Below are 230,686 nucleotides of genomic sequence, written 5' to 3'. Positions count from 1 at the left end.
ATGTGGAACGTTAACGGCGATGTAGAAGCTGATGCGCCGGTCATTCCAAGTCAAGCCATTCACTCCGATCAGCTGGATTCGATGAAGGGTTACCAATTCCTTCGCATGTTCGATAAGCAATCGGCAGCCTATTCTTTGCTGGATCAGCTAGGCGTTGGCGAACAAACCGTTGAATTGTCCGTGGCATCGCGTCTGTATCCGGCAATCGTAACGCCGAAATATGTAACGATTATTCCGCTTAGACATGTAGCTGAACAGCTTGGAGCATCGGTTAAATATGATAAAAAGACGAAAAGCGTAACCGTTTATGATGAGGCGACAAACACGACGATTGTTCTGAAAGAAGGCTCCGACCGCGTAACGGTGAACGGAACAGCCAAGACATGGTCGTTTGTAACGAAAACCGTAGACGGCACTTTGTACGTGGCAGGCCGTGATTTCGCCAATGCGCTTGGCGCGAAAGTGCACTGGGACGACAGTTACGGTTATGACACCTTTGTCATTGACCGCGTTGTGCATTAATCCTGTTTATGAAAAAGCAAAATGGAGGGGACAGCTATGATCAAATTAACAACAGACGCAGCCTTCCGTGAAGCCGTCCAAGCGGATGGAATTGCCGTTGTCGTATTCAAAACCACATGGTGCGCGGATTGCCATTACATCGATCCGTTTATGCCGGAGGTAGAACAGCAATACGGCAGCCAAATCAAGTTTTACGAGATCGACCGGGACGATCTGCCCGATCTTTGCTCCGAGCTTAACATTCTTGGCATTCCAAGCTTCATCGCATTCCGGAATGGCCAAGAGCTGATTCGGTTTGTGAGCAAGCTGCGCAAAACCCGGGACGAAATCGAACAGTTTCTGGACCGTGCCGTTCAGGTTGCGGATGCCCTCCAGAAGGGATAAAAGACAATCATAACGCGGCTCGGGAGCCTTCTCCCGAGCCGTTCTTTTTTGACATCCGTATCATTGCCACGGAACTGTCACACCCTAGGAAGTGTCACATTTTCAACATGGCTTTTGACCCCTATAATCGCTATAATGAGGTGACAACAAAACCCCGAAAAAAGGTGATTTTATTATGGTTACCGGCCGTTTTCGCACGCTTGCTCTCGCATCGTGCATCGGAATGCTATTTGTATTGCTCGCCGGAGCACTAGTTACTAATACCGATTCGGGACGCGGGTGCGGCGATGATTGGCCGCTTTGCAACGGTAAGTTTATTCCCTCTTATACAATGGAAACTGCGATTGAATTTTCTCATCGCCTGATTACCGGCTTTGAAGGCATGCTTGTTGTAGCTGCCTTTGCTGCAACCTACCTGCTGTTTCGGAAAAATAAGCCAGACTTCAAGGAGCCGCTTGTGTATGCCGGCGGAGCTCTCCTGTTTACCATCGTACAGGCGCTGATGGGCGCCGCAGCTGTTGTATGGTATCAGTCTTCGGCTGTTATGGCTATTCATTTCGGTATATCTCTTATTGCATTTGCATTCACATTGCTTCTAGTCGTTTGGTCTTATCGCGTGAAGGACGGCAAGCCTAAGGAATTTGTCGTTCCTAGAGCGATTTTCCCTCGTATGCTGGCTGTTTCTATTTTTTGCTATATCGTGGTTTATCTCGGCGCTTATATCCGCCATACCGACTCCGCCGGCGGATGCCTCGGTTGGCCGCTTTGCAACGGTGAAGTGGTGCCGGAGCTTCAAGGCGCCACGGCGGCAGTCTTTGTTCACCGTGTCGGAGCGCTAATCTTTGGACTTGCTCTAATCGGGCTATATCTTCATGTCCGCCGAATCAGCGGCAAAGGGGAAGGTCTTACGAAATCCGCCGGCTGGGCGCTTATCCTTGTTATTGCTCAGATCTTGAGCGGCGCGCTGTTAACGGCAACCATCGGCAACGAGGACTGGTTCCTGTTTACGAACCTGCTTCATAATTTAATTATAACGGGCTTGTTTGGAATATTATGCGATATGTTGATACGTTCCTGGCGGCTGCGGGAAGGACGGGAAAAGGTTTGAATTTCCAAAACCTGCGTGAATTTGTAGAGGTGTTAAAAAAGGAGAACGACTTGCTTGTCATTGACGCGCAAGTAGATCCTGATCTGGAGCTGGCGGAAATTCACCGCCGCGTCATCGAACAAGAAGGACCGGCACTGCTTTTCACAAACGTGAAGGGCAGTCCTTTTCCCGTTCTGACGAATATGTTCGGTACTAGCCGCCGGGTGGATCTCGCATTCGGGACTCGTCCCGAAGAGATCATGAAGCAGATCGTTGGGGCTGCGGACCGGATCATGCCGCCAACGCCAAAAGCGTTATGGGGCGAGAGAAAACTGATGTGGGACATGCTGAAGGTAGGGATGAAAGAAGTGCCAAGCGGCACGGCGCCTATTCTTCAAACGCTGAAACGCCAGAACCCGCTGGCCGGACTTCCCCGCGTAACGAGCTGGCAGGAAGACGGCGGTCCGTTTATTACGCTGCCGCTTGTTTATACCGAAAGCATGAAATCCCGCAAAGCCCATAATTTGGGGATGTACCGCATGCAAATCTTTGATGATTCAACGACCGGCATGCATTGGCAAATACATAAAGGCGGCGGCTTCCATTACCATGAAGCGGAGCAGCGCAACGAAGCGTTGCCGGTATCCGTGTTCTTGGGCGGCCCGCCTGCCCTGATCGCCTCGGCGATCGCGCCGCTTCCGGAGCATTTGCCGGAGCTGCTTATGGCTTCCTTGATCTTAGGCGGCAAGCTACCTGTCGTATCCGATCCGCACAGCAAGCACCGGATTCCGGCAGAAGCCGAGTTTGTGATCAGCGGACAAGTACCGCCGCATATCCGCCGGCCGGAAGGCCCGTTTGGCGATCATTTCGGCTATTACTCGCTTGTACATGATTTCCCGGTGTTTAACGTCAATCATGTATGGCACCGCAAGGATGCGATCTATCCGGCAACCATCGTGGGCAAGCCCCGTCAGGAAGATTACTACTTGGGCGAATATTTACAACGTTTGCTTGCGCCGGCTTTCCCGATGGTTATGCCTGGCGTCAGCGAGTTATGGGCTTACGCGGAAGCGGGCGTACATGCGCTTGCAGCGGCTGTAGTAAGGGAATCCTATTCGCGTGAAGCGCTGTCGACAGCCTTCAGCATTCTTGGCCAAGGCCAGTTGACGCTGACCAAATTCCTGATGCTGACGGATCAGCCGATTGATCTGTCCCGGTTCGATGTTCTTCTGGAAACGGTACTTGAGCGGTTCCAGCCGCAGACGGATTTATTTGTCTTTGACGAGACTTCCCATGACACGCTGGACTACACAAGCGGTAAATTCAATCATGGCAGCAAGGCGGTTATGCTTGGCGTTGGCAAGCCGATCAGGGAGCTGCCTTCGAGCTATACGGAAGGCGTTATTGATGAGATTACGAATGCGCAAGTGTATTGCCGCGGATGTCTCGTCGTATCCGGTGCATCCTATGAAGCAGAGCCGCAACTTGCTGAACGTTTGCTAAGCCGGCTGGCAGAGCGCGGTACGGAATGGCCGCTTGTCATTCTTGTGGATGACGCCAATATCGCGCATGGACAAACCTCATTCCTATGGACGGTATTTACCCGGTTTAATCCTGCGGATGATATTTACGCCAATGCGGAAATCCGCCGCCATCATTTTGGCTATAAACTTCCAATTGTTATTGATGCGCGCATGAAGCCAGGGTATCCGGCGGAATTGTTCCCGCGCGAGGATATTACCGAGCTGGTTGACCGCAGATGGAACGAATACTTCAAATCCTAAGTTGTTAAGAGAGGCGGAGATGGCCTGATGCTGCGTTTTCTATTTGATGAACCGGAAAGGAAGCCGGAAGGCCGTCTTGCGGAAGCGATACAGCTTATGAATCAATTCATCGCCATTGTGCACGGGAAGATCGAGGCGGGCAAGGATGTTGATCATAAGCTTCGCACGTACGAGGTGTGGACGCAGGGACTGCTCGCTTCGGTTAACGAAATCGAACAGAGCTGTTATGCGGCCCGCCGCTTCAAGGAAAGGATTAAATCAACTTCCGTCAGCCAGATGTCGGAGGAGGAGAAGCTTGATTACCAGCGGTACGTGTATTTTGACAAAAATGCGTTTATCCGCATCTTTGCGCTGCTGGACAAACTGAGTATTTTCCTTAACGATCTGCTTGATATGAAGACGGAGCGGATAAAGCCGCATTTCTCTTATTTCACCGTCTTGCGCAACATGCGCGATAAGAAGGCGCATCCCGATTTGACCTGGAAGCTGAACGACATTAAGGAAAGTCTCAAAGAGCCGATGGGGCGGCTTAGGAAGCGCCGCAATACGGAAATTCACTATATGAATACGGAAATGCAGGATGATCTCGCTCAGGCTCATCAAATTTACGGGCAAGCGTTCAGGCTCGAAAATATCGAAGCACAAGCCGATGATCTCCAGCATGGTTTGCAATTAGTAACAGGTACATTACGCCTCGCCTTTGATTATGCCTGTAGACTGATTCAAACCCGTTAGGAAGAGCCGGAGCGCCGATTGGCATCCATTTGAACCGAACAAGGAAACAACGACGTACGGCCTGTTCTAGAGCGCTAAACGCTGTTGCACAAAAAAAGAGTCTTGCCTGCAGAACGCGGGCAAGACTCTTTAGCATTTAGAATACCTGCATAACTTCCTGTACGCCTTCAACCTCTTCAAGCAGCGCGCGCTCGATACCGGCTTTCAGCGTAATTGTGGAACTTGGGCAGCTACCGCATGCACCCATCAGACGAAGTTTAACGATACCGTCTTCTACGTCTACCAGTTCTACGTCACCGCCGTCGCGTTGCAGGAACGGACGCAATTTATCCAGTACGTCCAATACTTCATCGTACATTGTATCTTGTGTTTGACTCATTGCAATCATCTCCTTTCTCCCCTATTATAGTACAAAGTGCAAGGAATGAAAATGGATATCAACCGTTAAGGCCAGGTGATTACAAAATTGTCCAAACCGCTTGTCGAGTTCTGCAATGGCAATATGCATCACGGAACAGAAGACATTATGAAACAGCTTGAACGGGATGATCGGCTGAAGGTCATTGAATACGGATGCCTCGGCAACTGCGGCGAATGTTATTTGAAGCCATTTGCTTTAGTTGACGGTACGATTATCGCAGCCGATACAACAGAGGACTTGAATGACCGTATTTATGAAGCCGTCAGCAGAGATTAGTTTAAGCAATCATCCTATTATTAACCGAAATGGCGTTTCGATTTCCAGAGGATACCGCTCTTGATCAAACGCGGAATTTTCCCCATCATAGGCGTGCTGCCCATGAGGCCAAAGCCGTTCTTCTTGCCGAGGGAGCCCATTACGCCCTTCAGCTTGATTTTGCCAAGCTTAGGCGTCTTGTTGTTCCAAATCGCATGCATGACCTCTGCAATTTGCTTACCTTGCGCGCCGGCCGCTTGACCGCTTGGCGAGAATGGCAAGGATGCGCAGTCTCCGCAAATAAACACATCGTTATAGTCCGGCAATTGATGGTTTTCATTTATGATAAGGCGACCTTGTTTGTCTTTAGGAAGATTCATCCGCTGCACGATTTCAACAGGCTGAATGCCTGCTGTCCAGACCGTTACATCCGTCAGGATCGTTTGATTCGCATTGGAATCGTACAACGAACCTTGCTCAATGCGGCTTAACGAGATGTGGCTAAGCATCTCTACGTTATGCTCTCTGAACCAGGAAGCTACAAACTTCTGCAGCGATCCGGGGAAGGCCGACATAACGCTTGGTCCGCGGTCAATGATGCGGATGTTCAGATCGGAACGGGCTTCGCGCAGCTCGGCAGCTACTTCTACGCCGCTAAGACCGCCGCCGATGATCGACACTTGGCCGTAAGGCTTCACGTCGTTCAGCTGCTGATAGGTTTTGCGCGCGTTAGAAAAGGTTTGGATGCTGGAGGAGAACTCCTCAGCCCCTTCGATGCCATGGTAATTATCGGTACATCCGAGACCTACGACGAGCCACTCGTAATCGATTGGATCTTGGCCTTCCAGATGAACAAGCTTATTGTCGAGGTCGATATCGACCACTTCTCCGAAACGGGTTGTTATGCGCGGATCTTGCGGAAACTTCACGCGAATGTCCAAATCCGAAACCGTTCCGGCTGCGAGCGCGTAATACTCAGTCTTAAGACCTTGATAAGGCATGCGGTCAACAAGAACGACTTCTACGTCGATTGGCAACTGCTTCTCGATAACATCTGCCGCAATAGCCTGGCCGCCGTAGCCGCCGCCCAAAATAACAAATTTTCTCATATGATTCCCTACCCAACTCCAAAATGATGAATGACTTGTTGTGTGCCTAATATGTGCTTCAGACGACGTGATTACTCATATACTTTGATCTCGTTATAGAACGTATCTCTCTCCACAGGAATACGTCCGGCTCCTCTAATAAGCCATAATAGATCCTCACGCGTGATGCCTTCAGGCGTTAATGCGCCAGCCGCATGGCTGATTTTTTCTTTTACAATGGTACCGTGAGCGTCAGATGCGCCCATCGTTAATGCAACTTGCGTCAACTGCGTGCCAATGTTAATGAAGTAAGCTTTAATGTGCTGGATGTTATCAAGCATCAGACGGCTGATCGCGATCGTCTTCAGATCCTCATAGGCCGAATTGCGGCGGCGAATGCCGGCTTTCGGATTGATCGGCTGCATCGAGAGCGGAATGAATACCTGGAAGCCGTTTGTTTCGTCCTGCAAATCGCGGATTTGCATCATGTGGCGGACACGGTCTTCATGGGATTCAATCGAGCCGTACAGCATTGTTGTATGCGTGCGCAGGCCAAGATTATGGGCTGTGCGGTGCACTTCCAGATACTGGCTGACATCGGCTTTGTCGACGCGCATTTTTTTGCGGTAATGATCGGATAATATTTCTGCGCCGCCGCCCGTCAGAGACTTAAGGCCAACCTTCATTAGTTCTTCCAATACTTCCTTGTAGCTTAGGCCGCTAATACGCGAGAAAAAGTCGATTTCCGCAGCTGTATAGGCTTTGAGCGTAACTTCAGGGAAGCGCTCGTTCAGGGCCTTCAGGGAATCGACATAATATTGGAACGGAACATGCGGGTTATGTCCGCCTACAATATGGAACTCTCGTACGCCAGGGTGGAAGTGTTGTTCTACGTATTCGATCATTTCTTGGCCGGACAAAGTGTAGGCACCAGGTGCTCCCTCGTCTCTGCGGAAGTTACAGAATGCGCAATGCGCTTCACAAACGTTTGTGAAGTACAAACTCATATTCTCGATAAAATAGACTTTCTTTCCGTTCTTGCGAAGATTGACTTCATTAGCTAGTTGCCCAATCGTAAGCAGATCGTCCGATTGATACAGGAATACGCCGTCTTCTAGCGTCAGGCGTTCTCCGTTACGGACTTTGTCGATAATCGACTGCATTTGCTTATTGTGAGATGGAATGGCGATGTTCATCTTGGCAACCTCCTTTTTTTTGAGAATTAGGTCTGCAGCTATTGCTGCATAGGCATGTAGCCATTTATCGTTCTTGTGAACAAGAGTGGATTCGTTCTGGGCGATGCCTTTGTGAAAATTTGCACATCCGATTAAGAAAGCTTCCATTATTATAAACCCGTAAGGTAAAGGCGGCAACACCTAAAGTCTTGAATAAACGTTAAGACGGCAGGCGCTCATCTCTTGAGGAAGCGGAAAAAGAAGAGTATACTAGGGCTACAACGATACATTTTATTTCGTATTTATAATAGAGGAGGGACGAGGCATGATCACAATTAGTGAGACAGCGTCTGATAAAATAAAAGAAATGCTCGAGGAGGAAGGGACTCCCGGATTGTTCCTGCGCATTGGCGTGAAGGAAGGCGGCTGTACGGGCTTCTCCTACGGCATGGGCTTTGACGATGAAGAGAACGAGAACGACAAAGCGATGGAAGTTGCCGACCTGAAAGTCGTTGTCGACGACGACAGCATCAAGTACCTATTCGGTCTTATCATCGATTGGAAAGAGTCGGCTATGGGCGGCGGCTTCACAATCGAGAACCCGAACGCAACAGCAACATGCGGCTGCGGAAGCAGTTTCCGTACGGCTGCGGCTGCCGGTAAGCCAGATAGCGATTGCTAATGATTTGATTGCCGGGGCAGGCTGCGCAAAAGAATGTTCTTCCAATCGCCATTGCTGCCGTAATCTTTGAATTTATCGTACGAGGTACGATTCCGGCAGCAAAAGCGAGCACTTAAAAGCTTTCTGCAAGAAAGCTACTTCGTAAGCATAAGCTCCGTTTTTCCAGAACATTTTTTTGCTCCGCCTATACGGCGAATCAAACAAAAGCGCAATCAAAGAAGGCTTTCGCAGCCTTCTTTTTTTTGACCATATAGACAGGTTGCAAATACAACCTGTCATAAACAAACCTAACCGGCGTCCCATTTCATGGACGCCGGTTTCGGTTTAAAAAAAGAAGTCGGCCAGGAACGGAGGAAGTGAATGCTCTTGAGGAACGAAGTGCCCGCCTTTGCTCGGGGATAGCAACCTCTGCCAATTGATTCAGGCAATCCCCGAGCAACAGCGGCCGAAAGAGCATTCACTTGCGCAGTGACAGTTCTCGACTTCTACGACCTCTGCATCTTACGGGAATTCAACCACAGAGGAATGCGGAACACCAAGTTAATGAGCAGAACGAAGAACACGAGTACCGCAGCCGCCTTCTGGGCGATCTCTTGGGCGTCCGGTACAATCGCTTCGGACTGTACGTACCACAAGTGTACGGCCAGCGTCTCGCCCGGCGAGAACAGGCTGAAATCCCACATCTCGCCGGAAGTCGTAACGCCGGCTGTTAGAATAATAACGGCGCTTTCGCCAAAGGCGCGGCCGGCCACAAGACAGATCCCCGTAATTATTCCGTTCATCGCTGCAGGGATCAGGACGCGCATGATCGTCTGTAAATGTGTAGCTCCAAGCGCAAAGGAACCGCTCTTGAGCTCTTTCGGCACGGCACGGATGGATTCCTCCGTCACGCGGGTCAGAACCGGGAGGTTCAAGAATGCGAGACTAACGGCGCCGCCTAGAATGGTGAGGCCAAGCTGAAACATTTCTACGAACAGCGCGATACCAAACAAACCGAAGATGATCGAAGGTACGGAAGCAAGTCCTTCGACGCAAATCCGCACGAATCCGATCAGCTTGTTGTCGGGCGCAAATTCAGCAAGATAAATGCCTGCCGCCATCCCAAGCGGGATCGAGATGACTAGCGACAGGAACAGAATGTAGAAGGAGTTCACGAGGGCCGGACCGATACCGCCGCCTTCTTCAATCTCGCTAGGCAGACCAAACAGGAAGTTCCATGACAGCTTTGGCATTCCGTCCTTCAAGATAAGGAAAAGAAGACCAAGAATAAAGAGGACGACCGCAATGCCGACGGTCCAGACGAGAATCGTAAAGAAACGGTTGTTGAAGCTGTTGATTCCTCTTTTGCCGCGGAAAGGATTGCTGTTTGCCGTAGTGTTTAAATTGCTCATTAGTGTTGTACCCCTCTCCGTTGCAGCCAGCGAACGCCAACGATCATCAGAAGCGAAATAGCAAGCAGCAGGAAGCCCATTAAGTAAAGCGCGTAGTTCCAGGTCGAATCAAACGGAACGTTTGCGATCTGCATAACGATGTTGCTCGTCAATACGGAAGTAGGCTTAAGCAAGCTGTCCGCGATTTGCGGGGTATTGCCGATAACCATAACTACCGCCATGGTTTCGCCGATTGCGCGGGCCATGCCAAGAATAACGGCATACATAATCCCGCTGCGAGCCGAAGGAATAAGCACCTTCACAACCGTTTGGAACCGGGTAGCCCCAAGGGCATAGGAAGCGTCGCTATATTTCTTGGGAACCGCTGTGATGGAGTCGTCGCTAATGCGGCTGATGGTAGGCAAGACCATGATCGTTAGTACAAGGGCAGCTGCAAGAAGGCCATCACCCATGCCTGTGCCGGTAACATCGCGAATCAATGGAATAAGAACAGTTAAGCCCAGGTAACCGTAAACAACGGACGGAATGCCGACAAGCAGGTCCATGACCGGACGAAGCATGTTTTTCAGCCACGCGGGTACAAAGGTCGACAGAAAGACCGCGATCAGGAGCGAGAGCGGAACTGAAATAATCAAAGTTAATAAAGTAAGGGCAAATGTACCAAAAATAAATAGCAATCCGCCGTATTGCTCCGTTTCCGGACTCCATTCCGTAGATAGGAAAAATTCGGAGAAGGACACTTCGCCAAAGGTCAGTATGCCTGTGCGGAACATGAGGAGCAGGATGAGGAATAAGATCAGACAGACAAAAGCAGCGCAAGCAATACAAACGTAACGGAACATGCGGTTCATGAAAAACAGGCGTTTCCTGCGGTCAAACGGCTTGCCGCTTCCCGTCAAAAGACTGCCGCCCAGATCGATCTGGCCCGCAGTGGATGAAGTATCTAACATATTTATTGATCGGCTCCTTCGGTAGCAAGCAGCCGCCTTGTCGCTTCGCGAAAGACGGCCGCCGTTACCAATATTCGATTGACCTGAATTATTTCATTGCGGAAAGCGGGATGAACTTCAGCTTTTTCAGCGATCCGTTCTGGAACTTAGCGCTTTGGATATAGCTGATGAATTCTTTAACAACGCCAGTAGGTTGGCCTTTAGTCATATAGTAGCCGTAACCCCAGACTTTGTATTTACCGTTGATTACGTTGTCTACGGTTGGGGCAACGCCGTTGATGCTTACGCCAGTCATTTTTGTAGTGATGTAAGCGAAATCGAGGTAACCGATAGCGCCTGGCGTAGATTCAACAGCCGTTTTCATGTCGCCGCTTGTTTTGACTTCTTTGTAGTTGGAGCCTTTAGTCATGAAGTCAGTACCCATCAGAGCTTTTTGTTGGAAGTTAACGCGCGTGCCGGAGCCGAAAGCACGGTTAACGACGATGATCGCAGCATCTTTACCGCCAACTTCTTTCCAGTTGGTTACTTTGCCGGAGAAGATATCTTGCAATTGTTTTGTTGTCAGGTTTGTTGCGGTAACGCTTTTGTTAACGACGGCAGCGAATGGAGTAACCGCTACTTTGCTAGCTACTTGACCAGTGAAAGCTTCGAAGCCAGGAACGGCTTTCGTAGCATCCCAGTCAACAGCGCCGATATCAGCGATACCTTTGCGCACGGATTGTGGACCAGTGATCGAACCGGCTGCCGAAGCGGAGATTTTAACTTTCGGATTCAGCTTTTTGAACTCGTTAGCCGCTTGAAGAGTCAGCGGGAGAAGAGCGGAAGAACCATTGATTACGATTTTGCCGGACAGCTTGCTAGCTGCTTCTGTTTTTGTTGGGGCTTGTACGGAACCAAAGCCAACTGTTGCGATAAGAGCGGCTACCGTAGCCACTTTGAGCCATTTCAGTTTCATTTGTTATAATCCTCCTAAAATGATGGTTCATGCTGTCGTAAGCATGAGCTTGAATTTTATTTGTATTAGCGAGTAATGGTCGTGAATTTGCCGTTCACAGGCACAGCTACTTGGCCGTTGCTGATAGCCGCGATATCGCCTTTGCCCGATACAATCAGCTCGGATACTGCGTCAGAAACGCCGTACAGTTTGCTTGCAGTACCTGTAGCAGGATCAATCGCGCTAATGCTGTTTGCATCGCCTTTTGCAGTCAATACGATCAGTTTGCCGTCAGCTTGGTTCATTTGGAATACGTCTTCAGCGCTGAATACGCTAGCTGCTTCCAGAGAAGCCGTATCTACCGAAGCTACGCTGCCTGCTGCATCGTCGTTAATGCTAACGAAGTAAGCTTTCGAACCGTCAGCGGACAGTTCCAAGAACGCTTTGTCGCTTGTGTCCTTCGTTAATTGAACAGGTTTGTTATCGTTTTTAGCCGAGTCGTAGAAGTAAGCTTGCGTTTCTGTGCCAGTTGGATCGATGGTTACATCGTCTTTGCTTACGTCGGTAGCGTCATTCTTAACAACCGGTTGTTTGATTTGGAGGTAAGCTACTTTTGTGCCGTCAGCCGATACGGCAAGGTTTGCTTTGTAGTCAACTTTATCTTCAAGAATTTTCGTTACGCTGCCGTCAGCAAGGCTGAGTTTGCAGATCACGGAGTTCTTGTCGCCTTGGAAGAAGAAGATCGAGCTGCCGTCAGCGGAGAATACCATCTCATTCTTAATCGATGTATCTGCGCTAACTTGCGTCGATTGTTTCGTGCTCAGATCAATAACGTTTACTGTGCCGTCTTCATTCGAATAAGCGGCTTTCGAACCGTCAGGGGAAACGATCAGTTCAGAAGTATCGGAAGAAGTAAGCAGAAGTTCATTTTTGCCTGTCGCAGCATCAACCAGATAATCTTCGCGGCCAGTATCGCCGGATTTCGATACGATCAGCTTCGAAGCATTTACCCAAGTTACTTGGTCTACGTTCTCAAGAAACTTGATCGAAGTGATGTTGCCGTTCGAGTAGCCAACACCCAGCTTTGTAAGGAAGCTTACAGGCTCAACAAAAGCTGTACCGTTAACCGTAACCGCATCTTGTACTTGCGCGATATTGTGGTTAAGCTGAACGGTAATTGTGCTGCGGGATACGTTTAGCGAAGCTTCGAGCGCTTTCGCCAGGTCGCGTACGGAAGCAAGCGTTACGCCTTGCGCGTTAATCGTGCGGATTGCGACAGCTTTGCCGTTGATGGAGACTGTTGTCGAACCAACTTGTACCGCTTGTGCCGATTGTACGGCCGATTGCGCCATTACAGGAGTAACTGCTGATGCGCCGATTGCTGTTGCGAGCACGGAAATGACTACTGCTTTTTTCATTTGTAGTTCGTCACCTTTCTTATTTTCGAATGAGTTGACTAGGTCCGACGGCCCTTCGCCGGTATGTATGACAAGTCTTAATTTCTTCCCCCCGCAAGCCTCGTCGGAACTATTTCGGAAGCAAAATTAGAATAACAGCGGATTATTATCCCATTATTTAGAAATTGTAATGATTTTGTTAATTTGATTGAAAATGACCGTATTGTTATTCTGTTTACATGATTTTTTAACAAAAGGATCCATATATTAAGGTGTATGATGGTACCGGGAGGAATGTCGAGATGTATCGGATATTTATCGTCGAGGACGATGACAAGATAGGCGCGGTATTGAAATCCACGATGGAGAAATACGAATTTGAGGCGAAACGAGCGGATAATTTCAAGGAGCTTATGCTTGAATTTACGGCGTTTGAACCGCATCTTGTATTGCTCGATATCAATTTGCCGTATTATGACGGATTTTATTGGTGCAGACAAATTCGTACGCGGTCAAACGTCCCGATTCTGTTTATCTCCGCCCGCGAAGGGGAGATGGACCAGGTCATGGCTATCGAGAACGGTGGAGATGACTATCTTCCTAAGCCGATTCATTTGGATCTGCTGCTCGCGAAGGTGAAGGGCGCGTTAAGGCGCGCATACGGGGAATACGCGGCAGCTTCGGCGTCTTCTGCAGAACTGGAGCTGTATGGCTTGCGTTTGAATTTGAGCCGCAATGAGCTGGATTGGAGAGGGCAACGGACGGAATTAACGAAGAACGAACGTCTGCTGGCAGAAGCTTTTCTAAAAAGGCCGGACGAGATTGTCGCGAGGGAACAGCTGCTGGAATCGTTATGGGATGATGTGCAGTTCGTGGATGACAATACGTTGACGGTTAACGTAACCCGGCTTCGGAAGAAGCTTGAGGAGGTCGGGGTCAACAAAGCGATCGAGACGGTTCGCGGGCAAGGCTACAGGCTTAATGCGGAGGCATTGCGGGAGGTTAGAGCATGATCCGTTCGTATTTATGGGATCGCAAAGTTCTAATCGTAACTTATCTATTAGGCATGGCGTTAGCCTCGGCGATGTTTGCGCTGGACAAGCTAAGGTATGAGAAGGAAGCGGATGCCGGCCTTGTCTACTATTTTGTCGAAGTAGCCGCTTTCCTGCTTGTAGTTGGCTTAACGGTCGATTATTTACGGCAGAGAAGGTACTATAAACAGCTTCACGAGGCGATTGCCGGCGGGTCGGAGCTCAAAGCCTCCATGGTGGTAACCGCAGGGGTAACGACGGAGCAGATTGCTGTGCAGCGGCTGCTGGCTGCGCAATATGGCGCTTATTTGACGGATTTAAGCCAATATCGCAGGCAGCAGGAGCAACATAATCATTTTGTTCTGCAATGGGTGCACCATATGAAGACGCCCGTTTCGGTCATTGATTTGCTAGTTCAGGAGGCGCTGCAGGAAGGCGGCTCCGCCCAAGCCGATTCGGACAGGCTGCAGAGCATTCGCGAAGAGGCGGGCAGGATGACAAGAGGGCTCGATATGATGCTCCATACGGCAAGACTCGACAAGATGGAATTTGACCTGCATCTCCGATCGATTCCGCTTCAGGAAACGGCCCGTCGCGTCATTAATGCCCATAAGCAGCTCTGCATCCGCCATTCGATCTTTCCGAAGATCGAAGGGGAAGCGGTTGTCGAAACGGATGAGAAATGGCTGACTTTTATATTGAACCAGCTGATCGGCAACGCTATCAAATATTCCAAGCGCAAGCCCGGGTCCAAAAAGCTTATCGTCCGCATTGAGCAGGAGAAGGATTTGAGCAGCGTCAGGCTGTTGGTTATAGATGAAGGAATTGGTATTGAGGCGCATGATTTGCCACGAATTTTTGATCCTTTTTTTACGGGGGAAAATGGACGTGCCGTTGAAGAGTCGACGGGCATGGGGCTTTATCTGGCCAAGCAAGTATGCGGTCGCCTGGGCCATGAACTGGATGTCGAATCGGAAGCGGGTATTGGAACGACAGTAACGGTCAAGTTTCAACCCGAAGGAATCCATTTGCTCCGTTAAACGCTAAACATGACAAAATCGTAAGGTTCCCAACCTCCAATTGAAAGGTAAATCGATGGGTTCAACACGGCTCGAGAGGCTATACTGAGTCCATAATCATGAAAACGAGCTTTTGCGAGTGAAGGAGACTAATACGATGAGCGTTTTGCGAACGAAAGGGATTGGCAAGGTTTATCATTCGAAAGGGAATATATCCTACCGTGCGTTGGAGGATATTGATCTCAATATTGAGGCCGGCGAGTTTGTTGGCGTTATGGGACCGTCGGGAAGCGGGAAAACAACTCTTCTTAATCTGCTTGCCACTATTGACCGTCCGACATCGGGAGAACTTGAAATAAACGGCGTGCAGCCGGGGAAGCTGAGCGACAAGAAGCTGGCGTTGTTCCGGCGCAGAGAACTAGGCTTTGTGTTCCAGGATTTCAACCTGCTGGATACGATGACCATTAAGGAAAACATCATTTTACCGCTTGTATTGGAAGGGGCCGCCCCGCGTGTCATTGAGGAGAAGCTGAAGCCGCTTGCTATCCTGCTTAATATCGAAGGGATCTTGGACAAGCGTACTTATGAAGTGTCCGGCGGTCAGAAGCAACGGGCCGCTATTGCCCGGGCAATCATTCATCAGCCGGCGCTTGTGCTCGCTGACGAACTTACCGGCAACCTGGATTCCAAAGCGGCCAAGGATGTTATGGATGCGCTGAAGGATATGAATGAACGTTTGCGGGCTACGGTGTTAATGGTGACGCATGATCCGTTCTCCGCAAGTTATTGCGAGCGCATTGTGTTTATTAAAGACGGCAAGTTGTTCTCCGAAATCCGGAGAGGAACAAACCGGCAAGCCTTTTTCCAGCAGATTCTGGATGCGCTTAGTGTACTGGGAGGTAATTTCGATGACGTTCCGTTCGCTCGCGCTTAGCAACATGAAAGGCAATTGGCGTTCTTACAGTGCCTTTTTCCTCAGCTGCGTATTTTCCGTATTGATCTTTTATATGTACTCTTCGTTTATCTTTCATCCGGATGTCGTAAACGGACATATTGAGCAGGCCGCCAAGGTGAGAAGAGGAATGATGTTCTGCCTTTATATTATCGGTATCTTCTCGTTCTTGTTCGTGCTGTATTCCAACTCTGCTTTTCTCAAAACGCGCAAGCAGGAATTTGGTCTGTTGTCCTTATTCGGGATGACCAAAGCTCAGCTTAGAAAGCTTGTTATCTATGAAAGCATTGCGCTCGCCTTGTTATCCATAGGCGTGGGGATCGGGCTTGGCATGTTATTCAGCAAGCTGTTTTTTATGGCTTTGTCGGTCTTTCTTAAGGTGTCGGATCCGATTCCTTTTGCGGTACCGCTTAAGTCTCTCGGGATAACCGGGATCGGTTTCTTTGTGTTGTTTGTTGCAATCGCGGTTCTAACTTCCCTGCGCATCGGCAAAGTCGAGTTGGTCGAACTGTTTAAGGCAGGCCGCAAACCAAAGGGAGAGCTGTTGTTCTCTCCATGGCTAGTCGGACTGGCGCTGGTATCGCTAGGCTCCGGTTATACGATGGCGCTGCTGCTTGATTCGTACAATTTCTTCTATATGGCTATTCTTATATTAGTGACGGTTACGATCGGGACGTATTTTCTGTTTACGCAATTCAGCGTACTGCTTATTCGGTTTCTGCAGAAGCGCCATTCCGTCTTCTACAACAGGACGAATATGGTTGTCCTTTCGCAGCTTGGGTATAAGCTGAAGGATAACGCGCGTATTTTGTTTATGGTATCGATCATGAGCGCTGTCATCCTGACGGCGTCAGGCACCTTTTATCTGATGCAGGTTAGTGCCAAGAAGCAGATTTTTCAGTATTATCCTTATTCGATTGCGGTATTGGAGAAGGGACTGCAAAGTCATGCCGTTATTGATCCGGACAAGATGAAGGCCACGCTTCGATCGGAAGGGTTCCCGGTTACGGACGAGAAGATTGTAAGTGTGGCGAGCGTTGAGGCTGTTAAGCTGACGAGGAGCAATGGGCACAATATCGATTATAGTCCGGGCACGATGATGATTTCGGTATCCGACTATAACCGTCTGGCGGCAGCGCAGGGGAAAAAGAAGCTTCATTTGAAGCCGGACACGGTAGCGATGCCGGGATCTTTCAACCCGCCTATTGAACGCTTCCAAGGGACGGTGAATGGCAAAGCTTTTGATTATAAGGTAGCCTCCGTCTTGTCCGACAGCGTCATGAACCAGACGGATATGAACTGGATGACGGTCATTATGGATGACGGCAATTATAAACAAATGCTTGCGGGCGTACCCGAGAACGACCAGCTTGTATGGTACGGGTATGAAGTGAAGGATTGGGAGAATGCCGGCCCCGCACTTAAGAAGCTGGATGTATCGAAGGATCTCGTAGGACAAATGGACCGACATCGGGCAGATAGCTTTGCCAATATGAAGGAAACAAGCTCTCTCACTTTGTTTATTGGTTTGTTCATTAGTTTGTTGTTCTTTATCGCATCCGGTAGTTTGATTTATTTCAAAATGTTTACCGAACTTCAGGAAGACCAGGCGCAATTTAACGCCTTGAAACGAATCGGGATGACCAAGCAGGAAATTCGAAAAATAACAGTGACGCAGATCGGCATTATTTTCTATCTGCCATGTTTGATCGGCACCATTCATGCGTTATTTGCGATGAAGGCGCTTGACGGCTTGATGGCGTCCAGCGTGTGGCTGTATTCGCTTGTCATTATCGGGATCTTCGTCGTTATGCAGACGATCTATTTCTTGCTCGCAAGCATGAGCTATACGAAAGGTTTGAATAGAGGAACGGCCAGCGCTTAAGGCGCCGGCCGTTTTTTCTTGAGCTGTTTTTAGTTTCAGTTTGTTTGCTGCTGTTCCAGCCAAGCGATGCGTCTTGCCGTCATTCCGTTTAAGGCGGCTTCCGCGGTTGTATATTCCGCTTGCAGCTTTTTCACGACCGTTCTGACCTCGTGCGCCGCTTCGCAAGTACGGTCCTGCGTATCTTTGATCCGTTTCTGCACGATCCAGTCGGTAATTAGTCCGTCAAACCAATAATCCCCGAATTTGAGCAGACCGCTTATATCGATGCGGATATCCAGGCTGCGTTCCAAATCCGCAAGCTCATCCTGGAAGCTTCTTAGTTCATGATTCGCCGCCGAAATAGACGATTTGGCGGCGTCGATATGCTCATGTTTGATATGGGTAGATATAAGACCGCCGTTGCCCCAGGTATCCCAGTTGCCCCAGTTAATCGCTTTCTCGAGACTATCTATGGCAGGCTCAAGCGAAGCAAGTACCCGTTTGCCGGCAGTGAACGCTTCGTTTAATTCGCGCACGATGACTTGCTGGGCCGCAACTGAATTTTCCATGGCGAGCAGCTCGGAGGCTTTCCCCGGCATGCTCCGGAGCGCTTGCTCCTGTTCCAGCATAATTCTCTTGTAGTCCTGATCGGCGCTTTGGTAGGCCGTAATGGTCACGCCTGCTTGCGTAATCTCGTCTTTAAGCATGTCGCGTTCCTGCGTAGCTTCCGTAAGCTTGAGTGCCGCTGCAAGCGCCTGCTGGCGCTCCATTTCAAGCTGTTCATCCTTGCTGCGGAGAAGGGTGTGGAACAGATTCGTCAAGGACATCCGCGTAAGCTTATCGACATCGGCTTGCTCGGATTCGAGATCAACCTCCAGCCGTATGATTTGCCGTTCGAGTTCATTTAATCTGGATCGGAATTGACTTTGCTTGCGTATGGCCTTTTCCAGCTCATATTTACGTTCCTTTGCTTCTGTTAATCGATCGAATAAGGATTCTGTCATATGTAGGAAGTCCCTCCTGGAATAGGGCTGAATGCAAACTCTATACGAGGGTAAGGCTCATGAAGTTTCATGCCATGAGGCAGGTTTTTGGTTAAGGGTTGAAAGTAAGATCGACTTGAATAATTTCCGAACGGCTTCCAATACGGATTGGCGGCCCCCAGGATCCAAACCCCGAGGAGACAATCGCGTGAAGACTTCCTTTCAGCTTGTAGCCCCAGTCTAATTCGAAAATACGCCTTGTGATCAGATGGTTCGGAGCCATCTGCCCGCGGTGGGTATGGCCGGATAAGGAAAGGTCGATGCCGTTTGCCGCGGCTTGCTCCAGATCGGAAGGCTGATGGTCCATCATAATTAACGGTCTTGTTCTGTCCAGATCCGAGATTAGTTCACCGATAGGGAGACGTCCTTCCGGATCGCTATGGCGCGCGGCAAGGTCCTTGCGTCCAACGATGTAGAAGCTGTCTTGTACAAGCACGTTTTCGTCTAGCAGAACACGGATGCCGACGGCGTTCATAGCCGCGATATACTCCTTAATATGGCCGCCTATATATTCATGATTGCCAAGGACGGCATATACGCCAAGCGGCGCTTTCAGGTTCTTCATCGTTGCAGCCATATTGCGTCTGATAAACGGGTCGATGCTATCGTCGATGACGTCGCCAGGGAGCAGAATAAGGTCCGGCTTCATTTCTTCCATATGGCGGACAAGCCTGCCGAGATGTTTATTGCCAACTACGGTACCCAGATGGATATCCGAAGCAACTCCGATTCGCAGTTTCTTAAGCGGGCCGGCTTGCTTCGCAACCGTCAGCTCGTATTTGCGGACGATAGGCGTCCAAGCGTTCCAGGCGCCCCGGATCAGGATCGAAGCCAATAGTACAAAGGTGACGGTCCCAACGGAAACGACGGCCGTCTTGTAAGCAACGGACATAAGCGTGAGCAGCCAGACAATAAGATCGGCTACCGGAAGAATAATAAGGCCGTATTCCATGACGGCAAACCAGTAGGAACCGATCGATTTCAGCGCATAAGCAATTTGGCGAATCGGGGCAACCGAATGTTGTCCGAACCGTCCGATGAGCCAGGCAAAGGAGAGGACGCCAACGATAATACCGTACGGCAAGGCATGTTCGAGCCCGAACAACGCGGATAGATAAACCCATCCGTTCCAGCCGATATACCCGTTCACCAGCGTAAATAAGAGAAGGAAAAACAAAATAACAGGAATAAATCTAGCTCTCACTTGGCCAACACCTTGCTTCCATATATAGGTTGAGTTCACTTGTGAAACTAACTATATCACAAGCGCAATTGCCGGGTAAAATGATGCGGGTTTAACGGGCTGGCATTGGTTTCGTTACCGGTTTTCTAGTATACTTGTACAAGAATTTACGGCAATTTGCTTGTATGGAGAGAGGGATATAAGAATGAAGTCATTAGTGCTAGCGGAAAAGCCAAGCGTAGCCAAAGAAATTGCGCGCGTTCTTGGCTGCAGCAGCAAACATAAAAGCTATATCGAAGGTCAGGACTATGTGGTCACCTGGGCGCTGGGGCATCTGGTCACGCTTGCCGAGCCCGAGGATTATGATGCGAAATATAAAACCTGGAACCTAGAGGACCTGCCTCTGCTTCCGAATAAGATGAACCTGAAGGTCATGCGCGAAACTTCGCATCAATATAAAGCGGTTGCCCAGCTGTGCAAGCGTTCGGATATTGGCGAGCTTATCATTGCAACCGATGCCGGGCGCGAAGGGGAACTTGTAGCCAGATGGATTATGGAGCTTGTCCATTGGCGCAAGCCGTTCAAGCGCCTGTGGATCTCGTCCCAGACGGACAAAGCGATCAAGGACGGCTTCAAGGCGCTTAAGCCAGGCCAGCAATACAATAATTTGTACGCTTCGGCGGTATGCCGCGCGGAAGCGGACTGGCTGGTAGGCCTGAACGTGACTCGCGCGCTTACGGTGAAATACAATGCCCAGCTTGCTGCCGGACGCGTGCAGACGCCAACCCTTGGCGCGCTTATCGATCGCGAGAAGGAAATTAATCAGTTCCAGACCCAGCCTTATTGGAACGTTACGGCAGACTTCGGGGCTTTCCAGGGGTTATGGAGACAGAATGATTCGCATGACGGCAGATTGTGGGATAGAAGCGAGGCTGAAGCCGTAGCGGTTCGGCTGCAAGGGAAAAACGCCAAAGTCGACAAACTTCGAACGACTCAGAAATCCGAACCGCATCCGCAGGCCTTTGATTTGACCGAGCTGCAGCGGGAAGCGAACAAGCGACTTGGCTTCTCGGCCAAAATGACGTCTAACGTGCTGCAAAAGCTGTATGAGCAACATAAGCTTGTCACGTATCCGCGTACCGATTCGCGTTATTTGTCGAGCGATATCGTGCCTACGCTGAAGGGGCGTCTGGAGAGCGTTGCGGTTGGACCTTATGCCCCTCTAGCCCGCAAGCTGCTTCGCGGCCAGTTGACCGTTACGAAACGGTTCGTGGACGACAGCAAGGTCAGCGACCATCATGCCATTATTCCGACGGACGAGTATGTGAATTTATCGGCTTTGAGCAACGACGAGCGCAAGCTGTACGATTTGATCGTGCGCCGTTTTATAGCGTTGTTTTATCCGCCGTATACGTATGATGAGACAAGCGTCGTTCTGACTGTAGGCGAAGATAAGCTGTATGCCAAAGGCAAAGTCCAGAAGGAGATCGGCTGGAAAGAGCTTTACGGCGGCGGCGACTCGAGAACGTCGGCGGAGGATGACGAGGAAGAGGAAGGCGGCCAAAGCTCGGAGAATAACGCGCCGGATCAGCTGCTCCCGGCCCTCGTGCAGGGACAGGCCGTACCGGTGAAGCAAAGCCGTTTGAAGGAGCTCCGTACGTTGCCTCCCGCCCGTTATACGGAAGCTTCCTTGCTCTCGAAGATGGAAAAGCACGGGCTGGGAACGCCGGCTACCCGGGCTGATATAATCGAAAAGCTGCTCTCCACCGAAACGATCGACCGCACGCAAAATCGTCTTACCCCTACAGCCAAAGGCAAGCAGTTGATCGAGCTTGTCGTGGATGAACTGCGGAGTCCGGAGCTGACGGCCAAGTGGGAGCGGGAGCTCGAACTTATTGCCCTTGGCAAAGGAGACGCCAAGCAATTCATGGCGGGGATCCGCGAACAAGCGAGTAAATGGGTTACCGCCGTTAAGAATGAGACCAAGGAGTATAAACCTCATAACTTAACTCACTCGCGGTGTCCGGAATGCGGAAAGCTGCTGATGGAAGTGAAGGGCAAACGAGGGAAGTCGCTGGTCTGCTCGGACCGGGAATGCAGCTACCGCCGCCAGGCTGAACCGGCGCTCTCCAATAAGCGTTGCCCGCAATGCCATAAGAAGATGGAGATTCATGATGGCAAAGCAGGCAAATATGCGCAATGCCGGCCATGCAACGTCATCGAGATGCTTGGCGATAAACAAGGCGGCAGGGTGAACAAACATCAGCAGAAGAAGATGATTGAGCAGTACAGCGATAACGTGTCGTTGTCCAATAGTCTTGCGGATGCGTTAAAAGCCGCCATGAACAAACAAAATGACGAGTAATTGATCATTGGGCTCGGTTCCTTGGGAACCGGGCTCTTTGCCTGTTCGGACAATCATCCAAGAGACAACCGAGATTGCGACATAAGCTATTAATAAAAAGGAGATTGATAGCATGGAGGATCAACTCGGACGGCCTGTCCCAGACAAATGGGTGAAACAAGCGGCATTGCTTGCAAGCCCTGCACTTGCTCCACATATCCCTCCAACAAAGCGCTACAATGCCGTTAACTTAAAAAGCATGTTGGCCAAGCATCAAATGGTTGTCATCAAACCGGTCGTAGGGACGGGAGGGCATGGCGTCATCAAGGTATGGAAGACAAACACCGGCTTCAGCTACACCTCGCAAACGGCAACACTCGCTTTTTCAAGCTTTGAAGCTTTGAAATCTTCGCTCGACAAGAAACGAAAAAATCGTCCTTACCTCATTCAGAAAGGCATTCGTCTGGCTAAAGTTGGCGGACGTCCAATCGATTACCGGGTGAAGTACGTAAAGACGGAAGCGGGTTGGGAATATCGTTCCATGGTTGGGAGGATTGCCAAACCGGGTCTATTCGTCACAAATTTATCCCAAGGCGGTACAATGGTAACGGCAGCGGAAGGCATACGCAGATCATTGTCTCCATCCCTGGTTGAAGCGAAAAAGCAGCAAATGCGCGATTTGACCGTTGAATCCACCAGAATGCTGGAGAGCAGGTTTCCGGGGGTAACTCAACTGGGGTTTGATTATGGCATAGATACGAGCGGAAAGATATGGATCTTCGAGGTCAACACGAGACCTCAGTAAGCTACAATAAGCCGCAATAACTCGAATAAAAAAGGCTAAAAACCCGCGAGGGTTTTATTTTTTTTCAGTTTGAACCTACATGTTTATGAACCGATTTTCAATATATTCCATTAATGGGTCAAGAAAAATCGATTAAAGTTTTTTATCAACTTTTGGAAAAAATAGGCTGTGTATAATTGTATCCACATGATCCACTGTGTTAAATCCTCATTTTTCGACTTATATTCACATCTCATACACAGACTGTCCACAAGGGCGTGTGCATAAGCGAGGCCATTGTTGCTGGGTTTTGTGCATGTTACGATGGGATCAGCTTAGGAAACTAAAGGAAGAAAGGAAGTGTCCACTAATGGAGCTACTGTCAGACGAGCTGCTGGAAGACACCTACCTTGCTGCTATTCTGTACAAGCTAGAAGATGATTTCATCCGGATGTTGCTTGTTGAGATGAAGCGCAGGCAATTAAACAAGGCTGCAGGATCCAACATCGCTTAGAATCCCGTTGTCGATACGGCAGCCTCAATCGTCCGTTCGCAGGACGAGCAGTATACAATATGCGTGCAGTTATTATCATCGGCCGATTGATTCCATGTTGTCATTTCTGTCTCTAGTGGCACGTAAGGTGCATAAGGACCAATCCAATCCGTCATTCGGCCCCAATCTTCCATCGTTTGACCACAATTGGCGCAAGCTGCATTCAGCGGCTGCATGCCATTGCATACAGGACAAAACATAAGGGTATCCTCCTTGGCTTTGTGCAGATGTCTTGCACTTGAATGAATCGCCAATGTTAGGATACCCTTGTCATTTTTGTTTATTATAAGTTTTCGATATAACCTACAGCTTCAAGTTGCTGCTGTGCCCCGGAGAGAGTTTCGCTTCCGGATCGATGTAGACTTTAGCATTGTTGACGGCGGTTGGCGCTTCACCGAATCCAACGGCAATCAGCTTAAGCTTGCCGGGATAAGTCGTAATGTCACCGGCTGCAAAGATGCCGCTGACATTGGTCTCCATCCGCGTATCCACCACAATGGAGCCGCCTTGGATCTCGATACCCCATTCGGCGATTGGCCCAAGCGAAGAGACAAAGCCGTAGTTGACGATAACCGCGTCTACGTCCATCTCGGTTTGTTCCTTGGTTTTGGTATCGGTTAGGGTTACGCGGCTGATCCGGCCGTCGCCGTGAAGCGAGGTGATCTCCTTGGGAGTCAGCACATTTACTCTGGAGCTCATCAGATTGTCTACGCTATGCTCATGGGCGCGGAACTTATCACGGCGATGGACCAGGGCGACGCTTTCGGCAATGGGCTCAAGCATAAGCGCCCAGTCGACGGCAGAGTCGCCTCCGCCGGTAAGGAGTACCTTCTGGCCAGTAAAGCGGTTCAAATCGCCTACAAAATAATGCAGGTTGCTTTTCTCGTATTGCACGGCTTCGGGAAGCTCCAGCTTGCGGGGCTCGAAAGCGCCGACGCCAGCCGTAATAATAACGGCTTGTGCATAATGGACGGATTTATTGGTAATGACTTCAAATAAACGTTCGCCTTGCTTGTTCACTTCAACTACTTTTTCTTCGAGCAGAACTTCCGGCTGGAACAAGCCGATTTGTTCGATTAGACGATCAACAAGCTCTTGAGCTGTAACTTTTGGAAATCCGGCCACGTCATATATGTACTTCTCCGGATAAAGTGCGGCTAATTGTCCGCCTAGCTGCGGCATGCTCTCAATGATTTTGACGGATGCTTGGCGCATTCCGCCGTAAAAGGCTGCAAACAGGCCGGCAGGCCCACCGCCGATAATAATAAGATCTACAAGGTTATCTGGCTTTTGAACGGATGACATGGATGGCACCTCCAATAAATTGATGATCTGCTTCCTATTATATGCCTGCCGTTTCCAAGAAGGAAATATGAATTTGTATGCTGTTCTAAAGTTTTTCGTATATTTTTACTCTTGAAGTTTAAGTAAAAACTATGTAATATTTCTGATGTATTGTATGTATGGCGCCTGATTTGATTCAGTCTACAGAGTAGATAAACGGCTGAACAAGCACGAAGCAAGGCGCATAATCGGAGCGATAAAAGGAACCAAAAAAATGACACAATTCGCTGGTTAGAAATATAGATCCAGCACGGATTGTGTAATTTTTCACAAACAAAAAGACACATAAACAAGCTAAGGAATGGATGGGATCATACGATGAGCAACATACCCAAAATTGTCATCTTAGGAGCTGGCTACGGCGGCGTGCTTACTGCGCTGCGGTTGCAAAAGGAACTTAATTATAACGAAGCTGACGTCACACTTGTAAATAAGCACGACTACCACTATATTACAACGCATTTGCATATGCCTGCCGCTGGCACGGATAATCCCGAGAACGCGCGCGTCAGCATCTCGAAGCTGATCGACGAATTCAAGATCGACTTTGTTAAATCAACGGTCGTACAAATTCGCCCGCAGGACAAAAAGGTTATTCTTGAGGATGGAACGCTGTCGTACGATTATCTGGTTATTGGCCTAGGCGGCGAGCCTGAAACCTTCGGTATTCCGGGACTTGGCGAATACGCGATGAACATCCGCAGCATCAACTCGGTCCGTCTGATCCGCGAGCATATTGAATATCAATTCGCTCGGTTCAAGCGGGAACCGCATCGCACGGACTACCTTACTTTTATCGTCGGCGGCGCAGGCTTTACCGGTATCGAATTTGTAGGCGAGTTGTCCGATCGTATTCCTGAACTGTGCAAACAGTTCGACGTAGATCCGGCACTTGTGAAAATTTATAATATCGAAGCGGCACCAACCGCGCTTCCTGGCTTTGACCCTGAGCTTGTGGAATACGGCATGAACGTATTAACGAAAAAAGGCGTTACGTTCCGCATCGGCACGGCAATCAAAGAATGCACGCCTGATGGCGTCGTTGTTGGCGAAGGCGAAGAAATCAAATCGCAGACGGTTATTTGGACCGGCGGTATCCGCGGCAACCGCCTGATTGAAGATGCCGGCTTCGAAACCATGCGCGGACGCGTGAAAGTTGATGACAACCTGCGCGCTCCCGGCCATGAGAACATCTATATCGTTGGCGACAATTCCCTGATGTTTAACGAAGAAGGACGTCCTTACCCACCAACCGCGCAAATCGCGATGCAGCAAGGTGTTGTCTGCGCGCATAATCTGATTGCTTCGATCCGCAATCAGCCGTTGAAAGGTTTCGTATTCAGCAACAAAGGTACGGTTGCATCGCTTGGCAAAGGCGAAGCGATCGGTATCGCATTCGGCAAGAAATACACGGGCCGTACAGCGGCTTGGCTGAAAAAGCTGATCGATCTGCGCTATTTGTTCATTATTGGCGGAATTCCGCTTGTGCTTCGCAAAGGGAAGTTCTTCTAATGCGGCACGCCAGCGTGCAGGTTGTCGGACTCTTGAAGCGAGACGAATTAGACCGTTACAAAGCATTAATGGAAGTTGGAGCGTTTCTGGAATCCCAGCAACGGCATGACTTATCCTATATTGTTCAAAAGGAAGTCGACATTCTGATCCAGCCGGGCATCGAGCGTTTGAAGGAAAAGGGCCGCGAGCGCGACCGCGCAACCGAGCTTTATCTCGAACAAAAACGTCTCGGCCTCCTGGACGAGGAAGACGAAGACTAAACCAAAAAGGCTTTCGCTACGGCGAAGGCCTTTTTGGTTTGCTTATGAAGTTTGCCCGCCCGTCCTATGTCCTTGCTTCTTCATGGTCTAACGAAACGTCGTATCGCTATTAGCTGTAAAAGAGCTATTTCTGAAATATAACGAAACGTCGTAACGTTATTTGACCATTTTTGCCATCACGAGGCTATCAATCCAATAAATAGCGATACCAAGTTTCGTTAGATCTCGATAAGCTCCAATCTCGAGCGAATAGCGTGATGTAGTTTCGTTAGGCCCTCTATCCCTAAAACAAAACGCCACCGGAATCATCCGGTGGCGCAAACGGTCCAAAAAAATAGGTTAAGCGAGGATGGAGCAGGCTGAATGATTCTGGAGAAAGTATATGCTTCCGAAGTAGCTTTCTTTCAGAAAGCTTTCAAGCGTTCGCCTTTGTTCTCCGGATTCCAACCTCTGGCTATTCAATCAGGGAATCCGGGAACAACAGCGATCGGAAGAACATTTGACTGCGGAACTCCTCCAGCTAACCTATCAGCACGCCTACAGCGCCAGCATCGAGCCAAACTTCTCCGAGCTTAACAAATTCCCCACAAAGAAGTCGCCAAAATCACCGTAACGGGCGCTGACTTCGTCAAAGCGCATCTCATATACAAGCTTCTTGAACTGAAGCGCATCATCCGCAAACAACGTTACGCCCCATTCCCAATCGTCGAAACCAACGGAGCCCGTGATGATTTGTTTCACTTTGCCTGCGTATTTGCGGCCAATCATGCCGTGGCTGCGCATCATGTTGCGGCGGTCTTCCATGCTGAGCATGTACCAGTTGTCATTGCCGGAGCGGCGTTTGTTCATCGGATAGAAGCAGATATGTCTTGCTTTTGGCAGACTTGGCTTCAAGCGAGCAACAATCTCCGGATTTTGCATTGGGTCGCTGCCCGGCGAATTCACGTAGTTGCTTAGCTCGACAATGCTCACGTACGAATGAGCCGGTTGGGTAAACTCGGCAAACAGCGTTTTGTTAAATGCCGTTTCAATATCGTTTAGCTCTTCCAGCGTTTCGCGAAGGTGCATGAACACAAAGTCGGCTTTTTGGCCAACGATCGAATAGACGGCCGTGCTGCCTTGCTTGTTCTCGTCGACGTTGTTCCATTCCTTCAGGAAAGATTGGAGCTCGTCCAGCGCCGTGCTACGTTCTTTATCGCTGGCTAGCCGCCATGCCGCCCAATCCATCGAACGGAAATCATGCAGCGCATACCAGCCTTCTAATGTAATAGCTACTTCACTCATGGGTAAATTCTCCTCTCGTCACATTGCTTTTAACATTGTATCGTAAACAAAACAGCCAGAGCAAATGGCGGACTTGTGACAAATGGGCGGCTTCGATTGACTTCCTTATTTCCATTATTTAAACTGTAAAGCGAGACTTCCATAAGGAGAAGAGGACATGCTTCAATTAATTGTAGCTACGGTGCTGTTTCTGGTCATGATGTTTGGCATCGGCTTTATACTTAACATGCTTCTCAAAACAACCTGGTTTCCTATCTATGCCTTTATCATTGTGCTGTTGCCGATCTACATCTGGCAGACTTGGGACCACTCGGTATCGTTTGTCGATAATTTCACGGAATTCACCATTATTGACGTCATTCCTATCCTTGGAGCATTGGCGGGAGCTTACGTCAGCGGTTGGGCGATTCGCGCATTGCGCCGCGGCGGTTACAAGATGTTCTAAGAAAATTAAGCTATAGCGGCTACGTTATCCTATTGGGATAAACGGGGCCGTTTTCATTTTGAACCTCATATTTCTAGTTTTGTATTCGTCCCTGGCCCTTCTTTTTATGTTAGAATGATAGAAAGTACGAATGAGATGGAGAGATGCAATTGCGCATCGGTAATCTACTGCAATATACAGAACACCACCGTTACTACACTTTTCGGGATTTTTCGCTAAGCAGCTTGGATTATAAAATGTTGTCGCTTATCTATCAACCGATGATAGGCGCATTTGCTATTGCCTTCTACCAACAGTTGTACCATGGGATTGCAGAAGGTACGTCGGGTTATTCAACCATTGAGACGCAAAGAAAGCTGTTCCTCGGTCTTGGACTAGACATGAACGAACGTGGCAGAAAATATTTGATTGAACAGGCATCGCGCCTTGAGGCCGTAGGGTTGTTGCAGACATCGCGCGTCGGTTTGCCGGATCAGGCCGATGTGATGTATGAGTATGAATTATCGCAGCCGCTCACGCCAAGCGAGTTTTTCCGTAACCAGCATTTAACGCTGCTGCTCAGGGATAAGATTGGCAAATACGCGGTTATATCGCTGCGCGAATCGTTTGGGGCGCAAGAGCCTGATGAGATTGCCGGCATGCAGTTGACGAAAGAAAACATATCCGTGCCGTTTTATGAACTGTTCCAGCTTAATACCCAATCGGTAGACCAGGAGCTGGAGCAAGCATTGACGGAAGTTGCCCCTACTCGCCAGGCTGCGCCTCGCACGCAGCTGGAGACGGCAGGCATCCCGTACGGAGAGATCATTTTACGATTCCCGCGCAATTCAGCGAACCGGAGTTATGTAGAGCGGATGCGCGGCAATGCCGAACAGCTCGCACAAATCAATTATGTCGCTTATAAATACAATCTATCCGTAGCGGATATTTGCCGCTTATTGGATGAAGACGGCGTGTTTGCTTCAAGCGGCGAGTTGATTGTAGACGAAATACAGCTTCGGGCTAATCAACTGTACCGTCAAGACAAGAAACGCGAGGGAGATCGCCAGCGGACACTGGCTCGCGTACAGGCGGCAGCCGTCCAGAATAATGAAGCCGATGACGAGCTTGAGGAATTTGGCGTACAGGAAGAATACTATTTGGTTGTGCCAAGCCAGCTGGCTGGCAGATGCGATGTGCAGCAATATAACATGCTTATGCGGAATGAGCCTCATACTAGATTTATGCAGCGGTTTTTCCCGGGGGCGGTACCGGATTGGATTGAAAGATCTTTTGAACGGATTGATCTTAATTACAGGCTTCCCGCACCGGTTATTAACGTGCTGATCCATTATGTGATCGGAATGAACGACGCGCAGCGCGTAACGAAGACCTTTGTGGAAGCCGTTGTTTCCAATATGCTGGTGAAGCAGGTTGATACGTTCGAGAAAGCTGTTCTTTATGTAAGAGAGCAAGCGGAAGTGGAAGCCGACAAGGAACGTCGAAATGCCAGAACCGCAGCACAGCCCGGAGCGAGAGGGGCATCCCGCAACAACAGCTCCCGCGGGGGGATCTCGCGTAAGCCTTCCATTCCGATTGTACAGGATGAGGGTGCTAACGATACGGCCATTTCTCCGGAGAAGCTGGAGCAGATGCGCATGTTGGCTAGAAAGCTGGATGGTAAAAACTAAGCAAAAAGGCGGTGCGAACACGAATGGAATCGCTTGGTGAAATGTTGAAATCATGGCCTGGCGGAAGGTCTATGTCCAATCAGGCGGATCAGAAGCTTGAAGAGCTAATGGCGGACCCTCTAGTTGAGCGTCTGTTCGTCAAGCACCCTGAACTGAACGAACGTGCAGTGCGGATGAATATGAACCGGGTCTATCAATATGTAAATGAATATCGCAATTGTACCAATTGTCCCGGATTAAATAACTGTCCCAATGATTTTGAAGGCCATTATACGCTGCTTTCTTGCGAGACGGTTAATGATCAGGTCCAACTGATTGACCGGAAGGTTTCCTGCAAGAAGTTTATCGCTAGGCGCAGCGAAGAGCAGATCAAGAATCGGATACGCAGCTTCTATGTGGACGAAACGGCATTGAATAACGGTTATTCTGCCGATGAAATATTGTTTAATGATCCGAAACGGACGGAAGCGGCTTATCAAATTCTTGCTTACATTGATAAAACGAAGGAAGAAGGTTTGCAGAAGGAAGGTTTGTATCTCGCCGGCAAATTTGGCACGGGCAAGACGTTCCTAATGTGTTACCTGCTTCACGAACTTGCAAAAGCCGGCTACTCGGGTGCTATCGTCTATATGCCCGAATTTGTTGAGGACTTGAAGTCGATGATGCATGATCAAGCTAAGCTGAGAGAAACGGTCGAGATGATGAAGGAAACCGATCTTCTTATCTTTGACGACATCGGTGCAGAGAACTTGAATCCTTGGGTTCGGGACCATGTGTTAGGTTCTATTCTGAACTATCGCATGAACCGCAAACCAACGTTGTATACTTCCAATTATGAGCTCGACGCTCTGGAGCGGCACTTCAGCTTTACGAGCAAAGACGGCGACGAGCAATATAAAGGGGAACGACTGATGAACCGGGTGAGGCCTTATGTTGAGGTCATTATGGTAACCGGTGAAAATAAGCGTGGACGCAAATGAGAAAAAGGCTGCACATTTGTTCAAATGTGCAGCCTCTTTTTGTGAAAATACTTTAACTATTTACCGCGTTAATTTAATGTAGTATACTCTCCTCAGGGGAGGTGAGAAAATGTTACATACTTGGAAAAATAAAGTTCAAGATGTACATCTATGGAAGGTTGAGTCGTTGACCGTGAGTTTAGAATGAATATGGACTAACAATTGATGCCAGATATTTAAATTATGTAGCCGATGTAAACAGAAATCAATACTTTTATCATTAATAGTCAGAAAAATTAAAAGATTTGAACAAATAGATTGGCAGCGGCTTATGTCAGGCATAAAGGACTAATTACGAGTCATTTAGAGGAGGAGATAGGATGATTACTCGAAAGAAACCGATGAAGTTCTTATTCCTGTTAAGTATTTTGGCAATCGTAATGGCAGGCTGTTCCAGCAACAATAACGGCAATAGTTCGAATTCCCCATCGCCTTCGGCAACAACCGCTGAAGAATCGGCATCTCCTTCCGCAGATCCAACCGCGGATCCCAATGCGCCTAAAGTAGGCGGAACCTTAACCGTAAGTACGTTCTCCGATATCGTGTCGGTCAATCCGATATTCGTCAATGATACAGCTTCAGGGGATATGACGTATTTGTTATTTGCCCAGCTGTATGATCTGGACCGTGACGGCAACCTTACCGTACAGCCATGGTCTCTTGCTGCTGAACTCCCGCAAATTTCGGAAGACAGCAAAACCTACACCATCAAATTGAAAAATACGGCCAAATGGAGTGACGGTCAACCGATCACCGCAGATGATTTGGTCTTTACCATTAATACGATCATCAATCCAAAATCAGGTGCGCCAGGCATCAGCACGTTTGACAAGGTTGGTAGCGTCGAGAAAACCGACGATTACACCGTCAAAATTACGCTGAAGCAAGTTTACGCGCCATTCCAATACTCCCTGATGCTTAACCCGGTGCCAAGCCATATCCTGAAAGACGTGAAGCCGGAAGAACTGCAGGCTAACCCGTACGGCAAGGATCCAGCGAAGACCGTAACAAGCGGTCCTTGGAAATGGTCGGAATGGAAAGCAGGCCAATATGTAAGCCTGGAAGCCGATCCGAATTATTGGGGCGAAGTGAAGCCTAATATTCAAAAAGTTGTTTACAAAATTTACGCCGATCAAAATACCGAGGTTCAAGCCCTGATCAAAGGCGATGTGGATACGACGCTGGCGATTCCGATTACGCAGCTTGAAGCGGTTGAGAAAAACGACAAAATTAACGTAATCAAAGGCTCGACTTCCACTTATGAATACGTCAGCTTCAACTTTGACGCGAATAACTTCCCAGACAAATTCATTCCGTTCTCTTCGCAAAAGAGCCGTCAAGCGATCGCTTACGCTCTGAACCGCCAAGGCATGGTTGATAACGTTCTGAAAGGTACGGGAGCTTTGATGAACGCTCCGTTCCTCCCGGGTTCTTGGTCGGATCCTGGCGACAAAGCAGTTAACTATAATTATGATGCAGAGAAAGCAAAAGCTTTGCTGGCCGAAGACGGTTGGGTGCCTGGCAAAGACGGCATTCTCGAGAAAGACGGTCACCGCTTCTCCTTCGAATTGCAGTACAATGCCGGCAACAGCCGCCGCGAAGCGGTATCCCAAATCATTCAGCAAAACCTGAAAGACGTTGGTATTGAAGTGAAACCAACAGCCATTGATTTCGCTACATGGATTGACCAGAATATTACGCCTGGTAAATATCCTGCCATTTTGCTTGGCTGGTCGCTTAGCAATCCGGATCCGGACGGCGAAAGCATCTTCTCTTCGAAATACTTCCCGCCAGCCGGTCAAAACAGCGGTTGGTACAAAAACGAAAAACTCGACAAGCTGTGGGTAGACGGTTACTCCGTTGTCGACCAAGCAGCGCGTAAAGAAATTTACAACCAAATCGCAACCGAAATTTCCACTGACCTGCCTTATGTATTCTTGTATCAATATGGTAACCCACAAGGTATTGGACCTAAAGTGAAGTATGCTGACGAGGATGCTCCTGTGCCTACGCAACAAACCGGTTACTTCTATCATATGATCAAATGGTGGATGGCCGAGTAAACAGCGTACAATACATCGTTTGCAGAAGAAGAGGGCGCGGCCCTCTTCTTCCCTGTAAACGACCTTTATTTTAGGATGCTTAATGTCTTTAAGCAATGCTTACGAAGTAGAATTGCCGCAAAAGCAGCGTCAATTCTTAGTGAATGCTTACGAAGTAGAATTGTCGCAAAAGCAGCGTCAATTCTTTTAGGAGGATGGGCAAATGACCGAGTTTATAATTCGCCGAACGCTGCAGTCCGTCTTGGTGCTATTCCTGATTACGCTCGTTACATTCGGGCTTATCCATGCCGCTCCGGGAGGACCTTTTCAAATGATGCTTGCGCCTGGCTTATCACCGGAAGCCATGGAAATACAAGCCCACAATATGGGGCTTGATAAGCCTCTTCCCATGCAATATTTACATTGGCTAGGCAATTTGCTGCAAGGAGATTTGGGTTACACGTTCAAAAATCACGTGCCAATTGGCGACATCATCTGGCCAACGGTTAAAAACACGTTTGTTCTTATGAGCGTTGCTTGGCTTCTGACCTTGCTAATTGCCATTCCGTGGGGGATTTACAACAGCACGAAAGTATACAGCCTCTCCGATCAATCGGCTTCTTTTATTTCGTATATCGGATTTGCGATGCCGACCTTTTGGTTTGGGATCATTCTTCAGCAGATCTTCTCGATAAAGCTGGATTGGTTTCCTTTGTCCGATATGTATTCGATGGATAAAGAAGGTCAAATCGGCGATCTAATGATGCATCTTATCCTTCCGGTGACCGTTCTGACTTTAAGCTTCCTCGCAGGTTACGTGAAATATTCGCGCGCCAGCATGCTGGAGGTGCTTGATCAGGACTATATCCGTACCGCCCGGGCCAAAGGGGTTCGCGAAGGTAAGGTGGTGTACAAGCATGCTCTCCGCAATGCGTTGATTCCTGTCATTACGATTATTGCACTGGACCTTCCGCTGTTAGTGGCGGGCGCAGCGTTAACTGAAAATGTTTTTAACTGGCCTGGAATGGGCCGTTTATTTGTACAGATGGCGGTTGCGCGCGAGTATTCCGTTCTTATGGCCATTACCTTGTTAATTGCAGTCATCGTAATTATAGGCAATCTGTTGGCTGATTTGTTGTACGCCGTCGTTGATCCGCGGGTGCAGCTGGGCAGGAAAGGGGGAAGGTCGGCATGAGTGAAGCCAATTTGCAGACCTCTGCGGTTATCCCTCAGGTCGAGGTCCAAAGCGTTAAGCCTCTGAAGCGTCCTCCCGGACCTTGGCGTACCGCTTGGTCGAAGTTCCGGCGTAATCCGTATGCAATGAGCGGTCTCGTCATTTTATCGATTTTTGTTTTTGGCGCGTTATTTGCTCCATGGCTTACCAAATACGATCCGGCCAAGATCGATTTGATGTTTGCCAACTTGAAAGCAGGGACCGACGGCCATTTGCTTGGAACCGATGAGATGGGGCGCGACATATTCGCAAGATTGCTATATAGCGCCAGAATTTCGTTAACGGTCGGATTCTCCGTAGCGATCGGATCGGTCTTGATTGGAACTATGGTTGGAGCTATTTCCGGTTTTTTTGGCGGCTTTATCGATACGTGCTTTATGCGTCTTGTCGACGTCATGAACTCCATTCCTTTATTGTTCCTTAATATTCTTGTATTGGCCATCTTTGGTACCGAGTTCCGCTACATGATTATCGTATTAATCTTGACGAGCTGGATGAGCGTAGCCCGTCTTGTTCGGGGGACGTTCTTGCAGCTTCGCGAAATGCAATATGTAGAAGCGGCAAGAGCAATCGGCGTATCGAACTTTGGCATTATATTCAGACATTTGCTCCGCAACTCCAGCTTCCCGATTATCGTGAATGCAACGTTGATGGTAGGGGCGGCGATTCTAAGCGAGTCGGCGTTATCCTATCTGGGTTTAGGTATTCAAGCACCGCAAACAAGCTGGGGATTGATGCTCAGCAATGCGCAGGAATTTATGCTGGTTGATCCGCTGCAGGCGGTTTACCCTGGCATATGCATTCTCGTTGTTGTGCTTGCCGTTAATTTCATCGGCGATGGCATTCAGGATTCGTTGAATCCTCGGCAGAAAATGTCCGAGAGGAGGCTAGACAGATGGCGGAAAAGCTTCTTGAAATCGAAAATCTGACAGCGGGCTTCCTAACGCAAAGCGGTACCGTCAAAGCAACGGAGAAGGTCTCTTTATCCATTAATAAAGGGCAGACCGTATGTCTGGTAGGCGAATCGGGCAGCGGGAAAAGCGTGACCTCCTTAGCAATTATGCGGCTTATTGACTATAACAGCGGCGCGATCCTGGAAGGCAGCATCAAGTTTCAAGGGGATGAGCTCGCCAAACGGAGTCAGGATGACATGATTCGAGTCCGCGGCAATAAGATCGCTATGATCTTCCAGGACCCGATGTCCTCCTTGAATCCGGTCTACACCATTGGCGACCAGATCGCGGAAAGCATTATGCTTCATCGGAAAAAAAGCAAAAAAGAAGCCCGAAAAATAGCGGTTGATATGCTGAGAATGGTAGGGATTCCGGCGCCGGAAATCCGTGCCAAGCAGTACCCGCATGAGTTGTCGGGGGGGATGTGCCAGCGTGTCGTCATCGCCATCGCCCTTGCTTGCGACCCGGATTTGCTCATCGCCGATGAACCAACAACCGCCTTGGACGTGACGGTACAAGCCCAAATTCTCGACCTGCTCCGCGGTTTGCAGCAAGAGCTTGGAATGTCGATTCTGCTAATCACCCATGATATGGGGGTTGCCGCCGAGATGGCGGACCGGATCGCGGTCATGTATGCGGGCATTATCGTCGAAGAAGGCAGTGCAAGGGATGTATTTGCCCGCCCGAGCCATCCCTATACGGAAGGACTTCTGAAGTCTGTTCCCGGTTTGGAAGGATCCCGCGGCGAAGAATTGTATACGATCAAAGGCAATATTCCGGGGTTAAGCCAGCTTCCGGAAGGCTGTCGGTTTCATCCGCGCTGCCCGCATGCCAAAGATATTTGCCGGCAACAAGCTCCGCCGGCATTCAGCGTATCGGAAGGTCATCAAGCCTCCTGTTGGATGTACATGGATGAGGGCGGGGCGGCAGCTTGGAAACTAGAATCGAATCCCGAGGTGAGCCGATGAAAGCGGAATACGTACTTGAACTGCGTGGCGTCAAAAAATATTTTCCGATTCGATCTGGTGTTCTGAACCGGGTTGTTGGTCAAGTAAAAGCAGTTGATGATGTGACGTTATCCATCCGCAAAGGCGAAACGTTTGGTCTTGTAGGCGAATCGGGCTGCGGTAAATCAACGTTAGGCCGGGTTGTGCTAAATCTGCAACCAGCTACGGAAGGCGAAGTGAACTTTAATGGCACCGATGTGCAGAAGTTGACCGGACAAGAGTTGCGCCGGTTGCGGAAGCAGATGCAGATTATTTTTCAGGATCCGTTTGGTTCGCTGAACCCGAGGTTTCTCGTTAAAGACATCATCGGTGAACCGCTGCGCCTGCATGAACGGATGACCGAGAAAGAAATCGACAAGCGCGTCGTTGAATTGATGGAGCTGGTTGGTCTTGATGCATCGCGTAGAAACCGGTATCCGAACGAGTTCTCCGGCGGTCAACGGCAGCGTATCGGCATTGCGAGGGCCATTGCGCTTAATCCCGAGTTTATCGTGGCGGATGAAGCGGTATCCGCTCTGGATGTATCGGTGCAATCGCAGGTTATTAATCTGCTGATGAAGCTGCAGCGGGAGCTTGGTCTCACCTTTTTGTTTATCGCGCATGGCCTGAATGTCGTCCGGCATATATCCGACCGGGTTGGCGTCATGTATTTGGGGAAAATCGTCGAGGTCGCGCCAACGGAAGAGTTGTTTGCAAGGCCTCTTCATCCTTATACGGCAGCGCTTTTGTCGGCTATTCCAAGGCCGGATCCTGAGCGCAAGCGGGAAAGAATCGTATTGCAGGGAGATGTGCCTTCTCCGGCCAATCCGCCATCGGGCTGCCGGTTTCATCCGCGTTGTCCGGCTGCGCAAGCCCGTTGCAGCGCAGAGGAGCCGCTACTGAGGGATCTTGCAGGAGGAAGGCAGGTTGCCTGCCATTTCCCGCTGGACGCGGAATTAATGGGATAAAAGCGAAGAGGAAGGCCCGGCTAACGCCGGGCCTTCCTTTTTTCTAGAAATATCCTATAAGGTAAGCTTATATGTTTCATAAAAAATTTCCAATTTTCTATTGACAGAAGATTGGGCGTACTGGTAATATTCATCCATAACCAACTAAACAGGTAGGAATAATATTATCTACCCGGACCACCGGATGCTAAACATTATTCAACTGTCAATAATTATAGGGGTGTGTTGACAATGAAGAGATTAGCCATTATCCGTTCGTTTGTACTTATACTTACTTTTACTTTGGTTCTCGCCGCTTGCGGCAATAATTCCAACTCCAATACGAATTCCAACGGCAGTGGAAATAAAGAAACACCCGCTGCATCGAATAATGCCGGAACATCATCCGAGGCGCCAAGCGAAAAGCCCAAAGATCCGGTTGAACTCCTTAACGTATCTTACGATCCGACTCGCGAACTTTATGTGAATTATAACGAAGCATTCTCGAAATATTGGCTCGACAAAACCGGCCAGAAAGTTACGATCAAACAATCCCATGGCGGTTCCGGCGCGCAAGCCCGCGCGGTTATTGACGGCCTGGAAGCAGACGTAGTTACGCTGGCGCTTGGCTATGATATAGACGCGCTAGTGGAGCCAGGTTTGGTTAAAGCGGACTGGCAAAGCAAATTCGAACATAACAGCGCTCCGTATACGTCGACAATCGTGTTCCTTGTTCGCAAAGGCAATCCAAAAGGCATCAACGATTGGAGCGACCTGATCAAAGACGGCGTGGAAGTTATTACGCCAAATCCAAAAACGTCCGGCGGAGCCCGTTGGAACTATCTTGCAGCTTGGGGATACGCTTTGAAACAAAACGGCAACGACGAAGCAAAGGCGCAAGAGTTTGTAAAAGAGCTGTATAAGCATGTTCCGGTTCTGGATTCCGGCGCACGCGGCGCAACTACGACTTTCGTGGAAAAAGGCATCGGCGATGTATTGCTTGCTTGGGAGAACGAAGCTTACCTGTCCGTCAAAGAGCTTGGTCCGGATAAATTCGATATCGTCTATCCTTCGTTAAGCATCAAGGCAGAACCGCCGGTAGCCGTCGTTGACAAAGTAGCCGACAAACGCGGAACTAGAGAGGTAGCGGAAGCTTACCTGCAATACTTGTATTCGGATGAAGGTCAGGAGATTGCGGCGCAAAATTACTACCGTCCTATTAACGAAACCATCGCGGCTAAATATAAAGAGCAATTCAAAGATCTTGAACTGATCACGATCGACGACTTCGGCGGCTGGAAAACGGCGCAGGAGAAACACTTCAACGACGGCGGTATTTTCGACAAGATCTATACGCCAGGTTCGTAATGACCAAGATCAAAGAGATGAACGGAGCTGACTTCACATGAAAGGTTCCAAGGCAAGGAAGTCTACAAACGTATTGCCGGGCTTCGGCCTGTCAATGGGCTTCACCATTGCTTACCTAAGCTTAATCGTTCTGATCCCTCTCGCCGGTGTGTTTGTGAAAACAACCGGCCTGAGCTGGAACGAATTTTGGGCGGTTATTACGAATCCTCGGGTAATCGCTTCTTATCGAATCAGCTTTACAACTTCTTTTTTCGCGGCGCTAACCAATCTTGTATTTGGACTTCTTGTTGCATGGGTACTAGTCCGTTATCGCTTCCCGGGCAAAAAAATTCTCGACAGCCTTGTCGACTTGCCGTTTGCTCTTCCGACGGCGGTGGCCGGTATCGCTCTGACGGCGATATACGCGCCAAACGGCTGGATGGGTTCGATCCTTGCTCCGCTAGGAATAAAGGTAGCCTACACGCAGCTCGGTATTACGATTGCCCTAATATTTATCGGCATTCCGTTTGTCGTCCGGACCGTGCAGCCCGTTCTGCAGGACTTTGAGAAAGAAACGGAAGAAGCCGCGGTTATGCTTGGCGCTTACCGGTTGCGAACTTTCTGGAAAGTGATATTGCCTGAGCTGATGCCAGCGTTATTAACCGGGTTCGCGCTGGCCTTTGCGAGGGGAATCGGGGAATACGGATCCGTGGTGTTCATCTCGGGAAATATGCCGATGCGAACGGAAATTGCCCCCCTCCTGATCATGACGAAGCTGGAACAATTCGACTACAAAGGCGCAACGGCCATTGCGCTTGTTATGCTCATCATATCCTTCCTGCTTCTTCTGCTTATCAATTTCATGCAATGGCGGATTAACCGCCGAACGATTGCGGATTAGGGGAGGGAACGCAAATGGCAGGAGCAGTAACCGCACACTTGTCGCAGGAAGCATCCAAACGGCCCAAACATATTACCGAATCGGCGACAGTTAAATGGATTTTGATTACGATAGCCGTCTTATTCCTTGGTATTGCCGTAGCTTTGCCTCTTGTATCCGTCTTTATTGAATCTTTCAAAAAGGGCTTTGACGTTTACCGGGCTGCAATTACCGATAAAGATGCTTTATCCGCATTGCGATTAACGTTGCTTGTCGCTCTTATCGCCGTTCCGCTGAACGCGGTGTTTGGCATTGCCGCGGCATGGGCGATCAGCAAGTTTAAGTTCAAAGGCAAAAACTTTCTTATTACTTTAATCGACTTGCCTTTTGCGGTATCGCCGGTCATTTCCGGACTTATCTACATCTTAATGTTTGGGGCACAAGGCTTCCTTGGTCCATGGCTCGACGAACATGATATCAAGATCGTATTTGCTCTTCCGGGCATCGTTCTTGCGACCATCTTTGTAACGGTTCCGTTTGTGGCGCGCGAGTTGATTCCGCTCATGCAGGCACAAGGGGTGCAGGAGGAAGAGGCGGCTGCAAGTCTTGGGGCGAAAGGCTGGCAAATCTTCTGGCGCGTAACCGTGCCGAATATCAAATGGGGTTTGTTGTACGGCATCATTCTTAGCAATGCCCGAGCGATGGGGGAATTTGGCGCTGTATCCGTGGTGTCCGGCCATATCCGGGGGGAGACAAATACGCTGCCGCTTCATATTGAAATTCTATATAACGAATATCAGTTCTCGGCTGCTTTTGCCGTAGCATCCTTGCTTGTTATGCTGGCGGTGTTGACTTTGATGGTGAAGGCTTTGTTTGAATGGAAAACGAACCAACGAGCGTCGCACGAAAAGCTGGATTAATTTTTTTTTGAAATTAATACCGAGTAAATCGGTTGATTATGGAGGGGTTAATGATGGCAAAACCGTTGGAAGTAGATCAAGTGTGGCTGGACCGTATCCTTGAGCAAGTGAATGGATTGCAATATGGTTCTGTCAATATTACCGTACATGATGGACGTATTGTTCAAATCGACCGGACCGAGCGTACTCGCTACGATCAGCCTTCCCATAAGCAGGTTCAGCCGGAACCGCAGAAAACCGCTAACGCTAATAGCCATTCAAGCGGCGACAACCTGCGGGCGGTTGCTCAATAACAACCCCCAGAAGAAATGAAAAAAGCTCCGAATCGGATATCCGATTCGGAGCTTTTTGTTTGGTTACGAGATGATGAATTTGATGATGACAGCTGCAGCGAACAATACGGTCATAAAACCGAGCATTCCACCAAAGCCTGCCATTACGTCCATCAAGTCGTGGCGCGGTTCTTCGTTCACATGTTCGCGCGGATCACGTACATTTTCCATAATGAATTACGCCTCCCTTGAAGACCATTCAAAGCTTATAATAGTATACCCAACTTTACGAATTATTGTAAAGCAATTAATTGACAAATATAAGGCGAAACATGCGTTCGATATGCTAAAATAAATGAATACAGACGAGGCAGAGCATACGCCTAGAATTGCCACGCAATTCTAGGCGTATGCTTTCGAAGTAAGAATTGCTGCGCAATTCTAAGCGTACGCTTTCGAAGCAAGAATTGCTGCGCAATTCTTTTTAGGAGGGAACAATGGACCAGCAACAACAAAACACATCAGTCAGCCGAGCTGAAGCCGAAGAACTAATCCGCAACAAATTAGCGTTGCTTCCGGATCAGCCCGGCTGTTATTTAATGAAAAACGGGGAAGGCACCATTATCTATGTAGGCAAAGCGAAGGTGCTCAAAAACCGTGTCCGCTCCTATTTCAACGGAAGCCACAATGGAAAGACGCAGCGGCTCGTATCGGAAATCCGCGATTTTGACTATATTATAACCTCGAGCAATATGGAAGCCCTTATTCTCGAGCTTAACCTGATCAAGCAACATCATCCAAGGTACAATGTTCTACTGAAGGACGACAAGACCTTTCCCTATATTAAGATCACGAATGAAAAACATCCTCGTCTAGAGGTTACCAGGCGTGTTGTGAAGGATAAAGGCAAATATTTCGGTCCGTACCCAAACGCTTACGCCGCCCAACAAACGAAGAAGCTGCTCGACCGGCTGTATCCGCTTCGCAAATGCGGCACTTTACCCGATAAAGTATGCTTGTATTATCACATCGGCCAATGTATCGCCCCATGCGAATACGACGTGGAGCCAGGCCAATACGAGACGATGATCCAGGAAATTACAAAGTTTCTAAACGGCGGCCATGACGTAGTGAAGGCGGATCTGCAGCGGAAGATGGAAGCGGCGGCGGAGGAGCTGGACTTTGAACGGGCCAAGGAATACCGGGACCAAATCGTAAGTATCGATGCCGTCATCGAGAAGCAGAAGATTACGATGAATGACGCGCTTGACCGCGACATATTCGGTTATGCGGTAGAGAAGGGCTGGATGTGCGTTCAGATTTTGTACATGCGTCAAGGAAAAATGATCGAACGCCGCGGTACATCGTTCCCTTATTACGGAGAAGAATATGATGACTTTATGACGTTCGTCACCCAATATTACAGCGATAATCCGGCATTGCCGAAGCAGATTTTGCTTCCGCTTCCCGCTACGGAAGACGAGCAGAGCGAGGACTCCTCTAACGCAGCCGATGAATTTGCTTCCATGCTTCATAACTGGCTGAAGGTCAAAGTGTTAATGCCGCAGCGCGGCCGGAAGAGCGAAGCGGTAACGATGGCCATTGATAACGCGAAGATTGCCCTGGCCGATAAATTCCGTTTAATTGAACGGGATGAGGAGAGAAGTGTCCGAGCTTCCGAAAGTTTGGCCGAATGGCTTGGTTTGCCGGAGGTAAGGCGCATCGAAGCGTTTGATAACTCCAATATTCAAGGAACGAATCCGGTTTCGGCGATGGTTGTATTTACGGATGGCAAGCCGGATAAGAAGGAATACCGCAAATACAAAGTGAAGACTGTTGTTGGCGCGGATGATTATGAGACGATGCGGGAGGTAGTCCGCCGCCGTTACGAAAGAATGCTGAAGGAGCAGCTGACTCCGCCTGACCTGATTGTCGTCGACGGGGGTAAAGGTCAAATATCCGCCGCTCTGGATGTCTTGCATAATGAGCTCGGGCTTTATATCCCAGTTTGCGGACTTGTGAAAGACGCGAAGCATAAGACGGCACAGCTGATGACCGGAGATCCTCCGGAAGTCGTGCCGCTGCCGCGCGACAGCCAAGAGTTTTATCTATTGCAGCGCATTCAAGACGAGGTTCACCGGTTTGCGATTTCGTTCCATCGCGAGCAGCGCGGCAAATCGATGATTGCGTCCCAGCTGGATGCGATACCGGGCATCGGCGAGAAGCGGCGCAAGCTGCTGCTGAAGCATTTCGGATCAATCAAGAAGATCAGGGAAGCCTCCATTGAGGACTTTAAGCCTCTATCGATCGGAGAGAAGCTGGCTTCGGACATTCTTGCTGCCTTAAATAACAATGAAAATGACAAAGAAAAGGAATGAGGGGGAACCTCATTCCTTTTCTTTGTTAATGTTTGCCTTTGTCTTTGTTTTTATCTTTATTGTTATTTTTGTCTTTGCCTTCATTTTTGCCTTTTTTATCAGCGTTTTCAGTTGCAGCACCCGCACTGCGGCCGCCGCTTTGGTTGCCGCCGCTTTTGCCGCCGCCTTTACCGCCGCTTTTGCCACCGCTTTTACCGCCAGGTCCGCCTCCGGAGCTTTTGTTACCGCCGCTTTGGTTGCCGCCGCCAGGGCTTTGGTTACCGCTGGTACGGTTGCCGCCGCCAGGGCTTTGGTTACCGCTCGTACGGTTGCCGCCGCCAGGACTTTGGTTGCCGCTTGTTTTGTTCGCGTTCGCGGACTCTTTACCTTGTTTGTTGTCTTTTTTGTTGTCCTTGTTGTCTTTGTTGTTATCCTTGTTATTGTTCTTTGGCAATTCTATCACTCCTCTTAAACGTAGTACTAGATTATATGAAGAATGATAGATTTGCTCTTGTACAGGAGTGGATAGACGCGTGAAATGGTCCCTTGTCCGATTATTTTAGAGCGCGATGCTTGTTATTTTGCTAAGGGGAACGTAGACAATATAAGATGTCTTATAACTCACTGCCGAGAAGGTTGCATTTCCGTTCTGGAAGCCGGCCCATTTCACTTTATCCAAGTCTTTGCCGTTATCAAGCGTGACGCGATGAATAACTTGTCCGAGCGACAGCTTGCAAAGAATGCCGTACGCATAGTCAGCATTGCTTTTGCCGTTTGTTTTTTCCCCCCCGTTGCACGGAATTGCTGAATTGTCATGACAGCCGGAAGATTTGTGATCATAGCAGCTGCTTCCTTGAGATTTGTGCTCGCAGCATTTATTTGAAGACTTATGCTGATGCGAGGATTTACCTGACGATTTATGGCCGCTTGATTTTTTCTTTCCTGATGATTTGTGCTTGCTGCCTCCTGATTTTTTGCATGGGTCGTAGCATTTTTTGCTGGAGCTTTGCTTGCTGGAATAACCGCTTACTTTCGATTTTGTAGACAATCCTATCACCTCCATTATTGGTCTAATAGATTATATTAAGATGAAATCCAATGCTCTTGGACAAAGTGGCCGTTTCTATTAAATGGGCTTGCCCCAGATCAAATATCCGAATAATGGCATAAAAAAAGGGGGTGTCCCATAAGTCATGAAAATGACGATGGGACACCCTGTTTTTTGTTTTAGGTAAACCAGCTGCCTGCGCATTAAATGTTCTTCCAATCGCCATTGCTCAGGGATTCCCTTTAATCAACGAGGTAAGGTAGGAATCCCTGAGCAAAAGCGACCGCTTCAAAGCTTTCTGAAAGAAAGCTACTTCGTAAGCATAAACTTCGCTTCTCCAGAATCATTTAATGCTCCGTCTGCCTGTAATCTGTTCAACATGGATCAACTGTCCTTGCCAATGGACTTGCAAGAAGATATTCCCGAAAATTATCTCGTACGCGTCATCAACGATGCGGTCAATCGCTTAGATATGAACTGAAGAAAGCAGCAAGAACAAAAATAGTGCTGCAAGGGTAACCCTCTGCAGCACTACTTTCATAAAAATCACTTTTTTTTTACTAATGCGAGCCGTCTTTAAAGTGAGCGATCACCTTTGAGACAGCCCCCTTAGCTTACAAATGCAAATCGGTCAGGCAGGCATATGCCGCCTGTTGTGCCAAACCTTGATAACCCATGCCACAATAATAGGCAATACGGCATAGATGAGCGCGGCAGTTAGATTAACGGCTCCTCCAACGCTAACGAGATCGAGGCCCATTAACAGGCTGTCTAATATCGCATGCGTAAACACGGCCGTAATAAATCCGTAGCGGAGGAAAATAAGACAAAACACGGTGCCCAGAATAACAAGCTCAACGATCCGCGTATAGAACGGAAAGATTGGGTAGCTGACATGGCCAAGCGCCCACATGATCGTTGGAATAAGCGTGGCAATAAACGTGTTTTTGAACCATTTCTTAAACAAAGCAATGCCGAACAGCCGGAAAATCGCTTCTTCCGAAATCGCAGCGCACCAGGCCATCATCGGCATGATCCATAAGATGGTTGTGTTGTAGGAAGATTGAGTCGCATCGCTCGTTGCCCATGACCCGGCCGTAAACTCCATAACCATCATAATGATGGACTGGCATCCCAAGATGATTGCGGCAAAGAGATAGGATAACCAGACGCTGCGCCACACATGATCGCCATATCCGCGTTCGCGGAAGCCTGGCCACAATGGACGTTTCTGCGAGCGCCACATCCCGTCGCCGGCAACTAGCGCGAAATAAACAGCTAGACCGACCGGAATCAGCAGCACGATAGTAACCATAATCGTAGCGTTCATCTCGGCGTCCGACCGGCTTTGCTCGCCAAAGCTGGCGAAGATGCCGTCAAGGACGTTCAAGTTGTTGTAAATGTAGAAAATGATAAACACCAGACTGATAAATACCCCGCGTTTAAAAGTGGTATGCCTGCGGTACAAAATCGCATAGATGAGCGATAATACAAGGGAGATGAAACACATGTATGCTAGGCTAACCACGGATAGGACGCTGCCGATATCTTTTTGTCCATCTACATAGGTTATGTATTCCGAAGGTGCTTTGAAAGCGGGCTTGTATCTGGTGATGACCGCTTTATTGTCAATGAAGCCAACTCCGATAACCAGCTCTAGAGAAGAATCTCCAAGCGAATAGCCGGTTGGATGCATGACGGCATCTCCGTCATCATTCAGGTACGTCTGATCCAACTGTTCAGAAGTGAATCCTTTGGACAAAGCGAATTTCTTCGCGGATGATTGAACCAGCCGATCGTTATCGGCAGCCTCCGCGCCAAACCAATGCCAGCCGGTAACGCTTCCGTTTGTCATATGAATATAGACGTAAGCCTGGCTGCCATCCTCCAAATCAAGATTGACCTGGAACGTATCCGTTGGAAACTTCGCATCATATTTCTGTTCAAATTGGTCTAATAAATCTTCTTTGGAGAAATAGCCGTTTGCCAAGCTATCGGTCTGATAGATCGTATGTGAAGATATCGCATCGACGCCAAATTGCTGCTTAGCGAACTTTTCCGCTGTTTGCGCGGCTTCGCTTTTACTAATGACTTTATGCGTTGTTTCGGAGAACAATTGGTCTCCCGCCGTCGGGCCTAGCTGCGTGAAAATAAAAATAATGGCTCCTGCAATGGCAGCCCACAAGAATCGTTTCCATTCATGAGGGGTGATGGAAGGGATCATACAAAACCTCCATTTCGTTTTTGAGTCGATACGTAACTATTGTAACCATACCATTATTGAACGGGTTTATCCAATGCGTCTGCTGCAAGCAATACGGGTGAAATATGAGAATGCGAACGGAAAGCCGCGAAATAGGGACGTGCAGCCAGCAAGGGACCGCTTGTAGCGGACGATTGACTGAATTTGAACGAATTCCGCTTAATTATCGCTCGTGTTCATTTGATCATATTCATTATTAAAGCGTATAATCTTTAACGTTATAGGAATCGAATAGGAGCCGAATTTCGTAATGAAAACGGGGGAACCAAATCGCTGGCATAAAGCCGGCATGGGGTGAATTTTAAGCAATTGCTTTGCTTGAATAGGGCTGCCTTTCCAGGCCCGAATCCGTCAGCTAACCTCGTAGGCTGCGTGGAACAGGACTCATCTGGCATTGGGGGTTCCCGTGCTTTTTTTTATGCCCAAAAACAGATGTGCCTTATATAAAGGAGAGAATGCATGCCTAATTACATTAATATATTAAAATGGCCGCCCCCGCGAATTCTTGTTTTCGGATTTGCTCTTATTATCGTGCTTGGAGGTTTTCTGCTAACTTTACCGATTGCCTCCAATGACGGCTCGCGTCTTTCGTTTATCGACGCGCTATTCACGGCGACATCGGCAACTTGCGTTACGGGGTTGATCGTAGTGGATACGGGTACATATTTCTCCGTGTTCGGCAAAGTTATTATCATGGCTTTAATCCAGATAGGCGGATTAGGCTTTATGACGATGGCCACGTTGATTGCGCTTATGCTTCGCAAGCGAATCTCGCTGAAGGAACGGCTGATCTTACAAGAAGCGATGAATCAGTCGAGCATGGAAGGGATCGTTCGGTTAATCCGCAAGGTAATTCTCTACTCCCTTTCGATTGAGTTGGCAGGGGCGATCTTGTATACTCTCCGGTTTTCGTTTGATATGCCATTCCGGAGGGCGGTTTGGTTCGGGATATTCCATGCCATTTCCTTTTTTAATAATGCCGGATTTGATTTATTCGGCCATTTCCGCAGTTTTACGATGTATGTGGGCGACCCGCTCGTCAATATCGTATCCATGCTGCTCATTATTTTAGGCGGTCTTGGTTTTATTGTAATGGCAGATTTGCTGGAATTCAGGAAAAATAAACGGCTATCGCTCCATAGCAAGGTTGTATTATCGATGACAGGCATTCTAATTGCCGTTGGGGCAATTGTTATTTTTATTTTTGAATTCACGAATAGCAAAACGCTTGGATCTTTGGATTGGGGCAGTAAAATTTGGGCTTCGTTCTTCCAGTCCGTTACGCCGAGGACGGCGGGAGCCAATACGCTGGATTACTCGCAGATGAGGCAGGCAACCGTGTTTTTCACGATTATCCTGATGTTTATCGGCGCATCTCCGGGCTCAACGGGCGGAGGTATTAAGACGACAACGTTTACTACGATGATTGGCGCGGTAATAGCGATGATTCGCGGCCGCGAAGATATCGTATTGTTTAAATACCGTTTGGGCAAAGACCGGATTTTCAAGGCGCTTACGATTACGATGTTGTCGCTTGCTCTGGTCATATTCGTCACTATGATCTTGTCCACAACGGAGGATCAGCAATTCCTGAGAATATTATTTGAGACAACATCGGCATTTGGCACCGTGGGCTTATCGACTGGCATTACGCCGGAGCTGTCTCATGTCGGGAAAATCGTTATTATTTTAACCATGTTCGCAGGCAGGTTAGGTCCGCTTACGCTTGCATATGCGCTTGGACCAAAAACAGAGAAAGAGCTGTACCGGTATCCGGAAGGCAAAATTACGATTGGATAGGGGAATAGAAAGCAAGAATGAAAAACAATCAATTTGTGATCGTAGGCTTAGGTCGATTTGGCTCCAGTCTGGGGAGAGAGCTTATTAAGCTGGGTTATGAGGTGCTTGGCATCGACCGGGACGAGGAAGCTGTCCAAGAGATGAGCAATGTGCTGACTTATACGGTATCAGCGGATTGTACGGATGAAGAAGCGCTGCGGTCACTGGGCGTTCGGAATTTCGACTGCGGAGTCGTGGCGATAGGCGATGATATTCAAGCCAGCATTCTGACGACCATTCTATTGAAGGATCTAGGCGTGAAGCGGGTTGTTGCCAAAGCCATGAGCGAACTGCACGGACGGGTGCTGGAGAAAATCGGAGTGGACCGCGTTGTGTATCCGGAGCGGGACATGGGCATAAGGGTAGCCCATCAGCTTGTCTCTCCGAACTTGCTCGATTATATCGAGCTGTCGAAGGAATACACAATCGCCGAACTATCGGTTCCGAATTGTTTGAACGGCAAGTCGCTTCATGATTTGAACTTGCGAGCTCGGTTCGGCTGCAGCATCGTCGCCATTAACAAGCCTAATGGTATTATAATTGCTCCTACGGCGGCAGATGTGGTAACGGAACGGGACGTTATGGTGGTAATCGGGACAAACGACCAAATTGAACAGTTTGAAGAAACTATAATCAGGTGATGATAAGGACAGTGGGCGCCGTTAGCGTTCAATGTCCTTTTTTTGTGTGGCTGGCGCTGGGCGAGGTGGGGAATGGATGGGGCGGGAGGGCTCGGTGGGACGGGGTATCTCTTCCGGTCGCTGTTGTCATTCCTTTGCTCTGAATGGAGTTTACATAGTTGTAGCAAAGGAAGTGACAAAGGCGAGCGCTCCGCTCCTCCAGAGATACCCCTTACCCATCTCGCACCGCACCCATCCATTCCCATTCCCCCTAGCGAGGGAATGAAAAAGGACAGTGAAGCGCTAAAAGGCGCACTCACTGTCCTCCCGCAAGCGGGGGGACAAGGGCGAAAAGCGAAAAAGCGAAGAGCGCATTACTGGCCAAGCTCCGCTATCCAACGCCGAACAGCCGGATGAAGATCGGAAGGGTCGTTATGGATGAGGCAAGTCGTGCGCTTCGTTTCTTCCAGCTCGCGGATCGGGACGACGACCAGCTCGTTGTCGGCAAGAAGCTGCTTGCGCATATAGGAATGCGGAAGAAGGGTTGCCGCGCGGCAAGTATGAAGAAGACGGACGATCGCCTCGAAGGAATCGATCTCCATGCGTACATCCGGCTGCAGATGATGTTTGGCGAATACTTCGTCCGTCAGCTTGCGGTACCAGGTTCCTTTGGAGAATAAGATCATCGGCAGTCCGTTTACATCTTCTATAGAAAGAGCGTGTTGATTCGTAACGGCTACGCTTGTCGGAATGACAAGGAGCAGATGGTCGTCAAAGAGCGGAACGCAATGCAGCTGGGAGTCTTCAATCGTTGAAGCAATAATGGCAATATCCACTTTGTTGTCGCGGACAAGCGAGACGATTTCATGGGTTTTACCGGTGACGGCTTTAATATCAAACTCCGGGTGGCTGGCATTTAACGTTTTGATGAAATCCGGCAAAGTGGTTTGGAGCGTGGTAAGGCTGGCCCCAATCGTCAGCGACGTTCTTCCTGCGGCGGTATATTCAGCAACGGAATCCATGTAGCGCCGGTGCAGCTTGCGCAAGTTGACGGCATACTCGTAGGTCAGCTGGCCAACCCGGGTCAGCTCAAGACGTTTGCCGACTCGCTCGAACAGCTTCGCGCCAATCTCTTCTTCGAGTTTGGCAAGTTTGCGGGATAAAGCCGGTTGGGACAAATTAAGCAAGGCAGCTGCTTTGTTCATGCTCGAATGCTCAACAATGGCAGCAAACATATGAAATTCTTCGATCATTTTGCTCTCTCCGATCGCTTATGTGAAATGGTTATAATAATTTATAATAAATATGCAATTCCATTATAAGCTCAAAAGGAGTAGGATTAAAAGAGTGGTATACACGGAAAGTTCACAATTGAAGAAGTCCCACAAAACGGTCGATAAGTGAAACTTTCGTACCTGGTGTCGACTTTTGTTGACGGACTTAAATGCCGGGGGTACAATGTAGAATGGTTTGTCAACAGTAAAAAATGTCACGGAACGACCACAGTCTGGAAAGGAGAAGTAATTAATGAAAGGAAATTCGTACTACTGGCGCAAGCTTCACTCTCTGCTAGGGGTGATTCCTCTTGGCGGGTTTATCATCGTGCATGCGTTGGCCAATTTTCAGGCGTATGAGCGGGGGCCGGAAGGCTTTACAAGAGCGGTTAGTTTCATTAACGGACTGCCTATCGTAACGCTGCTCGAGATTTTCGGCATCTATCTGCCGATCTTGTTCCACGGGGTTTACGGCTTGTACATGGCTTATCAATCCAACCTCAACTCGGGACGTTTCAAATATGAGCGCAACTGGGCGTTTACATTGCAGCGTATTACAGGGGTTATCACGTTTATCTTCATTATCTGGCATGTGTTCGAGACTCGCGTGCAGGTAGCGCTTGGCAATGTGACGCATGAAGAGCTTGGCTCGACGATGCATGATATTGCAACTAGCCCTGCTTTGTTTATTCTGTATCTCATCGGTATTCTGGCTGCCGTATTCCACTTCAGCAACGGCCTCTGGGCGTTTCTGATCAGCTGGGGCATTACCGTATCCCCGAAATCGCAAAAAGTTTCGGCGAATATTTGCATGGTTATCTTTGTGCTTGTAGCTGCGCTGTTCATTTTGTCCCTCGTAGCTTTCATGGGCGACGAATTCAAAGAAACAGCAAGTGCCGCGTTGGCATGGACCAATATCGGTTAGTAAGTATTTAGACAAGGAGCGAAACGTAATGGCTAAAAATAAAATTATCGTCGTTGGCGGCGGTCTTGCCGGTCTTATGGCAACCGTAAAAGCGGCGGAAGCGGGCGTGCATGTGGATCTGTTCTCCCTCGTGCCGGTGAAACGTTCCCACTCCGTTTGCGCGCAAGGCGGCATTAACGGCGCTGTTAATACGAAAGGTGAAGGCGACTCCCCTTGGGAGCATTTTGACGATACCGTTTATGGCGGCGACTTCCTCGCGAATCAGCCACCGGTAAAAGCAATGTGCGAAGCCGCACCTGGCATCATTCACTTGATGGACCGTATGGGCGTAATGTTCTCCCGTACACCAGAAGGTCTTCTTGACTTCCGCCGTTTCGGGGGCACGCAATATCACCGTACGGCATTTGCAGGCGCTACAACGGGCCAACAGCTGCTATACGCACTGGACGAGCAAGTTCGCCGCTGGGAAGCAGCCGGCCTCGTAACAAAATACGAGCATTGGGAATTCCTTGGTTCCGTTTTGGATGACGAAGGCATTTGCCGCGGTATTGCCGCACAAAGCCTGCGTACGATGGAAGTACATACTTTCGTCGGCGACGCGGTTATTCTTGCATCCGGCGGCCCTGGCATTATTTTCGGTAAAACAACAAACTCCGTTATCAATACGGGTACTGCAGCATCTGCGGTTTACCAGCAAGGCGTTCATTACGCAAACGGCGAGTTCATTCAGATTCACCCGACTGCGATTCCCGGTGACGACAAGCTGCGCCTGATGTCCGAATCCGCACGCGGCGAAGGCGGCCGGATCTGGACTTACAAAGACGGCAAACCTTGGTACTTCCTTGAAGAGAAATACCCTGCGTACGGCAACCTGGTACCGCGCGATATCGCAACCCGCGAAATCTTCAGCGTCTGCGTCGACGACAAGCTTGGCATCAACGGCGAGAACATGGTTTACCTTGACCTGTCGCATAAAGATCCGAAGGAGCTGGACGTTAAGCTCGGCGGCATCATTGAAATTTACGAGAAGTTCATGGGCGACGACCCGCGCAAAATTCCGATGAAAATCTTCCCTGCGGTTCACTATTCGATGGGCGGCATGTGGGTTGACTACAACCAAATGACGAACATTCCTGGTTTGTTTGCGGCAGGCGAATGCGATTATCAATACCACGGCGCAAACCGTCTCGGCGCGAACTCGCTCCTGTCCGCTATCTTTGGCGGCATGGTTGCCGGTCCTAAAGCCGTTGAATATATCAAAGGCCTCAAGAAATCGTCGGATGATATTTCCTCCTCGGTATTCGACCGTGCGAAGAAGCAGCATGAAGACAAATATAATCGAATTCTTGGCATGAACGGCACCGAGAATGCTTACGTAATCCACAAAGAGCTTGGCGAGTGGATGACAAACAACATGACGGTTGTACGCTTCAACGACAAGCTCCAGCAAACGATTGACAAGATCAAAGAGCTGAAGCAACGTTACCAAAACATTAACATCAACGACTCGCTCAAATGGAACAACTCCAGCGTAGCGTTCACGCGTCAGCTGTGGAACATGCTTGAGCTTTCCGAAGCGATGACGCTTGGCGCTTTGCTCCGCGACGAAAGCCGCGGCGCGCATTACAAACCGGACTTCCCGGATCGTAACGACGAGGACTTCCTCAAAACAACAAAAGCAACTTGGACGCCTGAAGGTCCGCAAATCTCTTATGAGGATGTTGATACATCCCTCATCAAACCGCGTAAACGCGACTATACAGCCAACAAGAAGAAAGGAGAATAACCAATGGCTCAAACGACAGCAACAAAAACCGTAAAGTTCGTTATTACCCGTCAAGACGGTCCGGACTCCGCTCCGTATACCGAAGAGTTTGAAATTCCATACCGCGCGAATATGAACGTTATCAGCGGCTTGATGGAAATTCAGCGTAATCCGAAAAAATCGGATGGCGGAAACACAGCTCCGGTATGCTGGGAATCCAACTGTCTCGAGGAAGTTTGCGGCGCTTGTTCGATGGTCATCAACGGCAAGCCTCGTCAGGCGTGCAGCGCTTTGATCGATAAGCTGGAGCAGCCGGTTCGCCTTGAGCCGATGCGCACATTCCCTGTCGTGCGTGACCTTGTTATTAACCGCGAGCGCATGTTCAACGCGCTCAAACGGGTTAAAGCATGGATTCCGATCGACGGTACGTATGATCTGGGCCCTGGCCCTCGTCTTGCCGAAGAGAAGCGCCAGTGGGCGTACGAGCTGTCCAAGTGCATGACTTGCGGCGTTTGTATGGAAGCCTGCCCGAACGTTAATGACCGTAACAGCTTTATCGGTCCGCAAGCGATCTCCCAAGTCCGTCTGTTCAATGTCCACCCTACAGGTGAGATGAACAAAGCGGAACGTCTTGAGACGTTGATGGAAGACGGCGGTATCGAAGGCTGCGGCAACTCGCAAAACTGCGTACGTTCGTGCCCGAAAGGTATTCCTCTTACGACTTCGATTGCTGCAATCAACCGCGATACGACAAAGCAATTGTTCAAAAAATGGCTTGGCTAAGAATGACGCCTCCGCATTGCGGGGGCTCTTTCTTTCTTTGTGTTTGATAATGATAACTATTATCAATATAGTAATGGAGATATCCGCGAAAGTCAACCAACCAAGGTTGCATAACGGCAACGCGCCATTCAATAAAAAAACTGCGCCAATCAGGATAGCGGACTATCCTGATTGGCGCAGCTTCTTTGCTTTCTTACATCCAATGCTCGCCCCAGTTCTGAATCGATTCGATTACAGGCTGGAGCTCATGACCCTTCGGCGTTAATTCATATTCGATTCGAACAGGCATTTCAGGATAGACAGTTCGTTTCACGATGCTCTGACTCTCTAATTCCTTCATCCGATCCGTTAACATTTTGTCACTCATCTCGGGGATTTGCTCTTTAATTTCTTTGAACCGTTTAGGTCCGCCAAGCATGACCCGAATGATAAGCCCTGTCCATTTCTTACCTAGAATGTCGGCCGCAGCTTCATACTTTGGGCACATAGTTGAATAATCCAACGCGATCACCCCTTTTTCTACCTATATTGTAGCATATGTTCTAAGGAAAAGTAAGTTCGTTCCGTAAGCCAAATTTGGGTATTTGCTAATTTTAATATATGTACTTGACTAAAGTAAGTAACGTACATTATGATAAGTGCATCAAAGAGAGCGGCCGCTCAACAAACGAGAGAATAGATAAGGGAGAGGTACATTATGTTAGATACAGGATTGCTGATTATTCGGGTTATTATTGGTTTATTGATGATTGGACATGGCGCACAGAAGTTGTTTGGCTGGTTTGGCGGGTACGGCTTGAAAGGAACGGGCGGTTGGATGGAATCGCTTGGCATGAAACCGGGCGTCCTGATGGCTGCCGGTGCGGGATTGACAGAAGTTGTAGGCGGATTGTTGTTTGGTGCCGGGCTTTGGGTAGAAGTTGGTGCCGCATTGCTGATCATTCCAATGATTATGGCCATTGTGAAGGTTCATGGCGCAAACGGCCTATGGGCTACGCAAAATGGCTTCGAATATAATTTGGTTCTGATTGCCGTTGCGCTTGGCGTTGCTTTCACTGGGGCAGGGGATATCTCAATCGATGCGCTGCTGAAATAAGTTTGAATTTGTTACACAATTGAAATAGTTCTGTTACGGTACAAACATATTAGTGGGCTATTATAATAAACAAGACCCCCTTTTAATATATCAATTTCGGACCTGTGAGCGCACAGGTCCACTTTTTTTGTCCGGATAAGCAGGGATTAAAAAAGGCCGTCTCCCATGAGACAGCCCCGTTAGTTACAATGGAACGATGATTTGCTGGCGTTTACGGTAAAACACCCATTGCGAGAAACCAATTTCCTTCAGACGCTTGCGCACGAGTTCAAAATCATCGCCTACACGGCTTGGCTTATGGGCATCGGAACCAAAGGTGACGTTCACTCCAAAGTGAAGGGCTCTCTCCAGAATATCGTCGGAAGGATACCAGCCGCCAACGTCTTTCGTGCTGCCCGACGTATTAATCTCGATGGCTACGTCGCAATGGGCGATTACGCGGAGCGTATCATCAATGGCTTCGTGAGCCGGAATATCGGAAAAGGCCGGGTAATACCCCTTCATCGCATCGATATGGCCCAGTATGTCAAACATGCCGCTGCGGGCGGATTGCTGAATAAGCTCGTAATAGGAAACTTTGTCGGCAATTTGTTTCTCTTCGTTCAAATCCTTCCAACGGTTGCGGTTAAAGATGCTAACTCCGCCAACCTGATGCACCGATCCGATTAAGTAGTCAAAAGGAACATTCTTATAAGCATCGCGATAGGTCTCCGCATGTCTTGGGAAGAAATCCGACTCCATGCCAAGCAGTACTTCAATGCGGTCTTTATACTTCTCTTTCAAGCGAAGAACCTCGTCTACATAGCTTTGAAAATCGCTGCGGGCCATGGCTATGCCGGGAAAAGGCTGATCCTGCTCGCTTCCGAAATAAGGCGAATGATCGGAAATGCCGATTGCTTGTAGTCCTGCATCTAATGCCGCAACAATATAATCTTCAATCGTGCCGTTCGCGTGGCCGCATCGTTCGTGATGGGTATGCAAGTCAAATTTCATCATGAGTTCCTCCTAAAAAGAATTGCTATTCAAGAAGCCAATACTATTGGGTTCTTGTAGTGATTCTTACTTCGAAAGCATGGGCTTAAAGAATGGCTACCAAGTGATTCTTACGATTACTCGCTGCCGAGAAACGACTGTTCGGGCATACCTTTCAAGTCGCTTAGAAATTGCTGCATCGCTGTATTTAGATATCTGCCGGATTTATAGACGACAGCTACCGGGTGGTAAGGTTCAAGCTCGGCAACTTTGATGATTTTAAGGGAGCCGAGTTTTAATTCATTGGCAATGGACAACTTGGACACTACCGCAATGCCCAGGTTAATCTCCACCATCCGTTTTACTTCCTCACTGCTCGACAGCTCCATAATAATATTCGGCTGGATATTTTTTTTCTTGAAGATCTGATCCAAAAACCGGCGTCCCAAAGTATCGGGAGCAAGCATAATAAAAGGATAATCCTTGAGCATATCTATTGTAGTAGTATGCGCTACCTGGCTTAAAGGATGAGCGGGAGAAGCAACGAGGACAAACGAATCGTAGTACAGAATAGATGAGTCCATATTCGGATTTTTTTCCGAAATGTACGTGATGCCGATGTCGACGGTGCCGTTCTCTACGCTAGCCAGCACTTGTGAGGAAGGCATGGTATGGATCGTTGTTTTGATAAGCGGGTACTGGTCTTGGAAATAAGATAACACCCGGGGCAATATTTGAATGGCCATGGAAGAGGTTGTTCCAAGCACGATATGGCCTTGTGGTACCGCATTCAAATCGGAGAGCTTCTGCTTCAATTCTTCAACAACCGATAGAATTCGCTCAGCGTGCTCCTGAAATACTTTTCCGTGGTCGGTCAAGGTGACGGGCTGATTGCGATCGATGAGAACTGTCTTGAACTCGTCCTCAAGCGTTTTAATTTGAGCAGAGACGGCGGGCTGAGTCAGATTCAGCAGTTCGCCGGCTTTGCGGAAGCTCATCGTCTTCGATATGGTGAGGAGCGTTTCAAGCTGGCTAATATTCAATTCCATTCCCCCTCGAACATGATCACTTTATATTATAAAGCAAATGGATGATTACAGCAAAAAGGAAGGCAAGCTTTAGAAAATCTTAAAGAGGATTAACAGAAGGACTGTCGAACTATTGCTGTGGTTGTCCTATTTTGTAAAAAAATATAAATTTTCTCCTATGCGGACTGGGGGCGTTTGAGCTGGATCAAAAAGCACTGCGCGGCTGGAAATTGTACGATTGGGCAAACTCGGCATTTGCCACAACCATGATGGCGGCCGTTCTGCCAGTATATTATTCGGATGTTGCGGGTATGCATTTGGCCGGTAACCGGGCGGAAACGTATTGGGGCTATACGCAAAGCATAGCGATGCTGCTGGTTGCCGTCCTCTCTCCAATACTTGGGGCTATTGCCGATTATACGGGATCCAAGTTGAAATTTTTATCTGCCTTTATGCTGCTTGGCGTGCTTTCCTGCGTGCTTATGGCGTTTGCGGGCGAAGGGGATTGGCTGCTTGCTTCCGGTCTAATGGTGCTCGGCTCCATCGGCTTCTCGGGAGGCAATACTTTCTACGATGCGATGTTGGCGGATGGCGTTCAGCCCGAGCTTAGGGGACGCATCAGCTCGCAGGGTTATGCTTACGGTTATGCCGGAGGCGGGTTGTTGCTGCTAATTAACGTCATCATGATTCAAGGCTGGGAGATGCTTGGTTTTCCGAGCAAAACCTTTGCTACCCAAATGGTTTTTATTACTGTGGGTATCTGGTGGCTGCTGTTCTCCATTCCTATTCTTCGCTGGGTTAAAGAAACAAAAACGCCAATCGGGCATCAAGGAACCGGAGAAATCGTGCGGGCGGGGTTTGCCCGTATTCGAACAACGTTTTCGGCGATCAAGAAGTATCCCGAATTGCTGAAATATATGGCTTCGTTTTGGTTTTTCAACGACGGGATTAACACGGTTATCGTCATGGCGACTATCTATGGCGCAGGCATTGGGATTGAGACAACGGATCTTATTATCGCCTTGCTTATCACGCAATTTGTAGGATGGCCGTGCACTATTCTGTTCGGCAAGCTCGCTGGCCGCTTCGGGTCAAAGCGCATGCTGTATTATTCTTTGCTGATCTATGTCCTAATTGTGGGTCTTGGTTTCTTTATGACAAGCGCTGCCCATTTCTACGCGCTCGCGATAATGGTCGGCTTTGTGCAGGGAGGCAGTCAGGCCGTCGCTCGTTCCATTTATGCTAATTTGGTGCCTCCTTCGCGGACCGGCGAGTTTTTTGGCTTTCTGGCATTGTCCAGCAAGTTTTCTTCCTTTGCTGGCCCGTTTGTGTTTTCCGTTGTGGGAACGGTCACCGGCTCCAGCCGGGTGGCGATCTTGTCCTTGGTTGCCTTTTTCCTGATCGGAATATTCCTGCTATGGAAAGTCAACTTGGACAAAGGAGCTGATGAAGCACTAGAGGCAAACGTTGATTAAGGATGCATCAGTCGGATCTCGTTAATGCTATAATGTTAGGAGATCCATTATGAAAGGTGCGATTTATCCATGCCAAACATTTATTCCAATTTGACGGAGCTGATCGGCAATACACCATTGCTCGAGCTTACCCATTACAATAAAAGCCAGGAGTCACTTGCCAAAGTTGTTGCCAAGCTGGAGTATTTCAATCCGGCCGGAAGCGTGAAGGACCGGATTGGTTTTGCCATGATCAAGGATGCCGAAGAGAAAGGCAATCTTGTTCCCGGGTCTGTCATCATTGAGCCAACAAGCGGAAATACAGGTATTGCGTTAGCTTTTGCCGCGGCGGCTTTAGGTTATCGTCTCATTATTATTTTGCCGGAATCGTTCAGCGTAGAGCGCCGTAAGCTGCTGGAAGCACTTGGCGCGGAACTGGTTCTCACGCCCTCGTCAGAAGGCATGTCGGGAGCAATCCGGAAGGCGGATGAGATGGCGGCTGAAATTCCCGGTTCCTACATACCGATGCAATTCAGCAATCCCGCTAACCCGGCTGTTCATAAGGCGACCACCGCGGAAGAAATATGGCGCGATACGGACGGCCAGGTCGACATCTTTGTGGCAGGCGTTGGCACGGGCGGAACGATCTCAGGCGTAGGCGAGCGTCTGAAGGAGCTTAATCCGAACATTCAGATTGTGGCTGTAGAGCCGTTCAGCTCCCCGGTATTGTCAGGCGGCGACAGAGGCGCCCATATGATTCAAGGGATTGGCGCAGGTTTTGTACCGGATAACTACCATCCGTCTGTCGTGGACGAAGTCATCACAGTCAAAAACGAAGATGCTTACCGCATATCCCGCCAATTGGCCAGAAGCGAAGGCCTTCTTGTCGGTATCTCCTCCGGCGCCGCTGCATTCGCAGCATCCCAGCTCGCTAAACGCCCGGAAAACAAAGACAAAACAATCATCGTGTTGTTCCCGGACACGGGCGAACGCTACCTGTCATCAGGCTTGTACGACGAATAGTAAAACGAAAAAGACCCTCCGGGGTCTTTTTTGTTCTAGAAGAAGGCCAAGCCGAGGAGGCGAGGGTCTTGTCTTACTGTGGTGCAATTCAGGCTCGTGCGCAGCACCTGAGCCTGCAAGGCGGCCCACCACCAAAGCCGCCTAAGGTGTTTCGGGCGGCGGCATGCTGGCGGGGCGGTCGGGGAGGGGCGCAGGGGTAAGTGAGGGAATCTTCTGGAGGAGCGGAGCGCCCGCCTTTGTCTACACTTTGCAACCTTGGAACATTACGTTCAGGCAAAGTGTAGACAACCGCGGCCGGAAGAAGATCCCTCGCGTCCCCGAAGCATACCGACCCGGGCCGCCCCTCCCCAAAATGACAGCAAAAAGCCGCCCCAACACCAGGGCGGCTCCCACACTTATAACCATTTTTTCTTCCGAAACACAATCAACATCCCTAAACCAAGCACAAGCATAATGCCGAGCAGGAGGATGGAACCTCCGTGCATGTGCATCCCGGGGATAAAATCGAAGTTCATTCCGTAGATCCCGGTAATAAAGGTTAGCGGCATGAAGATCGTCGTCATCGCGGTGAACACGCGCATGATTTCGTTTGCCCGGGCGGAGATGCTTGACTGATAAGCTTCTCGTAAGTTGCCCATGAGCTCTCGGTACGTATCGAAGGACTCGGCGATTTTTACGGCGTTCTCGTAAATGTCGCTGAAGTACTTTTGCAGCTGGTCGTCGATTAATTTCAAATCCCGCTTGTTCAGCGTAGCGATGAGATCTTTTTGAGGTCCGAGCACCTTCTTCAGCCACAAAATTTCACCGCGCAGACCGATGATTTCATTCAGATGCGATTTCTTGGTATTCATTAATATATCTTCTTCCAGCATTTCGATCCGATTGTCGATCCGGTCGCCAACGAAGAAGTAATTGTCGACTACGATGTCGACGAGATGATATAAGAAATAGTCCGGCCGATTAACTTCCTGCTCCCACAAAATGGGCTTCAGCGAGCGCAACTCGTTTAGCTTTTGTTTGGTAATCGTAATAATGTAATGACGGCCTAGAAAAATATTCAGCGCGCGAAGGAAGATTTCCTCATCGTCAAACCGGATACTGTTAATTACAATAAAATATTGGTTTTCATAAATTTCAAGTTTAGGACGCTGTTCCTCTTCGCTTAGGCAGTCTTCGACGGCCAGATCATGCATGCCGAACAAGGGCTGCAAAATCGCAAGGTCTTCCACATCGGCATCAATCCAATAAAAACCTTCCGCTGCGGGAACAAGGGTCTCATTAATGTCTTCAATCGGGGTAAATAACCCGTTGTTTACGTGACGAATTTTCATCCGAGCTTCTCCTCTCTTGTGACAGAGCTGCCGGATGAATGTGCAAAAGAACGGACTTAAAGCGCAAACGCCCGCTTGAGCAACTGTAGATCCGGCAGCCGCCGTATTCGATTGTTGTCAGGCTTAGGTCGATCGCCTTCCATGTCTGTTTGCACTCCTTTATCCTTTATTCTTCTTGAAAAATCGGCTTTTAATCCTTGTCTAGTATACTCCCGCATACACTTTACATTCAAGCGGAAAAATAGGCCGATCTCCCTTTATTTTGGCCCTCTACATCATATGTCGATAACGTCCTTGACGCGAATGGCGGAATCCATTAAAGTTAAGAATAGAATTGGTATTCAACAACCGAATAGAACCACTTTCTTATCAAGAGCAGGCGGAGGGACTAGCCCGATGAAGCCCGGCAACCGGCGTAAGCACGGTGCTAATTCTTGCGGAAACTTTAGTTTCTGAGAGATGAGGGAGGCGAGAGCTCTTTTTTTGACGAGCGTACGACCTTTTCTCACGGCAGAAAGGGTCTTTTTTGCGTTTAGAACGCCGATTATTACAGAAAAGGAGTGAATCGCAATGCCGATTAAAGTACCTGATTCCCTGCCAGCCAAAGAAATTTTGAACAACGAGAACATTTTCGTTATGGATGAAAGCACCGCTTTCCATCAAGACATCCGTCCATTACGGATCGCCATATTGAACCTCATGCCAACCAAAGAAACAACGGAGACGCAGCTTCTTCGCCTGATTGGCAACACGCCTTTGCAAGTCGAGATTGTATTGCTGCATCCGAAGACGCATACTTCCAAAAACACGTCCCACGAGCATCTTGAATCTTTTTATAAAACGTTCGAAGATATTCAGGACCAGTACTATGACGGACTTGTGATTACTGGCGCTCCGGTTGAACATTTGAACTTCGAAGACGTGAATTACTGGGAAGAGCTGAAGGATATTATGGACTGGAGCAGACGTAACGTTACGTCGACCTTCCATATTTGTTGGGCCTCGCAGGCAGGCTTGTACCATCACTTTGGCGTTCCGAAATATGAGCTCGACAATAAGATTTTTGGCGTGTTCCCTCATACGACCGAGAAGCAGAACGTGAATCTGCTGCGCGGCTTTGATGAAATGTTCTTCGTGCCGCAGTCCCGCCATACCGAAGTTCGCCGCGAGGATATCGAGAAAATCGGGGATTTGGATATTCTGTCGGAATCCGAAGAATCCGGTGTATATATTGTAGCTTCGAAAGACGGCAGACAAATTTTTGTGAGCGGCCATTCGGAATACGATCCGCTGTCGCTCAAATACGAATATGACCGAGATAAGGCAAAAGGATTGGATATTGATCTTCCCAAGAACTATTTCCCGGGAGATAATCCGGAAAAACTTCCCTTTTCGACATGGCGCTCCCATGCGAACTTGCTGTTCTCGAACTGGTTGAACTATTATGTATACCAACAAACGCCATATGATTTGGGCGCGGGTATCTAAATAATAAATAAGACATATCTCGAAGACAAAGGAGACGGACGAATCTTATGAAAATTGAAAGCCATCTTGCGCATATCGGTTCCGAAAAGGAGCCAGTAACGGGTGCAATCAGCTTCCCGATCTATCAGGCAACCGCGTTCCGCCATCCTAAGCTTGGCCAAAGCACCGGCTTTGATTATGCCCGTACGAAAAGCCCGACGCGTACCGTTCTGGAAGACGCGGCCGCACAACTCGAATCCGGTGATGCGGGTTTCGCCTGTAGCTCCGGTATGGCCGCTCTGACTACGATCTTCGCCATGTTCAGCCAAGGCGACCATTTGATCGTATCGCTTGATTTGTACGGCGGCACATACCGTTTGCTTGAGCAAATCATGACGCGTTTCGGCGTTACGGCTTCTTACGTGGATACCAACGATATTGACGGCATGTCCGAGTTGCTTCGGCCGACGACAAAAGCCGTTCTGATCGAGACGCCTACCAATCCGCTAATGATGATTACCGACCTGGAGCGGGTATCCGCTTGGGCGAAGTCCAAAGGTCTCCTTACTATCGTAGATAATACTTTGCTTACTCCATTCTTCCAGCGTCCAATTGAGCTGGGCGCGGACATTGTTGTTCACAGCGCGACAAAATATCTTGGCGGCCATAACGATGTGCTTGCCGGTCTTATCGTAACCAAAGGCGAAGAGCTGTCGAAGCAAATGGCATTTCTGCATAATTCGCTTGGCGCGGTCCTTGGACCGCAGGACTCTTGGCTTCTGATGCGCGGCATGAAGACGCTGGCGCTTCGCATGGAACGCCATCAGCTTAATGCAACGGCAATTGCGAATTATTTGATGGAGCATGAGGCGATTGAGGATGTTTATTATCCGGCGCTTCCTCACCATCCGGGCCATGAGGTTCAAAACAGACAATCCTCCGGCAACACGGGCATTTTCTCCTTCCGTCTGAAGGATGCCCGTTATGTCGAACCGATTCTCCGCCACGTTCAGCTAATTGCTTTTGCGGAAAGCTTGGGCGGCGTAGAATCGCTGATGACTTATCCTGCTGTTCAGACGCATGCGGATATTCCTCTGGAAATCCGTCAGAAAATCGGCGTTGACGACAGACTGCTCCGTTTCTCCGTCGGAATCGAGCATGCCGATGATCTCATTGCGGATCTCGAGCAGGCTTTGGCCGCAGCCAAAAGAGAAATCGAGGAGGCTTAAGCGAAATGAGTGACCGCCACAATCCCGAGAAAATTGCAGGACGCCATTTTGCGACAAAGCTGTTGCATTTCGGCGCTGAAATCGATGAACAGACCGGCGCCTCCAGCGCCCCGATCTACCAGGCTTCCACTTTCCATCAAGCGGATATTATGAACCCGCCTCATCACGACTACAGCCGTTCGGGCAATCCGACGCGCGAAGCGCTTGAGAACTATATTGCTTTGCTCGAAGGCGGAACGCGGGGGTTTGCTTTTGCTTCGGGCATGGCCGCGATCTCGACAGCATTTATGCTGTTGTCCGCAGGTGACCACGTAATCGTTACGGAAGACGTATACGGCGGTACATACCGTCTGCTTACAGCCGTTTTGACTCGATTCAATATCGAGACTACTTTTGTGGACATGACGGATTTTGACCAGGTGAAAGATGCGATCAAACCAAACACCAAAGCGGTGTTTATGGAGACGCCTTCGAACCCGACGCTCAAAATTACGGACATCGCGCGCGTTACGGGCTGGGCAAAAGACAACGGCCTCCTTACGATGCTCGACAATACGTTTATGACTCCATACCATCAGCGTCCGTTCGAGCTGGGAGTCGATATTGTGCTGCATAGTGCGACCAAGTTCCTGAGCGGTCATAGCGACGTGTTGGCGGGACTTGCCGTAACGAACGACGAAGCGCTTGGCCGCCGTTTGTACCAGCTTCAGAACGGTCTTGGAGCCGTACTGAGCGCACACGAGAGCTGGCTCCTGATGCGCGGCATGAAGACGTTGCAAGCCCGTATGGAGCACAGCGAACGCAGCGCGCGCAGACTTGCCGAATGGCTCAGCGAGCATCCTGAAGTGACGCAAGTATTCTACCCTGGGCTTGCGGATCATCCGGGCCGCGACATTCACGAGAAGCAATCGAAGGGTTACGGCGCGGTTGTGTCTTTCGACGTAGGAAGCGGAGAGAAAGCAGCGTCTTTGCTCAGCCGCGTTCAACTGCCGCTTGTTGCGGTCAGCTTGGGAGCGGTGGAAAGCATTCTCTCGTATCCTGCCAAAATGTCACATGCCGCTATGCCTAGGGAAGTCCGTTACGAGCGCGGAATTACGGACGGACTTGTCCGCTACTCGGTAGGACTTGAAGCTATTGAGGATCTCATTAATGATCTCGATGCTGCCCTGCGCGGATAATTTGTTCAAATTAAGCGAAAAACACGGCTGACGCATGCGACAAGCCGTGTTTTTTCGTTTTTCCGTAACATACGAAAGATGACGGACAAGAACGAGATATGATAGGATTAATTGATAGCTATTAAGAACGGAAAGATAAGGAGGTCTTGCGAGATGGCTACGTTGGACCAGATTTTGGAGAAGGCATTGCGCGGCGAACGAATTACGTTTGATGAATGCGTAACGCTGCTTGAATCCGATGAGATTGAAAAAATGGGCGAGGTAGCAAATCAGCTTATGCTGAGACGCCATCCTGAACCGATCACGACCTTTGTCGTTGGACGGAACGTCAACTATACAAATATTTGCGATGTTTATTGCCGGTTCTGCGCGTTTTACCGTGCACCGGGTTCGGCTGAGGGTTATGTCCTCTCGAACGAAACGATACTTAACAAGATCCAGGAAACGATGGATGTCGGCGGTACGGAGATTCTGATGCAAGGCGGTACCAACCCGAATCTGCCGTTCTCCTACTACACGGATCTGCTTCGCGAGATCAAGCAGCATTTCCCTGAGATTACGATGCACTCCTTCTCGCCTGCCGAGATTCAGAAGATGAAGGATGTATCGGACGGACTGTCGCTTGACGAAGTGGTTAGACAATTGCATGAGGCCGGTCTGGACTCTCTGCCGGGCGGAGGCGCGGAAATTCTGGATGACCGTACCCGCCGCAAGATCAGCAAGCTGAAAGGTTCTTGGACGGACTGGATGGATGTTATGAAATCCGCCCACCGTCATGGCATGAACACAACGGCGACGATGGTATACGGTTTTGGCGAGACGGCGGAAGAACGCGCGCTTCACCTGCTTCGCATCCGCGACGCGCAAGATGAGTGCGAAGCTAACGGTTATGATTCGAAAGGTTTCTTGGCCTTTATCTGCTGGCCGTTCCAGCCGGACAATACCAATATGAGAAAAGTCGAGAAGTCGAAGCCGGAAGAATATTTGAAGATGGTTGCGGTCAGCCGTATCATGCTGGACAATATCGACAACTTCCAGTCTTCTTGGGTTACGATGGGTCCGGATATCGGCAAGCAGTCGCTTTCTTACGGCTGTAACGACTTCGGAAGCACGATGATCGAAGAGAACGTCGTATCTGCTGCGGGTACAACCCATAAAGTAAACATTGAATCTATTCTTCAGCTTATCCGCGAGTCCGGCAAAATCCCGGCGCAACGCGATACGAAATACAACACGATTAAAATGTACGACGATCACGAGCATGCGGCAAAAGACTTTGTTATGCAGAACTAATACAGCTTGTTATAGCATCCGGCCCAGCATTTATGGGCTTGGATGCTTTTTTATTGTGTAGACCGGCATGAAATGCCTCGGAACTCACATATTCTTTTTCATAATCAAGGCTTGTGGGAAGGAAGGGTTAGCGATGGATCAGCAGAAACTGATTGAAGCCATCAAGCAAATGGAGTTGCGGCTTCACCGCGATGATATCCATATAAGAGAAGATATAACGGCTCCGATCCTTGATGCCGCATTGGACGAGGATACGATTATGCGCAAAGAAATTTCCGGTGGCTTGGTATTCGATTTCTATTACCGGACCAAGATCGCACGTGACTTTCTGCTCGCCACGCCGGACTGTCCCGATCATGTATGGGAACCACAGACGACCAAGCTGCTTAAAATGTTGTCCAGGCAAGCTAGGCATGTATTGATTGGCGGTGCTTATTTCGGTGATCAGGCGCTTATTGTGGCGAAGGAAATACTGCCGGCAGGCGGTATCGTGCATTGCTTTGAGCCTAACAAGGCTCAATTCCGGATGCTGCAGCATAATGCCGAGTTGAACGGGCTTGGTAACGTACGGGCTTCACGGCTTGGGTTGTGGAACAATGACGAAGGGACAATGAGACTGATCGGAAATGATTCCTTCGCGCATGCTGAATTGATTACTGACGCTGACGCAGAACCGGATGATCCGACTCTCTTTCAGACCATTTCCATTGACAGCTACGTGAGAAAACAAGGGATACCGCCGCTAGATCTGATCTTGCTTGATATCGAGGGGCTGGAGTATGCCGCCTTGCAGGGAGCTGCAAGCCAGTTGGATCTGCCGGCGGATGAAGCGCCGAATATCATTTTTGAGGTTCACCGCAATTACGTCGATTGGAGCAACGGGCTTGAGCATAGCGACATTATTCAATATCTGAAGTCTTTTGGTTACCATATATTTGCCCTGCGCGATTACAATACCAACATCGATATGACGGGCAAACCGGTGGAGATCATTCCTCCGGAACGTTGCTACTTGGATGGCCCTCCTCATGGGTTCAATATGATCGCGGTCAAAGATCTCTCTATCCTGAACGACCCTCAGATCAAAATGTGCTACGATGTCAGCCCCAAGCTGCTGACCCACAAAAAAAATTATCTCCACCAACCAACCGAGTAATCTTCGCTCGCTCTCCTTGTGTTCTCTCTCTGCCGAGTAATTGTAACCACTTGAAGTTTTGCGCTGCCGAGGCAACCGGGCAGCACAAGAACGCCTCCCCAAACGAAGGAGCGGGGGAGAGTTTCTTGGCTTTTGCAACTCTCTGGTGTGAGCGGAGCGAAAGTAACGTACTGGAGAAGCGGAGCGTTCGCCTTTGTTCCCGGAATTCAACCGCCGCGCGGTTTAATTCAAAGAATTCCGGGAACAACAGCGATCGGAAGGACGTTACTTTTGCGCAGCGACCATCACGCGGAGAGGAACTTCGCTGTAAAGCCAATCACTCCCACTCACTCCTTTCGTATATACCCAACCCCCCAGCCATATACTTATAAGGGGAATGAAAGGGGTGAGCTCATGGAGCTGTTTACCGTAACGCTACCTTCGAACATGGAGCAATCGGCTGCCCAACTAGCGGCGTTGATGGCGGAATGCACAAACAATGGTCTACATATCGCACACATCGAAGGAGATGCCGTACAATACGCGCTACAATCCGAAAAGGAGATTAGCTGCCAAGCAATCCTGCCGTATTTTCAACTGGCCGACCATAGCCAATCGGTGTACCAAGCGGCTTCCAAAGCCCTTGCCGAATTCATCGTAACCGATATGGAACCGCTCATTCTGGCAGCCATTATTCGGAGAAAATACAGGAATAACCACGCAATCGATGCACCTGTGATCGAGAAATATTGCCACGAGCTGCTGCACGGAACCGAATGGGATGGCCTTGGAACGAGATTTCTGGATGCGGACCGGCAGCGCCGCAAAACGAAAGTTGCCGATGAGATTGAACGGTATTTGCAGGAAAATTCGGTATTGAATCTGGAAGGCTTAACTTCGTTCCGGCTACAGCCTTACCGTACGGAATTAGCGGAGATCGTGGATTACGCGTTAGACGAATATGTGCTTGATAAGCAATACCAGGAGTTTATTTCGCTTCTGAAATATTTTGTCGGCTTGCAGGAATCCAAGGTGCCGATAGTCCATCTTGTGCACAAGGGAAGCCATGAGTTTGTCCTGTACAATGAGAAATTTCAGCTTTTTGAACCGAAGCCCCATTCGGACAAGTTAGTGGCCGAGATGCTGGAGACCGAAATGAATATTGAAGATATGGTCATCAGCTCGCTTATAGCGGTATCGCCAAAGCATATTATGATTCATACAAGGCAGGAGGATATGCAGGTCATTCGGACGATCGAGACGATTTTTGACAACCGCGTATCTCTTTGTACGCAATGCCCTTCCTGTAATCCATGCTTTGATAGCAATAGCTCCGTTCAGCCGGATAGCCGTATCTATTGACCAATAGAGACAAAGGGGCTATAATGTTGCACATACGATTTAAACAGCAATGACAAAGACATGTATTCGCCGTAAATGCCGGCCCAGAGAGAGGAAACCTGGCTGTAATTTCCTTCGTGGCATTAGCAAATATACCCCTTTGTAGCTGTGCGGTTGAACGTGACTCCGGTCATTATTAAGCTGCACCGGATGTCTCCGTTATCAGATCATTACAAGGATTGCTTAAGTTGACTAGATATCCAGTCGGCGGAAGGTGATCGAAGTAGGGTGGAACCACGGGTATTCAAGCACTCGTCCCTTTGCGGGATGCGTGCTTTTTTTGCGTTCATCCCGCCTGCTATGCCAACATTTCAGGAGGGAAAACAATGTCTATCAAGGTTACTTTTCCAGACGGCGCGATTCGGGAGTATGCGGCTGGGACAACAATTGAGGAAGTAGCGGGTTCCATCAGCCCGGGTCTTCGCAAAAATGCGATTGCCGGTAAAATCAACGGTAAAGTGGTTGACGTATACGCGCCAATCGAGGCGGATTCGTCTATCGAGATCGTGACAGTAGAATCGGCTGACGGTCTGGAGGTTTACCGCCACAGTACTGCGCATCTAATGGCTCAAGCGATCAAACGCTTGTATGGCAATGCAAACGTGAAGCTGGGTATCGGTCCGGTTATCGAGGACGGCTTCTATTATGATATCGATATGGATCAGTCTCTGACTCCGGAAGACTTGACTAAGATCGAGAAAGAAATGCAGCGTATCATCAGCGAAAACCTCGACATTCGCCGCCGCGAAGTGAGCCGCGAAGAGGCGCTTGCTACATTTACTGAGCTTGACGATAACCTGAAGCTTGAGCTGATCCGCGATCTGCCTGAGGACTCGGTTATTACGATGTATGACCAAGGCGAGTTTTTCGACCTTTGCCGCGGACCGCATTTGCCGTCCACTGGCCGTATCAAAGCGTTCAAGCTGCTTAGCGTGGCTGGTGCTTATTGGCGTGGCGATTCGAAGAATAAGATGCTGCAGCGTATTTACGGTACGGCCTTCGCGAAGAAAGCGGAGCTGGATGAGCATCTGCACTTCCTGGAAGAAGCGAAAAAACGCGATCACCGCAAATTGGGTAAAGAGCTGAAAATGTTCACGTTCTCCCGCGAGGTTGGCCAAGGCTTGCCGCTGTGGCTGCCAAACGGCGCGAAAGTTCGCCGTACGCTCGAGCGTTATATCGTCGACATGGAAGAACGTCTCGGCTACGAGCATGTGTATACACCGGTGTTGGCTAACGTTGAACTGTACAAAATCTCCGGGCACTGGGAGCACTACAGCGAAGATATGTTCCCGCTGATGGCGCTCGACAACGAAGAACTTGTGCTTCGTCCAATGAACTGCCCGCATCACATGATGGTGTACAAGAGCGATATGAGAAGCTACCGCGATCTCCCGGTCCGTATTGCGGAGATGGGTACTATGCACCGCTATGAAATGTCCGGCGCTTTGACTGGCCTTCACCGCGTGCGTGCCATGACGCTAAATGACGCGCATATCTTCTGCCGTCCGGATCAGATCAAGGAAGAGTTCGCGCGCGTTGTGAACTTGATCCGCAAAGTATATGAAGACTTCGGAATCAAGGAATACCGCTTCCGCTTGTCGTACCGCGATCCGCAAGATACAGAGAAGTACTTCCAGAACGACGAGATGTGGGAAATGTCGCAACGCATGTTGCGCGAGGTTGTTGAAGAGCTTGAGTTGCCATTCTTTGAGGCGGAAGGCGAAGCGGCGTTCTACGGTCCTAAGCTTGACGTTCAAATCAAAACAGCGCTTGGCAAAGAAGAGACTTTGTCGACTGCGCAGCTCGACTTCCTGCTCCCTGATCGTTTCGAATTGGAATACATCGGCGAAGACGGCAAGAAACATCGTCCGGTCGTTATCCACCGCGGTATTATCAGCACAATGGAACGGATGACTGCTTTCCTGCTCGAGAACTTCGCAGGCGCGCTTCCGCTCTGGCTGTCGCCGGTACAAGCGAAAGTAATCCCGGTATCGACTGCTTACGAGGGTTATGCTCGTGAAGTGGAAGAGAAGCTTCAACTCGCCGGTATCCGCGTAGAGAGCGATCTTCGCAACGAGAAGCTTGGCTACAAGATCCGCGAAGCACAGCTTGAGAAGTTGCCATATATGCTGGTTGTAGGCGAGAACGAGGCACAATCGGGTTCCGTATCCGTGCGCAAGCGCGGCGAGGGAGATATTGGCGCTAAGCCGGTAGAAGAGCTGGTTGCCTTGCTTCAACAAGAGATTGCGTCCAAAACAATCTAACCGTTCGAGAATAAAGCTTGGACCGTTTGGGAAATATTCTTCTGAGGAGGAAGCTGCCCAAATGGTCACAAGCTTTTTTACTTGTAAAAAAACAATCTCGTGTTTTGCAATTGCTGCGCTGCTAGCGGGAGGAACGACAGCTCCAAGCTTGGCGGCGGCGCCTAAAGAAAAGCCGGCAGCGGTAGAAGCTATCGCTCAGCAAACGTTGTCGACCGTAGAGGTCGTAGCGACCGGCTACACAGCCGGATATGAATCAACCGGCAAACGCCCGGGGCATCCGCAGTACGGAATTACCTACTCGGGGGTAAAAGTCAGGAGGGGGCAAGTATCGACCGTAGCGGCTGATACGAAGCTGTTCCCGATCGGAACCCTTCTCTACATTCCGGGTTATGGATACGGAGTAGTGGCGGATACGGGTTCGGCCATTAAAGGCCATAAACTCGATTTGTACTTTGAGACGATAAAAGACGTATATAAGCAGTGGGGTAAGCGAACCGTTGAAGTTCAGGTGCTTCGCAAGGGGAGCGGCAAGCTTTCGCAAACGTGGTTGAACCAGATTAATCGCGCCGTGGAAGCGGGTAAACCAATCCCTCAGACCTATCTGGAATCGTAGCTTGAAACTGAATAATAAGCCTTCCCTCAGCCATACTAATGGATGGACGGGGAGGTGACTACTACAATGGCTAAGAACAAAAACAATAAAGCGCAAAACAACAATAAGTACAACGCGGAGTTCTCTGAAGAGTTCAACCAAAACGCTCAAGCAGGCAAAGCAGCAAATCAGGCGACTCAAAAAGCGCAGAAGTAATTACTTAGACCGATCAAAGAGAGGAACCAACCCCGGTTCCTCTTTTTTTGAGCTAGGTAAAATTTCTTATGTTACATATTTTAAGTTTTCAAGAGCGTATCTTTGTTGTATTATAGGAGATGTAAGAAATAATCACGCAATGAAGACAGGTGAGCTATCATGGTGGATCCAATTATTCATACGAATCATTCTACGTCCCTTCATCGCAAAGCGGCGGAAGTGTTGCCTTTTATCGATGCATATGTGGCGAAGAAAGAGCAGGAAATCGCAGAAATCGAGCAAATGGTTGAACGATATGAGAAGCGGCGTCTGAAGGAAGAACGGGCTTATCAATCCATGTCCACGTTGCGCAGGTTATTGTCCGGCCGGAAGCCAGATCATCATTTGGCTGTTGAGTACATTCATTTTGTGAAGAAGCCAATGGAGCAAGTGCGTGCCCTCCGTCTTGAAATTGAACATGCCAAATCCATTCAAGTATCGTCGCCAACGGATATCGTGACGGTGTCAGGAGATCTGGTTAATGAACTATATAAATAATTATCCTTATACATAAAAGGCGTTCCCCTACTAGGAGGAACGCCTTTTATCATTTTCTTGTTATGCTGTCTACATCGATAAAGTCGTTCTCTTGGCTATAAGCCGGAACGCCATGGATGCCAACATCAAGGCCAACTAATTCTTCGTCTTTCGATACTCGAACCGGCATAACCTTGCGGATCAGCCATAGTACAGCCCATGTAATGACGAAGCCCCATACAACAACAACGGCAAGACCAAGCGCTTGCGCGCCAAGCAAATTCCAGCCGCCTCCATAGAGCAAACCGTAGTAACCTTGGCCAACGCCTTTGGTCAATTCGGGCATCGCGCATAAGCCAACGGCAAGCGTGCCGATACTGCCGCTGATGCCGTGTACGGCGAAAGCGCCAACCGGGTCATCGATTTGTTTGCGTTCCATAAGCTCGGTGACGAGAACCATGGCGATACCGCAAATGGCGCCGATCCAGATTGCTGCCCCGTCGGATACAAACGCGCATCCGGCCGTAATGCCAACGAGCCCGGCCAGTGAGCCGTTAATAACCATAGGCGGATCGGCCTTCCGGTAACGGAACATGGTGAATAGGATACAGACTGCGCCGCCGGATGCCGCCGACAGCATGGTTGTAACGGCGATATGCCCGATTGCCGGGTTGGTTGCGCTGAGCGTACTGCCGGCATTAAAGCCAAACCAGCCGAACCATAGAATAAAAGCGCCAACCGAAGCGAGTGGAAGATTTGATGGAGACACGATGTTTACTTTACCGTCCGGCGAAAATTTTCCGATTCGCGGACCGATAAAGATGGTTGCCGCAAGCGCCGCAAATCCGCCCAAGGCGTGAATCGCTGCCGAACCCGCAAAATCAATCATGCCAAGCTTCCCAAGCCAGCCGTTTACGGCCCATATCCAATGTCCGGATAACGGATAGATCAGCCCGGTCATCGCGATGGTCAGCAATATGTAAGCCCGGAAATGGATCCGTTCCGCTACCGCTCCTGATACGATGGATATAACCGCAATAACGAAGGCGCTTTGGAACAGCCAAAAGGTTTCGTGGGAGATGTTGTGTTTGATGTGAGATAAGTCTCCATTTAATAGGAACCCTGTTGTGCCGAATAAGCCGCCAACATCTTTGCCATACATAATCGCAAAACCAAAAAAGTAAAAGACAAGTGCGCCAAAAACAATGTCGACAAAAACCTTCATAATGATGCTTACCGCGTTTTTTTGCCGGACAAACCCCGCCTCCAGCAAGGCAAATCCGCCTTCCATAAGCAAGATCATGGCTGCTGTCAAGACAACCCAGATCGTGTCCAGCCCTCTCGACAGTTCTGCTACGTCCATTGCTTCAACTCCCGTTTGTTCATAGTCTTTTATGATGTAAGGTTTCTCTGTCTCTATGAATCCGCTCACCATTATAATTAGTCCAAGTCAGTTATGTCAACGTGTAAGCGTGATGTTTTGTGACGTAGAATAACTTTTTTTTACAGAATAGCGAAAAATGACGGTTTGGAACGGATTCCCGTGGGTTCGTCTCCGTCTCAAGACCGATGCGAAGTTCAATCGACCGTCCCTTTATAAGAGTTCTTTCATTAGCTATACTAAGTAGCAATAAGACATTCTTGAGTAGTCGCAGGGAGTTGAATAACTTGAATGGAAGCTTTCTAAACCGGCTGTTGTCTGGTCTCATTATTATTGGAATAGGCGTCGTTTTCTTATTAAGACAATTTGGCGTGGTTGATTTCGATATTAGTATTGGGGATATCGTCTCTAATTATTGGCCGGTTGTGCTTTTGTGGATTGGCGTGCACGGATTGCTGGCCGGAAGCCGCGGTAACGGTTCAGGCTGGTGGGCAGGCATGATGATCATACTCGGCTTTATGTTCCTCGGCCATAATCTAGAATGGTTCTCCTGGTCGTTTGGCGATATCGTCTCGTACGCTTGGCCGATCATTATTATTCTCGTAGGCATTAACTTTTTGCGCCGTCCGCGGCATCGCCACCAGGAGCCTCCGCAATTCGAGGATGAATGGAAATCGTACAATGCGTATACCGATCACAAAGGCGAAGTGCCTTCCGCGCCGCCTCTTCACCCTGACCCTACGAAGGAAGACGGCAATGCGGCATTCGAAGAAATGAACGAACAGAGGGAGCAGCAAGGGCAGCAAAGACAAGAACCGCTTCATCGGACTAGACATCATGATATGAAGCATCAATTGCGTCAACAGATCAATGAGCAGAAGCGTCATATCCGGGAGCATAAAGAGCAAGTGAGGGAGCATATTCGCGAACATCACAGACAACACAGGCAACATCACCGCTCCAAGCACGGATCCTTCGAATATTGGAACCATGATCCAAGCGCGCAATCCAGATCCGGGTTTATCGGAGATATTCATATCGGTCAAGATTATTGGGAGCTGAAACCGCTGAATATATCCCATTTTATCGGCGATACGATTGTGGATTTGACGAAAGCGCAAATTCCGTTTGGGGAGACGAAGATTAACATCTCATCTTTTATTGGCGATGTGAAAGTATATGTTCCCAACGATTATGAAGTAGGCATTCAGGTGATATCGAGTGCTTTTGTCGGGGACGTCAAGATTCTCGGACAGAAGGAAGGCGGAATGTTCAAGAGCATTAACATCCATTCGCCTTATTATGAAGAGACGGATAAAAAAATCAAACTCGTCGTAAGCACGTTTATCGGCGATGTCCGCGTAACGAAGGTGGGTTAGACTTTTATGATCGTTCGATTGTTCCGAGGCGGCAAATGGCAGCTGCTCGCTATGTTTGTTGCCTCTTCGGTAACGGCGCTATTGCTTGCAATTGTGGTATGGACCGGATTCTCAGGAGATTATGTACAGACGGAAGTGCGCTATGGGGCAGCCTCCGTCTTTCTGCTTGTTAGCGCGGGTTTCGGGTATTGGACAGGACAGCATATTCAACGGCGGATCGATACGCTGCAGCTAGCTTTGAAGCAGGCGGTAAACGGGAACTTTGAAGTTCGGATTACCGAATCCGGCGATTCATTCTCGGAGCTGTACCACGAATTTAATGAGCTTGCGGAACTGATGGAAGTGCGGATGAAGCGGCTGCAGATGACAGGGGAAGAACAGGTTATGGCGCAAGCTGCTTCTAATGAAGCCGCGGTGCAGGAGGAACGGAAACGCCTGGCCAGAGATTTGCATGATACGGTCAGTCAACAGCTGTTCGCGATGCATATGTGCGCATCTTCCTTGCCGAAGCTGCAAGAGATCGATCAAGCTCGTGCTGCTTCCGTATTGGATCAGCTGATCCAGATGTCGACTCTAGCGCAAAAGCAGATGCGGATTTTTATCGCGCAACTTCGGCCGATGGAGCTCGAAGGGCGTACCCTGCATGAGGCGCTGGATAAATGGTTTCCGGACTATTGCCGGCAGAACGGTCTTCAAGGTAATTTCGACTGGCGGTTATCGGAGCCGCTCTCCGAAGCGAAGGAGCATCAGCTGTTCCTGATCATCCAGGAAGCTATGGCGAATGTAGTGAAGCATTCCGGCGCGCAAGGCTGCTCGCTTAGTTTGACGGAGAATGAACGTCAGGTCGTGCTAAGTCTTCAAGATGACGGGGCGGGCTTCCGGGCAGATCAAGTTAGCCGAGGTTCGTACGGATTATCGACGATGCAGGAGCGTGCGCAGCAGTTAGGCGGATTGGCGGAAATTATTAGCAAGCCGGGCAGCGGAACGAGAGTGAAGGTTACAATACCGAAAATATGGCGGAGGAATGAAAACGATGAGCGGGACTAATACATTAAAAGTCATGATTGTAGATGACCATGATATGGTGAGAACGGGCTTGCGCACGTATTTGATGCTGGAGCCGAAATTTGAGGTTGTTGCTGAAGCAGGCAGCGGGCAAACGGCTATCTCGATGCTGGAAGCGGGGCTTCCCACCGGCGAATTGCCGGACGTCATATTGATGGACCTTATGATGCCGGGAATGGATGGCATTGAAACAACGCGGCAACTTATTGCTAAATATCCAAGCCTGAAGATCGTTATGTTGACCAGTTTCCTCGAAGATGACAAGGTATACGGAGCAATTGAAGCGGGAGCTGTCAGTTACGTCCTTAAGACCGTATCGGCGGAAGAGCTGATTTATGCGCTGAATGGCGCGGTGAAAGGCATGCCGGTCATGACGGCGGATGTATCGCAAGCATTAACGAGAGGCTTGCGCCAGCGTACCGCCCAATCCGGTGACGAAGACTTGACGGAGCGGGAGAAGGAAGTGCTGCTGCTTATCGCGGAAGGCCGTTCCAACAAGGAGATTGGCGAGGAGCTTCATATAAGCGTAAAAACCGTCAAAACCCATGTCAGCAATCTGTTGATGAAATGCGAACTGGACGACCGGACGCAGCTGGCGGTTCTGGCGCATCGCAAAGGCTGGGTTAAAAACACATAAACGTTCAAATGGTGGGACATATTATCCTTTAGTGGTTATATATACATGTGTGCTAATTACCATACATGCTAAAGGAGATGATCGGTCATGATTCCACTTTCATCATCGCTGGAAGCCCGTCAGCAAGCGTTCACGGATTCAAGGGATTGGCTGGAGGAGCAACAGTTCTCGCTCGGAGGCAATTGGGACTATACGAACGGCTCTTTTGACCGGGCATTGGACGAGGAGCATAAAGTGTGGCTTCGCTTGCCTTTTCAAGTGACGAACGGAAGCGTCGTGGATGTAACGGCGGACACGAATGCGATCATTACGTTCGGGTCGCCTTATGTGCTGAGACATGAATATCAGGAAGGCAACGATCCCGAAGCAAGCGCACGCGTCGTAGGGGCATTATTTGATCAGTTTCAATCACCTTCGAACCCGGACGCACGAGTGGATTCGAAATGGGTGGATAAGGCGAAAGGAATATTAAACGAAGTTGAAAAGCTGTTTCCCCAATAAAATAAGGCACGCCAAGCTCTCTATTAGCCAATGGAGAGTTTGGTAGATTAACGTGCGAAGGATATAGAAATAACGTCGAATGACGTTTTTTTTATTTTCGTTTTAATTCATTTTAAGTTTGTTTTAAGGTAGAATGTGCATGATAGGAATACAGGAATTGAGAGCGCCGACAATTACAAGATTCGGCTGCTTTAATTGGAATAAATCAAGGAGGAGAACGGACATGGACGATCAGAACAAAAAATATGACGATTTCTTTCAGAATCGCGCAAACGGTGATAACAACGATCCGCGAGAAGATGAGAACACAGAAGCATCATCGGAAGGATCGGAAGCTCCGGGCAAAACTTCCTACTATTATTCATACGGACCTTTTAAATCTTCGGCACCAGACGATAACGGTGGAGCCGTACCTTCCCGCTCTAATCCGCAGGAACACTACTCGGGAGCACCTGATGACAACGAACCTGAGGCAGAACAAACAAAAGTGGAAGTAACGCCTCCGGTGCCAATGCGGCCATTTACTTATAATCAGCAAGCAGGCAGCAGCAGCTGGCAACAACGCGAGCCTCGCAAAAAAAGCCCGATTAGAGGCATGTTTGTCTCCTTCCTGGCTGGGGTAGTTGTAGTGGGCGGCCTGATGGGCGGCCTGATGTATGCTTCCGATACGAATAACTGGTTCACAAGCAATTCGGTATTCTCCTCGGGACAGGCGAATAATTCCGCAAGCGCCGGTTCGGGTTCTACGGCTGAGGGAACGACAGGCAGCAATGGCGGTGCTTCGGTAGCAGCCGCTAGACCGGATAACATTGCGAAGTTGTTTGAGACGGCAAGCCCGGCGGTCGTGAAGATTGAGACGTACGTGAAGCCAGCGACGCGCGGCAGCAGCGGCGGGGGCGGCATTTTGGACGATCCGTTCTTCCGTCAGTTCTTTGGCGACGAGGCTCCGGATGCCAATCAGCAACAGCCGCAAGATAACGGCAACAAAGACGATGACAGCAATCTGCAGGCTCAAGGAATTGGTACGGGCTTCTTCTTCGAATCCGACGGTTACATCTTGACTAACCAGCATGTTGTAGCGGATTCCGATAAAATCGAAGTAACGGTACAAGGCTACGACAAGCCGTTTACAGCCGAACTTCTTGGTTCCAGCTTTGATCTAGACCTTGCCGTACTGAAGATTACGGGCGACAAAGCGTTCCCAACGCTGCCGCTTGGCAGTTCGGACGATATCAACATCGGTGACTGGGTTGTTGCAATCGGCAATCCATACGGCTTTGACCACACGGTAACAGTAGGCGTGCTTAGCGCGAAAGAGCGTCCAATCGATATCCAAGATACGGACGGCACCCGCAATTACAAGCATTTGCTGCAAACAGACGCTTCGATTAACCCGGGCAACTCGGGCGGTCCGCTTCTGAATACAAAAGGCGAAGTTGTTGGTATTAACACAGCGGTAAGCTCGCAAGCGCAAGGCATTGGTTTTGCGATTCCGACGAGCACGATCCAGGAAGTTCTGGATACTCTCAAAAACAATAAAGAAGTGCCTAAAGAGCCGGTTCCATTCATTGGCGCAGAGCTGGGTGACGTAACGGACGCAATTGCGAAACAGCTGAGCATGGATAAAGCGGAAGGTTCGATTGTAAGCAACGTTTATTATAATTCTCCGGCATACATTGCCGATCTGAAGCAATTTGACGTTATCTTGGGCATCGACGGCAAAACGTACGATAATACCCAAGCGCTTATCGCGGAGATTCAAAAACGCAAAGTGGGCGACAAAGCCGTGCTGAACATTATGCGCAGAGGCGAAAAAATGGATCTGACGGTTGAAATCGGAGACAAAAATAAATTCAACGCCGAGTAAGTTACGCAGACAAAAAAAGCGCAGAGTAATCTGCGCTTTTTTTCTAGCCGATAAGTTATATACAAGGGGAGAATAGAATGAGACAGCACATTATGGTGGTAGATGACGATGAAAAAATCACGGCTTTGCTTAGAAGAAGCCTTGCGTTTGAAGGTTACGAGGTAACGACCGCAAGCAACGGGATGGAAGGCTTGAAGATGCTCTTGTCCGCAGATCCGGACATGCTGATCTTGGATGTCATGATGCCGCAGGTGGATGGCTGGGAAGTGTGCCGCCGCGTGCGCGAAGGCGGAAGCACCGTGCCTATTCTAATGCTGACGGCCAAAGACGATATCTCGGACCGGGTAAAAGGGCTCGATGCCGGGGCGGACGATTATCTAATCAAACCGTTTGCGCTGGAGGAATTACTGGCCAGAGTCCGTGCTTTGTTGCGCCGTAAATCGGATAAGATCGACGAGGGCAACAGCAACAAAATCGTATTTGAAGACTTGGCGCTTGATCTGGATTCCCGCGAAGCGATTCGCTCCGGCAGACGGATCGAATTGACGGCGAAGGAATACGACCTCTTGCTCTTATTTATGCACAATCCTCGGCGCGTGCTGACAAGGGACGCCATTATGGAGAAGATCTGGGGTTATGATTTCAGCGGCGAGTCGAACGTGCTTGAGGTTTATATTGCGATGCTCCGCCAGAAGCTGGAGGAAGGCGGGGCTAAACGAATTATCCAAACGGTACGCGGTACCGGCTATGTATTGCGGGGAGAGGGTTGATTAGCAGATGACAATCAGGCTTCGTCTGACCTTATGGTTCTCCGGCATCCTTGCGGCAGCATTGATTGTGCTCTGCGTGGCTATTTATTTCTTTGTTAATATGAACACATATAATGATATCAAGGTACAGCTTCGTGACCAAGCGAATGATTATAACATTTATAAATACGAATATGGCTTGAACCAAATGGACCTTAATCTACAGAAGAAATCACCCTTCATTGATAAAAACTTTTTTGTCCAATTAGTTAACTATACGGAAGGCGTAATCAAACAATCGGATGAGCTAGGTAAAAACGGGTTGAAATTTCCGATACCTGAAGCGAAGTCCAACCCTAAGAACGGCTATGTGAAGACAACCCTAAAGACGGACAGCGGCGAAGTACTCCCATTCCTTGTCTATCAGCGAGTTATTCCCAACAATACGGAAGAAGGCGAAATCATCGGCCTGCTTCAGGTGGGGACCGTCATTACAAGTGAAACCAATTATTTGACGGGTCTTCGCGTTATTTTGATATTATCATCGGTCATCTGCTTGATTATCGCCTTCTCCGTAGGCTTATTCCTGGCGCGCAAAGCCCTGCAGCCGATTGAACGAGTGATCCGTTCGACGGAACAGATTCAAAGCGGGTCGGATCTTAGCGTAAGGATTCCGATTGAAGGGCCCAAGGATGAAATTGGAAGATTGGTATACACCCTTAATATTATGCTATCCCGCATAGAAATAGCGTATAACGGGCTGGATGAATCGTATAAAGCGCAGCGGCGTTTTGTATCGGATGCGTCTCATGAGCTTCGCACCCCTCTGACAACGATTCGCGGGAATATTGAGCTTCTTCAGCGGATGTGGTCGAAAACGCTTGAACCTGGCGAAGCGGGAGATATTGTACTCGCTCTTGATACCAATCGCTGGGAGTTGTCTAATGAAGCCATGCAAGATATTTCGGCGGAAGCAAGACGGATGTCTACGCTTGTGAATGATCTTCTGGCTTTGGCAAGAGCGGATGCCGGTTACGAGATGGAGAAAACAACGCTGCCGATGCTGCCTATCGCGGAAGAAGTGGGCCGCAGAGCAGGATTCTTGCCTCGCACCGCCGTATGGCGGGTTGGCGATCTGTCTGCCTTGAACGGCTTCCAAGTAAAAGGGAATGCAGACTACTTGCAGCAACTCTTGTTCATTTTTATCGAAAATGCGTTCAAATACACGCCAAGCGGCTGGATTGAGTTATCCGCGACGCGTAGAGAAGACCAACTGGGCATCATTATTAAAGATACGGGCATCGGCATGAATCCGAAAGAGGTTCCGCATATCTTCGACCGGTTCTACCGGGCGGACGAATCACGCGGGAAAACCGTTGGAACGGGGCTTGGTTTGTCCATAGCCAAATGGATTATCGACGAACACCGCGGCTCGATCGAGGTGACTACGATGGAGGAAGAAGGGTCCACGTTTGTCATTTGGCTGCCAATAGACTTTTCCCCCCAGCCTGCATCGATTATAATGGAAGGAACCGATCAACGAATCGAAGACTAACCTTCGTTATCCAGAAAGCAGGTGCAACAAGTGGAAATTGTTAAAATATCACCGCGGGGCTATTGTTACGGCGTTGTTGATGCCATGGTTCTCGCTTTGCAAACCGCCAAAAACCTGGACCTTCCGCGTCCGATTTATATCCTTGGCATGATCGTTCATAATGCGCATGTGACAGAAGCTTTCGAGACAGAAGGCGTAATTACGCTGGACGGGGAGAACCGTCTTGAGATTTTGGAGCAAATTGAGAGCGGCACGGTTATCTTCACGGCCCATGGCGTATCTCCCGAAGTTCGCAACCGCGCCCGCGAGAAAGGTCTTACGATCGTGGACGCTACTTGTCCGGATGTAACGAAGACGCATGATCTGATCCGGGAAAAGGTCGCCGAGGACTATCATATTATCTACATCGGCAAACAAGGCCATCCGGAACCGGAAGGCGCCATTGGCGTGGCTCCGGATCGCGTGCATCTGATTGAACGCGTCGAAGACATCTCCGAGCTGAACGTGCCGGAAGGCCGTATCATTATTACGAACCAAACAACGATGTCGCAATGGGATATCCGTCATATTATGAGCAAGCTTCTGGAGACGTATCCGAAGGCCGAAATTCATAACGAGATCTGCCTGGCTACGCAAGTACGTCAGGAAGCGGTAGCAGACCAAGCCGGGCAGGCGCAGCTATGTATCGTAGTTGGCGATCCGCGCAGCAATAACTCCAATCGTCTCGCCCAAGTCTCCCAGGAGATCGCAGGCGTACCGGCTTACCGCGTTTCCGACGTGTCGGAAATCCAGCAGGAGTGGCTACAAGGAATCGAACGTGTTGCAGTAACTTCCGGCGCGTCAACTCCAACTCCTATTACGAAGGAAGTTATCTCCTATTTGGAGCAATATGACAATAATGACCCTTCAACATGGGAGATTAAACGCACGGTCAACAAAAACAAGCTACTTCCTACGATCCGTACCAAAACGGCTGCAACTCCGGCTGAAGCTTAATAGGATAGAACTGCGGCGCGAGGTTGATTGCGCCGCAGTTTTTATTTTGTTCTTACCGTTTGGTTAAGCCTTAAAGATGGGAGGCATCGATAAGGAGGCCGATCTGCCCTATATAGTAGCGCTTAACGATGCAGCACATCGTTAAGCTAGAGAATACTGCGCCGATTAAGGCGCTACAGCTATTTTAACTTTCCAGAGCTTGAACTTATTGTTCGTGGGCAGCAGATTTGGATGCTCAAGATGGGTTTTGCTGGTCCGGCCGGCAAGGACTCTTGGGATTCGTTTTTTATTGTTTTTATTGATCCAGCTGTCAGCGGCGGAGGAAGTGAATGTTCTGTAGAAGCGTAGCGTTCGCCTTGTGAGATAGATTCCAACCTTAGAATAATACATTCAGGGAATCTAGCGAGCACAGCGATCGTAAGAACATTCACTTCCGCAGCGGCATAACAGCTAACTCAAGAAAATAATAATTGACGAAACCAAAGTCCATCATGTATATTTACTTTAACAAGTAAAAGCATAAAAGCCGCAAAGCATAAAAGCGTATAAGCGTTGAAGTGAAAAAGGAGAGATGAACATGATCGTTATTACTAGCCCACATATTGCTGAAGAGCGTATCCAAGAAATTGTGAACCATATTGAAAGAGCGGGCGTGCAAGCCCATGTATCGAGAGGAACCGACCGTACGGTGATCGGCATTATCGGCCAGGCGGAACCAACGCTGGCCGAACATCTCCGCCAAATGAAAGGCGTAGAGAACGTCATCAAAATTTCGAAGTCGTACAAACTAGCGAGCCGCGACTTCCATCCTGACGATACCATTATTGACATCAAGGGCGTGAAGATCGGCGGCGAGAACCTTGTGATCATGGGTGGTCCATGTGCGGTTGAATCGCCGGAGCAAATCGATGAAATCGCTCGTCTTGTGAAAGCTGCCGGCGGACAGGTGCTGCGAGGCGGAGCTTTCAAACCGCGTACCGGTCCTTACAGCTTCCAAGGCGTTGGCGTAGAAGGCCTGATCATGATGGCGGAAGCGGGCAAGAAACACGGCTTACTGACGATTACCGAAGTTATGACGCCCGAGTATGTTGATGTATGCGCGGAATACGCGGACATCCTTCAAGTCGGCACGCGCAACATGCAGAACTTCGACTTGCTCCGCAAGCTCGGAACCATTCAGACACCGGTACTGCTCAAACGCGGTTTTAGCGCAACGTACGATGAATTCCTGAATGCGGCGGAATATATACTGGCCGGCGGAAATCCGAATGTTATGTTATGCGAGCGCGGAATCCGAACGTTCGAGACTTACACTCGAAATACGCTGGACTTGTCAGCTATTCCGGTCCTGCAAGGGCTTAGCCATCTACCGGTCATTTCCGATCCAAGCCACGGTACGGGCCGCCGCGAATTGGTAGAGCCGATGTCCAAAGCTTCCGTTGCCGCAGGGGCGAACGGTCTGATCGTGGAAATGCATACAGATCCGGATAATTCGATGACAGGTGACGGTGTACAATCTCTATTCCCAGACCAATTTGCTAATTTGTTAAAGGATTTAGAGAAACTGGCGCCAATCGTCGGGAAGAAATTCAATACAGTCAAAGAGCCGGCAGCGGCTTTCGCAGAGTGGAAAATCTAATCCAATTCGTAAATCAGAAAAGCCGGGAAGCCTTGATATACAAGGCCTCCCGGATTTTTTGAGCGAATGTAAAGGCTTAATTGTGAACAAATGTTTAAACTTGTAAGTATACCTCACATATGAATAAAAAATACCTGACATAAGTATTGACGATGCTAAACCGTAGTTTTATAATTACCTCATAGTTTAACGCGAAACTTGAACAATAACTGTTCACCACTATGCAAATGTTCGGAAATGGAGGAAATATCTGATGTCAGTTCAAAAAGTTTTGGAACAAATTCAAGAAAACAACATCCAGTTTGTAGATTTCCGCTTCGTGGATCTCGCTGGTCGCGCGCACCACATTACTCTTCCTTCGACAGAAGTTGACGCTGATACTTTCGTAAACGGTGTAGCTTTTGACGGTTCCTCGATCCCAGGTTTCCGCGGTATCGAAGAATCTGACATGGTAATGATGCCAGATACTGATGCAGCATTCGTTGATCCTTTCACAGATCATCCTACACTGAACATTATGTGTAACATTCATACACCGGACGGCGAGCGTTATGAGCGTGACCCACGCAGCATCGCTCAAAAAGCGGAAGAATACCTGCAAACTACCGGTATCGGTACTACTGCATTCTTCGCGCCTGAGTCCGAATTCTTCGTATTCGACGAAGTTCGCTACGAAAGCACAATGAACTCTTCTTCCTTCTACGTGGATTCCGAAGAAGCGGGTTGGAACACAAACCGTAAAGAAGAAGGCGGCAACCTGGGCTTTAAAGTTCCTGTAAAAGGCGGTTACGTGCCAGTTGCTCCTGTTGACCAACAACAAGACATCCGCAGCGAAATGGTTCGCCTGATGCAAGAAGTTGGCCTTCGCGTTGAGCGTCATCACCATGAAGTTGCAACTGCAGGCCAAGCAGAAATCAACTTCCGTTTCGACACATTGACGAAAACAGCTGACAACCTGATGCTGTACAAATATATCGTTCACAACACAGCTCGCCAATACGGTAAAGTGGCTACTTTCATGCCAAAACCACTGTTCGGCGACAACGGTTCCGGTATGCACGTGCATATGTCCATCTTCGATGGCGACGCTCCTATGTTCTATGAAAAAGGCGCTTACGGCAACCTGAGCCCGCTGGCTATGAACTACATCGGTGGCGTTCTGCACCATGCTCCAGCCCTGATCGCTTTGACGAACCCTTCGACAAACTCGTTCAAACGTCTGGTTCCTGGTTACGAAGCACCGGTTAACCTTGTATTCTCCAAAGGTAACCGTTCCGCAGCAGTACGTATTCCAATCGCATCGGTAACGCCAAAAGGCTGCCGTATCGAGTTCCGTACGCCGGACTCCACGGCTAACCCTTACCTGGCATTCGCGGCTATGCTGCTTGCTGGTCTGGACGGTATCAAACGCAAACTGGATCCTGTAGCTCTGGGCTATGGTCCATTCGACAAAAACATCTACGAACTGCCAGAAGAAGAGAAAAAAGAAATCCGCAGCGTACCTGGTACACTCGACGAAGCGCTTGACGCTCTCGAAGCGGATTCCGAATTCTTGACTGAAAGCGGCGTATTTACGGAAGACTTCATCGCTAACTATGTTGCCGTTAAACGCAGCGAAGCTAAAGCGGTATCGATCCGTATTCATCCACACGAGTACAGCCTGTATTTCGGCTGCTAATTCGAAACGCACTTATTCAAGCGGGCCCCTGGAGGGGTCCGCTTTTCATTTGTCGAAATTTAAGACAACAAGCGGCTCGTACATAGGACTTTCGCCCAGGCGGGTGCGGTACAAGGTTATTCGGTTTACGTCAAATGCTGTCTTTTGCTGCTGATAGGAGTCGGAGAGGTTGTGCAAATATTCGACCGAACAAGGCTTATCGGCGATGTATTTGCGGGCTAAGGTGACGTGAGGGCGATATGGACGCGTCTCTGGCGTGTAACCGATACCTGAATGAAGCGTTTCGCCTAGCCGTTGATGGAGCTGAAGCAACTCTTCGGGCAAGCTATTCAGACCTAACCACAACACGGACGGCCGATCCTCGCGTCCAAAGCTGCCAAGCTTCGACAGCTCGATCGAGAAACGCCGGGACCGGGAGACAGCTTCCTGCATCGCATTCTGAACGGCCTCGAGCGAAGAAGGGGAGGCATCCCCGATGAAATGAAGCGTAATATGCAGATCTCTCGGGTCTACCCATTTCTGGAAGGACAGTCTTTCCTGCCAACTAGGCAAATGGCTAACGATTTGTCCGGTTATAGAGTCTGGAATAGATATTGCGGTGAAAATCCGAATATTATTTACCATATGATTAATCTCCGTTCGACTTTTTGTCACTAACATGTTGTAATTATACTTGAAGATAGTCACTAAAATTGCTATCATAATCAATATCATGTGAGATCACACTCGGATGTAACAAAACCAGAAGGTGGGTAACGGAAATGAATCGAGCGTATAATTTCAATGCAGGACCGGCCGCTTTACCGCTTGAAGTGCTGCAACAGGCGCAGGAGCAATTTGTCGAATATCAGGGCGCAGGGATGTCCATTATGGAGATGTCGCACCGCAGCGCACTGTATGAGCAAGTGAATAATGAATCACAAGCACTCATGCGCGAATTGTTCGGTATTCCGGATAACTATCATGTACTGTTCCTGCAAGGCGGCGCAAGCCAGCAGTTTGCCATGATTCCCATGAATCTTCTTTCCGCAGGTCGTTCGGGCGCTTATGTCAAAACCGGCGCATGGGCTGATAAAGCGCTGAAGGAAGCGAAGCTGATCGGTGAAACCGTAATCGCGGCTTCGTCTGAAGGCGACAACTATATGCGCATGCCAAATGTGAATGATTTTATCGTTCCGGAGAATGCGGCTTACCTTCATATGACTTCCAATGAAACAATCGGGGGCGTACAGTTCCAGGAGTATCCGACAAACCTTGGCAATGTACCGCTTGTTGCCGATATGTCGAGCGATATTCTTAGCCGTCCTATTGATATTAGCAAATTCGGCTTGATCTATGCCGGCGCGCAAAAAAACCTCGGACCTTCTGGCGTTACGGTTGTTATCGTTCGCGATGATCTCGTAGCAGAAAGCCCGAAGAACATCCCGGCTATTTTCCGTTATGATACCCATGCAAAAGCAAGCTCGCTTTATAACACACCGCCATCCTTCTCGGTCTATATGGTTAACCTGGTTCTTAAATGGATCAAAGGCAATGGCGGCGTAGCGGCTATGGAGCAGTTCAACCGCGATAAAACGAAGTTGATCTACGATGCCATCGATCAAAGCAACGGCTTCTACATCGGATGCGCTCATCCGGACAGCCGCTCGCTGATGAACATTACGTTCCGTATTCAAAGCGAAGAGCTTGAGAAGCTGTTCGTGAAGGAATCGGAACAAAACGGTTTTGTTGGCCTGAAGGGCCATCGCGATGTTGGCGGCCTGCGTGCCTCGACGTACAACGCTGTACCGCATGAGAGCTGCAAAGCGCTTGCTGAATTTATGGCAGACTTCCAGCGTCGTAACGGTTAAGTAAAGACAAAGACCGCCATTTCCGTAAACGGAAAGGCGGTCTTCCTTGTTGGGGCGATTATGCAAGGGACGAATCGGCCATATTAGGGGCATGAAGCTTATAGCCGACATTGCGGACCGTCATAATGTACTCCGGCGTTCTTGCGTTTTGCTCGATTTTGTCGCGAAGATGACTGATATGAACGTCAACAATACGCGTATCTCCGAGGAAATGGTAATCCCATACCCCGTGAAGCAGTTGCTGACGACTTAATACTTTGCCTCTATGCTTACATAAGAAGAGAAGAAGTTCGAATTCTTTAGGTGTCAGTTCAATGGGTTTGCCTTCAATCAGAACTTCGCGTTGCTCCGCTCGAACCGTTAAACGGCCGATATCGAACGTCGTGCTCTCCGCTTGCCCCGGAAGGGATTGAATGCGGCGGAAAATGGCTTGAATGCGGGAAATCAGCTCTTGCGGGCTAAACGGCTTCGTCATATAATCATCGGCTCCGTTATCGAGTCCGGCGATTTTGTCGGTGACATCCTGCAAGGCGGTTAACATGACAATTGGTACAGCGTTGCTTTGCTTACGCAGCTCGCGGCATACTTGAATACCATCCATCTTCGGAAGCATCAAGTCAAGTACGATCAGGTCTGGACGGAAGGGCTTTAACATCTCGAATACGGCCTCGCCATCACTTACGCACCGTACATCGTAACCGGCGAGTTTCAAGTTAAATTCGATAAGCATGGAGATGGAAGGCTCGTCATCGACGACCAAAATTTTCTTTTTCATCGTATCTATTCTCCTTTTGCCTCCTAAATGATGACTTCATTATGAAGGACGACGTTTATGTGGAGATTAAGGTAACGTAAACCTAATGTAAAAATTGCCGCTTTGGCACTAATGCGGTAGTATAATGAATCGTGTATAATGACATAGAATGTGAGGTAAGTACAGTTATGGCTTTTCATATCGTATTGGTTGAACCTGAAATTCCTGCAAACACGGGCAATATCGCCCGTACTTGCGCCGCAACAGGCGCACATCTTCATCTTGTCCGTCCCCTCGGCTTCCAGACTGATGACCGTACTCTAAAGCGCGCCGGACTGGATTATTGGCATGCGGTTCATGTGGAGTATCATGATTCCTTCCAGGAACTGCAGGATGCGAATCAGGGCGGCAGGTTTTTTTACGCGAGTACAAGAGCAAGCAAGGTCTACACGGAATTCGAGTTCCAAGACGGTGATTTTTTCGTGTTCGGTAAAGAAACGAAGGGCCTTCCGCAAGAGCTGATTGATGCGAATCTGGATACTTGCATGCGGATGCCAATGACTGGGGATGTCCGTTCTCTGAACTTGTCCAATTCGGCTGCCATCATTGTATTTGAGGCATTGCGCCAGAATAAATTTCCAGGAATGCGCTGAATTTGCATGATATTAAGGATTATCCTTGTTTAGGAAGGAATTCGTTTGAGACCATCGAAAAGTCTACTGTGCAATGTTTTCACAACGTTAGCTTGCAAATCCAGACATAAAGAGGTGAAAAGATGAAACCAGCAGGTGTGGTTAGAAAGGTGGATCAACTCGGACGAATTGTTCTGCCGAAATCACTTCGAAAAAGGTACCAAATGAATGAGGGGGATCCTGTTGAGATTTTAGTGCAAGGCGATCACATTATTCTTGAGCGTTACCGTCCAAGATGCGTGTTCTGCGGATCCATGGAAGAAGTTAAAGAATTCAAAGAACGTTATCTATGTGAGCCATGTATGAGTGAGATGGGGCAACTTCATCACCGTTAATCGGATAGATCATCCATAACAGCACTAATAAAACATACGAGATCATAAAAAAAGAAGCTCCTCCTGGGAACAGGGGAAGCTTCTTTTTTGTTCTTCTTAAAGGCCTTTGGTCTTGTCGTCGTTGTATGAAGACGTCAAGATGGCAGTCAGGAACAAAATAAAGACTGTCATAACAATAACGAAAGTAATGGACATTATGTAGACACCTCCGATATGCTAGCTTCATTATAACCAAGGTTTGGGAAAAAGAAAACGTTTAAGTTTGCATGGGTTCTTTTTATTATGCGACAATAATGGCAGTACAAATCATGGTTTTGGTTGTGGGAGGAGACTGAATATGGAGTTTCGATTTGCACCAAGAATGACGCAGGTTAAATCATCCGTCGTGCGGGATATTCTGAAGCTGACGCAAGGCTCCGACATCGTGTCCTTTGCGGGAGGTTTGCCGGCGGAAGAGCTATTTCCCGTGCAGGCAGTAAGGGAGGCGGCCGACCGCGCGATCTCCGCGGGTACAAGCGCGCTTCAATACGGTTTGACGGAAGGCTACTTGCCGCTTCGCGAACAGCTATGCGTGCGTATGGCTCAGAAGGGGATGAATGTGAATCCCGAGGAAATGATCATCACGACGGGATCCCAGCAGGCCATTAGCTTGCTTGTGCAAGTATTGACGGAACCCGGGGATACGGTACTTGTTGAACGACCAACATATTTGGCTTGTCTGCAAGTATTCGAACTGCACGGACTTAACGTAGTAGCGGCGGAAAGCGATGAGCATGGCATGATTCCGGAAGATGTAGAACGTTTGGTTCGGCAGCATAAACCGAAATTGATGTACACGGTGCCGACTTTCGGAAATCCGACGGGTAATGTATGGAGTTTGGAACGAAGGCAGCAACTTCTTCAAATCTGCGCGCGCCATCATGTACCGATTATTGAAGACGATCCTTACGGAGAATTGAAGTATGATGAACATGCCGCTTACCCGACCTTATTTGCGCTTGATCAAGAACTTGGGAGCGGCGGCGTTATCTATACAAGTACCTTCTCGAAAATCGTTGCTCCGGCACTCCGCACGGGTTGGGCAGTCGGCGATACCCGCGTCATCAAGATGCTTGCGAAGGCCAAGCAGGCGGCGGATTTGCAGTCCAGTACGATGGACCAGCAGATCTTAAGCCAGCTGCTTGCGCATTTTCCGCTCGACGATCATATCAGAGTGATCTCGGAATCCTATGGAGACCGCATGCGCGAAATGCAGCGCTTGCTTAAGGCGCAAAATATAGATGGCTTGCGTTGGATTGAGCCCAAAGGCGGCATGTTCCTGTGGGTGGAACTGCCCGAGGGGCTGGATGCCGAAATTCTTTTGAAAGCGGCTGTATCGAAAGGCGTCGCGTTTGTTCCGGGCAGTGCATTTTACGCCAATCATCCCAAAAGAAATACCGCCCGGCTTAATTTCACCCATAATAAAGGGGAGAAAACGGTGCTTGGCGTTGCGCGGTTGGCGGAAGCGATCCGCGAGTTTACCGCTCGTAGCTAAAGGGGATTGGCGTTTTGGGAGCTTTCGCTTTGGATGCTTTCTTGGGTCTTGGTTCCGGCGCAGGCGGGAGAATAAAGGTCTCTTTCCATTCGGCGATTACTTCGGCATACTCCGCTAGAGCTAAGGCGCCGGCTGCCGTTAGCCGATATTGGCCGCGTCCGATCTTCTCGAACCAACTATAATAATTGCTGCGCAGCATCGAGGTGCTTTGCGGATTGCCCGTCAGCGATGCCAGTTGGCTTGGCGATACGGTGCCTGCCTGCTGCATGGCATAAGCGGCCCGAAGCGCCTTCTCCCGATAGGCGGTAACAAGCTTGCGGCCGGTGCTTCCGCCTACATTGTAATCGCCGCTCCGTTCGCGGAATTCTTTCAGCAGCCTTGCTTGCCTCGTTCTGCGGATGCCGCGCCTTGGCATCTCGCCGGGCTCGCACAGAAATTCAATAAGCGGAGCTTTTGTTTTGAAGAAGGTAACGGTCATTAGGCCAAGGCCAAGCATTCGGCAGAGTTCCGTAATATCGCCGAATCGCTGGTTATGTGCGCCGCTTTTCTTCCGGTTGCGCTCTACGGCGAGCACAACGTGATCATTTATTCGCAAACGTTCAATCCCTTGCAGCAGCAAAGCGAGATTGAACGTTTTTTTCATTTCGACAACAACCGCCTCGCTGCCATCCGGTTTCATCGCAACCAAATCGCAGTGCAGAACCTCGCTTTTTACTGTAAAACCTAGCTTTTCGTAGTAGGTCTTGATGGGGCTGTACAGCTCCTCTTCCTTGTTAACTGCCATGTTAATTCCCCTCTTTCTCCCCTCATTATAGCAAATGCTTGTCGTTAATTGCCGGATTGCAGACTAAAATAGTGGTCAATTTCCTAGTGAACTAAGCATAGGATTGTAATACTTCAGTAAAAAAGTTGGTCCACACGATCAATGATGTAGAGATAATCCCGGGCAGAAAGAAAACTAGCGGATTGCGGAAGCGATGGGAGGAGGCACGGCATGGACATTTTCAAGCGAATATCAGAGTATCAGACAGAGAGTGAGAAGCTTGCATGGGAGGGTACTTTCAGAGAATACATTCAGCTGCTCAGAGAGGATCCGACCCCGGCCATGACTGCGCACGCGCGCGTCTATGAGATGATTGAATCCTTTGGCGTGGAGGAAGGTAACGGAAGTAAACGCTACAAATTTTTCGAACAGGAGATCTTTGGTCTAGACCGCGCGGTGGAGAAGCTGGTGGAGGAATATTTCCACTCGGCAGCCAGAAGGCTGGATGTCCGTAAACGGATTCTACTCTTAATGGGACCGGTAAGCGGCGGTAAATCAACGATTGTAACCATGCTCAAAAAAGGACTGGAGCGTTTCTCTAGAACGGAAAAAGGCGCAGTGTATGCCATTAAAGGCTGCCCGATGCATGAAGAGCCGCTGCATTTGATCCCCAATGAGCTTCGTTCAGAGATTGAAAAAGAGCTTGGGGTTCGGATCGAAGGCAATCTGTGCCCATCCTGCCAGATGAGGCTTCGGGTAGAATATAACGGAGATATTGAGAATGTTGTTGTGGAACGCGTGCTTATATCCGAGGAAAGCCGGGTGGGGATTGGTACATTTAGCCCTTCCGATCCGAAGTCGCAAGATATTGCCGACCTGACGGGCAGCATCGACTTCTCGACGATTACGGAGTTTGGTTCGGAGTCCGATCCTCGCGCTTACCGGTTTGACGGGGAGCTGAACAAGGCGAACCGCGGTCTGATGGAGTTCCAGGAGATGCTGAAATGCGATGAGAAGTTCCTGTGGAACTTGCTCTCGCTGACGCAGGAAGGGAATTTCAAAGCGGGCAGATTTGCCTTGATTTCGGCAGATGAGCTCATTATTGCCCATACGAACGAATCGGAGTATAAGTCGTTTATCAGCAATAAGAAAAACGAGGCGCTTCAATCCCGTATGATTGTAATGCCAATTCCATACAACCTCAAAGTGTCTGAGGAAGAGAAGATTTATACGAAGCTGATCGGTCAAAGCGATATGAAGCATATTCACATTGCACCGCATTCCTTGAAATCGGCAGCAATCTTCTCCATACTTACCCGTCTGAAGGAAACGAAAAAACAAGGCATGGACCTTGTGAAGAAGATGAGAATGTACGATGGAGAAGAAGTTGAAGGCTTCAAGGAAGCCGATCTGAAGGAAATGCAAAACGAGTATATCGAAGAAGGCATGTCCGGTATCGATCCTCGTTATGTCATTAACCGGATCTCGAGTGCGCTGATTAAACAAGATATGTCGTGTATCAACGCTCTTGACGTGCTTCGCGCGCTCAAGGACGGCCTAGATCAACATCCTTCCATTACGAAGGAGGAGCGGGAAAGATATTTGAACTTCATTTCCGTGGCGCGCAAGGAATACGACAACCTGGCCAAGAAAGAGATTCAAAAAGCATTTGTGTACTCGTTTGAAGAGTCCGCCCGGACTTTGTTCGAGAACTATCTCGACAACATCGAATCGTATTGCAACTGGACCAAAATTAAAGATCCGCTGACTGGCGAGGAGATGGATCCGGATGAGCGCCTGATGCGGTCGATTGAAGAGCAGATCGGCGTATCCGAAAATGCGAAAAAAGCATTCCGCGAAGAAATTTTGATTCGTATCTCGTCGTATTCGCGCAAAGGGAAGAAGTTCGACTTCACGAGCCACGAACGTCTGCGTGAAGCGGTCGAGAAGAAATTGTTCACCGATCTGAAGGATATCGTAAAAATTACGACGTCCACCAAAACACCGGATGAAAGCCAGTTGAAGCGGATAAACGAAGTAACCAAGCGGTTGATTGACGAACACGGCTATTGCCCGGTATGCGCCAACGAACTGTTGCGTTATGTCGGCAGCTTATTAAATCGTTAAATATTGTATCTGTAATTGTGTCTGTAAAGCGGCTGTGCGGGGCAATCCCTAGCACAGCCGCTTTTAGTTGTTAAATAGTTAAATACATACGGAGCATTTCGAATGATTCTGTAGAAGCGTTAGCGTTCGCTTTTGCTCTGGGGATTCCAACCGTTGACGGTTGATTCGAGGAATCCCCGAGCAATGGCGATCGGAAGAACATTCAATTGCTCCGTATGCTCATTTAACTATCCTCTTGTCATGAAGAATACACGTTTGCGTTCAAGCTCGTCCAATATTTTCCGATATAATCTATAGTACATAATAACTAAAGGAGATTAGATCTATGATTCAAGTCTCAGAAGAACGCCGCAAGCAGCTGGAATATACCCGCATAACAGAAGAAGATTTGAAGAGACTTTCGGATTGCCGGCCGATATTCGAACAGGTAGTAGAAGAAGTGGTTGACCGGTTCTACGACAGCATTGGCAGCCAGCCGCATCTTATGGACATCATCTCGAACGTGAGCAATATTGAAAGGCTGAAGTCAACGCAGCGAGGTTATTGGCTGTCGCTTGCCTCCGGCGTGATTGACCAGGCTTATATCGAAAACCGGATTACGGTGGGGCTTGTCCATTCTCGGATTGGACTTACGACGGATTGGTATCTCGGAACTTATATGACTTATCTCGATATTGCGGCATCCGTGCTGCAGCGCGCTATCCCAGGCAGCTGGACTTCCGTTTTGCACTCGTTGTCCAAGATGTTCAATCTTGATTCGCAGCTTGTGCTTGAAGCCTATAACCGTGCCGAGCAGTCTTTGATTCAGAACTTGGCGGACCAGCGTTCTCTCATGCTGACAACGATTACGGAATCGGCCCAGCAGCTGGCCGGATTAATGACCGAGCTTGACCAAGGTGCCCAGTCGATCGCCGAGGCTGCTGTATCGACCTCCCAGTCGCAAGGCCGTTCCCATGAATTGTTAGGCGATTTGCAGGAAGAGCTGGCCGGCATTACGGAGATGGGGTTGTTAATCCGGGGCATAGCCGATCAGACGCATCTTCTAGGTCTGAACGCAGCTATTGAAGCAGCGCGCGCAGGTGAGATGGGACGAGGCTTCGAGGTTGTCGCGAATGAAGTCCGGAAGCTTGCCGCATCGTCGCGATCGGCGCTTGAGACCATTCAAACGAATATGGACGAGATTCAGAAGAAGATTCACCTGGTTCAGATCGAGTCGGAAAAAACATCGGTTGAAGCCCGCAATCAGGCAGCAAGATCACAAGAGCTTGCCGTGTTTGTACAAACCGTGGATTCCGTTGCAAAAGATTTACGGCAATTGAATACATAACAAGAGAATAGGCATATGATATAAAGCAGGGTTTCTTCGCCAGCGCAGAAGCCCTGCTTTTATGCTATATAAGTTGACATGAAAATCCAATTCTTGTATGATAAATCTAACAAAAAATTACTTTCATTAACGATATTAAGCTTTTTGTGTCAGAATTACTCACATTAAGTTGCTTTAAGGTGGCAAGCCAACTTAGGTAGTCATCAATGTAGGCATCAAATGAGGTGCTGTACCATCATGGAGGAGGCGGTTGGCATGTCGACGGCCAAACAGTCGCAGTCGCAATATTACGATTCGCAATCATTTTACGATGAAATGTTCGAGAAAGACATTTCGGTTCGTCCTCACTATGACAATATCCATCGGTTGTTCGCGAGAATGAAACCTTCGGAATTGACGATGAGGCAACATGCCCTCAACCAGCGCATGATGGAAGAAGGAATCACCTTCACCTTGTACAGTCCCAATCAGAGCGAACCTCTTGAAAGAACCATTCCATTTGATTATATTCCTCGCGTTATCCCTAAACATGAATGGGAAGCGGTAGACCGCGGCGTTCGTCAGCGGACCAAAGCGCTTAATATGTTCATTCACGATATTTATCATTCCCAGCGCATTGTGGCCGACGGGGTTATCCCAAGGCGAATGATTGTGTCCAACGTATATTTCCGACCAGAAATGATGGGGTTAGACGTTCCGGGAGGCGTTTATATTACATCCTCCGGCATAGATTTAATTAGAGACGAGAAAGGCCGTTATTTTGTCCTCGAGGACAATCTTCGTTCGCCTTCCGGGTTCTCCTATTTATTCAAAGGACGAACGATCATGAGCGAGCTGTTTCATGATTTGTATTTGTCCTCATCGGTTCAGAGCATCGAGCGAAGCTTGAATTATTTCCTGAGCTCGTTAAGGTCGCTTGCGCCCAAAGGGAAAAAGGACCCGTTAATTGCCCTTCTTACTCCGGGATCCTACAATTCGGCTTATTACGAGCATACTTTCCTGGCGCAGCAGCTTGGCATCCATTTGGTAGAAGGCCGCGATCTTGTGTATAAGGATCACAAAATTTATTTGCGAGATATGAGGGGCCTTCGTCAGGTTGACGTTATTTACCGCAGAATCGACGATGATTTCCTGGATCCGCTTGCCTTCCAGCCGGACTCGCTGCTTGGCGTTCCGGGGCTTATGAATGCCTACCGGGCCGGCAATATTGCGATTGCAAATGCACCGGGTACCGGAGTTGCCGACGATAAGGCAGTGTATGCTTACGTTCCGGATATGATTCGTTATTATCTGGGAGAAGAGCCGATCTTGCATAACGTGCCGACCTATCTGTTATCGCGGAAGGATGAGCTGGACTACGTGCTAGAGCATCTGGACCAACTCGTGGTGAAGGAAACTTCTTTATCCGGCGGATACGGCATGTTGATCGGCCCAACGGCTACTCCGAAAGAAATCAAGGAGTTTGCGGAGGAAATCAAAAAAAATCCAAGTCGTTACATTGCCCAGACGACAATGAAGCTGTCGCGCGCCCCGGTAATGATCGATGGACGAATGGCTCCGCGGCATATCGATTTGCGAGCTTTTTCGCTAATGGGAGAAGATTCCACGCATGTTATCCCAGGCGGCCTTACCCGTGTGGCATTAAGGGAAGGTTCGCTGGTCGTTAACTCTTCGCAAGGCGGGGGAGTCAAGGATACGTGGGTGTTAAATCGTTAATAAGATTGTTGAACAAGAAATGGAGGTATCGCTGTGCTTAACCGAAACGCTGAAGCGTTGTTTTGGATCGGCCGCTATATGGAACGGGCGGAGAACCATGCGAGATTAATTGATGTCCATTATCACCTTCAGGCAGAAGATGAATTAGGCGTTGAGGCTTGCGGTCAAGACGGCGAAATGAGTGAAGTGCCTTGCAAGTGGACTCGAATTGTAGACGCGCTTGGCAGCCGAGGTTCCTATGAGCAGCAATACGGCAGCTACACGGAGCAAGACGTACTTCATTACATTACGTTAGACCGGGATAATGCCAATTCGCTCGTTTCTTGCATCAGTCATGCGCGAGGCAATCTGCGCACGCTGCGCGAGAAGGTTCCAAGCGAGCTTTGGGACACCATCAATTCGTTTTATTTATGGCTGCGCGAGAAACAGCCGGAAGATTTAATGAAAGAATCGCCGCATCTGTTTTATGGACGAATCAGGGAATGGACGGCATTGTTCCAGGGGTTCTGCCAATCGGTGATGCCGCGCGAGAATGAATGGCATTTCATCGAATGCGGACGGTTCCTGGAGCGTTCGGAGAATACCCTTCGGATTATAAAAGCAGTTGGTAATGCCGCTGTTGGAGACGGCTGGAACAATGCGGGAGCGTATCCTTATTTGCAGGCTGTATTGAAGTCGTTAAGCGGCCATCAATCCTTCCGCCGTTATTATGCCGACGGCATGTCGGTGGAAGCTATTGTGGAGTTCGTCATACTGAACCAATCTTTCCCGCGTTCGGTCCATTTCTCCTTCCACGCCCTCGACGAGCATATGAAGCAGATTGAACTTTCGGATAAACAGCTCCGGATGGCCCATGATCGCGTGATCCGTCAAGTGGCCAAAGTGAAAGCGGATCTGGCATGTCTTGAGCATGAGGATATGATTGTTGACCGGAACGGGTCCATTATCGGACATTTGCTGGAGTCGTGCCAGATGCTTGGCCATTCTTTCGCCAAGACCTTTTTTCGGATGGGGGAGGCAAGCGCATGAAGCTGAATATATCCCACGTGACGCAATACGATTACGAGGAGGCAGCTACGGACAGTGTCAATGAAATCCGGCTGACCCCAAGTACAAATGAACGGCAATCCTGCTATCAGCAGGCCATCTTTATTGAGCCGAACGCGTCCCTCTTCAGTTATGAGGACTATTTCGGCAACCGGGTCCACTCCTTCTCGGTTAACCCGTCGCATAAGCGGCTTACGATCCGGACTCAAATGACCGTGGTCACCAGACATGCGCCTAGTCCGGAAGAGCAAGCCGCGCTTCTAAACGGCAAGCTTGCCAGGGAAGCGTGGGCGTGGCTCGAGAGTGAGGAAGCGGCTAACCGGTTTGCGGAGTTTTTGCTGCCAACGGCCTATACGAATATTACGCCCGAAGTGGAGCAATATGCGAATACCGTGGAGCAGAAGGAAGACGAGGCGATCAGCGTGCTTGGCTGGCTCATTTCGTTATCAAGCAAGATCCGTACCGAGTTTATTTATGACCCGGAAGCAACAACGGTGACGACAAAAGCCAGCGACATGATCGAACGCAAGCGCGGAGTTTGCCAGGATTTCGCCCACTTGATGATTGCTTGCTCCCGCGTGCGTCATATTCCGGCCCGATACGTGAGCGGTTATCATTTCGTAGGCGATCTGACTGGCGGCAGCGCCGACTTCGAGCAAGCTTCGCATGCTTGGGTAGAAGCCTATGTACCCCAGCTAGGCTGGTGCAGCTTTGACCCGACCAACGAAGCGCCGGTTGGCGAGCGATATGTCAAGTTGGGCCATGGACGGGACTACAAGGATATTGTGCCGGTCAAAGGCGTTTACCGCGGCAACGGCGAGCAACGGCTGAAGGTAACGGTCGATGTACGGAAGATTGAGGATTGAAGCGAAACTAAATAAGGCTGCTGTCAAAGATTCAGCGATCGCTGTTGAATCTTTGACAGCAGCCTTTGTTTATTTTTAACCCAAAAAATAATCAAGTTCGACCTCAACCTCTTCAATGACAACATCCTTAATTCGCTGATCCCTCGTAAGCCGCCACTGTTCGTAATACTCCTCTTTCATGTAAACATGAACCATAAACCTTGATCCTACGTTAAACATAACCCTATAGCCGGTAAATTTATTTTGCGGCAATGGTATCACCCCGGATGTCCTGATTCTCAAGTTGTACGTATTATTAAAATTATAGTAAAGATAGAGGGGAATTGCTATAAACCGGTATCACGCTTTATTGGGCCCTTTTTCCTAAATTTTTTCTCATCTTTACCAACTGAGGAAATGATTTTAGTGGAAATTGTATCCACGTAAATTGAGGTGAAATACCTAAAACCTTGATGCTCGGTAAACGCTCCATCCCAGTCCTGGATTGACTTTGAACGTGTGTTTCATACAAGTTAACGAATAAAAAATATTGGAAATAGATAGAAAATGAGAAGGTTATAAGATTGGGCCTGTTTATCTATGGAGGAATTTTTTGGTCATTGCGGATACTGCTGGAATCATATTTTAATAGGTGTGGGAGGGATGTATAAACATGAAAAAGCAACTACTTAGCCTCGCTATTATAGGCTCTTTACTAGGTACCGCCGGGATCGCAAACGCCAGCACAACTTGGACGACGGCCAGCGCTGTAAAGAAGTACAATCAATACATAAACGCTGATAGCTATGTGAAGGACGAGCTCTACAATGTCGCTGACTTCCGCTCGAAGTACAGCAGTCAATCGGGCACTCTCGCTTATCAAATTGTTGAACGGGCAATCTGGTATATGGAAAACGGGTATATGGTTTACGGCAGCGGAAATGATGCTTACGGCAAATACGGTTACGAGGACTGCTCGGGCTTTGCACGGTTTGTATTTGGTGATTTCGGCTTCGATATAACCGGCACATCCGCGAAATATAATACGGTTGGCACCAAGGTGGCTGGTGTCGGCAAGCAAAAAGTAAACGGCAAATGGAAGCTGACGGGTATCGAGAATCTGAAGTTAGGCGATATTCTGACGTGGCAGGAAACCGATCATATTATGCATGTGGCGATCTATATGGGGACCAACCGAGACGGCCAGCCGGTCGTTATTGGGACACGTTCTGACGGCAATCCGACGGCGCTTGGTACCGTTGACGGCTGGGAATATTGGTGGGGCGAGAACTTCAAGGAAGCCCGCCGCGTCGTTCCTGCAGCCGGATTCACCGGTATGGCCGGGAAAACGATAAAGGCTCCTACGATTCCGCAATCGTATGTGCTACCGCCTCAAAAGGCTGTGCCGGCTTGGAACGGTCCATCCACTGGAGGCAATTCCGGAGGTACGGTAACGCCAACGCCAACGCCGGATCCGAAACCGTCGAATCCGTCAACGGAGAAGACTACTTATGTGGTAACCGTTAAAGGTTGGGTCAGCCTGAAAGCTGCGGCGAGCTCAAGTTCGTCAACGATTGGCAGACTCGAGCTGGGCCAAAAAGCCGAGTTGGTCAAAAAGGCCAACAGCTACTGGTACCAAGTGAAAGTAAACGGTAAAACCGCTTATATTACAACAAGCAGTACGTATACGAAAACCATTACGGAATAGAGCCTAAGGTTGGGTGGGAACCCGCATTCAACTAGTTGGGCATCACGACGTTCCATTTCGCGTTAACCTGGTGCTTTGGGAAGGGCAACTTGGACAAAGGGCGAAGACGAGTGAGCCAACAGTTCGAATGGGGCGCTCGATAAAGAGCGGACGTAAGGGAAAACAGGCTAAATTCCATAAGAAAGGCTGCTCTCCGATGCCAATGCGGGAGCAGTCTTTTTTTTTTGCTTGCTGCAGTTGTATGGTGGCCTATCCACTTCCGCACAAGTGATAGAGATGCAAGTCTCATACACTGGCAGTGGAGGGTGAAGAGAATGTATGACAAGAAGTATAATAGCAAAAGTATCTACGGCAAGCTAAAAGTATGCAAGTATTTGAATGAACATGATACGCTGAAACAGCTTGTTCCTCATACCGTATCTTTCAGCAGAGACAATATGGAAATGATGCTTGACAGCCATTCTTCTCTTTATGTGAAGCCGGATTCCGGCTCGTTAGGCATGGGGATCTTCAAAGTAAAGAAATTGGACGGCTCCGGATATACGGTCAAACATATCGTCAAAAAGAAGCAGCTGAGCAGCCATAAAGACTCGGCTTCGCAGGTCTATGATTATATTAAGAAGAAGTCGGACAAAAAGCTGATCATCCAAAAAGGGATTGCTCTCGACAAGGTTAACGGCCGGGCATACGACATTCGCGTAATGGTGCAGCGCAAGCCGGGAGGAGAATGGACGGTTAACTGTTTTTCGGTGAAAGCCGCAGCTCGGAATAAAATCGTCACCAATTATTATCAAGGCGGAAAGCTTTATACCATGGAGCAACTCGGAAAAAAACAAGGCAAGTCGGCGGCAACTACCGCAAAGCGCAAGGCGGACATGAAATCCAAATCGCTGAAGATTGCCAAACATTTAAGCAGCAAACGCAAAGGGATGCATGAGCTTGGCATTGATTTTGCCTACGATCAGGATCAGAAGCTGTGGGTCATCGAGGTCAACTCCAATCATCCGCAGTTTTATCCGATGAAATGGCTTAATCCCAAAGCTTATAAGAAGATGAAACAATTCGCGAGAAGTTACGGCAGAACGGACGCTTAACTATAAAGAAACCGCAATCCGGTGCCATTTGCAATGGCCGATAGGATTGCGGTTTTTGTTATTAAATATCGAGTTTGCGAGTACCGATCCCTTTAACCATCACAGGATCCCGATGCGAAAAGAACAAACTTTGTTTCGTATCTAACGAAGCCACTAACTGCATATCTTCTTCGGATAATTCGAAGTCGAAAATGTTGAAATTCTCGATAATTCTTTCTTTGCGAACCGACTTCGGTATGACGACAACCTCTCTTTGCGTGAGCCAACGCAACACGACCTGAGCAACAGACTTATTATGCTTCTCGGCTATAGCCACTAGTACCTCGTTGTGGAATAAATTATTTTTCCCTTCGGCAAAAGGCGCCCACGATTCAATCTGCACATCATGTTCTTTCATAAACTTTGCATTCTCGATTTGTTGATGGAAAGGATGCGTCTCAACTTGGTTTACGGCAGGAATCACTTCATTGTGAAGGATGAGATCAATCAGACGGTCCTCATGGAAATTGCTGACGCCGATTGCCCGAATTTTGCCTTCGCGGTACAACTCCTGCATGGCCCGCCATGAACCATAAACGTCTCCATAAGGCTGATGAATTAAATACAAATCCAAATAATCTAGCTGCAGTCGTTTTAATGAATTTTCAAATGCTATTTTTGTGCGCTCATATCCGGTATCCTGAACCCAAAGTTTCGTCGTGATAAATAACTCGTCTCTTGCTACACCGCTGCGTTTAATCCCTTGTCCAACCGCTTCCTCATTTAAATACGAAGCTGCGGTATCAATGAGCCGGTAGCCTGCCATAATAGCGTCATAAACGCTTTGTTCGCATTCAATCGCATCGCGCATTTGGAACACGCCAAAACCGAGCAGAGGCATTTTAACACCATTGTTCAATATTACAGTTTGCATCAGTAGTCCTCCATATTCAATATAGTCGACATGCTTATTATGAACGGAAAAACAGCAGGTCCGTTATCCCAATCGTCCTAAATCATTGCCTAATCCTCTCAGTGCCATTTATTTAGGATGCGAGTTTACATTATAATTGGATTTATAAAATAACGGAGGACATTGCCATATGTCTGAATTAATCGCTGCACAGCAGAGCAAACTCGCCAAGATTATAGAACGATACGCGCAAACCGACGGTGTTCATGAAACCGCCATTCCGTCTATGTACTTCATGCGCCAAGCAAATTCGTCAGGGCCAAGACCCGGTGTATACAAGCCGTCCTTATGTTTGGTGGTTCAAGGAGCGAAGGAAGTATGGCTTGGAGAAGAACGGTATAAATATAGCCCAACAGACTACTTGGTGTCATCTGTTCACTTGCCTGTTACTTCTCAAGTTACTGAAGCAACTCCGGATGTGCCGTATCTTGGTTTCAAGCTTGAATTTACGGCAAAACAAGTGTTGGAAGTTCTGCGCGATTCTGATATTGGTGTAGGGTCAAGAAGCCATGCCAAACGGGGCATGTTCGTCAGTCGCATTGAAACGCCCCTTATGGATGTGATAGTCAGGTTAGTTTGTTTATTGGACGAACCGCAAGATATTCCGATGCTTGCACCGTTATTCATTAGGGAAATTCTATATAGAGTTTTAAGAGGAGAGCATGGAGGACTTCTTGAACAAATCGCGATTGAAGGTAGCTCGACCCAGCAAATCAAGGAAGTGATCGAGCATATCACCAATTATTTCTCCAATTCTCTGCGGATTGAAGAACTTGCTGAATTAGCGAATATGAGCATCTCTTCGTTACATCGGCAATTTAAAGAAGTCACCGCGATGAGTCCGATCCAATTTCAAAAACAACTTAGATTGCAGGAAGCTCGCCGGTTGATGATATCGGAGTCGGCCGATGCTTCGGAGGTCGCATTTCGGGTAGGTTATGAAAGTCCATCGCAATTCAGCCGCGAGTATTCTAGAATGTATGGCGCTTCGCCCAGACAGGATGTCAAACGGCTTAAAGCGTAAACGAATGAACGGCAGCCAGCTTAATGTCTGGCTGTTTTTTTTTGTTCCAAATTGAGAGGATTGGGCAAGGATCTAGGAGAAACGTGATACCGGTTTAGCTTATTTTTCGGAATAATGAAGTAAGGAATGATTGCTGCGACCATAATGATAGGAGGATCATATGTACACGCGATTAAAAAGCCTGTTCTCAATAAAAGGCTACCGTTTGTTTATTATTTGCGTATTTCTGATCGGTATAGGAATTTCGATTACAATGCCTTATCTAGCGCTCTATTGCACGGAGGAATTGGGGATGAGTGCTGGAGCTTTCGGCGCATTCACGGCAGTGAGTTCGCTAAGCGGAGTTCTGGCCAACTCCATAATTGGGAAGTACTCCGATCGTAAATTGAATCGAAAACGAATTATTATAATAGCAACCATTTCGTCCGCATTGGGTTACCTTTCTTATACCGCGTTTAATGATTATGTGGTTTTACTCGTTATGGTTAGTTTTTTCAGTGGATTAGGTGCTTCTGCGATGCCGCAAATTTATGCTTATGCCCAGGAGTCGGCTAACGAAAGCAAGTCTGAAGAAAAGACGTTTGCGATGTCTATTCTACGTTCATTAGTATCGCTTGGATTCTTGATTGGACCTTTGTTTGGTACGCTTATTTTAGGAGGGGGTAACTACAGAGGACTCTTCTTGGGCACGGCGGCTATTTTTATCACGGTGTCGGCGATTGTATTTATCTTTTTGCCAAATAGAAGTGCTCTTCGAAAAACGAAGTCCGTTGATATCGAAAAACAGGCCATCAATCGAAAACGGATTTGGAGTCCAATGATTGCCATTATCTTTCTGCTGGCCGTAAATGCGATAAATGGGATTATCACTCCGTTGTTAATTGTGAATGAACTTCACGGGACTCATACAGACGTTGGACTTGTCGTTAGTATATGTGCCGGTTTGGAGATTCCAATTATGTTTGTGCTCGGGGCATTGGGTAAAAAGCTATCTAACCATTCGCTTATGATCAGTGCTTGCTTTATTTCAATTCTGTACAACATCGTTCTGATCGTCTCTACGGATGCTTGGCAGCTAATCGTGGCCCAGATTCTACAAGCGGTGTTTGTAGCCATTGTTATGGGAAATGGATTGGGTTACTTCACGGAGCTGCTGCCAAACTCGCCGGGAATGTCTTCAACGATGTATTACAACGGATCCATTCTAGGGAGATTGCTGGGGAATTTGGGCGGCGGCCTTGTTGCGCAGTTTGTGGGCATTCGCGATGTATATTGGGTATGCTTAGCGGTTGCGATGGTAGCCTTCTTCATATTGCGGAGTTATAAACCTCAGAAGCAATTAGAAGCGTAATAAAGACCGGGATGCAGCAAAAAGCTGCTGTTCCCGGTCTTTATTTGTTCTCGTTCGCGCGCGCTACACAAACTTCCGGCTCGTCTTTTTCCCGTCGCAGCTGAACACGATTTTTTTATCCTCGACGATCGTTTCAAGATGAACGTTTTTGCCCCATAAATGCACGACATAAGGAAGGGTTCGCTCGACATATTTCAAGTCAAGCTCGGTGCCTTCGTAGTTATGCTTCAGGTAAAGCTCGCCGATCCGGTTGAAGTCGCCGTCTGTGACGGTGATGCTCGGGAAGCCGCCGTTCACCTTGGAATAGACGAGCTGCTCGCGGATATTTTCCCATGATTTATCGGTTATTTTCCACTCTGGACCTTTCTTCTCGAAGACATACAGATCCAGCTCATCCGTCAAATTTTTCGTTAAGTAATTGCGGAGGAAGGAGATATCCGAGTCGAATTCGCGAACCTCGAACATCTTTTCCCGGCCTTTGCCCGGCACGCGTCCGAACCGTTCCTGCTCTTCCTTCGTTGGTTTATCCCAGCGCTTCTCGATATCTTCGAAGATCTTCAGGCCGAGATAATAAGGATTCAGGCTATGGCGAGAAGGCACAACAACGGAAGAGTTCAGCATGGCAAATTCAATCGTCTCTTCGCTCGTCAGCGGCAACTCGCGAATAATGCGCTGATGCCAATACGAAGCCCAGCCTTCGTTCATGATTTTGGTCTCGATTTGCGGCCAGAAGTAGAGCATCTCGTCGCGCAGCATCGACATAATATCCCGCTGCCAAGGCTCAAGCTTAGGCGAATATTCCTCGATGAACCAGACGAGATCTTTCTCCGGCTCCGGCGGGAAATGGTTGGATGCCGTTCCGGGCGCTCCTTGGGCCTCTTCGATTTCTTCCAGTGACCACAAATCTTCGAATTCGGATTTCGCCGTCTGCTTCGTGGAACGGGATTTCTCCTTCGTCAGCAGCTCAATGTAACGGGTTTTATCCAGTTGGTAAGGCTTAATGATCGTAGGATCCACATGCTCCTGAATGGCAAGAACCGCGTCAATAAACTTCTCAACGGCTTCCGTGCCGTGATCCATCTCGTACTGATGTATCCGGTCGGCCGTGGCGGACATGCTCTCGACCATATTGCGGTTCGTTTGGCTGAAGCGGGCATTGTTCTTGAAGAAATCGCAGTGGGCCAAGACGTGGGCGACAATCAGTTTATTCTGAATAAGCGAGTTACCTTGGAGCAGGAAGGCGTAACACGGATTGGAGTTAATGACCAGCTCGTATATTTTGCTTAGACCGAAGTCGTATTGCATTTTCATTTTGTTGAACGTCTTGCCGAAGCTCCAGTGGCTGAAGCGTGTCGGCATGCCGTATGCGCCAAAGGTATAAATGATATCCGCCGGGCAAATCTCATATCGCATCGGGTAAAAGTCGAGCCCAAAGCCTTGTGCGATTTCAGTAATTTCATCAATGGCATATTCCAGTGCACGGATTTCATCCTGATTCATTCCGCTATCCCCCCGTACTTCTTAAATACCGTTCATACCATAACTATGCGGGCGGCTATGGAGGATATGTCCCGAGCGTTCAAGTAATCTCCTATTTATTTATTGGGCGAATTCGTTTATGATACCCCTAATTAAAAAGATAGGACCGGAGGATGCGGCAAACATGGACAAGCGGATGAGAACGTTCATGCCTTTTACGTACAAAATGATGATTTCCTACCTGCTGCTAGTCTTAGTTACGGACGTGGTTATCGGCTATTTTTCGTATACGATGCTAGTGAAGTCCCGTACGGAAATGGCAGAGACGAACATTAAGACCGCGATGGAGCAGACGGAAAATAACCTCAGCTACCAGCTCGACGAGATCCAGCGGATGTCCGATACGCTATTCGGAAGTTTGTCTTTCCAACGCGCGCTGCAGAAGAAAGGCGACCCGTTCCAAACCTATCTGACGATGCTCGACGAGATCGTGCCTCAAATTCAGGCGCCGCTGCATTTATACGGCAACCACATCCGACTCCTTGTGTATACGACGAACGGTTATTTGAACGAGGTTGACGGGGACAACATGTACGAGGAAATCCAGGACAGCGACTATTATATTTTGCCGTACAGCGAAATTACGAATAAGTCCTGGTTCCAGGAGATTAAGGATTCGGACCGCGATAATATTTGGCTGCAGGTCGATACGGATCAAAGCCTCGACAATATTTCTCATTTCCGGAAGCTGGTCTCTTACAATGACTACAAAACGATTATCGGGTATGTCCGGATTACGACGAGAATGGATGATTTATTAGGCGACTTTAAAGCGTTTCCAACCGAGGAAGGGCTTGTTCTGCGTCTTGTTGACTCGAATAACGGCACCATCTACTATCAACGGGGCGACAGCGAGCACACGGAAGTGAATCAGGATACCTATCTCGTCATGCAGAATAAGATTCCGAACACGAGTTTTGTCATTGAGACGCTTGTGCCTCGCAAATACTTGAGCAAGGACGCCGGCAAACTGGGAGGCGTTATTTTCTCCGTCTGCCTGATCAGCTTTTTGTTCATGTCGTTTATTGGGTTCCTGGTTGCGAGGCTTTCCGGACGGAAAATGAGACGGATCGTTACGTTCCTCCGTTCCTTCCAGCAGGGCAGCTTTCAGAAGCGGCTCCGCTTCAGCGGCAACGATGAATTTGTCCATATTGCAGGGGCATTTAACGATATGGCGGAGAACATCCAGGATCTAATCAAGAAGGTATATGTGGAAGGCATTCAGAAGAAACAAGCCGAGCTTGAAGCGCTGCAGGCGCAGATTAATCCGCATTTTCTGTACAACACCTTATCCACGATCGGAAGTCTTGCCAATTTGTCGGAGACGGAAAAGGTCACGGGCATGGTCGAAGGGCTTGCGAAGTTTTACCGGCTTACGCTTAACGATGGACAGGTATTTATTCCGCTCGCGAAGGAGCTGGAGCAGGTTGAAGCTTATCTGGATATCCAGCGTATTAAATACGCAGGTAAATTTGATGTCCATATCGATATGGAGCGGGGACTGGAAGACTGCAAAGTGATCAAGCTGATTCTGCAGCCTTTTGTCGAGAATATCTTCAAGCATGCGTGGTTCGGCAGCCATATCGCCATCCGGATCAGCGGCAAAGCAGCCGGGAATAGAATCGAGCTGAAAGTCATCGATACCGGGATCGGGATGAAGCCGGAAACGCTGAAGACCGTTATGGCACAGCCGGGACAGTCGGGCGGTTACGGCATCCGCAACGTGGATGACCGCATTAAGCTGCGCTATGGAGACGAATACGGCATTGAGATCGGAAGCGTGTTTGGCGGAGGGACAACGGTGCGCATCTTGCTGCCGATTGACCGGCAGGGCAACGCGGATGAGGAAGAGCAAAGGAGACAGCTGGCATGATAACAGTATTGTTAGTGGATGACGAAGCGGTAGATCTGGAGTGGATGCGGCGCAGAGTGAGCGCAAGCCCGCTGCCCTTGCAGGTTGTGGGGACGGCCAGCAGCGGCTTCGAAGCGTTAAAGCTGATAGAGGATGAGCGGATTGACGTGATCCTGTCGGATATCCGGATGCCCATTATGTCCGGGACGGAGTTTGCCCGGAAGGCGAAGGAGCTGAACCCGCATGTGCAGGTTGTCTTTATCAGCGGGCATGAAGACTTCCAGTATGCGAAGGAAGCGATACAGATGAACGCTTCGGGTTATCTGCTGAAGCCGGTGAAGGATCAAGAGCTTCATGAGATGCTGGAGACGGTGTATAAGCAGGTGGAGAGCGAACGGAAACGCCATTCCATCGTTAACGAAGCTTTATCGCTCGTGAACAGGGAGCTGCTGCTCAAATGGCTGGCGGATGCGTCGGAGGAACATGAACGGGAGCATATTACGCCTTTTCTCGCTTCGCTGCTTGAATATGGCGCAGCGGCGGCGGTTATTGAGATCGATGATGTGGAGTGGAAAATCCCCGAGCCGGAGCGGCGCGGTTTAATCCGCAGCATCACCGCGTATGTGGAGCGTTTCGTTACGGACCATAACGGAGGAACCGTACTTGCTAGCCACGACCAGCGAATCGTTATTTTATCGCCCATTTCGGACGAGCGGTTTACCGCCATGCTGGAAGAGCTTGTGAAAGAAGCTCAGCAGAGCTTTCCGGTTACTCTTACGGCTGGCGCGGGCGGCTCGGCGCGAGATGGCGAGGAGCTGCGCGAATCGTACCGGCAAGCGCAAGCGGCGCTAAGCGCGAAGTGGCTGCTTGGCAAGAACCGGCTTATCAAGGACGTATCCGGTACGGCAAGAGAAGATAAGCTTGAACCTAATGTAGAAGAAAACGTCGAGCAGATGCTGGATGCGATTCTGAATTATGACCTGGTGGCGATTGATGACCGGTTGCTTAAGTTGTTCGACAAGAATGAGCATGTGTCCCAGAAGCAATATGCTTATGATCTTATCATTCGGGTAACGTCCAAGCTGCATGCCGATCTGCTGCAGCAAAGCGAGAACTTGTACGAGCTGCTGAAGTGGGATGCGCAGAAAGCGGCCGTCTTGTTCCAATTCGAGACGATAGACGATATTTTGTCCTGGCTCCGGAGAAGGTTCTTCGAGTTATCCGAGCTGCTCTACGTCAAGCGGCAGAAGCAAAAGCGCAAGCTGTTCGACAACATTATGGCGTTTGTGGACGAGCGGCTGGAGCAGAAAATTACGCTGAAGGAAGTAGCGGCGTTTTTTGATTTTACTCCGAATTATTTAAGTACCTTGTTCAAGGAAGAGACCGGCACCTTGTTCAGCGACTGGCTGAATGAGCGGCGCATGGACCGGGTGAGGGAGCTCTTGGCGGATCCTTGCCTGAAAGTCTATGAGATCGCGGAGCGGGTCGGCTACAAAAACATTATTTATTTCAACCGGCAGTTCAAGCAGTTTACCGGCATGACGCCCGGGGAATACCGGAAGAAGCATAAAATCTAGTCCGTTTGACCTTAACGAATAAGCCTGCGGCCTCTTTAAACGGAGTCTGCGGGCTTTTGTTTTTCTCCCGGTCCAAACTAAACTTTTTGCGGCAAATCGTAGATTAAGTATTACTTTTTGTAGTTTGGCTTAATTTTGGAGGGGCTTGTCCGGTTTATATAATAGACCTATAAGACAGAGAGATGACACAGGAGGAGAAAAACGAATGAAGCAACGCGGATTTTGGGGTTATGCCTTTCAGAACAGAACGCTGCTGCTCATGCTGGCGCCGGCGGTAGTCTTTTTTATACTGTTCGCTTATGTCCCGATGGCCGGCATTGTGCTTGCCTTCAAACAATACAACAACACGGGCGGCATCTTCGGAAGTCCGTGGAACGGAATTAGCAACTTCCGCTTTTTCTTCGAATCGGGCAATGCCTGGATGGTAACGAGGAATACGGCGCTTTATAATATCGTCTTTATCGTTGTGAACAACGTGCTGCAAATTGCGGCGGCGATCCTGCTATTCGAAGCGGTAGGCAAATGGTTCCGCAAGTTCTCGCAGACGATGCTGTTCCTGCCTTACTTTATCTCGTGGGTTGTTGTAGGAGCGATCGCATACAACCTGTTCAATTACGACGTGGGTACGCTGAACGTCATGCTGAAAGCCGTGGGAATGGAGCCGGTCGATATTTACAACACGCCCTCGTATTGGCCGGTGATCCTGGTGTTGGTATCCGCTTGGAAGACGCTTGGCTACGGTTCGGTGATGTACCTGGCGGCGATTACGGGTATCGACAACGAGATGTATGAAGCGGCTGAGATCGACGGAGCGAACGTGTTCCAGCGGATCTTGCATATTACGATTCCGAACCTGTATCCGACGGTTATCATTCTGGTGTTGCTTGCGGTCGGCAATATTTTCAGAGGGGACTTCGGCATGTTCTACAATATGGTCGGTACAAACGGCCTCTTGTTCTCTTCGACCGACGTTATTGATACGTTCGTCTTCCGTTCGCTGACGACCTCGAACGAAATCGGCTTATCGGCGGCTGCCGGCTTCTATCAATCCGTGCTTGGCTTTGCAACGATCTTGCTGGCTAACTATGCGGTACGCAAATACGACAAAGATCATGCTTTGTTCTAGGAGGGATTAGACAATGAGTGCAGTTGCCCAAACGGGAAAAAGCGGAATAAAAAGGCAAGCGGATGTCATGCTGCTGCGAGTGATCGGTTACGTCTTTATTTCACTCTTAGCGATCATTTGCATGATCCCCTTCCTTCTGGTTGTTACCTCCTCCTTGTCCGAGGAAAGCTCCATTGTGGAGAAAGGTTATCAGCTTATACCAACGGTATGGTCCACGGAGGCCTACAGCATGTTGTTCAAATATCCGGAGCAGATGCTCCGGGCGTACGGGGTCACGATTATGGTGACCGCGATCGGAACGTTGGTCGGTTTGTTTATAACAGCCATGACGGCTTACGTCCTCCAGCGCAAAGATTTCAGGTGGCGCAACCAGTTTGCTTTCTTCTTCTTCTTTACGACATTGTTCAGCGGGGGTCTGGTACCATGGTATATGCTGATCGTTACGTATTTGGATCTGAAAGACAAATTGCTCGTTCTTATTCTGCCGATGCTGCTGAACGTGTTCTATATTATCGTCATGAAAACGTTCATGAGCAGCATTCCGGAGGCCATTACCGAATCGGCCAAAATCGACGGAGCAGGGGATTTCCGGATTTTCATCCAGCTGATCCTTCCTTTGTCGAAGCCCGTTCTTGCCACCATCGGTTTGTTCATCGCTTTGGCGTATTGGAATGACTGGTATAACGCGCTTCTGTTTGTCAGCGATGATAAGCTGATGCCGCTCCAATATTATTTGTACAAAATGCTTGGCAACATGGATGGCATGCGCAAAGCAATGGTTGCTTCCGGAGCGGTCGTCACGACTAACATTCCGACGGAAAGCCTGAAGATGGCAATGACTATCGTCGCAACCGGGCCAATCCTGCTCGCTTACCCGTTCATTCAACGTTATTTCGTGCAAGGCCTCACGCTTGGCGCCGTGAAAGGTTAGGATGACCTCAGGGAAACCTGGTTATCATATATGACTACCATTTTTAGGGGGATACACATGCGAAACAAAAAATCGGTCATGATGCTGGCAGCTACATTTGCCCTTTCCGCTACAGTACTGGGCGCATGCGGCAGCAACAACAATGGTAATAACAATGGAACAAATGCAGAAGCGACGCCATCGCCGGCTGCAGAATCGCAATCTCCTGCGGCATCGGCGGATGCCGGCGCTGTCGACACATCCGAAGAACTAAAGATCAAAATGCTGATGGTTGGCGGCAAACCGGTTGATTATGACGCGGTATTCGCGGAGATCAACAAAAAGCTGAAAGAAAAAGTTAACGCCACCATTGATGCCGAGTTCCTAGACTGGGCGGACTGGACGCAGAAGTACCCGCTCAAATTCGCGGCGAACGAAGATTTCGATATTGCATACACGGCTAACTGGGCGTTCTATAACGACCAAGCGCTTAAAGGCGGCTTCATGGAGCTGACCGATGACATGCTGAACAAGTTTATGCCGCAAACGATGAAAGCTATGCCAGCGGTAGCTTGGGAGCAATCGAAAGTGAACGGCAAGCAGTTCCTGGTGCCGAACAACAATCCGGAAGTAACGGACAAAGCGGTATTGATCCGCGAAGATCTGCGCAAGAAATACAACCTGGAGCCGGTTAATAGCCCTGAGACTTACGCGGCTTATCTGAAAGCGATCGCGGCTAACGAAAAAGGCATCAACGGCTTTAACGCCAAAGGCGCCGATGGTTGGAAATGGCATGAGCTTGACCAAATCCTGCTCGAGCAAGCGAACGACTTCAACCTGGTAGACTACAGCATGCCGCTTGCTTACAAGCTGGACGATGCAACAGGCAAAGTATTCAACATTTATGACACACCGGAATTCAAATCGCTTCTTACTTACTACAAAGATTTGGCTGACAACGGCGCATGGTCCAAGAACATCGTCTCCAACAAAAACGACGTATGGCAGGATATGAAAGCCGGCAAAACCGCTTCTTACGCGCAAAACCTGGGTACTGTAGCGATGAATCTGGCTGAACTGAAACGCGAGCAGCCGGATGTAGAACTGGCGATTGCGGATCTGACGCCTAACAGCAAGAAAATCGCCGCAATCTCGACGCAAAACGGCTTTGCGATTCATGCCACATCGAAGAAAGCGGATCGTTCCCTGATGGTGCTGGATCTGCTGCAAAACGACAAAGAAATCCATGACCTGTTCATGTACGGCATTGCCGGCACGAACTATGAGGCTGTAGGCGACGACAAGTTTAACGCTTTGCCTGGCACGCCGAACTACACCGGTTTCTCCAACTGGGGATCGAACTCCCCGCTGAACCGCAAGGATGCTTCTTATCCGGCGGAAGCGGACGCGATTGGCACGGCATGGGAACAGAAGGTTTACCACTTCAAGCTTGAGACATTCGTATTTAACGATGCCAATGTGAAGAACGAAGTGGCTAACGTTGGCAACGTTATGCTCCGTTACGCGATTCCGCTCGAGTACGGCTTGATCAAGGACATCGACAAAGGCCAAGCGGATCTGATCGCGCAGCTCAAAGCAGCGGGAATCGATAAGGTGCAGGCGGAGCTTCAGAGTCAAATCGATGCGTTTTTGGCTAATCAATAAGGGGAGACGATTGTCTCTCCTTGCTAATCGAAGAAGCATTCCAGAGAATTAATATTTGCATAGGAACGGGCAATCCTCTTCCGGTCGCTGTTGTCTGCAGGAATTTTGAATATATCCAAATAGGATATTTCCCGCAGACAAAGGCGAACGCTAGCGCTCCTCCAGAGGATTTCCCCTTTTCCAAAGCAAATCATTCTCTGAAACATTTACTTCTTACAATTAAAGGAGGAGACAAAAGTCTCCTCCTTATTTATAGCCAAAAAGGGAGGACAAAGGATGAAACGAATGATACGAAGCGGCATTCTTTTATTTTTTACGATTGCGGTAGCGCTTACAACGATGGTGGGCGTTGGGCCGGTGAAGGAAGCGGAAGCGGCGGAGAGCAATTTGTCCGATCCGGATACGTTTATCAAAGGCGTGGATATTTCGACGCTGCAGGCGCTTGAAGATAAGAACGTGAAGTTTTACGATGAAGGACAAGAAGAAGATCTGCTGAAGATTATGAAGGATCACGGGGTTAATTATGTTCGGCTTCGCCTCTGGAATGATCCGGTTCAAGCAGGTGGCTATAACGATAAAGCGCATGTGCTGGCGATGGCCGAGCGGGTAAAGGCAGCGGGCATGAAGCTCCTTCTCGACTTCCATTACTCGGATTTCTGGGCGGATCCGGGTCAGCAAGTAAAGCCGGCGGCTTGGAAAGATCTTAGCTTCGCGGATCTCAAGACGGCGGTGTATGACTATACCGCGGACGTGATGAGTGAACTTGCCGACGCGGATGCTTACCCGGATATGGTGCAGATCGGCAACGAAATTAACAGCGGCATGCTGCTGCCCGACGGCTCAACAAGCAATATGGATAACCTTGCCGAGTTGATCGGCGAAGGGGTGAAAGCAGTAAGGGACACAACGCCGGAGGGGCAAACGACTCAAATTATGCTTCATTTGGCGGAAGGCGGAAATAACGGCAAGTTCCGCAGCTTTTTTGATGCGATGGAAGCGCGTCATGTCGACTATGACGTGATTGGCATGTCGTATTATCCGTTCTGGCACGGCTCGTTCCAGCAGTTGAAATCGAATATGGACGATATCGCGGCAAGATACGGCAAACCGATTGTTGTGGCGGAAACCTCGTATGCCAATACGCTCGAGAACGGCGACGATCATCCAAACACGGTTGGCGAGAACGAAACGAAGCTGGTTGGATTTGAAGCATCGGTTGCGAATCAGAAGCTTGTTACCGAGACGGTGCTGAATACGGTTGCCCATGTACAAGGCGGGCTTGGACTTGGCGTCTTTTATTGGGAGCCGGCTTGGCTGCCGGGCGTTGGCTGGAAGGAAGGCGAGGGCAATGCCTGGGAGAATCAGGCGATGTTTGATTATGAAGGCAACGCACTAGATTCGCTTAACGCGTTCCGATATGTGCCGGGAAGCATTGCCGGGGTGAACCCGATTCTCGTGTATCCGGCCACTCCGGTTACGATAACAACGGGAGATTCCCTCGCATTGCCTGCGGATACGAAAGTGCTCTATAACGAAGGCACGATTTTGTCCAAGGCGGTTGAATGGGATGAATTTGATTCGGAACTTCTGAATACCCCGGGAACGTTTGCGGTTCAAGGCAAGGTTGCGGGAACGGATTTAAACACCTCTGTCGAGGTTACGGTTACGGGAAGTCCGAATTGGATCAAGAACGGAAGTTTTGAGTCCGGTACGCTCTCGAATTGGGATGTAACCGGAGATACAGGGGCGGTGAAGATCGAGCATAACGCGGGGAATGCGAAGGCCGGTGAATACGCGCTTAATTATTGGTCGGGCTCGGCATTTGCCTATCAGGTATCGCAGACCGTAACTGGCCTTGAGAATGGAACTTATGAGCTTCGGGCGTATGCTTCGGGCGGCGAATATGCGGATCAAGCCATTTCGCTTACGGCTGAGAGCGGCGGCGAAACTTACAGCACGCCAGTTACGAATGCCGGATATAACGTATGGAAGCTTTATTCGATTGGCGAAATCAACGTAACGGACGGCCAGGTGAAGGTTGGCATTAGCGTCAATGGTCCGGCTGGGGCATGGGGGTATTTTGACAAGTTTGAGCTGGTGAAGACGGAGAAAGCCGAGGTTAATGTCGTGCAAAATCCGGGCTTCGAGAGCGGTGAACTTGCTCCATGGGAGGTATCCGGAGACAGCGAAGCGGTCAAGGCGGAGCAGAATGCGGCTAATGCCAATTCCGGCGATTACGCCTTGAATTATTGGCTGGGCACGCCATTTAAATATACCGTAAAGCAATCGCTTGAGAAGCTCGAGAACGGGATTTACGAGCTTCGCGGTTCCGCTTCCGGCGGCGTGTACAATGATCAGAAGATAAGCTTGTTTGCCAATTCAGGGGGGAAAACGTACAGCACCAACGTTGTAAATACCGGCTGGAATGATTGGCATTCGTATACGGTGAGCAACATTGAAATAAGAGACGGCAAAGTATCCTTCGGATTTGATGTAGATGCTCCTGCCGGGGCATGGGGGTACATGGATGATATTGCTCTTGTAAGAGTGGGAGATTTGCCAACCGGAGGAGAGAGTGACGGGGACGGAGATAACGGAACGTCTGCCGGCAATACCGGACAATCGGGCACTAATGGGGTTGTTACTCTAACTTCCTCCCAATTGACTGCAGACGGGAAAGGCGGATATACAGCTGTATTGCCTGCTTCAACGACAGAGGTTGTTTTACCGGCTGGATTGTATGATGTAATGAAGAAAGGCCCTGTTACGCTGTCAGCAGGAGAGTTGTCTTTGACCCTTCCTTCGGAAGTGGCAACCGAGCTGCTTGGCAAGCTGAAGAATGAAACAGGCAGCAAGGTAACGGTAAGTTTTGTACCGGTAACAGGAGAGGCTGCACGTCAATTGCTAAGCGGCACCGATGCGGAAGTTCACGCGCTGGGCACGATTTACAACTTCGAATTATCGGTTACGGATGCAGCGGGCCATGTTGAGAAGTTGTCTTCGTTCAGCCGACCGCTTACGCTGCGATTGAAGCAGCAGCAAGCTGGCAATCCGGATTTAACCGGCATCTACTATATCGCTGATGATGGAACCATTCAATATGCCGGCGGACAATTGATGGATGGCGTATGGCATACGACGGTTTCCCATTTCAGCAAATACGCTTTGCTCGAAGTGAAAAAGTCTTTCGCGGATGTGCCCGGCAGCCATTGGGCGGCACAAGCGGTAAATTCTTTATTCGCGAAACAGATCGTTCAAGGAGTCTCGGCAGCTGCTTTTGAACCGGGCCGAGAAGTCAGCCGCGCGGAATTTACGGCCATTCTTGTCCGCGCGCTAAAGCTGGATAAGGGGTCGAACGCAGCCGTTCCATTCAGCGATGTACCGGAATCAGCCTGGTATGCGGACGCGGTATCGATTGCTTATGAAGCGGGACTTATCAACGGCCGTTCGGCGGAACAATTTGATCCAAACGGCTCCATTACACGCCAAGAGATGGCTGTTATGCTGGCCAAAGCCTATTACATTCTCTATAAAGATACAGCTGCGACAGGAGTTGCCGGAGGAAGTCTTCCGTTCTCGGATCAAAGTTCAATTGCAGGATGGGCGCTCTCTTCTGTACAATGGGCCTATGAGCAAGGATTGCTGAAAGGACGCGAAGGCGGCAGGTTTGCGCCAGCCCAACCGATGACTCGGGCAGAGGCAGCCGAGGTCGTCTATCGTTTGCTTAAATAGAATCGGGAGTATTTGATCCATTATGCAGCCAGATGAACTAATCTTTGTCGTTATGATCGTATTGCTTGCCGGCTTTGTGCAAGGGCTGACAAGTTTTGGTTTCGCGTTAATATCAATGCCGCTGCTGCTTAAGTTGATGCCAATGCAACAAGCCGTGCCGGTCGTTGTCGTATTAAGTCTTCTGACCAACATTGCCGTATTGTACAGTAGCCGGAAGTATGTTCGAATCAATCACATTTGGCCGCTTCTCGCGGCAAGTCTGCTCGCCGCTCCGCTAGGTACATATGCTTTGTTATATGTGCCTGCTCATTCGCTCAAGCTGGGAGCCGGCTTGCTTGTTGCTCTTGTCTCGCTTCTGATGCTTAGCGGGAAATCTTTCCCGCTTGGAAGGATCGCATACGCGCCGGTTGGCGCATTAAGCGGTTTCCTGAACGGGAGCATCTCCATGAGCGGACCGCCGGTAGCCTTGTTTTTGACCAATCAAGGTCTCGATAAAATGACTTTCCGGGCTAATATTACGGCTTATTCTCTACTTCTGAATATCATCACGATCGGGACGTACGTATACGAAGGACTGCTGAACGAGTCGTCCATGGAAACGGTTGGATGGGCAGTTCCGGCGTTGATTATCGGGGTGATTATCGGGATAAAGGCGGTTGGAAGGCTGAACGAGCGGTTGTTCAAGACAATCGCGTTGTGGCTGATTTTAGTAACGGGGATTTGGACAGCGGTTAACGGAATTATCGGAACATGAACCAAAAAACCTTGAAGGTATTGAGCTTAAAGCTCGAACCTTCAAGGTTTTTTTCTTCGTTGCTTCATCTGATACATCGCTTGGTCGGCATCCGTAATGAGCTGTTTGAGGCTGGCATACCGTCCTTGGTTGGAACTTACGCCAATGCTGGCTGATATCGATACCGGCTGCCCGTTAACCATAAACGGGTCGATGAAAGAAGCGTTGATTTTGTCCTGCACGGCACGAATGCCATGTTCTTCGCTCAAGTTATGGAAGCAGATAATAAATTCATCGCCTCCGTATCGGACGATTCGATCCGTTTGACGAATTTGCTGCTTGAGCCGGTTGGCGATTTCAATCAATAACAAGTCTCCGAATTCATGGCCGAAATTATCGTTGATTTGCTTGAAATCATTCAGGTCAATAAACATGACGCCAAGCGGAGCGTCCGTGCTGCGCTGGAATAATTCGTCCAGATATCTTCTGTTGAACAGGCCGGTCAAACTGTCCGTAACTGTCGCATGCTCCAGATCAATCGTATAGCCAAGAAGGGAAGCCATGGTGCCAAGGGCAAGCAGCTCGTCCTCGCTTGGAGTTATGGGATCCCGGTCAACCAAATAAATAAAGCCATAAATGAGGCAGTCATTGGAGGAGATCGGCACCGCATGATAGAGTCGTTCGCCAATGATGGCGCTAACATCGGCTCGGAAGGTCATCCCGCTGACAGCCAGCGCATCTCTACGGTTATGGGCTTGTACAATCCGGTAAACGGAACCTTCTTGTATCGCAATAAAAATCGTGTCGACATGAACAAGGGTGGTCAATAGCTGTATGGCATGTCCGGCTGCATCGTCAGTAGAGCGAATTTTGCTGGGCATTGTCGTTCATCTCCTGCAATAATGGCGAACCATCTGAAAATTACCTTCTGATTCCAGTTTAGACGAAACAAACGGCAGACTCAACAAGGAACTTTTTCATATTGGACAACTCGGGAAAATTAATGGTATTTCTAAGTTTGGATTAACAGTATTATTAATTCATATATATTTAAATTCGCTATTGAATTATTTCAATTGCTGTTGTTTAATAAAGGTAATCTTTTAATCCTTCATTCTATAGAGGTGAATTCGAATGGCAAACAAGGCAAAAATGATCGTAGACAAAGATTTTATCGTAGGCGAAGTGGATAAACGTATTTATGGTTCTTTTATCGAACATTTGGGACGCGCGGTTTATGGCGGTATTTATGAGCCGGAGCATCCTTCCGCAGACGAGCAAGGATTCCGTTCCGATGTGCTTGAATTGGTCAAAGGGTTAAATGTTCCGATTGTCCGCTACCCTGGCGGTAATTTTGTATCCGGTTACAATTGGGAAGACGGCGTAGGTCCCGTAGCTGACCGTCCTAGACGGCTTGAGCTCGCATGGCGGACGATCGAACCTAACCTTGTTGGTTTTAATGAATTCGTGGACTGGTGCAAAAAAGCGAATACCGACGCGATGATGGCGGTTAATCTGGGCACCCGCGGACCGGAGGAAGCGCGTAATCTCATCGAATATTCCAATCATGCCGCTGGCTCCTACTGGTCGGATCTTCGCATTAAACACGGTTATAAAGATCCGCATAACATCAAAACCTGGTGCCTTGGCAACGAGATGGACGGACCATGGCAGATCGGAGCTAAGACCGCTGTAGAATACGGCCGCGTTGCCAACGAAACGGCTAAAGTGATGCGTTGGGTCGATCCAACGATTGAGCTTGTAGCTTGCGGAAGCTCGGCGCTTGGCATGCCAACCTTCCCCGATTGGGAAGCTACGGTACTCGATCTGACGTATGACAACGTTGATTACCTCTCGCTTCACCAGTATTATGGGAATAGAGACAAGGATACGGCTAATTTCCTGGCGCAGTCGATGGGGATGGACTCTTTCATCCAGACCGTTATCTCCACGGCTGACTATGTGAAAGCGAAGAAACGGAGCAAGAAAAACATCAACCTCAGCTTTGACGAATGGAACGTATGGTTCCACTCCAACGACAGCGACCGCAAAATCGAACCGTGGTCCATTGCGCCGCCGCAGCTGGAAGATGTCTATACGCATGAGGACGCGCTTGTTGTCGGCTGTATGCTGATTAGCTTGCTCAAACGGGCGGACCGCGTGAAAATGGCTTGTCTCGCGCAGCTCGTTAACGTTATCGCGCCAATTATGACCGAGAACGGCGGAGCCGCGTGGAAGCAGTCGATCTACTATCCATACATGCATGCTAGCCTGTTTGGCCGCGGTACCGTGCTTGTGCCTTTGCTCAAATCGGATAAATACGATTCCAAAGACTATACCGATGTTCCTTATGTGGAAGCGGTAGCTGTTCATAATGAAGAGCTTGGAGAAGTAACCGTATTTGCCGTTAACCGAGATCTGGATCAAGCAAGACCGTTCGAAGTGGATCTTCGCAGCTTTGGTTCTTTCCGCGTAATCGAGCATATTGTCCTTGAGAATGACGACCTGCAGGCTGTGAATACGGCAGCTAACCCGGATCGCGTGAAGCCGCACGCAAACGGCAATGCCAAGCTTGAGCAAAGCGGTACCATTGAGACGCATCTTGCCAAAGCATCCTGGAACGTCATTCGCATCAAACTTCAATAAGGTACAGGATGTGAAACATGTTAATCAAAGCCGATACAGACCATGCCTGGCTTCCGCTCTACGAAGCGCTGGCTAGTCCTGTACGATTAAATATTCTGGACCTGCTTGCTGCGGCTCTGGAGCCGATGAATGTCAAAGATCTGGCTGCCGCGCTTGGATTAAGCAGTGCGATCGTAACGATGCATGTCCGCAAGCTGGAGCAGGCGGGAATTATCCAGACGAAGATGGTCAGGAAGCAAGGCGGCACGCATAAAATTTGCGAGTTGTCCGCATCCCGCATCCAGATTGATCTGCCTCAGGCGGGGCTACTGCCAAAGAAAACCCATGAGATCAGCATACCGGTCGGGCACTACACGGAATTCGAGGTATATCCCACCTGCGGTATAGCTACGACGGACAAGGTCATCGGCCAATTCGACGACCCGAGATATTTTCTCGAGCCGGAGCGGATGAATGCGGGGATTTTATGGTTCGGCAAAGGATACGTCGAGTACCGAATTCCGAACTATCTCTTGCCGGGACAACGCCCGGAGGAGCTCGAGATCGTGCTGGAGATCAGTTCCGAAGCACCGGGATACAATGAGAACTGGCCATCGGACATTGTGTTTACCCTGAACGGGGTCCCAATCGGCATGTGGACGAGTCCCGGCGATTATGGCGACGTGAAGGGGAAATATACGCCGGCTTGGTGGCAGGACTTCGTCAACCAATACGGCCTTCTCAAGATTATCCGCGTCCAGAAAAATGGCACCTTCATTGATGGCCAGCAAATCTCGGATGTCGGCATCGACCAGATTGGCCTAACCCGCAACCAATGGGTATTCCGCCTCGCCGTCGAAGACAATGCCGCCCATGTCGGCGGCCTAACGTTATTCGGCAAAGGCTTCGGCAACTACAACCAGGACATGATCTTCCGCGTGCATTATAGCGAGAGTGTTGGTGGGCTCGCTTGATGGTGGAGCTACGAAAGTAAATATTCTTACGATCGCTGTGGTTTTCGGATTCTTTGAATGAGGCTTAGCATGTTGGAATCCGAAAACCAAGGCGAACGCTCCGCTTCTCCAGAACATTTACTTTCTCCACTCCAAAGTCGCTCGCCCATAAGTGGAGGACCGTTTCAGGACTGCTAATAACTTAGCAGTCCTGTTTTTGTTGTTCCTGGGCTGGTTAGTCAGGAAGATAGGGGCAACAAAAGGTGATGTTACTATTGAAACGAATATTATATATAAGTTGAACTTTTTGAAAGGGAGATAAAAATGGAGTATGGAAAAATCAATATTACCTCCATATATTTCTAACAGTGACTTATCATGGTGGATTCTAGGTCATCCGTGGGAGAATAAGATTACTATTTATGGCGATAAACTTAAGCATGGATAGGAGACTAGCGACAATGTCATTTATTGCGGGAAGGCTCGTTACTGAGACTCTTGAGTACGATGGTGGTAGACAAGTTACGGTGTACGTCCCTCCGGATCCTGCCGAGGTAATTGTATTCGCAGGTGACGGTCAGTTGATTTCGCAGTGGGGCGCAGTCCTCGAGAAGGCAGTCGTACCGTCTACGATGATCGTCGGCGTGCACCGAGTGGCAGATGAGACGCAGCGGCTCCATGAATATTCACCAAGCTTTAGCCCGGAACGATTCGCGGCACACGAGAAGTTCTTCGTCGAAGACGTTTACCAATGGACCCAATGGCGTTTCGGAGTCACGCTAACTACCGAACGCACTGCGGTGTTTGGTGTCTCCGCAGGTGGAGAACTCTCGCTTGCGATGGGCCTTCGGCATCCGGACAAGTTCGGTGCGATCTTTTGCGCCTCGCCGGGCGGCGGTTACCGGGCACCTGATTTGATGCCGAGTTCGATTCCGCGCACATACCTCGTCGCCGGTACGCTAGAGCCGTTTTTCCTAGATAACGCGACAAGGTGGGCGGCTGCGCTGCGTGAGGCAGGTGCAGATATGGTAATGAGAGAGAGGATCGCGTCACACGACGATGCGATGTGGCGAGAAGAGTTTCCGCTGATGGTAGAGTGGGCATTTGGACGATAAGACTTCTGGACCGGCGGACAAGACTTCAATAAGCTACCGGGCAGTTATGCTTAATTACAATAATAAGTTATCTGTTGTAATATGGAATGTAATTAATATCAAACTGGTGTCTTTGAAGGTGAGATTTAATTTGAAATGTCAGTGGAGAATCACTAAATATAACCCGCTTTATAGAAATGAAAAGGGACATTATTTATTAGATGAATGGACATGCCCATCTGAAATTGGGAAAATAATAAATGGACAATTATTCACATTAGAAGATTATCTCCTTATTGAACACGCTTATGTCGAAACAATAATAGAGTTCTTAAATGAAAAAAAGCTATATTCACTGCGTTTAATCCAGACATCCAACAATTCGATTTCACAGGAAGAAAAGACATCTGTCTTATATGATCATGAATTTGGAATGATCAATATTAAGGAAGATTTGATTGTGAACATAAATGAAATTCGCATAATATGCAAAATGATATTAAGAAATTTTGCTGATTGTCAGCTAATTTCCAAAGACAATTTTTTTGTGCATTTTGGTTGGGATTATTATATGTATATTGGCAGCAGTCAAAAATCTTTAACTGCAATTGAATTTGCAAAAAATAACGGTCTTTATGTTGAGAAATTTTTTTCACCGTATTACTTCGAAGAAAAAGATACAACAAGATTAGTACAATGGAGTGAAGTAGGGGCAGAGATCCCGTTGGTTATAGGGGATGAGGAAATAGTTAATGTGCCATTAGAAGAATATCGAAAGATATTTAATTTATCAGAAGAGCATCCTGTTTTTGGATATTTTGAAATAACGAAAGACTATAGAGATTTCTTTCAAATATTTCTGAGTCACAAGATGGATTTTACAAAGTATGAATACGGATTGTGGGCTGGTAATTGAAATTTATAATAAGATAGCAAAGATCAATTATCATTAGTTGGAACAGTATGGTTTAGACAGTTGCTATGATATTACAAACAAACATGGAGCAGTTTCCTAAGCGGTAGCTACTCTATTTTTATTAACTAAAGGGCATGATGGAGGGAATTCTTTGAACAAGTGGGTCGGTGCGGCAGGTGTATGTGTTAATTCAGATGGGCAGTTATTAATGGTTCTACAAGGTAAACCGGAGGAAGAGAAACGATGGTCGGTACCGTCTGGGGGGAAAGAACAAGAAGAAACCCTGGAAGCATGCTGTATGAGGGAGGTATATGAGGAGACAGGTTACCGATGTAAAATCATCAAAGAAATAAAAGGCAAGTCAGGAGCATTTGGTCCAGTTGAATATCATGTAACCTATTTTGAAGTCGAGATTTTAAACGGACAACCAACACTTCATGACCCTGATTGTCTTATTTATGAAATCGCCTGGAAAACCTCTGAACAGCTAAAAGAACTGCAACTTTCCTTTCCCGAAGATAAAGAGTTTTTGTTACAGTATATCGAGCAAAAAGCATTGCGCTAACAAGAATAAACGTTGAATATATTTGTAGGCGAGTAAAATGTTAAAAGGACAGTTTTCATGGCTGCTGAAGCCGTGTAGCTGTCCTTTCTCTGTGTTCACGTTGTTATATTGCCGCTACTCATTCTCGACCGGACCCGCGTCGAGAATAGCTTGCAGGCGATCATACAAGTTATCCATGCATTCGCCGCCATGGTAGGCAATTATTTTAGAGAGATCCAACACTTGAAATTTCGCAATGGATTGCAGCGCCGTGACTTGATCCGACGTATAGATTGGGCTGTACGACTGCAGGATGCCGTCTTGTGCCCTTAATGCGTCGCCGGCGATTAACGTCTTGCTTGGGATATGGTAGAAGGAGGTGTGATCAGGCGTATGGCCTGGCGTAAACACCACGCGGATACCACCAGCGAAAGGCAGGATATCGCCGTCTTGCAAGGCGACGTCGACTTTGACCGGTGTTCTGACGAGCTTCTTGCTCTTGTGCAAGGGGAGTGCTCCAGCCAAATAAGGGACAGCGGTTTCATGGGCAAGCACTTGAACCCGATCGCCAAATGCTTGTACCAAATCGGGCAAGCTGCCGATATGATCCGAATCTTGATGGCTAATAAGAATTTTGGTTAGTTTCTCGAACGGAATCCCTGCTTCTTGGAACGCAGCACGAATCAGCTCCATTTGATCGGGAAGCCCGGCATCGACGAGAACGATGTCTTGAGCGTCCCATAGGACGGTTAGATAGAAAGGATTGTTGCGATTTGCCATGGTAAGTTGGATGGTCTTAATGCCAATGTCCGTTTGAGTCAAGTCGACACCACCTTATTGAATTTGTACATGATCTAATTATTCCTCTATGTCCATAGTAAATCAATATTCCTGGGTTGTCAGCCAGGAACGTTGCGGCACCGCAAGGGCTGTACCCAAGGTCTTTTATGATCTTGGGTACAGCCCTGTTTGGTTGGGGCGAGCCGGGAAGTGGTGGTGAGGAGGAAGGGAATGCTCTTGAAAAGCGTTAGCGCTCGCCTTGGCTTTCGGGTTCCTACGTTGAGACTACATATTGAGGGAACCCGAAAGGCACAGCGATTGAAAGAATATTCACTTCCGTAGCACCATCCTTCCAATAGCGAGCCTCATCCAACTAAGGCAGCCCAAGTCATAACGACCCAAGGTACATTTTATATCTAATTAGGTATAAGAGCTTGTCCCCACCGTTTGTTATACTACGTCTTGAAAACGCTTACCAAATTAAGGAGATGATCGTTGATGAAAAAGTGGAAAACCTTGCTGCTTGGCGCAGCCGCTGCCGTTATGCTGATGCCGCTCCAAGTGAGCGCATTCAGCAACCCGATCAACATAAGCGATTCTTGGCGTTGGGCGAACAATGATTTTTACGGGGAAGGCGATCCTTATATTCTGAAATTCAACGGTACCTATTACCTCTATGTCAGCACAGTCGACGATCAGACCGGCGTTAAGGTGTGGTCCTCCACCAATCTTATCGATTGGAGCTATCGCGGGTTATGCACGACGGAAGCAGTCACGAAAGCCGCTTATGCACCTGAGGTTGTTTATTGGAACGGGATGTTCTATATGTATACCTCTCCTGGCGGCGGCGGTCATTACGTTCTGTCGAGCACTAGTCCAACCGGTCCGTTTACGGTTGCCACCGGCAATCTTGGGATGGGAATCGACGGGAACGTATTTATTGATGACGATGGCAAATGGTATTTCTACTCGACCGGGTCCGACCGGATTGATGCCCGTCCAATGACGAGTCCGACTGCTTTTGGCGCGGTTGAGAATACGGGGTTATCGATGGCGGGATGGACGGAAGGTTCAACGACCTTCAAGCGTAACGGCAAATATTATATGACGTATACCGGCAACCATGTCTGGAGCACCGCTTACCGGGTCAATTATGCAACCAGCACAAGCCCAACGACCGGATTTACGCCTGCAAACAATCAGAACCCGGTATTGATTGATACCGAAGGTTCGAATGTAGGCCTCGGACATAACAGCATGATCAAGGGACCGGATCTGGATTCGGACTTTATCGTTTATCACAGCCATGCCTCTGGCGGCAATCTCGTCTACCCGGGCCGCAAAATGAACTTGGATCGTGTAGCGTGGAACGGGGACAAGATGCTGGTGCTTGGTCCAACAACCGCTTCCCAGCAGAATCCCGAATTGGCGGATTTCGAAGACCGCTTCAACCGGACGGCTATCGGTACCGGATGGACCAATGTCGGAGGAGGCACGTGGGGGATCTACAATCAGGAACTGATGTGGCAAGACACGATTGGCAATACGAATACGTACCGCCAGGTGACAACCTCAAGCACGGCGAGTGATTATACGGCGGAATTCAATACAAAGCAGATCAAGCAGGGGACTAGCGCGAATCCGGTCTATGGAACCGTGTTCTCCTACACGGACGAGAGCAATTACGGCGTTGCCGTGCTTAACCGCAGCTTGAATCGTCTGGAGACGAATTTTGTAGTGGGAGGCGTCAGCCAAGGTTGGCAATATTCCGCTCTTCCTGCGGGTTATGACTACACGAAGTGGCATCAGATCCGGGTGGAGAAAGCAGGCAGCAGCTTTGCGATTTACGTCGACGGTATGAAAAAGCAGACCCGCACCGTTAGCGGGATTAGCGGAGGCAAAATCGGCTATACGACAACCGATGCGCATGCTGATTTTGGCTATGCGGCTTTTAGCAACAAGGTGAATGGCAGCAGTGCTTGGAATACATACAAACCGCTGCCCGGTTCCATCGAAGCCGTTCATTATATGAACGGTGGTGAAGGTACGGCCTATCATGATTTGACTGCAGAAAATACCGGCGGTGCTTATCGCAGCGGTTCGGTTGATATTCGCAGCTCTGCAGCTGAAGGAAAAAATATTGTAGGCTGGAATCAAACCGGAGAATGGCTGAAGTATCGGGTGAACGTCGCCGAGACCGGTTATTATGATCTGGACGTGCGTCTCGCCACCACCTTTACGGACGCAAGCTACCGTGTATGGGATGGCGCTACAGATCTGACCGGCGTGGTTAGCGTACCAAGCTCCGGGGATTGGGAGAACTGGATAACGGCAAGCAAGAAAGGACTTTATTTGACGGCGGGATACCATGAACTGAAATTCGAGTTTGTAAAAGGCGAGTTTGATTTCTCTGGAATGACGTTCTCTCGCGGCGATGCGGTGACAAGTCTGCTGGACGACTTTAATGATGGGAATGACAATGGCTGGACGAGATTTGACGGCAACTGGTCCGTAAATGCGGGAGAGCTGGACGCGGCAGGAGCCGGTGCCTTCGGGAAGACCATCATTGGCAACGAACGTTGGGCTGATTATACGGCTGAGTCCGATATCAAGCTAGTGGATTCCACCGGTGACGCTGGCATGCTCGTTAGGGTCAATAACCCTTCGAACGGCACGGTACTTGCCAATAATCCGGATTACGTGCAAGGCTATTATGCATTCATCAAGCCGGACGGCGTGTATCTTGGTAAAATGAATTACAATTTCACGTCCGTTGCCTCCGCACCGGTTGCCCTTGCAGCGGGAAGCTGGCACCATATGAAGGTTGTGACATCCGGAACAACGATTAAGGTGTACGTGAATGACATGACAACGCCAAAAATCGCCTACACGGACAACAGCAGCAATCCGTTTACGCATGGCAAAGTGGGTCTTCGAACTATGAATAACCATACGCGGTTTGAAAATTTCCGCGTTAATCCTTAAGAAGTAAAAGAAGGAGACGGCCCTAAGAGTGGCCTTCTCCTTCTTTTATTGTGGCCACATCAATTGTACGGGTACAACGAACTGGCCTTGCCGCTCTTCGCCCCGAACAATATGCTCCATGAGCAAGGAGACGGCCTTTCTTCCGATGGATGACTCATCCTGGCGGATATAGGCAATGTCCGGAATCTCCGGATCATCAAATGTAATCAAGTGTTTGCCCGTCAGAGAGCCATAACGTTTCAAGGCATAATAGGCTAAACGCGCAAGCTCCACGTCTGTTGCGATAACCCCCGAGAAATGGGCATGGTGCTCCGCGATCCACCCGTTCATGAGCTTGGCACCTTCATCTCTCGACACATTAAAAGATTCGTAAGGCATCGTATAACGAAGAACGGAAGTTTCGGGAAGATAGGTAATGGCGTTCTCAAACCCGGCAAGCCGATCGGCCATTACGCTATGTTCGATTGGAGGCGAAAGTATAGCAAGCTTGCGATGTCCCAGCTTGGCGAGATAAGTTACCGCCTTGCGCGCGCCGTCACGATTATCCGAACTTACGCTAACAAATGGCTTGTCCGTATAATACCTGTCAATGAGAACAACGGGGCAGCCCAATTCTTCAGCTTGGTCAACGGCTTGTCGCTCGTGATTTGCACCGATGGAGAACAGGACCAGTCCGCTAATTCCAAGTTCGTCTAAGTCTTGGATCGATTGGCGTTCCTTCATCGGGCAACCTCTCGATACGCGGATAACAAGCGTATAGCCATATTCATTTACCGTATTTTCAATAGCATCGAGAAGCCGCTGTTCCACTTTCGTCCGCATGGAAGGGATAATCATGCCGATAAGCTTTTTACGCGGAAGGAGAGCAGAGGTGTTCTTGCTGCTATCCTCCTTCTGAAATTTCAGATGATACGGCGCTTGTCCCGCGACAAAAGTTCCTTTGCCCTTGGAGCGGACGACGATACCTTCCTCAGCAAGACCCGACAATGCTCCTTTTGTCGTCATTAAGCTGACATGGAATTGATCTGCTAATTCCTTCTCGGAAGGTATTCGGTCTCCGGGGCGGAGATTACCTAGCATAATCTGCTTTTTTATCGCTTCTTGTATTTGTTTGTACAAAGGAATATCCTTCATGTCGATCACCATTACTACTATACTTCTTGTAGGAAAAATTTCGCAATGACAATTTGAAATAATGTCATTCTTGTTTTTCCATCGTTCCTGGGCGTTCAGCCAGGAACGCTTACGGCTGTAAAAAAGGCTAAACCCCGTGGGCTTTTAGCCTTGGGTTCAGCCTTTTGTTTGTTTGTTGTTAGGCGAGCCGTGGGAAGGCGCGGAGTAAATGTATCTTCTGGAGAAGCGGAGCGTTCGCCTTGGTCTTTAGGTTCCAACATTATAAAAGTTGTTAAAGGAAACTAAAGACCACAGCGATCAGAAGAAGATACATTTACGCAGCAACTGCAAACAGCGAGCTAACATCAGCAAATAAAAATAGGCTGTACCCAAGGGTACAGCCCAATCATTTAGCCTTCCAAAAGAAGGGTTTCCGGATCTTCCAACATTTCCTTCACTTTCACGAGGAAGCGAACGGCTTCAGAGCCGTCAACGATACGGTGATCGTAAGTGAGGGCGATGTACATCATCGGACGGTTCTCCGAACGTTCAGCGTCGATCGCTACCGGACGAAGCTGGATTTTGTGCATACCCAGAATGCCGACTTGCGGAGCATTCAAGATTGGCGTGGACAGCAGGGAACCAAATGTACCGCCGTTAGTAATCGTGAATGTTCCGCCTTGCAGCTCATCCAGCGACAACGAGTTATCGCGTGCTTTTTTAGCCAGGGAAACGATCGATTTCTCGATATCAGCGAAGCTCATGCGGTCCGCGTCACGTACGACAGGAACAACGAGACCTTCTTTAGCCGATACCGCGATACCGATATCGTAGTATTGCTTAGCGATGATATCGCCGTTGTTGATCTCAGCGTTCAGGTTAGGGAACTCTTTCAATGCGCCAACAACTGCTTTAGTGAAGAAGGACATGAAGCCAAGACCAACTTCGTGCTTATCCAGGAACGATTGCTTACGGCGTTTACGAACGTCCATGATCGCAGTCATGTCCACTTCGTTGAATGTTGTCAGCATAGCTGCTGTATGTTGAGCTTCAACGAGGCGGTTAGCGATTGTCGCGCGGCGGCGGGACATCTTCGTACGCGTGAAAGGCTTGTTCGACGTGAATTCCGGTTGAGCCGCTTTTGCTGCAGGTGCAGGAGCCGCTGCAGGAGCCGGAGCTGCTGCGCGAAGATCAACGCGACCAAGCGTCGATTGCGCTTCGTTAATGTCGATGCCTTTTTCTCTAGCAAGCTTGCGGGCTGCAGGAGAAACGTTCAAGCTGCTGCCAGCTGCAGGAGCCGGAGCAGGGGCAACCGCAACTGCCGTAGCAGGAGCAGCAGCCGCAGGAGCCGGAGCTGCTGCAGGTGCTGGAGTTGCTTCAGCTGCCGGTGCAGCAGGAGCCGGAGCGGCAGCGCCGCTGCCAGCTCCGATTGTGCCGATGACTTCGCCGATTTGAACGGTGTCGCCTTCGTTTTTAGTCACTTCTTGAAGAACGCCATCGGATTCAGCGCTGATTTCAATGTTTACTTTGTCGGTTTCAAGCTCGAGAAGAACGTCGCCTTGTTTAACCGCGTCTCCTACTTTGACTACCCATTTGGAGATTGTGCCCTCCGTAATCGATTCACCCATTGCCGGTACAATAATTTGTTGCACGTGAGCCTACCTCCCAGTGTTATATGTCAACGACGGACTATATTTTAAAGTCTGCAATAAAATGTGCTGCTGCTCGAAGCTGTGTACTTGTTGGAAGCCGCTTGCGGTACTCGAACGCTCAGGACGGCCGATGTAGCTTACGCTTGCAGCGGCTGGCGCGATTTTGCGCAGGCGAGGTTCCATGTAGAACCACGAACCCATGTTTTGCGGTTCTTCTTGTACCCAAACGATTTCCTTCAGATTCGGCAGACGTTCGATAATCGCTGCGATTTCTTTCTCAGGGAACGGATACAACTGCTCAACGCGTACGACATGCAGCCAATCCAGCGATTGGTCGCCGTTTTTCTCGATAGCATCTTCAATGTCGATGGCCATCTTGCCCGTTGCAAGCACGAGACGTTCCACGCGGTCAGGCTTAGCGCCAAGACCTTTTTGCTCGATAACGGATTTGAACGAACCGTTGCTCAGTTCGGAAATTTCCGACGCAACGCGAGGGTTACGAATCAAGCTCTTCGGTGCCATGATGATCAATGGACGGGCAGCATCGCTCTCCGTGATCGAAGCTTGGCGGCGAAGCAAGTGGAAATAGTTCGCTGCGCTGGACAAGTTCACAACCGTCCAGTTCTCTTCAGCGGACAATTGCAGGAAACGTTCCAGACGAGCGCTGGAGTGTTCCGGGCCTTGACCTTCGTAACCATGCGGCATCATCATGATCAGACTCGATTTCTGCTGCCATTTCGCACGGCCAGCCGAGATGAACTGATCAATCAGGACTTGCGCTACGTTCGTGAAGTCGCCATATTGAGCTTCCCAGAAGACCATTGTCTCGGGAGCGTGTACGTTGTAGCCGTATTCGAAGCCAAGTACAGCCGCTTCGGAGAGCGGGCTGTTGTGGATTGCGAACGAAGCTTTTGCTTCCGGCAGATGATGAAGAGGGCAGAACGTGTCGCCAGTCTCAGCATCATGCAGCACCAGGTTGCGGTGAGCAAACGTTGCGCGCTCTACGTCCTGGCCGCTGATCCGGATCGGTTTGCCTTCAGCCAGAATCGTTGCGAACGCAAGCGTCTCGGCATGGCCCCAGTCCATCTTCTCGCCGTCGTTCACGGCTGTTGCGCGGCGTTCCAGGATGCGCTGCAGCTTCGGATAAACGGTGAAGTTTTCCGGCCATTTGAGCAGGTTTGCGTTAATCTCGCGAAGTTTCTCAACCGAGACAGGAGCCACTTGCTCGCCCGTTGCCAGATCGTTAGGCAATCCTTGCGTCTGATGAACGGGTTCTTGGCCTTCACGGCTCTTCATTTCTTCGTAAGCCGCTTTCAGTCGGCCGATAACTTCTTGTTTCAGGCCTTCCGCGTCTTGCTCGGTAATCGCGCCTTCCGCAATCAGTTTGTCCGTAAAGATACGGCTTACCGTCGGATGAGCTTTTACCTTTTTGTAAATCGTAGGTTGCGTTGTTTCCGGATCATCGGTTTCGTTGTGGCCGTATTTACGGTAGCCAATCAAGTCGATCAGGAAGTCTTTCTTGAACTTCGTACGATATTCGCTCGCCATGCGGGCTGCAGCGATAACCGCATCCGGGTCATCCGCGTTAACGTGTACGATTGGAATTTCATAACCTTTGGCTACGTCGCTTGCATAATGCGTCGAGCGGGAATCATGGCTTTCGGTCGTGAAACCGATCTTGTTGTTGACGATAATGTGAAGCGTGCCGCCATGGGAGTAGCCGTTAAGCTGCGACAGGTTCATCGTCTCCGCAACGATGCCTTCGCCAGGGAACGCAGCGTCGCCGTGCATAATGATGGCTGCTGCCAGATCCGTGTTTTGCTTCGGATAACCCGGAGCCATGCGGTCATCCTGCGCTGCCCGCGTAAAGCCTTCGACAACCGGATTCACGTACTCGAGATGGCTTGGGTTGTTCGCGAGGGAAATACGCGTCTTAACCGTTTCGCCGGTTCCGATCGAACGGTTCGCGCCAAGGTGATATTTCACGTCGCCGGTCCAGCCGTAGTTGATGCCGATGGAGCCTTCGGACGGGCTCATCTTCTTGTTAGTTGCGTTATGGAATTCGGAGAAAATCTTGCTGTAAGGCTTGCCGAGTACATGCGCCAGAATGTTCAGGCGTCCGCGGTGAGCCATGCCCATCAGAATATGTTTAACGCCGTCATTGGACAGCTCGTGAACCATCTCGTCAACGAGGGCTACGAGAACGTCGTTGCCTTCAACGGAGAAACGTTTTTGGCCGACGAATGTACGTTGCAGGAAGTCTTCGAATTGTTCGGCTTCGAACAGCTTCGTCAGAACTTTCTTGCGTTCTTCCGTGCTTAGCTTCGTTGCCGGAAGTTGTTTCTCAACGCGCTGTTTCAGCCATGCGCGCTCTTCTTCGTTATGAACGTGGCTGAATTCGAAGGCAATCGTGCCCGTGTAGGCTTTGCGAAGCTTCTCAATCGCTTCCCAGCCGTTTCTCACGTCGGCAGGCGCTTTCGTCCAGACAAGCTCCGCCGGAAGGGCTGCCAGATCGGCTTCGGACAAGCCGTAAGTTCCAAGCTCAAGCATGTTTGTGCTAACTTTTGGACTGATACCGAGCGGGTCGATATCCGCAGCTAAATGGCCGAAAGCGCGTATGTTCCATACAAGCTTACCAGCCGCTACTAGGTTTTGAAGTACTTTTGCGTCGATCGCCGCGCCGCCGGAAGCTTGCGCTGCTACGATAGGTGCCGCCGTTTGGCCTGCGTATTGAGGCGGTTCGCCGTGTTTCTCGAACAGCTCGCGATACTCGGCAATGACGGATTCGGGATTTTGCTTAAACAGTTCATATTGCTCTTGTACATAACCAAGGTTGGGCCCGTAATAGGATGCCCAAGGGTCTTGCGTGTGCAAATTGCCAGATGACATCGACAGATACCTCCGTCTAGGATTTTGAAGTTCAAGGGACGGAAATTAGAACTTACTTATGAATCCATTATATTATAAACATGCCCCGTAACTAAAATAACGAATATGTATCATTATTATCTTGAAAATAGATCGATTGAGCTTCGAGGGCGGAAATTTTCATTCTTATTATGCTCATTTCATCAAATTCCAACACGCTCATCATGGAAAAAGCCGGCGTCTCCGCTCAGCGAGCATGCCAATATGAGAACGATCTTTCCCGGGGCGCCCAACCAATAGAAATTTCCCCCGCTTGTCGCCAAAAATATCCCTTATTCGCGCGGTTCAAGCTCTATAATGGAAGGGGATGGACATATTGATCAGCGGGAGTGAGGAATCGTGAACGTATCAATTGGAGGCTATTCGTTTAACAACACGTATTTGGAAGGCAAAATGGATGTATTCGGTTATTTGGAAACGGTTAAATACCGCTACAAGCTGGACGTGGCCGATCTGTGGAACGGCTTTTTCATCGACCGTAACACGGGTCCGATCTATCAGCTTGCAGATGAAAGCTATATCCGCAAGATCCGCGAGGCGCTGGACGAAAAGGAAATGTCGGTTGTCAATTTGGCCGTTGACGGCGCGCATTTGTGGGATCCGGATCCGGAAGTCAGACAACGTCTATACGACAACGCGCTTGTGCACCTGCGGGCTTCGGTTATTCTTGGAGCCCAAACCGTCCGGATCGACACGGGCGGCAGCTATCATGACGTGGAGACGATGACGGATGAACAGTTCGAATACACGGTCCGGACGTACCGGGAGTTTGCGCAGTTTGCTTCGGACAACGGGTTTCTGATCGGACCGGAGAATCATATGGGCGCATCGCTCTTGCCCCGCGAAATGAAGCGGATTGCCGAAGCAGTCGACCATCCGGCATTTGGTTTCCTTGTGCATCTCGGACGGTGGAAAGCGGACCGGGAGGAAGGCGACAAATTGGTTGCGCCATGGGCTTACCATACCCATTTTGACGAACAGACAGCCGTTTCCGGCGATGCATTGAATACGATTGCAACTCTGAAGGATGCTGGCTACAAAGGCTACTGGGGAGTGGAATATAACGCGCCGAAGCGGCAATATCTCGAGATCGAAAGACTGCTCGGCATAGTCAAGAAACATCTGGCGGACGAAGCGGATGCAAGGGGTGAAGGATAATGGAGACGGTCAAGATCGGAATCATTGGCGTTGGTCAGATCGGCAAGCAGCATATCGAGAAATACCGCCAGATTGCGGGCGTAGAAATCGTTGCCGTATGCGACGTGAACGAAGCGGAAGCTAGACGCGTGGCGGAGCAATACGGGATTCCGCATGTGTATTCGGATTATCAGGCACTCCTTCAGCTTGAAGAGATCGTGGCGGTTGATGTATGCCTGCATAACAACTTCCATGCGCCGGTTACGGTGGCCGCGCTGAAGGCGGGCAAACACGTGTATTGCGAGAAGCCGATTGCCGGCACCTACGAAGACGGCAGGAGGATGCTTGAGGCGGCGGAGGAAACGGGCAAGCTGCTGCATGTTCAGCTGTTTACGCTATACGGCAAAGATACGAAAGCCGCCAAGACACTTATTGAAGGTGGCAAGCTTGGCAGATTGTACCATGCGCGCTCGACAGGCTTCCGCCGCAGAAACCGTCCCTATGTCGACGGTTATGGCACGCCGTATTTCACCAAGAAAGAGACGGCTGCCGGCGGCGCTTTGCTCGACATGGGCGTATACCATATCGCTCAACTGCTTCATTTGCTTGGCAATCCGGAAGTCGAGCGAATCTCTGGCAAGGTTTATCAGGAGATGGCCATGCCGGAGGACCGCAAAACAAGCAGCGGCTTTAACGTGGAAGAGCTGGCAACCGGCTTTGTCCGCTTTAAGGGCGGTTTGACGCTGGACCTCATTGAAGCTTGGTCGGTGCATATGGGCGGCTTTGAAGGAAGCAGCATCTTGGGCTCGGAAGGCGGCGTACGGTTGCCGAACGGGATGCCGGGCGAAGCGACGCAACCGTTCAGCTTCCATAGCACCGTATGCGATATTGATCTGGACAGCACGATTGACCTGGACATGATGGATTTGCGCTGGCACCGGCTGCGCGAGAATGAAGACGCGTACGACTCGTCGCAGCATCATTGGATTGCGGCGCTTCAGGGGCGCGTTCCGTTATTGCCAACCGCAGCGATTGCTCTGCGGACGATGTTGATCAGTGAAGGTATTTATTTGTCCGATGAGCTAGGCCGCGAAGTATCGGCTGAGGAAGTCAGGTCCCGTTCCAGCTCAACGGCAATACCGGTATAATCATGGGCAGTACAAGGATGGACAGCATGAATGAGGTTGAAACGAAGGCAGTGAAGGCAAGTTTCCGTTTTATTAAAACGTTTAATTTTTTCAGCTACGGCACGATAGCGGTATACAGCACTTTTTTTGCCCTATATCTGCAATCGATCGGCATTTCGCCGTTAAAGATTGGCGCGCTGATGGCAGGCGGGCCAATCGTATCGTTAATCGCAAACCCGTTATGGGGTTATTTGAGCGACCGGACGCATAATATCCGGCTTATCCTGATTCTGATGCTGGTCGGCAATCTCGTGGCTATGCAGCTTGTCTTCCTGAGTGATTCCTACCCGTTTATCTTTAGCTGCATGCTGCTGTTTTTCTTCTTCCAGATGCCGTTATTTTCGCAAAGCAACAGTCTTATTCTTAACAGCATCGAAGGGACGCGCCATAAGTTTGGAGCGTTCCGGCTCTGGGGATCCTGCGGCTGGGCGGTGCTCGCTTTGGTTACGGGGCCTATCCTCGGACAGATCGGCATCAGCCGGTTATGGCTCGTTTATACCGTTATGATGCTTGTTGCGATTGGCTTTGCTTTTACGTTGCCGCAAGGTTCTTCTTCCAAGACGGCCGAAGGCGTGAATTACAAGCAGATGCTGGGCAACCGGGTATTTCTCGTGTTTCTGGTCATAGGGCTTCTCATCTCAATTCCCAATTCCATGAATACGACGTTTATCGGGCTGTATATGACGGAGCTTGGAGGACATACCGATCTTGTGGGCTGGTCGGCGTTTCTTTCTTCGATCTTTGAGATTCCGGTCTTCCTGCTGCTTGACCGTTATTTGCCGAGGAACGCCAGGACGATGGTCAGCTGCCTGATCCTGGTCAGCGCGTTATATTCGCTCCGCTGGTTCTTGATGGCCGGAGCGGGCGACGCGCAGCAGATTATTTTCATCCAGGCTCTTCATTGCTTGACCTTCGGAACGTTCTATTATATCGGCACGCAACTTACGGCGCTTATTGTGCCAAGCGAGCTGCGGGCATCGGGGCAAGCGGTCTACGCGCTTACGTGGGGCGGTTTGTCGGGGATAGCATCCGGCTATCTCGGAGGGTATTTGTTCCAGCAGGTAGGACCGGAATCGATTTATTGGGTGGGAACGGGCATGGCGCTGGTCGGAATCGCCGGGTTTGCGCTGCTATTTGTTTATATGAAAATGACGGTGGATAAAAAATCTAACCGGGACATTAGTTATTAGCAACTTTTCCCGAGGCACCTTCGTCCAAATCATTGAACAGATGTTCATCAATACAGCCTAGAGGATGAAGGAGGACATTGTGATGAAAAAACGTATCGCCGCTGCCGCGGTTTCGGCTGCTATATTGTTCGGCGCTGTATCCGGCCAGGCTTTTGCCGCGGACTCCGCGTTTAAGGATATTGCGGGCACGAGCAGCCGGGCGCAGATTGAAGCCTTAGAGGGGCTTGGCATTGTAAAAGGGGTGTCTTCTTCGGAATTCCGACCGGAAGAAAACCTGACTGGCGCGCAAGGCGTCGAGCTGATCGTCCGCACGTTGCAACTCAGTCTGGCAGCGATCGATTTCACGGCAGCTCCTACGGCGGACGGGTTTTTCACCAACGTGAAGAACAACGCCTGGTACGCGGAAAGCTTCGTGATCGCGCATTATAACGGATTGGATCTGCCTGCTGACATCGATCCGAATAAGCCGTTGACCAAAGAGCAATTCACGCATTATCTGGTGCAGGCGCTCGAGAAAACCGGCCAATATCCGCTGATCAAAATGTACATCAACATCGGGGATGAGAAGGATATCACCGTTGATTATCAGGGAACAATCCAGCGCGCGCTGCTGTACAAACTTGTCTCTCTGGATGAGCAAGGCAACTTCCATCCTCAGCAAATCGTGAATCGAGCAGATGCGGCAGCCGCCCTCTACTCGGCATACGAATTCGTAGAGGCTCATAAAGAGGTAGATCAAGAGTCTCCGGTGGATCCGGCTGCTCCTGATGCCTCGGCTTCCGCGGAAGCCGTTCAATAAGCAAGTCGTAATAGGGGCTGTTCGACGGACATGAAGTCCGGACGGACAGTCTCTTTCTTTTTGCGCGCCGCGAAGGCATGTTTCATAGTATAATGGAGTCATCATGGGCAAGAGAGAGGAACAAGAATGACGCAAATTAAGGATCTTCGCAACCAGGACGATTTTACCGGCTTCTATTTGCTGAAGGAGCTGGACGTCAAGCAGACAAACGCAACGACACCTAAAGATTATTTCGATATTGTACTCGCCGATGCCAGCGGACAGCTGGGGGCTAAGTTTTGGGATGTATCCCAGCAGGACAAGGAAACTTTTTTCCCGATGGGGCTCGTTAAAGTTCAAGGGAATGTTCATTTGTACCGGGAGAAGCTGCAGATCAAGATCTCGCGGATGCGCCCGGCGGTCCCGGAAGACAACGTTATATTGACCGATTTCATCCGATCGGCGCCGGTTGCTTCCAATGAACTTATCGATACGATTAATCTTGCGAAACAAAGTATTAAAGATGCGGAAATTCAAGCTATCGTGAATTATTGCGTGGCAAAAGTAGAAGAGAAACTGACGCATTATCCGGCGGCCAAAACCCATCATCATGCGTATTTTGCCGGACTTGCTTACCATATGGCCAGAATGCTCGAGATTGGAGAGTTTCTGTGCAAGCAGCGGCCGTTCTTGAACGCCGATCTGCTCAAAGCCGGCATTATTCTTCATGATATCGCCAAGCCCGAAGAGATGATCGCGCAGCTGGGCGTCGTATCGGACTATAGCCTGCCGGGCAAGCTGATGGGACATATCTCGCTTGCGTCGACTTGGATTACGGAGGCGGCGATTCGGTGCAATATCGATTTGCAGTCAGAAAAAGTGCTCGGATTGCAGCATATGGTGCTGTCTCATCATAATCTGGGAGAGTGGGGGAGTCCCGTTCAACCGCAGACGGCGGAAGCCGTGGCGCTTCATCATATCGATGCGATGGACGCCAAGCTGCAGATGGTTGAAGACGCCCTGCAGACAACCCCGGAAAGCGAGCCATGGACGCCTGTTGTTCGCGGACTGGAGAATAAGCCGATCTATCGAATGAAGCTGTAATTACTAAGGGTAATGGGGTGAAGGACGGATGTTGCTTGCATCCGCTGCTACCGATGACCGATAACTTGCAAACGACTCGATATAAACAATGCGCGCATTGCCTGGAGCAAAAGCCGATGACGGACTTTTTGCGGCGTACGGGCCGGCGCTCGGGAACAGGCTCCAGACGCGGAGCTTGCCGGGTATGCCGGAAGCAGAGAACCCGTGCGGCCGGAACGATTAAGCTGCATGCCGCAGACATGAATTTGCCGGAGGCTGGCAACCAGGCGGAGCTGCAAGCTCAGCCGTTGCCGCTCCCCGTAACGGAGAATGCTTCAACCGGAACGGCTAGCCAACCGGCCGTTGTGCCCGAAGCAGAGCGGCTAGCTCCGGCTCCTCCTGTTGTTGAAGTTGCACCAGCTGCTGTTGCTACGCCGAAGCGTCCGAGGCCGACCAAATCATCAGCCCGTACGGGCGGAGGGAAACACCGTCCCCGTCCATTGCCGGTGAATTATTCGCCGTCTGATGTGAGTTTGCTGCGGACAACGCGCAACGGAACGGTCTGGATGCGAGGCAAAACGGACAAAGGACGGCGCTGGCATCAAGAGATTGATCTGGAACTGGCGGTGACGCTCGTGAAGGAGCGGGCTGCTGTCATTGTGAACCGGACCACGATCCGGCGGTTGTTCAGTAACAAGGATTTCCGAAGTTACATTTTGACGAGAGACAATTATGTCTGCCATTTCTGCGGCCAATACGGCGATACGATCGACCATATGCTGCCGCGGGCCAAAGGCGGGCATACGACTCCCGATAACTGCGTAGTGGCCTGCAACGAATGCAATCAGTCCAAGGCGGATAAAGATATCGAGGAGTTTATGCGGGAGCTTTAAATGAAAGAAAGGTGTACAACATGTTGCCGGATGGCAGCTTGTTGTACACCTTTTTGTTTGCTTGCTAGCCTATATTCTAGAACAAACTCCAGTCCAATTCACGGGAGAGGGACTCGAGCAGATGGACGCCGGATATGCTGTTGCCTTTGGCATTTAGCGCAGGTCCGACAACTCCGATGCCGGCTCGTCCGGGAACCATTGTCAAAATGCCGCCGGAAACGCCGCTTTTTGCGGGAAGACCTACCTGGATGGCAAATTCGCCAGAGGCATTGTACATCCCGCAAGTCACCATAAACGTTTTTGCTATTTGAACATACCGGCGCGGAATAAGCGCAGTACCTGTGAGGGGATCGGTTCCGTTGTTGGCCAGGACGAGGGCCATGCGAGCCAAATCGCCGCATGTTACCGAGATGGAACAGTGATGGAAATAGACGTCAAGCACATCCTCGACGTTACCTTCGAGAACGCCGTTATCCTTCAGCAGATACCCCATCGACCGGTTCAGATTGGCCGTATCCGATTCCGAACGGTACACGTCCATATCGTAAGCTAGCGTATCGTTGCCGGCAAGCGCTTGGAAGAAAGAGAGGACGCGGGCGTTTTTCTCCGCAGGGTTATTACCGTGGATTAAGGATGAGATGGCAATTGCTCCTGCATTAATTAGCGGATTAAACGGGATCCCCGGCCGGACCAGCTCCAGCTTCAGCATCGAGTTGAAGTTATCGCCGGTTGGCTCCATGCCGACTTTCTCAAATACGGCCTGTTCACCGTTATCCATCAGCGCGAGAATAAGCGTGAACACTTTCGAAATGCTTTGCATGGTAAAAGAAAGGCCGCAATCGCCGCCGGATACCGTTGTTCCGTCGACGTCGATCATATGGATGCCAAGCGCATCCTGCGGAGCTTTCGCCAGTTCCGGAATGTAAGAGGCCGTTTTGCCATAAGCAGCGCGCGCTCTGCTCGCTTCTACCTCATTCGGAAGTAGATTGTTCAATAACTCGATCTCATGTTTTGTGAATGGCATAGCAGGTTTCCTCCGCCCTAATGAATCCTCAAAGTGATAGCATTTCAATTTTCTTTCAATTATATTTCATATTCCAAATTGCGAATAGTGCGAGCGAATCTATAGATTGATTTATGGGATGGACTCGTCTAGACTAGGGTCTTACAGGCTGCCGACCGCCAGTTGCGGCATAATAGAGATACAAAAGGCAGACTTGGATAGAGAAGCGGGAGGAATAGAAATGAGAAACAAAATAATCGGGATCGTCATGCTCGTGCTTCTTGTGGCTATGGTTGCAGGATGCGGTCAAAATAACAACGCCAATGCGGATAAGAAGGCGAATCAAGGCACAAACGAAGGAACAGCCGCGAAGGAAGAAGTCAATTTGAAGGTAGCGGTACTTATTCCGCCGATGAGCGAGATTCTGGAACTGGTGAAGCCGCTCTTGAAGCAGGACGGCATTAACTTGGACATCGTAACGCTGTCGGATAACGTTCAGCCAAATACGGCTCTCCAACATAAAGAAGTAGATGCGAATTTCTTCCAACACGTACCGTATATGAATGAGTTTAACGAGACGAACAAAGCCAATCTTGTTCCGGTAAAAGCGATTTATAATGCGGTATACGGCGGTTATTCGAAAAAATACAAAAAGATCGAAGAACTTCCGGACGGCGCAACGATTGCGATTGCAAACGATCCGTCCAATATCGGGCGCTCGCTTGTCATGCTGGAGAAAAACGGCCTGCTTAAGCTGAAAGAAGGCGTAGGCATCAAGGCTACGCAAGCCGATATCGTGGACAACCCGCATAAGTTCAAATTCCAGGAAGTCGATTTGCTCATGCTTGCACGCGTTATTGACGACGTGGACATGGTTCTGATGACGCCGGCATACGCGAAACCGCTTGGCCTGACGCCTAAGAACGATGCTCTTATTACCGAAGGCAGCGAATCGGACTTTGTGATTACGCTTGTCGCGCGCGAGGACAACGTGAACTCGCCTGCCATTCAGAAGCTTGCCGAGCGGATGACAGGTCCGGAGGTTAAGAAATTCCTCGAAGACAATTATGGGGATATCGCGCTTCCGGCGTTTTAATTGAAAAAAAGCGTACAAATCGACTTTCGATTTGTACGCTTTTTGTTTTACCCGATTCGCTTCAAGAACTCGACGATTGTCAGAAGTCCTTTGTCGAAGTTCTCCAGGTTGAAGTGCTCGTTCGGAGCATGAAGATTCTCGTCCGGCAGGCCAAAGCCCATCATAATAACCGGCGCCGACAGCTGGCGGGAGAAGGTCTCCACGATCGGAATCGAACCGCCGTCTTTCGTGAACAGGGCACGTGTGCCATACACCGCTTCATAGGCATCCGCTGCCGTTTGCAGAAGCGGGTTCGAAGGATCCATGTCGAAGGCGCGCGCTTTTTCGCCCGGCTTAATCTTAAGGGTAACGCCCGGCTGAACGTTAGCATGGAGATGCGCGATGATCGCATCCAGTATCCGCTGCGGATCCTGCTGGCCGACAAGGCGGCAGGTAATCTTCGCATGCGCTTCTTTTGGAATAACGGTCTTTGTGCCTTCACCTTGGAAGCCGCCCCAGACGCCGTTCAGCTCCAGCGTTGGACGTGCGCCGGTGCGCTCCACAAACGTATACCCTTGTTCTCCATAAAGCGTGCCAAGGCCAAGCGTTTGCTTAAGCTGTTCTTCGTTAAACTGTTGTTTCTCGAATTCTTCGTGCAGCTCGGCGGTTAGCTCCGGAACGCCTTCGTAGAACCCTTCAACGGTGATGCGGCCATCCTTGTCATGAAGGGAAGCAAGCAGCTCAACCATCGCATGAAGGGCGTTCGGAACACCGCCGCCGTATGTACCGGAGTGCAAGTCCGTGTTCGAAGCGTTAATCGACAGCTCTAGCGAACAAAGTCCGCGAAGGCCGATGGAAATCGCCGGTTTGCCTTTTTCAATGAGGGAAGTATCCGAGATCAGGACGGCATCTGTTGCGAGCTTCGTTTGCTGCTTGTTCAGGAAGGTAAGCAAGCTTGGACTCGAAATCTCCTCTTCGCCTTCGATACAGAACTTCACGTTCACAGGCAGCTCTTGCTCCTGCTTCAGAAGGGCTTCGATTGCCTTGATGTGCAGGTAAATCTGGCCTTTATCGTCCGTCGCTCCACGGGCGTACAGCTTGCCGCCCCGTTCCGTTGGTTCAAACGGCGGCGTCTCCCACAGATGAAGCGGATCCACCGGCTGTACATCATAATGGCCATAGACGAGTACGGTTGGTTTGCCCGGTGCATGAAGATGATCCGCGTAAACGATCGGATGCCCTGCCGTCTGAACGACCTCCACATTGTCCAATCCTGCCTGCTCAAGCTTGCCGGCCACCCACTCGGCGGCTTTTATCATATCCTGCTTATGCTCTGACAGCGCCGAGATGCTTGGAATGGTCAAAAACTCCTTAAGCTCTCCCAGTTGCTGTTCTCTACGTTCCGAGAAATAAGATTCATAACCCATAGTCAAATACCTCCTTAAATAAATCGCATACTACTTCAGTATACGCTTATGGACTGGCAAGTAAAATAGTGCGGCGTTAGCGGTGAAGGAAATGGGGGATAGGACATATGATTTAGGGAGAGAAACGAATATTTGAGGTGATCATGAAATGCCGCATGCGTCCGAATCACCGCAACTTGAGTTATCCGTAACGCCTGCGTTGTTGGAACTGGAACAAGGCAGCGGGGAAGCCAGTTGTATTCAGGTTAGAAATACAGGGAAACTGGATACAGACAGGACAATCATCAATGTTCAAATCCCGCAAGGACTTATCGCGATCCCGTTATCCGGGAGTGGGCTTGTTCACACTTTGCCGTCTGGCGACAAAGAAATTTTGTTTGAGCTTGGACCGCTATTGCCGCTGCAAAATGCGGTTGCATGCCTGCGAATAATGGCATTGGCAAATGACGTTCCGCAGACCCATACCCTTCCGGTTCGGGTTGGCTATGCATTCAGATTGTCCGACTTGCAACGGGATGGAGTTGTTGAAGGGGAGCCGATCGCCGTTCAGGTCGTCATGGATCGGGAGAAATAAAAGAAGGAGCTGTCCCGAACTAATGGGGACGGCTCCTTCTCGTAGGTACAGTTATTTGTTCAGCATGTGGAACACTTGCTCCACGTCTTTATCGCCGCGGCCGGACAAGTTGACAATAATGATCTCGTCTTTGCCCATGGTAGGGGCGAGCCTTTTCGCGTGAGCTACGGCATGCGCGCTTTCAAGCGCGGGAATAATGCCTTCCGTACGGGACAACTCCTGGAATGCCGCAAGCACTTCCTCGTTTGTTACCGTTACGTATTCCGCGCGGCCGCTGACTTTCAGATGGCTATGCTCCGGTCCGATACCCGGATAGTCAAGACCTGCTGCGATGGAGTACGTCTTTCTTGGATTGCCTTCTTCGTCGAGCAGCACCAGACATTTGAAGCCGTGGATGATGCTTGGCACGCCTTCGGTCAATGTTGGGGCTTGATCCGGTTCAACGCCAATGAGGCGTACGGACGGCTCGTCGATATAGTGGGCAAATGCGCCAATTGCGTTGCTTCCGCCGCCCGCGCAGGCAATGACGGCATCCGGAAGACGGCCTTCTTTGGCAAGGATCTGACGTTTCGACTCTTCGCTAATGATGGATTGGAAGTGTTTCACCATCGTAGGGAAAGGATGCGGGCCAACGGCCGATCCTAGCAAATAAAACGTATTTTTATAGTTCTCTACCAGATCGTTCAAAGCTTCGTCAACCGCATCCTTCAAGCGGCCTTGGCCTTTGTTGACCGGTACGACGGTAGCGCCAAGCAGCTCCATCCTAAATACGTTCAACGCTTGGCGGCGAGTATCTTCCGCCCCCATGTAGATGACGCAGTCCATGTTGAACATGGCGCAAGCGGTAGCCGTCGCTACGCCGTGCTGGCCTGCGCCAGTCTCGGCGATGATGCGTTTCGCGCCCATCCGTTTGGCAAGCAGGATTTGTCCAACAACGTTATTGATCTTGTGAGCGCCGGTATGGTTCAAGTCTTCGCGCTTAAGATAGATTTTTGCGCCGCCCCAAGCGTTGGTCAGCTGCTCGGCGTAAGTCAGCGGATTCTCGCGGCCGACATACTCTTTGAGGTAATAGTCGAGTTCTTCCTTAAACTCGGGATCGTCCTTAAACTTGTTGAATTGCGCGCTCAAGTAGTCCAATACTTCCTTCAGCTCGGGCGGAACAAAGCTGCCGCCAAATTCTCCGAAATACCCTTCAGCTACTTGCTCCACTTGCTCCTGATTCATGTGTAAGCGCCTCCAATTGGTTAGGGAATCTACTAATTCACACTCTATCCTAGCATAATTACTGGAATTTATCTTGTTGAATTGCATCACGAAAGGCTGTCCCTCGCCATTGCGGACGTTAGGGACAGCCTTTCGTTCTAGGCAGATTGCTTCTCGTATTGGTTAAACATGATGTAGTAGATCACCGCGGACAATACGGCAAGCACGGTCAGGAGTCCAAACGTTCCGTCGTAGCCAATCCACTCGCTGAGCGGAATGGAGATGGGAGCAAGCGTTCGGCCGATGGTGAACCGCAGGCTCGACGCCGCAAAATATTGTCCCCGCATATGCTCCGGCGCTAGCCGCGATACAAAGGTCTGCTGAGGACCCGCGGTCATCAGCTCCGCGAGCGTGAATACAACGATAGCTGCCGTCAGCCCCCAGAACGCGGACATTTGGCCAAACATCGCGATTCCGACGGCATAAAACAAAGCGCTTCCGATAAAAACAAACCGGTCGCGGTATTGCATCATCCATTTGGTTACCGCCACCGTAAACAAAGCGACGAACAGCCCGTTCTCCGATACGATAAGCCCAAACAGCTTCTCGCCGGATAACTGGAGATTCCAGTCTCCGAAGGCCAGGACGGTAGTTGAATGAATCGTTTCCTTCAGGAAGACGGGAAACAGCAGGTCCAGTTGCATAAACGTCTGGGACAACAATACCCCGGCAACAATAAACAGCAGGAATACGCGGTCCGAGGCAATCACTTTGTAATCCCGCAGCTGGTCGGTAACCGCCTTGTGCCAAGGTTCGTTAGTGCTGCGTTTCGTATGAATGGCATCGGCCGACAGCGTTTCTCTCGTGAAAGAGGCAAGCAGCAGGGCAACTAGCAAGCAGACGGCGCTGGCCGCAAACAAGACGATATGAGGCGAATCCAGAAAAAACGTGGCGCCAATCAAAGGTCCAACAACAACCGCCATATTAACGGCCGTATAGAAAACGGCAAACACGCCGGAACGCTGCTCCTCCGGTACGACATCCGCCACCATGGCTTGGCTGGCCGGCCAATATAACGTGCCGCATAAGCTGGCGAAGGTAAAGCCCGCGAAGCCGACCGTCGGAATCGTCAGCCACGGGGAAGCGGCAACGGCAAAGACGCCATAACCTATCGCTTGTCCGCCGGCGGCAAACACCATTACTTTTTTTCTCCCCAGCCGATCCGCGAAATAACCTCCCGTTAAATTAACGAGCACGGACAACGCCTGCGACAGAATAAGCAAAATGCCGGTCCAGCTCTTGCCGAAGGATTGCGCGAAGTAGATGGATAGGTAAGGGAAAAAGATCCAGAAAATAATATTAAATCCGGATTCCCCCAACAATCTGATTTTTAAATTTTGATCCCAATCTCTGATTCTCATGATGTTCTAATCCTTCTGGTTGTGATAGTCAATCTTACCATCATAAAGCGCTTCTTGAGGCGGGGCAAGTGGTGCAAAAAGGAATCATTGCGGACCAATCGGATGGCGGCTATAATGCTAACAAAATGATCATGAAAAAGGAGAGAGGACATGAGCCAATATCCGATTCTATTAACCGTTCCCGAGAGCTTCGAAAGTTCTCGTCTGATTATTCGAGCTCCCTTATACGGGGATGGAGCAGCCGTTAATGAAGCAGTGGTTGAAAGCTTGGAGGAGCTGCGTCCGTGGATGCCTTGGGCCAACGGGATTCCGACCGTAGAAGAATCCGAGGTTAGCATTAGGAAGTCCCGTCTCGAGTATCTGCAGCGGACGGATCTCAGAATGCTGCTCATCCATAAAGAAACGGGTAAGCTTGTTGGCAGCAGCGGACTGCACAGGATGGACTGGACGGCACGTTCCTTCGAAATCGGCTATTGGGCGAGAACTTCTTATGCCGGCCAAGGGTATATCGCCGAAGCGGTAGAGGCGATTACGAATTTTGCCGTTCAAGCGCTGGAAGCGAATCGAATCGAGATTCATTGCGATGCCCGCAACCAGAGGAGCGCGAAAGTCGCCGAACGGTCCGGTTATACGTTGGAAGGCGTGTTGCGGAATCATAAACGCGCAAATGACTGGTCGCTGCGCGATACGATGATTTTCTCTAAAGTACGCGGAGCGGAGTTTTGAGGAATAGCTGGTGCTTGGACATATTTTCCTCTAGGATTGGCTTGATCCCCGTGATATAAATCAAGTTCGGGGGGAAATGCCATGATTTTAAAAACATATATCATTTTTGCTCTAATTGTCCTGATCATCACCAGATTCAGAAAGGTCACCACGGCTTCCCAAGCCTACTCCAAAGCACAAACTTGGGATACGGTCTTCCGCAAAGACAAAGCGTTGGCTTCAATGATCAAGTCCATCGATCTCATGAAGGACGATAAAGAAAAGTCCATTTTGTTCAAAATGATCGGCATGAGATATTGCAAGATGAAAGAGTATTACGTAGCCGTGAACTATTTCGAACAATCCTTTGAAATTGCTCTGCCGTTAAAGTTTTTCTATAGTCCGGGACTATCCGAGGTGATTCAGGCTTATTTGAACGCAAACCAACCGGATCGAGCCAAGGAGCTATACGATAATTTCCTTGCGCGCAGCTCCTACGACCGGAAGTTCAATAAATTAAAAAAGCTCGAAGGTTACTTTACTACCGAAGAGCATAAGCAGCACGCAAAAACAGCGGCGGACTAATTCTAGTCCTGCCGCTGTTTGTTTATTTTTTAGCCGGAGGGATGCTTTGCGGGTTGTTGAACACATTCCCCGGATCGTATTTCGCTTTTACTTTGCGCAGTCTTGCGTAGTTCTTGCCGTAATAGACCGGACCGGAGCATTTGATGCCTTGGTCGGGCACGTTGATATAGGAACCAACGATAAATGGCTGCAGCTTCTTCCTGGTATTGCGGGCCAAGGCAATATTTCTGGCCGCATGGGACGGCTTTACCCAAGAACTGTTCCATTCCACATAATATTGCGGATCGCGCCAATAGAAGGCGGTAGCTCTAGGGGCGATTTTTCTTATAGCTCCGCCCCAGTTGAGGAAGAAGAAGCCGGCCGGAGTTCCGCCTTCGGATTTCTCCAGAAACTCCCTCATATATTTAAAGGCTTTATCCGGGAAAGGTTTTCTGCCAAAGCCGCTCGAGAACTGGTTGCTGAACCTTTGCGTTAGCACGGGATCGGGCGCCAGCAGAAATTTGGTTGCTTCCAGGTACGGGAGGCAGCGAATATCTCTTTTGGTCGTTGTGCCAACGCTCAAGATCGGCTCCAGGAATTTAAGGGCGTTCTTTTTGCTGCCCAGGTAGACCCCAAGCATGCTGACATTGCCGCCTTTTTTCGGACCGACGGATAATTCGCTGCCCAGCTTGGTGCTGGTGAAAGGCGCCCATCGCTGCCAAGCTTTGACGACCTTCTCGAATTGCTCCCATGGCCAAGTGACGCTGAATACGGTCGCCTTAACCGGTGCGCGCCTTACTTTGAATTTATATCTGGTATAGACGCCAAAGTTGCCGCCGCCTCCGCCGCGGGACGCCCAAAGCAGATCGGAATTGCGTTTCTTGCTAGCGCGAATGATCCTGCCTTTGGCATCGACCATTTCGAGAGCGAGCAGATTGTCGCTGATGAGGCCCGTCGTCCGTTGAAGCGGTCCAATGCCGCCGCCTGGCGTAATCCCGCCGATGCCAACCGAAGGGCTGTCGCCAAACGGCGCCATGTAGCCTTGCTTGGCAAGCGTATCAACGATTCTGCCTACCTGGTTGCCGGTTTCGACAACAGCGGTCCTGCATTTTTTGTTCAGCGTAATTTTCTTCATCTCGCTTGTATCGATGACAAGCCCGCCGTTAACCTGCGACAGGTTCGTCTCCAGAGCGTGCCTGCCGCTTCTTGGGCGGATAGGCACTTTATTTTCATTTGCCCATTTGATCGCATTCGCTACGTCTTTGGTTTTTTGCGCAAATACAAAAACTTTCGGAAACCGGTCCGTATGGGGATCCCAGTTCTTGCGCGCCGCATTATAGCCAGGGTCGCCTTTAAAGACAACTCGCCCCGTCAGCCGTGTTGTGGATTTCACGAATCCATCTCCCTATGAGTTAATGACATGCTTAGCTACAGTCCAACCATTTAGGCAGGTACGCTATAACCTATGAAGGAGCTCTATGCAGGGTATAGGCAAACATTGAAGTTAGCACATTAAATTTTAATTCGATAAATTACCCGGGAAATTGACATGGCAACTAGTGCTGCGAAATCATGCATGCAACAAGGGAAATATGGTAATCTAACAAAACCTCGGGTTCTCGCCCGATAGGAAGGAGAGTGGTTCTTATGAAATGGAGCAGAGTAGTGATTGCTAGTTTTATGTTGGTAACTTTGCTATTGCTTGTCTTGCAAGGCCATCCTTACAATGCGAAAGCGACTGCGAGTACAGAGAGCACGAATACAACATACAAACAATCTGCTGCCGATGTTAGTTGGGCGTACATGTCATGGCCCATTCATTCTCAATATGTAAGTGATCCGCTCATCGGGTCCAGGGATCAGGATAAAATTGCCGAATTGCTGCAATGGCTGGACTATGCAAAAGCAAATGATGGAAAAGGATTAACCTCGCCAATGATGGGGCGCAGCATGGCATTGCATATCGAGTACCGGGATCACAACATTCTAACGATCCGGCCGGCTTGGCATTGTACGAGCAAGCAAGACGAGCAAGGGAACACGACAACTTCTTGTACTCCGGTCGAGAACAAGATCTGGGTATCTGATCCGGTGAAAGGCGACTATTTTGTAGAATCGGATAAGCTGTTTTCGTTCGTATCGGAAGGTTATTCCGACTGGCTCCCTAACGTATTGCCATATGAATTACCTGCAGAACTCAAGCCTGGCACAACCTTTACCGTTGTTGGACACGGTGCCCGAACGGACAAAGTTAATGTTACCTTGGCCAAAGAAGACAAGATTATTTGGGAGCAGAGTATTGCCGTGTATGAGGGGGAATGGCAGGGCAAAGGGGAAGTTCCGGCAGACTTGCCGGAGGGGGAGTATGACTGGAAGGTTCAAATTGGAGATAGCGGTTACGGCACTAGTGTTCATATTGTAGATTAATGGTTTCTTTCCGGCTAATAATACAGTACAGTGTCATATAGATCTACGAATTGGAGATGAACATGGCACATACTCAATATGAATTAATAGACCGTCTCCCCACGGTGCTTGAGCATAAGACTTTATGGGAAGCAGTTGGTTGGGGAGACCTCAATATAGGCATGTCCGAGCAATCGCTTGCAGGCTCGCTTTACGGCGTAGTTATAGAGCATGCCGGAGAGGTTGTTGGCATGGGGAGGATCGTTGGCGATGGAGCGATGTATTTCTACCTCCAGGATGTTGCCGTTTTGACCGAGCATCAAAAGCATGGACTAGGAAAACTTATAGTAGAGCGTTTGCTAGACTATATTAAGAAGCGCCGGCACGAGAACGGACTAGCTTTTGTGGGGCTTTTCGCCTCCCATGGCAACGATACGTTTTACGAACAGTTCGGCTTTAAGGATCATTCTCCGGGAATGACGGGGATGTTTAAGGTATTTGAATAGGGAAAATGAAAAAAGATGACTCCTGAGGGGTCATCTTTTTGTATGATGTATAATCCAGTGAATTTTTTTATATTTCGCATTTGGTAGGTTAACGGACTTCCAAACGCGTCAAATAGACAAGCTCATCCCGCTTCTGTTTGCGGAATTGGCCGGGTGTCGTCCCTGTCCATTTGGAGAACTGCCGGATGAAGCTCTGAACGTTATCGTAACCGATACGAATGGCGATTCGCTCGAGAGTTTCCCCACCGCTCAGCAGAAGGTGCATCGCTTCCTGTTGACGCAGCACGAACAAGTAATCGCGCGGAGACATTTGGAACGTGCCCATGAATGCCCGGTAGCAATGCCTGCGGCTGTAGCCAAGCCGGCGCGCGATAGATTCCATCCAATTCTCTTCTTTCTCCCGGTCCTCGTCTCCTTGAACGGCGACGTAAGCTTCGATCTCTCTCGCGATTCGAGCGGGAAGGGAAAGATGCTCCTCCGAAGCGCCCGGTACCGGCAAGATGCGGTTGAGCTCGCTCTCTAGCAGATCAAGCGTCTCGTACAGCGATCGGTAAAGCCGGATTCGGGAGGCTCCCTGCGCCAAGAGCTCTTGGAGGCCCTTCACGGCAGCGACCAGCTTGCCGTTCAGCGGATGGTCCCGATCGACGTGCAGCAGGCCGGAATCAGCCAACCGTTGCAGGAAGGCGGGGTCGTCGATCTGCACATGAAACACGAAATAGCGGAGAGGTGCTTCGGATCGGAACGAGTGAAGTCGCATCGGAGGCACAAGAAGGAGATCTCCTGTTTCTTGGCGGTACGGGATGCCGCTAATCTCGGCCAATTGTGTCCCTTCCAGAACGAGGTTGAGCTCGAACATAAGATGATGCAAGTGCCTGCCGCAAGCCCAGCCCGCAGGGACGGCGGCGGAGTGGGCTCCATATAAATACGCTTCCGATTTGCTGTTTGGATAAGACACGTAGTGCTCCCATTGGCGATCTGCCACTGCAATACCTCCTTCGATGCGAATCATGTCCCAGTTGGTTAACGTTCCTCCCCGATCGGACCCTTTTCGCCCTAACGAGTATGACCATAGCCGTTTATACTTTTGGGATACGCTACTATTATTCGCTATTGCTAGCAGTTGCGCAATATTGGGAGGAGGCCGAAGCCGTGAAGTTGTTTAAAAGAATGGAGAGCCCTTCCGCCGCGTTTGTTCGTCTGGATGGCGGATGGCGGGAGCTGACACAGGTTCAGCCCGGAACATGGGAGTCCGAAGGGGTTACGGTTCGTCTGACGAACGAAGGTGGAATCATAAAGGTAACTTTGGAGGCTCCGGCGGCAACGCCGAGAGCCGTCAAGCTCCGGTGGGATGAGCGAGTCGAAGGGAATTGGCATGTACTGGGGGATCATTGGGAGCGGGCATATGGGGATTTGGAGTGGCGCGGGCTAGTGCCCGAGCGGGTCTTGCCTTGGTATTTCCTAGCCCATGACGGCGTCCGAACAGCAGGCTGCGGGGTGAAAACGGGAGCGGGAGCGTTCTGCTTCTGGCAGCTTGATTCCGATGGTCTGACGTTGACAGCCGACGTCTCCTGTGGCAGCGAAGGCGTTCGCCTCGGCAATCGCATTCTGCCAATCGCCGAGATCGTCACGGATCCGGGAGCGGAAGGAGAACAGCCTATTCGCGCGGCGCGGAGGTTCTGCTCGCTTCTATGCAACCGTCCCCGAATGCCGAAGCAGCCGGTCTACGGCGGAAACAACTGGTACTACGCCTATGGCAACAGCTCGCATCGGGAGATTCTTGAGGATTCCCGGTTCATGTCCTCGCTGTCCTCGAACGCCGGCAATCGCCCCTATATGGTCATTGATGACGGCTGGCAGTCGAAAAGCGGCGGGGGGGCCTGTAATGGCGGGCCTTGGACGGGTAACGGCAAGTTCCCGGATATGGAGCGGCTGGCACATGAGATGAGGGGGATCGGCGTCAAGCCCGGACTATGGTGCCGGCCGCTTCTGACGGCGGAAGAAGTGCCGGCAGAATGGATTCGTTATTCGTCGAGCGGAGGCCATGTGCTCGACCCGACCGTACCCGGAGCGCTCGAATCGATTCGTGAGGCGGTCCGCTCGATGGTCGGATGGGGCTTTGAACTGTTGAAGCACGATTTTACGACGTACGACTTGCTTGGCCAATGGGGATTCACGATGCGTTCCAGGCCGCACGCGTTGCCGCATCCTTTCCAGGACCGATCGAGGACAACCGCGGAGATTACATTGGAGCTGTACAAGACAATTGCGGAAGCGGCCGGAGAGGCTGACGTGATCGGCTGCAATACGTTTGGCCATCTGGCAGCGGGCTTGTTCTCGATACAGCGGACCGGTGACGATACGAGCGGCAAGTGGTGGGAGAGGACGCGCTATATGGGCGTCAATACGCTGGCTTTTCGAATGCCGCAGCACGGAACGTTTTTCAGCCATGATGCGGATTGCGTAGGTCTCACGGCAGACGTGCCATGGGAGCTGAATCGCGAGTGGCTTCGCTTGCTGGCTGGCAGCGGCACGCCGCTGTTTGTCTCGGCGGATCCATCCGTCTTGACGAAGGAGCAGGAGGCCGAGCTTCGCCGGGCGTTCGAGCTGGCGGCAGTGGAACGGCCGGCGGCGGAACCGCTCGATTGGCTGCACACGACATGTCCAAGCCGCTGGCTGCTGAACGGAGAAGAGACGGTATTCGCTTGGAACGCGGTTACGAGGGAAACATTGGATGAGAAAGACAATGGCTGGTGGCTGTAAAGCCGGAGCATAGAGGAGCAAACAAATAACGCGGGCTTGCGATCATCGGGAGGTTTCTCCCATGAATGCGCAAGCCCGCGTTTGTTTCAGATTCCTTCAAAAGGATATGAAAAGACAGCGATTCCATAAACATTACTATAGGTTCGGCTGTTCAGCAATTTTATAATAAATGTGAAATTAGGATAATCACCGCAGTCAGGGAAAGAAGAATTCGGCATAGAAACAGCTGGAGGGATGGAAGCATGACGGAGCAGAAGGTAAACCCCGGCTTGGAATGGGATTTGGGCTGGGCGGAGGAGGCTTGGAGCCGGGCTGAAGCCAAAATTGTCCGTAACGCCCGGACGATCGGGGCTGCTTATCCGAACGGGACAAAAGACGGACATTACGTCAGGGGGCCGGAGCATGACTGGGTCGCCGGCTTTTGGCCGGGTCTGCTGTGGCTTGCGTACCGGGAGAACGGCAATGAGGAGCTGCGACGAGTCGCCGAAGCTTGCGAACGGCAGCTTGCGGAGACGCTGCAGACCTACGATCTGCTGCATCACGACGTTGGCTTCATGTTCAGCTTGAGCAGCGTTGCCCAGCATCGTCTAGCCGAAGCGTCGGGGCGCGGAGGAGATGCGGACGCGAAGCGGCATGCGCTTATCGCGGCTAACCTCCTTGCCGGAAGGTATAATCCTCAAGGCGAGTTCATTCGCGCCTGGCCGAATTGGGACGAAGAGGATCATGCCGGCTGGGCGATCATTGACTGTCTAATGAATTTGCCGCTGCTGCATTGGGCCGGACGCGAGATCAAGGATCCGCGGTACAAGCATATCGCGATCCGGCACGCCGATTCCGTCCTGCGCGATTTTGTTCGTCCAGACGGATCGGTCTGCCATATTTTCCGTTACGATCCGGAGACAGGGACGCCGATCGAGTCGCTGGCCGGGCAAGGCTACGCGGCGGATTCCGCTTGGGCGCGCGGAGCTTCCTGGGCGCTGTACGGCTTCGCGCTTTGCTATCGGTACACGGGCGAGATGCGGTACCGTGAAGCTGCGCTGCGGGTCGCTCGTTTCTTCATCGAGCGGTTGCCGGAAGACGCCGTCCCTTACTGGGACTTCTTCCTGCCGGAAGCTGACCGGGAGCTCATGCCGAGAGATTCATCCGCGGCGGCGATTGCGGCGTCTGGTCTGCTGGAGCTGACCGAGTTGTTGACAGCAAGCGAAGGAGCGGGAGTCGAAGACGCTGCTTGGTGCCGGATATCGGCAGAGCGGATCGTCCGGTCGCTATGCGACCGCTATGCGGAATGGGGCGACGAGCATGAAGGCCTTCTGCGGCATGCGACCGGTTATTATTCGCGCGGCGTGTATGTGGACGAATCGCTGATCTATGGCGATTATTTCTTTGTTGAAGCGCTCGCGAAGCTGCGGGGCCGCAAGGAGCTATTCTGGTAATCTTGAGCCTGCGGAGCTGCCATTGATAATTTCATAACGAGATTTTCATAACGAGAGGATGAGAGAGATGGGGCTGAGAGATCCGATGCTGCGCAATGGCACGATAGAAGTGACAGCGGGAGGTCCGCAAAGCGACTATCCGGGCTTCACGTCTATGGCCGTACAATCGGCGGTAGATGAAGCGACCCGGCATGGCGGCGGCATCGTGCGGCTGGATCGGGGAGTATATGACGTATACGGGCCGATTCGGTTGACGGATCGGGTCACGCTAGCTGGCGCCGGACCGGAGACGGTACTACGCAAGACGGATAGCTTCAAGAGTCCGTTTATCGTCGACGCCGATTACGGCGAGCTGCGCGTAGAGGTGGCGGACCCAAGCGGCTTCCGCGTCGGGATGGGCCTGCAAATTTTCGACGAGTCGCAAAAATGGGGCTGGGACGAAAGCACGGCGGTCATTACGGCGGTGGAGGGGCATGTGCTGCGCTTTGACCGGCATCTGGAGCGCGATTACCACTCGGACGACGGCGGAATGGCAACGAATGCCTGCTCTATTATCGAAGTGGTGGACGCCCAGCAGGTCCGCGTACGTGATCTTACGATTGATGGCAACAAGGCTGCCAATGAACCGATCGGCGGCTGCCGGGCGGGCGGGATTTATCTGTACAAGGCACGCGATTGCAAGGTTGAGCGTGTCCTTGTGCGCGACTTTAACGGTGATGGCATCAGTTGGCAGATTACCGAGAGTATCTCGGTGCTTCATTGCGACGTTCGCGGCTGCAAAGGATCGGGGCTGCATCCCGGCGCCGGCTCGCACTCCTCTCGCGTCAAGGACAATACGTGCAGCGGCAACGGCACGGCGGGGCTGTTCGTCTGCTGGCGCGTTCAATTCGGCGAGTTCGAGCGCAACGTGCTGGAGCATAACGCCGTGTCCGGCATCTCTATCGGACATAAGGACTCTGACAACCGGTTCGCCGACAACGTCATACGCTGCAACGGAAATAGCGGCGTCTATTGCCGTCCTGAGAAACCGTCCAACGGGGCAAGCCGCAACAAGTGGCTCCGCAATGTAATCGAGGATAATGACGGGTACGGATTTTTCGTAAACGCTGGATCCGTCGACAATGAGCTGGACAATAATCTTATCCGTGATACGGGAACCGGCCGGCAGACCGGGGACATCTGGCTGGCGGAAGGTGCAGAACGCTTCCTGGCGAAGCAGGAGTAAGCAGGGAATAGAAGCGGATTACGAGAGAAACCTCGCGAAGGAGCCTTGCCGAACATGACTCATAGAAGAATAGAACCTACCCTCTCGTACGTGGAGAGGATGCTTAACGGAACCGATTACCGCAGCATTATCTCTTTGATGGATAATTGGCGCTGCCATGCAGGAGATGCTCCCGGCGCGCAAGCTTCCTTATATGACGACTCGGCATGGCGGATCGTACAGCTTCCGCACGACGATTCCGCGGAATCGGATTTCGATGCCGCCTATCCGGCGAACGGGTACGTTCGCTCGGGCGTTTTATGGTACCGTACGTCGTTCGCTTCTCCGCAGCAGCATGGCGGGGGCAAACGTTACCTGATGTTCGACGGAGCCGCGATGAATGCCGAGGTATGGGTGAACGGCCGCTGTCTAGGGACGCATCCCTACGCCTTTACGCCATTCTGGCATGATCTTACGCCTCATCTTCTTCCCGAGGGGGAGGAGAACATCCTTGCGGTCAAGGTGGACGCTTCTCTTCAGCCATTTGGCAGATCCTATCAAGGCAACGGACTGTTTCGCCGCGTGCAGCTAATTGTAACGTCCCCCTTGCATATTGACATATGGGGCGTAGTTGCCAGAACGGAGACCGTCGACTCAGAAGGCGCCGCGATTTCGGTAGCAACGAGTGTCTCCGCGGGCCGTTATCCCGAGACGAAGTGGAACGCTTTTGTGTGGCAAGGGAATGGAATGGCGGACAATAACGAAATCAGCAAAAACTGCCGATTGAGAACAACCATCCTTGATCCGGAAGACCGCGAGGTGGCTATAGCCGAGGCTGAAGCGATCGTTCCGCAGTTCGGCAAGCATCGATTCGAGCAGCAGCTTCGCGTGCTGGAACCCGCGCTTTGGAGTCCGGAGCAGCCGAATCTGTATCGGGTCCGCTCCGTCCTGTTCGTCGAGGATGAGCCGGCTGACGATGTGCTGACCCCGCTTGGCATTCGCACGTTATCGTTTACCGCCGGGGACGGCTTCGAGCTGAATGGGGTCGAGACGAAAATCAAAGGCGTCTGCCTACACCAGGACGCGGCGATTTTTGGCGGGGCGGTTCAGACGCCTACATGGGCGAGCCGGCTGGCCATGCTGAAGGAAGCGGGCTGCAATGCGGTCCGAACGTCACATCACCCTTTCCCGACGGAATTTTATCATGCGTGCGATTATCTAGGGATGATGGTCATGGACGAAGCGTTCGACGAATGGCGGTTAGGCTGGGACCGCGGTTATTCGGACTCGCCGTACGGCAAGAACGTCTATGGATATTATCTTTACTTCGACCAATGGCACGAGACCGACCTTCGGGCGATGCTGCGGCGGGATCGCAACCACCCAAGCATCATCATGTGGAGCGTAGGCAACGAAATTCCGGATCTCTACTTCGACGAAGGGATTCCGCTCTTGCGCAGGCTGGTTGACATCTGCAAGGAGGAGGACGACAGCCGGCCCGTGACCGTATGCGCGGAAGGCAATCACCTGCTGCCCTTGCGGGAAGGCATCATGGATCTGGTGGACGTGCCGGGTTATAACTACGTCGCGAGCCGGGAAGGCGACGCGTACTACGAACGCCTGCACGCCGAGCGTCCGGATCGGGCTCTGCTCGGCTCCGAGACGGAGTTCGAGCCGGAGCACTGGAAGCGCATCATGCAGAATCGCTACGTCATCGGCCAGTTCCTGTGGGTTGGCATCGATTACTTGGGAGAAGGCGCCGACGTGCTTGGCGAGGACTCCGCCCTAGGCAACACATTCGATATCTCCGCGCTTGCGGGAGGGCGCCGCGGCTGGGGGTTCGGGCTCATCGATTCGGTCGGCACGCCGCGAGGCGAGTACTACTACCGCCGTAGCATTTGGAGCGATGAGCCGTTCATAGGCCTCGCTGTCAAGCAACCCGTTCCCGCTGCCGGCGAAACTTACGCCTACATGAATTCGCAGCTTCACTGGAATTGGAACGAAGGCGAGCGCAAGACGGTATATGTCTTCACCAACTGCGACGCGGCGGAGCTGTTCCTGAACGGGCGTTCGCTCGGAGTAGTGGAGAAGGATGCGGAGAGTTACCGGGCGATCGAGCTGGACGTCGACTATGTTCCCGGAACGCTCGCCGCTGTCGGTATGAACGAAGGGCAGCGAGTGTGCGAGGACATGCTGGTTACTGCTGGAGTCGCGGCGCGGCTGGAACTGAGCTGCGACAGCGATCGGCTGTCCGCGGACGGACGGGACTTTGCTGAGCTGCGAATCGTTGTTGTCGATAAGGATGGCCGCCTTGTGCCTGACGCTGCGCATTTGATATCCGTCTCGGTACAAGGCAGCGGAAGCCTGCTTGGCGTGTACTCGGCGGACGTGACGAGCAGCGAGAACTACCGTTCTTCGAGCTGCCGTGCCTATCGCGGAATTGCCGCCGCCATAGTGCGGGCGGGGCATGAACCGGGAACGATTGCCATTGAGGTTTCGGCTCCAGGGCTAGCTTCAGCGAGCTTAACGATGTTTAGTGCCAAGCAAGGATAGGCTTGCTCCGGCCGAACATTTCCCTCTACGAATCGAATATCGTCAAGAAAGGCACCCATTTTGGGTGCCTTTCTTAATGAAGGAACGGATTATCTCCATTATTGATGTCTAGAAGAATATACATGCTCCGCGGCCTCTCAAGACTTGACCGGAAATCAGATATGAAAATGCAAGATAAGTCATTAAATGACCATATCCATGGCCAGGGCCGCCGTTCAATATAGAAGGAAGAAGGAAGGACAATCGCAAATCCATCACGTACGCGTTGAGATGAAACGGGAGGATAAGATGAACCTATTGCCGGACATAAAGATCGCTGCGCAACAGATGTTGTTTTGTTGGAATACGGAAAAGGACCGGGCTGTACTCGAACGGGATGGCCGCATGGTATGGCAAGGAAGTTTGCTTCCTTCTTTTGAACTCTCCGACGAGAAAGGACAGCTTTATTATACGGATGCGATTATCTCGAATGTGACAGTACTTTCGGATTCCTGCTATGAAATCGCGCTTGAATTCGATGAGCTCGGAAGAGGCTCCCTACAGGTGGACACCGAAGCCTGGGGCATCCGATTTTCCAGTCTGGAAGTCTCGTGGTATCAGCCGACCTCTATCGTAGCGCTCTATTTCGGAACGAAACGAATGACGGACATGCAGCTTCGGGCCGCTCCATCGCTTGCCAAACCCTTCTGGCCGAACTGGAAGGCGGAAGGGTACTGCCTGCCGTGCGCGGGCACGAATCCGACGCGCAGCTTTTGGCGGTTTTTCGATATGGGTGATTCGCTGCTGCCTCTCGGCAGCTTTGGCGATGCGATGGGTACGCTGTACGCGGCTGCTTACCCGAGACCGCTATATGCTGCGGCAATGGGTGGAGGTGACGGATGGCTGTCGCTTGGACCCGGAACGATTCCGGATGCGGCGCTATCGTTGCAACTGAAATCCGCTACTGCCTGTCTGCAGTATTTATACAGGGAGGATTTGTGGGAAGCGCCTGATCTGCTGCATCGAAGCTGGAGCGAACCGCTCAGACTTGCCTGGGGAATAAACGGATTTGACGCCTACGACCGGCTCTATCAAACCTTTCCGGTAAGCGGTTCTAAATCGCCCAATCAAGCGAAATCATTTGTATGTACATGGGGCGATTTCAAGGAAGGGCAATTTGATTTGAGGACCATTACGGAGCGGGTTTCGCGATTGGCCCCTGCCGATATGATCGTGCTCGACGAATATTGGGAAACTTGCGACAGCAGCGGAATTCCGGACTATAACCGGTTTCCGGAGTTTGACAGGGACATTGCGCATATGAGAGCAGAAGGCTTCGAAATAGCTTTATGGCAGTCAATAGGATGGATTGACCAGCCTGAGGCGTTTGGCTTGAGCGATGGGGATCTGTTGTGCGGAAAGGACGGGAAGCCCAGGCTCTGGCGCTGGTCGGGCGATCCGATATACGGAGAGTCTTATCATTACTGCCTGGATCCCAGCTCGGAGCGGACCAGATCGTTTCTAACGGAACGTACCAGGAGCATCGTCAGCCGGTTGAATCCGGCAGCTCTGAAGTTGGATTTCGGTTACGGCTTGCCCGGGCCGGACGTAAGCGTGCCGCGTTGTCCGGAACTCCGGGGAGAAAGGCTTTGCTCGGAACTGCTCAAGATCATTACGGACGCCGCAAAGGAAGCAAAGCCGGATATCGCAATCATCTATTATGGGTTGCATCCGCTGCTGCACGACCACTTCGACGTGATCAATATCGATGATCTAGGCGACGCCGGAGACAGTGCGGAGTATGAGGCGCTTGGGCATAATCAGCGCTGCATGTGGTCGGCACTCGCGGCGCGCCACGGCATGCTGATCAATACGTCGACAGGCTATTACTGGGAAACGCTGAAGCAGATTTTACTCAACACGGCCGTTGTTGGCACCAATGGCTTGACGCTTGGAGCTGCCGATCGTACGGGTAAGGCAATGACCGAATCACAGCGGCTTCGCTGGCTTGCGCTTGGCAAGTGGCGCAGGCCCGGTAGCGGCTGGTCTCCGTTATGGCTTGACGCCGATTTCGGAGATGTGAGCCGCGAGCCGGTCATCCGGTCATGGGGACGGGTGGAATCCCATCAAGGCGTCGACAGGATAACGGCCCTCGCATTACGGCATCATTCAGGCGATGAGATGGTTTTTCCGCAATTGTCAGGTATCCGTTTCACCGGGGAATGGGCGCTTATCGCTCAAGACAATGAGGACATCCGGCAATGCTCCGAGCTTGCTTGCATTCCGTTCACGCCTGGTGTTCTTACTATAGAGGGAGACTTCGCAGCTGTTATTGAATTCCGTCATATCGAAGAGAGTGAAGCGAGGAAAGTTTTGACTTCCGATCCTAGCGGAAACGTGACCGTAAGCATAAGCCGTGATGAGCTTAATGAGATCATCGGATTTATGTTTGTACGACAATAGAAATGGCAGGGGCTGACCAAGCGGGCAGCCCCTTCGTGATACTTGGATTCCAAGCAATATATAGGTCGTAATCTATTTGAAAGCGCTTTATAATGGTGTGGTACGATCTGTATGAAATCACAAATGCTGGACTTTTGAGAGGGGCGACAGGAGATGGAAGAGAATCGCGAATGGCTTGCCAAGTGGATATGGCTGGATAAGGACGAGGCGTCCGGCACGAAGCAAGAGCGCGCGTATTTGCGCAGAACGTTCCGCATAGCCGATTCGGATTTGGGCAAAGCACGGCTGACGATAGATGTGACGGCGGACAGCCGTTATCGGCTGTATTTGAACGGGGTTTGGGTATCTAGCGGCCCCGCCAAAGGAGACGGATGGAGCCATTATTACGAGAAGCTGGATCTGACTTCTTATCTCATTCCCGGCGTAAATGCGCTGACCGCGTTCGTTGTTCATTACCCGGTCGTCTCGTCCGGCAACAACGGGGAGAACGGCCCGGCATCCGTCTGGCGTTCCGATCGCGGGGGATTCCTGCTTGAAGGCGCAGTAACAGGCGAGCATGGATCCGAGCTTGAAACCTTGCACACGGATAGCCGGTGGAAAATAAAACGAGACGAAGCGGTATCGATCGGCGAGGAAAAGCTGACGCTGTTCGTCGGCGGAATGGAGACGGTGGACGCTTGCCTCTTGCCGCACGGATGGCGGCTTCCGGGATTCGACGACAACTCCTGGCCGCATCCCGGTCAACAACAGGAGCCGCATGATCTGCTCTGGGGACAGTTGAACAGAAGGCACCTTACTCCTCGCACAATTCCGCCTCTTCGCGAGACGGAGCGCTCTCCCGCACGCTTGATGCGTACCCACCGCGGCCTGGATTGTGCTGCTTCCCCGGCGGATGGACTGTTCCCGCTTGCGATACCGGCGCACGCCGAAGGCTGGCTGGAGCTCGACATCGGCGAGATGACGGCGGGTTATCCTGAGCTTCGGTTGATCGGAGGAGCTACGACCACCATCAAGCTGCTCTATTCCGAAGCTTACGAATATGTCTCCGCGCAGGCGGCCCCGGGAAGTTCGCGGCGTACCGTGCGCGATGATCCGTCCGGCAAGGAGCTCCTCGGCAACGAGGATACGTATATCGCGGCCGGCATCGGCATAGAGGAGCAGCCTGAGATCTACGAGCCTCTGGCGGTACGCGCCGGCAGATTCATTCGGCTCTCGTACGCTACGGGCAACGAGCCGCTCACGATCGCCGGACTCATCTGGCGGGAGGTAGGCTATCCGCTTGAAGCCGTCGCTAAGGCAGAGAGCTCCGATCCCGACTGGCCGCGCATGTGGCAGATCAGCTTGAACACGCTGCGGCGCTGCATGCACGATACCTACGAGGATACGCCGTTCTACGAGCAGATGCAGTACATTATGGACGCCCGCTCGCAGGCGTTGTTCACGTATCAGATTAGCGCGGACGACCGGCTGCCGCGCAAGACGATCCATGATTACCATAGCTCGCTGCTTCCGAGCGGCATGCTGCAAAGCCGCTACCCGTCGGTCGATCCGCAGGTCATTCCCGGCTTCTCGCTGCTCTGGGTGCTGATGGTGCACGACCATTATAGCTATTTTGGCGACCTGTCGCTCGTGAAGCGCTACCGCCCGACGATAGACGCCGTGCTTGATTGGTTCGGTCGCCGGGTAGAGAACGGACTGGTTGGCATCATTCCCGAAGCTTATTGGTCCTTTGTTGACTGGGTAGAGGAGTGGCGTACTAAAGCCGGCTCTCCGCCGGCCAAGTGGCAGGGCCCGATGACGGTGTACAATCTGATGTACGCCGCCGCTTTGACCTGTGCCGCCGAGCTGAATGAGGCGACCGGCAGACGGGATACGGCGAAGGAATACGCTGACAGAGCAGATGAAATCCGCGCAGCCGTCCGCAGCCGTTGCTTCGACGAGGAGCGCGGCTTGTACCGCGACGGACCGGATGTCCGCGAGTTCAGCCAGCACGCGCAAATATGGGCGGTGCTTGGCGGCGCTGCGACCGGGCAGGCGGCGGCTAAGCTCATGGAGCGTACGCTGTCCGACCGGGAGCTGCCGCGGGCCTCGTTCTCGATGAGCTTTTTCTACTTCCGCGCGTTGTCAATCGCGGGTTTGTACGACCGCACGTTGGAGCTATGGAAGCCGTGGAAGGATCAGATTGGCTTGCATCTTACGGCTTGGGTCGAGGACCCGGTCACGCAGCGCAGCGATTGCCACGGCTGGGGAGCGCTTCCGCTCTACGAATATACGGCGGAGACGCTTGGCGTCCAGCCGGCTGAGCCGGGCTTCGCACGCATCCGGATCGCACCACGGCTAAGCGGCTTGACCTGGGCATCGGGCAGAGTCGCTACGCCTAAAGGGACCGTCGATGTAAGCTGGACTCTTAGCGAGGACCGCATGTTCCGGTTATCGGTCCATTCACCGGCCGGCGTACCAACGCTGATCATGCTGCCGAACGGGGAAAGCCGCGAATCGGACGAAGGCGGCAAGCTTGAGGCTAGCTGCAAGCTCGATTAATCGTTGCTGAGATAGCAAGTTGAATTTTATAAGCAAGGGGCGGCTCGAAATGAAGATTTTTCGTAAAACACAGCGGAGAATGACGATATTGCCGAAGCTGATCATAGCCTTCCTGCTTGTCGTCGCTCCGATCTACGGAATTGGTCTTTGGATGAATCAGCTGGGCGAGAAGAGCGTCCGCGAGGAGCTGTCGAAATCGCTCCAATCGCGGGTCGATTTCTATCTAAGCTCGCTTGAGGCTGGCAATGAGCAGCTGAGCGGGCTGCTGCAGCAATATGCGATGGACAAAGACATCCAACACGCCGCATTTATTAGCAATACGATGTCGATCGGAACATGGACGGAGACGGTTCAGCGCATCCAGGACAAGCTGCAGCAGATCAAATACTCGAGCCTTTACATCAAAAACGTAAGCGCTCATATTCTGACGCTGAAGCGCACGATATCGAGCAACGAAACGATCAGCGACACGATTAATCCCGATTATGAGGCGGTTGCTTCCGTAGCCAAACTCCGGGGCGTCGGCAATTATTACTGGAAAGACCGGCTATTCATGGCGGTCGCCTATCCCGGCTCCGATCTGCCGAACATGAAGGAAACGTTCGCGCTTTCGATCGAGATCAACCAGGAGACGATGAAGCAGTCGCTGCAGAACTTCACGGACTACAAGAACGCGGGAGCGATGCTGGTTAATCCGGAGAACGGCTGGAGCCTCGGCAACCAAGCGGACGAAGGACTTACGAAAGAGCTTTCGGACTACTTGAAGAGCCGTCCCAAGGACAGCGCAGATGAAGGCTATAAGCAAATTTCAGCGGGGAATAGTTCCTATTTAGTCGCATATAAGCGCTCGGCCGCGTTCGGCTACTACTTGATTGCCTACGTGCCGTCGGCCGAAATGCTCGGTCCGATCTACAAATACCGGCTGTTGCTATGGCTGCTGTCGTTCGTCTCGCTTGTTTTTATAGTGGCATACTCTTACTGGCTGTATCAGCTCATCCGCAAGCCGCTGCATCGGATGATCACCGGATTTCGCAAAGTAGAGGCGGGGATGATGGATCCGATCCCGATGCCGAAGTCCCGCGATGAGTTCCATTACTTGTTTCAACGATTCAACATGATGACGAACAATTTGAAGGTGCTGATTCAGGAAGTGTACGAACAGAAGCTGCGCGCCCAGACGTCGGAGCTGAAGCAGCTGCAATCGCAGATCAATCCGCACTTTCTCTATAATACCTACTTTATCTTATACCGCTTGGCGAAGATGCACGACAATGACAGCGTAATCCGGTTCAGCCAGCATCTTGGAGAGTATTTCCAATACATAACCCGCAACGGATCCGATGACGTGCCGCTCGACGCGGAGATTAAGCATTCCCGTTCGTATGTAGAAATTCAGAGCATCCGCTTCGCCAAGAGCCGCATTACCGTCGATTTCAGCGAACTGCCTGAAGGCTACGGCGATATGCGGGTGCCGAGGCTTATCCTGCAGCCGTTCATCGAGAACGCGTACCAGTACGGGCTCGAGACTAAGCGCAGGGATGGCAGAATCGCCGTGAAGATGATTGAGTTGGAGGGGCAATTGCTCATTTCGGTCGAGGATAACGGCGAGCGGCTGACGAACGACGACCTTCAGCAGCTCGAAGCGAATTTAGAGAAGCAGCGGGCGGATATGGAATATACCGGCATGCTGAACGTTCACCGCCGGCTGCAGATCCGGTTCGGCGCCGAGTATGGCGTATCCGTCGATCGCAGCGAAATGGGCGGCTTGAAAGCGACTCTGAGGCTGCCGATGCCCCAGTCCTCGGGCAAGCCTACGGAACTTGAAGATACTGTAGACGCGAAAGGAGTTTGAAGCCATGTACCGTCTGTTGATCGTAGACGATGAGCCGATTATCGTGGAAGGCTTAAGCGAGTTATTCTCGCAGTCCGACTATCCATTGGAGGTCTATCAAGCGTTTGACGGACCGGAAGCGCTGACGGTCGCGCGGAAACTGCGCATCGACATTCTGCTGACGGATATCGAGATGCCGGAGATGAACGGCATCGAGCTGCAGAAGGAGGTGCTGCGCCTTTGGCCGCGCTGCAAGTCGATTTTCCTGACAGGTTATAACGAGTTTGGCTATATCCAGTCGTCTATTCGGGGAGGAGCGATTGATTACGTACTGAAGACGGAAGGAGACGATTCGATTGTCTCCTCGGTCGAGAAGGCGATTCGCGTCATTGCCGAGGAAGTGACCTACGAAGGCCTGATCGAAAGCGCTCGCTCTTCCCTGAAGCTTGCGCTGCCGGCGCTGCGCAAGGAGTATTTGACGGGGCTGCTGGAAGGGGAAGCTTCGTCGTCAGCCGCGCGGAGAGAGCGGTTCGCGCAGTTTGAAGTGCCGCTTGATCCGGACTTGCCGGTCGTCATGGCCGTCGCCCGGATCGACCGCTGGCGCGAGGATAGGGCGATAGGCGATAAGTTGTTGTTCGCTTATTCGATCAACAACATCTTCGAAGAATTCGTAGCATTGGAATTCGACTTGACGTACTTCAGAGGCAATCACGAGCGGCTGATCTGGCTGCTGCAGCCGAAGCCGGAGTCGGGATATCGCCAGGCAATTGAAGGCAATCTCCCGCTGCACGAAGGCGCAGACGCGGAAGCCAATCCGGAGGCCGGCCTGCACGCTTACTTGCTTGGGATGCTCGAATCGGTGCAAGACGCTTGCAGCCGCTATTTGAAGCTCGCGTGCTCGTTCGTCGTCTCCAGCGAGCCGTTCGAGTGGGACATGCTCTCATCCAAATACGAACGGCTGTCGCAGCTGTTCGGCCGCGGACTTGGACTCGGCAGCCAGATGCTGCTGTCGGATGACCGGGCGAAGGAAAGCGTAGACGAGAAGGCGCGAAGCAAGGTCAAGCGCATCCGGATGCTCGACCAATACTTGATGCAGAAGGAACGGGCCAAATTCGAGCAGCTGTTCGACGAGATTACGGAAGCCGTCGGCGAGCCGGCGACGCTAGCGGCAGGCTTGCCGCTCGAGGTGTTCTACGAGCTGTCTGCGATCTTCATCCCGCATTTGAATCGGTTCGGGGAGCTCGGGGCTTTCGGCGGTCAATCGATCCCGGGCAAGCTGCTTTCTATTCAGGAGCATCGTTCGTGGAGGGAAGCTACCGGCTTTTTCCGCGAGTTGGCGGAATTGCTGTTCGAGCGGATGGAAGGCGGCAATGAGCAGGAAACGAGCGAAGTCGTTGAGCAGCTTCATCAATACGTGGAGGAGCAAATCGACGGGGATCTGTCGCTGAACCGCCTGGCCGAGCATGTCTATCTGACGCCTTTTTACCTCTCCAGATTGTATAAGCAGAAGACGGGCCATACGATCAGCGACTATATCACGGGGAGGAGAATCGAAATAGCGAAGCGGCTGCTCGGCGAGAGCCACCTTAAGATTCATGAGATCGGCATGCGGATCGGGTACGATTCGGCGTCCTATTTCACCCGCTTTTTCAAAAAAACAACATCGTTGACGCCTCAGGAATACCGCGATTCGCTTAAGTAGATATGAAAGGATAAGGAAGGTAAACGGTTTATTATATTCGCCGTGCCGGATCTGCCTCATACTGAAAGCGTACCACATTTATCCCAGGATATAGGGGGCATACAGATGGAGTTGAAGAAAGCGAAAGCGAAAGTGAAAGGCTCGGCAATGCTCTCATTGCTGCTTCTGATGACAACTGTAACGGCTTGCACCAACAGCGACAACGGCAACGCGTCTACGAATGCCAGCAACTCGCCAAGCGCAACAACAAGCACGGAAGGAAGCCCTGCGGCTTCGACCAATTCCGTTCCTAACGGCCCGGAAGGCAAATACGATCCTCCGATCGAGGTAACGACGGTACGCTCTCTCAATCAGGCAGCCGAGCTTGCGCCTGGCGATACGTATGACGAGAATATTTGGACCAAAACGTTCGAAAGCGATCTCGGCATTAAGGTGAAGAACACTTGGAAAGTAAATGCGGAGCAATATCAGAACAAGATCGCCGTAACGATGGCTTCGGGCGATATGCCCGACTTCATGAATGTCGACGCTCAGCAGTTCCAGATTCTCGTACAAGCCGGCACGATCGCGGATCTGACCGATGTGTACGCGAAGTACGCTTCCGATCTGACGAAGAGTTCGTTCGAAGGAAGTAACAGCTTGCGCCTCAAAGCGGCAACGATAGACGGCAAAATCATGGGGATTCCGGCAGACGGCGGAGAAGCCGCCGATACTCAGCTTATCTATATTCGCAAAGACTGGCTTAACAATCTGGGGCTTCAGCCGCCGAAGACGATGGACGATGTCATCAATATCGCCATGGCATTCACGAAGAACGATCCGGACAAGAACGGCAAGAACGATACGTACGGATTAAGCCTCGACAACAACTTGTTCAACGGCTGGTCCGGACTTGACGGTTTCTTCAACGGTTACCACGCGTATCCGTTCAACCCAACCAAGGGAACGGGCACGAGCCTCAACTTCATCAAAGGTGCGGACGGCAAGGCGCAATGGGCTGACGTTCAACCGGAAGTGAAGACCGCTCTCGGCAAGCTGGCGGACTTGTTCAAGCAAGGTGCGATCTATCCGGAATTTAGCGTTATCGACGGCAATAAGTCCGCGGAACTCGTTACGTCCGGCAAAGTCGGAATGACGTTCGGCGCGTTCTGGGTGCCGACATGGCCGATCAACAATATGTACAAGGACGTTCCGGGCGCGGATTGGGGCATTTATCCGCTGGTATCGTCCGACGATCAGCCGGCGCTCTCGCAAAGCATGGGCGGATTGCCTTCGCATTACTTTGTCGTAAGCAAGAAGTCCAAACATCCGGAGGCTCCGTTCTTGCTGCTCAATACGTATATCGAGAAAATTTACGGACACTTCGATAAGAATTACCATACGGTTACCGTGGATGGCAAAGACTACGGCGAATTTGGACTTGCGCCGATCAACGGAGGCTTGCCGGGCAACAATCCGAGGGCGGCTGCCGCGGTTCAAGCAGCGAAGAAATCCGGCGATACGTCGGCGCTAAATGACGAACAGAAGAACTACTACGATCAAGTAGCTAAATTCGAGGCCGGCGACGCAACAATGTGGGCTGCGAACAAATTGTGGGCGGAAGGCGGCGTATTCAGCCTCCTCGGCCAGTACGTAGACAACAAGCAAGTGTTCACGTCGACGTATGTGGGCAATCCGACTCCAACGATGATCGCGAAAGGCCCTTCGCTTCGCGACGAAGAAGTCAAGATGATGACATCGATTATTATGGGTTCCAAGCCGCTCGACTACTTCGATGAGTGGGCAGCGAATTGGCTTGCATCAGGCGGCCAGAGTATTCTCGACGAAGTTAACGCAAGCGGCATGGTTCAATAATACGCAACAAGGGGATAGGGGCTAGCCGCTAGCCGCTATCCCTTCTTTGTAACCAGGCAGGAGGGAAATCTATTGAGCCGCAGAAATTGGAGATTGGAATTGCCGCTGCACCTTATGCTGGTGCCGGGAATTATCGTCGTGCTGTTATTCAGCTACGGCCCGATGGTCGGTATCGTTATCGCCTTTGAGAACTTTATCCCGGTAAAAGGGATTTTTCGCTCCGAGTGGGTCGGATTGGATCATTTCCGATATATCTATAACTTGTCCGAGACTAGGGGAGTACTGCGGAATACGGTATTTATCGCTTTTATGAAAATTATCGGTGGACTCTTCGCGCCGCTTGTCACCGCGCTTCTACTGAATGAGATCAGGAAGAAGTTCTATAAGCGCAGCGTCCAAACGATTATCTATATGCCGCACTTTATGTCTTGGGTCATTATGGCCGGCATCTTGATTGACGTGCTGTCTCCAACTTCCGGGATCGTCAATCAGGTACTAGGATGGCTCGGCTTCGATAAAGTGTTCTTCCTCGGCAATGATAAGTGGTTTCCTTACGTGCTGGCGATAACCGACGTATTGAAGGAGTTTGGCTTCGGAACGGTTGTCTATTTGGCTGCCATCACTGCCGTAAATCCGTCATTGTACGAAGCAGCCGTTCTGGACGGGGCGAACCGCTGGAAACAAACGCTTCACGTGACGATTCCAGCGATCATTCCCATTACGATATTGCTTACGACGCTCGCGCTCGGAAACGTGCTGAACGCCGGCTTCGACCAAGTGTTCAACCTCTATAATCCATCCGTCTATTCGACGGGCGACATTCTCGATACTTACGTTTACCGGATCGGCCTGGCCAGCGCTCAATATGGAGTGGCGACCGCCGTCGGACTATTTAAGTCAGTGATCTCGCTTGTCCTCATCTCGTTGTCCTACTTCTTAGCTTATCGTTTCGCCAATTATCGCATTTTCTGATCAGCTGCAAGGAGGATTGTCATGGTTCAACCCTACTCATGGAGTCGCAAGCTGTTCGTTGTTTTCAACTATACTTTCCTTGCTTTATTGTCCCTTATCAGCATTCTGCCTTTATTGAATCTCTTCTCCGTCTCCTTAAGCTCGGCCGCCGCAATTGAAGCGGGCAAAGTTACGCTATGGCCGGTCGACTTCTCTTGGAAGGCTTACAAGTTCGTTGCGGAGAAGCATGAGTTCCTGGTCTCAACGGGCGTCTCCGTACAGCGCGTATTGTTAGGCGTCAGCATTAACATGCTGCTAACGGTGCTTACGGCCTATCCGCTGTCTAAGGAAGCGGCGAATCTGAAGTTCCGAACGGGATATGCCTGGTTCTTCGTCTTCACGATGCTGTTCTCCGGCGGATTGATTCCGTCCTATATGATCGTGCGCAATTTGCACCTGCTCGACAGCATTTGGGCGCTTGTGCTGCCGGGTGCGCTTCCTATCTTTAACGTCATTCTGATGCTCAACTTCTTCAGAGGCTTGCCGAAGGAGCTGTCGGAGTCGGCGTTCATCGACGGCGCCGGACATTGGCAGACGCTCTGGCGGATCATCATTCCGCTCTCCATGCCTTCAATTGCTACAGTGACGCTGTTCGCGATCGTGTCGCACTGGAACGAATGGTTCAATGGGCTAATCTATATGGACGATCCGATCCACTATCCGCTTGCCAGCTACTTGCAGACCATTATTGTCCGCATGGATATGTCTACCATATCGGATCCTAACATGCTGCTATTGTTGTCGCAGTTAAATGACCGATCGGTGCGCGCCGCGCAAATTTTCCTCGGCATGGTGCCGGTGCTATGCGTATATCCGTTCCTGCAGCGATACTTCATGAGCGGCATGACGCTCGGAAGCGTCAAGGAATAAGTTGTTGCCGGGTAAGCCGTCCTGTTCATTAGATCAGGGCGGTTTTCTAACAGAGACGGGAGGCGATAGAACGGTGTTATATGAACGTTACGGTACGGAACGGCTTGAGGAGCTTGGCTTCGGGGAAGGCCCCTACGCGCCATTTCCGAAGGAGGAAGACCGCGCGGCCTGGGGGGCTATATCGCCAAAGAAGAGAGAGAATTGGCTGAGACTTGCGGACCGTTATGTGGATTACGGCTGGCCGGTTCTTAAGGTATCGGACTATCGTGCCTATTGGACAAGCGGCGATCTGTCGCGACTCAGTCTCGCCTATTTCGAACGGAGAAGCGTGCTAGGCATACTCGTGATCGCCGAATGCATGGAAGGCGAAGGCAAATACCTTGATCAAATCATGAACGGGATTTTCGCCATCTGCGAGGAAACGACCTGGGTGTTCCCGGGCCATCGCAGCCACTGGAAGGAATTTGATAAGCAGGAGAGCCTTCCAAGCCGTACGGAGTACGGAGTTGAGCTGTCCTCCGTGGAGACGGCGCGGCTACTCCTGTGGACCCGTTATTTGCTAGGAACCAAGTTTGATACTATCAGCCCTCGAATTAACGAGCGCATCGTTTCGGAGACGAAGGATCGGATGCTGAAGCCTTACCTTGAGCACGACGATTACTGGTGGCAAGGCTTCACTCCGGGCGAGCGGGTCAACAATTGGAATCCATGGTGCAACGGTCCGGTACTGGCGGGACTCTTGCTTATCGAGGAGGATCCGGACGTCAGAAGAAAGGGAATTGCCAAGGTGCTGCGAAGCCTTGACGCTTTTATCGCGGCATATCCGGCTGACGGCTGCTGCGACGAAGGACCGTCTTATTGGAGCGCGGCAGCTGGCGGTTTGTATGAATGCCTGGAGATGCTGTGGCTGGCGTCGCAAGGACGTTTCGATATTTTCGCAGAGCAGATCGTTAAGGATATTGGCGCTTATATGCCCAAAGTACACATTCATGGCGATTATTATGTCGCCTTCGCCGATTGCGATGTTAAGGCGAGTCCGGGAGGCGGAGGTGTATATCGCTACGGCCTTAGCACGGGGGATGAATCGCTTATCCGTCTAGGCGCCAGCCTGCCGTTAAGCGGCGATCCAAGCACGCGTATTTGGTTTAACTTGTATAGTTACGCGCGGGATTTGTTCGTCGAGAATGAACGGCTTGCGCAGAAAGCCGATGCTCCCTATATGCGCGATGCCTGGTTCCGCGTTACCGAAGTGATGACCGCAAGGCAGCGTGAAGGCACTGAGCAAGGGCTGTATGTCGCGGCCAAGGGCGGCAATAACGGGGAGGCGCACAACCATAACGACGTTGGCAGCTTCCTCGTCTTCGCCGACGGTTATCCGCTGCTTGTCGATCTCGGCACGGAGGAATATAAGGCGCAGACGTTTAGCGCGCAGCGCTATGAGTTATGGTACTTGCAATCGCAGTACCATAACCTGCCGACAGTGCGAGGGGTGCTGCAGCAGAGCGGCGAGCGGCACAAGGCGCGAAACGCGAAATACTCGCTGCAAGGCGGCCGCTCCGAGCTGCGAATGGACATCGCCGAAGCGTATCCGCAAGAGGCTGGCATCGCAGCGTGGGACCGCACGGTTCGGTTGGACCGGGACGGCGTTGCGGCAGTGACGGTCAGAGATGTTTTTGCGATGAAAGACGGCGTTCCGGCACAGATGTTCCATTCGTTGATCACGCCGTGCGAGCCAGAGGTTCACGGCGAAGATAGCGGCGAGATCCGGCTTGCTTATGCGGCCGGCAAGCAGGCGGTCGTCCGTTACGATGCCGAGTGTCTCCGCGTGCGAATCGAGAAGATCGATGACATGGATAGCCGCTTGAGAAGAAACTGGGGCGACCAAATGTACCGCATCGTATTGGAGGAACGGCAGCCGATCGCTCTCGGCGAGAGAACGATCATCGTTACGCTTGATCGCGGCTGATCGAATCGCGTTTAACAGGAGGGAATCTTGATGTCGAACTTACCCGAACGATCGTCAGGGGAGGATGCATCTCACGCGGCAGTAAGCTTGATGCTCGCTCCGGAATTCGCCCCTTTCATCCGTTCGATCGAATATGGAGAGCTTGGGGGAGAGCTTCCGAATACGTCCATCTTCTATGTAGAGCCGGGGCTGGCGAGGATTCGCCTCAGCTTCCATCTGGCCGAGGATATCCGGCAGGACGATTGGCGCGTGACGATCCGCCCGGCGTTCGCGCCGACGTTTCATTGGTCGCCGCATTTGACGCCGACAGCCGATCATGTCGTTGACCAGCACTCGTTCCGCTCGCCAGCGCTTATCGCTGGCGACAGCGAGCGGCTGCTGACGATCATCCCCGACCCGGACGCGATGCTGGCGATGCCGGAGACTTCTGCATCCGGCGCCGCCGATTCGCCGCGCTGGTACATGGATCTGGACGCTCCCCGGAGTGAGCTGACGCTTGGTCTGTCCGCCACAGCCGTTCGGGAGCACGTGTTGTACGTTCGGCGGCCGGGCGCGGTGTTCCCGGCTGGCGAGCTCGAATTTGGCTTCTATGCTCGCGTGTCGACCGAAGCTGACGATCTGGCGAACCCGTGGCGGGAAGCTCTGGCGTTCCTATGGGAAGGCTGGGGCGGCAAGTTGTATCGCTCCGGCGAACCGCTGCGAGGCTCTCTCGAGCCGTACGCCAAATACGCGTATGAGTGGGCGTTCCGCGGCTGGCAAGACGCTATTTGGCAAAGCATCGACCTCGGCGATCGCAAGGTAGGAGCGCCGGTCTTTATCGTAAACGTAACGCAAAGTCCAAACTACCCGGGGGAGGCGAGCGAACGGGAATTCCGCTCCGTCTGGAACCAGGCATGGTTCAGCTCGCTGCGCTCGGCGCAAGGGTTATTCCGCTTCGGACAGCGCACCGGCAACAAGAGCTACATGGAGCGCGCGCGGCAAACGAAGGAGCTGGCGCTGGCCGCTCCGCAAAGCGGCGGCTTCTTCCCTTCGGTCCTAGCCGCGGAGATGGAATCCGTGGAAGAGGACGGCCGGAAGATCAATCGAGCCAAAGGCTGGCACACCTACTATTGGGGCAATTCAAATCGCAATCCATTCACCGGCGTCGTCAAGGACGCGCCTTTGCACATTCTCGATATGAGCTGGACCGCGCTGCAGATGCTTCGCTGGCATGAAGAGCTGGAGCCCGACGGACGATTGCTCGACTACGCTGTCCGTTACGGCGACGCCCTGCTGCGACTGCAGGACGAGCGCGGCTTCTTCCCAGGCTGGATCGACGAGAAGACGCATAAGCCATGCGGCGTACTCGATGACAGCCCGGAGACGTCGATGTCCGTTACCTTTCTGCTAAAGCTGTACCGAATAACCGGCAATGAAATGTATCACACTGCCGCACTGCAAGCGATAGACGCGGTCGCTCAGCATGTCGTTCCGCTCGGTCGCTGGGAGGATTTCGAAACCTATTATTCCTGCTGTCCGTTTGGACGTGAAGAATGGATCGGCCGTAAGATTGAACGCAACAACATGTATAAGCAGTGCAACTTCTCGATGTTCTGGACGGCGGAGGCGCTGCTGGACAGCTACGTAACGAGCGGCGATTCCGCGTATTTGCAGCTCGGCCGCCGTTGCCTTGACGAGCTGCTGATGACGCAAGCTTCATGGCAGCCGCCCTATATTTTCGTTCCGGCGGTCGGCGGCTTCGGCGTTATGAATGCAGATGGAGAGTGGAACGATGCTCGCCAAAGCTTATTCGCCGAGACGATTATCCGCTACGGCTTGGAGCTTGGAGTAGAAGAGTATGTTGAACGCGGAATCGCGGCGCTCCGCGTGTCGTTTGCGTTGATGTACTGTCCGGAGAATCCGGCGGCGAAGGGGCGCTGGGAGCATGCATGGCCTTTTTTCGGAGAAGAGGACTACGGATTCATGATGGAAAATTACGGCCATGGAGGCCGAACAAGCGCGGACGACGATTACATGGGCGAATTCACGATTTATGATTGGGGGAACGGCGCCGCGGCGGAAAGCTATTTGAGGCTTGTCGCCCATTACGGAGAAGCGTTCCTGGACAGGGTCGGAGTCGAGCGCGGCTAGCGCCAGGCACTTTGCTGACCGAACAACCACGAAGTAAAGGGAGAGCGATACAGGATGAGCCTACTTAACGATATTCATAAGATCAAGGACGGCATTCGCACCAAACGGGTATCGAGCTACGACCGCACGGGGGGCAACCAGGATTACGTTACGATTCCGGCGGGCGAGACGGCCGTGCTCGCGGACATTCCCGGCGCGGGCATCATCAAGCATATTTGGATCACGGTCAATACGCTCGATAAGATGATTAGGCGCAATGCCGTACTTCGCATGTATTGGGATGGAGAGACCGAGCCGAGCGTAGAGGCGCCTCTCGGCGATTTCTTCGGCCAAGGCTGGGGCGAAGAGTACAATTTCATCTCTCTGCCGCTGGCGGCAGCGCCTGCCAAGGGAAAAGCGCTGAACTGCTATTTCCCGATGCCTTTTGGCAGCGGCGCACGAATTACGCTGCAGAACGAGTCCGACGAACCGATCCGGTCGTTCTATTACTACATTGACTATGAGGAGCACCGCGAGATGCCGGACTCGATGGGCCGTTTCCATGCCTGGTGGAACCGCGAGCTGACCGAGGTGCATCCGGATGCCGGTGAGAATGAATGGAGCATCCTTGCTCCGGAAGGCAAGAATCCGAGCGACGCGAACAACTACTTATTCGCCGATATCGAAGGCAAAGGCCATTTCGTCGGGGTCAACTATTTCGTGGAAAATCCTGGACCCATGTGGTACGGCGAAGGCGATGACATGTGGCTTGTCGACGGCGAAGACTGGCCGGGCTCGCTGCACGGTACGGGGACGGAAGATTTCTTCAACAGCTCCTGGTGTCCGAACGAGGTATATATGCATCCGTATTTCGGCTATGCCCGGGTGCCGGATAAGCTGGGCTGGATGGGCAGGACGCATTGTTACCGGTTCATGTTCGAGGAGCCGGTCTACTTCGACAAGTCGCTGCGCGCGAGCATTGAGCACGGACATGACAATAACCTAACGCTTGATTTGAGCACCGTCTCGTACTGGTACCAGGTGGAGCCGCATAAGCCTTTCCCGGCGTTCCCGGCGAAGGAGAAGCGCCAGAATATGCCGGAAATCTCCATTCCGGACGTCCATCTCTGGCGCCACGAATGGCGGCAGGCGCTTGGCGGCGGCACGCGACTGTGGGGCAATGAACGAAAGGAGAAGCCAGCAGATGATACCGAATAGGATGGGAACGGAAATCGGATCGACTGCTGAGCATGCGCTATACGCGATGCTAGACGGGGTGGAGACGCGGTGGGCGTGTCCCGAGAACCGGACGGGCGCCAAAGGTTCCGCAGCCATCGCCGGAGGCGGCCGCAAAGGCTCGCCGTTCCTGCCCATCGCTTCCGGGGAGACTGTCGTGCTGGCCGAGGAGCAAGGGATCAGCGGTATCGTCCGGCGCATCTGGATCACGTTAAACGACAGAAGCCCGCGCATGCTGCGTTCGCTCCGCATCGATATGTATTGGGACGGCTCAGAGCAAGCAGCGGTCAGCGCCCCTCTCGGCGATTTTTTCGGAACCGGTCTCGGCCTTGTCACGCCGTTCCAAGCGGCGTTGTTCAGCAGTCCGGAAGGTCGGAGCTTCAACTGCGCCGTCCCGATGCCGTTCCGTACCGGGATGAAGATCACGGTGACGAATGAAGGCGACGAGGCGCTGCGGATGTTTTTCTACGATGTCGATTATACGATTGGAGATCGCCATGCTGCGGACGCTCTGTACTTCCACGCGCACTTTCGTAGGGAATATCCAACGACGCAGCGGCGGGATTACGAGATTTTGCCGAAGCTGCAGGGCCGCGGTCGGTTCCTGGGGACGAACATCGGCGTTAACCCCGATACGTCCCGGTATGGCCTGTCCTGGTGGGGCGAAGGCGAATGCAAAATCTACCTGGATGGAGACGATGAATACCCAAGCCTGTGCAGCACGGGAACGGAAGATTATATCGGCACCGGCTGGGAGCAGGGGACGTTCAGCAATCTATATCAAGGCTGCCATGTAGCGGACAAGACGAGCATGTCGTTCTGCTTCTATCGTTATCACGTGCCTGACCCCGTCTACTTCCAGCGCGATATCAAGGTAACGATGCAGCAGATCGGCTATTGGGATCCGCAGACGCGCGATAAGTTCATGGAGTCGGGCGTCCGGGTGATGGAGGCGCGCGAAGAGCGAATCATTGACTTTGCCGCAGATGCACCGGAGAGCATTCCGGACTACGGCGTTTTCGAGCGGGAGGACGATTGGTCAAGCTGCGCTTATTTCTACCTGGACAGCCCGGCTTCCAATCTCCCTGAGCTTGCGGACGTGAAGCTTAGAGTTGCCGGCTTGGATGTGCGATGACAGGACGAACAACGGACGCGTAAAAAGATATGCGGCGATCGAGCTTTGGTATTCAACCGAAGAGCGGTCGCCGAGTTTTTTTTGGATACGTTCGAGGTTGTCAACGCGATTTCCAGCCCTATTTCCGTAAAGCCATAATAAGTAAACGAAAGGCAATGAAATGCAATATATACCGCCAATAGAATGTGTTAATTTATACGCACCGGGCCCGTCATCATTTTTCATAGGAAGGAAGGATGCTTTCAAGTTCGCAGAGTATGTTCCCGCTTATCCGGAATCGCTAGCTCGGTCTGTTTCCGCGAGTCACCGAAAAGAGGAGTATTGTAGGGCGCACCTGGGTTCACCAACTTTTGTTCAGGAGGGGAAATGATGAGACGAAGGCTATTGGCAGCTATGGTTGCAGTAATCATGCTATTGTCGGCGAGCATCCCGGTCACGGCTTTTGCGGGGACCGCGGCGGGTATCGATGTGACCTTGACTGCGGATAAAACATCCGTGGAACAGGGCGAGACGGTAACCTATACGGTCACCGCATCCAATAACGGCAGCAAGGGTACATACAACAATATCAGCATTGTTGCGGGAGAGAACAACTGGGATATCAATCAGATCAAAAAAGGCAATTCGCAAACCTTTACATTCATGAAAGTCTATAAAGAGCCGGGAGAATACACCCTTATAAGCAAGGCGCAGGACAAAAAAGGAAGCCTGATCTCTCAGTCCGGTCAACTGACCGTTAATGTAACGAGAACTGTCGAAGACCAAACCGACGCTACTAACGACGGATGGGTCACCATAGGCGACAGGGAGGTCGTCGACGTGGATAGATCCTGGCTGGGCACAAAAGGCGAGGATACGACCCCTGGCAATCCATATTTGCTGTTCAGCGGATACGAGACCTATAAGGACTTCACATCGTTCGATCAGATCAGCGCAGCGAGTCCGTCCGGCTACTGGCCTATTCTTAGCCAACAAGATAAGCTGATCCCTAACGGCAATACGGACAAAGTCTGGAGATCGGCAGCCGGAGGAGCATGGGACACGAACAGAATGCTCGAGATTGACCTTAAACAGCGGCATGATCTGGAGGAGATCTGGTTCTTTGACGGCGGAGCGTACCGCCCCTCTGCGTATTGGAACTTTACGGATCCGAATAACCCTATTCCCGATGTCCCGAACGATCCTGAAGGCGCGGGCAGCAAATGGGAGGTCATCGGCGGGTCTATCAATGTGTATGGCTATTTGGAAGACGAGGAGAAGTATGAGCTGCTGTTCTCCTATGATATGAACAACGATGATAGCTGGGTGCAGGTTGATCTTAGCGATCTGAGCGGATTCGCCAACCATACCAACCTCTCCTACGATGAAATTAAGAGAGTCTCGAAAATTAAAATCGAAAAGGTGAGCGAGGACAAATACAACTGGTGGGAAGGCGCTGACGTATATAGAAACTTCGACACCGACGTAAACCTCTCGAGCTTTATCATGGTCGGCAAGCCTATCACCCGCAGCAAGGTGGCGGCGGTGCAGAGGTCTTGGCTGGGCGCGGACGGCAAGGCTGAGGGCGACGGATCGCCTTACCTGCTGTTCGACGGATACGAGAATTACAAGGACTTCACGACGTTTGATCAGATTAGCGCCGCAGCGCCCAGCGGCTACTGGCCAACGCTAAGCGACGAACTGAAAGCGCTTCCGACCGACGACAGCGTATGGAGAACGGGCGAGGGCGGCAGCAGCACGCTAGAGCTTGCGCTCAATCAGAAGCATACGCTTCAGGAGATCTGGTTCTTTGACGGCGCCGAATATGGCTCCACATCAGACGCCATAGCGGACCAGACCAGCGAGTGGCAGGTCGCGGGCGGTTCAGTCAGGGTGTCGGCTTATGTGGATGGCCATTATGTGGAGCTGTTCACCTACGCTATGAACAACGACGACAGCTGGGTGCGAAGGGATCTCGCCAGCCCCGCGAGCTTCGGCGGCAGCTACAACTATGATGAGATTAAGAATGCCACGAAAATCAAAATCGAAAAATTGAGCGGCGGAACGTACAAATATGCTAATTTCGCGGACGATATCATTACGGTTCCCCGCGACGTTAACCTTTCCGAGTTCGTTATTCTCGGCTTGCCGCTTGAACCGCTGGTCGCGGATACCGGCAAGAGGGAGATCGTTCCTATAGATTGGAACAAAGAACCGCAGCAGGTACCGGAATCAGATACGGACTTCGGTACGTTCGTCGGAACCAACAGTTTCTTTAATGACCCGGACCTTAACGGCAGCGTCGCACCGGTCAGCGGAACGACAAGAGAATACCATACTTGGTCCTGGACGGAATATATGGCCGGTAACGACTTAGGCGCCGGCGACAATGATCCGCGAATGATCGACGATCCGGATAAGCCGCTGGTGGCGTTCGTCAACACATGGGGCGCATTTGACGCTTACTACAGAAACATGAAGGCCGCTGGCGCTGAGGTATATCTGGATGTGCAGAATCTGCATGTCGGAGATGCCGAAAGAACGGATCCCGCGTACAGCATTCCCAATTACCAGGGCGACGGGGACAGAGAGAACCCCGATTCTTATCTAGGCCACGCCATGAGCTTATGGCAGCACGTAGCTAGATACGGTAGCGCCAAGAGCACGGAGGAGGGCGGCACCATCGATCCCGATCTGGTGCACGTCGCCCCCGGCACTTCCAAGGAAATCGGAATGAACCTGATCGAAACTTATGAGAACGGGAACGAATTAAACCTCAAGGGAGTGAACGGGTATGAGTTCGCGGCCATGACCAGCGCGGACTACGACGGCCACATGAACTCGATGAAGTCGTGGATCCACGATACGGACATCGATGTTAAATCCCGGAGCGGGAATTACATCTACACCGAAAAAGCGACCGGCAAGCCTTATTCCGGCGTAGGCATCAAGAACGCCGACCCGAACGCCAAGCTGTCCATAGCGGGCGTGGGCGGACTTGACCTGAAGTTCTTGGAAGAGATGACTGAGTGGTTCCTGACCTACAGAACCGAGGACGATTACCTGGATATCAACTATGTCTTCGAGGGTGGAGCTTACTACAGAAAGCATGATACCGAGAAGTCGAATCCCTACACCAGAGAGGAAGCCTTGCTCGGAGAGGAAAATCCCGAGGAACAGCAAAACTTCTTGTACAGGTTCGAGCAGTTCCCGGTAGACATTCTGAATGTGCACCATTACACCCCGGACTCCAAAGACGTAGCGAACGGCAGGTCAATCGGCGGCGTGGCGCCGGAGGAAGACCAGTGGAGCAAGCAGACATGGAACCAAGACGTTCCGCTTGAGTACGGCATGAAGTGGGTCATGAATCTTCGCGCGCTGTATTATCCTAACGCCGAGGTGTGGATTTCCGAGCTGGGCTGGGACAGCGCTCAAGGCACGGCGACCACCGCCAAAGCGAATCAGGATTATTATCCCGGCATCAACGCCGAGCTTGAATTAAATCCGAATCTCTATCCTAGCTTCCCTGGAAAGGATAATCCGGCAACCTTGCAAAACGTCGTCGGAGGTTTTGAGATTCAAGGCCGATGGATCGTCAGGGAGTTCCTGCTCCTGGCGTCCTGGGGCGTGGAACGAGCCCAGCAGTTCATGCTGCGCGGTTCGGGAACGGGTACTGCCGGCAAATTCAATACCAGCGGGTATCTGGATACCCAAGAAGTATTAGGCGAGGGTCCAAACGCTAAGAAACCTTCCTGGTACTATGTCACGGCTATGCGCAATTGGCTTGGCGATATGCGCTTCGAGAAGGAAGTCGAGACTCCCGACTATACGAAAAAGATAGAACCGTGGGACACGTCGGGCAACGCCTTCACCAATAACAATACGACGCCCGAGAACGCGCTGAACGTTCTTCAATTCGGCTATGAGGACGCGAACGCCGGGAAAGACGAGCAAGCCAAAAATAACGGCAAGGGCTACGCGCTCTGGCTCGGAACCTCCAAGGGCGATATTGACGGCAACTATGTGGACTACGAGCTTGATCTCTCTGATCTCCCTCAAGCGGATATCGAGGACGTCACGCTGGTCGAGCTGGTAGACAAGAGCGACACCGGTTCCACTACCTCTATCAAGTCTCAACTAATTGACGGAAAGGTTACCATAAGAGTCACTGAGAAGCCGGTGTTCGTCATTGTGAAGGCTAATACTTCGGAGCCGGTGGCGCATAACGTTACGATCGGCCAGACGGACAACGGAAACGTCACAGCTAATAAATCACAGGCGAAAGAGGGTGAGCTTGTAACCCTCACGGTTGCCGCTAACCCCGAATACAAAATGCAGAGCGGATCGCTGAAAGTAAACGGCAGCGCTGCAGGACTGTCCAGTCTTGGCGATAACAAGTACCTGTTTGCCATGCCGGGCGAGGACGTCACCGTGACCGTGTCATTTGCCGGGATAGAGCAAAGCGGCGGATACTCTGTCCTGTACGACGAGAACTTCGATGACAGTAATAGTGTCGGCGGAGGAGCATGGGCCGGCGACAGAGCAGCGATTGTGGAACGTCCAGAGGGTAACGGGGGCGATAAGGCGGTTGAAATTACGCAGGGGGCAGGCAATAACCTGTATCAACTCCCCGGGATTACCTTTAATCCGGGCATTGATTATACCCTTGAATATGACTTTAAAGGTGACAGCGGCATCGACGGAACCAGTTTTTATTTCAACGACAGTGAGCGGTTATTCGACGGCGACGCTCCGGTGGACGGCAAGATGAATGTACGTTCGGCCAGTACTTGGAGCGCCAAGACTTATAGCCAAAACCAGTGGCATCATTTCAAATTGAAGTTCAGGCATGACGGCGTGAAATGGTCGTTTACCCTCTACATCGACAACGTCCTTATGGCTAACGGGCCTGTCGCTAACGCTACCGCTATCGGAAACCAGACGGTGAAGCTGAAGAACGGCTACCTTAGCGATAATGGCGGCAAAGCGTATTACGACAACTTCCTTCTCTATCAGGGTCGGCAGGAGGGCGTGGCGACGCCGCATAGCTTCACGGTTCCCGGCGAGATCGCCGGAGGTTCGGTCACCGCGGACAAGGCAACGGCTGCAGAAGGCGAAACGGTCGCCCTGACCATCACTCCGGACGACGGCTATTCGCTGTCTTGGCTTAAGATCAACGGCGTGGAGCAGACGCTGGCCAGCGGCAGCCACGTATACCTCATGCCTGATGAAGACGTGGTCGTAACGGCGGAATTTGAGGAGCTTGAGGTTCAATACGCAGTCCTGTATGAGGACAACTACGACTCGCGCAGCACTCCGAGCGAGGTTGTTGGATGGGCTGGCACCGGCAGCGCGATTGTTGCTGCTCCAGGCGGAGTGGGAGGCAAGGCGCTTCAGATCACTCAAACGGACGGCAATAGCTTATATCAATTCCCCGCAATTGCGTTCGAGCCGGGGATTGACTACACCTTGGAATATGACTTTATGGGCAGCGGCACGAGCACCGGCAATGCCCTCTATCTCGGGTGGAGCGAGAGATTTTATGACAGCGACGGCGGCAGCGATGCGAGCAAGCTGAATCTGCGGATGTGGCAGAGCTGGGTCGCTAAGTCGTATACGAAAGACGAGTGGCATCATTTCAAAGCGGAGTTCAAGCACAACGGCGCGAAGTGGAGGGTTAGACTCCTCCTGGATGGCGTGCTCGTAGACGACAACGATGTCAACGGCGCGGTGTCCCTTAACCAGCAACTGATGTTGAAGGTCGGCGGAGCCGGTGGCAATAACTACTTTGACAACGTCGAGCTCTATCAAGGCGAAAAGCCGGAAGCCGAGTACAATGTCCTGCTTGAGGAAAATTTCGACTCGCGCAATGCTCCGAGTGAGGTTATCGGTTGGGCCGGTACCGGCAGCGCGATTGTCTCCGCTCCGGGCGAGGTTGGCGGGAAGGCGCTTGAGATCACTCAGACTGACGGCAATAGTATGTATCAGTTCCCCGCTGTTACGCTTGAGCCGAATGCCAACTATAGATTGGAATACGACTTTATGGGCAGCGGCACGAGCACCGGCAATGCCCTCTATCTCGGGTGGAGCGCTAGATTCTATGACAGCGACGGCCCGGCGCAGGGCAATGATTTGAATTTGCGTCCGTGGAACACTTGGGGCAATGCGAATTATACGAAAGACGAGTGGCATCATTTCAAAGTGGATTTTACCCACAACGGAACGAAATGGAACTTTACGCTCTATCTAGACGACGTCTTAGTCGCAACAGGACCTTGCGACGCGAATGTTACCGGAAGCGTGCAGCTGATGTTAAAGCTCGGCGCGACTGCCGCCGGCGGCAAAGGGTATTTTGACAATATCGTTTTATCCCAGGAAGAAGTATAGAAAAATGTAATAGACTAGGGATTCCAGGTAGAATAGTATACCTGGAATCTTCTTTTATTGTAGTAGAGAAATGTCTGATCAAATCCGTATATATAACAGGGAAACAACTCTATTTGATGAAACAACATGCTAATAGAGCAAATAAAAGGGGCTATCCCAAAGTCAAGTTAATGACTGTTGGAATAGCCCCTTTTCTCATTTACCCCACAATACCCTCCCGCTTGCGGAAGAACGATTTCAGGGCGTTATATACTTCGCCTTTCTCGCGAATCACATAGTACATGAAATGCTGCATATTAATGTTTTTGTATGCGGACATAAGCGTACTCGAGCGGTTGTACTGGTTCACTTCGCCGTAGCCGAACAGGTTGGAGCGCTTGAGCAGCTCGCCGATCAGCTTGACGCAGCGCTCGTTGTCGCTGGTCAGGTTGTCGCCGTCGGAGAAGTGGAACGGATAGATGTTGTACACGCTTGGCGAGAACCGGCTGTCAATAATTTCAAGCGCTTTGATATACGCCGACGAACAGATCGTGCCGCCGCTTTCGCCGCGGGTGAAGAACTCTTCCTCGGTCACTTCTTTCGCTTCGGTATGATGGGCGATGAATACGATTTCGACCTTCTCGTATTGATGCCGCAAGAAGCGGGTCATCCAGAAGAAAAACGAACGGGCAACGTATTTCTCGAACGAACCCATGGAACCGGACGTATCCATCATGGCGAGAATAACCGCGTTCGATTGCGGACGTACAATCTCTTCCCAGGTTTTGTAGCGCAGGTCGTCCGGCGAGATGCCGTGGATGCCCGGCGTACCGGACGTCGCGTTGCGGCGAAGATTTTCCATGATCGTCCGCTTCTTGTCGATGTTCGACATAATGCCTTTTTTGCGGATATCGTTGAAACGGATTTCCTTCGTCTCGAGCTGATCCTTATCCTTCTGGCGCAGGAACGGCAGTTCCAACTCCTCGAACAACATACTCTCAAGCTCAGCTAAGCTGATCTCCGCTTCGATGACATCCTCGCCGGGCTGATCGCCGGCACCTTCGCCCTTCCCGGGACCTTTGGCTGCTTGCGGATCGACGCCAAGCACGTCGCCGACCTGGCTGTCACCGTCTCCTTGGCCTACATGTTTATTTTTATTGTAGTTATACACGAATCGGAATTCATCAAGGCTCCGAATCGGCACTTTGATTACTTGCTTGCCGTCAGACATGACAATGCTTTCTTCAGACACGAGGTCGGGCAGGTTTTGCTTGATGGCTTCCCGAACCTTTTGCTGGTGCCTGGCTTGATCCTGGTAGCCTTTGCGATGCAGCGACCAATCCTCCTGAGAAACAACAAATAGTCTATCTTCTGCTGAACCCATTTCGGAGCACCTCCTTGCACAGTTTTTTGGGTTTGTTATTCAATATATTCAAGTCCTCCCCGGATATGTGAAGCAAAAGTTGCCCGATTCTAGCAAACTTCCAAATATTTCTACACATTGCGACAAGGACAATCCATCGACAAAGGTGAGAAATGGGCTCGACTTATCGGTTATAATGTACCTTACATATTAAAGGGCAGGCCCATGCTTACGAAGTAAGAATTGATGCCAAGAGCGTGCATCAATTCTTTTAGGAGGTTATTCATCATGTCAAATTACTGCAGGCTGCTGATCGTGGACGACGAAGCCTTGATCCGGCAAGGCATCAAGCATTATATGAACTGGGAGCAAGAGGGGTTTCAGATCGTAGGCGAAGCTTCCAACGGCAAAGAAGCGCTTGAGCTGATCGCGGAGCTTCAGCCCCATATCGTGCTGACCGATCTGGTCATGCCGATTATGGACGGCGAAGAACTGACCCGGCAGATCAAGCTGAAATATCCGGAGATTGAAGTCATCGTGCTAAGCAGCTTTGGCGACTTCGATCATGTCCGTTCCACGTTTCAGAGCGGTGTTCGCGACTATATATTAAAGCCGAAGCTAGACACCGGCCATATGTTGGGCGTCCTCAAAGCGGTGGCGGAGAAGATTCCATCCTTACAAAACGAAGGACATTTTGCGAGCCAAGGTCCTACGATAGATTCCGTCCTTGAGAAGTTGCTGTCCGGGTACGACATGAATGACAGCCAGGCGGAACAAGAACTTGCGGATCATTTTCCCCATAGCGCGTTCTGTTTGCTCGGCGTTGACCTGCGGGGACGTTCCATGTCGAAGGAACAGGTGAACGCGATCCGGCAGACGATGGTGGACGAACTGGACAAGCAAGCGCAACACGCGGACCAACTGGTGTACCATGTGCTGAAGGCAGAGGCGCCGATGATTATGCTGCTTCTTAATCTGGACTATACGATGCTCAGTTTGCTGCCTTATTGGGGACGGACCATGGCCAGTTCCATCGATCAGCTTAAGCTGGACGTGGCAGTCGTGGTGAGCGAGCCTTTCTCGGCAATAACCGGGCTGGAATTATCCTATAAGTCCAGTCTGCTCAAAATGATGGACTACGCCTTCTATTTCCCGGACAGGCATCTGTTATTGTTCCACGAGTTCCCGGAATCGCCCGAGGCGGCTGAGCCGTTTAATCTGAACAGCTTCACGGAATCGTTCAAGAGAGAGCGGTTTGATACCGCGTTTGAGTACTTGCTTGAGCATCTTGATACTTTCAAGACGAACTACACGACGGATGTCTTTGAGTTCAAGTCCTTTTTAAGCAACGTTATTTTTAATATTACGGTTCTTCTGGGCAACATGAATTACAGTACGCAGCAGCTGGAGACGAAGAAATACCATTACTTCAAGGCGATTGAAGAATCGCGAAATGCGAATGCTGCCGCAGAGCTGCTGCAAGATTTCATCGGAGAAGCGAAGCTTTGCATCGCCGAGAAAGCCGAACAATCCGGCAACGCCAATATGAAGCGATTGCTTGATTATATTCACGAGCATTACGCCGAGCCGCTTAATTTAACGGAGATGGCGAAACATTTTCATTTCAATCCTTCTTACCTGTCGAGTTACTTCTCCACCCATCATAACGAGGGGTTCGTCGATTACTTGCACAGAGTGAGACTTACAAAAGCGTCGGAACTGCTGCGGGCGGGCGAAGCCTCGATCTCGGAGATCAGCGGGATGGTTGGATATTCGGACCATAGCTATTTCTGTAAAGTATTCAAGAAACATACCGGCTTATCGCCAAGCCGCTACCGGCAACAAACCTTAAGATGAGTGAGTGATAGCTTTGAGAAATGTACTTGACCGATTCAAATACAACGGCTTGTTCGTCCAAATGTTTATTATTATGGTCGTGAGCATTGTGGCCGTATCGATTACGGCCACCTGGACGACGATGAACGTATCAAGCCGCGTGTTCATGGAAACCTTCAGCATTACGAATTCCAAAATCATCTCGCAGATAAGAAACGGGATGGATTCCTTTAACTATTCGATTGTTCTTACCTCCAACAAAATCTCGCAGAGCGGTACAATCAAGCAGTTTCTGACCGAAGGCAGCGGGGACTCGAGCGAGATGGTGGGCAGCTACTTCCAAATGGGACAGCAGATGAACAAGATCCGCTCCAGCGTGGATGCCTATGAGGTAGGGATTACGGTAACGGGAGTAAACGGACGAAGGTATTCGACGGACCGGTCCTATTGGCCGGTACCGGACGATAAGCTGGAGAACCATCCGATCACCCAACGTTCGCTTGCGGAGCCGCGCAAGCTGATGTATTCCTACGACGATGCGGAATCCTCCGGCATTCCCGGCATCGAACCTACGATTGTGGCATCCAAAACTTTGGTCGACCGAAGCGGAACGGTGTACGGCATGGTTTATTTTGCCGTGCGCGAGCCTTATTTCGCCCGGTTTTATAACAGCAATACGAGTCTGGGCAATGATGTGGCAGTCATTGATAAGAGAGGGACCATCGTATCCTCCAACCGGAATGACTGGATCGGGCAACGTTCGCCGGATCTTCTTCGTTATGCCGAAGAAATCGAAGAGAAGAACCTGGATTATAAAAATGCCAACATCATGGGCAAAGACCATCTGTTGTTATCGGAGCATATCTCCGGGCTGGAGCTCTATATGGTCAATGTGATCGATAAGAAGCAGGTCCTGGGCCAATTGACGGATACGAAGCAGATTACGCTTATTGTGATGGCGATCGTAGCCGCGGCGGTTATTATCGTATTCCTGATCTCGAGACGTCTGACCAAATCGCTCACCCGGCTAGTGAAGCAGATTTCCACCATCTCCAAGTTCGAGTTCGACCGTCATGTCAAAGTGGATGGCAGTTATGAGACGAAGCAGCTAGGCCTTGCGTTTAATGCGATGATCGATGAGCTTAACGATTATGTCAGCAAGTTGGTCGAGACGCAGAAGCAGCAGCGAAACGCGGAGCTGGAAGCCCTTCAGCAGCAGATTAATCCGCATTTTCTCTACAATACGCTTGCTTCCGTGAAATTCATGGTGCAGCAGGGCAACAAGGAGAAGGCGGCCGAGACGATTAATGCGCTGATCTCGCTGCTGCAGAATGCGATCGGCAACGTTAGCGAGATGATAACGGTACAGCAAGAGTTAGACAATATGAAAAACTACGTCTTTATTAACCAAGTTCGGTATGGCGAACGAATTCGGGTCAGTTATTTTATCGGGCCGGATTGCTTGAACTACCGGATTCCGAAGCTGATGATCCAGCCTTTTATCGAAAACGCGTTTTTCCATGCTTTTAACGAGAAGCAGGAAGGCTATATCTACATTATGGTAGCGCAGGAAGGCACATCGCTTGTCTGTGAAGTGGTGGATAACGGCGACGGCATGAATATAAACGGCGGCATCCCGAAAGAGGTAAGCAAACGACAGCTGTTCAGCGGCATTGGCGTAAGAAATGTAAATGACCGGATCAAATTGTTGTTTGGCGAAGAATACGGCGTAACGATTACGAGCGAGATCGGGGAAGGTACCAGGGTAAAAATCCGGATTCCGCTCCTTTCATCTAATAATGATCCAAATTTCTAAAAATCGTCTTAGTTCGAATATCCCACTTTCAAGTAACTCATAATAAAATGACAATTCGTTGTAAAGATCGTTCTAACGAGCGCCATGATGGGAGTGCTATCATGGATTTGTAGGTCGGAAAACGCTTACAACACACATACAGATACGGAGGTCTTGAAAGTGAAGAAATTAGTCACTGTACTTGCTCTTAGCGCAGTAACAGCAGCATCCTTGGCGGCTTGTGGTTCCAACTCGGACAACAATACAAACAGCGCGAATAACGGCACGGATAACGGCGGAAAAGCCGCTAGCAAAATTACGGTTTGGGCTTGGGATCCTAACTTTAACATCAAAGCGATGAACCTTGCGAAAGACGCGTATGCGGCAACTAACAAGGATTTGACCGTTGATATTGTAGAAAACGCTCAGAACGATATCGTTCAAAAGCTGAACACGGGCATGAGCTCAGGCACGACAAAAGGCCTGCCAAACATCGTACTTATCGAGGACTACCGCGCGCAAAGCTTCCTGCAAGCTTACCCGGACATGTTCTACGACCTAAGCAGCGTAATTAAATCTTCCGACTTTGCCGACTACAAGCTTGGACCAACAAGCGTTGACGGTAAAAACTACGGCGTTCCGTTCGACTCCGGCGTTGCCGGCTTGTATGTAAGAACGGACTACCTGGAGAAAGCTGGCTACACCATTGATGATCTTCAAGACATCACTTGGGACCAATACATCGAGATCGGCAAAAAAGTAAAAGAAGCTACAGGCAAGGACTGGATTTCCCTTGACCCGAACGATCTTGGCATCATCCGTATGATGATTCAGTCCGCTGGTTCGTGGTACCTGAACGAAGACGGCAAAACGCCTAACATCGCAAACAACGCAGCGATGAAAGAAGCATTCGAAGTGTACAAGAGCATGATGGATGCCAACATCGTGAAAATCCACTCCGACTGGAGCCAATTCGTAGCGAACTACAACAACGGTGACGCTGCATCCGTTCCAACAGGCAACTGGTTCACGCCTTCCATCACGGCTGAAGCTTCGCAATCCGGCAAATGGGCTGTAGCTCCAATGCCTAAGCTTGCAAAAACGCCTAACTCCGTGCATGCAACCAACCTTGGCGGCAGCTCGTGGTACGTGCTGAACGTTCCGGGCAAAGAGCAAGCAGCTGAGTTCCTGAAAGCAACTTTGGGCTCCGACGTTAACCTGTACCAAAAACTCGTTACTGACGTAGGCGCAATCGGTACTTACAAACCGGCTACAACGGGCGAGGCTTATACAGCAGCTAACGAATTCTTCGGCGGTCAAAAAATCGTACAAGACTTCGCGAAATGGACGAACGAAATTCCAAGCGTAAACTACGGTATGCACACTTACGCAATCGAAGACATTCTGGTTGTTGAAATGCAGAACTACCTGAACGGCAAGAAGATTGACGATGTACTGAAAGACGCGCAAGCACAAGCAGATTCGTCTGTAAAATAAAGAGAGAAACGAACCCTGGAACATGGCCTACCGCGTTCCGCCGCCAAGAAAGTGAAGGGCGTGCCCGGCGGGGCATGCTCCGGGGTTTTCATTTGGATTGCTCAAAGATAGGAAGGAGCTGGCTGCCGCTGTGAGTAAAGCAAAAGCAATGAATATCAAGGCGAAAACCAATGCGATCGGCTGGTCGTTTATCGCGATAGCGGTCATCATGATTTGCGCCTTTTACTTTTACCCGATGATCAAGGCACTGATGCTGTCGTTCCAGAGCGGGACGGGCACGAACCTGCATTATGTTGGCGGAGACAACTATGCAAGGCTGTTTAAAGACCAGACTTTTATTACCGCACTGAAAAACACGTTTATTTTCCTCATTATCCAAGTACCGATCATGATCGTCCTGGCGATGTTCATCTCGGTATTGCTCAATGACAGCAAGCTGAAATTCAAAGGGTTTTTCCGTACGGCAATCTTCTTGCCGGCTGTAACATCGCTTGTAGCGTATTCGGTAATCTTCAAATATTTGTTTGGCAATGACGGTTTGATCAACTCGCTGTTGACTAACCTTCATCTGATCGACGCACCTATCCAATGGATCACTGACCCGTTCTGGGCTAAAATTACGATTATTATCGCCATCACTTGGCGTTGGACCGGATATAATATGATTTTCTATCTGTCTGCCCTGCAAAACATCGACAACTCGATTTATGAAGCGGCACGAATTGACGGCGCTTCGGCCTTCCGCCAATTCCGTGCTATTACAATTCCGATGCTCAAACCGATTATTTTGTTCACTTCTATCACGTCGACGATTGGTACGCTCCAGTTGTTTGACGAGGTTATGAACATTACGAAGGGCGGACCGGGTAACTCGACCACGACGCTGTCGCAGTATATTTACAACCTTTCGTTCAAATATACGCCTGACTTCGGTTATGCCGCGACGGTATCGTACGGTGTAGTTATTCTCATTGTAATCTTCTCGATTCTTCAGTTCAGACTGGCAGGTGATAAAAATGGCTAAGCGGATATTCACTTATATCTTCCTGAGCATTGCGGCCATTGTATCGATCTTCCCATTCATTTGGATGATCATAAGCGCAACAAACAAATCGGTTGACGTTACAAAAGGCACTTTGATGCCGGGTTCCAGTCTGGGAGCAAACTGGTCCAAAATCATGGATCAGATCGATCTTGGACCGGCATTATGGAACTCCGCCAAAATTTCGATCACGACAACTGTTCTTGCGCTTCTTATCGCTTCGCTTGCGGGTTACGGCTTTGAAATTTTCCGCAGCAAGGCGAAGGATGTTGTATTTAACGTTTTGCTTCTCTCGATGATGATTCCGTTTGCGGCTCTGATGGTGCCGCTGTACCGGATGTTTGGTACCATTTCGCAAAATATTCCCGCAATCGGGATAAATACGATGACGGCTGTCGTGCTGCCAACGGTCACGACCGCGTTCTTGATTTTCTTTTTCAGGCAAAGTACAAAGATGTTTCCGAAGGAAATGCTTGAAGCAGGTCGAATTGATGGATTAAACGAACTTGGCGTATTCTTCCGCATTTACGTTCCAACGATGAAAACATCGTATGCGGCTGCTGCCATCATTACGTTCATGTCCAGTTGGAATAACTACCTGTGGCCGCTCGTTGTGCTGCAATCCCCGGAGAAACGGACCATTCCGCTTCTGATCTCCAACCTGGGTTCCAGTTACTCGCCGGACTATGGTGTCAACATGCTTGTTATTCTGATCGCGACGCTGCCAACGGCCATTGTCTTCTTCCTGATGCAAAAACATTTTGTAGCGGGAATGACTGGATCGGTGAAATAAGGGTAGTCAAGCAAATGCTTTGAAGTATGAATCATCACAGTAGCCCGTGCAGCGGGCTATTGTGGTGATAATTCATTTTTGGGGAGGATATAAAAAGAATGAAAGCAACACGAGCAGACATCAATTGGCTCAGCGATCCTACCGTTTACCGGGTAAACCGTTTGGATGCGCACTCCGATCATCGGTATTACCGTACGATGGGGGAAGCGGAGCTTAAAGCGCCAATGGCGATGCGCCACGACTTGAACGGCGGATGGAAATTCAGTTATGCCGTCAATGTGGCAAGCCGGATCGAGAATTTTTACAAGCAGGACTTTGATTGCAGCGGCTGGGATGACATTCAAGTACCCGGGCATATTCAGATGCAGGGTTACGGCCAGCTGCAATATGTAAATACGATGTATCCGTGGGACGGTCTGGACGGCGTTCGTCCTCCCGCAATTCCGGTTGTTAGCAATCCGGTAGGTAGTTATGTGAAGCATTTCCGCAAGCCGGAATCGATGACGGGTCCGGTCTATATTTCGTTCCAGGGCGTGGAGTCGGCCTTCTATGTATGGCTGAACGGCGAGTTTGTCGGTTATTCGGAAGACAGCTTTACGCCTTCGGAGTTTGACCTGACGCCTTTTATTAAAGACGGCGACAACAAACTCGCGGTTGAAGTGTATCAACGCAGCACCGGCGCTTGGCTCGAGGACCAGGATTTCTGGCGTTTCTCGGGTATTTTCCGCGATGTGTATCTGTACACGGTACCGGAAATTCACGTTAGAGATCTGTTTGTGCACGCGGATCTTGACGATAGCTATTCGGTTGGCGAACTGACGGTAGACTTGGAACTGTTGGAGCAGGCTGGCAATACCGGCGCAGGCGCGAAGCTTGAGCTTAAGGATGCCGACGGCGTTGTTGTGGCTGCAAGCGAAGGTGTATTTGCGGACGGCAAGCTATCGATAGCTCTTGATGTAAGTGACGTGAAAACGTGGAGCGCAGAATCTCCGTATCTGTACAACGTATATTTGTCTATTGTTAACGCGCAAGGTGAACTGGTTGAAGCCATCGTGCAGCGAGCAGGCTTCCGTCGTTTCGAAATGATCGATAAAGTCATGTGCTTGAATGGCAAACGAATCGTATTCAAAGGCGTTAACCGCCATGAATTTAACGTCCGCCGCGGTCGTGCGATTACGGCTGAAGACATGATTTGGGATATCAAGACGATCAAGGCAAACAATATGAATGCTGTCCGTACTTCGCATTATCCGAACCAGACTTTGTGGTACGAGCTTTGCGACGAATACGGCATTTATCTCATTGACGAGATGAACCTCGAATCCCATGGTTCTTGGCAGAAGATGGGCGCGGTTGAGCCGTCGTGGAACGTACCGGGCAACTTGCCGGAATGGCAAGGTTCGGTTCTGGACCGTGCGGAGTCGATGCTTGAGCGGGACAAGAACCATCCTTCGATTCTGATCTGGTCTTGCGGCAATGAATCGTATGCCGGCGAAGTGATCTTGAACGCAACGAAATATTTCCATGCGAAGGATCCAAGCCGCCTTGTCCATTATGAAGGCGTGTTCCATAACCGCGACTACGATGCGACAAGCGACATGGAGAGCCGGATGTACGCGAAACCCGCGGACATTATCGAATATTTGGAGAGCAATCCGTCGAAGCCCTACATTAGCTGCGAATACATGCATGCGATGGGCAACTCGGTTGGGGGCATGCACAAATATACCGAGCTCGAGCAGCAGTACCCGATGTACCAAGGCGGCTTTATTTGGGATTACATGGACCAGTCCATTATGACCACAGACCGTTATGGCAAAGAGTTTTTCGCTTACGGCGGAGACTTTAACGATCGTCCTACGGACTATAGCTTCTGCGGCAACGGCATCGTGTTTGCGGACCGCAAGGTAACTCCGAAAATGCAGGAAGTGAAGTTCCTGTACCAGAACGTGAAGCTTGTCCCTTCAAAGGATAGCTTGAGAGTAATAAATGAGAATCTGTTTGTGAACACAAACGAATGGGCTTTGGATGTACGCGTGCTCCGCGACGGAGTAGAAGTGTTCGCTTCTGCTGGCGGAGAAGTATCGGTTGAAGCAGGAAGCGAAGCTGTTGTATCGCTGGCATTGCCGGAAGAAGTGCTTAAGGCTTCTGGCGAATACGCGATCCATGCTACGCTTGTTCTGAAGCAAGACGAGCTGTGGGCGGAAGCCGGCCATGAAGTGGCTTTTGGCGAGTACGTGTTCGAGGTTGCGGCTGAAGAATCTGCAGCGCCTGCCGGCACGATCCGCGTAGTGGAAGGCGACGTGAACATTGGCGTGATGGGCGACGGCTTCACAATCCAGTTCTCCAAGGGCGTTGGTTCGCTTGCATCCATCCGCTACGGCAGCCGCGAGTTTATCGCAGCTCCGCCCGTGCCGCAATTCTGGCGCGCGCAGACGGATAACGATAAAGGTTATGCGCATGGTTACGATACAGGTCTGTGGTATGCGGCAAGCTTGGCACGCAAATGCCTGAAGGTCGATTTGTCCGTTGCGGATTCGGGAGATCAAGCAACCGTGGCATTCGAATACGGCTTCAGCATCCATGCCGATTTGCGTGTGCGTACTACGTACACCGTGTTTGCTGATGGCAGCATTCAAGTGAAGACGGATTACAAAGGTGCGGCTGGTCTGCCGAACGTGCCGGTCATTGGCCTGACGTTCAAGCTGTCTGCGGATTACGATCAGACGGAATGGTATGCGATGGGTCCGGAAGAAAACTACATCGATCGCGCATTTGGCGCGCGTCTTGGCACAATCAGCCGTGCCGTGAAGGATCTTCCGACGCCGTATCTGGTGCCGCAGGAGACAGGCAACCGTACCGGCGTACGCCGTGTCCGGATTACGGACAGCCAAGGCTATGGCCTGGAGCTAAACGCATCGCCATCGGCGCCGGTGGAGTGCAATGTGTCGCCTTGGACAGCGTTTGAGCTCGAAAATGCCGCACATTGGTACGAGCTTCCGCAGCCGCATTACACTGTAGTCACAGTCGCTGGACGCCAAATGGGCGTAGGCGGCGACGACAGCTGGGGCGCTCCGGTTCACCCGGAATACCTGATCCCGGCGGATCAGGATCTGAGCTTTGCGTTTACGATTTCGGCGGTTGACCGCCGGACGAAATAAAGACGGTTTGAATAGAGGTTGTCCCTTGGGGACAGCCTCTATTTTTTTGCTCTGCAGCAGGCAAAAAGCCTGCTGCAGAGTAGCACACGCCCGTGGCGGCTCCTCGTTGTGAGCTGCAGCAGGCAAAAAGCCTGCTACAGAGTAGCACACGCCCGTGGCGGCTCCTCGTTGTGAGCTGCAGCAGGCAAAAAGCCTGCTACAGAGTAGCACACGCCCGTGGCGCCTTCCTCGTGTGAGCTGCAGCAGGCAAAATGCCTGCTGCAGTGCAGCAAAAGCCCGTGGCTGCTCCGCGTGTGAGCTGTAGCAGGCAAAAAGCCTGCTGCAGAGTAGCACACGCCTGGGGCGGCTCCTCGTGTGAGCTGTAGCAGGCCAAAAGCCTGCTGCAGTGCAGCAAACGCCCGTGGCTGCTCCGCGTGTGAGCTGTAGCAGGCAAAAAGCCTGCTGCAGAGCAGAACACGCCGGCGGCGGCTCTTCGTTGTGAGCTGTAGCAGGAAAAAAGCCTGCTACAGAGTAGCAAACGCCTGCTGCAGAGCGGCAAAAGCCCGTGGCGGCTCCGCGTGTGAGCTGTAGCAGGCAAAATGCTTGCTGCAGAGTAGAACGCGCCGTGGGGCGGCTCCTCGTGTGAGCTGCAGCAGGCAAAAAGCCTGCTACAGTGGTGAAAGTAGCCAAATAAGAAGAAAAAACCGAGTTACAACGAGTGTGGTAGGTAGCAGGTGTGATGGGAAGCAATTGCGGGAGAACTAAAGGATGAAGAGGGTGGACATAAGATGCGATGGCACATAAAGTACAGGTATAGTAACTCAATCCTGACACGGTTAACCGCCATTCAGTTCTCCTCTGTACATAACGTCCAACAAAACGGTTATTTTATAAAACACTTTGTATAATGTAATCCAAATGTGGTGTTATATAATATTACGTAACAGCATTGGAACGGTACATATAACGGACGGATTAGCATTCTTCAGCCCGGGAGGATGATCGTTTGTCACTTGGAAGAGAGAAGGAAAAGGAAATTCGGATTGACGATGTGTCTATGGTGTTTGGCCGCAAAGGACGTGAAGTGACCGCTTTGTCGAGCGTCAGCTTTGATATTTATCGCAGCGAGTTTGTCTCCCTGCTGGGGCCGTCAGGCTGCGGGAAGTCGACTTTGCTTCGATTATTGGCGGATCTGCTCCAGCCAACAAGCGGGAGGATTACGATTGGAGAGGAAGTGCCCCGCGAGGTCAGGCTGAAGAGGAAGTACGGCATTGTTTTTCAAAGCCCTACCTTATTTGAATGGCGTACGGTAAAAGACAATATTGAGCTTCCGATGGAAGTGCTTGGTCTTAAAAAGTCTGAATATTCCGCCATATCAAATCGGCTTATTGACATGGTGGGCTTGACCAAGTTCAAGGATCATTATCCTTGGCAGCTAAGCGGCGGGATGCAGCAGAGAGTGGCAATCGCGAGAGCTTTGTCGCTTGATCCGCCAATCTTGCTGATGGATGAGCCATTCTCGGCCCTTGATGAATTCACGAAGGAGAAGCTTCAGCTGGACCTGCTCGATATTCAAAAGCAGACGAACAAGACTATCGTGTTTGTTACGCATAGCATCCCGGAAGCCGTCTTCCTGTCCGATCGGGTTGTTATCATGTCAGCCCATCCCGGGCGAGTTCATTCTATCCTGGAAATGGAGCGGGAGGAGGGGAGCTACGAGCAGATTAGGAACTCCGGACGTTTTCACGAGATGACTGCCAAGGTGAGGGAATGTTTCCAGCTTTCCAAGCAACAACTGCACGCCTAAGCTAATGCTTTCGAAGTTAGGAGGATTCTCTCGATGAGCGGATGGCTTAGAAAAAGCGGCCAAGGCAGCGGCGTAATCCTGATCTGGTTAGCCGGAGTACTAGCTCTATGGGAAGCGGCCGCTTGGTACATAAACGATGTGGCCCATGTGCTTGCTCCAGCTTCCAAGCTTCCTTACTTGCACCTCGTTCTTGAAGCCTTGGCCAACCATTGGTCAACGCTTGCCAAACAAGGCATCATTACCTTTGGCAATTCGATAACCGGATTTCTGATCGGTGCGGCGGTAGGCGTAGCCTTAGCCATTGCTATGAGTTTGTCCAGAGCCGTCGAACTAACTTTGTCGCCTTATATGATTGCTTCGCAGATGGTGCCGATCATCGGGCTTGCTCCCATTCTGTATGGCATTATCCATGATCCGGCGATGTCGAGAGTTCTGATGGCGGGATATGTGACTTTTTTTCCCGTAGCGATCAATATGCTTCGCGGCCTTAAGAGCATTAAGCCGGAGCAGGAGGAACTAATGCGTTCGTATGCGGCATCGACGTGGGCTACGTACGCGAAGCTGCGGCTGATGGCGTCGCTCCCGGGACTATTCGCCGGCCTAAAGTTATCCGCGCCGCTTGCGATCACCGCTTCCATTATTGTCGAGCTTATGGGCGCTCCAAACGGAATTGGCGTCTTAATGCTTAGCTCGCTTTATTACGGCAGCTCCCAAGTCTACATGTTTTGGTCCACGATTCTGATGAGCGTTGCGATTGGTTTGATCTGGTTTCTTCTTGTTACGCTGGCGGAACGGTTATTGACTCCATGGCAGCCCGAATTCCGCCAGCAAGGGGGCCAAGAAGAATGAAGGAGATGACGGCGATGAATACGGAACGCGCTCCGGTCTCCTCTTCTTTGGCTAGAGAAGCAGAGGTAGCCAAGAGCAATAAAACAAAATCAGCTTCGGGCAAGGAAAGCCGCAACGTCTGGCTACCTATCGGCTTTGGTTTTCTTTTTCTAATCCTTTGGCAGCTGAAAATCTTCCATAAGTTGTTTCACTTGGAGCTGTATCAATTGCCGCTTCCATCCGCCATTGCCGAAGCGATTCATTCAAATGGCGATTTGTTATGGAACTATTCGCTGTATACCGGCTCCGAAATGATCGGCGGCTGCCTCATTGGTTCAGCGATTGGTCTGCTCGCAGCTATTATCGCATCGTTCCTTCCTAAAGCGGGAAAAGGGGCGATTACGCTTCTCGCGGCTCTGAACGCGGTCCCTATTGTCGCGCTTGCACCGGTGATGAACAACTGGTTTGGTGATGGGGTAGCCTCGAAGATTGCCATTGTGTCGATCATGACGATGGCCACGATGGCGGTCAGCGCTTATAAAGGGCTTCGTTCCGTGGAACCCGCTTATCTCGAACTTATGCAGGCTTATGCGGCAGGAAGATTTACCGTGTTTGCTAAGCTTCGCTTCCGGCTTGCGCTTCCGGCTATTTTTACGGCGCTGAAGATCAACATGGCAACAGGTATTATAGGAGCCATTGTTGGCGAATTTTTCATATCGTCGAGAGGACTCGGATTTCTGTTATCCGATCAGATCAAGCTTGGCAATATGCCGATTGCCTGGTCCTGCATCGTTATTGCCGCCGTGCTTGGCATCGCGCTTTATTATCTAATTCAACTGATAGAGAGATTCGCGATTCCGTGGCATGCCGCTCAGCGAAAGCAAGCTTCTTAACCTTCTGACGCATCAGGGGATGTCACCATCTTATAAATAGATAGCGATAGGGAGTGTTGGGGTAGATGAGAAAGAGAAACCGGGTTAAGAGTTTGGTCACATCGCTGACGATGGCCATGGCGCTTCTAATTGTCGCGGCCTGCGGCAATAACAGTCCGTCGGAGTCGGCCAACGAGGGCAAGGCAGATGAACCTCTGCAGAAGGTGAAGATTCAGCTGAAATGGGTGCCTCAAGCGCAGTTTGCCGGTATTTTTGTAGCGAAGGAAAAAGGTTTCTACGCCGATGAAGGGCTGGATGTCGAGATTGTTCCGGGAGGACCGGATGTGGTCATTGAGCAGCAGGTGGTGAACGGCGCAGCGGATATCGGCGTAACGAGCTTTGACAGCCTTCTGGTGAACCGGGATAACGGCCTGCCGCTTGTATCGGTCGCGCAAATTTTGCAGAAAAGCTCGTACCGGTTTGTCGCGGACAAAACTTCCGGAATCGATACCCCAGCGAAGATGAAAGGCAAGAAGGTAGGCATGTGGACGGGAAGCCAGCAGTTCCAGGTGCTCGCTTTTATGGAGAAGAACGGTCTTGATCCTCAGAAAGACGTGGAGCTGGTGAAGCAAGGTTTTACGATGGACCAGTTCTTCAATAAACAGCTGGATGTAGCGATCTCGACGATCTATAACGAGTACCATGTCGTGCTGGAGAGTGGCGTAAAGCCGGATGATCTGTACGTCTATGACTTCGAAGATGCCGGTGTCGGAATGCTTGAGGATACGCTTGTCGTGAAGGAAGATTGGCTGAAGGATAACCGCGATACCGCGGTGAAGGCGATTCGCGCCACGATGAAAGGCTGGAATTACGCGATTGCGAACCAGGGGGAAGCCGTCGATATCGTCATGAAGGCGGTCACCGAGGGCAGCACGACGAAGGAGCACCAGACGACCATGCTGATGGAGATGGCCAAACTCGTGAAGCCCGAAGGGTTCACGGACGCGCAGGTTGGCTCGTTTGTGGATGATGCGGTTCAGCGGACTGTGGATATTTCCATGAAATACGGTCTTATCAAAGCCGCCCCTGATCTGGGCAAAGCGATCAATAAGACGATTCTGGCGGATGCGGAAAAAAGCTAACGGGTGAATCTCCGGAAGCAATCGAGTCTAGCGCATTATAAGCAAGTCTTTGCACGGGATAGCTGCCCTCTCTTGAGGGCAGCTATCTGACTAGCCGTATAAATTTAAATATCGTACATACTTATATGTCATCGGAGTTTGGACGGGAGGGAATGGGCATGAGCGTGGAACCTAGGGAAACCATTAATGCGGAACGGCTGAACCGGCATATCGAGGAATTAGCCCAGATCGGCAGGATTGGAGAGACTGGCGTATGCCGGCTTGCTTTGTCCAAGAAGGATCGGGCTGGCGTGGAGCAAGTGAGGAATTGGATGGAAGAAGCGGGGATGCGTACCCGAATCGATCCGTTTGGCAATTTGATTGGCGAGTTCAGAGGTAGGAATCCGGAACTTCCGGTGCTTATGCTTGGCTCCCATGTGGATTCCCAGCCTTATGGCGGCCGATATGACGGGGCATTAGGCGTTCTAGGAGCCATCGAAACCGTGCAAACGATGAAGGAGAAGCAATTTACTCCCGACATGAATATAGAAGTAGTCGCCTTTTGCGATGAAGAAGGCTGCCGGTTCAACAAAGGATTATTTGGCGTCCGCGGCATGACGGGCAAGCTCGAGGAAGGGGAGCTGGACCGGAAGGATAAGAATGGCGTAACCCGCCGGGAAGCTTTGCTAGAGTTTGGCTGCGATCCGGCGGCGTTTGATCGATATACGTTTGAGGCAGGAAGAATTGGAGCTTTTCTAGAGCTTCATATTGAACAAGGACCGGTATTGGAGTCGCTGGATGCGCCGGTTGGTATCGTCAGCGGTATTTCCGGACCGCTCTGGTGGACGGTTGAGCTGAACGGCTTTGCCGGACATGCGGGTTCGGTGCCGATGCCGATGAGGAGAGACGCATTGGTAGGCGCCGCCAAAGTAATCGTTGCGCTTGACGAACTTGTCAGGCTTCAAGAAGGCACTTCGACGGTTGGAACGGTTGGTTCGCTAACGGTCTTTCCCGACTCCCGCAACATCATTCCGGAAAAAGTAACGTTCACCGTTGATCTCCGGGACATCGTTCTCTCGCGCCGCAACGAGCTGGAGCTGCAGCTGCTGGATACGATTCAGGATATTTGCGACGAGCATACTTTGCAATATTTAATTCGCGAAGACACGAACAGCGAGCCTCGTTACTGCGCGGATTGGATGAAAGATATTGTGCGGAAGGAAGCGGCGGCCATGGGGCTTGCGGCACCCGAGCTAATGAGCGGGCCTTTCCATGATTCGCTGACGATGTCGTATGTCTGCGATTACAGCATGATTTTTGTCCGGTGCAAGGAAGGCATCAGCCATAACCCCAAGGAATATTCGTCCCCGGAAGACATAACGCTCGGAGCCGAGCTGTTATACCGGACGGCGCATCGTATCGCAAGCGGAGCAACCAACGGGAGGAGAAGCGATGAGTAAAGTAACCATCGGATTAATACAAGCATCTCATGACATTCACGGCGACGAGCCGGTAGAGGCACACAAAAAGGCGGCGATCGAGAAGCATATCCGGCTCGTCCGCGAAGCGGCAAGCAAAGGCGCGCAGATCATCTCGCTGCAGGAGATTTTCTATGGTCCGTATTTCTGCGCCGAGCAGACGACCAAATGGTATGACGCCGCCGAGGAAATGCCAAATGGGCCAACAACGAAGCTGTTCCGGGAGCTCGCGCGGGAGCTTGGCGTTGTCCTTATCCTTCCGATCTACGAGAGGGAAGGCATCGCCAATTATTACAATACGTCGGCGGTCATAGACGCGGACGGGACTTACCTTGGCAAATACCGCAAGCATCATATCCCGCATGTCGTGGCGGGCGACGGTGGCTGCGGCTTCTGGGAGAAATATTATTTCAAGCCGGGCAATTCCGGTTATCCCGTATTTGATACAGCTTACGCGAAAGTTGGCGTATACATCTGTTATGACCGTCATTTTCCGGAAGGGGCGCGGGCGCTTGGGCTCAACGGGGCAGAGATCGTCTTTAACCCGTCCGCAACGGTAGCCGGTACCTCGGAATATCTGTGGAAGCTGGAGCAGCCGGCCCATGCGGTGGCAAACGGGTATTATGTCGCGGCCATTAACCGGGTCGGGTATGAGGCGCCGTGGAATATGGGGGAGTTTTACGGGCAGTCGTATTTGGTGGACCCGCGAGGTTCCATTGCGGCGATTGGCAGCCGGGACCGCGATGAGGTCGTTATTGGCGTAATGGACAAAGAGTTGATCCGCGAGGTGCGGAATAGCTGGCAATTTTATCGGGACCGCAGGCCGGAAACGTACGATGGCATCATAAACCTATAAGGAGGAGGTAACCCATGGCGACAACGTTTATATCGGCAGAGTCATTGAGGCGTAATTTCGCCGAGGTGAAAGCCGGAATGAGGCCCAAGGAAGCGGTAGAAGAGTCGAACCGGTGCCTTTATTGCTATGATGCACCGTGTATTAAAGCTTGTCCGACAGGCATCAACATTCCGTCCTTTATCAAAAAAATCGCCTCCGGCAACATGAAAGGTTCGGCCCGGGCCATCATGGAGGCGAACCCGGTTGGCGCAAGCTGCTCGCGGGTATGCCCGACGGAGGAGCTCTGCGAGGGAGCATGTGTACTTAATCATTCGTCCAAGCCGATTATGATTGGCGATCTACAGCGTTATGCGACGGACTGGGCGATCAAGAATGAGCAGGTGTTGTTCGCGGCGGGGCGCAGCAACGGGAAGAAAGCGGCCGTGATCGGCGGAGGCCCGGCCGGGTTGTCGGCGGCAAGGGAGCTCGCGCGGTTTGGTTTTGCCGTGACGGTGTTTGAAGCGAAGGAGCAGGCGGGAGGCCTGGATACATATGGCATCGTAAGCTTCCGGCTGCCGCAGGAAATTTCGCTGTGGGAAGTGGAACAGGTGAGGCAGCTTGGCGTAGAGATCCGGACAGGCGTGAAGGTTGGCGTTAATATTAGCGTAGAGGAAATGAAGCAGCAATATGACGCGATTGTTCTCGCCGTCGGCATGTCCAAGGTGCCGAAGCTTGGCATCGAAGGGGAAGGTCTTCAAGGCGTATATGATGCGATTGAATTCGTGGAATCGACGAAAACATCCATCCGGACGGATATTGCGGGGAAGAAGGTCGCCGTAATAGGTGCCGGCAATACTGCTATAGACGCGGCAACTTGCTCGGTTCGGCTAGGGGCGGAAGAGGTCACGATCGTGTACCGCAGAACTTCTGCCGAGATGACGGCTTATGAATTTGAATACGATTTCGCCAAGCAGGATGGCGTCATGTTCAAGTGGCTTACCGCACCGAAGCGGATGATCGGCGATGCCACGGGGAACGTGACGGCGCTTGAATGCACCTACATGCGGCTGGAAGAGAGCGGCGGACATATCCGGCCGGTTCCGGTCGAAGGCTCGGAGTTTGTCATGGACGTGGATGCCGTTATTCTCGCTATTGGCCAGACGCGGCACGTCAATCTTGTGGAGCAGCTGGGACTTGCGCATAAGCGCGGAATCGTGGCGATTGATCCGGTCACGTTCCAAACGTCCGATCCGCAGGTGTATGCGGCGGGCGATGTTATATTTGGCGACGGTCAAGGGGAAGCGATGGTAGTATCGGCGGCGCAGCAAGGGAAGAAAGCCGCTTATGCCATCTATCGGCAGCTGGTGAAGGAGCAGGAGGAAACGGCGTAATTCGAAGTTTGTCAAAGTAACAAAGCATATGCTTTCGAAGCAAGAATCACCGCAAATGGCTTTAGTAAGCCATTTGGAGCGGCAATTCTTTTTAGGAGGGGAACGCGATGGCTGATTTGCGCATCAATCTGGCGGGCATATCCTCGCCGAATCCATTCTGGCTTGCTTCGGCGCCGCCGACCAATACGGGCTACCAGGTGCAGCGCGCTTTCGAAGCGGGCTGGGGCGGAGCGGTGTGGAAGACGCTCGGGGATCCGATTATTAATACCTCATCGAGGTTTGCGGCGGTTCATTTCAACGGGCAACGAGTGGCGGGCTTTAACAATATCGAGCTGATCACCGATCGCCCGCTGGAAGTGAACTTGAAAGAGATTTACGAGACGAAGAAACGGTTCCCGAACCATGCGCTGGTCGTATCTCTCATGGTGGAGCCGAAGCGGGAGAAGTGGCATGAGATTGTAAAAAAAGTCGAAGCCATCGGAGTCGACGGGCTTGAGCTCAACTTCGGCTGTCCGCATGGCATGGCGGAGCGCGGCATGGGCTCGGCCTCCGGCCAGCAGCCCGATCTTGTCGAGGCGCAGACGATGTGGGCCAAGGAAGCGGCGCAAACTCCCGTCATTGTGAAGCTGACGCCGAACATTACGGACATAACGGCAACGGCCAAAGCCGCCGTCCGCGGAGGAGCGGATGCAATCTCGCTGATCAACACGATCAACTCGCTTGCCGGCGTAGATCTCGATACGTGGAATACGATCCCGCATGTCGGCGGAAAAGGGGCGCATGGCGGCTACTGCGGCCCGGCCGTGAAGCCGATTGCCCTCAACATGGTAGCCGAATGCGCGCGGAATGCCGAGGTGAATGTACCGATCTCCGGAATTGGAGGCGTCTCCAATTGGCGCGATGCGGTGGAATTCATGCTCATGGGCGCCACCGGGGTGCAGGTATGCACGGCGGCGATGCATCACGGCTTCAGCATCGTGGAGGATATGATCGACGGGCTGAATAACTACCTGGATGACAAAGGGTTATCTTCGGTTACCGAGCTCATTGGCAAGTCCGTTCCCCGTTATTCGGATTGGGGCGATCTAGATCTGAATTATCAGGTCGTTGCCCGGATTCACGAAGAGAATTGCATCGTCTGCAACAAATGCCATATTGCCTGTGAAGACACTTCGCATCAATGTATAGAACGATTAACGGACAGCGACGGACGGTCTTACCTCAAGGTCAGAGAAGAAGATTGCGTTGGCTGCAACCTGTGCTCGATCGTCTGTCCGGTGGAAGGCGCAATCTCCATGGTGGAGATTCCGACCGGCGAGCTGCCGATGTCCTGGAATGAGCGTCAGAAGGCGGTTGCTTCGATCGGCGATTCCAATCAAGCGCCGGGCGGCGCGAACAAGGAGGCGGTGTAAGCCATGGCTGCAACAATCATACGGAACGGAACGATCGTCACCGCGGCGGATACGTACCAAGCGGATGTGCTGATCGAGGACGGCATCATTAAGCAGATTGGTCTCGGGCTTACGGCCGAGGGAGCGGAAATCGTCGATGCAACGGGGAAATACGTGTTCCCCGGCGGGGTAGATCCGCATACCCATCTGGATATGCCTTTTGGCGGTACGGTAACGGCCGATAATTTCGAGACGGGGACTAGAGCGGCGGCGTTTGGCGGAACAACGACGATTATCGATTTCTGCCTGACGGACAAAGGGAAACCCTTAAGCGAATCGCTTCGGAAATGGCATGCCAAGGCGGAAGGGAAAGCCGTCATCGACTACAGCTTCCATCTGATGATCAGCGAGATTAACGATGCCGTGCTGGCGGAGCTGCCTTCGATTGTGCAAGACGAAGGAATCACTTCGTTTAAAGTATTTATGGCGTATAAAAATGTATTCCAAGCCGATGACGGCACCTTGTACCGGACGATGCTATCGGCGAAGGAGCTTGGCGCCATGGTGATGGTGCATGCCGAGAACGGCGACGTTATCGAGTTCCTGGTTGAGAAGGCGCTCGCCGAAGGGAACACGGACCCGATCTACCATGCGCTTACTAGGCCTTCCGCTATTGAAGGAGAAGCTACGGCGCGTGCCGCAGCCCTTGCCGAGCTTACGGGCGCCAGACTGTTTGTCGTGCACGTCACCTGCGCGGAAGCGGTGAAAGCGATTCGTGAAGCTAGAACTCGCGGCGTTGATGTCTGGGGAGAGACTTGCCCGCAGTATCTGATGCTCGATCAATCGTACCTTGCTTTGCCGGATTTCGAAGGAGCCAAGTACGTCTGGTCTCCGCCGCTTCGCGAGAAGAGCCATCAGGAGGTGCTCTGGAACGCGCTGATTACCGGTTCCCTGCAGACGCTTGGATCCGATCAATGTTCGTTTAACTTCAAAGGACAGAAAGATTTAGGGTTAGGCGATTTCAGTAAAATTCCGAACGGGGGGCCGGTCATTGAGGACCGCTTCTCGATTTTGTATTCCGAGGGCGTTGCGAAGGGAAGGCTTACGCTTAACCAATTCGTGGATATTGTGGCGACCAGGAATGCAAAGCTGTTTGGCTTGTTCCCGCGCAAAGGGACGATTGCCGTTGGCAGCGATGCGGATATTGTTATTTTTGACCCTAATGCGGAGAGAACGATTTCGGCGGAGACCCATCATATGAACGTTGATTACAATCCGTTTGAAGGGATACGCGTGAGCGGCGTTCCGGAGAGCGTCATGTCTCGCGGCGAATTTGTCGTGCGGAATCAAGCTTATGTGGGAACGGCGGGTTCGGGGCAATTCCTGAAACGGGCGACGTATAAGCAGGCAAGCGGTTCGGACTCGAAAGAAAAGGTACAGCAGCTATAAGCTCTGAAGGTGTCTAACACAAAAGAGGCGAGGTGCTCCCTATGTCCGCGTACCAGGAGTTTATGGAAGAGAAGCAAAAGCTGGATGCTTATATAAGCAGGCAATTCCGAATTCATAGTGTCGTAGAGAATTTGAGCGGTGCGACCATAGAGCTTATGCATCCCGGCGGAGAGAGCGCGGTGCTGCAGCTGCTCTCCGCGGATGCCCGGAAATATATGTCCAATCTGGTAGTGAAGCAGCTTGCTTCCTCCGGATGGAACGATGCGGGTTAATTGCGGGATCGATCGAACCTTAAACATTAACGCTGCTTCATGCACTCGGCGCTAGCTCCGGGTGTTATCGGCTCCCAATCCTCGTTCTGGAGAAACATCGGTTCGGCTCGGCATGTGCTGCATTGTCCCATGCAGCCGACAAGCTGAACGTCCCAGCCGAGCGACTTGTAATGCGTCATCCAACTCAGCGTTCCGGCATGCCTGCTGTAATTGTTGACGCAGAACCGGAGCGAACCGGATTGCCCGGGGTTTCCATTCATGCCTCTCCCTCCTTGCCGTTAGCATAATGGCCGCGCGCTTGGCGAATTTGTTCTCTGTATTCGCCAGGCGTCTGTCCTAACGTTTTGTGGAATAGGCGGTTGAAGTAGGGAGCATCCCCTAGGCCGCAAGCGAGGGCGATTGCATGCAGCGTTTCGTTGGTGCTTTCAAGCAGCTTCATGGATTGACGCAGACGGATGTCGCGAAGCATCTGCATGGGCGTCACCTGGAAGCGTTCCAGGAAGATGCGGTCGAAGTAGACCGGATGCAGATGGATAAGCGCCGCTAGTCGCCCACGGGACAACTTCTCGGCATAATGATCCATCATGTAGCGGATCACGACGGTGTGCCGGTCTTGCTCCGTTCGGGCCTCCTCCGCGCGCAATGGACGTCCGAGGAACTCCCATTGCTCGAGCAAGAGCCCTAGCAGCTCGTAGGTGCCCGCCGTGACGCGCAGATCGCGGAAGCCGGAGCTTCCGTTCGTCCATGCGGCCAGCAGTCTGCGGAATGCGGATTGGAACGAAACCGGATCGTCGAACCGGATGACGAGAGGAAGCGGGTACAGGCGCAGAAGCTCGAGTCCGGGCGCGTATTCCGTTTGAAACGCGCACCACAGATGGACGCCCGGCGTATCCGACTGTTCGCTGAAGGGGATATGCGGGGGATGAATCATGACGTCTCCCGCACGTGCCGTGTTTGCGATGCCGGCGGTTTCCGTCACGACCTCGCCCTCTACGACGCAGCTCACGATCCAATAAGGATGCGAGTTGCGAATATTCAGTTTCGAATACGCAGCTTCTTCCGCGACATACATCGTCAGCCGGGTATCCGTCTGCACCGTGCTTGGAGTATGCGCATCCGTTCCGGACGCATGATGTAACCTGTCTGACATCCTTTAGCCTTCCTCTCTGCCTGGTTCAAGAACGGGCTGCATTCCTTCAACGCGTTATCCGTTATGCCTTCGCTTGATAAATATAGCGGCCGCCCTGCACAAGAGTTGGCCCGTTCTCGTATTCAGCGCCAGTCATGGGATCGATCGCGCCGTCCTGCGAATATTGCATGATATAAGCCTTGCGGGTTGATTGGCTGAGGTTTGGCGTGCTGCGGTGGAACAGCAGCGAATGGAAAGCGATCAGGCTTCCTTTCTTGACCGGCACGGCTAGTCCCGGATCATCTCCGAAGTAGCATTGCTTGCCAATCTCCGTTTGTTTATGCTCGACGAGACCTTGCTGATGCGTTCGCGGATGAATCCAGATGCAGCCGTTCTCGATCGTGGAATCTTCCAGCGCGAGCCAGCATGTGACATAATGCTCCGGTTCGATCGGCGCGTAGCCGTTATCTTGATGCCAAGGGAAGTCGCGATTCGCTTCCGGCGTCTTATAGACGGACTGGTCCCAGTATAGGCGCACGTCCGATTGCAGCAAAGTGCTGGTTAGCTCGGCCATCTTCTCTTGACAAGCGAAATTTTGAATGTACGGGTCCTTGAGGTTCAAATGCGACGTGAAATTAATTTGGTTCGGGATGCTGATGCCCTGCTGGCCAAGTGCCCGCACCTCCGCCGCGCGTGCTTCGTCCAGCACGTCGATGTGACGGGTCAGCTCGGTCATCTCCGCTTCGGTGAACAGATTGTCCAGAACAATGTAGCCTTCGCGATCGTAATGAGCTTTGTCGATTGTCGTTTTTAACATAGGATAAGTCCTCCTCATAGGTTTAGTGTCAGCTTTTATTATGAGGAAAGGCTTTCAATCGCTCAATGAACGCAATTAACCCGTTATTGTACTTTTTCAACCTGAGAGAAGCCGAGCTTCCAATTCCGACGAACAACGGCCGCCTGGGACTAATCGGCAAAGTCCCGGGCGGCCGTTGTTCGTTGTTTGTTTCTTGCATGGTTTCGCTATTCTCTCACCAAATAAGCACGCGCCATATAGTCGATTGTAGCCGCGAGTTCTTCGGTTGAAGCGTCAATAGGCGTTGTTCGATGCGATACCAGATTGCCGTCCCTATACGTGCAGTTATAGTCATATTGCCCTGCTTCCTCCAGCATGTTTGCTAGAAAAACGGGTAGATTGGAGGTTACGCCTTTATTCTCGGGGTGCAGGATCCAGTCCAGCGACTTCCAGTCCAGAATGCCTTCGTCGGTCTTCACCGGCGTCTTGTAATTCGCAAGCTCGGGTAATTCCCCTAAGTACAGATACATGCCGCCTAACTTCGCGCCGTTGCTTGTCCAAGTTACAAGCCCTTTGTACAAGAGTGGACAATCCGTCAGGCCGGTCTCCTCGGCCACTTCGCGCTTTACGGATTCGAGCGGAGTCTCTCCAGGCTCAAGCTTCCCGCCTACGCCGTTCCAGCATCCCATCCAGGAAGGCTTTTCCCGATTCAACAATAGCAGCTCATTGCCTCTTCGTATGAAACATATCGTATACGCAATCACGCGTTCACCTTCTTCGTCTTCATTCCATAATGACTTCACTATACCATGCTGTTCCATACGCGTATATCCATTACGGGATCGCCCCGTAGGTATACTCGTACGCGTACAACGCAAGTTCGATAGCGAGACGTTTGTCGGCCGCCAGATAGTCGTCTCCGAGCAGCGTCGCGATTTTGTCAAGCCGGTGATATAACGTCTGCCTGACGATAAACAGCTCGCGGGCCGTATCCTGCTTCGAGCCGGACAAGGAGAGGAACACCTTCAGCGTCTTGAGGAGCTGTCCGTTTTTCTCTTTGTCGTATCGCGCAAGCGGCCCGATATATTCCTCAATCAGAGCGGGAAGCATGCCAGTCTTCTTCAGACCCGAGATGATTCGATACGTATGCAGGTCATTGAAAAACGGCGAGCTAAGCGGTCCGATATCCGTCTGGATCGCGATCGTTTCCTGTGCGGATTCATAGCTTTCCCGAGCGCGGGACAAATCGGTCAAATATTTGCCGATGCCAAGGGTGCCGGCGAACAGGGCGGATTCCGGGTTATGTTCGGTTCTTCGCAAACGGTCGACAGCCTTAAGCAGTCTATCCTTCCATTTGAGCTGCTTCATCTGGTCAATAAGAACAAAGACGATATGGTCATGCAGGGCGGCGGGAAGCAGGAAATAACCTTCGCCTTCAAAGATGGCGCGGGCGACCATATTTTTCTGAATAAGCAGCTCTTCCCCTTCTTTCCACTCGGCCAGCTTTACGCTTAAGCGGAAGACGCAAACCGCGAGACCGTGCAGCTTGGCGGTTGGTTTGATCGAACCGATGTATTCCCGAACCTCCTTGTCAGTCGGTTTGCCGCTCAGCCAATCCGTTACCCACATCTCATCTTTATAGCGCCGTCTCTCCTCCATATATTTCGTTCGCATCATTTCTTGCGCGATGGCGGTAGCCGAGCGGTCTAGAGCGAGAATTTGGAATTCGCTTAGTTCCTGCTCGGATTGCAGCAGCAAATCGGCGAATAGGTGATCCAGGGCAAGAATCGGACGATGGGCAAGGCCGCGTTTGAGCGTGGGAGTGGCGAACATTTTGCCGTAAATCCACTGCTCGTAGAACGTATCGGCTTTGGCTCTGGGCATATGGGGGATAAATTCAGCTTCGGCATTTAACGGGAAGAAGGCGACTTGGGCGCCGGTTGCGTGATGGAGGAGCTTGAGCAGCGGCATGATGCCTTTACCGGAGAGCAGCAGTTGGTTGAGCTTGGTAGAGAGCGCTTCTAGCTCGTAGACCATGCGATGGTGCTGATGAATGAAGTAGGCATGCAAATCTTGCGTAATATCGATATAACGAACCTCCTCGTGGAAAAGAAGAAGAGGAAAGTTCTCGCGTCTAGCCAATTCGATCATCGCATCGGATGGCTGTTTCGTGTAGGTGCCAAGCTCGATGCAAAGGCCGGAAGCGCCGGAATCAATGAGCTGTTGCAGGAAGGAAAGGCTTAACTGTTCATTGTCGTGCCAGCCAACGCCGGTGGAGAGGATGAGTTCATTGCCGCTTAACAGCTTGCCGACTTGGGTAACTTCCATGATGTGGACCCAGCGGATCGTACGGTTCAGCGCTTCATCGCTTGCGATCGCTTCGGCCTTCTGAAACAGCGGGCGCTGCAGGATGTCTCTAACGGTTAGCTGCATCATCGTTTCAACCATGGACATTCACCGCCCTAGTGGATTAGTGGGGGAATCTAGTTTTTTCTATATTATACAAGATGATGATTTTTATAGGCAACGCGTTAAGGGAGAACCCCTCAAAGCTGAGTTTAAGCTTATGAAGGGTTTTTGCTGTTTTTTCGATAGATTTTTTTGGGAAAATGACCAATCTTAACTTTTTCTTAACGTAAGTTTGACGTTTGTTTGACATTAGACACCTATACTCACAAAGTGTCGACATTTATGAACAACTAGAGAGAGGGGGAGTATGGTGAGCTTTCGTGCTAGAGCAGGTGTTTTATTAGCGGGTTTGTGGCTGTTCTTTATGGCAATGGGCGGAACAGCTGAAGCGCATTTTGCTTCGACTGGCTTCTCGGACATTACCGTGAAGGACAAGAGCATGGAGTACAATGTGTTCTTGCTGGAGAAGGAGCTGCTTGAAGCTCTGCCAGAGATTGATACAGACGGCAACGGCCGGATTTCTACCGATGAGCTTTCCGGCGGCAATGCTGTCCTTACCGAAATGGCGCACGACCGCCTGATTGTGACCGGAGACGGCAAGATAGGTGCCGGCGTTGTGCTTGCCGCCAAGCAAGCAGAGAAAGCAAAAATGCCAATGATCGAGATTGACATCAACTACGATTTCGGAGAACCCGTAGACCGGTACATGGTTCAATATAACTTCTATGACGGTACCAACCCGGATCATCGCAGCTATGCAACCATTCGTATGGGTCAGCAATCCATCGTGCAGGTCATCAACAGCTCGAATAACATCTTGCAGATGGAAGGCTACCACGGATCTGATGCGAATCGTCCGGATGCGGATGATGCAGCGCAAGGCGATGCGCAACCGAGCCCGATAACGGCCGCTTCCTCGTGGACAAGCGTACTGAAAGAGTACGTAACGATGGGCATGGAGCATATTTGGTCAGGCGCTGATCACATGTTGTTCCTGTGCGGATTGATCCTGGCATCGGGGACAAGCGGCTGGACGATGCTGAAGCTAGTCTCGGCGTTTACGGTTGGACACAGCATTACGCTCGTCTTATCTGCGCTTGATCTCGCGTCATTGTCGCCGCTAATTGTGGAGCCTCTTATTGCGCTAAGCATCGTATTTATCGCTTTCGAGACGATGTTCCGCAAGAAATTCCCTAAGCTTCAAGGCAAACAAATCGCGGTCACCGTTATGTTCGGGATGGTGCATGGCTTTGGCTTTGCGGAGATTTTGCACGGTACGATGGCAGGCAATATTGCCCTGCCGCTCTTCTCCTTCAACCTTGGCGTTGAGATCGGTCAGCTTGTTGTCCTTGCGATCGTCATTCCGATTCTATGGGCAATCCGGAAGCTGATGAAGCAAAGCCGTCATAGCTGGTGGACCTACGCGACCTCCTCGATCGTTGGTTTGATGGGCCTCTATTGGCTGATCGAACGCCTAGTCTCTGAAATTACGATGTAACCTATTACATAGAAACAAAGGGAGTGTAACTAATTATGTTTAGCAAGAGCAAGAGATACAAGAGATGGATCTCTAGCGTTCTACTGGCAAGCATGCTTATGAGCATGCTGTCATCCATCGGCATTGCAGCAGCTGCGGAAGAGAATACCGTGCCGGAGCTGTTTGTTTCCGAGATTCATCCTGACGTAGCCGGAACGGATGACTATGAATTTTATGAAGTGTACAATAACTCGAACAAAACGATTCGGTTAAACGATTATACGTTCTTGTACCGTTATCCCAATCCAACTACTTCGCCGGATCTAACGTTTACGTTTGGCGAGAAATCACTGGCACCGGATCAAGTGATGGTGTTCTGGTACAATCCAAAAAACCTGACAGTAGAACAATTTAACACAAAATATGGCGTAAGTTTGACCGACAATCAACTCGTAAACGTCACAGGTTTCTCAGGTTTCCATAATACTAACGACCGTACGGTTGTTATTAAAAACAGCCAAGGCGTTGAAATCTCAAAATCAGGCTATACGGCTGCAACGGAAATTGCAGAAGGCCTAGGCGACCACTACATGCTGCCAACAGCAGGCGGCGCCCAAACCGATAAGTTTGCGATTAAAACCGCTCCGACGCCAGGTACGCTGTCTGCGGGACAAATCCCGACCGTCCATTATCAATTTCCGGAAGTACCGGTTAATCAAGCTCCGGTAATTACCCATACACCGGTTACATCGGGAAGCAGTGAGCAGGATCTTACGATTGCCGCCGAAATTACGGATGCGGACGATACGGCAACGGCGACCGTGTTCTATAAGAATTCTTCTGCCGCTTCGTACTCTTCTGTTCCAATGGCGAACACGACAGGCACAACTTTCACGGCAGTTATCCCTAAAGAAGCTCTTACAAGTACCGAGCTTCAGTACTACATTGAAGCAGCGGATGCCGTGAACCATCCAAAGACGGCAACGTATTCGGTTGCCATTGAGCTGAAAAACTTCGATTTCACCAAAGTTCCAGGTCTTCTTATTACGGAGCTCGTACCGGATTCCACGAATGTTACTGGTGTAAGTGCAGATGCGTACGAATTTGTAGAGGTATATAACAATACAACGCAGGCTGTTTCGTTAAATGATTACAAGCTGTTGTATCGTTATACGAATTCCGCGACGCCGGATGCCGTATGGGAGCTGCCTAGCACGGCGGTCATTCCTCAGGCAGGCACCGTTGTTTTCTGGATTATGAACGGCTCGACGAAGGATCTGAAAGCCGAAGATTTTAACGGGAATTATCATACGTCGCTTGAGGAAAATATCAATCTGTTCAAGGTTGACGGCGGTGGCGGTATGGCGAACGGCGGCAGTCGGAAGATCGTTATCGCTTCCAAGGCAGATAAGGAAATTGCGGAAGCCTTCTATGCGACGGATGCTCAAACCGAGCCGGACAAGGGGGTTTTCTATAAATACCCAATCGACGGCACGAACCAAATGCTTCTGAACAATGCGGCAATCAACGCGGCTACTCCGGGTACGGTAGAGGCAGCGCTGCTTCCTGCCGAGCCTGCTCCTGTTCTGAATCAACTTCCGATTATCGGGCATACGCCAGCCGGAACAGCCAACGTCGACAATGATCTGAACGTACAGGCAACGATTGTTGATCCGGATAGCGGGACGGTAACGGCAGTCCTCAACTACAAAGTTGGCGGTGCGGCGGATTATACGTCTGTACCAATGACAGCCGAAGAGAACGATTTGTTCAGCGCATCGATACCGAAGGGCGCTCTTACCGATTCGGAGCTGAAATATTATATCGAAGCAAATGATGGAGTAGACAAGCTGAAGTCGACGATTTATTCCGTCACGATCACGCTGGGCAATGTAGATTCCAATAAACTTCCGCCTCTGATGGTAACGGAAATCGTTCCTGATTCCACGAACGTAGGCAGCGCGGACGGTTATGAATTTATCGAAATCTACAACAATACGGATAAACCCGTAAACTTTAACAACTACAAAATTCAATACCGCTATACCGCTTCGGGACCGGATGCCGACGTGATTTGGCCTTCGACACCTGAAGAAGTAATTATTCCTTCAAAAAAAACGCTGGTGTTCTGGATTATTAACAGCCAGAATAAGCAATCAACCGTTGCGGAGTTCAACGCCAACTACGGTACCAATCTGGTAGAAGGCACGGATATCGTTAAGATCTATAGCGATGGCATGGCTAACGGCGGTGGGCGCGGCATTGTTGTTGCAACCAACACGAAGACGGAACTTTCGGCCGCTTATTACGATACGGATGCGGAAACCGTTGCGAACAAAGGGATTTTCTATAAATATTCTCCAACCGGCGGCTCGCAAATGGTTAAATATAGCGCGGGCACTGAAGCAGCGACGCCGGGTACGGTAGCACCGGTTCAAGTGCCGCAAATTCCGGTGAAGACGCCGGCCGATTCAACGAAACCTACTTATAAGGATTTGACGAATACGCCGGCAATCGACAAGGCTCAGAACCTCTCGATCAAAGCGGAAGCACATGACGAGAATAGCGTAAAATCCGTAGCACTATTTTACAAAAGCAACTTGGACGCGCAATATACGAAACGTTATTTGGCAGAAAGCTTTGACGATACATTGTATCACTATACAATCTATTCGCCGGAGCTGATCGGCCGTGATTATATCGAGTATTACTATGTCGTATCCGATGGACAGAATGAAGTAACCTCGGATAAATATCGCACCGAAATTAAGGGCAATACGGATCATTCGGATCTGCGATTGAATGTGAAGGACGGCGATTTCCTTGCCGGAACAAAGGTACTCAAAGCAACAGCCGAGAATGCTCCTGCCTCTGAACTGCATCTCTCTGTTGATCAGACCGAAGCGACGGAAGGCACTTACTCCGCTGTTGAGCAGGATGCGTATTTTGCTTTTGAAGCAAATGGCGTTAACTATTATTTCAAGAACGGCGTAACGATGGGGCAGGAAATCCTATCGATTTTTCTGGATCCAATCAATACCTACACAACATTAACGGTACCAATTGCAGCGGAACGCCTGAAGGGCGGAAGCAATATTATTTCCATCCGGGCAGGTACAAAGGCTTCTCCTTTTGATGACCGCGAAGGCGAGAACAAGGATGATTTTACGGTCCGTAACGTTAGACTTGTATTTGCGGACGGCACGGAAATTTTCGATGATCGTTACAAAAACCGGGATACGGTCATTCCAATGGGCGACAGCGCAGGGAAAAATCCGGTAATGGACTTCAACTTCGTTATTCCGGAGGAATTGCTTGCGTCGAAGGCTTATGCCCTGGATACAACGAAACTTACTGACGGGGAACATAGCGTAAAAGTCAGCCATTCTACATTTGGCGAGAAGACTGCCATTGTGAAGGTGGACAATACCGCCCCGGCCATTACAACTTCCCTTGAGGACGGCAAAGAATACCGCGGCGCATTCACCATTGACGCTTCTGCAACGGATGCGTTGTCCGGCGTAGAGCAAACACTGGCGTGGCTTGATGAAACGCCAATCACGATTCCGTATGCAACAGCATCGAAAGATTTGACGGGCGGAGAGCATGTATTCAAAATTCAGTCAACAGATAAAGTGGGCAACGTAGCCGTGAAGGAAGTCACCTTCACCGTACCGGACGAGAATCCGCTTAAGCCGGAACTGGTATCTCCATCTGACGGTGCAACGGGAGCAGGTGTGAACCCGGTTCTGGCGGTGAAGGTCAAGGACCCGACAAACGACAAGATGGATGTTACGTTCTACCGCGGGTATAAGTATGACGGCGCGAATCAGGATGGATTCCAAGGCTTCCGCAATGCGGCAGACGTAGAACCTCCGAAAGAAATAGCCCCCGCCGGGGAAAAAGCGATGACAGCCGATGATTACAACAAGATTAGCGCGGTGGACAAGAACTACTTAACGGACGACTCAACGGAGCAATTCCCTTACCAGCGCTTCCAGGTGCAACTTGATCCATCCGTGAAGGACACGGATCAAATTGAACTGACATGGAAAGGCAATTCGCTTGAAGGCCGCAAAGTCAGCTTGTATGTATGGAGCCCATCCAAAAAGCAATGGATCAGCGTTGATTATAAAGTGGCCGGAGCGCAAGACTTTACCTTGAACGCATGGGTAACAGCCGGGGAATACGCGGACAACCATACCGTGCAAGTAATGGTGCAGGACGAGCTACCAGCTTCGCAGGATAACTTTGACTTCTCGTTCGCTTGGATGTCCGATACGCAGTATTACTCGGAAAGCTATCCGAACATCTATGAAGACATCGTGCATTGGATTGCGGACAACAAAGAGAAAGAAAAAATTAAATATGTCATCCATACCGGCGATATTGTCGACGAAGCGGATAAAGAAATTCAATGGCAGCGTGCCGATGCCGACATGAAGGTGCTGGAAGACGCTAACGTTCCATACGGCGTGCTCGCGGGCAACCATGACGTTGACCATCAGCTTGGCGCTTACGATTATTACTGGAACTATTTCGGAGAAGACCGATTTAAGGATCAGCCAACTTACGGTGGTTCTCTGGATAACAACCGCGGTCACTATGATCTCATATCTTCGAACGGCAATGATTTCATCATGGTATACATGGGCTGGGGTATCCGCGATTCGGATATCGACTGGATGAACGAAGTTCTGGCGAAATATCCGGACCGCAAGGCGATCCTGAACTTCCATGAGTTCTTGCTCGTATCCGGCAATCGCGCTCCGATTGCGGATAAGATTTTTGAAGAGGTTGTACAAAAGAACAAAAATGTATTTGCCGTATTATCAGGCCATTATCATGATTCCAAGCTCCTCGTTGATAAGATTGACGATGACGGAGACGGCATTGGCGAACGTCCGGTCTATCAAATGTTGTCCGACTATCAAGGTGGTCCGGAAGGCGGCCAAGGTTATATCAAGCTGCTTCAGTTCGATATCGCGAATGGCAAAATGAACGTAAAAACGTACTCGCCTTACATGGACGACTATAATTTTTACGACCCAAGCGACACGACAAAACAAGAAGAATTTACGCTTGACGTGAATCTGACGCCACAAGTCAAACGCGTAGCAACTGACTACATGGGCGTTAACGTCTATTCCGATCAGCCGATCGGCAAGGTTGAGCAAGTAACAAGCGGAGAGCAAGCTTCCGTAACGTGGAGCGGCTTGAACGCAAGCGGAAAGTATCAATGGTATGCGGCAGCTGAAGATGCTTACACAGGCAAGACGTTGTCCGATATCTGGAGCTTCAGAACCGATTCTGGCGGTACAGGCGGTACGAACCCTCCTGTAGAAGAACCTGGCAGCGGATCCGGAAACGGCGGCGGTCAGAAACCGGAACAAACGGGTAATGGCGTCAGCATCGACGGCAATACGGTTGGTCAGACGATAACCGTATCGTCGAAAACGCTGAACGAAGCTATTAAGATGATTGCCGGCAAAAAAGGTCAAACGATTGAGATCAAGGGGGATTCCACGCAAGCTGTAAACGTGGAATTGCCGGCACGCACGCTGCTGGAAGCATTGAAGCAAGCACCAAACCTGACGATCTCGGTAACGATGGGCGGTGCAAGCTATGATCTGCCGATCAGCGCGCTTAACTTGCCATCCTCGATTGGTTCGGATGCTTCGATTGTCATCAAGATCAATCAGGTAGATAGCGCGTTATCGGCTACGATAAAGGATAAAGCGACTAAATCCGGCGTGAAGCTTATCGGTACACCGATCGAATTTAGCGTATTCCTGCAATCGAACGGCAATATGCAGGAAATTAACGACTTCGGCAAGACGTATGTATCTCGTACAATTGAAATCGGACAGACTTTGGACGCTTCGCATTCCACAGCTGTTATGTACAACGAAGTGACCGGGGAATTCACTTTTGTTCCAGCGACCTTCAAGAAAGAAAATGGTCATACGGTTGTAACGATTCAGCGTACGGGGAACAGCGTCTATGCAATTGTCCAGCTGAATAAAACATTCAGCGATATGAAGAACCATTGGGCGAAAGAGGGTGTCGAGCTCATGGCATCCAAACTGATCGTCAAAGGAATTAGCAGCGATAAGTTTGGTCCAGAGGCTTCGATCACTCGGGCGGAATTCGCGGCAATGGTTGTGAGAGCGCTTGGTATTTCCGAGAATGCGGCTGCGGCTTCCTTCAAGGATGTAAGCAGCAAGAACTGGTTCGCAGGCGCAGTTGGCGCAGCGGTGAAAGCAGGTATCGTAAAAGGTTATGAAGGCAACACTTTCAAGCCTAACGCATCGATCTCCCGCGAAGAGATGGCGGTTATGATCTCCCGTGCTCTTGCGTACACGGGCAAACAGCCGACAACGAGCGGCACAGCTCTGCTGAATGCGTTCAAAGATAAAGCTTCGATTGACGTTTGGGCGCAGCAAGCCGTAGCTCAAGCGGTTAACGCGAAGATTATCGGAGGCACGACAGGGGGCAAGTTTGCTCCAGACAGCAAAGCCACCCGCGCGGAAGCGGCAGTAATGCTGAAGCGACTGCTCGAGTATGTAGATTTTATTTAAAGTAACTTTCCGAATAAGCCTCTCGTCTATGACGAGGGGCTTATTTTATGGGTTTATATGGTAGCATAGAATAGCAGGATTAGGGATAGGAGCTGTTGGTATATGTATAAGATGCTTGCCATATTCATGATGGCTGGAATGGTATTCGCAGGATGCCAGAACGAGCATCAAGATTTGCGGACTGTCGATTCCACTTCGATGCCGGCGCCGTCAGATGCCCAAACAGTTGAATTAACCGGGGAGCCTCTTCTATTCAAGGAGGAGAAGCCCGATGACGCTTTCAATCAGATAAATTATCTCATTCATGAGTATCAACTAAAGCTTGCCGCAGCCGTAAATACGAATACCTTTGCCGAGGTGGAACCGTATCTTCTTCCGGGGAGCAGTCTGTATGATGAGCAGAAAAAACTTGTTACAGATCTGTTTGCTCGCAACGTCAAGGAGAGTATCGTGTCATCGAAGGTATATGGCTACACGATAGAAGGAGATCAATACCGGATCGAGGTCACGGAGCAAATAAAGATTCATTACCCGGATAAAGGCGCTAGATTGAAAAACTACAATTGGCTGTATACCGCTAAGCAAGCGGATGGCAGGCTAAAGCTAAGCGGGATTGAAGCATGGGACACCTATGAGCGGGATATGGAACAGAGGAGCTCCGCCGTTAAAGGCGACGGGTATTATGCGGATGAGCTGTTTAGCAATTACCCCGAAATACTGGAAAAAGCTATACGTACACTAGATTTAACCGACATTCGGCGTATATCCGGAAGCGAGACGGTATTCGAACAGCAAAAAGCGCTGATCAGCTGGTTTCGTAAATCCGGTGAAGAGGTCACTATTCAAGCTACAACGGTGCAACAAGATCCGATCAGACAATATGGTCTGGAACTGGATTTTGTAGACGGTTATCAAGGAACCGGAACGCAGATGGTTTATTTTCAACTAAGTGAACGCCGCAATGATCAAGGCTTTGGCGGTCATGCTGTAATCGATTATTTTTCCGACGGTGAGATAGATGATGCTTTTGCGTCAGATCCCCATGCCGTTATAAGGTATCAATATATTCGGTTGCACCCGAAGATGCCGGAGTATTTGGTGAAGGTGTACGGTCGTGCCGAGGGAGAGGAGATTGAGGACAGAATTTATCATGCGGAAAAGATAGAGCTCTATGAAGCGGGTTCAAATGGGCGGTTGCTTCAAACGATTTCGTTAGAGCCTACGGATACACGGGATGGAATGAACTTGGGAATTCAGATCGAAGATATGAATTTCGACGGCTACCTCGATCTTTGTATTCAGAGCGGGATTCCGGCAGGTCCAAACACGCCTTACAAGTATTGGTTATGGAATTCTAATTCGTCGTCATTAGAGGCCAATTTAGAGCTGGAGGAAATTACCGCTCCGGAGTTTGATTCCTACACGCAAACCGTCCATTCTTTAATTAGAGTTCACGCAGCCGAATATTCGGATGTTTATTACCGCTATATCAATGGTTCTCCTGTACTCGTATCAAGTGTTGTGCACAAATATGATGCTGAGAAAAATGCGTGGCAAGAGACCATTTCGGAGCTTGTTGACGGGCAAATGCAGATCACCGGGCAATATGAGGAAGCGGATTCATAACGACGAATAGGCGGTAAGTATGCTATACTTTCCTAACCTAACGAATTTCGAAGGGAAGACGGTTTCGTGGAACAAACGTTTCGGATTAAGGCGCTGAAATACGGCGAGTTATTGCATTATGAATGGGATACGGATCTGCTGGAAGAAGGGGACGGTTATGTATTTGTCCTTGGCCGGTATGGCCGGAAGCTTCAGCATCATACAAAACAATCCGTGTTTACCGTTAACAATTGGTCTATCGAGTTTTTCTCGAGCAAGCATTGGTTTACGGTCAGCGCGGGAATTGTGGACGGTCAGATTAATGAATATTATTGCAACATCAATATGCCGGCGGTCAAGAACGGGAACGAGATCTCGTTCATCGATCTGGATTTGGATCTAGTCCAACGCGGCGGCAAGTGGATGGTTATAGACGAGGACGAATTTGCCGAGAATGCAGGTAAGTTCGGTTACCCGGAGCAGCTCATCCGGCAGGTGCGGGAAGAGCTTGCGGCTCTTGAGGCGCGCGTGGCCGCAAGAGAGTTTCCTTTTGACGGGACGATTGAACGGCTGATGGCCCAAATTCCTCAACAACAAGAACTGAAAAGATAAATCCGACCAGATAAGAAGGAATTCAGCCCGGCATGTAGAAATAAACAAGAAATTATTCCACTACTACAATAGACGCAAGGATGAAGAACGAGATGCTTAAGGATAAAATTTTGAATCGGCAGGCGGGCATTATTACTTACGGCATGACACCGCCCAAATCAAGCCATTCGACAGAGAAGATTGCAGAAATCGCGGATAAGCAATACGAGCGTCTGAAGGATCTGGACATTGACGGCTTGATCCTCTACGACGTGCAGGACGAAGCGGACCGTACGGATGAAGAAAGACCGTTCCCGTATCTCGAGGCGCTGGACCCGACCGTTTACAGCAAAACGTATTTGAACTATTGGAAAGTTCCAAAGATTATTTACCGCGTTGTCGGCCATAATTCGGCCGAGAGTTTTGCGGAATGGCTGAAGCAGGATGCGGAAGAAGACCGGTATTCGGTCTTTGTGGGTACGTCCTCCAGCAAGCAGCAGACAACGATGAAGCTGCCGGAAGCGTACGAGCTTAGCGGCAAGCTGAACGACCGGTTGATGCTTGGCGGCGTTGTTATTCCGGAACGTCATATGAAGAAAAACGACGAGCATTTGAGGATTAAGGACAAAGTGGACGGCGGCTGCAAGTTTTTTATCTCCCAGGCGACGTATAACGTAGAAGCATCGAAGAACATGTTGTCCGACTACTATTATTATTGCCAAGAGAACGGCATTGAGATGGTGCCGATTCTGTTCAACCTGGCGCCATGCGGCTCGCAGAAAACACTCGAATTCATGAAGTGGCTCGGCATCAGCATTCCGAAATGGCTCGAGAATGAATTGCTTAAGTCGACGGATATTTTGGACAAGTCCGTGACGCTATCGCTTAAAATTTTTGAAGAGCTGTTTGAATTCGGCATCGAAAAAGGCATTCCGATCGGCTGCAGTATCGAGAGCGTATCGACGCGTAAAGTCGAGATCGAAGCTTCCGTGCAGCTCGTGAAAGATATTAAGAAAGTGATCGACCGCAAACTAGGCGTTAACGCCTAATACCGATTTGAATAAAACCGCTGTTTGAGACGGAGCTTCATGAAGCCCGGCTTGAACGGCGGTTTTTGTTTCATTTGACCTACTAAAGCTCCTGCGACTTTAGTAGGTTTTTTATTGTACACATGATTATTAATTCTAAGAATTATATGAATTATATAATACAAACGATTATCAAATAGATATTTTAGAATACAAAACTATAACTTTCAATAATATTTCATGCATTTACCATTTCTTTATTTTATTTTTACACTCTATAAACTTAACTACTCTATGATGTTGCAGAACCAATAGAGAGAGTAGGAGGAATCGGGAGTGAAGAGAAGTTATAAGCTGACCAACCGGATGTTGGCCGTTGTAACGCTTTGGACGTCGGTTGCGGCATCCGGAGGTTATTTCATGGTGCATCAGGCAAACGCCGGATCATCCGCCGAAAATGTATTTGCGAGAGCGGGAGTTACGGCGACTGCTAACGGGTATGTATCGGATGCTTTTGCGCCGTCCTTAGCCATTGACGGACATCGGGATAGCGGTGAATGGCAGTTCCAAGGCAATGACGGCCTGCCAACAACGGACAATCCGTATTGGCTGGAGGTAGATGCCGGCGCGGAGGTTAGCGTAGAGCAATTTGTTGTGGGACATGCCGGCGCTGGCGGGGAAGAAGGGCAATACAATACGAAGGATTTCACGATTGAGACCAGCGATGACAACGTCAATTGGACGCCGGTCGTTACGGTGAACGGCAATACGGAAGATACAACCACACATGATCTGGACACGCCGGTGACGGCAAGATATTTCAAGCTTTCCATTACGAATCCGGGCGAAGTGGATGCCGGGACAGGATTCTACGCCGCACGGATCTATGAGTTTGAGGCCATTGGCTTTGAACAGAGCGAAGAGACTCCGGAAGCTCCGGAGAATGCGAATGAAGATGCAGAAGCGGAACTTGCCGCGCAGCCAAGCGAAGCGCATGGCTTGCTTGGCGAATATTACTTGAACACAGGCTCGGGCAATAACTTTGCCTATGGTGATTATAAAGCAACAACCGTGGATGCTTCGATTAATTTTACGGACCTGAACCCGGTTCTGAAAGGGATGACGGGCGTTGAGGACGGCGCGAACGTGCGCTGGACCGGTCAAATGATGCCGCCGGAGTCGGGAGACTACACCTTCTACATGACGGGCGACAACGGCTTCCGCGTGTGGATCGACAACAAGCTTGTGATCGATCATTGGGTGAACGATTGGGATAAAGAAATGACGAGTCAGCCGATTACGCTCGAAGGCGGCCGCAAGTACGAGATCAAAGTCGAATATTTCGAGGATTTCGGCGGTTCCAACCTGTATTTGCGCTGGTCGACGCCAACGCTTGCGAAGACCATTGTTCCTGAGAGCGCGTTCTATCTGCCGGCGGATTATACGGGAGCCAAGGCGGCTAGCGTTGCTGCTGACGGAAGAAATCTGCTGCTTAATATGATCTCGGATCTTAAACAGCTTCCAGCTGACCTCAATGAACACCTGACGGTGACCGTGGACGGACAAGCCGTTCCGGTTGAGACAATCACACAGGATGCTGCGCCAAGCGGCGTGACGATGTTGCTGTCGAGAGTTGTTGTTCCAGGCCAATCGGTGAAGCTCGCTTATGATGGGCAAGGCGGATTGCAGTATGCGGACGGGACGGCCGTGAATGGTTTCGTCTTCAGCCCGGCCAACTTGTCCGAAGTCGTAGATTATACGCCGTATGCCATTGCGATGTCGTTATACGGCAGCGCAAAGACGAACCGATCTTTCGCATGGTACACCACTTATGACAAGCCGCAGAACGCTCCAACCAACGCGACGGACAGTATGGTAGAGATCGTGCCTGCTGGCGAAGCTTTTGACTCGCCGAATAAGCTCCGTGTTGTCGGCAAGCCGGAAGATACGCGCGTGCTGAACAACTTGAAGATTACTTCCGGCACAACCGGCTCGTTCATCAGCCATAAAGTGTTGGTGGAAGGCTTGAAGCCAGGCACGGCTTACAAATACCGCGTGGGTAACGACGGGTATTGGAGTGAAGCGGGTTCTTTCACAACGGAAGCGGAGAATGAGGACAACTTCAACTTCTTGTACATGACGGACTCCCAAGGCTCCAATTCGCAGGATTACGATGTCTGGGGCAACACGATGAAGCAGGCCGTCAATAAATTCCCGGATGCGCGCTTCCTCATGATGACCGGTGACCAGGTAGACGCGGGAGCTCTTGAATCGCAGTGGCTGGACTACTTCAAGAAGCCGCAGTCGATTCTGATGAACCTGCCTATTATGGCGGCTGTCGGCAACCACGAAGGTCCGTACAACGACAACTATTACTACCATTTCAACTATCCGAACGATTCCATTGAAGATCCGCTCCCGCCGGGCAGCGTGTATGCGTATGACTACGGCGATGCTCATATCATGATCCTTAACACGATGGATATGGGCTGGGATCAGAGACAGAAGGATTCCTTCAAGCAAGAGCTGGAATGGCTGAAGCATGAAGTAGCGACAACGGATAAGAAATGGAAAATCGTCGGCTTCCATAAAGCGATCTATTCCGTAGGCAACCACGCTATTGACGGCGATATTTTGGAGTTGCGCCAAATGTTATATCCGGTATTCGACGAACTCGGAATCGACGTTGTGTTGCAAGGTCATGACCATACCTTCATGAGGTCGTTCCAGATGTACAACAATGAGCCGGTTAAGGATGTACAGAAGGACGCCGAGGGTAGAGTTATTAATCCCGATGGTACGCTGTACATGATCAACAATTCGGCTGCGACGAAGTTTTATGATATTCAAGCCAATGTCGACCGCTTCTATGCGGCGGTATATCAACAGCCGAAGAAGGCGATTTTCTCCGGCGTCAGCATGACCGAGAACAGCTTTACGATTGACTCGTTTATGTCGGGAGAGAACTCTCCGTTTGATACGTACACGATTCTCCGCAACGAGGCGAAGCCAAAGCCGGTTGAAGAGCTCGAAGTCAGCAAGTCGGAGGACGGCAAGCGGACCATTACATGGAACAAGCCGCAGGATGAAGGTGTCAGAGGCTTCCGCCTGTATGAGAAGAACGACAAGTTAGGAGCCAACTGGAGCGTATATATTCCGGCAGCAGCCGACCAAGCGAGCTATCAATATGTCGTGAATAAAACAAACCTCGACCAATCCTATGAATTTGTCGTCAAAGCCGTTAACAAACGCGATAACTCGGAAGCTAAGATCGCTGTCAGCGCAGGCAACCAACCGGCTGCACCAACTGCACCGGTCGTAGACGACGCGCATAACACGTTCGGCTGGACGAACGCCAAAGACTACACGGCTGTTACGGATTATGAGTACAGCGTGGACAACGGGACAACTTGGTTGCCTGCAACCGCCAATCCGCAACCAATCACCGATGGCGATTACGCTGCGGGAACGGTGCAGGTACGCGTGAAGGCTAACGAATCGCTTGGCATCCTTGCAGGCGTATCGCTTGTGTCGACCAAAGCATTCACGAAGAACGATACGCGCGATACGTTCCTGCTCTCAGGCACGCTGGATCGGGGCACTACTCAGCTGAAGGTTACGGTAGACGTCGAACAGCTTAAGGACTACGAGGATGGTGCCTACGTGGTGTTCCAATTGATGAAAGGGAATAATCCGCAGCCGGTTCTCGTGAGCGCGGTTCCGCTCAAGAAGACGAAGCTTGCGATGACGCAGTACTTCAACGAAACGGATAAAGATTACAAAGTGAAGGTATTCGTCATGAACCAGTTCGACAGCAAAGCCGAGACGCCGGTTCAATTGGCAAGACCAAAGCTGTTCCAATAACGGCTGGAAAGAGAGGTTACAGCGGTGAAAAAAGTACTAGCAGCCTTATTGGCTTTGTTTATAGTTGTTCTGCCTGCAACCGGCTATGCTGCTGCGGCATCCTTCGCGCTTAACTTAAGCGCGAAGGAAGTGCTGCGCGGCGATGCGATTACGTTCTCGGGCACGGCAGAGGATGATGTGGTCCTGAAGATTATCCGTCCGAACCAGACGACTTTTTATATGGATGTTATTGAGCCGGCCGACGGCCTTTATTCCGCAACGATTACGATTCCGGATACGGAACAATTCGCGCCGTGGGGTGTCTACAACGTAGTTGCGAGCAGCGGCTCCGCGAAAAAAGAAACGGCGTTCACCGTTGTTCAATCGCATAGCGGCGGCGGTACGGATCCGGATGGCGGCACTTCGCCAGCGGGTACAATTCCGGTAGATGCCGGCGATGCGTCAGGTTCTGTTATTAAGCCGGAGCTTGGCACCAATGGCGAGTATATTTTCGGCAGCGGCACGCTCGCTTCTGCCATCAGTCAAGCTCAGGGCTCAATTACGGTTGAGCTGCCTGCAGGCGCAGGAGAGAACGGCAGCGCGCTGAACTTCCCGGCAGAGACGCTGAAACAATTGAGTGACAAGAAGCTGGATTTGATTATCGCTTCGGGCAGTTCGACAATCCGGTTCCCTGCCGGCTCCATCGGGTCATCCGACACATCAAATAGCGCTCTGATTCGCATTGTCGTGAACACGAAGCTGACCAATACGGCGAAAGACGAGATTAACAAAGCAATTCAATCGAACAAGGATTATGTATCGGCTGGCATTGTGATTTCCGTGTCCATTCAAGCCGTGAACGGCAGCAGCGTGACGGAGATTCACAATCTGAACAAGAAGGCGGAAGTAACGCTGAAGCTGACTACGGAGCAAGCGAAGCAGCTCGCTTCGGGCCTGGCAGGCGTGTATTACGTGAACGGCTCGCAGCTTGAATTTGTTGGCGGCAAGGTTAAAGGGGATACGTTTACGTTTAAGGCGAAACATTTTTCCACCTATGCCATTCTTGAATACAACAAGACGTTTGTTGATATCCCGGCTGGCCATTGGGCAGCGGCTTCCGTCAAATCGCTGACCGCGAAACATATCGTTACGGGAGTGGATAACTCGCATTACGCGCCAAACCGCAATATTACGCGCGCAGAGTTTGCGACAATGATAATGCGTGCGGTGGATTGGACGGGCATGGAAGAAGATGAATCGGCCATCAATCCGTTCAAGGATGTACCGAAGGACAAATTTTATACGGAAGCCGTAACGCGTGCGGCATCGCTTGGAATCATGTCGGGTTACGGTGGAACGTTTAGACCTAATGACCGGATTACGCGGGAAGAGGCTGTTGTTACGCTTGTGCGGACGGTCAAATATTTTGAACTCGCGGATGCGGGCAAGGGAGCGCCTTCGTTCTCCGATGCGAAACAAATTTCGGCTTGGGCGACAGATGCGGTTAATCAAGCTTGGAAGCTTGGTGTAGTTCAAGGCGACGGCAAGCAGTTCCATCCGAAGCAAGCTCTAACGCGCGCGGAAATCGCGATGATGATTAACCGGCTCATGCCGTAAGCAAGACGATAGAGGGAGGACAAGGTGCACATGTTTAAACAGCTTTTTGCGGTGGCGATGACCGTTCTATGCCTTACCGGCATTCTGGTGCCGGTTGGTTCGAATACCGCATTTGCGGCTGAGACCGTAGGACTTGAAACGACCAATGTGGCGTTAAATGCGGCAGTAACGGCTTCCGGCCAATGCAATGCGAACGAAAGCGCAAGTAATGCCGTGGACGGGAAGACCGATACCAAATGGTGCGACAATACATCCGCTCAGAAGAAATGGCTCGAGCTTGACCTTGGCAAGGAATATGTCATTAACGAATGGGTGCTGCAAAACGCGGCGATTAACGAATCCGGCAACAGCCCGTTCTGGAACACGAAAAACTTCAGACTGCAGACGAGTAACGACGGCGAGACATGGACCGATGTAGACGTGGTGACGAATAACGCGCAAACGATCGTTGACCGGTTTGTCACGCCGTTTGCAACGCGTTACCTACGTTTGTATATCGATAAGGCCGCATACGACAGCAACACGGTCCGGCTTTACGAGCTGGAAGTGTACGGCGTTGATGCCGGACAAGTACCGGGGGTTCCCGATACGAACCTGGCACCCATCGATTATGTAGATCCTTTCATTAATACGCTGGGCGACAACGGTCAGACGAATCCCGGCCCAACATTACCGTTTGGTCTCGTGTCTCTTGGCCCGGACAGCGATGGCGGAGCTTTCAGCGGCTATTATTACGAGAACAAATATTTGAAGGGCTTCTCGCATTTGCGGTTTAGCGGCGTAGGCTGCAGCGGCGCGGGCGGCAACATTCTGATGATGCCGGAAACGCGCGATTTCACGAAGAACGTTGCGGACTACAAGCAGAAGTACGATAAGAGCAGCGAACAAGCATCGGCTGGTTATTACGGCGTAACGCTGGCTTCCGGAATCGGCGTACAGCTGACTTCTTCGGATAACGTAGGCTTCCACAAATATACGTTCCCGGATAGCGCCAATACCGGATCCGTTCTGGTCGATCTTTCTAATTCCTATGCCGGCATGCTGGATGCAAGCCTGAAAGTAACGGGCAGCAACGAAATTACGGGCATGATCAAGTCGAAGAACGTATGCGGCAACGGTTATTACACGATTTATTATTCGATTCAATTCGATCATGATTTCGATTCCTACAGTTCTTGGCAAGGCGACGCCGTAGGCGCGGTTGCTGAACGTAACGGCTCGAACAGTGGTGCATGGCTGAACTTTAACACGGCAGGCGGCAAAACGATTCAAGCCAAGGTTGGCCTGTCCACGATCAGCGTGGAGCAAGCCCAAGCGGAACGCGGCGAGTACTCGGACTGGAATTTCGATGCCCGACACGAGGAAGCGAGAGCGGCTTGGAGCAACTTGCTGAACAAAGTTGAAATTACGGATGCGGACGAGCAAAACAAGCGCGTATTCTATACGCAGATGTACCATTCGTATTTGAGTCCGAAGAACGTTACCAGCTCGGCTGGCACGTTCAAAGCGGGTAGAGACGAGAATACAATTCGCCAAGCTTCCGAGCTAGGCGATGACTTCGAGTATTACAATGGCTGGACGACATGGGATGATTTCCGCAAATATGCGTTGTTCTCCCTCTTCGAGCCGCAGCGCTATAACAACATGGTGAAATCGCTGGTTGATCTGTACAGTACCCGCGGCACGTATACGCAATGGGGCGACGGTTATTGGCCAAGCCCGACGGTCCGCAACGAATTCAACGGACAAGTTATTCTTGATGCCTATGCGAAAGGCTTCCAGGATTTCGACGTATACAAGGCGTTGAAAGGAATGGCCGTTGACGCGGACAATTTCTCTACCTCAGACGGAGAGATCTCCGGCAAGCTGGAGAAGGCAAACAGCGCTTCGTTCCCGATGAAGCTGGCCGAGCTGATTGGAGATCAAGCTACTTTCGACAAGTACAAAGAGCTTGCGTTGTCCTACAAAAAGCTATGGAACAAGGATCAAGTGGATGAAAAAGGAACGCCAACCGGCTTCTTTACGCCAAATGGGATGACGGTAGGCACGGGCGATATTCAGGCCGTGGACCGTTATGCTTATCAAGGCAACTTGTGGCAATACCGTTGGTCTGCTCCGCAAGACATTAACGGACTTGCCGAGCTGATGGGCGGCAAGACGGAGATGGCGAAGCAGCTGAAGCATTTCTTCGAGATTGATGAATACATGGCGATTAACGAAGAAGATATTTCGGCGCCGTATTTGTTCAACTACTTGGGATATCCGTATTTGACGCAATATTATGCAAGAGAGTTCACGACGGAAGTCGTCACGCAGAAATACCATAATCACGGGGCTTACTCTTATCCGATCAAATCCCGCGTATATCGCGACGATCCGGAAGGTTATCTGCCTTCGATGGATGATGACGCTGGCGGCATGTCCTCCTGGTACGTGTTCAGCGCATTAGGCCTATTCCCGGGTAACCCGGGCGAAGCTTATTTCCTGATCGGCTCGCCGATCTTCTCGGAAGTGAAGCTGCATATGGGCAGCGGCAAGACGTTGACCATTAAGGCGAATGGCGTATCGAGCGAGAACCGGTTCATTCAATCGGCTACGCTTAATGGCCATAATTTCGATCAATCCTGGATCAAATACGAGGATTTGATGGCAGGCGGAACATTGGAATTCCAAATGGGCAACACGCCTAACTTCAGCTGGGGTGCCAAAGCAAGCGCGGCTCCTCCAACAACGGATTATGCGGCTGAAGTCGATAATAACTTGAGCCATCAACCGCTCATCGCCGAGAAATCGACGTGGAAATATTACGACAAAGGCCAAGCTGCGGGAGAGGGCTGGACGGAAGCGGGCTTCGACGATAGCGGCTGGAGCTCCGGCCAGGCGATGCTTGGATACGACAGTTACAACAAACCGGCTACCAAGGTCAGCTATGGGCCAAATGCAAACAACAAATACGTAACGACCTATTTCCGCAAAACGTTCGATGCGAAGGATATGGGCAGCATACTTGAGCTGGATGCAAGCCTCATCCGCGACGACGGCGCCGTTATTTACTTGAACGGCCATGAAGTATACCGCACCAATATGGCTTCCGGTTCCGTGGGTTACGGTACGTTTGCGAATGCAACCGTAGGGGACGAGCTGGATCGTAACGGATTTATCATTGATCCTTCTTATCTGGTTGAAGGCACTAATGTATTAACGGCCGAAGTGCATCAGGTTAATGCGACAAGCTCGGATATCGCATTTGAATTCAGCTTGGAGGCGGTTCGCAAGCTGACCGTTCCGGCTGCGCCAACTAATCCGGTTGTCGAAGATCAGTCGAATACATTTGGCTGGACTCCGGTGGACGGCATTGCGGATGCAACGGATTACGAGTTTAGTACGAACGGCGGCAAGTCTTGGACGCCAGCAAACGCTAATCCTCAGACGGTTGGTCCGCTCAACTATGCGCCGGGCTTGGTTCAAGTGAGAGTGGCAGCAAGCGTAGAAGATAGCCGTGCA

General features: G+C 50.6%; 179 protein-coding genes and 2 riboswitches (2 of these 181 only partly in view). Of the genes, 135 read left to right on the top strand and 44 right to left on the bottom strand.

Annotated features, from left to right (window positions below; translation table 11 throughout):
• From QQK89_RS01330 to QQK89_RS01310, 5 genes are all read left to right on the top strand, one after another.
• On the top strand, positions 1 to 522 hold the end of the coding sequence (locus QQK89_RS01330) for a copper amine oxidase N-terminal domain-containing protein (protein WP_284236610.1). Its footprint begins 1,059 nt before the window's first position; only the last 522 of its 1,581 coding nucleotides appear in the window; its start codon lies off the left edge, out of view; its stop codon occupies positions 520 to 522.
• A 36-nt stretch (positions 523 to 558) separates the two neighbouring features.
• A complete protein-coding gene (locus QQK89_RS01325) occupies positions 559 to 906 on the top strand; it encodes a thioredoxin family protein (RefSeq protein WP_284236609.1) in 348 nt (115 codons plus the stop codon).
• Positions 907 to 1,081: 175 nt separating this feature from the next.
• Entirely contained in the window at positions 1,082 to 2,014 is a 933-nt protein-coding gene (locus tag QQK89_RS01320) for a COX15/CtaA family protein (RefSeq protein ID WP_284236608.1), read from the top strand.
• Positions 2,011 to 3,777 carry a UbiD family decarboxylase gene (locus QQK89_RS01315; protein ID WP_284236607.1) on the top strand — a complete coding sequence of 589 codons (1,767 nt, stop codon included), beginning with the start codon at positions 2,011 to 2,013 and terminating at the stop codon, positions 3,775 to 3,777. Before QQK89_RS01320 ends, QQK89_RS01315 begins: the two co-directional genes overlap by 4 nt.
• 27 nt (positions 3,778 to 3,804) lie before the next feature.
• Positions 3,805 to 4,512 carry a Cthe_2314 family HEPN domain-containing protein gene (locus QQK89_RS01310; RefSeq protein ID WP_284236606.1) on the top strand — a complete coding sequence of 236 codons (708 nt, stop codon included), beginning with the start codon at positions 3,805 to 3,807 and terminating at the stop codon, positions 4,510 to 4,512.
• Positions 4,513 to 4,648: 136 nt separating this feature from the next.
• On the opposite strand, the gene QQK89_RS01305 is transcribed toward QQK89_RS01310, so the two are convergent.
• The gene (locus tag QQK89_RS01305) at positions 4,649 to 4,891 is read right to left on the bottom strand and encodes a NifU family protein (RefSeq protein ID WP_284236605.1); all 243 of its coding nucleotides are present in this window, start codon (positions 4,889 to 4,891) and stop codon (positions 4,649 to 4,651) included.
• Positions 4,892 to 4,978: 87 nt separating this feature from the next.
• Between QQK89_RS01305 and QQK89_RS01300 the strand changes: the two genes are divergently transcribed.
• The gene (locus QQK89_RS01300) at positions 4,979 to 5,209 is read left to right on the top strand and encodes a YuzB family protein (protein ID WP_284236604.1); all 231 of its coding nucleotides are present in this window, start codon (positions 4,979 to 4,981) and stop codon (positions 5,207 to 5,209) included.
• A 20-nt stretch (positions 5,210 to 5,229) separates the two neighbouring features.
• Here the strand turns inward: QQK89_RS01300 and QQK89_RS01295 are convergent, their stop codons facing one another.
• On the bottom strand, positions 5,230 to 6,297 hold the full coding sequence (locus tag QQK89_RS01295; protein WP_284236603.1) for an NAD(P)/FAD-dependent oxidoreductase: 1,068 nt from the start codon (positions 6,295 to 6,297) through the stop codon (positions 5,230 to 5,232).
• A gap of 71 nt (positions 6,298 to 6,368) precedes the next feature.
• Complete coding sequence (mqnE, locus tag QQK89_RS01290) at positions 6,369 to 7,472, bottom strand: aminofutalosine synthase MqnE (RefSeq protein ID WP_284236602.1); 1,104 nt, start codon at positions 7,470 to 7,472, stop codon at positions 6,369 to 6,371.
• A gap of 304 nt (positions 7,473 to 7,776) precedes the next feature.
• On the opposite strand from mqnE, the gene QQK89_RS01285 reads away from it, so the two are divergent.
• On the top strand, positions 7,777 to 8,133 hold the full coding sequence (locus QQK89_RS01285) for a HesB/IscA family protein (protein WP_284236601.1): 357 nt from the start codon (positions 7,777 to 7,779) through the stop codon (positions 8,131 to 8,133).
• A gap of 485 nt (positions 8,134 to 8,618) precedes the next feature.
• Here QQK89_RS01285 and pstA read toward each other — a convergent pair whose 3' ends face one another.
• From pstA to QQK89_RS01265, 4 genes are all read right to left on the bottom strand, one after another.
• Positions 8,619 to 9,524, bottom strand: a complete 906-nt coding sequence (pstA, locus tag QQK89_RS01280) for a phosphate ABC transporter permease PstA (protein WP_284236599.1) — start codon at positions 9,522 to 9,524, stop codon at positions 8,619 to 8,621.
• Complete coding sequence (gene pstC, locus QQK89_RS01275; protein WP_284236598.1) at positions 9,524 to 10,474, bottom strand: phosphate ABC transporter permease subunit PstC; 951 nt, start codon at positions 10,472 to 10,474, stop codon at positions 9,524 to 9,526. The genes pstA and pstC overlap by 1 nt, the downstream gene beginning before the upstream one ends.
• A gap of 88 nt (positions 10,475 to 10,562) precedes the next feature.
• Positions 10,563 to 11,429, bottom strand: a complete 867-nt coding sequence (locus QQK89_RS01270; RefSeq protein ID WP_284236597.1) for a phosphate ABC transporter substrate-binding protein — start codon at positions 11,427 to 11,429, stop codon at positions 10,563 to 10,565.
• A gap of 65 nt (positions 11,430 to 11,494) precedes the next feature.
• Entirely contained in the window at positions 11,495 to 12,826 is a 1,332-nt protein-coding gene (locus tag QQK89_RS01265; protein ID WP_284236596.1) for a hypothetical protein, read from the bottom strand.
• Positions 12,827 to 13,107: 281 nt separating this feature from the next.
• Here QQK89_RS01265 and QQK89_RS01260 point away from each other — a divergent pair, with 281 nt between their 5' ends.
• The 4 genes from QQK89_RS01260 to QQK89_RS01245 all read left to right on the top strand — a co-directional run bounded on the left by QQK89_RS01260 (position 13,108) and on the right by QQK89_RS01245 (position 17,692).
• Complete coding sequence (locus QQK89_RS01260) at positions 13,108 to 13,818, top strand: response regulator transcription factor (protein WP_284236595.1); 711 nt, start codon at positions 13,108 to 13,110, stop codon at positions 13,816 to 13,818.
• Positions 13,815 to 14,876 (top strand): sensor histidine kinase, encoded by a 1,062-nt coding sequence (locus QQK89_RS01255; RefSeq protein WP_284236593.1) that lies wholly within the window; start codon positions 13,815 to 13,817, stop codon positions 14,874 to 14,876. Before QQK89_RS01260 ends, QQK89_RS01255 begins: the two co-directional genes overlap by 4 nt.
• 136 nt (positions 14,877 to 15,012) lie before the next feature.
• Positions 15,013 to 15,789, top strand: coding sequence for an ABC transporter ATP-binding protein (locus QQK89_RS01250; protein ID WP_284236592.1), 777 nt, complete (start codon positions 15,013 to 15,015; stop codon positions 15,787 to 15,789).
• Positions 15,764 to 17,692 (top strand): ABC transporter permease, encoded by a 1,929-nt coding sequence (locus QQK89_RS01245; protein ID WP_284236591.1) that lies wholly within the window; start codon positions 15,764 to 15,766, stop codon positions 17,690 to 17,692. Before QQK89_RS01250 ends, QQK89_RS01245 begins: the two co-directional genes overlap by 26 nt.
• Before the next feature lie 35 nt (positions 17,693 to 17,727).
• Here the strand turns inward: QQK89_RS01245 and QQK89_RS01240 are convergent, their stop codons facing one another.
• Together QQK89_RS01240 and QQK89_RS01235 are read right to left on the bottom strand one after the other, a co-directional pair.
• Positions 17,728 to 18,675 carry a hypothetical protein gene (locus QQK89_RS01240; protein ID WP_284236590.1) on the bottom strand — a complete coding sequence of 316 codons (948 nt, stop codon included), beginning with the start codon at positions 18,673 to 18,675 and terminating at the stop codon, positions 17,728 to 17,730.
• Between the two features lie 91 nt (positions 18,676 to 18,766).
• On the bottom strand, positions 18,767 to 19,918 hold the full coding sequence (locus QQK89_RS01235; RefSeq protein WP_284236589.1) for a metallophosphoesterase: 1,152 nt from the start codon (positions 19,916 to 19,918) through the stop codon (positions 18,767 to 18,769).
• Between the two features lie 184 nt (positions 19,919 to 20,102).
• On the opposite strand from QQK89_RS01235, the gene QQK89_RS01230 reads away from it, so the two are divergent.
• The 3 genes from QQK89_RS01230 (at position 20,103) to sda (ending at position 23,539) form a co-directional block, all read left to right on the top strand.
• Positions 20,103 to 22,262 (top strand): DNA topoisomerase III, encoded by a 2,160-nt coding sequence (locus tag QQK89_RS01230; protein ID WP_284236588.1) that lies wholly within the window; start codon positions 20,103 to 20,105, stop codon positions 22,260 to 22,262.
• A 112-nt stretch (positions 22,263 to 22,374) separates the two neighbouring features.
• Positions 22,375 to 23,046 (top strand): YheC/YheD family protein, encoded by a 672-nt coding sequence (locus tag QQK89_RS01225; protein WP_284236586.1) that lies wholly within the window; start codon positions 22,375 to 22,377, stop codon positions 23,044 to 23,046.
• A gap of 349 nt (positions 23,047 to 23,395) precedes the next feature.
• Positions 23,396 to 23,539: a sporulation histidine kinase inhibitor Sda gene (sda, locus tag QQK89_RS01220; protein ID WP_284236585.1), complete on the top strand. Its 144-nt coding sequence runs from the start codon at positions 23,396 to 23,398 to the stop codon at positions 23,537 to 23,539.
• On the opposite strand, the gene QQK89_RS01215 is transcribed toward sda, so the two are convergent.
• Both QQK89_RS01215 and QQK89_RS01210 read right to left on the bottom strand, forming a co-directional pair.
• A complete protein-coding gene (locus tag QQK89_RS01215) occupies positions 23,536 to 23,778 on the bottom strand; it encodes a hypothetical protein (RefSeq protein ID WP_284236584.1) in 243 nt (80 codons plus the stop codon). The two genes, sda and QQK89_RS01215, sit on opposite strands and share 4 nt — an antisense overlap.
• A gap of 103 nt (positions 23,779 to 23,881) precedes the next feature.
• Positions 23,882 to 24,883 (bottom strand): NAD(P)/FAD-dependent oxidoreductase, encoded by a 1,002-nt coding sequence (locus tag QQK89_RS01210; protein ID WP_284236583.1) that lies wholly within the window; start codon positions 24,881 to 24,883, stop codon positions 23,882 to 23,884.
• A 357-nt stretch (positions 24,884 to 25,240) separates the two neighbouring features.
• Here QQK89_RS01210 and QQK89_RS01205 point away from each other — a divergent pair, with 357 nt between their 5' ends.
• Together QQK89_RS01205 and QQK89_RS01200 are read left to right on the top strand one after the other, a co-directional pair.
• The gene (locus QQK89_RS01205) at positions 25,241 to 26,434 is read left to right on the top strand and encodes an NAD(P)/FAD-dependent oxidoreductase (RefSeq protein ID WP_284236582.1); all 1,194 of its coding nucleotides are present in this window, start codon (positions 25,241 to 25,243) and stop codon (positions 26,432 to 26,434) included.
• The gene (locus QQK89_RS01200) at positions 26,434 to 26,694 is read left to right on the top strand and encodes a hypothetical protein (protein ID WP_284236581.1); all 261 of its coding nucleotides are present in this window, start codon (positions 26,434 to 26,436) and stop codon (positions 26,692 to 26,694) included. The genes QQK89_RS01205 and QQK89_RS01200 overlap by 1 nt, the downstream gene beginning before the upstream one ends.
• A 537-nt stretch (positions 26,695 to 27,231) precedes the next feature.
• Here QQK89_RS01200 and hemQ read toward each other — a convergent pair.
• Positions 27,232 to 27,978 (bottom strand): hydrogen peroxide-dependent heme synthase, encoded by a 747-nt coding sequence (hemQ, locus tag QQK89_RS01195; protein ID WP_284236580.1) that lies wholly within the window; start codon positions 27,976 to 27,978, stop codon positions 27,232 to 27,234.
• A 157-nt stretch (positions 27,979 to 28,135) separates the two neighbouring features.
• On the opposite strand from hemQ, the gene QQK89_RS01190 reads away from it, so the two are divergent.
• From QQK89_RS01190 to QQK89_RS01135, 12 genes are all read left to right on the top strand, one after another.
• Complete coding sequence (locus tag QQK89_RS01190; protein ID WP_284236579.1) at positions 28,136 to 28,423, top strand: YuiB family protein; 288 nt, start codon at positions 28,136 to 28,138, stop codon at positions 28,421 to 28,423.
• 149 nt (positions 28,424 to 28,572) lie between these two features.
• A complete protein-coding gene (locus tag QQK89_RS01185) occupies positions 28,573 to 30,093 on the top strand; it encodes a helicase DnaB (protein ID WP_284236578.1) in 1,521 nt (506 codons plus the stop codon).
• A gap of 23 nt (positions 30,094 to 30,116) precedes the next feature.
• Positions 30,117 to 31,073: a primosomal protein DnaI gene (gene dnaI / locus QQK89_RS01180; protein ID WP_284236577.1), complete on the top strand. Its 957-nt coding sequence runs from the start codon at positions 30,117 to 30,119 to the stop codon at positions 31,071 to 31,073.
• Between the two features lie 359 nt (positions 31,074 to 31,432).
• The gene (locus QQK89_RS01175; protein ID WP_284236576.1) at positions 31,433 to 33,175 is read left to right on the top strand and encodes an ABC transporter substrate-binding protein; all 1,743 of its coding nucleotides are present in this window, start codon (positions 31,433 to 31,435) and stop codon (positions 33,173 to 33,175) included.
• Positions 33,176 to 33,377: 202 nt separating this feature from the next.
• On the top strand, positions 33,378 to 34,349 hold the full coding sequence (locus QQK89_RS01170) for an ABC transporter permease (RefSeq protein WP_284236575.1): 972 nt from the start codon (positions 33,378 to 33,380) through the stop codon (positions 34,347 to 34,349).
• The gene (locus QQK89_RS01165; RefSeq protein ID WP_284236574.1) at positions 34,346 to 35,317 is read left to right on the top strand and encodes an ABC transporter permease; all 972 of its coding nucleotides are present in this window, start codon (positions 34,346 to 34,348) and stop codon (positions 35,315 to 35,317) included. Before QQK89_RS01170 ends, QQK89_RS01165 begins: the two co-directional genes overlap by 4 nt.
• Positions 35,284 to 36,309, top strand: a complete 1,026-nt coding sequence (locus tag QQK89_RS01160; protein WP_284236572.1) for an ABC transporter ATP-binding protein — start codon at positions 35,284 to 35,286, stop codon at positions 36,307 to 36,309. The genes QQK89_RS01165 and QQK89_RS01160 overlap by 34 nt, the downstream gene beginning before the upstream one ends.
• The gene (locus tag QQK89_RS01155; protein WP_284236935.1) at positions 36,306 to 37,295 is read left to right on the top strand and encodes an ABC transporter ATP-binding protein; all 990 of its coding nucleotides are present in this window, start codon (positions 36,306 to 36,308) and stop codon (positions 37,293 to 37,295) included. Before QQK89_RS01160 ends, QQK89_RS01155 begins: the two co-directional genes overlap by 4 nt.
• A gap of 231 nt (positions 37,296 to 37,526) precedes the next feature.
• Positions 37,527 to 38,642: a sulfate ABC transporter substrate-binding protein gene (locus QQK89_RS01150; protein ID WP_284236571.1), complete on the top strand. Its 1,116-nt coding sequence runs from the start codon at positions 37,527 to 37,529 to the stop codon at positions 38,640 to 38,642.
• A 37-nt stretch (positions 38,643 to 38,679) separates the two neighbouring features.
• Positions 38,680 to 39,522, top strand: a complete 843-nt coding sequence (cysT, locus tag QQK89_RS01145; RefSeq protein WP_284236570.1) for a sulfate ABC transporter permease subunit CysT — start codon at positions 38,680 to 38,682, stop codon at positions 39,520 to 39,522.
• Positions 39,523 to 39,536: 14 nt separating this feature from the next.
• Positions 39,537 to 40,421 carry a sulfate ABC transporter permease subunit CysW gene (gene cysW, locus QQK89_RS01140; protein ID WP_284236569.1) on the top strand — a complete coding sequence of 295 codons (885 nt, stop codon included), beginning with the start codon at positions 39,537 to 39,539 and terminating at the stop codon, positions 40,419 to 40,421.
• 50 nt (positions 40,422 to 40,471) lie between these two features.
• The gene (locus QQK89_RS01135; protein ID WP_434481615.1) at positions 40,472 to 40,714 is read left to right on the top strand and encodes a YezD family protein; all 243 of its coding nucleotides are present in this window, start codon (positions 40,472 to 40,474) and stop codon (positions 40,712 to 40,714) included.
• 63 nt (positions 40,715 to 40,777) lie between these two features.
• Here QQK89_RS01135 and QQK89_RS01130 read toward each other — a convergent pair whose 3' ends face one another.
• Positions 40,778 to 40,924, bottom strand: a complete 147-nt coding sequence (locus QQK89_RS01130; protein WP_284236568.1) for a YqzM family protein — start codon at positions 40,922 to 40,924, stop codon at positions 40,778 to 40,780.
• A gap of 266 nt (positions 40,925 to 41,190) precedes the next feature.
• Between QQK89_RS01130 and uvrC the strand changes: the two genes are divergently transcribed.
• Positions 41,191 to 43,071 (top strand): excinuclease ABC subunit UvrC, encoded by a 1,881-nt coding sequence (gene uvrC, locus QQK89_RS01125; RefSeq protein ID WP_284236567.1) that lies wholly within the window; start codon positions 41,191 to 41,193, stop codon positions 43,069 to 43,071.
• 25 nt (positions 43,072 to 43,096) lie between these two features.
• On the opposite strand, the gene QQK89_RS01120 is transcribed toward uvrC, so the two are convergent.
• The 3 genes from QQK89_RS01120 to QQK89_RS01110 form a co-directional block, all read right to left on the bottom strand.
• On the bottom strand, positions 43,097 to 43,504 hold the full coding sequence (locus QQK89_RS01120; protein ID WP_284236566.1) for a hypothetical protein: 408 nt from the start codon (positions 43,502 to 43,504) through the stop codon (positions 43,097 to 43,099).
• Positions 43,505 to 43,609: 105 nt separating this feature from the next.
• Positions 43,610 to 44,098: a hypothetical protein gene (locus tag QQK89_RS01115; RefSeq protein ID WP_284236565.1), complete on the bottom strand. Its 489-nt coding sequence runs from the start codon at positions 44,096 to 44,098 to the stop codon at positions 43,610 to 43,612.
• Positions 44,099 to 44,729: 631 nt separating this feature from the next.
• Positions 44,730 to 46,322: a CPBP family intramembrane glutamic endopeptidase gene (locus QQK89_RS01110; RefSeq protein WP_284236564.1), complete on the bottom strand. Its 1,593-nt coding sequence runs from the start codon at positions 46,320 to 46,322 to the stop codon at positions 44,730 to 44,732.
• Between the two features lie 265 nt (positions 46,323 to 46,587).
• Positions 46,588 to 46,746, top strand: a riboswitch (cyclic di-AMP (ydaO/yuaA leader).
• A gap of 74 nt (positions 46,747 to 46,820) precedes the next feature.
• Between QQK89_RS01110 and QQK89_RS01105 the strand changes: the two genes are divergently transcribed.
• Both QQK89_RS01105 and QQK89_RS01100 read left to right on the top strand, forming a co-directional pair.
• A complete protein-coding gene (locus QQK89_RS01105) occupies positions 46,821 to 48,161 on the top strand; it encodes a TrkH family potassium uptake protein (RefSeq protein ID WP_284236563.1) in 1,341 nt (446 codons plus the stop codon).
• 17 nt (positions 48,162 to 48,178) lie between these two features.
• Complete coding sequence (locus tag QQK89_RS01100; RefSeq protein ID WP_284236562.1) at positions 48,179 to 48,841, top strand: potassium channel family protein; 663 nt, start codon at positions 48,179 to 48,181, stop codon at positions 48,839 to 48,841.
• Between the two features lie 353 nt (positions 48,842 to 49,194).
• On the opposite strand, the gene QQK89_RS01095 is transcribed toward QQK89_RS01100, so the two are convergent.
• Positions 49,195 to 50,073 (bottom strand): LysR family transcriptional regulator, encoded by an 879-nt coding sequence (locus QQK89_RS01095; protein ID WP_284236561.1) that lies wholly within the window; start codon positions 50,071 to 50,073, stop codon positions 49,195 to 49,197.
• Positions 50,074 to 50,347: 274 nt separating this feature from the next.
• Between QQK89_RS01095 and QQK89_RS01090 the strand changes: the two genes are divergently transcribed.
• The 3 genes from QQK89_RS01090 to sdhB are packed head-to-tail and all read left to right on the top strand — an operon-like array spanning position 50,348 to position 53,567.
• The gene (locus QQK89_RS01090; RefSeq protein WP_284236560.1) at positions 50,348 to 51,019 is read left to right on the top strand and encodes a succinate dehydrogenase cytochrome b558 subunit; all 672 of its coding nucleotides are present in this window, start codon (positions 50,348 to 50,350) and stop codon (positions 51,017 to 51,019) included.
• A gap of 28 nt (positions 51,020 to 51,047) precedes the next feature.
• Positions 51,048 to 52,805: a succinate dehydrogenase flavoprotein subunit gene (gene sdhA / locus QQK89_RS01085; protein ID WP_284236559.1), complete on the top strand. Its 1,758-nt coding sequence runs from the start codon at positions 51,048 to 51,050 to the stop codon at positions 52,803 to 52,805.
• A gap of 3 nt (positions 52,806 to 52,808) precedes the next feature.
• Entirely contained in the window at positions 52,809 to 53,567 is a 759-nt protein-coding gene (sdhB, locus tag QQK89_RS01080) for a succinate dehydrogenase iron-sulfur subunit (protein ID WP_284236558.1), read from the top strand.
• A gap of 193 nt (positions 53,568 to 53,760) precedes the next feature.
• Here sdhB and QQK89_RS01075 read toward each other — a convergent pair whose 3' ends face one another.
• Complete coding sequence (locus tag QQK89_RS01075) at positions 53,761 to 54,069, bottom strand: winged helix-turn-helix transcriptional regulator (protein WP_284236557.1); 309 nt, start codon at positions 54,067 to 54,069, stop codon at positions 53,761 to 53,763.
• A gap of 195 nt (positions 54,070 to 54,264) precedes the next feature.
• Here QQK89_RS01075 and QQK89_RS01070 point away from each other — a divergent pair, with 195 nt between their 5' ends.
• The gene (locus QQK89_RS01070; protein ID WP_284236554.1) at positions 54,265 to 54,663 is read left to right on the top strand and encodes a DoxX family protein; all 399 of its coding nucleotides are present in this window, start codon (positions 54,265 to 54,267) and stop codon (positions 54,661 to 54,663) included.
• A gap of 183 nt (positions 54,664 to 54,846) precedes the next feature.
• On the opposite strand, the gene QQK89_RS01065 is transcribed toward QQK89_RS01070, so the two are convergent.
• Both QQK89_RS01065 and QQK89_RS01060 read right to left on the bottom strand, forming a co-directional pair.
• The gene (locus QQK89_RS01065; protein ID WP_284236933.1) at positions 54,847 to 55,656 is read right to left on the bottom strand and encodes a histidinol-phosphatase; all 810 of its coding nucleotides are present in this window, start codon (positions 55,654 to 55,656) and stop codon (positions 54,847 to 54,849) included.
• Positions 55,657 to 55,772: 116 nt separating this feature from the next.
• On the bottom strand, positions 55,773 to 56,678 hold the full coding sequence (locus tag QQK89_RS01060) for a LysR family transcriptional regulator (RefSeq protein WP_284236553.1): 906 nt from the start codon (positions 56,676 to 56,678) through the stop codon (positions 55,773 to 55,775).
• A gap of 185 nt (positions 56,679 to 56,863) precedes the next feature.
• Here QQK89_RS01060 and QQK89_RS01055 point away from each other — a divergent pair, with 185 nt between their 5' ends.
• Complete coding sequence (locus QQK89_RS01055) at positions 56,864 to 58,138, top strand: MFS transporter (RefSeq protein ID WP_284236932.1); 1,275 nt, start codon at positions 56,864 to 56,866, stop codon at positions 58,136 to 58,138.
• 69 nt (positions 58,139 to 58,207) lie between these two features.
• Positions 58,208 to 59,140, top strand: a complete 933-nt coding sequence (cysK, locus tag QQK89_RS01050; protein WP_284236552.1) for a cysteine synthase A — start codon at positions 58,208 to 58,210, stop codon at positions 59,138 to 59,140.
• 395 nt (positions 59,141 to 59,535) lie between these two features.
• On the opposite strand, the gene corA is transcribed toward cysK, so the two are convergent.
• The gene (corA, locus tag QQK89_RS01045) at positions 59,536 to 60,471 is read right to left on the bottom strand and encodes a magnesium/cobalt transporter CorA (RefSeq protein ID WP_284236551.1); all 936 of its coding nucleotides are present in this window, start codon (positions 60,469 to 60,471) and stop codon (positions 59,536 to 59,538) included.
• Between the two features lie 363 nt (positions 60,472 to 60,834).
• Positions 60,835 to 60,937, top strand: a riboswitch (SAM riboswitch).
• A gap of 104 nt (positions 60,938 to 61,041) precedes the next feature.
• Between corA and metA the strand changes: the two genes are divergently transcribed.
• The 10 genes from metA (at position 61,042) to QQK89_RS00995 (ending at position 71,783) form a co-directional block, all read left to right on the top strand.
• Positions 61,042 to 61,959, top strand: coding sequence for a homoserine O-acetyltransferase MetA (gene metA / locus QQK89_RS01040; RefSeq protein WP_284236550.1), 918 nt, complete (start codon positions 61,042 to 61,044; stop codon positions 61,957 to 61,959).
• Between the two features lie 47 nt (positions 61,960 to 62,006).
• Positions 62,007 to 63,167 (top strand): aminotransferase class I/II-fold pyridoxal phosphate-dependent enzyme, encoded by a 1,161-nt coding sequence (locus QQK89_RS01035; protein ID WP_284236548.1) that lies wholly within the window; start codon positions 62,007 to 62,009, stop codon positions 63,165 to 63,167.
• Between the two features lie 5 nt (positions 63,168 to 63,172).
• On the top strand, positions 63,173 to 64,345 hold the full coding sequence (locus QQK89_RS01030; protein WP_284236546.1) for an aminotransferase class I/II-fold pyridoxal phosphate-dependent enzyme: 1,173 nt from the start codon (positions 63,173 to 63,175) through the stop codon (positions 64,343 to 64,345).
• Positions 64,346 to 64,498: 153 nt separating this feature from the next.
• A complete protein-coding gene (gene mqnC, locus QQK89_RS01025) occupies positions 64,499 to 65,638 on the top strand; it encodes a cyclic dehypoxanthinyl futalosine synthase (RefSeq protein WP_284236545.1) in 1,140 nt (379 codons plus the stop codon).
• A gap of 133 nt (positions 65,639 to 65,771) precedes the next feature.
• Positions 65,772 to 66,794 (top strand): FkbM family methyltransferase, encoded by a 1,023-nt coding sequence (locus tag QQK89_RS01020; RefSeq protein ID WP_284236543.1) that lies wholly within the window; start codon positions 65,772 to 65,774, stop codon positions 66,792 to 66,794.
• 393 nt (positions 66,795 to 67,187) lie between these two features.
• Complete coding sequence (locus QQK89_RS01015) at positions 67,188 to 68,135, top strand: putative sporulation protein YtxC (RefSeq protein ID WP_284236542.1); 948 nt, start codon at positions 67,188 to 67,190, stop codon at positions 68,133 to 68,135.
• 365 nt (positions 68,136 to 68,500) lie between these two features.
• The gene (gene thrS / locus QQK89_RS01010) at positions 68,501 to 70,438 is read left to right on the top strand and encodes a threonine--tRNA ligase (RefSeq protein ID WP_284236541.1); all 1,938 of its coding nucleotides are present in this window, start codon (positions 68,501 to 68,503) and stop codon (positions 70,436 to 70,438) included.
• Between the two features lie 61 nt (positions 70,439 to 70,499).
• Complete coding sequence (locus QQK89_RS01005) at positions 70,500 to 71,051, top strand: 3D domain-containing protein (RefSeq protein WP_284236540.1); 552 nt, start codon at positions 70,500 to 70,502, stop codon at positions 71,049 to 71,051.
• A gap of 66 nt (positions 71,052 to 71,117) precedes the next feature.
• A complete protein-coding gene (locus tag QQK89_RS01000) occupies positions 71,118 to 71,246 on the top strand; it encodes a hypothetical protein (RefSeq protein ID WP_284236539.1) in 129 nt (42 codons plus the stop codon).
• 159 nt (positions 71,247 to 71,405) lie between these two features.
• Complete coding sequence (locus QQK89_RS00995; RefSeq protein WP_284236538.1) at positions 71,406 to 71,783, top strand: hypothetical protein; 378 nt, start codon at positions 71,406 to 71,408, stop codon at positions 71,781 to 71,783.
• 49 nt (positions 71,784 to 71,832) lie between these two features.
• Here the strand turns inward: QQK89_RS00995 and QQK89_RS00990 are convergent, their stop codons facing one another.
• A complete protein-coding gene (locus QQK89_RS00990) occupies positions 71,833 to 73,125 on the bottom strand; it encodes an ammonium transporter (RefSeq protein ID WP_284236537.1) in 1,293 nt (430 codons plus the stop codon).
• Between the two features lie 305 nt (positions 73,126 to 73,430).
• Between QQK89_RS00990 and liaF the strand changes: the two genes are divergently transcribed.
• From liaF to glnA, 10 genes are all read left to right on the top strand, one after another.
• The gene (gene liaF / locus QQK89_RS00985) at positions 73,431 to 74,522 is read left to right on the top strand and encodes a cell wall-active antibiotics response protein LiaF (protein WP_284236536.1); all 1,092 of its coding nucleotides are present in this window, start codon (positions 73,431 to 73,433) and stop codon (positions 74,520 to 74,522) included.
• 6 nt (positions 74,523 to 74,528) lie between these two features.
• Entirely contained in the window at positions 74,529 to 75,569 is a 1,041-nt protein-coding gene (locus QQK89_RS00980) for a sensor histidine kinase (protein WP_284236534.1), read from the top strand.
• Positions 75,556 to 76,224 (top strand): response regulator, encoded by a 669-nt coding sequence (locus QQK89_RS00975; RefSeq protein ID WP_284236533.1) that lies wholly within the window; start codon positions 75,556 to 75,558, stop codon positions 76,222 to 76,224. Before QQK89_RS00980 ends, QQK89_RS00975 begins: the two co-directional genes overlap by 14 nt.
• Before the next feature lie 87 nt (positions 76,225 to 76,311).
• Positions 76,312 to 76,725, top strand: coding sequence for a YugN family protein (locus tag QQK89_RS00970; RefSeq protein WP_284236532.1), 414 nt, complete (start codon positions 76,312 to 76,314; stop codon positions 76,723 to 76,725).
• A gap of 223 nt (positions 76,726 to 76,948) precedes the next feature.
• Complete coding sequence (locus QQK89_RS00965; RefSeq protein ID WP_284236531.1) at positions 76,949 to 78,592, top strand: S1C family serine protease; 1,644 nt, start codon at positions 76,949 to 76,951, stop codon at positions 78,590 to 78,592.
• 77 nt (positions 78,593 to 78,669) lie between these two features.
• The gene (locus QQK89_RS00960) at positions 78,670 to 79,362 is read left to right on the top strand and encodes a response regulator transcription factor (protein WP_284236530.1); all 693 of its coding nucleotides are present in this window, start codon (positions 78,670 to 78,672) and stop codon (positions 79,360 to 79,362) included.
• A 7-nt stretch (positions 79,363 to 79,369) separates the two neighbouring features.
• Positions 79,370 to 80,896 (top strand): sensor histidine kinase, encoded by a 1,527-nt coding sequence (locus QQK89_RS00955; RefSeq protein WP_284236529.1) that lies wholly within the window; start codon positions 79,370 to 79,372, stop codon positions 80,894 to 80,896.
• Positions 80,897 to 80,926: 30 nt separating this feature from the next.
• Entirely contained in the window at positions 80,927 to 81,892 is a 966-nt protein-coding gene (locus tag QQK89_RS00950) for a 4-hydroxy-3-methylbut-2-enyl diphosphate reductase (protein WP_284236528.1), read from the top strand.
• 577 nt (positions 81,893 to 82,469) lie between these two features.
• Positions 82,470 to 83,531, top strand: coding sequence for a 3-deoxy-7-phosphoheptulonate synthase (gene aroF / locus QQK89_RS00945; RefSeq protein ID WP_284236527.1), 1,062 nt, complete (start codon positions 82,470 to 82,472; stop codon positions 83,529 to 83,531).
• A gap of 253 nt (positions 83,532 to 83,784) precedes the next feature.
• Positions 83,785 to 85,209, top strand: coding sequence for a type I glutamate--ammonia ligase (glnA, locus tag QQK89_RS00940; RefSeq protein ID WP_284236526.1), 1,425 nt, complete (start codon positions 83,785 to 83,787; stop codon positions 85,207 to 85,209).
• Between the two features lie 45 nt (positions 85,210 to 85,254).
• Here the strand turns inward: glnA and thpR are convergent, their stop codons facing one another.
• Positions 85,255 to 85,833, bottom strand: a complete 579-nt coding sequence (gene thpR / locus QQK89_RS00935) for an RNA 2',3'-cyclic phosphodiesterase (RefSeq protein WP_284236525.1) — start codon at positions 85,831 to 85,833, stop codon at positions 85,255 to 85,257.
• A 137-nt stretch (positions 85,834 to 85,970) separates the two neighbouring features.
• Here thpR and serC point away from each other — a divergent pair, with 137 nt between their 5' ends.
• Positions 85,971 to 87,059, top strand: a complete 1,089-nt coding sequence (gene serC / locus QQK89_RS00930) for a 3-phosphoserine/phosphohydroxythreonine transaminase (RefSeq protein WP_284236524.1) — start codon at positions 85,971 to 85,973, stop codon at positions 87,057 to 87,059.
• A 58-nt stretch (positions 87,060 to 87,117) separates the two neighbouring features.
• Here the strand turns inward: serC and QQK89_RS00925 are convergent, their stop codons facing one another.
• Positions 87,118 to 87,834, bottom strand: a complete 717-nt coding sequence (locus QQK89_RS00925) for a response regulator transcription factor (protein WP_284236523.1) — start codon at positions 87,832 to 87,834, stop codon at positions 87,118 to 87,120.
• A gap of 167 nt (positions 87,835 to 88,001) precedes the next feature.
• On the opposite strand from QQK89_RS00925, the gene trmL reads away from it, so the two are divergent.
• From trmL to QQK89_RS00910, 3 genes are all read left to right on the top strand, one after another.
• Positions 88,002 to 88,466 carry a tRNA (uridine(34)/cytosine(34)/5-carboxymethylaminomethyluridine(34)-2'-O)-methyltransferase TrmL gene (trmL, locus tag QQK89_RS00920; protein ID WP_284236522.1) on the top strand — a complete coding sequence of 155 codons (465 nt, stop codon included), beginning with the start codon at positions 88,002 to 88,004 and terminating at the stop codon, positions 88,464 to 88,466.
• 122 nt (positions 88,467 to 88,588) lie between these two features.
• The gene (locus QQK89_RS00915; RefSeq protein ID WP_284236521.1) at positions 88,589 to 88,840 is read left to right on the top strand and encodes an AbrB/MazE/SpoVT family DNA-binding domain-containing protein; all 252 of its coding nucleotides are present in this window, start codon (positions 88,589 to 88,591) and stop codon (positions 88,838 to 88,840) included.
• 337 nt (positions 88,841 to 89,177) lie between these two features.
• Positions 89,178 to 90,374: a PLP-dependent aminotransferase family protein gene (locus QQK89_RS00910; protein WP_284236520.1), complete on the top strand. Its 1,197-nt coding sequence runs from the start codon at positions 89,178 to 89,180 to the stop codon at positions 90,372 to 90,374.
• Here the strand turns inward: QQK89_RS00910 and QQK89_RS00905 are convergent.
• Complete coding sequence (locus QQK89_RS00905) at positions 90,358 to 91,158, bottom strand: DUF2161 family putative PD-(D/E)XK-type phosphodiesterase (RefSeq protein ID WP_284236519.1); 801 nt, start codon at positions 91,156 to 91,158, stop codon at positions 90,358 to 90,360. The two genes, QQK89_RS00910 and QQK89_RS00905, sit on opposite strands and share 17 nt — an antisense overlap.
• A 210-nt stretch (positions 91,159 to 91,368) precedes the next feature.
• On the opposite strand from QQK89_RS00905, the gene QQK89_RS00900 reads away from it, so the two are divergent.
• The 7 genes from QQK89_RS00900 to QQK89_RS00870 all read left to right on the top strand — a co-directional run bounded on the left by QQK89_RS00900 (position 91,369) and on the right by QQK89_RS00870 (position 101,001).
• On the top strand, positions 91,369 to 93,264 hold the full coding sequence (locus QQK89_RS00900) for a PrkA family serine protein kinase (protein ID WP_284236518.1): 1,896 nt from the start codon (positions 91,369 to 91,371) through the stop codon (positions 93,262 to 93,264).
• 325 nt (positions 93,265 to 93,589) lie between these two features.
• A complete protein-coding gene (locus tag QQK89_RS00895) occupies positions 93,590 to 94,591 on the top strand; it encodes a globin-coupled sensor protein (RefSeq protein WP_284236517.1) in 1,002 nt (333 codons plus the stop codon).
• Between the two features lie 255 nt (positions 94,592 to 94,846).
• The gene (locus QQK89_RS00890; RefSeq protein ID WP_284236516.1) at positions 94,847 to 96,307 is read left to right on the top strand and encodes a circularly permuted type 2 ATP-grasp protein; all 1,461 of its coding nucleotides are present in this window, start codon (positions 94,847 to 94,849) and stop codon (positions 96,305 to 96,307) included.
• A gap of 33 nt (positions 96,308 to 96,340) precedes the next feature.
• Positions 96,341 to 97,336 (top strand): alpha-E domain-containing protein, encoded by a 996-nt coding sequence (locus QQK89_RS00885; protein WP_284236515.1) that lies wholly within the window; start codon positions 96,341 to 96,343, stop codon positions 97,334 to 97,336.
• Complete coding sequence (locus QQK89_RS00880) at positions 97,333 to 98,220, top strand: transglutaminase family protein (protein WP_284236514.1); 888 nt, start codon at positions 97,333 to 97,335, stop codon at positions 98,218 to 98,220. Before QQK89_RS00885 ends, QQK89_RS00880 begins: the two co-directional genes overlap by 4 nt.
• A 652-nt stretch (positions 98,221 to 98,872) precedes the next feature.
• A complete protein-coding gene (locus tag QQK89_RS00875; RefSeq protein WP_284236513.1) occupies positions 98,873 to 99,907 on the top strand; it encodes an NlpC/P60 family protein in 1,035 nt (344 codons plus the stop codon).
• Between the two features lie 314 nt (positions 99,908 to 100,221).
• Positions 100,222 to 101,001, top strand: coding sequence for a YheC/YheD family protein (locus tag QQK89_RS00870; RefSeq protein ID WP_284236512.1), 780 nt, complete (start codon positions 100,222 to 100,224; stop codon positions 100,999 to 101,001).
• Positions 101,002 to 101,062: 61 nt separating this feature from the next.
• On the opposite strand, the gene QQK89_RS00865 is transcribed toward QQK89_RS00870, so the two are convergent.
• Positions 101,063 to 101,914, bottom strand: coding sequence for an aldo/keto reductase (locus QQK89_RS00865; protein ID WP_284236511.1), 852 nt, complete (start codon positions 101,912 to 101,914; stop codon positions 101,063 to 101,065).
• A 169-nt stretch (positions 101,915 to 102,083) separates the two neighbouring features.
• Between QQK89_RS00865 and QQK89_RS00860 the strand changes: the two genes are divergently transcribed.
• Both QQK89_RS00860 and QQK89_RS00855 read left to right on the top strand, forming a co-directional pair.
• Positions 102,084 to 102,977, top strand: coding sequence for an AraC family transcriptional regulator (locus QQK89_RS00860; RefSeq protein ID WP_284236510.1), 894 nt, complete (start codon positions 102,084 to 102,086; stop codon positions 102,975 to 102,977).
• 160 nt (positions 102,978 to 103,137) lie between these two features.
• Positions 103,138 to 104,328, top strand: a complete 1,191-nt coding sequence (locus QQK89_RS00855; RefSeq protein WP_284236509.1) for a sugar efflux transporter — start codon at positions 103,138 to 103,140, stop codon at positions 104,326 to 104,328.
• Positions 104,329 to 104,391: 63 nt separating this feature from the next.
• Here QQK89_RS00855 and QQK89_RS00850 read toward each other — a convergent pair whose 3' ends face one another.
• On the bottom strand, positions 104,392 to 105,828 hold the full coding sequence (locus tag QQK89_RS00850) for a SpoVR family protein (RefSeq protein ID WP_284236508.1): 1,437 nt from the start codon (positions 105,826 to 105,828) through the stop codon (positions 104,392 to 104,394).
• 163 nt (positions 105,829 to 105,991) lie between these two features.
• Here QQK89_RS00850 and QQK89_RS00845 point away from each other — a divergent pair, with 163 nt between their 5' ends.
• The 7 genes from QQK89_RS00845 to QQK89_RS00815 all read left to right on the top strand — a co-directional run bounded on the left by QQK89_RS00845 (position 105,992) and on the right by QQK89_RS00815 (position 117,483).
• Complete coding sequence (locus QQK89_RS00845; protein WP_284236507.1) at positions 105,992 to 107,740, top strand: sensor histidine kinase; 1,749 nt, start codon at positions 105,992 to 105,994, stop codon at positions 107,738 to 107,740.
• Positions 107,737 to 109,296, top strand: a complete 1,560-nt coding sequence (locus tag QQK89_RS00840; RefSeq protein WP_284236506.1) for a response regulator transcription factor — start codon at positions 107,737 to 107,739, stop codon at positions 109,294 to 109,296. The genes QQK89_RS00845 and QQK89_RS00840 overlap by 4 nt, the downstream gene beginning before the upstream one ends.
• 205 nt (positions 109,297 to 109,501) lie before the next feature.
• Complete coding sequence (locus QQK89_RS00835) at positions 109,502 to 110,422, top strand: ABC transporter permease (protein WP_284236505.1); 921 nt, start codon at positions 109,502 to 109,504, stop codon at positions 110,420 to 110,422.
• Between the two features lie 13 nt (positions 110,423 to 110,435).
• On the top strand, positions 110,436 to 111,353 hold the full coding sequence (locus tag QQK89_RS00830) for a carbohydrate ABC transporter permease (RefSeq protein WP_284236504.1): 918 nt from the start codon (positions 110,436 to 110,438) through the stop codon (positions 111,351 to 111,353).
• A gap of 57 nt (positions 111,354 to 111,410) precedes the next feature.
• Complete coding sequence (locus QQK89_RS00825; RefSeq protein WP_284236503.1) at positions 111,411 to 112,997, top strand: DUF3502 domain-containing protein; 1,587 nt, start codon at positions 111,411 to 111,413, stop codon at positions 112,995 to 112,997.
• Positions 112,998 to 113,273: 276 nt separating this feature from the next.
• On the top strand, positions 113,274 to 116,729 hold the full coding sequence (locus tag QQK89_RS00820) for a glycosyl hydrolase 53 family protein (RefSeq protein WP_284236502.1): 3,456 nt from the start codon (positions 113,274 to 113,276) through the stop codon (positions 116,727 to 116,729).
• Between the two features lie 22 nt (positions 116,730 to 116,751).
• On the top strand, positions 116,752 to 117,483 hold the full coding sequence (locus QQK89_RS00815; RefSeq protein ID WP_284236501.1) for a sulfite exporter TauE/SafE family protein: 732 nt from the start codon (positions 116,752 to 116,754) through the stop codon (positions 117,481 to 117,483).
• 41 nt (positions 117,484 to 117,524) lie between these two features.
• Here QQK89_RS00815 and QQK89_RS00810 read toward each other — a convergent pair whose 3' ends face one another.
• Entirely contained in the window at positions 117,525 to 118,343 is an 819-nt protein-coding gene (locus tag QQK89_RS00810; protein ID WP_284236499.1) for a GGDEF domain-containing protein, read from the bottom strand.
• 253 nt (positions 118,344 to 118,596) lie between these two features.
• Between QQK89_RS00810 and QQK89_RS00805 the strand changes: the two genes are divergently transcribed.
• The 5 genes from QQK89_RS00805 to QQK89_RS00785 all read left to right on the top strand — a co-directional run bounded on the left by QQK89_RS00805 (position 118,597) and on the right by QQK89_RS00785 (position 123,615).
• Entirely contained in the window at positions 118,597 to 120,108 is a 1,512-nt protein-coding gene (locus tag QQK89_RS00805; RefSeq protein WP_284236498.1) for an alpha-N-arabinofuranosidase, read from the top strand.
• Positions 120,109 to 120,125: 17 nt separating this feature from the next.
• On the top strand, positions 120,126 to 121,061 hold the full coding sequence (locus QQK89_RS00800; protein ID WP_284236497.1) for an ArsR/SmtB family transcription factor: 936 nt from the start codon (positions 120,126 to 120,128) through the stop codon (positions 121,059 to 121,061).
• A 440-nt stretch (positions 121,062 to 121,501) separates the two neighbouring features.
• Entirely contained in the window at positions 121,502 to 122,155 is a 654-nt protein-coding gene (locus QQK89_RS00795) for an alpha/beta hydrolase (RefSeq protein ID WP_284236496.1), read from the top strand.
• A complete protein-coding gene (locus QQK89_RS00790) occupies positions 122,145 to 123,050 on the top strand; it encodes a DUF7683 domain-containing protein (protein WP_284236495.1) in 906 nt (301 codons plus the stop codon). Before QQK89_RS00795 ends, QQK89_RS00790 begins: the two co-directional genes overlap by 11 nt.
• A 151-nt stretch (positions 123,051 to 123,201) precedes the next feature.
• On the top strand, positions 123,202 to 123,615 hold the full coding sequence (locus QQK89_RS00785) for an NUDIX hydrolase (RefSeq protein WP_284236494.1): 414 nt from the start codon (positions 123,202 to 123,204) through the stop codon (positions 123,613 to 123,615).
• Positions 123,616 to 123,729: 114 nt separating this feature from the next.
• Here QQK89_RS00785 and QQK89_RS00780 read toward each other — a convergent pair whose 3' ends face one another.
• Positions 123,730 to 124,416: an MBL fold metallo-hydrolase gene (locus QQK89_RS00780; protein WP_284236493.1), complete on the bottom strand. Its 687-nt coding sequence runs from the start codon at positions 124,414 to 124,416 to the stop codon at positions 123,730 to 123,732.
• Positions 124,417 to 124,872: 456 nt separating this feature from the next.
• Here QQK89_RS00780 and QQK89_RS00775 point away from each other — a divergent pair, with 456 nt between their 5' ends.
• The gene (locus QQK89_RS00775; protein ID WP_284236492.1) at positions 124,873 to 127,359 is read left to right on the top strand and encodes a family 43 glycosylhydrolase; all 2,487 of its coding nucleotides are present in this window, start codon (positions 124,873 to 124,875) and stop codon (positions 127,357 to 127,359) included.
• A 45-nt stretch (positions 127,360 to 127,404) separates the two neighbouring features.
• Here the strand turns inward: QQK89_RS00775 and QQK89_RS00770 are convergent, their stop codons facing one another.
• The 3 genes from QQK89_RS00770 to QQK89_RS00760 form a co-directional block, all read right to left on the bottom strand.
• The gene (locus QQK89_RS00770; protein ID WP_284236491.1) at positions 127,405 to 128,505 is read right to left on the bottom strand and encodes a GntR family transcriptional regulator; all 1,101 of its coding nucleotides are present in this window, start codon (positions 128,503 to 128,505) and stop codon (positions 127,405 to 127,407) included.
• Between the two features lie 377 nt (positions 128,506 to 128,882).
• Entirely contained in the window at positions 128,883 to 130,124 is a 1,242-nt protein-coding gene (gene odhB, locus QQK89_RS00765; RefSeq protein WP_284236490.1) for a 2-oxoglutarate dehydrogenase complex dihydrolipoyllysine-residue succinyltransferase, read from the bottom strand.
• Positions 130,125 to 130,130: 6 nt separating this feature from the next.
• A complete protein-coding gene (locus QQK89_RS00760) occupies positions 130,131 to 133,013 on the bottom strand; it encodes a 2-oxoglutarate dehydrogenase E1 component (RefSeq protein ID WP_284236489.1) in 2,883 nt (960 codons plus the stop codon).
• A 378-nt stretch (positions 133,014 to 133,391) separates the two neighbouring features.
• On the opposite strand from QQK89_RS00760, the gene QQK89_RS00755 reads away from it, so the two are divergent.
• The 6 genes from QQK89_RS00755 (at position 133,392) to QQK89_RS00730 (ending at position 139,320) form a co-directional block, all read left to right on the top strand.
• Positions 133,392 to 134,210: a sugar phosphate isomerase/epimerase family protein gene (locus QQK89_RS00755; protein WP_284236488.1), complete on the top strand. Its 819-nt coding sequence runs from the start codon at positions 133,392 to 133,394 to the stop codon at positions 134,208 to 134,210.
• Positions 134,210 to 135,337, top strand: a complete 1,128-nt coding sequence (locus tag QQK89_RS00750; RefSeq protein WP_284236487.1) for a Gfo/Idh/MocA family protein — start codon at positions 134,210 to 134,212, stop codon at positions 135,335 to 135,337. The genes QQK89_RS00755 and QQK89_RS00750 overlap by 1 nt, the downstream gene beginning before the upstream one ends.
• A gap of 26 nt (positions 135,338 to 135,363) precedes the next feature.
• Entirely contained in the window at positions 135,364 to 136,566 is a 1,203-nt protein-coding gene (locus QQK89_RS00745; protein WP_284236486.1) for an MFS transporter, read from the top strand.
• Between the two features lie 82 nt (positions 136,567 to 136,648).
• Positions 136,649 to 137,365, top strand: a complete 717-nt coding sequence (locus QQK89_RS00740; protein WP_284236485.1) for an S-layer homology domain-containing protein — start codon at positions 136,649 to 136,651, stop codon at positions 137,363 to 137,365.
• A gap of 126 nt (positions 137,366 to 137,491) precedes the next feature.
• Positions 137,492 to 138,448: a 3'-5' exoribonuclease YhaM family protein gene (locus tag QQK89_RS00735; RefSeq protein ID WP_284236484.1), complete on the top strand. Its 957-nt coding sequence runs from the start codon at positions 137,492 to 137,494 to the stop codon at positions 138,446 to 138,448.
• A 116-nt stretch (positions 138,449 to 138,564) separates the two neighbouring features.
• Positions 138,565 to 139,320 (top strand): HNH endonuclease, encoded by a 756-nt coding sequence (locus QQK89_RS00730; protein WP_284236483.1) that lies wholly within the window; start codon positions 138,565 to 138,567, stop codon positions 139,318 to 139,320.
• A gap of 76 nt (positions 139,321 to 139,396) precedes the next feature.
• Here the strand turns inward: QQK89_RS00730 and glsA are convergent, their stop codons facing one another.
• The gene (gene glsA, locus QQK89_RS00725; RefSeq protein ID WP_284236482.1) at positions 139,397 to 140,344 is read right to left on the bottom strand and encodes a glutaminase A; all 948 of its coding nucleotides are present in this window, start codon (positions 140,342 to 140,344) and stop codon (positions 139,397 to 139,399) included.
• Positions 140,345 to 140,564: 220 nt separating this feature from the next.
• On the opposite strand from glsA, the gene QQK89_RS00720 reads away from it, so the two are divergent.
• Positions 140,565 to 141,419, top strand: coding sequence for a MetQ/NlpA family ABC transporter substrate-binding protein (locus QQK89_RS00720; protein ID WP_284236481.1), 855 nt, complete (start codon positions 140,565 to 140,567; stop codon positions 141,417 to 141,419).
• A 47-nt stretch (positions 141,420 to 141,466) separates the two neighbouring features.
• On the opposite strand, the gene QQK89_RS00715 is transcribed toward QQK89_RS00720, so the two are convergent.
• Complete coding sequence (locus QQK89_RS00715; protein ID WP_284236479.1) at positions 141,467 to 142,825, bottom strand: dipeptidase; 1,359 nt, start codon at positions 142,823 to 142,825, stop codon at positions 141,467 to 141,469.
• 148 nt (positions 142,826 to 142,973) lie between these two features.
• On the opposite strand from QQK89_RS00715, the gene QQK89_RS00710 reads away from it, so the two are divergent.
• The gene (locus tag QQK89_RS00710; protein ID WP_284236478.1) at positions 142,974 to 143,399 is read left to right on the top strand and encodes a hypothetical protein; all 426 of its coding nucleotides are present in this window, start codon (positions 142,974 to 142,976) and stop codon (positions 143,397 to 143,399) included.
• A 51-nt stretch (positions 143,400 to 143,450) separates the two neighbouring features.
• On the opposite strand, the gene trpB is transcribed toward QQK89_RS00710, so the two are convergent.
• Positions 143,451 to 144,623 carry a tryptophan synthase subunit beta gene (gene trpB / locus QQK89_RS00705; protein WP_284236477.1) on the bottom strand — a complete coding sequence of 391 codons (1,173 nt, stop codon included), beginning with the start codon at positions 144,621 to 144,623 and terminating at the stop codon, positions 143,451 to 143,453.
• Between the two features lie 137 nt (positions 144,624 to 144,760).
• Positions 144,761 to 146,023 (bottom strand): MDR family MFS transporter, encoded by a 1,263-nt coding sequence (locus QQK89_RS00700; RefSeq protein ID WP_284236476.1) that lies wholly within the window; start codon positions 146,021 to 146,023, stop codon positions 144,761 to 144,763.
• 150 nt (positions 146,024 to 146,173) lie between these two features.
• Between QQK89_RS00700 and QQK89_RS00695 the strand changes: the two genes are divergently transcribed.
• Positions 146,174 to 146,749, top strand: a complete 576-nt coding sequence (locus QQK89_RS00695) for a GNAT family N-acetyltransferase (protein WP_284236475.1) — start codon at positions 146,174 to 146,176, stop codon at positions 146,747 to 146,749.
• An 81-nt stretch (positions 146,750 to 146,830) separates the two neighbouring features.
• Positions 146,831 to 147,313: a hypothetical protein gene (locus QQK89_RS00690; RefSeq protein ID WP_284236474.1), complete on the top strand. Its 483-nt coding sequence runs from the start codon at positions 146,831 to 146,833 to the stop codon at positions 147,311 to 147,313.
• 22 nt (positions 147,314 to 147,335) lie between these two features.
• Here the strand turns inward: QQK89_RS00690 and QQK89_RS00685 are convergent, their stop codons facing one another.
• Positions 147,336 to 148,685, bottom strand: coding sequence for an FAD-binding oxidoreductase (locus QQK89_RS00685; protein ID WP_284236473.1), 1,350 nt, complete (start codon positions 148,683 to 148,685; stop codon positions 147,336 to 147,338).
• Positions 148,686 to 148,939: 254 nt separating this feature from the next.
• Between QQK89_RS00685 and QQK89_RS00680 the strand changes: the two genes are divergently transcribed.
• Both QQK89_RS00680 and QQK89_RS00675 read left to right on the top strand, forming a co-directional pair.
• Positions 148,940 to 149,719, top strand: a complete 780-nt coding sequence (locus tag QQK89_RS00680) for a hypothetical protein (RefSeq protein ID WP_284236472.1) — start codon at positions 148,940 to 148,942, stop codon at positions 149,717 to 149,719.
• A gap of 62 nt (positions 149,720 to 149,781) precedes the next feature.
• Entirely contained in the window at positions 149,782 to 150,204 is a 423-nt protein-coding gene (locus tag QQK89_RS00675) for a GNAT family N-acetyltransferase (protein WP_284236471.1), read from the top strand.
• Between the two features lie 88 nt (positions 150,205 to 150,292).
• On the opposite strand, the gene QQK89_RS00670 is transcribed toward QQK89_RS00675, so the two are convergent.
• On the bottom strand, positions 150,293 to 151,186 hold the full coding sequence (locus QQK89_RS00670) for a helix-turn-helix domain-containing protein (protein WP_284236470.1): 894 nt from the start codon (positions 151,184 to 151,186) through the stop codon (positions 150,293 to 150,295).
• A gap of 167 nt (positions 151,187 to 151,353) precedes the next feature.
• On the opposite strand from QQK89_RS00670, the gene QQK89_RS00665 reads away from it, so the two are divergent.
• From QQK89_RS00665 to QQK89_RS00590, 16 genes are all read left to right on the top strand, one after another.
• Positions 151,354 to 152,964: a hypothetical protein gene (locus QQK89_RS00665; protein ID WP_284236469.1), complete on the top strand. Its 1,611-nt coding sequence runs from the start codon at positions 151,354 to 151,356 to the stop codon at positions 152,962 to 152,964.
• 242 nt (positions 152,965 to 153,206) lie between these two features.
• The gene (locus tag QQK89_RS00660; protein ID WP_284236468.1) at positions 153,207 to 154,397 is read left to right on the top strand and encodes a glycoside hydrolase family 88 protein; all 1,191 of its coding nucleotides are present in this window, start codon (positions 153,207 to 153,209) and stop codon (positions 154,395 to 154,397) included.
• 67 nt (positions 154,398 to 154,464) lie between these two features.
• Complete coding sequence (locus QQK89_RS00655; RefSeq protein ID WP_284236466.1) at positions 154,465 to 155,622, top strand: right-handed parallel beta-helix repeat-containing protein; 1,158 nt, start codon at positions 154,465 to 154,467, stop codon at positions 155,620 to 155,622.
• A 54-nt stretch (positions 155,623 to 155,676) separates the two neighbouring features.
• A complete protein-coding gene (locus tag QQK89_RS00650; RefSeq protein ID WP_284236465.1) occupies positions 155,677 to 158,154 on the top strand; it encodes a glycoside hydrolase family 2 TIM barrel-domain containing protein in 2,478 nt (825 codons plus the stop codon).
• Between the two features lie 186 nt (positions 158,155 to 158,340).
• On the top strand, positions 158,341 to 160,596 hold the full coding sequence (locus tag QQK89_RS00645) for a hypothetical protein (RefSeq protein ID WP_284236464.1): 2,256 nt from the start codon (positions 158,341 to 158,343) through the stop codon (positions 160,594 to 160,596).
• A gap of 153 nt (positions 160,597 to 160,749) precedes the next feature.
• Positions 160,750 to 163,137, top strand: a complete 2,388-nt coding sequence (locus QQK89_RS00640) for an alpha-L-rhamnosidase C-terminal domain-containing protein (protein ID WP_284236463.1) — start codon at positions 160,750 to 160,752, stop codon at positions 163,135 to 163,137.
• A gap of 49 nt (positions 163,138 to 163,186) precedes the next feature.
• On the top strand, positions 163,187 to 164,989 hold the full coding sequence (locus QQK89_RS00635; protein ID WP_284236462.1) for a sensor histidine kinase: 1,803 nt from the start codon (positions 163,187 to 163,189) through the stop codon (positions 164,987 to 164,989).
• A 4-nt stretch (positions 164,990 to 164,993) separates the two neighbouring features.
• Entirely contained in the window at positions 164,994 to 166,670 is a 1,677-nt protein-coding gene (locus QQK89_RS00630; RefSeq protein ID WP_284236461.1) for a response regulator, read from the top strand.
• A gap of 105 nt (positions 166,671 to 166,775) precedes the next feature.
• On the top strand, positions 166,776 to 168,524 hold the full coding sequence (locus QQK89_RS00625; RefSeq protein WP_284236460.1) for an extracellular solute-binding protein: 1,749 nt from the start codon (positions 166,776 to 166,778) through the stop codon (positions 168,522 to 168,524).
• Positions 168,525 to 168,596: 72 nt separating this feature from the next.
• Positions 168,597 to 169,496: an ABC transporter permease gene (locus QQK89_RS00620; protein ID WP_284236458.1), complete on the top strand. Its 900-nt coding sequence runs from the start codon at positions 168,597 to 168,599 to the stop codon at positions 169,494 to 169,496.
• Positions 169,497 to 169,517: 21 nt separating this feature from the next.
• Positions 169,518 to 170,405, top strand: a complete 888-nt coding sequence (locus tag QQK89_RS00615) for a carbohydrate ABC transporter permease (RefSeq protein ID WP_284236457.1) — start codon at positions 169,518 to 169,520, stop codon at positions 170,403 to 170,405.
• Positions 170,406 to 170,478: 73 nt separating this feature from the next.
• Positions 170,479 to 172,371, top strand: a complete 1,893-nt coding sequence (locus QQK89_RS00610; RefSeq protein ID WP_284236456.1) for a heparinase II/III domain-containing protein — start codon at positions 170,479 to 170,481, stop codon at positions 172,369 to 172,371.
• Between the two features lie 30 nt (positions 172,372 to 172,401).
• Positions 172,402 to 174,501 carry a hypothetical protein gene (locus QQK89_RS00605; protein WP_284236455.1) on the top strand — a complete coding sequence of 700 codons (2,100 nt, stop codon included), beginning with the start codon at positions 172,402 to 172,404 and terminating at the stop codon, positions 174,499 to 174,501.
• Positions 174,502 to 174,555: 54 nt separating this feature from the next.
• Positions 174,556 to 175,698 carry a glycoside hydrolase family 172 protein gene (locus QQK89_RS00600; protein ID WP_284236454.1) on the top strand — a complete coding sequence of 381 codons (1,143 nt, stop codon included), beginning with the start codon at positions 174,556 to 174,558 and terminating at the stop codon, positions 175,696 to 175,698.
• Entirely contained in the window at positions 175,685 to 176,851 is a 1,167-nt protein-coding gene (locus tag QQK89_RS00595; RefSeq protein WP_284236453.1) for a glycoside hydrolase family 172 protein, read from the top strand. The genes QQK89_RS00600 and QQK89_RS00595 overlap by 14 nt, the downstream gene beginning before the upstream one ends.
• A 366-nt stretch (positions 176,852 to 177,217) precedes the next feature.
• Positions 177,218 to 183,217, top strand: coding sequence for an InlB B-repeat-containing protein (locus tag QQK89_RS00590; RefSeq protein ID WP_284236452.1), 6,000 nt, complete (start codon positions 177,218 to 177,220; stop codon positions 183,215 to 183,217).
• Between the two features lie 199 nt (positions 183,218 to 183,416).
• Here the strand turns inward: QQK89_RS00590 and yhbH are convergent, their stop codons facing one another.
• A complete protein-coding gene (yhbH, locus tag QQK89_RS00585; protein ID WP_284236451.1) occupies positions 183,417 to 184,580 on the bottom strand; it encodes a sporulation protein YhbH in 1,164 nt (387 codons plus the stop codon).
• A 267-nt stretch (positions 184,581 to 184,847) separates the two neighbouring features.
• On the opposite strand from yhbH, the gene QQK89_RS00580 reads away from it, so the two are divergent.
• The 16 genes from QQK89_RS00580 (at position 184,848) to QQK89_RS00505 (ending at position 206,106) form a co-directional block, all read left to right on the top strand.
• Complete coding sequence (locus tag QQK89_RS00580; protein ID WP_284236450.1) at positions 184,848 to 186,416, top strand: response regulator transcription factor; 1,569 nt, start codon at positions 184,848 to 184,850, stop codon at positions 186,414 to 186,416.
• Positions 186,417 to 186,429: 13 nt separating this feature from the next.
• The gene (locus tag QQK89_RS00575; protein ID WP_284236448.1) at positions 186,430 to 188,211 is read left to right on the top strand and encodes a sensor histidine kinase; all 1,782 of its coding nucleotides are present in this window, start codon (positions 186,430 to 186,432) and stop codon (positions 188,209 to 188,211) included.
• A gap of 159 nt (positions 188,212 to 188,370) precedes the next feature.
• Positions 188,371 to 189,687 carry an ABC transporter substrate-binding protein gene (locus QQK89_RS00570; protein ID WP_284236447.1) on the top strand — a complete coding sequence of 439 codons (1,317 nt, stop codon included), beginning with the start codon at positions 188,371 to 188,373 and terminating at the stop codon, positions 189,685 to 189,687.
• Positions 189,688 to 189,835: 148 nt separating this feature from the next.
• Positions 189,836 to 190,711 carry a carbohydrate ABC transporter permease gene (locus QQK89_RS00565; RefSeq protein WP_284236931.1) on the top strand — a complete coding sequence of 292 codons (876 nt, stop codon included), beginning with the start codon at positions 189,836 to 189,838 and terminating at the stop codon, positions 190,709 to 190,711.
• A complete protein-coding gene (locus QQK89_RS00560) occupies positions 190,704 to 191,522 on the top strand; it encodes a carbohydrate ABC transporter permease (protein WP_284236446.1) in 819 nt (272 codons plus the stop codon). Before QQK89_RS00565 ends, QQK89_RS00560 begins: the two co-directional genes overlap by 8 nt.
• A 98-nt stretch (positions 191,523 to 191,620) precedes the next feature.
• Complete coding sequence (locus QQK89_RS00555; RefSeq protein WP_284236445.1) at positions 191,621 to 194,683, top strand: glycoside hydrolase family 2 TIM barrel-domain containing protein; 3,063 nt, start codon at positions 191,621 to 191,623, stop codon at positions 194,681 to 194,683.
• 985 nt (positions 194,684 to 195,668) lie between these two features.
• Positions 195,669 to 196,469, top strand: coding sequence for an ABC transporter ATP-binding protein (locus tag QQK89_RS00550; protein ID WP_284236444.1), 801 nt, complete (start codon positions 195,669 to 195,671; stop codon positions 196,467 to 196,469).
• 33 nt (positions 196,470 to 196,502) lie between these two features.
• Complete coding sequence (locus QQK89_RS00545; protein ID WP_284236443.1) at positions 196,503 to 197,318, top strand: ABC transporter permease; 816 nt, start codon at positions 196,503 to 196,505, stop codon at positions 197,316 to 197,318.
• Positions 197,315 to 198,190: an ABC transporter permease gene (locus tag QQK89_RS00540; RefSeq protein ID WP_284236442.1), complete on the top strand. Its 876-nt coding sequence runs from the start codon at positions 197,315 to 197,317 to the stop codon at positions 198,188 to 198,190. The genes QQK89_RS00545 and QQK89_RS00540 overlap by 4 nt, the downstream gene beginning before the upstream one ends.
• Positions 198,191 to 198,255: 65 nt before the next feature.
• A complete protein-coding gene (locus QQK89_RS00535) occupies positions 198,256 to 199,311 on the top strand; it encodes an ABC transporter substrate-binding protein (protein WP_284236440.1) in 1,056 nt (351 codons plus the stop codon).
• A 158-nt stretch (positions 199,312 to 199,469) separates the two neighbouring features.
• On the top strand, positions 199,470 to 200,750 hold the full coding sequence (locus QQK89_RS00530; protein WP_284236439.1) for a M20 family metallo-hydrolase: 1,281 nt from the start codon (positions 199,470 to 199,472) through the stop codon (positions 200,748 to 200,750).
• On the top strand, positions 200,743 to 201,624 hold the full coding sequence (locus QQK89_RS00525; RefSeq protein WP_284236437.1) for a nitrilase-related carbon-nitrogen hydrolase: 882 nt from the start codon (positions 200,743 to 200,745) through the stop codon (positions 201,622 to 201,624). The genes QQK89_RS00530 and QQK89_RS00525 overlap by 8 nt, the downstream gene beginning before the upstream one ends.
• A gap of 14 nt (positions 201,625 to 201,638) precedes the next feature.
• A complete protein-coding gene (locus QQK89_RS00520; protein WP_284236436.1) occupies positions 201,639 to 202,994 on the top strand; it encodes an NAD(P)-dependent oxidoreductase in 1,356 nt (451 codons plus the stop codon).
• Positions 202,995 to 203,101: 107 nt separating this feature from the next.
• Positions 203,102 to 204,406 (top strand): NAD-dependent dihydropyrimidine dehydrogenase subunit PreA, encoded by a 1,305-nt coding sequence (preA, locus tag QQK89_RS00515; RefSeq protein ID WP_284236435.1) that lies wholly within the window; start codon positions 203,102 to 203,104, stop codon positions 204,404 to 204,406.
• 3 nt (positions 204,407 to 204,409) lie between these two features.
• Complete coding sequence (gene hydA, locus QQK89_RS00510; protein WP_284236434.1) at positions 204,410 to 205,834, top strand: dihydropyrimidinase; 1,425 nt, start codon at positions 204,410 to 204,412, stop codon at positions 205,832 to 205,834.
• A 41-nt stretch (positions 205,835 to 205,875) separates the two neighbouring features.
• Positions 205,876 to 206,106, top strand: coding sequence for a hypothetical protein (locus QQK89_RS00505; protein WP_284236433.1), 231 nt, complete (start codon positions 205,876 to 205,878; stop codon positions 206,104 to 206,106).
• A 26-nt stretch (positions 206,107 to 206,132) separates the two neighbouring features.
• Here QQK89_RS00505 and QQK89_RS00500 read toward each other — a convergent pair whose 3' ends face one another.
• The 5 genes from QQK89_RS00500 to QQK89_RS00480 form a co-directional block, all read right to left on the bottom strand.
• On the bottom strand, positions 206,133 to 206,366 hold the full coding sequence (locus tag QQK89_RS00500) for a hypothetical protein (RefSeq protein ID WP_284236432.1): 234 nt from the start codon (positions 206,364 to 206,366) through the stop codon (positions 206,133 to 206,135).
• On the bottom strand, positions 206,363 to 207,256 hold the full coding sequence (locus tag QQK89_RS00495) for a helix-turn-helix domain-containing protein (RefSeq protein WP_284236431.1): 894 nt from the start codon (positions 207,254 to 207,256) through the stop codon (positions 206,363 to 206,365). Before QQK89_RS00495 ends, QQK89_RS00500 begins: the two co-directional genes overlap by 4 nt.
• A 61-nt stretch (positions 207,257 to 207,317) precedes the next feature.
• Positions 207,318 to 208,052 carry a phytanoyl-CoA dioxygenase family protein gene (locus QQK89_RS00490; RefSeq protein ID WP_284236430.1) on the bottom strand — a complete coding sequence of 245 codons (735 nt, stop codon included), beginning with the start codon at positions 208,050 to 208,052 and terminating at the stop codon, positions 207,318 to 207,320.
• Positions 208,053 to 208,258: 206 nt separating this feature from the next.
• Positions 208,259 to 208,852, bottom strand: coding sequence for an NUDIX hydrolase (locus QQK89_RS00485; protein ID WP_284236429.1), 594 nt, complete (start codon positions 208,850 to 208,852; stop codon positions 208,259 to 208,261).
• Positions 208,853 to 208,865: 13 nt separating this feature from the next.
• Positions 208,866 to 210,479, bottom strand: coding sequence for a PucR family transcriptional regulator (locus tag QQK89_RS00480; RefSeq protein WP_284236428.1), 1,614 nt, complete (start codon positions 210,477 to 210,479; stop codon positions 208,866 to 208,868).
• Between the two features lie 268 nt (positions 210,480 to 210,747).
• Here QQK89_RS00480 and QQK89_RS00475 point away from each other — a divergent pair, with 268 nt between their 5' ends.
• The 8 genes from QQK89_RS00475 to QQK89_RS00440 all read left to right on the top strand — a co-directional run.
• Positions 210,748 to 211,938, top strand: coding sequence for a HupE/UreJ family protein (locus QQK89_RS00475; protein WP_284236427.1), 1,191 nt, complete (start codon positions 210,748 to 210,750; stop codon positions 211,936 to 211,938).
• 35 nt (positions 211,939 to 211,973) lie between these two features.
• Positions 211,974 to 218,498: an S-layer homology domain-containing protein gene (locus tag QQK89_RS00470; RefSeq protein ID WP_284236426.1), complete on the top strand. Its 6,525-nt coding sequence runs from the start codon at positions 211,974 to 211,976 to the stop codon at positions 218,496 to 218,498.
• Positions 218,499 to 218,600: 102 nt separating this feature from the next.
• The gene (locus QQK89_RS00465; RefSeq protein ID WP_284236425.1) at positions 218,601 to 220,124 is read left to right on the top strand and encodes an XAC2610-related protein; all 1,524 of its coding nucleotides are present in this window, start codon (positions 218,601 to 218,603) and stop codon (positions 220,122 to 220,124) included.
• A 66-nt stretch (positions 220,125 to 220,190) separates the two neighbouring features.
• The gene (locus tag QQK89_RS00460; protein WP_284236424.1) at positions 220,191 to 220,715 is read left to right on the top strand and encodes a DUF402 domain-containing protein; all 525 of its coding nucleotides are present in this window, start codon (positions 220,191 to 220,193) and stop codon (positions 220,713 to 220,715) included.
• A gap of 92 nt (positions 220,716 to 220,807) precedes the next feature.
• Complete coding sequence (locus QQK89_RS00455) at positions 220,808 to 221,743, top strand: methylenetetrahydrofolate reductase (protein WP_284236423.1); 936 nt, start codon at positions 220,808 to 220,810, stop codon at positions 221,741 to 221,743.
• 315 nt (positions 221,744 to 222,058) lie between these two features.
• Positions 222,059 to 225,586 carry a PA14 domain-containing protein gene (locus QQK89_RS00450; protein WP_284236421.1) on the top strand — a complete coding sequence of 1,176 codons (3,528 nt, stop codon included), beginning with the start codon at positions 222,059 to 222,061 and terminating at the stop codon, positions 225,584 to 225,586.
• 24 nt (positions 225,587 to 225,610) lie between these two features.
• A complete protein-coding gene (locus QQK89_RS00445; protein ID WP_284236420.1) occupies positions 225,611 to 227,182 on the top strand; it encodes an S-layer homology domain-containing protein in 1,572 nt (523 codons plus the stop codon).
• Positions 227,183 to 227,212: 30 nt separating this feature from the next.
• Positions 227,213 to 230,686: the 5' portion of a glycoside hydrolase domain-containing protein gene (locus QQK89_RS00440; RefSeq protein ID WP_284236419.1), read on the top strand. Its footprint extends 2,331 nt past the window's final position; only the first 3,474 of its 5,805 coding nucleotides appear in the window; its start codon is at positions 227,213 to 227,215; its stop codon lies off the right edge, out of view.

The organism is Paenibacillus glycanilyticus (assembly GCF_030161375.1).
GTDB lineage: Bacteria > Bacillota > Bacilli > Paenibacillales > Paenibacillaceae > Pristimantibacillus > Pristimantibacillus glycanilyticus_B.
The sequence above is the reverse complement of the archived record's forward strand: the minus strand, read 5'-3'. Positions and strand labels throughout refer to the sequence as shown.

Coding starts and splice junctions, on each gene's coding strand:
- QQK89_RS01325 (WP_284236609.1), top strand. CDS start 559: ATGATCAAATTAACAACAGACGCAGCCTTCCGTGAAGCCGTCCAAGCG.
- QQK89_RS01320 (WP_284236608.1), top strand. CDS start 1,082: ATGGTTACCGGCCGTTTTCGCACGCTTGCTCTCGCATCGTGCATCGGA.
- QQK89_RS01310 (WP_284236606.1), top strand. CDS start 3,805: ATGCTGCGTTTTCTATTTGATGAACCGGAAAGGAAGCCGGAAGGCCGT.
- QQK89_RS01305 (WP_284236605.1), bottom strand. CDS start 4,891: ATGAGTCAAACACAAGATACAATGTACGATGAAGTATTGGACGTACTG.
- QQK89_RS01295 (WP_284236603.1), bottom strand. CDS start 6,297: ATGAGAAAATTTGTTATTTTGGGCGGCGGCTACGGCGGCCAGGCTATT.
- mqnE (WP_284236602.1), bottom strand. CDS start 7,472: ATGAACATCGCCATTCCATCTCACAATAAGCAAATGCAGTCGATTATC.
- QQK89_RS01285 (WP_284236601.1), top strand. CDS start 7,777: ATGATCACAATTAGTGAGACAGCGTCTGATAAAATAAAAGAAATGCTC.
- pstA (WP_284236599.1), bottom strand. CDS start 9,524: ATGAGCAATTTAAACACTACGGCAAACAGCAATCCTTTCCGCGGCAAA.
- pstC (WP_284236598.1), bottom strand. CDS start 10,474: ATGTTAGATACTTCATCCACTGCGGGCCAGATCGATCTGGGCGGCAGT.
- QQK89_RS01270 (WP_284236597.1), bottom strand. CDS start 11,429: ATGAAACTGAAATGGCTCAAAGTGGCTACGGTAGCCGCTCTTATCGCA.
- QQK89_RS01265 (WP_284236596.1), bottom strand. CDS start 12,826: ATGAAAAAAGCAGTAGTCATTTCCGTGCTCGCAACAGCAATCGGCGCA.
- QQK89_RS01260 (WP_284236595.1), top strand. CDS start 13,108: ATGTATCGGATATTTATCGTCGAGGACGATGACAAGATAGGCGCGGTA.
- QQK89_RS01255 (WP_284236593.1), top strand. CDS start 13,815: ATGATCCGTTCGTATTTATGGGATCGCAAAGTTCTAATCGTAACTTAT.
- QQK89_RS01250 (WP_284236592.1), top strand. CDS start 15,013: ATGAGCGTTTTGCGAACGAAAGGGATTGGCAAGGTTTATCATTCGAAA.
- QQK89_RS01245 (WP_284236591.1), top strand. CDS start 15,764: ATGACGTTCCGTTCGCTCGCGCTTAGCAACATGAAAGGCAATTGGCGT.
- QQK89_RS01240 (WP_284236590.1), bottom strand. CDS start 18,675: ATGACAGAATCCTTATTCGATCGATTAACAGAAGCAAAGGAACGTAAA.
- QQK89_RS01230 (WP_284236588.1), top strand. CDS start 20,103: ATGAAGTCATTAGTGCTAGCGGAAAAGCCAAGCGTAGCCAAAGAAATT.
- QQK89_RS01225 (WP_284236586.1), top strand. CDS start 22,375: ATGGAGGATCAACTCGGACGGCCTGTCCCAGACAAATGGGTGAAACAA.
- sda (WP_284236585.1), top strand. CDS start 23,396: ATGGAGCTACTGTCAGACGAGCTGCTGGAAGACACCTACCTTGCTGCT.
- QQK89_RS01215 (WP_284236584.1), bottom strand. CDS start 23,778: ATGTTTTGTCCTGTATGCAATGGCATGCAGCCGCTGAATGCAGCTTGC.
- QQK89_RS01210 (WP_284236583.1), bottom strand. CDS start 24,883: ATGTCATCCGTTCAAAAGCCAGATAACCTTGTAGATCTTATTATTATC.
- QQK89_RS01205 (WP_284236582.1), top strand. CDS start 25,241: ATGAGCAACATACCCAAAATTGTCATCTTAGGAGCTGGCTACGGCGGC.
- QQK89_RS01200 (WP_284236581.1), top strand. CDS start 26,434: ATGCGGCACGCCAGCGTGCAGGTTGTCGGACTCTTGAAGCGAGACGAA.
- hemQ (WP_284236580.1), bottom strand. CDS start 27,978: ATGAGTGAAGTAGCTATTACATTAGAAGGCTGGTATGCGCTGCATGAT.
- QQK89_RS01190 (WP_284236579.1), top strand. CDS start 28,136: ATGCTTCAATTAATTGTAGCTACGGTGCTGTTTCTGGTCATGATGTTT.
- dnaI (WP_284236577.1), top strand. CDS start 30,117: ATGGAATCGCTTGGTGAAATGTTGAAATCATGGCCTGGCGGAAGGTCT.
- QQK89_RS01175 (WP_284236576.1), top strand. CDS start 31,433: ATGATTACTCGAAAGAAACCGATGAAGTTCTTATTCCTGTTAAGTATT.
- QQK89_RS01170 (WP_284236575.1), top strand. CDS start 33,378: ATGACCGAGTTTATAATTCGCCGAACGCTGCAGTCCGTCTTGGTGCTA.
- QQK89_RS01165 (WP_284236574.1), top strand. CDS start 34,346: ATGAGTGAAGCCAATTTGCAGACCTCTGCGGTTATCCCTCAGGTCGAG.
- QQK89_RS01160 (WP_284236572.1), top strand. CDS start 35,284: ATGGCGGAAAAGCTTCTTGAAATCGAAAATCTGACAGCGGGCTTCCTA.
- QQK89_RS01155 (WP_284236935.1), top strand. CDS start 36,306: ATGAAAGCGGAATACGTACTTGAACTGCGTGGCGTCAAAAAATATTTT.
- QQK89_RS01150 (WP_284236571.1), top strand. CDS start 37,527: ATGAAGAGATTAGCCATTATCCGTTCGTTTGTACTTATACTTACTTTT.
- cysT (WP_284236570.1), top strand. CDS start 38,680: ATGAAAGGTTCCAAGGCAAGGAAGTCTACAAACGTATTGCCGGGCTTC.
- cysW (WP_284236569.1), top strand. CDS start 39,537: ATGGCAGGAGCAGTAACCGCACACTTGTCGCAGGAAGCATCCAAACGG.
- QQK89_RS01135 (WP_434481615.1), top strand. CDS start 40,472: ATGATGGCAAAACCGTTGGAAGTAGATCAAGTGTGGCTGGACCGTATC.
- QQK89_RS01130 (WP_284236568.1), bottom strand. CDS start 40,924: ATGGAAAATGTACGTGATCCGCGCGAACATGTGAACGAAGAACCGCGC.
- uvrC (WP_284236567.1), top strand. CDS start 41,191: ATGGACCAGCAACAACAAAACACATCAGTCAGCCGAGCTGAAGCCGAA.
- QQK89_RS01110 (WP_284236564.1), bottom strand. CDS start 46,322: ATGATCCCTTCCATCACCCCTCATGAATGGAAACGATTCTTGTGGGCT.
- QQK89_RS01105 (WP_284236563.1), top strand. CDS start 46,821: ATGCCTAATTACATTAATATATTAAAATGGCCGCCCCCGCGAATTCTT.
- QQK89_RS01100 (WP_284236562.1), top strand. CDS start 48,179: ATGAAAAACAATCAATTTGTGATCGTAGGCTTAGGTCGATTTGGCTCC.
- QQK89_RS01095 (WP_284236561.1), bottom strand. CDS start 50,073: ATGATCGAAGAATTTCATATGTTTGCTGCCATTGTTGAGCATTCGAGC.
- QQK89_RS01090 (WP_284236560.1), top strand. CDS start 50,348: ATGAAAGGAAATTCGTACTACTGGCGCAAGCTTCACTCTCTGCTAGGG.
- sdhA (WP_284236559.1), top strand. CDS start 51,048: ATGGCTAAAAATAAAATTATCGTCGTTGGCGGCGGTCTTGCCGGTCTT.
- sdhB (WP_284236558.1), top strand. CDS start 52,809: ATGGCTCAAACGACAGCAACAAAAACCGTAAAGTTCGTTATTACCCGT.
- QQK89_RS01070 (WP_284236554.1), top strand. CDS start 54,265: ATGTTAGATACAGGATTGCTGATTATTCGGGTTATTATTGGTTTATTG.
- QQK89_RS01065 (WP_284236933.1), bottom strand. CDS start 55,656: ATGAAATTTGACTTGCATACCCATCACGAACGATGCGGCCACGCGAAC.
- cysK (WP_284236552.1), top strand. CDS start 58,208: ATGCCAAACATTTATTCCAATTTGACGGAGCTGATCGGCAATACACCA.
- corA (WP_284236551.1), bottom strand. CDS start 60,471: ATGAAAATTCGTCACGTAAACAACGGGTTATTTACCCCGATTGAAGAC.
- metA (WP_284236550.1), top strand. CDS start 61,042: ATGCCGATTAAAGTACCTGATTCCCTGCCAGCCAAAGAAATTTTGAAC.
- QQK89_RS01035 (WP_284236548.1), top strand. CDS start 62,007: ATGAAAATTGAAAGCCATCTTGCGCATATCGGTTCCGAAAAGGAGCCA.
- QQK89_RS01030 (WP_284236546.1), top strand. CDS start 63,173: ATGAGTGACCGCCACAATCCCGAGAAAATTGCAGGACGCCATTTTGCG.
- mqnC (WP_284236545.1), top strand. CDS start 64,499: ATGGCTACGTTGGACCAGATTTTGGAGAAGGCATTGCGCGGCGAACGA.
- QQK89_RS01020 (WP_284236543.1), top strand. CDS start 65,772: ATGGATCAGCAGAAACTGATTGAAGCCATCAAGCAAATGGAGTTGCGG.
- QQK89_RS01015 (WP_284236542.1), top strand. CDS start 67,188: ATGGAGCTGTTTACCGTAACGCTACCTTCGAACATGGAGCAATCGGCT.
- thrS (WP_284236541.1), top strand. CDS start 68,501: ATGTCTATCAAGGTTACTTTTCCAGACGGCGCGATTCGGGAGTATGCG.
- QQK89_RS01005 (WP_284236540.1), top strand. CDS start 70,500: ATGGTCACAAGCTTTTTTACTTGTAAAAAAACAATCTCGTGTTTTGCA.
- QQK89_RS01000 (WP_284236539.1), top strand. CDS start 71,118: ATGGCTAAGAACAAAAACAATAAAGCGCAAAACAACAATAAGTACAAC.
- QQK89_RS00995 (WP_284236538.1), top strand. CDS start 71,406: ATGGTGGATCCAATTATTCATACGAATCATTCTACGTCCCTTCATCGC.
- QQK89_RS00990 (WP_284236537.1), bottom strand. CDS start 73,125: ATGGACGTAGCAGAACTGTCGAGAGGGCTGGACACGATCTGGGTTGTC.
- QQK89_RS00980 (WP_284236534.1), top strand. CDS start 74,529: ATGATCGTTCGATTGTTCCGAGGCGGCAAATGGCAGCTGCTCGCTATG.
- QQK89_RS00975 (WP_284236533.1), top strand. CDS start 75,556: ATGAGCGGGACTAATACATTAAAAGTCATGATTGTAGATGACCATGAT.
- QQK89_RS00970 (WP_284236532.1), top strand. CDS start 76,312: ATGATTCCACTTTCATCATCGCTGGAAGCCCGTCAGCAAGCGTTCACG.
- QQK89_RS00965 (WP_284236531.1), top strand. CDS start 76,949: ATGGACGATCAGAACAAAAAATATGACGATTTCTTTCAGAATCGCGCA.
- QQK89_RS00960 (WP_284236530.1), top strand. CDS start 78,670: ATGAGACAGCACATTATGGTGGTAGATGACGATGAAAAAATCACGGCT.
- QQK89_RS00955 (WP_284236529.1), top strand. CDS start 79,370: ATGACAATCAGGCTTCGTCTGACCTTATGGTTCTCCGGCATCCTTGCG.
- aroF (WP_284236527.1), top strand. CDS start 82,470: ATGATCGTTATTACTAGCCCACATATTGCTGAAGAGCGTATCCAAGAA.
- glnA (WP_284236526.1), top strand. CDS start 83,785: ATGTCAGTTCAAAAAGTTTTGGAACAAATTCAAGAAAACAACATCCAG.
- thpR (WP_284236525.1), bottom strand. CDS start 85,833: ATGGTAAATAATATTCGGATTTTCACCGCAATATCTATTCCAGACTCT.
- serC (WP_284236524.1), top strand. CDS start 85,971: ATGAATCGAGCGTATAATTTCAATGCAGGACCGGCCGCTTTACCGCTT.
- QQK89_RS00925 (WP_284236523.1), bottom strand. CDS start 87,834: ATGAAAAAGAAAATTTTGGTCGTCGATGACGAGCCTTCCATCTCCATG.
- trmL (WP_284236522.1), top strand. CDS start 88,002: ATGGCTTTTCATATCGTATTGGTTGAACCTGAAATTCCTGCAAACACG.
- QQK89_RS00915 (WP_284236521.1), top strand. CDS start 88,589: ATGAAACCAGCAGGTGTGGTTAGAAAGGTGGATCAACTCGGACGAATT.
- QQK89_RS00910 (WP_284236520.1), top strand. CDS start 89,178: ATGGAGTTTCGATTTGCACCAAGAATGACGCAGGTTAAATCATCCGTC.
- QQK89_RS00905 (WP_284236519.1), bottom strand. CDS start 91,158: ATGGCAGTTAACAAGGAAGAGGAGCTGTACAGCCCCATCAAGACCTAC.
- QQK89_RS00900 (WP_284236518.1), top strand. CDS start 91,369: ATGGACATTTTCAAGCGAATATCAGAGTATCAGACAGAGAGTGAGAAG.
- QQK89_RS00895 (WP_284236517.1), top strand. CDS start 93,590: ATGATTCAAGTCTCAGAAGAACGCCGCAAGCAGCTGGAATATACCCGC.
- QQK89_RS00890 (WP_284236516.1), top strand. CDS start 94,847: ATGTCGACGGCCAAACAGTCGCAGTCGCAATATTACGATTCGCAATCA.
- QQK89_RS00880 (WP_284236514.1), top strand. CDS start 97,333: ATGAAGCTGAATATATCCCACGTGACGCAATACGATTACGAGGAGGCA.
- QQK89_RS00875 (WP_284236513.1), top strand. CDS start 98,873: ATGAAAAAGCAACTACTTAGCCTCGCTATTATAGGCTCTTTACTAGGT.
- QQK89_RS00870 (WP_284236512.1), top strand. CDS start 100,222: ATGTATGACAAGAAGTATAATAGCAAAAGTATCTACGGCAAGCTAAAA.
- QQK89_RS00865 (WP_284236511.1), bottom strand. CDS start 101,914: ATGCAAACTGTAATATTGAACAATGGTGTTAAAATGCCTCTGCTCGGT.
- QQK89_RS00860 (WP_284236510.1), top strand. CDS start 102,084: ATGTCTGAATTAATCGCTGCACAGCAGAGCAAACTCGCCAAGATTATA.
- QQK89_RS00855 (WP_284236509.1), top strand. CDS start 103,138: ATGTACACGCGATTAAAAAGCCTGTTCTCAATAAAAGGCTACCGTTTG.
- QQK89_RS00850 (WP_284236508.1), bottom strand. CDS start 105,828: ATGAATCAGGATGAAATCCGTGCACTGGAATATGCCATTGATGAAATT.
- QQK89_RS00845 (WP_284236507.1), top strand. CDS start 105,992: ATGGACAAGCGGATGAGAACGTTCATGCCTTTTACGTACAAAATGATG.
- QQK89_RS00840 (WP_284236506.1), top strand. CDS start 107,737: ATGATAACAGTATTGTTAGTGGATGACGAAGCGGTAGATCTGGAGTGG.
- QQK89_RS00835 (WP_284236505.1), top strand. CDS start 109,502: ATGAAGCAACGCGGATTTTGGGGTTATGCCTTTCAGAACAGAACGCTG.
- QQK89_RS00830 (WP_284236504.1), top strand. CDS start 110,436: ATGAGTGCAGTTGCCCAAACGGGAAAAAGCGGAATAAAAAGGCAAGCG.
- QQK89_RS00825 (WP_284236503.1), top strand. CDS start 111,411: ATGCGAAACAAAAAATCGGTCATGATGCTGGCAGCTACATTTGCCCTT.
- QQK89_RS00820 (WP_284236502.1), top strand. CDS start 113,274: ATGAAACGAATGATACGAAGCGGCATTCTTTTATTTTTTACGATTGCG.
- QQK89_RS00815 (WP_284236501.1), top strand. CDS start 116,752: ATGCAGCCAGATGAACTAATCTTTGTCGTTATGATCGTATTGCTTGCC.
- QQK89_RS00810 (WP_284236499.1), bottom strand. CDS start 118,343: ATGCCCAGCAAAATTCGCTCTACTGACGATGCAGCCGGACATGCCATA.
- QQK89_RS00805 (WP_284236498.1), top strand. CDS start 118,597: ATGGCAAACAAGGCAAAAATGATCGTAGACAAAGATTTTATCGTAGGC.
- QQK89_RS00800 (WP_284236497.1), top strand. CDS start 120,126: ATGTTAATCAAAGCCGATACAGACCATGCCTGGCTTCCGCTCTACGAA.
- QQK89_RS00795 (WP_284236496.1), top strand. CDS start 121,502: ATGTCATTTATTGCGGGAAGGCTCGTTACTGAGACTCTTGAGTACGAT.
- QQK89_RS00775 (WP_284236492.1), top strand. CDS start 124,873: ATGAAAAAGTGGAAAACCTTGCTGCTTGGCGCAGCCGCTGCCGTTATG.
- QQK89_RS00770 (WP_284236491.1), bottom strand. CDS start 128,505: ATGGTGATCGACATGAAGGATATTCCTTTGTACAAACAAATACAAGAA.
- QQK89_RS00760 (WP_284236489.1), bottom strand. CDS start 133,013: ATGTCATCTGGCAATTTGCACACGCAAGACCCTTGGGCATCCTATTAC.
- QQK89_RS00750 (WP_284236487.1), top strand. CDS start 134,210: ATGGAGACGGTCAAGATCGGAATCATTGGCGTTGGTCAGATCGGCAAG.
- QQK89_RS00745 (WP_284236486.1), top strand. CDS start 135,364: ATGAATGAGGTTGAAACGAAGGCAGTGAAGGCAAGTTTCCGTTTTATT.
- QQK89_RS00740 (WP_284236485.1), top strand. CDS start 136,649: ATGAAAAAACGTATCGCCGCTGCCGCGGTTTCGGCTGCTATATTGTTC.
- QQK89_RS00735 (WP_284236484.1), top strand. CDS start 137,492: ATGACGCAAATTAAGGATCTTCGCAACCAGGACGATTTTACCGGCTTC.
- QQK89_RS00730 (WP_284236483.1), top strand. CDS start 138,565: ATGACGGACTTTTTGCGGCGTACGGGCCGGCGCTCGGGAACAGGCTCC.
- glsA (WP_284236482.1), bottom strand. CDS start 140,344: ATGCCATTCACAAAACATGAGATCGAGTTATTGAACAATCTACTTCCG.
- QQK89_RS00720 (WP_284236481.1), top strand. CDS start 140,565: ATGAGAAACAAAATAATCGGGATCGTCATGCTCGTGCTTCTTGTGGCT.
- QQK89_RS00715 (WP_284236479.1), bottom strand. CDS start 142,825: ATGGGTTATGAATCTTATTTCTCGGAACGTAGAGAACAGCAACTGGGA.
- QQK89_RS00710 (WP_284236478.1), top strand. CDS start 142,974: ATGCCGCATGCGTCCGAATCACCGCAACTTGAGTTATCCGTAACGCCT.
- trpB (WP_284236477.1), bottom strand. CDS start 144,623: ATGAATCAGGAGCAAGTGGAGCAAGTAGCTGAAGGGTATTTCGGAGAA.
- QQK89_RS00700 (WP_284236476.1), bottom strand. CDS start 146,023: ATGAGAATCAGAGATTGGGATCAAAATTTAAAAATCAGATTGTTGGGG.
- QQK89_RS00695 (WP_284236475.1), top strand. CDS start 146,174: ATGAGCCAATATCCGATTCTATTAACCGTTCCCGAGAGCTTCGAAAGT.
- QQK89_RS00690 (WP_284236474.1), top strand. CDS start 146,831: ATGATTTTAAAAACATATATCATTTTTGCTCTAATTGTCCTGATCATC.
- QQK89_RS00680 (WP_284236472.1), top strand. CDS start 148,940: ATGAAATGGAGCAGAGTAGTGATTGCTAGTTTTATGTTGGTAACTTTG.
- QQK89_RS00675 (WP_284236471.1), top strand. CDS start 149,782: ATGGCACATACTCAATATGAATTAATAGACCGTCTCCCCACGGTGCTT.
- QQK89_RS00660 (WP_284236468.1), top strand. CDS start 153,207: ATGACGGAGCAGAAGGTAAACCCCGGCTTGGAATGGGATTTGGGCTGG.
- QQK89_RS00655 (WP_284236466.1), top strand. CDS start 154,465: ATGGGGCTGAGAGATCCGATGCTGCGCAATGGCACGATAGAAGTGACA.
- QQK89_RS00650 (WP_284236465.1), top strand. CDS start 155,677: ATGACTCATAGAAGAATAGAACCTACCCTCTCGTACGTGGAGAGGATG.
- QQK89_RS00645 (WP_284236464.1), top strand. CDS start 158,341: ATGACCATATCCATGGCCAGGGCCGCCGTTCAATATAGAAGGAAGAAG.
- QQK89_RS00640 (WP_284236463.1), top strand. CDS start 160,750: ATGGAAGAGAATCGCGAATGGCTTGCCAAGTGGATATGGCTGGATAAG.
- QQK89_RS00635 (WP_284236462.1), top strand. CDS start 163,187: ATGAAGATTTTTCGTAAAACACAGCGGAGAATGACGATATTGCCGAAG.
- QQK89_RS00630 (WP_284236461.1), top strand. CDS start 164,994: ATGTACCGTCTGTTGATCGTAGACGATGAGCCGATTATCGTGGAAGGC.
- QQK89_RS00625 (WP_284236460.1), top strand. CDS start 166,776: ATGGAGTTGAAGAAAGCGAAAGCGAAAGTGAAAGGCTCGGCAATGCTC.
- QQK89_RS00615 (WP_284236457.1), top strand. CDS start 169,518: ATGGTTCAACCCTACTCATGGAGTCGCAAGCTGTTCGTTGTTTTCAAC.
- QQK89_RS00605 (WP_284236455.1), top strand. CDS start 172,402: ATGTCGAACTTACCCGAACGATCGTCAGGGGAGGATGCATCTCACGCG.
- QQK89_RS00600 (WP_284236454.1), top strand. CDS start 174,556: ATGAGCCTACTTAACGATATTCATAAGATCAAGGACGGCATTCGCACC.
- QQK89_RS00595 (WP_284236453.1), top strand. CDS start 175,685: ATGATACCGAATAGGATGGGAACGGAAATCGGATCGACTGCTGAGCAT.
- QQK89_RS00590 (WP_284236452.1), top strand. CDS start 177,218: ATGATGAGACGAAGGCTATTGGCAGCTATGGTTGCAGTAATCATGCTA.
- yhbH (WP_284236451.1), bottom strand. CDS start 184,580: ATGGGTTCAGCAGAAGATAGACTATTTGTTGTTTCTCAGGAGGATTGG.
- QQK89_RS00580 (WP_284236450.1), top strand. CDS start 184,848: ATGTCAAATTACTGCAGGCTGCTGATCGTGGACGACGAAGCCTTGATC.
- QQK89_RS00565 (WP_284236931.1), top strand. CDS start 189,836: ATGAATATCAAGGCGAAAACCAATGCGATCGGCTGGTCGTTTATCGCG.
- QQK89_RS00560 (WP_284236446.1), top strand. CDS start 190,704: ATGGCTAAGCGGATATTCACTTATATCTTCCTGAGCATTGCGGCCATT.
- QQK89_RS00555 (WP_284236445.1), top strand. CDS start 191,621: ATGAAAGCAACACGAGCAGACATCAATTGGCTCAGCGATCCTACCGTT.
- QQK89_RS00545 (WP_284236443.1), top strand. CDS start 196,503: ATGAGCGGATGGCTTAGAAAAAGCGGCCAAGGCAGCGGCGTAATCCTG.
- QQK89_RS00540 (WP_284236442.1), top strand. CDS start 197,315: ATGAAGGAGATGACGGCGATGAATACGGAACGCGCTCCGGTCTCCTCT.
- QQK89_RS00535 (WP_284236440.1), top strand. CDS start 198,256: ATGAGAAAGAGAAACCGGGTTAAGAGTTTGGTCACATCGCTGACGATG.
- QQK89_RS00530 (WP_284236439.1), top strand. CDS start 199,470: ATGAGCGTGGAACCTAGGGAAACCATTAATGCGGAACGGCTGAACCGG.
- QQK89_RS00525 (WP_284236437.1), top strand. CDS start 200,743: ATGAGTAAAGTAACCATCGGATTAATACAAGCATCTCATGACATTCAC.
- QQK89_RS00520 (WP_284236436.1), top strand. CDS start 201,639: ATGGCGACAACGTTTATATCGGCAGAGTCATTGAGGCGTAATTTCGCC.
- preA (WP_284236435.1), top strand. CDS start 203,102: ATGGCTGATTTGCGCATCAATCTGGCGGGCATATCCTCGCCGAATCCA.
- hydA (WP_284236434.1), top strand. CDS start 204,410: ATGGCTGCAACAATCATACGGAACGGAACGATCGTCACCGCGGCGGAT.
- QQK89_RS00505 (WP_284236433.1), top strand. CDS start 205,876: ATGTCCGCGTACCAGGAGTTTATGGAAGAGAAGCAAAAGCTGGATGCT.
- QQK89_RS00500 (WP_284236432.1), bottom strand. CDS start 206,366: ATGAATGGAAACCCCGGGCAATCCGGTTCGCTCCGGTTCTGCGTCAAC.
- QQK89_RS00495 (WP_284236431.1), bottom strand. CDS start 207,256: ATGTCAGACAGGTTACATCATGCGTCCGGAACGGATGCGCATACTCCA.
- QQK89_RS00490 (WP_284236430.1), bottom strand. CDS start 208,052: ATGTTAAAAACGACAATCGACAAAGCTCATTACGATCGCGAAGGCTAC.
- QQK89_RS00485 (WP_284236429.1), bottom strand. CDS start 208,852: ATGGAACAGCATGGTATAGTGAAGTCATTATGGAATGAAGACGAAGAA.
- QQK89_RS00480 (WP_284236428.1), bottom strand. CDS start 210,479: ATGGTTGAAACGATGATGCAGCTAACCGTTAGAGACATCCTGCAGCGC.
- QQK89_RS00475 (WP_284236427.1), top strand. CDS start 210,748: ATGGTGAGCTTTCGTGCTAGAGCAGGTGTTTTATTAGCGGGTTTGTGG.
- QQK89_RS00470 (WP_284236426.1), top strand. CDS start 211,974: ATGTTTAGCAAGAGCAAGAGATACAAGAGATGGATCTCTAGCGTTCTA.
- QQK89_RS00465 (WP_284236425.1), top strand. CDS start 218,601: ATGTATAAGATGCTTGCCATATTCATGATGGCTGGAATGGTATTCGCA.
- QQK89_RS00455 (WP_284236423.1), top strand. CDS start 220,808: ATGCTTAAGGATAAAATTTTGAATCGGCAGGCGGGCATTATTACTTAC.